Below are 225,227 nucleotides of genomic sequence, written 5' to 3'. Positions count from 1 at the left end.
AGGAGACGCTGGGGATGCGCACGAGCTCCTCGAGGTCGGAGCGGACGCGGGCGAAGGCCTCGTGGGTCCGGCTGGCGAGTTCGTCGACTGTGGTCACCCGAGCGAGGGTAGTCGCCCGTCCGCTTCCCCGGCTCGACTACCCTGCTGGGGTGATCGGACGCAAGAAGACCCCCGTCGAGCCTGAGCCGCAGCCCGTCGAGACGGTCGGCGGCAAGGGCCGCCCCACGCCCACGCGCAAGCAGGCGGAGGCCCGCAACCGTCGCCCGCTCGTGCCGGACGACCGCAAGGAGGCCCGCCGGATCGCGCGCGAGAAGCGGAACGAGGCGTACACGAGGCAGCGCCAGGCGATGATCACCGGCGACGAGCGCTACCTGCCGCTGCGCGACAAGGGGCCGGTGCGCCGGTACGCCCGCGACTACGTCGACGCGCGCTGGTCGATCGCCGAGTTCTTCATGCCGCTCGCCCTGGTGATGATCGTCGCGATGATGTTCGCCGGGCAGTTCCCCCAGCTCGCGAACGCGCTGGTGCTCGGCATGTACGGCGTGCTCCTCGTCGCGATCGTCGACTCGCTGGTCATGGTCCAGATCCTCAAGCGCCGGCTGCGCAGCAGGTTCGGCGCCGACCAGATCCCGCCCTGGACCGGTTTCTACGCGTTCGGGCGCAGCTTCTACTTCCGTCGCATGCGCCAGCCGAAGCCGCAGGTCGCGCGCCGCGAGTACCCGTCCTGACGGTCCCGGCGGCGCGGGAGGTGCCCGCGCGGCCGGGTGCCCCGGTGCGACGTGGGCGGCCGCGCGCCGTCCCTCAGCGCCGGGCGAGGGCCCGGTTGACCCGGCCCGGCCAGGCGGGACCCTCGTAGACGAAGGCCGAGTAGGCCTGCAGCAGGTCCGCGCCGGCGTCGAGCATGGCGCGGGCCCCCGCCTCGTCGGAGATGCCGCCGACGCCGATGATGGTCGCCCGCTCCCCCAGCCGGGCGCGCAGCCGCGACACGACGGCGAGGGACCGCTCCCGCAGCGGCGCACCGGACAGGCCGCCGGGTCCGAGGTCGTGGGCGACCGTTGTGTTCGTCGCCACCACCCCGGCGAGCGAGAGCTCGAGCACCAGGTCCGCGACGGCGTCGACGTCCTCGTCGGAGAGGTCGGGGGCGATCTTGACGAACAGCGGCACCGCTCGGCCGGCGGCGTCGTCGGCGGCGCGGCGCACGGCCGAGAGGATCGGGCGCAGGGAGTCCACCGCCTGGAGATCGCGCAGACCGGGCGTGTTGGGCGAGGACACGTTGACCACGAGGTAGTCGGCCCACCGGGCGACCTCCCGGGCGCTCGTCCCGTAGTCGGCGACGGCGTCCTCGAGCGGGGTGGCCTTGCTCTTGCCGATGTTGGCGCCGACGACGACGGAGCGCCCCCGCCGGGACGCGCGCAGGCGGCGCAGCTGCTCCCCCGCCGCGGCCGCCCCGCGGTTGTTGAACCCCATGCGGTTGCGAAGGGCGCCCAGCTCGACGTGGCGCCACAGGCGCGGGCGTTCGTTGCCGGGCTGGGGCCGGGCCGTCACGGTCCCCACCTCCACGAAGCCGAACCCGAGCATGTCCATGCCGAGCACGGTGTCGGCGTCCTTGTCCATCCCGGCCGCGAGGCCGAGGACGCCGGGCACGGGACGCGCGAGCGGACCACCGTCGGCGGCGGCCGGCACAGGGTGGGACGGGCGGCGGCCGAGCGTGGCCCGCACGGCTGCCGAGAGCACCGGCACGCGGGCCACGGTGCGGATCGCCCCCAGGGCCAGCAGGTGCGCACGTTCGGGGTCGACACGGACCGCAAGGGTGCGGAAGAGGAGCCGGTACACGTCGCGCGAGCCTACCGGCGCACCGCGCGCGACCGCGGCGTCGGCTCAGCCCCGCTCGGCGCGTGCGGCGATCCGGGCGGGGCTGGAGTGCCACAGCCACGCGATGCCGAGCAGGGGAAGGACGGCCGGCACGAAGCCGTACCCGCTGCCGAACCGGGACCAGACCGTGTCGTCCGGGAACAGGCCGGGGGCCGTCAGGCTCAGCGTGCCCACCGCGAGGACACCCACGAGCTCGAAGACCACGGCCGTCCAGCCGAGCCGCCTCATGCGGCGGCCGTTGTGGGCGAGGGCGACGGTCGCGACGACGTACACCAGGCCGGCCACGGCCGAGAGGGCGTACGCGAGCGGCGCCTCGTGCGCCCTGGTGATCAGCTGCACACCGGCGCGGGCCGTGGCCGCCACCGCGAAGATCCCGTACACGAGGATCAGCACCCGGCCCAGGCCGTAGGCGGGGCGGCGGGTGTCCACGGCCGAGGTGGTGACGACCTCCTCGCGGCCCGGTCGCAGGGTCGCCCCGTCGTTCGTGCTCATCTCGTCTCCGCTCACGCCGTCCACACCTGCCACACCCGCGCCTGCATCGCCAGGACGGCCACGCAGACGACCAGCAGCGCCACGGAGCTGGTACGGGTACGGTCGGCCATCGCCCACACCGCCGCCACCGGCAGCAGGAACAGCGCGGTGACCAGGTAGCCCCAGAACGTCCACGGCTCGCTGGCGGTGTGCCCGCCGGCGCCCGCGACCAGAGCCACGACCACCTGGGCGAGCAGCGCCGCCTCGACGACGCCGGCCCCGACGAGCTGCTTGAACAGCACGGGCCGGCCGCGCACCGCGAACCACGCCGCCCACAGGCCGAGCGCGCCGGCGAGGACGGAGGTGATCAGGACGGTGGCGAGCACCCCGGGAGATTACCGCCCGGCGGCGGCCCGGCTAGCATTCGGGACGTGACCGACCTCAAGCTCAGCACCAAGGATCCCGCCCGCACCAGCGCCGACGCGATCGTCCTCGCCGTCGCCCAGGACGACGACGGCCCCCGTCTCCTCCGGGCCGGGCTGCCGCCGAGGTCCGTCGGCACGCTCGGTGAGCTCCTGCCGGCGCTCGGCGTGACGGGAAAGGTCGACGAGGTGGTCCGGGTGCCCGCGGGTGACGGGATCGCCGCCACCGTCGTCGTGCTCACGGGCGTGGGCAGGCTCGCGGACGGCCTGGTCGGTCCCGAGGCGCTGCGCCGCGCGGCCGGCGCCGCCGTGCGCTCGCTCGCCGGGTCCGCCGACGTCGTCCTCGCCCTGCCGGCCGACGACGCGGCCGAGGTCGGCGCGGTCGCGGAGGGTGCCCTGCTCGGGGCGTACCGCTTCGACCACTACCGCACCAGCGATCCCGTTCCCGTGGCCCGGATCGAGCTCGCGACCCCGGCGGCACGGCAGAAGGAGAGCCGCGCGGCCCTCGCCCGCGCCCAGGCGGTGGCCGACGGCGTGCGCGGCGTGCGCGACCTGGTCAACGCCTCGCCCAGGCACCTGTACCCGCAGTCCTTCGCCGAGGAGGCGGTCGCGGCGGCCAGGGGCTCGCGCGTGAAGGTCACCGTGCTCGACGAGAAGCAGCTCGCCGCCGGCGGCTACGGCGGGATCCTCGGGGTCGGTCAGGGCTCCGCCCGACCGCCCCGCCTCGTCAAGGTGGTCCACTCCCCCGCCCGCGCCCGGGCGCACTACGCCCTCGTCGGCAAGGGCATCACGTTCGACTCGGGCGGCCTGTCGCTCAAGCCCGCCAAGGGCATGGAGAACATGAAGGACGACATGGCCGGTGCCGCCACCGTGCTGCACACCGTCCTGGCCGCCGCCGCGCTCGACCTGCCGGTGAAGGTCACCGGATGGCTCGCCCTCGCGGAGAACATGCCGGGCGGCGCCGCCCAGCGGCCCTCCGACGTCGTCACCATGCGTGACGGCACGACCGTCGAGGTGCTCAACACCGACGCAGAGGGCCGTCTCGTCATGGCCGACGCCCTCGCGGCGGCCCGCGAGGAGAAGCCCGACACGGTGATCGACATCGCGACCCTCACCGGCGCCAGATGGTCGCCCTCGGCAGCCGTGTCGGCGCGGTGATGGGATCGGACGGCGTCCGTGACGACGTCGTCGGGGCCGCCCAGGCCGCAGGCGAGCACTTCTGGCCCATGCCGTTGCCCGAGGAGCTGCGCGAGTCGCTGAAGTCGCCCGTGGCCGACATCGCCAACATGGGCGACCGCTACGGCGGCATGCTCGTGGCGGGGCTGTTCCTGAAGGAGTTCGTCGGCGATCTGCCCTGGGCCCACCTCGATGTCGCCGGGCCGGCCTACAACGAGGGTGGTCCCTACGGCTACACCCCCAAGGGTGGGACAGGCATGGGGCTGCGCACCCTGCTCGGCCTGCTCGAGGCCGCGGCGCAGTCCTGACCACGCCCGGGCCTGCGCGGCGGGCGTCACCCGGTACGCCCGCCGCGGGTGTCCGCGCGCCCGCGTGTGACGGAGGGCATCCGCTCGGTGTGACGCTCGCGGCACGGGCCGAATGGGCCTGGACGAGGTTTGGGTGAAACAATGACCGCGAACCTGACCCAGACAGGGTCCTTTGCGCGCTCGAGGAGAGGTACGTGGCTGAAACGCAGGAGTACGACATCGTCATCCTGGGAGCGGGTAGCGGCGGCTACGCGGCGGCGCTCCGGGCGGCCGAGCTCGACCTGAAGGTCGCGCTGATCGAGGCCGACAAGCTCGGCGGCACCTGCCTGCACCGCGGCTGCATCCCGACGAAGGCGCTGCTGCACTCCGCCGAGGTGGCCGACACCATCCGCGAGAGCGCGGGCGTGGGCGTCAAGAGCTCCCTCGAGGGCATCGACGTCAGCGCGGTGAACTCCTTCAAGGAGGGGATCGTCACCCGTCTCTACAAGGGCCTGCAGGGGCTGGTCTCCTCCCGCAAGGTCGACCTGGTCAACGGGTGGGGCAAGCTCGTCTCGCAGGACACCGTCGAGGTGAACGGCACCCGCTACCGCGGCAAGCACGTCATCCTCGCCTCCGGCTCCTACTCCAGGTCGCTGCCCGGCCTCGAGATCGGCGGCCGGGTCCTGACCTCCGAGCAGGCCCTCGAGCTCGACTTCGTCCCGAAGAGCGCGATCGTCCTGGGCGGCGGCGTCATCGGCGTGGAGTTCGCCTCCGTGTGGAACTCCTTCGGCACCGACGTCACCATCATCGAGGGCCTGCCCAACCTGGTCCCGAACGAGGACGTGGCGCTGTCGAAGGGGCTGGAGCGGGCGTTCCGCAAGCGCAAGATCGCCTTCCACACCAAGACCATGTTCTCCGGCGTCGAGCAGACCGACGACGGCGTGAAGGTCACCACCCAGGACGGCAAGACGTTCGAGGCCGAGCTCCTCCTCGTCGCCGTGGGCCGCGGCCCGGCCACCGCCAACCTCGGCTACGAGGAGAACGGCATCCCCATGGAGCGCGGCTTCGTGCTCACCGACGAGCGCCTGCACACGGGCGTCGGCAACGTCTACGCAGTCGGCGACATCGTTCCCGGCCTCCAGCTCGCCCACCGCGGCTTCCAGCAGGGGATCTTCGTGGCCGAGGAGATCGCAGGCCTCAACCCGGCGCCGATCGTCGAGTCCGGCATTCCGCGGGTGACGTACTGCGAGCCCAACGTGGCCTCCGTCGGGCTCACCGAGGCGGAGGCGAAGGAGACCTACGGCGCGGACAACGTCGTCGCCCTCGAGTACAACCTGGGCGGCAACGGCAAGTCCCAGATCCTCCAGACGCAGGGCTTCGTCAAGCTCGTGCGCGAGAAGGACGGCCCGATCGTCGGGGTCCACATGCTCGGTGCGCGTCTCGGCGAGCTCATCGGTGAGGGCCAGCTGATCGTGAACTGGGAGGCCTACCCCGAGGACGTCGCCGCACTTGTCCACGCTCACCCGACGCAGGACGAGGCCCTGGGCGAGGCTGCCCTGGCCCTGGCCGGCAAGCCGCTGCACGCGCACAACTGACCCGATCGAAGGAGATTCCAGGACATGTCTGAGTCCGTGAAGATGCCCGCGCTGGGCGAGTCCGTCACCGAGGGCACCGTCACGCGGTGGCTCAAGGCGGTCGGGGAGACGGTCGAGGTCGACGAGCCGCTGCTCGAGGTCTCCACCGACAAGGTCGACACCGAGGTGCCCTCCCCCGTCGCCGGCACCGTCGAGAAGATCCTCGTCGAGGAGGACGAGACGGTCGAGGTGGGCACCGAGCTCGCCGTGATCGGTGACGGCTCGGGCGCCTCCGGCGCCGAGCAGGCTCCCCAGGAGCAGGGCACGAGCGGCGAGCCGGACACCGCCCCTGCCGCCGGCGGCCAGCCGGCCGCCGAGGAGGTCGAGGCCGCACAGCCTGCGGCCGAGGAGGCGAGGCCCGCGGAGCAGGCCAAGGACGAGGCCACAGCCTCCGCGCCGTCCGGCGGCGACACCTCCGGCGAGGCCGTGAAGATGCCCGCGCTGGGTGAGTCCGTCACCGAGGGCACCGTCACCCGCTGGCTCAAGGCCGAGGGCGACACGGTCGAGGTCGACGAGCCGCTGCTCGAGGTCTCCACCGACAAGGTCGACACCGAGGTGCCGTCGCCCGTGGCGGGCACCGTGGTGAAGATCCTCGTCCAGGAGGACGAGACCGTCGAGGTCGGCACCGACCTCGCGATCGTCGGTGCGGCCGGCGCCACCGCTCCGGCGGCCGAGGCCCCCAAGGAGGAGCCGAGGACCGAGGCCCCCGAGGCGGAGTCGAAGGCCGAGGCCCCCGCGGAGCAGCCGACCGCTGCGGAGCCCGTTTCCGAGGCCCCGAAGGAGCAGCCGCGGACCGGCGCCGCGCAGCCCGCCGAGGCGCGACCAGATCGAGGCCTTCGCCGGCCGGGTCGAGGTGGAGCAGGCCTGACCGGGAGGACTCCCCTCGCCTGGGGCCGGGGTGAGCCCCCGCGAGCGGCAGCGGCGCGGGCCGCCGCTCGCGCCTGGGCTGCACCGTAAGTGAGGTTGCGCAGACGCAGTCGGCCTCGACCAACTTCATCTGCCCAACCCCACTTTCCGAGCAGGTGCGCGTGCGGGGCGAGCAGCGGGCACGGGAGCGAGCAGCGGGCACGGGGCCGGGCGCGGTCACGGGCGCCGCAGCGCGCGGAATCCCTCACCGTTCCGGTGGCTCGCCCGGCCCGGCGCGGCCACGATGAAGATCCCGACCCGGAGGTGTGCGATGACCTCGCTGTGGCTCGACCGACCCGACCTCCCCAGCTTCCCGACGATCCCGGCGGGGCGCTCCTACGACGTCGTCGTCGTGGGCGGCGGCCTGACGGGCCTGACGACGGCGCTGCTGCTCGCGCGCGCGGGCGCGTCCGTCGCCGTGGTCGAGGCCCGGCGCCTCGGCGCCGTCGCCACCGGCAACAGCACGGGAAAGATCACGCTGCTGCAGGGCACCAAGCTGGCGCGGGTCGCCCGCCGCCACTCCTCCGCCACGCTGCGCACCTACGTCGAGGCGAACGCCGAGGGGCAGCAGTGGCTCCTGCGCTACTGCGACGAGCACGGCGTCCCGTACCAGCGGCGGCCCGACCTCGTCGTCGCGCAGAGCGAGGAGGGCCGCGACACCGTGGGCGACATCCACGACGCCGCGCACGAGGCGCGTCTGCCCGTGGAGTGGGTCGAGGACGCCGGGCTGCCGTTCCCGACCTTCGGTGCCGCGCGGCTGCCCGACCAGGCACAGCTCGACACGGTGGACGTCGTGCTGGCCCTGGCGCGCGACGTCGAGCGGCACGGCGGGGAGATCTTCGAGGGCAGCCGCGTGACCGGGCTGCACCAGGGATCCCCGAACCGCGTCAGGGTCGGGGACGTGGAGGTCGAGGCGGACCGTGTGGTCCTGGCCACCGGCACGCCCGTGCTCGACCGCGGGGGCTTCTTCGCCCGGCTCGCCCCGAGCCGCACGCACGCCCTCGCCCTGGACGTCCCGGGACCGCTGCCTCAGGTCACGGCCATCACGGGGGACGCGCCGTTCCGCTCCCTGCGCACGGCTCCGGCCGCCGGCGGCGAACGTTTGGTGGTCGCCGGCGCCGGTCACCCGACCGGCCGGGCGGTGTCGACCCAGGAGATGGTCATGGAGCTGACCCGCTGGGTCACCCGCCACTTCCCCGGAGCCACGCCCACCCACGCCTGGGCCGCGCAGGACTACCGCGGCACCGACGAGCTGCCGTCGGTGGGGCCGCTGCTCCCTCGCTCGGACCGGGTGCTCGTGGCCACGGGCTTCGACAAGTGGGGGCTCACCATGGGTGTGGCCGCCGCCCTGGCGATGTCCTCGGCGATCCTCGAGGGCCAGATGATCTGGACACACCCCTTGCGGACCTGGCGCCCGGGCGGCCTGTTCGGGCTCGACCGGTTCGTGGCGCTCAACGCCGGCGTCGCGTCCCGGCTCACGAGGGACAGGCTCAGTCCGCGGGTCCACACCTCCGACGTCGTCCCGCCCGAGGGTCAGGGCCGCGTCGAGCGGGACGCGGGCCGGGACGTCGCGGTCAGCACCGTCGACGGCGAGACCCGGCGGCTCTCCGCCACGTGCACGCACCTGGGCGGCGTGGTGTCCTGGAACGACGCCGAACGCAGCTGGGACTGCCCGCTGCACGGCTCACGGTTCGCGGCCGACGGCCGCGTGCTCGAGGGGCCCGCCACGTGCGCACTGCGCGCGGTCGACCGCGGGCACAGGCAGGAGTGACGGCTACGGACCGAGAGGAACTCATGGGGGGACCACGGAGCGGCGCTGACGGAACTGACCACGGAGAGAAGGGCCGACGACGGCGTGCCCGGCCCGGCGTCGTCCCTCCCCCGGGCCTCGGTGCGCGAGACGGTGGCGGTGGCCGCCGGCGTGCTCGCGCCGATGCTGGCCCAGGGCGTCATCGTCCGCCGTCCCGCCGTGACGGCCCTCGCCGACCGCCTTCAGGTGGACCGGCGCGCCGCCGGGATCCTCCGCCGGCTGCGGGACCGGCACGGCCCCGGGCCGGTGCTGCTGCGCATCCCGGGACGTGACCTCGCCGTCGTCCTGGACCCGGGCGACGTCGAGCGCCTGCTCGCCGGCGCCCCGCGCCCGTTCACGCCGGCGAACCGCGAGAAGCGGGCGGCGCTGCGGCACTTCCAGCCGTACGGGGTGCTGATCTCCGACGACGCCGGACGCTCGGTCCGCCGCCCGTGGAACGAGGAGGTGCTCGACCACGGCGCCGGTCTGCACCGCCTGCACGAGCATCTCGTGCGGGTCGTCGCCGAGGAGGTCGCGGAACTTGCCGGGGAGGAGGCCGGCTCGACCGCGGGAGAGGCACGCTCGGCCGCGGGTCGGGCAGGCTCGGCCGCGGGCCCGGCCGGCTCGACCGCGGGAGGGCCGGCTCGGTCGCGGGCCCGGTCCTGACGTGGGACCGCTTCCATCAGGTGTTCTGGCGCATCGTCCGCCGCGTGGCGCTCGGGGACGCCGCCCGGGACGACGAGCGCGTCACCGAGCTCATGACGCTCCTGCGCGCCCAGGCCAACTGGGCGTTCCTGCACCCGCGCAGCACCCGGCGCCTGCGGGAGCTCGGCGAGCGCCTCCGCACGTACGTCGCGGATGCCGACCCGCGTCAGCGTGGCGCGGCCACCGACCACGGCGGCCGCGGCGGCGGCGGGGGCCGCCGCCTTCCGCCGGTTGTGGCGGTTGGTGAGGATGACGAACGCCTGGACGAGGGCGACGATGCCGGCGCGATCATGAAGCCGTGCGGGATGTACTCCCCGCTGAGGGAGAACTCGGCCATGCCCGGGAGGACGTTGATGTACTGGTTGACCATGAGGCCGACGCCGAACATCAGCAGCGCCGCGACGTTGCCGATGAGCGCGACGCCGGCGGCGGAGGCGCTGAGGCCGACCCAGGAGATCACCGCGCCGGCGACGCCGCTGACGAGCAGGACGACGGCGCGCCGCCCGCCCTCGTCGCCGGCCTTGATCGTCTCCGCGGCGGCGATGCCCGGCGGCCACGCCGCGGTGGCGGGGAGGAACCGGGAGCCGAACGTCCGGTAGAGCACCCAGGAGTCGACGGCGAGCCCGCCGGCGGCCCCGAGCAGCAGCGGCCAGACGAGGTCGACGCGGCCGAACGCCCACCCGATGGCGATCGGGGTGAGCAGGGCGTTGGCGGCCCCGAACGTGGCCGAGGAGATCGCCGTCTGGGCGAGGTTCTGCCGGTTGGTGTCACGGAACTGGCCGAATCCCCAGATCCCGATGCGGCCGATGAGCATCGCGACGAGCGCCCCGATGACCGAGGTGTTCGCGGAGATGCCGAGGGTGGTGACGAGGTGGAGGCCGATGAACGCGCCGAGGACGGAGAGCAGGACCGTCACGACGAGCGTGCGCGGGGCGAAGGCGCTCGGGTGTCGCAGGGGCGCGGTGCCCGTCTGCATGCTGGTGGCTTCTGAAGCCATGGCGGTGACCTTCCGGGTCGAGGTGGGGGTGTGCGGCGCGCTCAGCCGTGGAGGGTCTCTCCGAGGTCCGAGGCGGTGGCGAGCACGGCGGTGATGATCTCCTCCGACCGTGCCTGCATGTACTCGGGCGGCCCGAGGGCGCTGACCGAGCCGAAGACGGAGTTCTCCACGCGCACGGGGGCCGAGATGGCCATGACCCGCGCGTCGAACTCGCCGACGGACATGGCGTAGCCGTCCTGCCTGGCCTGCTCGTGGCTGCGGAGCAGGTCGGCCTCGGCGACGCCGTCGGCGTGCTCGTGGGCGGCGAGCAGGTCGGCGGGGGGTGATGGTGGGGTGGAACGCGAAGATGGCGTGGCCGGAGGCGCCCAGGTGGCCGGGGTAGGAGCTGCCCACCGAGGCGGCGTAGCGCAGCATCCCCGGGCCGTCGGCCGCGGCGACGGTGCGGTACCGCACGCCGTCGGGCACGCACAGCACGGTGCTCTCGCCGGTGACCCGCGAGAGGGCCTGCAGGTGCGGCTCGACCCGGCGGCGGATCCCGGGGCTGTGCTCGGCGCGGTGGCCGAGCACCACGAGGGCGGGGCCGAGCGTGTACTGGCGGGTGGCGGCGTCGAACACGGTGAAGCCCTGCCGGGCGAGGGTCGTGAGCATCCGGTGGACCTGCGACTTGTCGAGGCCGAGCTCGGTGGCGAGCTCCGTGACGCCGCGGCCGGGCCGCTCCTCGGTGAAGGCGCGCAGGACCCGCAGGGCCCTGCTCACCGTCAGGAGCTCGCCGCCGCCGCGCTCGACCATGTCCGTCAGGCCTTCCCGACGCCCTGCAGGTGCGTCGCCGGGCCGTAGAGCTCGACCAGCCGGGCGAACTCCTCCTCGTCGTGGAAGGCGAGCTGGCCCGTGCCGAAGCGCTGGGCGACCTCGAGCGCGAAACGGGCGGCGAGGGCGATGTCGGTCTCGTGGCTGGCGCCGGTGGCGCTGCCGGCGACGGCGGTCTCCGTCGTCAGGGCGACGCCGACCACCGGGACCTCCGCGGCCACGGCCGGCTGGAGGATCGAGTTGATGTGGTACAGGCCGTTGGCGTACGGGGTGATGTCCTGCGTGGACAGGGGGAAGACCTGGGCGGCGACGCCGCACACCGTCTCGTAGGTCGCGACGAGGTCCGGGCTGACGGGCAGGATGTAGCCCTGCCGCACCGTGGGGGAGATCGCGATGCCGCGGTGGTTGATGACGCGGTTGCCCTTGGTGGTGTCGATGGAGACGATCGCGTCCATCTCGGGCAGGACCTCGTTGTCGTTCATCGCGCCCATGTCCACCGGCGAGTCCATGAAGGGCACCGGGTCGTGGGGCCTGGTCGGTGCCCACGCGCACACGTGGGTGCCGATGACGACGTCGCCCGGGAGCTGGTCGCCCCGGCCGAGCATGTGCAGCAGCTTGGCGGCCAGCGCGAGGGCGGCCGTCGCGCCGTCGCCGTCGGAGACGTAGCCGACGAGCTCGGGCCGGGCGCCGACGCCGCCGAGGCGGCCGACGACCCCGAGGGTGGGGGGCGTCCCCGCCCGAGATGGCGCCCCGGGTCCCCGGGATCTTGACGGTGACGAAGTCGGTCGAGCCCTTGTCGCCCTCGACGGTGCGGGTCTCCACCGAGACCTGGTCCGCCTTGTCGCCGGCGAGCGCCCGCAGGTGCGCGGCGACGTTCTCGCCCGAGGCCGACGGGTCGTCGAGGAGGTCGAGGATGTCCATGACGTGCTTGAGCATGGTGCCTTTCCTTGGGTGGTGTCGGTGGGCCGCTCAGGCCGTGAGCAGGTGGCTGAGGTCCGTGCCGGTGGCGAGCTCCTGGGGGTCGCGGCCCCGGGCGAAGAGGCGGGCGCCGGCGGGTTCGCCGTCGAGCAGGACCCGGTCCCCGGTGCGCCGGAGCCAGGTGCCCTCGCGCATGGCGAGGACCGGGCCGGGGTTCTCCTCGAGGAACTCGAGGAGCCGCACCTCGCGGGTCTCGCCCTGGTGCGTCGAGGCCGGGTCCGGGTCGAGGTAGTGGGGGTTGATCTGGAACGGCACGAGGCCGAGCGTGCCGAAGGAGCGCGGCTGGACGATCGGCATGTCGTTCGTGGTGCGCAGGCTGGGGCACGCGACGTTCGTGCCGGCGCTGGAGCCGATGTACGGGGTGCCCGCGGCCACGGCCGCCCGGATCGGCTCGAGCAGGCCGCGCGTCTGCAGGGCGTCGGCCAGCCGGAAGGTGTTCCCGCCGCCGACGAAGACCGCCTCGGCGTCGCGGACGAGGGCGGTGGGGTCGCCGTCGTGCGCGCCGCGCACCGCGACGCCGAGCGGCTCCAGGGCCGCGGCCACCTTGGCGGTGTAGGCGTCGTGGTCCTTCAGGGCGAACGGCACGAAGACCAGCTCGCGCACGCCGTCGAGCGTCGCGGCCAGCACGTCCTGGGCGTGCTCGAGGTAGCCGCGGCCGGGGGCCGTGGAGTTCGACAGCAGGAGGAGGTGCATGCCTGACGTGCCTTTCGCCTTCGGATGTGACCCGCAGCATGGGCCGCGGGTGTCCAGCGAGTCAATACTCGTCCCGCAATGTGACAAGCATGTTTCCAATAGCGCAACGCGACGTCACGTAACCCGTCAGGTCTGACGTGAGTGCGCCGCTCGGCGCGGCTCCCGGACATCCGGGACCCACCTGAGCGCGCGCTCCCTCGCACGGGGGAGGGGTGCGGGCCGCGACCACCGTCGCGGGTGATCCGCCCGTGCCCGCCGCGGACGAGGGTGGACGCATGAGATACGCAACCGCTGCCACCACGTACTGGACCCTCGCCGCCGGCGCGGGCCTCCTGCTCGCCGCCACGGGGGCGGACCTGGCGCTCGCGGACCGCCAGGCCGTCCCGACGGCGGCCCTCGCCGGGCTCCTGCCCCTGCCCGTCTTCCTCGTCCTCGCCGCCGTGCTGGCCGCCGTCCTCGCCGGCACCGCGGCCCGGTTCCTCGCCGGCAGGCGCATGGACGACGCCGGAGTCTCGCGGCCGCGGCCGGACGCCGGGCCGGTGGTCGGGGGAGCCGTCGCCGGTGCCACGCTGGCCCTGCTCACGCTCACCGCCGGGCTGCTGGCGTTCGTGGGGTACCTGCCCATCGCCGTCGTCATGGCGCCGTTCCACGACGGCATGCGCGCCGCCCTCGGCAACTCGGTGGACGCCAGCCTGGTGGTCCAGCTGGTCGTCGTCGCCGGGGTGCTGCTGTGGGGGCGGCGGCCCGTGAGCACCTGCGGCGCCGCCCGGCCGCGGTGCCGTCGTGGGCGCGGCCCGAGTCCGCAGCCCGGTGGGGGAGGTGGGCGGTGGCCGTCGCCGTCGTGCCGCCGCTGGCGTACGCGTTCACCCGGTTCGCCTGGATGGTCTACCCGCTCGGGTTCGACCGGGAGTACTGGGAGGCGGCGCGGGGGGGACGGCTCGCTGCTGGCCGGGGTGTGGCTGGGCGCGTTCGCCGTCGTGGGTGCTCTTCTCACCCTCGGCCTCGTCCAGCGGTGGGGCGAGGTGGTCCCGTCCTGGGTGCCGGTGCTCGGCGGCCGCCGGGTGCCGCCCGCGGCGGCCGTGGTGCCGGCGACGTTCGTCTCCGTCGTGCTGGTGCCCGCCGGGATCTCGATGACGCGCCAGGTCTTTGGGCGCGACGTCGGGCAGGAGATCGTGGAGAACTGGGCCGCGGCGGGACCGACGTTCCTGTGGCCGGTGTGGGGGCTGGCGCTCGGAGCGGCCACGCTGGCGTACGCGCTGCGCCGTGCCGGCGAAGGACGGGCGTCGGTGGCTCAGGACCAGGCCGATTCGGTGAGGGGCTGAGCCGGTGGGCCGGTGCGCCTGAACGCCGCTCCGGCGACTCCGCCCTTCCTGCGTCAGCGGGGACGACCGAGGGTGGCCAGGAGGTCCTCGTGGAGCTCGAACCAGACTCGGTGAGCGGACTCCCGATCGGTCGCCGCCACCCAGGCGGGATCAGCTCGTGCGCGGTCGACGGCGGCGCAGAACCGCTCGTGGTAGCCGCCGAACCGCGGGAGCTGGCGCACCAGTTGCTCCTCCAGCACTGCCCAGCTTTCGGCGGCGCGGGAGAGGTCGCCGATGACGTCGGCCAGGCGCGCGGGCGGCTCGGAGATGCCCAGCTCGGCCAGCTGCCAGCGCGTGCAGGCGTCGGCGACCACGCGGTTGAGCGGCTCGAACGCGGCCATCACGGACTCGACCACGGGGCGGGCGCCCGAGCCCTCCAGCTCCTCGGCCAGGAGTTTCTCCCCGAGCGTCTTGCCCGATTCGGTCAGGGACCAGCCCCCGTCGTCCTCGAACCGGCTCCATGCCACCTGCCCGGCCGCCTGGGCGTCGAGCAGGGCGTCGTCGACCTCGACGGCCGGCACCCCCGCGCGCTCGCTCACGCGGAGGCTTCCGGCATAGCCGAGGAGGCGCACCGCGTGCAGAACGCTCCGCCGGACGTCGTGTCGTGAGGTCATCGGGTCTCCAGTGCGGTGATCGTTCCGGCGCTGCCGTCGACGTCGACGAGCGCGCCGTCGGGCAGGTTCAACGCCGAGCCGACGTCGGTGACAGCGGGGATGCGGAGCTCCCGGGCGACGATCGCCGCGTGGGAGAGGACGCCGCCGCGCGTCGTGACGACCGCCGCGGCACGGGTGAGCAGCGGCGTCCACGCCGGCGACGTGGCCCGGCACACCAGCACCTCACCCGGGACGAACCGGGAGAAGCCGTCCAGGCTGTCGACGATGCGCACGCGGCCCCGGGCGGTGCCCGGGCTTGCGGGCGTGCCTGACAGGAGGCTCACCGCAGCGGTCGTCGGGTCCGGGGCCGGGGCGGCAGAGCCGAGGGCGTCGGTCGGAGTGGTGGTGGCCGGAGCGGTGGTGATCGGGCGGGCCTGCAGCGTCCACACCTGGCCGCCCGCCATCGCCCACTCGACGTCCTGGCCGCCGCCGAGGAGTCGCTCGACGCGCGTTGCGACCCGGCCGACCGCCGCTGCCTGTTCTGCGCCGAGGACCTCCGGGGACCCCGAACGTCTCGGGATGTCGTCGGGCGTGATCTGCCACCTCTCCGGGTGCTCCTCTCCCGACACGAGGCGGTCGCCCAGGCCGCGGACGGCCTCGATCATGACGAGCCGTCGCCCGGTCACGGGATCGCGGGTGAAGGCGACCCCGGCCGCGACCGGGGCAAGCATCCGCTGCACGACGACGGCAACGCCTCCAGGAGCTGACTGGTCGACGGCGGACGCGTACGCGCGCGCCTCCTCGACCGCCGCGGCGGTCCTGCGTACGTGGGCCTCGACCGCGTCGGCCGGCACGTCCAGGCTCGTGCGGAACTGGCCGGCGAACGACGCCTGACGCCCGTCCTCGGCCAACGCCGAGGACCTCACCGCGAAGCGAGACCCGCCCAGGTCCTCCAAGACGTCGGGCAGCTCGCGCTCCCAGCCAGCGCCCGCACCGGCCGGCAGGACGACCCCGTCCGGGACCGCGAACCCGGCTCGTGCCAGCCGCCCCAGCGCCGTTGCCTTTGCCCCGCACGCCGGGCCAGCGTCGCGGAGCGGGACGAACGAGCTCACGACCGAGCATCCTGCCGGGCGAGCACACGCGACATCCGTTGCTGCGCGGCCTGGCCCGACCCCAGCCCGAGCGCGGACGCGATCTGCTGGAACGTGAGGCCCGCTGCCCTCGCGGCGAACAACAGACCCGCCTCGACCTGGTCCAGCTCGGCGCGCGCGGCCCCCAGCAGGCCCAGTCCCGCCGTCACGACCTGCGGGTCGACCCGATCGTCGGCCGCCTTCCAGGCAGCCAACCGGACCAGATCGCTGTCGCTCGTGGGCTGTCCGGCATGCTGCCACGGTCGCCGGGAGAGATCATCCCCGCCGGCAGCACCCAGAACGGCGCGATGGGCGGCGAGAGCAGCCGCGTGGGCATGATCGTTCGAGGCCATAGACCCATCACAGAGGATCAACACTATGTTGTCAACGAAATGTTGGCACGTGGGGGTTGATGCGGGTGCGTCAGTGCTGAAGGTCGCCGCCGTGGTCGCGCACAAGGCCGACGACGCCGACGAAGATCGGACCGGAGAAAAGACCTGTCGGGAACACCCGGAAGGTCCGTACGGTTGACATCGCATCCGGTGGGGCGAGCGCCCCGACGGGACGGTCAGGGGCGAGTGCCCCGCCCCGATGACGAGGCCGGGACGACGATGACGGACAGGCAGACCCGCGGCGCCTCGATCGGCGTGCTGGTGCTGAGCAACGTCCTGGCCGGGATCGGCGTGGCGTCCGGGGCCGCCGTCGGCGCGCTGCTCGCCGAGCAGGTCGGCGGAACGGCCGTCGCCGGGCTCGGGCAGGCGGCGAGCGTGCTCGGCGCCGCCGTCGCGGCCGTCCCGCTGGCCTCCGTGGCCACCCGGCTCGGCCGGCGCTGGGCACTGACGCTCGGCTACCTCCTCGCCACGGTCGGCGGGCTCGTCGTCGTCGGCGCCGCGGTCCTCGACTCCCTCCTGGTCCTCGCCCTCGGGCTCGGGCTCTTCGGCGTCGCCCAGTCGGCCAACCTCCAGAGCCGCTACGCCGCGTCCGACGTCGCCACCCCGGCGACCCGCGCCCGCACCATGTCCGTGGTCATCTGGGCCACCACGATCGGTTCGGTCGCCGGCCCCAACCTCAGCGCCGTGGGCGAGCGGCTGGGGGAGGGGGCCGGGATCACCGGGCTCGCCGGGCCGTACCTGTTCTCGGTGGCCGGTTTCGCGGCCGCGGCCACGGTGCTCGCGCTGCTGTTCCGGCCGGCACCGGCCGAGGCCGAGCCCGGCGCCCCGGCACGCCGTCAGCGCGGGCCACCCTGCCGCCGTGGACGCCGGGATGGAGGTGCTCGACGCCGGCGGGTCCGCCGTCGACGCCGCGGTCGCCACCGCCTTCGCGGTCGCCGTCGTCGAGCCGTTCGCGTCCGGGATCGGCGGGGGCGGCTCCGCCCTCGTCGTGCCGACCGGCGACGGGGAGCCCCAGGCGTACGACTACCGCGAGGTCGTGGCCCAGGACGGCCGGATCCCCGAGAGCGGCACCGGCGTGCCGGGTTTCGTGGCCGGCATGGCCGCGCTGCACGAGGACCACGGCGAGCTGCCCTGGTCCGAGGTGGTCGCACCGGCGATCGAGCTGGCCGCGGACGGGTTCGAGGTCTCGGAGTTCCTCGCTCTTCGCATGCGTAGTGACTACGGGCCCGCCGCCGTGGGCGCCCTCGAGCACTTCTCGCCCGGCGGCGAGCCGCTGGCCGCCGGGGAGCGGCTCGTCCAGGAGGACCTTGCCGGGACGATGCGGACGATCGCCGACGGTGGGGCCGACGCCTTCTACCAGGGCGAGCTCACCGAGGCGCTCACCTCCGTCGACGGGCTCGACGCCGCGACGCTGGCCGGCTACTCCGTGGTCCGCACCGACCCCGTCCGGGGAGAGTTCGGCGACCACACGGTGCTCGCTGCCGCCCCGCCGCTCCCGGGAGCCGGCCTCGTGCAGATGCTGCAGGTCGCGGAGGCGGCCGGCGCGGGGGAGTCCGAGCCCGGCTCGGCCCGCTACGTGGAGCAGCTCTCGCGCGCCTGGCAGGTGGCGGACCGCAGCGTCGACACGGTCGTCGGCGACCCCGCGTTCGTCGACGTGCCTGTCGAGGCACTCACCGACGCCGGACGCAACGCCGAGCTCGCCGCGGACGTGCTGGCGGCGCCGGACGGCGGCGTCTCGGGCGAGGTCGTCGCCGCGCCGGAGCGCGAGGTCGTCCCCGGCAACACGACCCACCTGACGGTCGTCGACTCCGACGGTCTGATGGTGTCGATGACCAACACCATCACCAACTTCTGGGGCTCGGGGGAGATGGTCGGCGGCTTCTTCCTCAACAACCAGCTCTCCCGGTTCGACTCGATCGGCAGCACCGAGGCCAACGAGCCGGCGCCCGGGCGACGCTCCGTCAGCTGGTCATTGCCGACCGTCGTCGTCGACGGCCAGGGGCGCCCGGTCCTCGGGATCGGCTCGCCGGGCGGACGGCAGATCCCCAACGTCCTCGCCAACGTCATCACCCGGTGGGGTCTGCACGGCCAGTCGCTCGCGGACGCCGTCGCCTCGCCGCGGTTCATCCTCGAGGGCTCCACGCTCACGACCGAGACGCGGCCCGGGCCGGAGGACGCCGCGGCGCTCGCCGACCTCGGGTGGAGCGTCGAGGTGGTGCCCGTCGAGGACGCCGTCTTCGGGTCGGTCCAGGCGCTCGAGGTGGACCACGGCACGGGAGAGATCACCGGCACGGCCGACACGAGGCGCGAGGCCGACTTCGCCGTCGGGCAGCCGTAGCGTCAGTGCCGTCCTCGGCTGTGGCGCGGTCGTCACCTTCGCGGCAGGCCCGCCCACCAGCCGCCACGTAGACTCGGCCCACGTGGCTCTCACTATCGGTATCGCCGGACTCCCGAACGTCGGCAAGTCGACCCTGTTCAACGCCCTGACCCGGGCGACGGTGCTCGCGGCGAACTACCCGTTCGCGACGATCGAGCCGAACATCGGCGTCGTCCCGCTGCCGGACCCGCGGCTGGGCAAGCTGGCGGAGATCTTCGGCTCCGAGCGGATCGTCCCGGCCACCGTCTCCTTCGTCGACATCGCCGGCATCGTCAAGGGCGCCTCCGAGGGGGAGGGGCTGGGCAACCAGTTCCTCGCCAACATCCGCGAGGCGGACGCGATCTGCCAGGTCACGCGCGTCTTCCAGGACGGGGACGTCGTCCACGTCGAGGGCAAGGTCGACCCGAAGGACGACATCGAGACCATCTCGACCGAGCTGATCCTCGCCGACCTCCAGACCCTGGAGAAGGCGATCCCGCGGCTGGAGAAGGAGGTCCGTGGGAAGAAGATCGACGCCGAGGTCCTCGAGACCGCGAAGGGCGCCATGGCGCTGCTCGAGGAGGGGACGTTGCTCTCTGCCGGGGCGGCGAAGGCCGGGCTCGACCCCGAGGTCCTCGCGACCTTCCAGCTCATGACGGCCAAGCCGTTCATCTACGTCTTCAACACCGACGACGCCGGCCTGGCGGACGCGGCCATGCAGCAGGAGCTGCGCGACCTCGTCGCCCCGGCCGACGCGATCTTCCTGGACGCGAAGTTCGAGTCCGAGCTCGTCGAGCTCGAGCCCGACGAGGCCGCGGAGATGCTCGCCGAGTCGGGCCAGGAGGAGGCGGGGCTGGACCAGCTGGCCCGCGTCGGCTTCCACACCCTCGGTCTGCAGACCTACCTGACCGCCGGGCCCAAGGAGGCCCGCGCCTGGACCATCCACCAGGGCTGGACCGCCCCGCAGGCCGCCGGCGTCATCCACACCGACTTCGAGCGCGGCTTCATCAAGGCCGAGGTCATCTCCTTCGACGACCTCGTCGAGCTGGGCTCAGTGGCGGAGGCCCGCTCGCACGGCAAGGTGCGCATGGAGGGCAAGGACTACGTCATGCGCGACGGCGACGTCGTGGAGTTCCGCTTCAACGTGTGAATCGGGGCGTTTGCCCAGGGCAGAGCGGTGGCGGGTGCCGCCAGTCCGGACACGGTACGCAAGAGCTACAGCAGACGGACTCGGACCGTGCTGTCATGAGGGCCAAGCTCCGTACCGGGCCGGTTCGAGTCAGCACCTTCGTCGCCCTGTCGAGGGACAGTGAGGACTGCCCCCTTTGGCAGAACGACTCAACTGTCTGACGGCGGACGCGACGGCAGCGGCGCCGGGTCCGGCCCCTCTCCGGCCGGTTCCCGCACGACGAGTGTGAACGCGCTGTCGTTTGGGGTAGGAGCGTCTTCCGAATCTGCCGCGCAGGTCCGCATACCGCCCTTGGCGCTCGACGATCGCGATCAGGCCGGCGTTCACGAGGCTGTCTTAAGTGTGAAGGTGAGGTGAATGACGCCGCTGGGGGGAGGAGACGGCTTCGAGGTCGTACGCGTCCTCGAGGCCCTCCAGGCCGTCCCAGAGCCGGACACCACGGCCGAGCACGATGGGCACCTGCACCAGGTGCATGTGGTCGACGAGCCCCGCGGCGAGGAACTCGCGCACGACCGTGGGGCCGCCGCCGATTCGGACGTCCTGGCCATCGGCGGCTGCGCGGGCGGTCGCCAGGGCCTCGGCCGGGGAGGCGTCGAGGAAGTGGAAGGTGGTGCCACCCTCCATCTCCAGCGGGGGGCGTGGGTGATGGGTGAGCACGAAGGTCGGGGTGTGGAACGGCGGGTTCGCCCCCCACCAGCCCCTCCAGTCCGGGTCGTCCTGCCAGCCGGGAGGGCCGAACTTGTGCGCGCCCATGATCTCGGCTCCGAATCCGATGCTGTGGAGCTGCGCGAACGCGTCGTCAACGCCCGCCGATCCGCCCGCGTCTGCGCCATCCGGGGCGCCTTGCTGCGACCAGAAACGGGTGGCGAACATCCACTCGTGCAGGCGCTCGCCAGCATGTCCGAAGGGGGCCTGTGCGGACTGGGGCTCTCCGGTGGCGAAGCCGTCGAGCGAGATGGACAGGTTATGGATCCGGGTGCGTGACATCTGAGCTCCTCCATCCTTACCGTCGGCCGTCAGGCAGCGCTGCGTACCGCGTACCGCACGGAGATCACGCCGTTGCGGAACCGGCGGTGGTCCAGCAGCTCGAGGTCGAGTCGGACGCCGCGGGGCAGCGCCGGCTTGCCGTCGCCCACGGTCACGGGGCACAGGAGCAGCACGCACTCGTCGACCAGCCCGTGGCGGAACGCCTCGGCCCCGACGGTCGCGCCGCCGATGCTCAGGTCCGCGTCGGAGCTCTCCTTGAGGCGGCGTACCGCCTGAGGGTCGAACTTCCGCTCGATCCTCGTCCGCGCCGTAGAGACCTCGGCGAGCGTCGTTGAGTAGACGACCTTGTCGGCATCGCGCCAGATGCGTGCGTACTCGCGGACGACGGCCGGTTCGTCGGTCAGCCAGTCATCGTCCTCCCAGACGCGCATCGTGTCGTACATGCGGCGGCCGTAGAGCGAGGTGCCGATGTGTCGTTCGTGCTCGTTCCAGAACGCGTGCACCTCCTCGTCGGGCACGGACCAGTCGAAGGAGCCGAGCTCGTCCTCGAGGTAGCCGTCGAGCGAGGTGTTGGCGGCGTAGATCAGCTTGCCCATGAATGCCTCCGGGTCGACCGAGGTCTCCAGAGTCCAGGGTCACGGCGACACGGGCAAGCACCGGCGGGGGGGGTGCAGCCGACCAGGCGGGTCGGCAGCCACGTAGGCGCCGGTGGTGCCCTACTCGATAGACGGCAACGGGGTCCGTGCCGCCTGCGGGTGCGACTCTCGCCGAGGAGGCAGGCTGGCCTGATGGCTCTGCCCGAGACCGATCTCCACCGCATCCGGCTCTGGGCGCGGGAGGGTGTGCCGAAGCACCTGTGGGACCAGGTCAAGGTCGAGGCCGACGTCGTGGACCGCCATGTTGACATCGTCGAGGTGCGCCCACCGTGGGACGGCGTCGGCGGGCACATGCGGTTCCTGGTCGCACGGCTGCGCTACACGAAGTCGACCGGCCTGTGGGCGATCTATGGGCGCGACCGCCACCTCAAGTTCCACGAGTACAAGCGCAAGGGCCCCGGGGGATGCCGGCCCCGCACCGATGAGGAACAACCAGACCCAACGGTCCGGAAGCAGCCTTTGCACCGGTCAGACGGTGTTTGCCGGGGTCTACCGGCGACGACCGCAAACCCTCCCGAATCGGCCGATATCGTTTCGCTTCAACGTCTGACGCGGCCCGAGAGCGCTGACCCCGCGCAGGGCTGTCCCAAACGGGGTCGCGCGCGTACCGGGTGACCTCTACCGTGCTCGGCATGACCGCACCGACGCCCTACCTGCGCCTTCCTGGAACCGCCCGGGAAGCCCTGACCTTCTACGGCGACGTCTTCGGCTGCGGGGTGCAGCTCCACACCCTCGACGAGTTCAACCGCACCGACGGGCCGCCGGACGCCGTCGCCCACGGGTATCTGGTCGACGGACCGGTGACGCTCTACGCCTCCGACGCGACCGGCGACGAGCCTTCGTTCCGCTGCGAGGGAATGATGCTCTCCCTGCTGGGGACGGACACCCCCTCGAACCTGCGCCGGTGGTTCTACGACCTCGCCGACGGTGGACGCATCGTCGACGATCTGCAGACCCGGCCCTGGGGCGCGTCGGACGGACAGGTCGTCGACCGTCACGGTCTCCACTGGCTCATCGGGTTCGAGGGCGACGACACCGACTGAGCCGGCGGTCCGGCGGACGTGGGGCGGCGTCTGAGCGTGTCGAGCACCGTCAGAACCGGAAGGGGATCGGGATGCCCCCGCAGCAGCACACACCCTGGACGTCGGTGCGCGCCAGCATCGCGGCCGCCTGGTAGCAGGCGAACAGGCGCACCGCCGTCGGCACCGCCCCGCCCAGCAGCCCGCGTGCGGCGATGATCGAACGGACCTCGGCCGAGCAGGAGCGGCCGCCGTGCGCGACCAGGTGCGCGCAGCTCCAGCCCTTCCTCGGCGAGAGGTGCTTCTGGTAGCCACGGATCGCAGTGTCGGCGGCGCGGGTGAGCGGTCCCATGCCCGACAACGCTAACCGCGGCTGGCCGGGGCGCCACCGGAGGCTGACGGCCGTTACCGTCAGGACATGCGCATGGCCATCGCCCAGCTCGCGGCGACGACGGACAAGACGGAGAACCTGCGGGCCGCCTCGGACCTCGTGGCACGGGCGGCCGCCGACGGCGCCGGGCTCGTGGTGCTCCCGGAGTACACGATGTCCTGGGAGCCCCGTTCGGACGCCGGGCACATCCGGGACGCGGCCGAGCCGCTGGACGGGCCCTTCGCCACCGGGCTGGCCGATCTCGCCCGCACGCACGGGGTGACCGTGCTCGCGGGGATGACCGAGGCGACCGGCGGCCGACCCGCCAACACCGTGGTGGCGCTGGGTCCGGACGGCACGCCCGCGGGTGCGTACCGCAAGGTGCACCTCTACGACGCCTTCGGCGACCGCGAGTCGGACCGCCTCGCCGCCGCCGCGCCCGAACCGCTGGTGCTGCCGGTGGGCGGTCTGCGGGTGGGCGTGATGACCTGCTACGACCTGCGTTTCCCCGAGATGGCGAGGTTCCTCGTCGACGCCGGAGCGGACGTTCTCGCCGTTCCCTCAACCTGGATGGCCGGCCCCGGCAAGGCCGCGCACTGGCAGGTCCTGGCCCGGGCCCGCGCCATCGAGAACACGTCCTACGTGCTGGCGAGCGGGCAGTGCGGGCAGCACCGGACGGGCCGGTCGCTCGCCGTCGACCCGTCCGGGGACGTGCTCGCCGAGCTGGGGGAGGAGCCGGGTGTCGCGGTCGTGGAGGTCTCGGCGGACAAGGTGGCGGCGGTGCGAGAGCGCAACCCCTCGCTCGCCAACCGGCGCTTCGCCGTCGTCCCGCGCTGAGCCCTGCGCCGGCGCAACATCCTGGTCGTGCCCTACCTGCCCGGACGAACCGACGGCCCACCCCGAGGTCATGCCTCGTGGTGGGCCGTTGGCGCTCCCTGAGAAGTTGACGTCTCACGGAGAAGTTGACGTCTCACGGAGAAGTTGACGAGTCGCGGAGGAGTTGACGTCTCGTGAGTCGCCTGGGGTCAGGCCTGCGGGTCCTGCGCGCGCAAGGTGAAGCCGATGCCCTCGGGCGTCTGGGCGGCGTCGAGCTCGTGGTCCGTGAGGATCGGGGAGGTCTCCGCGGAGACGAAAACCTTGGCGTCCTCGGCCTCGACCACCTCGTCGCTCGGGTGCGGCTCGGTGACGAGGCTCATCTCCAGCTGGGTCTGCTCGTCGGTGAGCGCGATGCGCACGCCGCCGCTCTCGGGCAGGCCGGCCTCCGTCGTCAGTCCCTTGACGGCTGCCTGGGCGTTCTCGGTGAGGGTGAGCATGGTTCTCCTGTCTTCGGTGCGGGGGGGAGCCGGCCGGCGGGCCGGGCCGGTCGACGCCTACGACCACCTGGTGGGGCGGGTCCGCACGCGCCTCGGACCCCTCCACGGTGGCGGGCGGCGGGGCGCCGCGCAAGATCGCCGGCCCGCGCCCGGGCGGGTCGAAGGGCCTGGCGCGCACGAGCGTGCGGATGCGCAAGCAGGAAACGACGAGCCGGCCCGGGCGTGTCGCTAGCCTGGCCTCGATCCCGGGGCGCTCAGCCGGCCGCTACGCGCCCGGTGCCCCCGTACACGACGGCGAACGGACGGAAGATCATGGAGACGACCCGAGGCGGCAGTGCCGACCAGATCACCCAGGCCGCGAAGGACGCCTTGACGGTGCGCCGGGTCTTCGGGGAGGCGTACGTCAGCGGTGACGCGACCGTCATCCCCGTCGCCAAGGTGATGGGCGGCTCCGGGATGGGCTACGGCGGTGCGCACCCCGGCCCGGGCGGCTCCGACGGCGAGGACGCCGGCGTCGCCGGGGACGGCAGACACGCCGCCGGCATGGAGGGCGAGGGGGGCGGCGGCGGCTTCGGCGTGCGGGTGAAGCCGGCCGGCGTGTACGTCGTGCGCGGCGGGGACGTGCAGTGGCAGCCCGCGCTCGACGTCAACAGGCTCGCCCTGGGCGGGCAGCTGCTCGTCGCGGTGGCGGTGCTGGCGTGGGCGCTCCGCCGCCGCCGGTAGCGGTATTCCGACGAACTCAGGCGGTATGTCGGAAGTCTCACAATGCGGTCACGATCGGGTAACGATCGCACCGGGGGTTTCGGTGGGGCTCGGGCTGAGACATATCGTTCCCTAATCTCGCCGGCGAGGGCCGTAGCGGCCTGTGCCCGAAAGCGGGCGCAATCGGCGGGCGCGAGCGTTCCGCTCACTCATCAGGAGGAACATTGAAGACCAAGCGCATGGCGGGCGTTGCCGCCTCGATCCTGGCGGGCTCCCTGGTGCTCGCCGCGTGCAGCTCGTCCGGCGACGAGACGGCCGCCGACGAGACCACGGGCGGCACCGACGGTGGCGCCAGCACCGGCATCGTCAGCGTCAACGGCACGGAGCCGCAGAACCCGCTGCTGCCGGCCCACACCAACGAGACCGGTGGCGGGCGCATCATGACCCAGCTCTTCGCCGGGCTGGTCCGCTACAACGCGGACGGCAGCGTCGAGAACGAGGTCGCCGAGTCCATCGAGACCGAGGACAACCAGAACTTCACGATCAAGCTGCAGGACGGCTGGAAGTTCTCCGACGGCACCCCCGTCACGGCGAAGAGCTTCGTCGACGCGTGGAACTACGGCGCGCTGCTGAGCAACGCCCAGAACAACAGCTACTTCTTCGAGGTCATCGAGGGCTTCTCCTACGACGAGGACTCGGAGCTGACCGGCCTGGAGGTCGTCGACGACCTGACCTTCACGGTCAAGCTGGTCCAGCCCGAGGCGGACTTCCCGCTGCGCCTGGGCTACACCGCCTACATGCCGCTGCCCGAGGTCTTCTTCGAGGACCCGGAGGCGTTCGGCGAGAACCCGGTGGGCAACGGCCCGTACATGCTCGACGGCGAGGGCGCCTGGCAGCACAACGTCCGCGTGGACATGGTGCCCAACCCCGAGTACACCGGTGGTCGCACCCCGCAGAACGGCGGCGTCTCCGTGGTGTTCTACGAGCAGGAGGACGCGGCCTACGCCGACCTGCTCTCCGGCAACCTCGACGTCATCGAGAACATCCCGAACTCCTCGATCACCTCGTTCGAGGACGAGCTCGAGGGCCGCTCGGTCAACCAGCCCGCGGCGATCAACCAGACGCTCAGCGTCCCGGAGTACCTGCCGGAGTGGTCGGGCGAGGCGGGCCACCTGCGCCGCCAGGCGATCTCCTACGCCATCAACCGCGAGGAGATCACCGACACGATCTTCAACGGCACCCGCACCCCGGCCAAGGACTTCACCTCCCCGGTGATCGACGGGTGGAGCGAGGAGGTGCCCGGCAACGAGGTGCTCGAGTTCGACCCGGAGAAGGCCAAGGAGCTGTGGGCCGAGGCCGAGGCCATCGAGCCCTGGGGCGACCGCACCTTCACCATCGCCACCAACACCGACTCCGACCACCAGCCGTGGGTGGACGCGGTGAACAACTCCATCCGCAACACCCTCGGCATCGAGGCGGAGATGGAGCCCTACGCGCAGTTCTCCGAGTTCCTCGACGCGCGTGACAACCAGGAGATGACCGGCATGTTCCGCGCCGGCTGGCAGGGCGACTACCCGTCCCTCGCCAACTTCCTGGCACCCATCTACACCGAGGGCGCCGGCTCCAACGACGCGTTCTACGCCTCCGAGGAGTTCGAGTCCCTCATGGCGCAGGGCAACTCGGCCGAGTCCATCGACGAGGCCAACGAGTTCTTCCTGCAGGCGCAGGAGGTGCTCTTCACCGACCTGCCGGGCATCCCGCTGTGGTACCAGAACGTCACCGGCGGCTGGGCCGACACGGTCGACAACGTCGAGTTCGGCTGGGACTCCGAGCCGCTGCTCTACCAGGTCACCAAGTCGGAGTGACCGTCCCGTCGCGGGGGTGAGTGTTCTCACTCCCGTCCGGTGACGCCGCTCACGCGGCGCGAGTGAAGGACTTCACTCCCAGACGCCCGTAGCCGGGGGTGGGGCCGATCGGCCCGGCCCCCGGCTTCGTGCGTCACGGGACGACGACGTATCGTCGTCCCTCGCACCCCCGTCGACGCCGGGCCCTGGCCCGTAGACGTCCGCGCGTAGTGTCTGACGAAACGACTTCATCGAGGAGGGACCTGATGCTCCGGTACATCGGGCGCAGGATCCTGCAGGTGATCCCTGTGTTCCTGGGGGCCACGCTGCTCATCTACTTCATGGTTTTCGCCCTGCCCGGCGACCCGGTCGCCGCGCTGGGCGGTGAGCGCGGGCTGCCCGAGGCCGTGCAGCAGCAGATCCGTGAGCAGTACAACCTCGACGAGCCGTTCATCGTCCAGTACCTGCTCTACCTCAAGGGCATCCTCACTCTCGACTTCGGCGTCACCTTCTCCGGGCGGGACGTCTCCGAGGTGATGGCGGGCGCTCTGCCCGTGACGTTCAAGCTCGCCGTCATGGCGGTGCTCTTCGAGGGCGTGTTCGGCGTGATCGTCGGTCTCTTCGCCGGTCTGCGCAAGGGCCGTCTCTTCGACGCCACCGCCCTCGTCACGTCGTTGTTCGTCATCGCCGTGCCGACCTTCGTCATCGGCTTCGTGCTGCAGTTCGTCGTCGGCGTCCAGCTCGGCTGGCTGCCCCCGACCGCCGGGAGCGACCCGGACTTCAAGAGCCTGCTGCTGCCGGCGATCGTGCTCGGTGCCGTCTCGTTCGCGTACGTCATCCGGCTCACGAGGACGTCCGTGTCGGAGAACCTCACCGCCGACTACGTCCGCACCGCCACCGCCAAGGGCCTCTCGCGCGGTCGCGTCGTGAACGTGCACGTCCTGCGCAACTCGCTCATCCCGGTCGTGACCTTCCTCGGCGCCGACCTCGGCACCCTGATGGGCGGGGCGATCGTCACCGAGGGCATCTTCAACATCAACGGCGTGGGCGGGACGCTCTACCGTGCAGTGCTCCAGGGGGAGAACGCCACCGTGGTGTCGCTGACCACCGTGCTCGTCATGATCTACATCGTCGCGAACCTGGTCGTCGACCTGCTCTACGCCGTCCTGGACCCGAGGATCCGTTATGCCTGACATCACCCACACCGGCACCGGCCGCGGCCCCGAGCCCGTGGCCACGCGCCGCCACCAGGAGCACTTCTTCGCGGAGCTGGACGAGACCGGCCTCGGCGCCGTCGACGCCGTCGACGACTCCGGCGCCCCGTCGAGCCTGTGGAGCGAGGCCTGGCACAAGCTGCGCCGTCGTCCGATCTTCTGGATCGCGGCCGCCATCATCTCCGTCGTCGTCGTGGTCGCGGCCTTCCCGACGCTCTTCACGTCGCAGGACCCGCGGTTCTGCGAGCTGTCGAACAGCCTCGCCGGCCCCTCGGCCGGGCACCCCTTCGGCTTCGACAAGCAGGGCTGCGACATCTACTCCCGCGTCATCTACGGCGCGCGGCCCTCGGTGACCGTGGGCGTGCTGACCACCCTGGCGGTGCTGATCATCGGCACGGTCATGGGTGCGATCGCCGGCTTCTTCGGCGGCTGGTTCGACACGATCCTCTCGCGCATCACCGACATCTTCTTCGCGATCCCGCTGACCCTGGCCGCCATCGTGATCATGCAGCTCTTCAGCCAGAACCGGACCTCCCTGACGGTCGTGGCCGTGCTGGCCTCGTTCGGCTGGACCCAGATCGCGCGCATCACCCGCGGGTCCGTCATGAGCGTGAAGAACAACGACTACGTCACGGCGGCGAAGTCGCTCGGTGTCGGCCGGACCGCCGCGCTGACCCGGCACATCCTGCCCAACGCGGCGGCGCCGATCATCGTCTACGCCACGGTCGCGCTCGGCACCTTCATCGTCGCCGAGGCGACCCTGAGCTTCCTCGGCATCGGCCTGCCGCCGAACGTCGTCTCCTGGGGCGGCGACATCTCCATCGCGCAGCAGTCCCTGCGGACGCGGCCCGCCGTGCTGTTCTACCCGGCCAGCGCCCTCGCCCTGACGGTGCTCGGCTTCATCATGATGGGCGACGCCGTGCGCGACGCCCTGGACCCGAAGGTGCGCGCACGATGACGGAGAACCTCACGCAGGCGGCGACGGCGGTGGCGGAGGCCGTCGACCCCAACACCCCCCTGCTCGAGATCCGGGACCTCGAGGTGGCGTTCCGGTCCTCGACCGGCATGGTCCCGGCCGTGCGCGGCGCCAACCTCACCGTCTACCCCGGCCAGTCCGTGGCGATCGTGGGGGAGTCGGGCTCCGGCAAGTCCACCACGGCGCACGCCGTCATCGACCTGCTCCCGGGCACCGGGCGCATCACCGGCGGGTCGATCAAGTTCGGCGGCCGCGAGCTCGTCGGCGCCTCCCGCAAGGAGATCGAGGACCTGCGCGGCCGGGAGATCGGCCTGGTCCCGCAGGACCCGATGTCCAACCTGAACCCGGTGTGGAAGATCGGCTTCCAGGTGAAGGAGGCGCTGGTCGCCAACGGCGTCGCCAAGGGCAACGACGCCGACGCCGAGGTGGAGAAGGTGCTCGCGGCGGCGGGTCTCCCGGACGCCGCGCGACGCGCCAAGCAGTACCCGCACGAGTTCTCCGGCGGCATGCGCCAGCGCGCGCTCATCGGCATCGGCCTCGCCGGCCAGCCACGGCTGCTCATCGCGGACGAGCCGACCTCCGCCCTGGACGTGACCGTCCAGCGGCAGATCCTCGACCACCTCGACCACCTCACGCAGGCGCGCCACGTCGCCGTGCTGTTCATCACCCACGACCTCGGGCTCGCCGCCGAGCGGGCCGAGCACCTCGTCGTGATGCACCGCGGCCGCGTGGTCGAGTCCGGCCCGGCCAGGCAGATCCTCGCCGACCCCCGCCACCCCTACACCCAGCGCCTCGTGTCCTCGGCGCCGTCCCTGGCCTCTCGGCGCATCCAGAGCGCCAAGGAGCAGGGGGTCGAGACCGAGGAGCTGCTCGCCAGCGGCGACGGCCGCGCGGAGCGGGTGAAGGACATCGTCGAGGTGCGGAACCTCACCAAGGTCTTCTCCCTGCGCGGTGCCGTCCCGGGCGTCGGCCGGGAGTTCAAGGCCGTCGACGATGTCTCCTTCGCCATCCCGCGCGGCTCGACGATGGCGCTGGTGGGGGAGTCCGGCTCCGGCAAGTCCACCGTCGCCAACATCATGCTGAACCTCCTCGAGCCCACCGAGGGCCGGGTCATCTTCGAGGGCACGGAGGTCGGGGCGCTCGACCGGCGCCAGCTGTTCGACTTCCGGCGCCAGGTCCAGCCGATCTTCCAGAACCCCTACGGCTCGCTGGACCCGATGTACTCCATCTTCCGGACCATCGAGGAGCCGCTGCGGGTCCACAGGATCGGCGACAAGAGGTCGCGGGCGCAGCGGGTGGCCGAGCTCCTCGACCTGGTCTCGCTGCCCAAGTCGACCATGCGGCGGTACCCGAACGAGCTCTCGGGAGGCCAGCGGCAGCGGGTGGCGATCGCGCGCGCCCTGGCCCTGCAGCCCTCGCTCGTGGTGTGCGACGAGGCGGTGTCCGCCCTCGACGTGCTCGTCCAGGCGCAGGTGCTGAGCCTGCTCAACGACCTGCAGGCCGAGCTGGGACTGACCTACCTGTTCATCACCCACGACCTCGCCGTCGTCCGGCAGATCGCGGACCAGGTCGCGGTGATGGAGAAGGGGCGCATCGTCGAGCAGGCGAGCACGGACGAGGTGTTCGAGAACCCGCGGCAGCAGTACACCCGCGAGCTGCTCGCCGCGATCCCCGGAGCCAGCCTCGAGCTCGGCCCCGAGGTGCCGGACGCCCCGCCCGCCGGGCTCTGACAACCGTCTGCCGGTTCCCTGACCGCCCGCCGCCCGTGCCCCGCGCACGACGGCGGGCGGTCGCGTTTCCCAGCGAGGGCGGGCGACGGCGCCCCGTCCCGATCCGTGGCCGGACCGTGACCTTCCGGCAACCAACGGGTAATGGACGACCATGTACGCTGTCGTGACGCCGGCATGAGCCAGGTCACAGCGCTGTGCCGGTGCTGTCCGTCAGGTCGACCCACGACGAACGTGCCGACGTTCGGCGTGGGTCCGACCCTTGCCGAAAGCCAGAGCATGCTCCTGTTCCTCTCCCGCAGGGTCCTCAACTACGTGGTCCTGCTCTTCGTCGCGGTGAGCCTGGTGTACATCCTCGCCGCCACCCAGCTGGATCCGAGGATGCTGTACGAGCAGCGCAACCCCCCCGGTCGACCCCGCGTCGATCGAGAACGCGCTGCGGTCGTACAACCTCAGCGACCAGGTCCCGCTCCTCGAGCGCTACTGGACGTGGCTGAGCGGGGTCGTCACGCAGTGGGACTGGGGGCGCGCACGCCCTTCGGGGCCAGCGCGCCGGCGCCGCGTCCCGCGCTGCTCGTCCTCGCGGCCTGGGTCGTCGTCGGGCTGGCGCTCATGCTGCTTCCGGTCCGCCGCACGACGGCGGAGCCTGCGCCGGTCGCGCGCGAACCGCTGGTGACGTCCGCCCGGTAGCCGGGGACAGCGCCGCTCCGCACCGCCAGGTCGCGGCCCTCAGGGACTGCCGGACGAGGCCACCGAGCCTGATCGGTGGCCTCATCCGCTTGTCCGGGGTGGGACGTCAGCGGCGCGGGTCGACGAGCACCTTGGCGTGCCGGCTGGTGCCGTTGTCCAGCTCCTCGAACGCGGCCTCGAGCTCGTCGAGGCCGATGGTGCCGGTGTGCAGGATGTCCACGTTGACGGCGCCGCCGGCGATGGCGTGCATCGCGCCGACGAAGTCCTCGTGGTTGTAGGCGAGGGAGCCGATGACCGTGAGCTCGCGGATCTGCCAGTCCGGGTAGCTGACCTCCGACGTCGTCGACGGGAAGCCGAGCAGCGCCAGCGTGCCGCCGCGGCGCACCAGCTCGGCCGAGGCCTGGAACAGCCGGGCCGCACCGGTGCACTCGTACAGGACGTCGGCGCCGAGGCCGTCGCTGGTCTCGGAGACGTACCGGGTGAAGTCGTCACCGGGGGCGAGCACCTCGGTGAACCCGAGCTCGCGCGCCACCTCGCGGCGCGCCTCGTTCGGCTCGACCACGACGACGCGCGCGGCGCCGGCGTGCCGGGCGTGCTGGGCCGCCAGCAGGCCGATCGGGCCCGCGCCCTGGACGACGACGAACGCGCCCAGCGGCTGACGCGCGCGCTTGACGGCGTGGAAGGTGACCGCCGTCGGCTCGACGAGCGCCGCCTGCTCGTCGGTGAGGCCGTCCAGGACGGGCAGGACGCGGCGCGCCGGCACGGCGATCGACGTCGCGAAGCCGCCGTGCGCGGGGGAGTCCGGCGTGACCCCGTTGGCCTCGGCGAAGACCACGTCGCAGTTCTGGGTGTGCCCGGCGCGGCACTGGGCGCAGGTGCCGCACGCCGGGCCGACGGCGGCGACCACACGCTGGCCGACGCTCAGCCCCTCGACGTCCTCGCCGACGGCGGCGACGGTGCCGGTCCACTCGTGGCCGAACACGGCCGGCGGCAGCCCGCCGGAGGTGTAGCCGTGGGTGTCGGTGGCGCAGATGCCGCAGTACGAGACGTCGACGACGACCCCGTCCGGGGCCGGCTGCGGCACCTCACCGGTTCGCAGCTCCAGGGCGCGCTCGGTGGGTGCGGTGGCAAAGCGGTACTGCGACATGGCTGGGAACTCCTCGGTCTTGCGGCTTTGCCTCAGTCCTATCACCCGTCAGGACCAGGGTGCCGCGCGCCGCCGTCCAGCGGAATCCCGGGCTCGACGCCCAGGGGTGCGTCAGCTACATGGCGAACATGTTCACCATCAGCGCCACCACCCCGACGGCCGCCGTGATGACCAGAAAGAGTCCGATCGCGGGCATCCGCCGCACCGGGTACTCGCCCGGCCGGGGGCTCAGGACCGCTGCTACGTTGTCCGCGGGCGGGACGAGCCTGCCGTCCGGCGGCGTAGCGCCGCCCGTTCCCGCCGGCGCGCCGGCCCCGCGGCCGGCGATCGCGAGGAGGCCTTGCTCGAGCGCGGCGATGAGGTCGTCGACCTCGTGCTGGTCGTACCCCTCGCGGAACTTCGTCGGCCGGAAGCTGGCGTTCCGGCACAGCTCCGCGGCCGCGACGGCGTCGACGCGCTCGCCGGCCTCGTGGGACCTGAGGACCGCGGTGACGGTGTCGAGGAAGTCATCCACCTCGTCCTGGTCGTACCCCTCGCGGAACCGGGTGGGCCGGAACTTCGCTCGGAGCACGCCGTCGGCGCTCAGGCTCGTCATCGGGGCATCCCTCGTCGTCGGGGCGGCCGGGGCGTCCCGGCCGGTAGCTGTCCCGATCGTTCCACCGCGATCTGCGCCGCGCCGGGTTTTGGACGACGGCGTGCGCATGGCGTCGCTGTGCCGGCTTCGTTCCGCAGGGACGCCGGTCTCTGGTGGCCCGGCGCAGCGACGGCCCCCTGGTGCGGTCGGGGGGAATAGGGCCATCCTGGTCCGCATCGTTCACCGAACGTTCCCCGCCCCGCCGCAGGGGGTGCACACCGAGGTCATCTCCGTCCGGTGGGGTGGGCGCGCCGATGCGCCCGCGGGACCACACGACCAGGAGGCGCCATGAGAAGACTCGTCCAGATCGCCGTCGTCGCCGGGATGGCGACGCTTCCGCTGGGGGCGGGCGCCGTCGCCGCCCCCGCGGTCCCGTCCGCCGTCGACCTCCCGGCGCCGCAGCCCGGCTTCCGGGTGCTGCCGTACCTGCAGCAGCCCGGCGAGGACGCCATGACGCTGAGCTGGGTCTCCGAGACCGACGAGCCCGGCACCGTCACCGTCAGCGGCCCCGGCCTGCGCGGGAGGACCACGCTCACCTCCGAGCCGCGCCACCTCGACCTCATGGAGTACACCGAGGCGGAGCTCGCGCAGGAGATCCCGGACCTTCAGCAGGGCTCGTGGCTGCGGGCGAACAGCAGCTACAAGCACACCGTCACCCTCGACGGCCTCAAGGCCGACCACACCTACCGCTACACCGTCGAGCAGGGCGGGCAGCAGCACTCGGCCACCCTCACCACCGCCCCGAGCGCGGAGGCGTGGAAGGACCTGCGCGTCGTCGCGTTCTCCGACACCGAGACCGAGCCGCGCGGCGCCGTCGAGCACCGCGAGTGGGAGCTGCACCCGCAGACCGGCTACGCCGAGGGCTCCGCGGAGCGTCCCGGCCCCGGCTCGCTGTGGGCGGAGAAGTACGGCTCGACCACCCGGTACGGGGAGTTCACGCTGCGCTACCCGATGGACCAGCAGCGCGCGCTGATCGAGAACACCGAGTGGATCGAGAAGGCCGACCCCGACCTCATGCTCATCGCCGGCGACCTCGCCCAGGGCTCCGGCTACCAGCCCGCCTGGGACGAGTTCTGGCGCCACTTCGCCGGCGAGTACGGCACCCTGGCCACCCACACCCCGCTGGTCACCGCGCTCGGCAACTGGGAGACCTACGCCGCCCTCAACGGCGGCTACGGCACGGACGAGGACCGCACCCCGGCCGTCATCGCGCGCAACCGCTACCACGAGTACTTCGACACCGCCGGTGACGCGGCGAACCCCCAGTTCAAGGACTCCTACCACCGCGTCGACCACGGCCCGCTGACCGTCCTGACGCTCGACTCCACCAACGGCCTGCCGGACGAGGACGTCGAAACCGGCACGCTCTCGGGCGAGGTCTTCTCCGGCGACGACTTGGGCCTCACTGATGCCCGGATGAGCACCGACACCCAGGGCGAGTTCACCGCCGAGAACTACGGCACCGCCTTCACCCAGATCTTCCCCGGCAGCACGCCCGAGGACTCCGACCTGCCCAACTTCAATCCCGGCACCGAGCAGTGGGCCTGGGCCGAGGAGCAGCTCGCCGACGCGCGCGAGCAGGGGCAGATCGTCGTCGTGCAGTTCCACCACGCCGCCTACTCCAACGGCGTGCACGGCACCCCGCCCAACCACGAGCACGCCGACAACCAGTCCGGCGTCGCCATGCGGGTCTACACGCCGCTGTTCGAGAAGTACGGGGTCGCCGCGGTCATCTCCGGCCACGACGAGATGTTCGAGCGCTCCTGGGTGGACGAGGACGGCGACGGCGTGGGCTTCCACTCCTACGACGTCGGCATCGCGGCGGACGGCCTGCGCGGTGAGCAGCTCGCCCAGGACGAGACCGGCGAGTATGCCCCGATCCGGTTCAACAGCCACTCCGAGTGGACCGCCGCGGCCGACGAGCCCGAGACGTGGGAGGTGGACGAGAATGGCAACCCGCGACTCCTCGACGGCGGGCTGCACTACGGCCACCTGCAGATGGACCTGGAGAACACCCGGTGCGGCGCCGAGATGACGCTCAGCCCGGTCTACCTTTTCCCGGTCCTGGACGAGAACTACGACCTCGTCCGCACCGAGCGGCGCGTCTACGACGACGTTGTCACCGTGACACTCGACGACGACGGCACCCCGGTGGCCGGGGCGGCCGAGTGCCGGCCGGGCCGGGCCTCCGCCCCGGGGCAGCAGAGGTAGCCCACGACTCATGAGACGACGGTGGGCCGGTCCCTTGGGACCGGCCCACCGTGCATCAGAAGGCTCGAGCGGCCGGTTCCCGAGGTCGGGGCGGTTGTCGCCGCCGAGATCGCGTGCTGAGCCATCAGTTTGAACCCGTGGACTGCAGGACGAGGCCTTACCCCGGTGCGGTTCGCCGCCTGCCTCGGCAGCCGTGTCGTGGGCCCGGTGGGCCCGGTCGGTTGTTGCAGCCCCAGGATGCGCTGATGCCTTGCGGTCAACGGTGCGACGGACCCGAAACCGACGGGATCGACCGTGAGTGCCGGCCGTTCCACATCCGAGGCAACCTGCCGCTGCGCTGGCTCACGGAGACGTTTCCTCCACCGATCCAGTGCCAATGATCAAAAGGCACTTCCGGTGGATTCTGCGGCCCCTGTCGCCGCCATCAATTGAAGTAATCGATTGCTTGACATCAGTAATCGTTTGCTGGCAGGCTCCAAGTCATGCGGCAACGAAGCGCAGTCCTGAGGGAGAAGTGCAGAACCCTCAACGGGAAGGGCAACCGGGTACGCCTCAGCGGTGATGTCTCGCGCTCGGCGCCTCGGGTTCATCGGGTCGGTGGACCCGTCGGGCGCGCCGCCTAAGCCGTAGGCCGCCAGCTGTGACGTGGTGCACGCGCTGGCCGACCACCAGAAGAAGATCTGAGGAGCCCATGACCGCCTACACCCTGCCTGCCCTGCCCGAGCCGAGGGTCGCCCCGCCGGGCACCGTGTACGTCGTCACCAGCGGCGACCTGCGTGAGCCGGCCAACGTCGCCGCCTGGCCGCTGCAGGTCGAGCTCGAGAAGCTGGTGACCGAGCAGGTCCGTGCCGCCGGCTGGGACGCTGTGCGCGCGTTCGACCCGGACCCGGTCACCGGGCACGGCTTCGTCTCGAGCCAGCGGATGGGCCTGGAGGTGTTCCGGAACGTCCCGCGCGAGGCGCCCCTGATCGTGGCGATCGCGAACTGGCAGTACTCCCACCACGTGCTGGCCGGGCTGCGCTCCCACGCCGGCCCCATCCTGACCCTGGCCAACTTCGAGCCCGCCTGGCCCGGGCTGGTGGGCCTGCTCAACCTCAACGGCTCGCTCACCAAGGCCGGGATCGGGTACTCGACGCTGTGGACCGTCGACGGCACCGACGAGTGGTTCCGCGAGAACCTGCGCACCTGGCTGCGGACCGGCACCGTCACCCACGACACCTCCCACGTGCGCGCGCTGCCCACCCTGCCCGAGAGCGCCGAGACCGAGCTCGGCCGGGCGCTGGCCGACCAGCTCCTCGACGACAAGGCGATCATCGGCGTCTTCGACGAGGGCTGCATGGGCATGTACAACGCCATCATCGACGACGAGCTGATCAACGCCGTCGGCATCTACAAGGAACGCCTCTCCCAGTCCGAGCTGTGGGCCCAGATGCAGACCGTCACCGACGAGGAGGCCGACGCCGTGGGCCGCTGGCTCACCGACGCCGGGATGACGTTCCGCCTCGGCACCGACCCGGCCACCGAGCTGACCGAGGACCAGCTGCGCTGGCAGTACAAGATGTACGTCGCCGCCGTGCGCATCAGCGACGACTTCGGCCTCGACGCCGTCGGCATCCAGTACCAGCAGGGCCTGAAGAACCTCTCCCCCGCCTCCGACCTCGTCGAGGGCCTGCTCAACAACGTCGCCCGCCCGCCGGTGACCAGCCGCGACGGCGCCCGCGTCCTGTACGAGGGGCAGGCGCTGCCGCACTTCAACGAGGTCGACGAGGGGGTCGCCGTCGACGCCCTGGTCACCAACCGCATCTGGACCGCCATGGGGCTCGACCCCGCCAACACCCTGCACGACGTGCGCTGGGGCGAGGACTACGACGGCGAGTACGTCTGGGTCTACGAGATCTCCGGCTCCGTGCCCGCCTCGCACCTCGTCGGCGGCTACGCCGGCGCCGAGGGCTGGCGCCAGGGCCACGTCTTCTTCCCCGCCGGGGGCGCGACCATCAACGGGGTGTCCCGGCCCGGCGAGATCGTCTGGTCCCGCGTCTACATCGAGGACGGCGAGCTGCACGTGGACCTGGGCCGCGGCCGCGTCGTCGAGCTCCCCGAGGAGGAGACCCGCCGCCGCAAGGAGGCCACCAACCCCGAGTGGCCGATCGCGCACGTCGTGATCGACGGCGTCACCCGCGACCAGTTCATGGCCCGCCACAAGGCCAACCACGCCCAGCTCGTCTACGCCCCCGACGCGACCACCGCCGACAAGGCGCTCACCGCCAAGGCCGCCATGTTCGAACGCCTCGGCGTCCACGTCCACCTCTGCGGCGACGTCACCGTTGCCGCCTCTGGCCTACAGGCCACCGGCGAGCTGGCCAGCGCCTGAACCCCCAGTAGGTACCGAGTCCCTGTCCCCCGACCCAACCCCCAACCTCCAACGACGAAGGGCATCCCTCATGCGTAAGAAGCTCGCAGCATCCCTCTCCTTCGCGGCCGCAACGGCCGTGGTTCTCACCGCCTGCGCTGACACCGCCGGTGGCGCCAACGCAGCCAACGGTGGTGAGGAAACTGGAGCCGCCTCGAGCTATCCGGAAGCGCCGATCGAGACGATCGTGGCCTGGAGCGCCGGCGGCGGGACCGACATCATGACGCGCGCCTTCGCGCAGGGCGCCGAGGAGCACCTGGGCGTCCAGATGAATGTCGTCAACAAGCCAGGCAGTTCCGGCGCCGTCGGCTGGGGCGAGATCGCACACTCCACAGAGCCTGACGGCTACAAGATCACCATCGTCTCCCCTGAGATCGGCTTCATGGAGGAGCAGGGCCTCTACGACTTCGGTCTGGACGAGTTCACTCTCATCACCCTCATCAACGAGGACCCCGCCGCTCTTGCTGTGCGGGCTGACGCTCCCTGGGACACCGTCGAGGAGTTCGTCGCCGACGCCAAGGCGCGGCCGGGAGAGATCACGGTCGGCAACTCCGGGCCTGGCCTGGCGTGGGACCTCGCCACCACCGCTATCGAGCGGGAGGCCGACATCGAGGTGACGCACGTGCCGTACGACGGCGCCGCCACGGCGGCACAGGCCGTGCTCGGCGGGACCTTGGACGCCATGTCCTTCTCCATCGGCGAGGTGCGCGCGCAGGTCGAAGCGGGGGAGATGAAGGTACTCGGCATCGCCCTGGAGGACCGCCTCGAGGCCCTGCCCGACGTCCCGACCTTCAGCGAGCAGGGGTACGACGTGCAGATCGGCACCTTCCGCGGCATGGCCGGCCCCGCCGGGATGGACCCGGAGGTTGTCAGCACCCTCAACGACGCCTTCGTGAAGATGGCCGAGGAGGAGACCTTCGTCGAGGTGATGGAGAACAACAGCTTCGGCGTCCGGGTGATGGAGACGGAGGAGTTCCAGGAGTTCTTCGAGAACGCCCGTGACATGTACGTCGACCTTCTTGGTGAGGGCGCATAAGCATGATCGCTGATCGTCGAATCGAAAGCGAAGGCGCGGTGAATGAGCGCCCGGACGCCGTCGTTGACGAGAGGGTCAATCAGCTGGGCCCATCCCAGAACGGCGGGTCAGCACCGGATCCCCGCTCGCGGCGAGCCGTACCTCTCGCCCTTGCGGGGCTCCTGGTGGCCGTGGCGGTCATCATCGTGATCGACGTTCCCGGCTACAAGGCCGGGGTCGGTGGTGAACCTGGACCGGCAACTCTGCCGATCCTCATCGCCGTGCTCTGCACGATCGCTGCAGTCGCTCTGGTGATCCAGACGCTGCGCGGCGCGCACGAGAGCGAGGAGGATCCTGGTCCGGCCTTGACGCGCAAGGTAGTGATCGGGATTGCTGCCCTCATCGCCGCCGGCCTTCTTCTCGAGCAGATCGGCTTCTTCGTCGTTTTCACCTCTCTTCTGTTCGTCGCGGGGTGGCTGACCGGGGCACGCCGGTGGTGGAGCAATCTGCTCGTCGCGGCGGTGGCCACCTGGATCGTCATGATCATCTTCGGCCGTCTCTTCGCCGTCCCCCTGCCAGCTGCCCCGATCGACGTCTTCCTGGGAGGCTGACATGGACGTTTTCTCTTCTCTGCTCGGCGGGCTCGGAACGCTGTTCTCCTCGCCCGGACTCATCGCAGGCATTGCGGGTGCGGTCGCCGCTGGCATGGTCATCGGAGCCCTTCCGGGCCTCACAGCGACCATGGCGATGGCGCTGTTCTTGCCCTTCACCTTCCTCATGGAGGCGGAGACGGGGCTGGCAGTTCTCATGGGCATCTTTGCCGGCGGTATCGCTGGCGGCTCCGTCCCCGCGATCCTGCTGAACGTCCCCGGCACACCGGCGTCGGCCGCCACAGCCCTCGACGGCTACCCCATGACCAAGCAGGGGCGGGCTCGCGAGGGTCTCGCCATGGCGATGTTCGCCTCCGCCGTAGGCGGCCTCGTCTCTGCCCTGCTGATGAGCGTTCTGGCTCCGGCGATCGCCCGGCTGGCGCTGAACTTCCAGGCGCCAGAGTTCTTCGTCCTGGCGATCTACGGCCTGACGATCATCGCAGCGGTCGCCGGCAAGTCCCTGCTCAAGGGGTACGTCGCGGGACTCATCGGCCTGGTCGTCGGCATCGTCGGACTGGACCCGATCTCCGGGCAGGTGCGACTGACATTCGGCTCCCAAGAGCTGTACGGCGGCATCTCTCTCATCCCAGTGCTCATCGGCGTCTTCGGCATCACCCAAGCCCTGGTGATGATCCGCGAGTCCTCCGCGATGAGCGCTCTGCCCGAGATCTCCGGACGCCGCTGGATCTCCCGGCAGGACCTGCGCGACAGCACCACGACCATTGCGCGCGGATCTCTCATCGGCACCGCTATCGGTGCAATTCCCGGCACGGGCACCGACATCGGGGCGTTCCTGTCCTACTCGGAGGCGAAGCGGCGCCCGAAGGGCCGAATCCCGTTCGGCAGGGGAAACCCGCAGGGCGTCGCGGCGTCGGAGTCCGCCAACAACGCCGTTGTGGGCGGTGCGATGATCCCCATGTTCACACTGGGCATCCCGGGGGAAGCAGGCACTGCCGTGCTGCTCGGCGGCCTGCTCATCCACGGGCTGACGCCAGGACCGCAACTCTTCACGGGCGAGCAGTCCTCACTCGTGTACACGATTTTCGCCAGCTTCATCGTCGCCAACGTGCTGATCCTCTTGGTAGGCACTGTTGCTGCGCGAATGTTCGCGTACGTGGTGAGAATCCCGACCTCCGTGATCGTTCCGATCATCCTGCTGCTGTGCCTGGTGGGCTCGTACGCCATCAACAACCGTATTGCGGACGTATTCGTGGCGGTCGTTTTCGGTGTGCTCGGCTACTTCATGGTGGTCCGTGAGTTCCCGGTCTCACCGCTGATCCTCGGCCTGATCCTCGGTCCCATGGCGGAGACCAACTTCCGGCGGGCGATGACGATCACCCACGGGGACTGGACGATCTTCTTCACCCGGCCGGCCTCGCTGATCTTCTGGGCACTGATCGTGCTGTCGCTCGTCTATGTCTGGCGATCGGAGCGCAAACAGCGTGACCAGATGGAGACGATCCTCGAAGAAGGCAGCGAGGACGCCGTCAAGGTCGCACGGACCGTGGACTGACGCACCCAACGACGCCGCCACCCTGAACACACCATCCAAGGAGTGATGCGATCAAGCCCGCAGCTCAGCGCTACGCCATCGCAACGGAAAAACTCAGAGAGACCGCTCCGCCCCGAGAGTCAAAACCGACGAGCTCTCACCAGTGAATGCGAAGGACACGATGTTCGACAAGAACCGCTACGGCAAGATCCTGGTCCCCGTCCTGACGCCCTTCGGGGATGACCAGGAACTCGACCTGGAGAAGTTGACGAGCCTCATCGACTACCTGATCGAGAACAACAAGGCCGACACACTCATCCTCTCCGGGACCACAGGGGAGTTCCACACTCAGACGTTCGACGAGCGCGTAGCCGTGTTCGAGGCCGGCGTCGAGGCCGCTGCCGGCCGCCTGCCGGTGGTGGCTGGTATTGGCTGCACGTCCACCAAGGAGACAATCGCCCTGGGCCGCAAGGCGGTTGACCTTGGCATCGAGACCCTCATGGTCGTCTCCCCGTACTACACCAAGCCGAGCCAGACAGAACTGCTCGCGCACTACGAGGCCGTGGCCGGCGAGCTCGGTAACGCCAACATCATGCTCTACAACATCCCGATCTTCACCGGCGTCAACCTCTCTCCGGAGATCGTCGGACAGCTCGCCCAGATCGAGAACGTCGTCGCCATCAAGGACGAGGCCGAGCTCAACCCCAAGCAGATCACCCAGTACCTCAATGTCACGCCGGAGGACTTCATCCTCTACAACGGCGACGACACCATGATCCTGGAGACCTACGCCCAGGCTGGTGAGCGCGTCGGCGGCGTCGTCTCGGGCGCGTCGCACCTGCTGGGCGACTTCATCCGCACGATGATCGAGACCTTCCAGGCCGGTGACGTCGTCGAAGCCGGTCGGATGCAGGCCAAGCTGTATCCCGTTCTGAAGATCATGGGCCAGGGCGGTCGCACCAACCCCGCACCCCTGTGGAAGGACGCCATGCGGATCGCCGGCGTCGATGCTGGGTCACCCCGCCTGCCGCTCACCTCTGCCTCGCCCGAGGAGCGCGAGAACATCCGTCGCGAGCTCGAGCGGTTCGGTGCGCTCGAGTTGGCCGCAGCCAAGTGAGCAGCGCACCACAGAAGGTTGCTGCGGTGAACTTGACCGGCATCATCGCGCCCGTCCTGACGCCATTCACAGAGGACGGCGCCCTGGACGTCGAGGCCTTCCGCGCCGAGGTGCGCCTCCTCCTGGATTCAGGAGTCCACGGCATCTCTCCCGGTGGTAGCACCGGGGAGGGGGCTGCACTCACGGACGACGAGCTCGTCGAGATGCTCGCGATCATTCGCGAGGAGAACCACGACAGCGTCCCCGTGGTGGCCGGCATCATCCGCTCCTCCACCCCAGCCGCGGTTCGCACGGGGCTGCTTGCCCGGGACGCGGGCGCTGACGCCCTGATGGTCACACCGACGTTCTACAACGTCCTCGTCCCTGACGACGGCGGTAACCGGCTGTTCTACCAGACGCTCTCGCGCGAGGTCGGTCTGCCGGTGATCATCTACAACGTCATCCCGCAGAACCAGATCAGTTCTGAACTGGCCGCCGAGCTGCTCGACATCGAGCACGTGGTCGGCATCAAGCAGAGCGTCGGCGGAATCATGGCGATGTACGACATGCGCCTTGCCTCCCGCGACAAGGGCCTGGTGTACGCAGCCACCGACGAGATGCTCGCCTCCTGCTACGCGCTGGGCGCCGACGGAGCAATCTCGGCGATCCTGTCCCTCTTCCCGCGCACCAGCGTGCGGATGTGGGAGCTCGTCCGGTCCGGGCGCCACGAAGAGGCACTGGCCCTGCAGGAGCGGTTGTACCCGGTGTGGCGGCTGGTCCGCGGTGCTCAGTTTCCCGCCCGGATGAAGGCGGCCGCCTCCGCACTGGGGCGCCAGAGCGGTTACCCCCGGAGCCCGCTCACACCCGTGAGCGACCAGGTGCGAGCCGCGCTCGAGGAGGCCCTGACCGGCATCAGCGACATCGAGGCCGTCGCGGTCTGACGGGGACCCGATCTCGGGGCCGCGCCGGGGCCGGGCGAATCTCTCGCCCGGCCCCGCCGCCCCATCATCTAGACCTGAAGAAGGAAGGCAAGCACTTTGGAAGACCAGTTGTTCGACGTCCACGGGAAGGTCGTACTCATTACGGGCGCACTCGGCCAGATCGGGGCGGAGTTCGTCAAGGCGTTCCACGCCCGCGGGGCACGCGTGGCCGTGCTCTCCCGGAGCGTGAGTGAGGAGAAGGTGGCAAGCGCGTTCGGAGGGCTCGGCGACGCGGAGCGCCTTCAGGCCCACCCCGTCGACATCACTCGCAAGGAGACGATCGTCGCGGCGCTTGATGCCATCCAGGCCAGCTGGGGAACCCCGGACGTGCTGATCAACAACGCCGGCGTGGACACCCAGCCGAGCGCGCCGCCGGAGGTGTCCGGCCCGTTCGAGGACTTCCCCGAGGAGGTCTTCCGCGAGGTGGTCGACGTGAACCTCGTCGGTACCTTCCTCATGACGCAGGCCGTGGGGTCGCGTATGCGCGGGGCCGGCAAGGGTGGATCCATCATCAACGTCGGCTCGATCTACGGCATGGTTTCGCCGGTGCAGGACATCTACGCCTACAAGGCTGAGCAGACGGGAGTGCCGTTCATCAAGCCGGTGGCCTACTCGGCAGCGAAATCCGGCATCTACAACCTCACCCGGTACTGCGCCACATACTGGGGCCGCGACGGGATCCGGGTGAACACCCTGACCCCCTCCGGCGTGGCTCGGGACACCCAGGACGAGACCTTCCAGGCGAACTACACCGCCCGCATGCCGATCGGCCGAATGGCGGACGCGGACGAGTACAACGGCGCAGCCATCTTCCTTGCGGCTGACGCTTCGCGGTACATGACGGGGGCGAACCTTGTCGTCGACGGCGGCTGGACTGCCTGGTGAACGCAACCGTGCCCGACCTGCGGCGCATATTCTCTGCGCTCGTCACCCCGATGCGCCCGGACGAGTCCATCGATCACGACGTGCTCGGCGCCCTGGTCGAGCATCAGCTAAGTCGAGGCGTGGAGGGCTTCTACTGCTGCGGCTCCTCCGGGGAGGCACTGCTGCTCTCGCTCGAGGACCGCAAACGGGTGGTGCGCACGGTGGTCGACGCCGCCGCAGGCCGAGCACCCGTGATCGCACACGTGGGCACGGTCCGCACTGCGGACGCGATTGAGCTGGCCTTGGACGCTGAGGCAGCCGGCGTTCAGGCGGTATCGATGATCCCCCCTTACTACTACAAGTTCGGCCCGCGGGAGGTCAACGCATACTACGAGGCAGTCATGAGGGCGTGCGGACTGCCGATGATCGTTTACAACATCCCGCAGTTCACGGGGTACTCCTTCGACAAGTCGAATGCCGCGGCACTGTTCGACAACCCGCAAGTCATCGGGCTCAAGCACACCTCGCAGGATCTCTATGCTCTGGAACGGCTGCGCGCCGCCTACCCCGACAAGGTCTGCTTCAACGGCTTCGACGAGATGTTCCTCGCCGGGCTGGCTGCCGGCGCTGATGCCGCCGTGGGAACGACGGTGAATCTTCAGCCCGAGCGTTTCCGTGCCTTGCGTGAGGCATTTGCCCGAGGAGACGTCGCCGAGGCCCAGTCGCTGCAGCGACAGATCAACCACGTGGTCGAGGTGCTCGTAGCGCACGGGATCTTTGCGGCGGTGAAGTACCTCATCACCCTCGACGGTTACGAGGCCGGTGCGTGCCGGGCGCCGTTCGCAGAGCTCGACGCGGCTGGGCGGTCGGCGATAGAGACACTGCACGCCCAGCTGCTGCAGGCGCGTGCAGCAGTGCCGGCACGGGCTGAAAGATGAACACGAAGGTGGCGGTCGCGACGATCGTGGACGTGGCGGCGCGTGCCGGGGTCTCGACCGCGACTGTCTCCAGGGTGATCAACGGCAAGTCCGTGCGCCCTGATCTAGCGGACGCAGTGCGCGCGGCCGCCGAAGAGTTGAATTACTCACCCAACAGGACAGCCCGCACTCTCCGCCGACGCTTGGCGAGGTGATCGCCCTAATCCTTCCTGACATCGAGAATCCCTTTTTCACTTCGCTGGCACGTGGGGTCGAGGACGTGGCCCAGCAACATGGCTACTCCGTCGTGATGTGCAACTCCGACGACGACATTGATAAAGAGTCTCAATACCTGCGCATCGCAATGAGCGACAGGATGGCGGGCATCATCATTTGCCCAGCCGATGAGACGACGTCGTTGGAGTCGGTACTGGGCTCCATCGGATCAGTCGTGGTGGTGGACCGCACGGTGAGGGAAGACGTTGATCAGGTCGTTCTGGACAACGACGCGGTCTCTCGCAGGGCTGTGACAGCCCTCATCAAGGCGGGTCGTACGCGCATCGCTTGCGTAACCGGTCCGGCCAAAACACTGACCGCCCGGACCCGGGCCGAGGTGTGGCGGCGGGAACTCACGGCTGCAGGGCTGCACGCGTCAGACGACCTTCTCGCGTACGGGAACTTTCGCGTGGACGGTGGGCGCACCGCGACCGAACGGCTGCTTTCCCTGCCGGAGCCACCGGATGGCATTCTGGCGACGAACAACCTCGCGGGTGTTGGCGTGCTGCAGATCCTTGCGGAGCGTGGACTGAGCGAACAAGACATCGGCGTCAGCGTGATCGGCAGTCTGCCGTTCGCGACCTCAAGTGTGGCAGACATTCCGATTGTGCCGCTCCACCCCCGCAAAATGGGTATGACGGCGGCCGAGATGCTTATGGAACGTCTGGTCGGCACGGCCACGGGTCCCGGACGAATGATCACACTTACGAACGCCGTCACCGACGCGGAACGCGCACTGGATGGCGAGGCTGCCGGCGCGGTTCGGGAAGCGACCTAGACGCGGGAAGCGGATCCGGCAGCGAAGCGCTTGGGATTCTCACTCTGGTTCGGGGTGCAGAGGCGCTGGCGGTTATCCGAAGATTCGCAGAGAACTGGGGTACCGCTCGGACCGCCGCGGCCGACGGGCCCCAGACGTTGGAAGGCGGACGCGAACACGACCCTCAGCTGAACGGCGACGGGCAGCACGGGTTCGGCGGACCAGTGTGGTCCAATGCCGCCGTGGGTCACCGCCTGCCGGACGACATCAGGGACGACGACGCCTGGCACGTCGACCCGCTGCCCCAGGTCGTCACCAGCCACGTCCGCGACGCGCTCCCGCACCCCGACCGGTTCCCCGGGCTGACCCCGCTGTTCGACGTCGGGCACGAGGAGACCGCGCGGTTCTACGGGACGGCACGCGGGTTCACCGGCTGCTTCACGGACGAGCGGTACGTGCAAGAGCTGCCGGCCGAGATCCCCATGGGCTACACGAACCTGGACCTGTACGAGAAGGCGGCGGTGGCCGACCGCGGCGCGCTGGTACGCGCCTGGCGGCCGAGATACGCCCGCCATCCCGGCACGCGCGCGTACACACTCGTGGTTCCCGGCGACGCCGCGCACGACGAGCTGACGCTCATGTCCGCCTGGCCGCTGCGCCACGCCATCGACGACGCCAAGGGCCTGTCCGCGCGTCTGCAGGTCCCGGTGCTGGTCGCGCGGCTGCTCCGGTCGACCACCTGGCACTGAGAGACCGTCCCCGGGCCGGAGCTGAGCCTGCCCGGTGGCGCCAACGTATGGCGGACACCTTGCGGCGGCTCGGGCCGCGGCGTGGGATAGGGGCATGAGCGACAGCGCCTCGATCTCCGCGCGGCGGTCTCGGATCGTCGTCGACGCGTCGGCGTGCGAGATGGACGACCTCGCGCCGTGCGGGGGCGTTGAAGTGACAGTCGGTGGCAACGTGGACTGGAGCCAGTTCGTCAGACTTGCGGCGAGCTCTGGCTGGCCGGGGGTCGAGCGGCTCAGCGGCCTTCCGGGCACCGTTGCCGACGTCGTCCGCACCAACCCCGAGGTCGACGGGCAGACGGTGGCCGACGTCGTCGCCTTGGTGGCTACGTGGGACCGGGCCGCCGGGAGTACGCGGACCTTCGCCTACGTCGAGTGCGAGTTCGGCCGGTCGACCTCTCGGTTCGAGGAACGGCTGCCTGGCGGGCAGTACCGCTACGACGTCATCGACGTCTCGTTCCTGTTCAAGCAGGGCGACAGGACGAGCCCCATCCGTGACCCGGAACTCGCCGGACTTCTGGGGATCGAGCCCGGGGGCAGGCTGCTGCTCACCGAGTACGTGGCACGGCAGGGCCTGGTCAGCGACTGAGCGCAGCGCTCTTCGACTCTGCAGGCTGGAGTGAGCGCCCGACGCGGCACTCGGCGCAGGCGTCAGGCGAGGGAGAGGAACAGCTTCTGCAGCCTGTCGACGTCGAGGGTGGACTCGTCGTCGGGTTCGGCCAGGCACTGCCTCATGCCGGAGGCGATGATGGCGAAGCCCGCGCGGTCGAGAGCCTTGGAGACGGCGGAGAGCTGGGTGACGACGTCCTCGCAGTCGCGGCCGTCCTCGAGCATGCGGACCACGCCGGCGAGCTGGCCCTGAGCGCGCTTGAGCCGGTTGACCACCTTGCCCATCTCGTTCGCATCAAGCTCCATGACGGCGCTCCACTGCGGCGAGGGCGTTGCGGAGCCGGCCTGCCGCGTCGTCGGCCACCTGCCGCAGCTGGTCGTTGCCCGTGACGCCCACCATCACCTGCGGGTCGAGGGCCTCGACCACGGTGCGGTGGTCGCCGGCGGAGCGGACGACCACGTTGCACGGCAGGAGCAGGCCGATGGACTCCTCCGTCTGCAGCGCGCGGTGCGCCAGCGGCGGGTTGCACGCCCCGAGGATGACCTGGGCGGGGACGTCGACGTCGAGCTTCTTCTTCAGCGTCGCGGCCATGTCGATCTCGGTCAGGATGCCGAACCCCTGCTCGGCCAGGGCCTCGCGCGTCGCGGTGACGGCCTGGTCGAACGGCTGCTCGACGGTGACGGTGATGCCGTAGCTCACGGGTTCCTCCCCGTTCGTCGGTCGGGCGTGGGCGGTCAGGCCGACTGCTTCTCCTGCTCCGCGAGCTGCTCGCGGACCGTGTCCATGTCCAGGCTCTTCACGGCGGTGATGACCTCCTCGAGCGCGGCGGCGGGCAGCGCGCCGGGCTGGGAGAAGACGAGGATGCCGTCGCGGAACGCCATCAGCGTCGGGATGGAGGTGATGCCGGCCTGGGCGGAGAGCATCTGCTCGGCCTCGGTGTCCACCTTGCCGAAGACGACGTCGTCGTGCTTCTCGGACGTCTTCTCGAAGACGGGTGCGAACATGCGGCACGGGCCGCACCACGAGGCCCACCAGTCGACCAGGACGATGCCGTCCTGCTGGACGGTGCCCATGAAGGTCTCGGCGGTGAGGGGGACGGTAGCCATCTGTACTCCTTGAGGTTCGTCGTGAAGGACTCGGGTAATACCCCTACGGGTATGCCAACGCGACCCGGCTCCAGATATTCCAGCCCGGCTCCGGCAGCACCGGGCGGTCAGGCGCTGCAGGTGGTGCCGGCGCCGGTGAGCCGCTGGACGAGCCCGACGGTCACCGCCGACAGGGCGACGACGGCCATCGCCGGCTGGAGCGGCGCCGAGCCGAGGAACCACGCGGCCGCCAGCACGCTCGCCGCCGACATGGCGGCGCACGGGGCTGCAGCCCAGGTCCGGTCGCCAGCCCTGGCCGCGCAGGGGGCACGTAGCTGGCCAGCGTCGCGGCGGAGACGAGTGCCGTCAGCGCCACGAGCGCCGTCCACAGCGGGGCGACGGCCGGCATCCAGCCCCCGCCCGTGGTGAACGAGGCCGGCTAGGAGGGCGGGTGCGAGCGCCCCCCGGGAGCGGGCCTCCAGCGAGTCGCGCGCCGGCAGCGAGCCGGTGGCCTCCAGCGAGTCGCGCAGCCTGATCTCGGCGGCGCGCTCCGCCAGCTCGCGCTCGCGGGCGTCGTGCAGGAAGAGATGGGTGGTGGCGTCGTTGATGCTCATGGTCCGAGCCTGCTCCGGCGCGGGCGGGCGGACATCGGGCAGATGACCAGTCCCGGGGCGCCGATCTTCCGTCTGAGGTACCTGCGCTACCTCAGACGGACGAATGAGGCAGCGGCGCATCGTCCTGGTCGCCCTGCCGGGCGCTCACCCTCCGTTCGTCGCACGGAGCCCAACGGGTCACTGGCGGCCGCCCCGCCGCTCGGGCGCGCCCCGCTCTCGATGGGACGCACCCTGCCCCCCGCCGGCTGGACACAACCCTTTTCCGCGCGGTCCAGCTCCGGACCATTCTTGCCAGCCTCGCGTGCGCCAAACACGCGCAGATGACATCCGTCAGCTGAAAGCGATTGCCGTGACGTCAGCGCGCGCATGGTGAGACTAACGCGAGAGGTCGGGCGTGGGCGCACTCGCGTGCGCTGAGCCGTCACCGGTCGCGCCCCGCTGGAACTCGACGAAAAGGTGGTGTCGCCGGGACGCCCAGGTAGTTTCGGCGGGGTGAAGGAAGAGCGCGGGAGCACGGTCGAGGTCGAGAGCCTCCAGGAGTTCGACGCACGGGTGGCCGCCGGAGCGACGAGCCTCGCCGGGTGGCACCTGCAGGGCGTCGACATGAGCGCCCGCGGTCGGGTGCTACGGAACCTCGACCCCGCCGGCGCCCTGTTCCTCGGCTGCACCCTCGAGCCCCCGGACGAGCAGAGCCTGCGCGCCCGCGGCGCCCTCGTGTTCCCCGTCGTCCCCGGCATCCCGTTCGACGCCTACCGCGCGTCCCTCTACACCGCCGAGGAGCTGTACACCGGGCTCGACGGCTCGTACGAGGACACCCTCGACGCCCGGGTCTACGCCTGGTCGCGCCAGGAGACGACCCTCGACAGGTCGCTCACGCAGGCGCTGCACGACCACGCGATCGACGACGCGCTGCACGAGCTGGTCAGGGAGCACCGGCTGGTGGGGGTCATGGGCGGGCACGCCGTCGCCCGCGGCAGCGCCGCCTTCGCGGACGCGGCACGGCTGGCCGGGGAGCTCACCCGCTCGGGACTCGTCGTCGCCACCGGCGGCGGGCCCGGTGCGATGGAGGCCGCGAACCTCGGCGCCTACCTGGCCCACCGCTCCCCCGCCGACCTCGATGAGGCGCTCGCCACGGTGGCGGCGGTGCCGTCCTTCGTGCCCTCGGTGGAGGCGTGGGCGCGGGCGGCGCTCGACGTGCGCGACCGGTGGCCCGGCGGTGCCCGCTCCCTGGGCATCCCCACCTGGCACTACGGCCACGAGCCGCCGAACGCCTTCCCGACGGCGATCGCCAAGTACTTCCGCAACGCCATCCGCGAGGCCGTGCTGCTGCGCGTGGCCTCGGCGGGGATCGTGTTCCTGCCCGGCGCCGCCGGCACGGTGCAGGAGGTCTTCCAGGACGCGTGCGAGAACTACTACGCGGACGCCTCGTCGGTGGCGCCCATGGTGCTGGTCGGCCGGGAGCACTGGACGCGGACGCTGCCCGTGTGGCCGCTGCTGGAGTCCCTGGCAGGGGACCGCCACATGGCCCGGCACGTCCACCTGGTCGACGACGTCTCGGAGGTGGCGCCGCTGCTCACCAGCACCTGAGCCTCAGGCCTCCCGTGCCGGGGGTGCGAGGCCCGGCTCCTCGACGGCGGTCAGCAATCTGCCGAGCACCCACCCTGCGACGAGGGACAGCACGACGAACCCGCCCAGCGGGCCGACGACCTCTGCGGGCGTGAGCTCGACACCGGCGGAGAGCTGGCTGGCCGTCTGCGCCGCGATCATCGGCGCCAGCATCGTCTCCAGGGCCAGCAGCGGGACCGCCAGCACGTACCCGTGGGGCCGACGGCGCCAGACCCATGCGGCCGCGAGAAGCACCGCCGGGACGATCACGGCGGTGTCGACGGCCTCGGTCACCGCCGTCGTGTAGGTCTCCAGCCGGTCCGGCACCTGCCCGGTGAGCTGTGCCCCGAGGATCGGGCCGAGCCAGATCACCGGCATGAGAAGGCCGCTGAGGAGCAGGAGCACGCCCGCGGCCGGGCGCGGAAGGGCCCGCCCCGCCCGGGCCCGGACCGGCACCTGCCAGGCGGCCTGGAGGGCGAGGACGAACGCGTAGAGGCTCGCCGCGAACGCCGCGACGTAGATCACGAACAACGGGTTGAAGGCCGCCCGGACCGCCATGGTCGCGTACACGTACAGGAACCAGCCCACTGCTCCCGGGAGCAGCAGCACGCCGCGCACCGAACCGCGTCGGGCCCACCAGATCGTGACGGCCAGCAGCGGGACCCCCAGCACGAGCGTGACGACGTCGGTACCCCGGTTGAGGGAACCGACGAACAGGGTCTCGTACCGGTACACGCCCTGCCCGTAGAGCACGGCCTCTGTGCCGCGTACCGTCTCGACGACGACGGGATCGGGCCGCTCCATCATCCCGATCACGGCCGCGACAGCTCCCAGGCAGGCGGTCAGCGCGGCGAGCGCGACGAGGACGTCTCGGATTCGCGGCGAGTCCTGGGGGCTCGTCGGCCTCCCTCGCCCCTGAGCGTAGGGACCGGTCTCGAGGCGGGGACTTCCTGAGGGAAGGTGCAGTGTCATCTCAGCGCTCCGAGGTCGTGGTCGAGAGCACAGCCGGCAGCCACGGCCTGGTGGTGCCGTTCTTCCCCAGGGTCGGCCCGCCCGGGTGCGGTGCGCCAGAGACGTAGGTCCCCGCCGCCTCCGTTCCGCACTGCCCGGTCGAGGCCGGCGCCCCGACGTACCCTGGACCGGCGTGCAAGATCCCGTCGACGCGCGCACCGCCGCGAGCGAGGTCCGATGAGCGTGAGGCAGACGTTCGACCAGGTCCGCGACGGTGCCGTCGTGCTCGCCGAGTACGCCGTGGAGACCGTCTACGCGGCGGGCCACCCCGAGTGGAGGCGGTCAGGTGCGACGGCCGAGGAGGAGTCGCGCGAGCTCGTCGGTGACGACCTGGTGCCGGCGCCGAACTGGTCCGTCACCCGGGCCGAGACCGTCCGGGCGGCCCCGGAGGAGGTGTGGCCCTGGCTGGCTCAGATGGGCTACGGCCGGGGCGGCTGGTACAGCGACTTCCCGTGGTGGAAGGACCCGGCCGGCCACCGGGGCCGCCGATCGGCCGCCGAGCGGGTGCTGCCCGAGCACCAGCACCTCCGACCCGGGGAAGTGCTCCTGGACGGGCCGAACTGCTCCGCCGAGGTCGGGTCGTGGTGGGTGCGCGACGTCGTCCCCGCCGCCGAGGGGGTGCGGCTCCTCGTGCGGACGCGGGTGCGTTACCACCCCGGCTGGGTGGTGCGCCTCGCCGTCGTCCTGCGGGCCGGCGACACGGTGATGCAGCGAGCCATGCTGCTCGGGATCAGGCGACGGGCCGAGGCAACGCGGTCCGCGGCAGCCCGGTGACGGCCGGCACGACAATTTCCGTGGACACGGAACACGCTCGCGCGCACCGTGGTTGAGCCGGAGGTCGGCACGCACGTGAGGAAGCGAGGTGACCGTGGTGCGCCATCTGCCCCGGGCCGTGCGGCCCTTCCTCGTGCCGAGGTTCCGGCTCCTCGCCGGCGCCCTCACGCTGTCGCTGCTCGGCAGCGGCATGTGGATCGTCGCCGTCGTCTGGCAGGTCATCGAGCTCGACGGCGGACCCGTGCAGCTCTCGCACGTGGCCACCGCCGCCGCCGTGGGGATGCTGGCCGCGGTGCTCGTCGGCGGCGTCGTCGCCGACCGCGTGCCGCAGCACCGGATCCTCATGGCGGTCGAGCTGACGAAGGCGGTGGCCGTCGGCGCCGCCGCCGCGCTCGCGCTCACGGGCGGCCTGGCCGTCTGGCATCTCGTGGTCGTCTCCGCCGTCGTGGGCGCGACCGAGGGGTTCTTCTACCCGGCGTACTCGGCGCTCCTGCCCACGGTCCTCCCGCCCGAGCAGCTGCTCGCCGCCAATGGTGTGGAGGGCGTGCTGCGGCCGGCGGTGATGAACGCGGCCGGGCCCGCCGCCGCGAGCCTGGTGGTCGCCCAGTTCTCCCCCGGGCTCGCGTTCGCCCTGGTCTCCGCCTCCCAGGTGCTGGCGGCGACGGGCCTGCAGCTGATGGGCGGCGCGGGCCGGCACCGTCCCCAGGGTGAGCCGGGACACCCGCTGCGCGTGCTCGCGACGGAGCTGCGCGGCGGCTTCCGGTACATGACCGGTACGCCGTGGTTCATGGCGACGCTCCTGTTCGCCACCGTCTGGGTCCTGCTGCTCATGGGGCCCATCGAGGTGCTGCTGCCGTTCGCGGTCCGCGACCAGGCCGGCGGCGGGCCGGAGGAGTTCGCCCTGGTGCTTGCGTCCTTCGGGGTGGGAAGCGCGGTGGGCTCCCTTGCCGTCGCGTCCTGGCGGATGCCGCGCCGCTACCTCACCGTCATGGTGCTCGCGTGGAGCGTCGGCGCCACCCCGGTCGCGCTGCTCGGGAGCACGGACAGGCTGTGGGTGATGGTCGCGGCGGTCTTCGTGGTCGGCGTGACCTCCGGCGTCGGGCAGGTGATCTGGGGGACGCTCCTGCAGCGGCGGGTCCCCCGGGAGCTGCTCGGTCGGGTCTCCAGCCTCGACTTCTTCGTCTCGCTCCTGCTCATGCCGGTGTCGATGGCGCTCGCCGGGCCGGTGGGCGAGGCCGTCGGGCTGCGACCGGTCTTCCTCGCCGCGGGCCTCGTGCCGGTCGTGTTCGGAGTGGCGGCGATCGTGCTCGCACGCATGCCCAAGGACGAGATCGAGCACCCGCTGACCCTCGAGCCCGAGCCGCACGACGGCGAGCGCGGCCCCGACGGCTCGTCCGGGCCGCAGGCCGGGCACCGGGTGGAGGCCGAAAGCGCAGGGCCCGACGACGCCGCACGGACCGTGCCCGACGACGCCGGACGCACCGTGCCCGGTGGGTCCGGCGTTCGGTGACGACGCCGCAGACCCGGCGGCTAGCGACTGCGGCGGCCGGGCCGCCGCGCTCGCGAACCTTCTCCGGCGGTCCGCCCCCGGGCACCGGGTCGAGCTGCGTCCGCGGCGCTCACATCCGCTCCGGGGCGGAGACGCCGAGCAGGTCCAGGCCGTTGGCGAGGACCTGGCTCGTGGCGTCGTTGAGCCACAGCCGCGCGGTGTGGCCGGCCGTCGACCGGGGTCCTCCCCGCGCGGGGAGACGCGGGTCTGGCCGTACCACTGGTGGTAGGCGGCCGCGACCTGCTCGAGGTAGCGGGCCACGCGGTGCGGCTCGCGCAGACGCGCGGCGTGGGCGACGGTCTCGGGGAACTGCCCCAGCGCGCCGAGCAGCTCGGCGTCGGCGGGGTGGTCGAGGGCCGAGGGGTCGAAGCCGTCGCGCGGGACGCCGTGCTCCTCCGCGTTGCGCGCGGCGTTGCGGGTGCGGGCGTAGGCGTACTGGACGTAGTACACCGGGTTGTCGAGGTTCTTCTCGCGCAGCTTCTCCCCGTCCAGGGCGAGCGGGGAGTCCGCGGGGAAGCGCGCCAGGGTGTAGCGCACGGGGTCCGTGCCGATCCACTCGATGAGGTCGCGCAGCTCGATGATGTTGCCGGCGCGCTTGCTCATGCGGGCGCGGCGACCGAGACCAGCTGTCCGATGAGGATCTCGATGTTGCTCTCCGGGTCGTCGCCGGCGCACGAGGCGATGGCCTTGAGCCGGTTCACGTACCGTGGTGGTCGGCTCCGAGGAGGTAGATCTTCTCCCCGAAGCCGCGGTCCTTCTTGGACAGGTAGTAGGCGGCGTCGGCGGCGAAGTAGGTCGGAGTGCCGTCGGCGCGGACGAGCACACGGTCCTTGTCGTCGGAGAAGTCGGTGGTGCGCAGCCACACGGCCCCGCCCTCGTCGAAGACGTGGCCCTGCCGGCGCAGCCGGTCGACCGCGCCGGCGACGGCGCCGCCGGCGTGCAGCTCGCGCTCCGAGAACCAGACGTCGAAGTGGACGTTGAAGTCGGCGAGGGTCTGCTCGATCTCGGCCATCTGCAGGCGGTAGCCGAGCTCGCGGGCGACGGCGACGGCCTCGTCGTGGGGAAGGTCCGGCAGGTCCGGGCGCTCGTCGAGCACCTTGCGGGCCAGCTCGGCCACGTACCCGCCCTGGTACCCGCCCTCCGGCACCTCCTGGCCGGTGGCCCGGGCGAGGACGGAGGCGCCGAACTTGTCCATCTGGGAACCGGCGTCGTTGATGTAGTACTCCGGGACCACCTCGGCCCCGGAGGCGCGCAGGAGGCGGACGAGCGCGTCGCCGAGCGCGGCCCACCGGGTGTGGCCGATGTGCAGCGGGCCGGTGGGGTTGGCGGAGACGAACTCCATGTTGATCGTGCGGCCGGCCAGCGCGTCGTTGCGGCCGTACCCGGCCCCGGTCTGCACGATCGTGCGGGCGAGCTCGCCCGCGGCACCGGCCTCGAGCCGGATGTTGAGGAAGCCGGGACCGGCCACCTCGGCCGAGGCCACGCCGTCGGCGGCACCGAGGCGCACCGCGAGCAGCTCGGCGAGGGCCCTCGGGTTCGTGCCCGCCTTCCTGGCCAGCTGCATCGCGGCGTTGGTCGCCCAGTCGCCGTGCTCGCGCTGACGGGGCCGCTCCACCTTGGGCTCGGGGACGTCCTCCGGGGCGAGGGCGACGTCACCGGAGGCGACGGCGTCCAGCAGGACGGTGCGGATCAGTGCGGCGAGCTGGGCTGGGGTCACCCGGTCAAGGGTAGTAGGAGCCCGGGACGGCCCGAGATTCCCGTCCGCTTCCGCCGGTGCGGCCCTCGTCACAGCACCGCCCCGCCGTGACCTGCACCACTCCCCCGCCCTGCGGCCGCGACGGAGGTGAAGGAGCGCCCTCACGGCTGATAACATCACCAGGCGCTGTCAGCAGCGGCGCCCCTTTAGCTCAGTGGATAGAGCGTCTGCCTCCGGAGCAGAAGGTCGCTGGTTCGAATCCAGTAGGGGGCACCGAGACCCCGAGCCCGCCGTCGCCGGCGGGGGCGTCCGTCGTCCCGGCGGCCAGTCCTCTCAGCGCCCGACGAGCACCTCGACCAGCGGCGCCGGCCGGCCGGACAGGTCCTCGCACACCCGTCCGGCCGCCGCCGGCCGGGCAGGTCCTCGCACACCGGTCCGTCCGCCGCCAACGGACCACGTCCGGGAGCCCTCCGAGGCACTCGCACGTCAGGAGGTCCCGATCACGGCGAGCTCCCGGTCCCCGGGAACGGCGGGAGTTCCCACCGCCGTCGCAGGCGGCGTCGGGCGCTCGGGCAGGGCGGGACGCGTGGCGGAGTTTCCTCGCCTCCCGGCCGGAGCCGCCATGGGAGGCCCCTCCCTCGCCGGTTCCCCCGGTGAGCACTCCGGACCGACTCCCGCACAACCGCAGCCGGGGTGCACGGTCCAGGGACGCAGGAGCGGCAAGGGACTGAGCCCACCGACCTCGATGGTCGTCCCGTCCGCCACCACCCGGCGTCCGTCGACGGCGGCCAGGACCTGGCTCGCCGCCACGGCGGACCCGAGCTGTGCGAGGTTGCTGGGTACCGGAGGTGACGGCGCAACCCGCAGCTGCGTGGCGAGCGCGGGCCAGGCCGGGTCGGCGTCCGTGCGGTGCAGGTCGAGGCACCGGGTGCACGGCCCCCGCCCGGGAACGACCAGAGGTCCCACGGCCACGTCCACGTCGCCGACGACAACGGGCAGGTGCACCACGTCCTCCCGTACCAGCGGCAGCAGCCTCACCGGATCCGCGACCCCGCTGGACACCGCCACGAGAACGTCAGGTCGTGCACCGGCCGGGGCGTCGGTCAACAGCCGCGGGAAGACCGACCGCAGCTGCGCCTCTGCGCGAGCTCTGCGGGGCGCGCCGACGTCCCGGGGATGGTAGGGACCGACGTCGTGCTCCTGCACCGCGCAGTCGTCGTCGAGCAGGAGTGTGCCGATGCCCGCCTCGGCGAGGTGCGCCGCGATGCGCATGCCCACCTGGTCCAGTCCGACGACGCGCACCGTCGCCGACGCGCGGCGCGCCATGAGACCGACTCCGTCACCGTCGGGAAGAAGGCGGGACCAGTAGGCCGCGTCCGGCGCCTCCTCGTCACCCGGCGGGCGTGGCGGCGCTGCGGGGGCGAGCACGCCAGACCGTTCGAGCAGCGTGAGAAGCTCTTGCACCCGTTCCGCCGGCACCCCGGACGCCCGGCCCACCCGCACGAGGTCGGCCTCGGTCGGGTCGTGACGGAGGTAGTCGAGGACGTTCTGCTCGCCGGGCGTGAGGTCCTCGAGGACGACGGCGCAGCGCGGGTCGACGCCCACCTGGCTCTCGCCCTTGCGTCGCCACAGCACCCTCAGTCCCGGACGTAGCCGCATCTCGCCCCCCGTCGTCGCCGGCTCGTGCGACGGACTCTGGCACGGTCGGCCCGTGCTCCGCCCCGCCCATCCACAGGCTCGGGGACGGTGACAGCGAGCTGGTCGGCCGCCGCGGGGGTCGGCGGGTCACCCGGAGGGTGGCAGCGGCCGCCTGAGACGTGTCACGCGCGGGAACGCCGGGTCGGCGCAAGTGGGCCAGATCCCCGGCTGACGCCGCTCGAGGAACCGGGCCCGCACGGCGCCGAGAGCGTCGAGCTGCTCCTGGCCGCCCATCCCGGGGCGCCGGCCCGTCCCCTCGGCCAGGGCGCGTCCGGAGGCGAGCTGTCCCGCGTCATGCTCGCCATCGAGGTGGCGCTGGCCGCGGTGCCGGGCCGGGAGCCGGAGTCGCGCACGTTCGTCTTCGACGAGGTCGACGCCGGCGTGGGAGGCAAGGCCGCCGTCGAGGTCGGCAGACGGCTCGCGCGGCTGGCCGAGGGCGCCCAGGTGGTGGTGGTCACCCACCTGGCCCAGGTGGCCGCGTTCGCCGACCGTCACCTCGTGGTGAGCAAGCACACACCGGGCTCGACCGACGCCATCACGGCCACCGACGTGACCAGCGTGGACGGCGAGGATCGCCTGCGTGAGCTCGCCCGGATGCTCTCCGGGCAGGACGAGTCGGAGACCGCCCTCCGGCATGCCGCTGAGCTTCTCGAGCGTGCGGCCGTGCAACGATGAGGCGGTGAGTGCTCTCTTCCGGCGTCGTCGTGATGCCGTCGTCAACGGCTCCGGAACGACCGGGCCCGCCCGTGTCGACGCGCGCACGAAGAACCTGACCAAGCGGCTCCAGCCCGGGGACGTCGCCGTCATCGACCACGAGGACATCGACCGCGTCTCCGCGGAGGCGCTCGTCGCCTGCCGGCCGTCCGCGGTGCTCAACGCCGCCCGCTCCACGTCGGGGCGCTACCCGAACCTCGGCCCGGAGATCATCGTCGAGGCCGGGATCCCGCTCGTCGACGACCTAGGACCGGCCGTGATGTCCCTGCGCGACGGCCAGCCGCTCACCGTCGAGGGCGCCGAGGTGCGGTCCGGCGACACCCTCGTGGCCGAGGGCGCCGTGCAGGACACCACCACCGTCGAGGCCAACATGGCCGCCGCGCGCGAGGGGCTCTCGGCGCAGCTGCAGGCGTTCGCCGCCAACACCATGGACTACGTCCAGCGCGAGAAGGACGTGCTCCTCGACGGCATCGGCGCCCCCAGGCTGCGCACGAAGCTCGAGGGCCGCCACGTCCTGGTGGTGGTGCGCGGGTACCACTACAAGGAGGACCTCGCGATGCTGCGGTCCTACATCCGCGAGTACCGGCCCATCCTCCTCGGCGTCGACGGCGGGGCCGACGCCATCGTCGAGGCCGGGTACCGGCCGGACATGATCGTCGGCGACATGGACTCCGTCTCCGACCGGACCCTGCGCTCCGGCGCCGAGATCGTCGTGCACGCCTACCGCAACGGCAAGGCGCCGGGCCAGAAGCGGGTCGAGGACCTGGGCGTCGAGCACGTCGTCTTCCCCGCCACCGGCACGAGCGAGGACGTGGCGATGCTCATCGCCGACGACTCCGGCGCCCAGCTCATCGTGGCCGTCGGCACGCACAACACCCTCATCGAGTTCCTCGACAAGGGCCGCTCCGGCATGGCGTCGACGTTCCTCACGCGCCTGCGCGTGGGCAGCAAGCTCATCGACGCGAAGGGCGTCTCGCAGCTCTACCGCACCCGGATCTCCACCTGGCAGCTGGTGCTGCTGGCGCTGGCGGGGCTGCTCGCGCTGTTCGTGGCCCTCGCCACCACCAACGTGGGGCAGACGATCTTCGAGCTCTCCGGCGCCTGGCTCGACGACCTCGTGAACTTCTTCCGGTCGCTGGTGGGGCTGGCCCCCTCGGCGCCGACGACCTGAGCAGCTGGAGAGAAACCTTCATGATCGACTTCCGTTACCACCTCGTCTCCCTCATAGCGGTGTTCCTGGCGCTCGCCGTCGGCATCGTGCTGGGGGCGGGTCCGCTGCGCGACACCATCGGTGACACGCTCACCGGGCAGGTGCAGGACCTGCGCGCGGACCGGGAGCAGCTGCGCGCGGAGCTGGAGGGGGCCCAGGCGGACGTCAACGAACGCAGCACCTACCTGGAGGACTCCGCCCAGGTGCTCCTCGCCGGTGCGCTCACCGACCAGCGCGTCGCCGTCGTCACCCTGCCCGGGACCGACCGCGAGGACGTCGACGCCGTGCGTGAACGGCTCGTCCAGGCCGGGGCCCAGGTGGTCGGCCAGGTCGCCGTCACCGACGCGTGGACCGACCCGGAGAACCAGTCGTTCCGGCAGACCTTCGCCGGGCAGCTCGCCGGCTACCTCGACCCCGCACCCGCCGACGACGCCTCCACGGAGGCCGTCATGGGGCTCGCGCTGGGCGCCGCGCTGACCGACGCCGACGGCGACGCCCTGAGCGAGGACGCCACCACCCTGATGGACCTGCTCACCTCCGCCGACGCCCCGCTGGTCACCGTCGAGGAGCAGGTCGCGGGCCCCGCGGACGCCACCGTCCTCGTCGGTCCCCGCGCCGCCGAGCCCCCCGCCGAGACCTCCCGAGCCCGAGGAGACCCGGACGGCGGCCGACGCCCCGCAGCCGGCAGGCCACGGCGTCGCGGCCCTGCTCCAGCGCGGTCAGCTCGAGACCGCGGTCCACGGCGGCGCCGCCGCGCGCGAGGTGCTCCGCGAGGACGTGCTCCGTCTGCGACTGCGCGAGGAAGAGCAGGTAGGGGAACGCCGTGTCGTCCGTGCCGACGTCGAAGAGCCCGAGGGGGACGGTCCGGGCGCCGAGGTGCATCCGGAGCTCCACCGCAGGGTTGCCGCGGGCGACGAGATCGTCCGCCAGTCCGCCCCGGCCGAGCACCTCGAGGGTGCGGGGCTGGATCGCGAGGGCGCGCGACTCGGCGACCGGCCTCGCGGCCCGGTCGACCAGGCGGAACCGCGCCCCGTGCGCGGCGAGCTCCACGGCGAGCGCCACGCCCGGTCGGGCCCGCGCCGACGACGAGCACGTCCAGCTCGGACGGCCTCGCGACGGCCTCCTGGTGACGGGCACGCGCCATGGCCTCACCCCTTCGTGGGTGGTGCCACGTTACCCACGCCGCCGACGCGCCGGCGCCGCGACCGCGCCGGGGCCGACGCCGCGACGCCGCCGGGCCGGTCGTCCCGGTGCGTCGGCCCAAGGCCGCTCACGACGACGGCGGCCGCCCCCCGGGGAGGGGACGGCCGCCGTCGTGGTGATGGAAGGAGCGCTCCGTCAGTCGCTGCCGCGCAGGATCGCGAGCAGGCGCAGGAACTCGATGTAGAGCCACACGAGGGTGACGGCGAGCCCGAACGCCGCGGCCCAGGCGTACCGGCCCGGGACGCCGGCCTCGACGCCGCGCTTGATGGCGTCGAAGTCCATGATCAGGCAGATCGCGGCCAGGCCGACGGCGAAGAGGCCGAGCAGGACGCCCAGCGGGATGCCGAAGAGCGTCACGCCGGTGCGCAGGCCCCACGGGTCCGTGGAGACGCCGGTGAGCATGAGGACGACGTTGACCAGCGAGAACAGCGCGTAGCCCACGAGGGCGATGAGCACGAACCTGGTGAGCTTGGGCGTGACCCGCACTGTGCCGGACTTGAACAGGAAGAGCGCCGCCACGAAGGTTGCGGTCGTGCCGAGCACCGCCTGCAGGACGATGCCGCCCCACTGCGCCTCGAACACGGCGGAGATCCCGCCGAGGAAGAGGCCCTCGGCCACTGCGTACGCCATGATCAGCGCCGGGGACGGCTCACGCTTGAAGGCGTTCACCAGGCCCAGGACGAGGCCGACGATGGCGCCGCCGAACGTCAGGAGCGGGCTGGCGCCCATCACGAGCCAGTTGAACGCCGCGGCGACGACGATGACGCCGAGGACGAGTCCGGTCTTGACGATGACGTCGTCGTACGTCATCCGGCCGGTGTCCGCCGGGGCGGCTGCCGGGCGCTGGTAGGCCCGCTCAAGGTCCTCGACCTGGCCGGGCTGGTAGGCGCCGTAGCCGGCGGGCTGCCCGTGACCCGGCTGGCCGTACGGGGCCTGGCCGTGGGGCGCCTGGCCGTAGCCCTGCTGCGGGGCGTAGCCCGGGTACGTCGGGTAGCCGTTCGGGGTCCGCTGGGCGTTCGCCCCGAAGTACGGACTCTTCTCGAAGACGGGATTGCTCACGTGTGTGCCTCCTGGTCGCGGCAACCGGGCCCGCGTGTTCGGGCCCGGACCAATGTCGCTGGCCTGTGCTCCATCGTACGGGCCCGAGAGCACGCACGCGTGAAGTAGTGCTGTCCGGTACAACGGGACGGTACACGTCCGTGTTCCCGTCGGGGCGGCGAATCCGGGGGAATCACGCACGGAGTCCGCGCGGAGTCGCGCAGGGCCCCGGAGGAGGACCGGGCGCACCGGCCTCCTCCCTGAGGATGAGGACCTCGGCACGACGGCGGAGCACCGGCCCGCGCAGGAATCAGACTCCCCGCCGATCCCCCGCCGCGGCGCGGCCCCTAGCGTGGACACCAGCACGACGGCCTTCCACCGCGGGAGCCGACCGCACCTGACCAGGAAGGGCACACGATGATCGAGGCGCACGACCTCACCAAGCGCTACGGCAGCAAGACCGCTGTCGACCACCTGAGCTTCACGATCCAGCCGGGGACGGTGACCGGCTTCCTCGGCCCGAACGGGGCCGGCAAGTCCACCACGATGCGCATGATCGTCGGCCTCGACCGCCCGACCTCCGGCACCGTGACCGTCAACGGCAAGCCCTACGCCCAGCACCGCTCCCCCCCTCAAGGAGGTCGGGGTGCTGCTGGACGCCAAGGCCGTCCACCCCGGCCGCAGCGCCCGGTCGCACCTGCGGACCATGGCCGCCACGCACGGCATCTCGACGAAGCGGGTGGACGAGGTCATCGAGATGACCGGCCTGTCCGCCGTCGCCGGCAAGCGCGTGGGCGGGTTCTCCCTCGGCATGGGCCAGCGCCTCGGCATCGCCTCGGCGATGCTGGGCGACCCGCGCACCCTGATCCTCGACGAGCCCGTCAACGGCCTCGACCCCGAGGGCGTGAAGTGGGTGCGCACCCTCGTGCGCTACCTCGCGAGCGAGGGACGCACCGTGTTCCTCTCCTCGCACCTCATGAGCGAGATGGCGCAGACCGCCGACCAGCTGCTCGTCGTCGGCCGCGGGAAGATCATCACGGCCGGACCGGTGCAGGACGTCATCGACTCCGTCACCGGTACCGCGGTGCGCGTCCGCTCCCCGCAGGCCACGGACCTCGCCGAGCGGCTGCGCGCCTCCGGGGCGAGCGTCACCTCCACCGAGGCCGGCGTCCTGGAGCTGCACGGCGTCAGCGCCGAGCAGGTCGGCGAGACCGCCGCCGCGAACGGCATCGTGCTCCACGAGCTCACGCCGCAGCGCGCCAGCCTCGAGGATGCCTACATGAACCTGACCCAGGACGCGGTCGAGTACCGCTCCGAGACCGAGTCCGTCCGCCCCGCCGCCGCGCAGGAGGCCCGCAAGTGAGCACCGTGACCACCACGCCCGACACCACGCCCGTCCGCCCGCAGACCCACCGGCCCGCCGTCGACGCCCGCCTCACCTTCGCCGGGATCATGCGGGGCGAGTGGATCAAGCTGCTGTCCCTGCGCTCGACGTGGTGGACCCTCGGCATCACCGTCGCCGTCATGGCGCTGCTGGCACTGGCTCAGGCGTCCTCAGTGAGCTACATGGTGGAACCTCCCATGTCGATGCCGGTGGACGAGCTCCACGGGGCGGAGTTCGTCATCGGCGGCTACCAGTTCGGCATGGTGACCATCGCCGTCCTCGGTGCCCTGCTCATCACCGGCGAGTACTCCACCGGGATGATCCGCTCCACCCTCGCCGCGGTGCCCGCGCGGCTCCCGGTGCTCGCCGCCAAGGCCATCACCCTGGTCGTCGTCACGGTCGTCGTCAGCGTGGTGAGCCTCGGTGCCGCGTTCCTGGTCTCGGTGCCGTTCCTCTCGGACCACGACCTCGTCCCCGCGCTCGACGACTCCCTCACCTGGCAGGCGTTCGGCGGCATGGCGTACTTCTTCGTGGTCAGCGCCCTGATCGCGCTCGGCCTGGGGGCCGTGCTGCGTCACACCGCGGGCACCATCACCGCGGTGCTGGGGCTGCTGCTCCTGCTGCCGATGATCCTGCAGTTCATCAACCTCGACTGGGTGCAGGACGTCCTGCTGTACCTGCCGCTGCCGGCCGCGACCGCGTTCCTCGGGATCAGCGGGATGTTCGGCTCGAACGACAACCTCACCGCGTGGCAGGGTGTGGCGGTCGTCGGCGCCTACGCCGTCGTGGCGCTGGCGGCGGGCGCCTGGTCCCTGCGCCGACGGGACGCCTGACCGGGATGGCCGCCGACGCGGGACGTGCGCCGCAGGAGCTTCCTGCGGCGCACGTCGCCGCGTCGGCGCGTCTCCCCGCCGCACCGGGCCTCCCGGTCGACGACGCGGCCGTCCGCCGCACCGGCCCGGTCCGCCGCTTCTTCCTGCACCACCCGCGGGTCCTCGACGCCGTCGTCGTCGCGGCCTACCTCCTCCCCGCGCTGGGCGGGGAGGTCGTTCCCGAGCTCCTCGGCGACGACGCACCGGGCCGGGCCGAGCGGGTCGTCGTCCTCGCCGTCGTCCTGCTGACTGCGACGGCCCTGTGGTGGCGGCGCCGGGCGCCCGTGCGGGTGCTCGTGACGACGGCGGCCCTGCTCGCCGTCTCGCTCGCCGTCAGCCGGGACACCTCGAGCATCGAGATCGCCGCGGTCCTGGCGCTCTACGCCGTCGCGGCGAACCGGCCCGCCTCCACCGCGTGGGGCTGCCTGGCGCTGCTCAACGTGGTCGCCGGCGCCTCCCTCATCCTGTGGCTGGATGTCTCCAGCCAGGAGTCCGCGGTGGTCACCACCACCACGCCGGACTCGGAACGGGTCCAGGAGGTGACCCAGCTCCAGGCGCTCGTCGTGGTCCAGATCACCGTGCTCGTGCTGTCGACGGTCGCCGTCGCGCTCGGCACCTCCGCGCGGGGCCGGCGGCTGCACGTGGAGGGCCTCCTGGAGCGCACGCGCCAGCTCGTGCTCGAGCGCGACCAGCGCGAGCAGCTCGCCGTCTCCGCCGAGCGCAACCGGATCGCGCGGGAGATGCACGACGTCGTCGCCCACTCCCTGTCGGTGATGATCACGCTGGCCGAAGGAGCGTCCGCCGCGATGTCCCGGCAGCCGGACCTGGCCCGGGAGGCCCTCGACCAGCTCGCCGACACGGGCCGCTCCGCGCTCGCCGACACCCGCCGCATGGTGGGGGTGCTGCGGGAGGACTCCCCCGCCGGCCGGCGCGACGGCACCCTCGGCGACGTGAACGCGCCGCTGGCGCCCCAGCCGGCCGCCCACGACCTCACCGAGCTCGTCGAGCGGTTCCGGGTCACCGGTCTGCCGGTGCGTCTGACCGAGTCCGGCCCGCCGCTGCCCGACGACGTCGGCCTGCAGCTCGCCGTCTACCGCATCGTCCAGGAGTGCCTGACGAACGTGCTGCGCTACGCGCCTCTCAGCCCCAGGATCGACGTGACGGTCGCCCGCGAGGACGGGTCCGTCGTCGTCACCGTGGACAACGACTCCGGCACCTCCGGGGCCGCGATGGTGGGCAGCGGCCGCGGGCTGATCGGCATCCGGGAGCGTGCGGCGGTCTACGACGGGCACGTGGACGCGGGCGCGACGACGAGCGGCTGGCGGGTGCGCGCCGAGCTGCACTGGGACGAGGAGGGACGAACGTGAGGGTGCGCGTGCTGCTGGCGGACGACCAGGCGCTGCTGCGCATGGGGTTCCGCATGGTCCTGGAGGCCGAGGAGGACCTCGAGGTGGTCGGGGAGGCGGCCGACGGCGCCGCCGCGGTGCGGATGGCCGCCGCCCTCTCCCCCGACGTCGTCCTCATGGACGTGCGGATGCCGGGGACCAACGGGCTCGAGGCGACGGAACGCATCGTCGCGGCGCAGCCGGCGGCGAAGGTCCTGATCCTCACCACCTTCGACGTCGACGAGTACGCCTTCGCCGGCCTGCGCGCCGGGGCGAGCGGGTTCCTCCTCAAGGACACCCGCCCCGCCGACCTCGTCCAGGCGATCCGGACGGTCGCGGCGGGCGACGCCGTGGTCTCCCCGCGCGTCACGCGGCGCATGCTCGAGCTGTTCGGGCCGCACCTGCCCGCGGGCGGGCCGGACGGGCCCGCCGGCCGGGACCCGCGGCTCGGGCGGCTGACCGCGCGGGAGGCCGAGGTGCTCACGCTCGTCGCCGAGGGGCTCTCCAACGGGGAGATCGCCGCACGGCTCCTGGTCTCGGAGACCACCGTGAAGACGCACGTGGGCAACCTGCTCGCCAAGCTCGAGCTCCGGGACCGGGTGCAGGCCGTGGTGCTGGCGTACGAGACCGGCCTGGTCCGCCCGGGCTGAGACGGGGACCGGGGCACGCCCCGCTGCCGCGCCGGCCCACGAGGACGGGAAGGGGCACCGACCGCCGGTCGGTGCCCCTTGCTCGTGCGACGTCCCGCCGTGGCGGGGCGCGTCTGCCGGCTTCCGGCTACTTCTTGTCGGTGATCGGCGCGCCGGCGGCGGCGGGGGTGGTGTCCTTGGCCGCCGGCTTGCTGCCGGACGCGGCGGCGGCCTCCCACGCGGCGCGCGGGTTCTGCAGCGCGGCCAGCGAGACCAGCTCACGGCGGAAGAACAGCGCCTCGGTCCAGTCCGCGAGGATCCGGACCTTGCGCTCGAACGACGGCATCGCGAGCACGTGGTAGCTGCGGTGCATGAACCAGGCGAGCGGGCCGCGGAACTTGAAGCCCATGATCTGCGCGACACCCTTGTACAGGCCCAGGGAGGCCACGGTGCCGATGTTCTCGTGCCGGTAGTCCTCGGGCTGCTCCCCGTGCAGCACCTTCACGAGGTTCTCGCCAAGTTGCTTGCCCTGGCGCACGGCGTGCTGGGCGGTCGGAGCCGTGGTCGCCTTCGGGTCGGCCGAGGTCAGGTCGGGCACGGCGGCGTTGTCGCCGGCCGCCCAGGCGCCCTCGACGACCGTCCCGTCCTCCTGGACCACCTGCAGCCTGGCGTTGGTGCGCACGCGGCCGCGGGCGTCGAGCGGAAGGTCCGTGCTGGCCAGGACCGGGTTGGCCTTGACGCCGGCGGTCCAGACGATCGTGTCCGCCTCGAACTTCTCTCCGCTGGAGAGCTCGACGTTCCCGTCGACGCAGGAGTTGAGGAAGGTGTTGAGGTGGATCTCGACGCCCCGCTCGCGCAGCTGCTCGATCGCGTAGCCGCCGAGCTCCTCGCCCAGCTCGGGCAGGATCCGGCCGGCGCCCTCGACGACGACGAAGCGCAGGTCCTCCTTGTCGATGGAGTCGTACTCCTTGGTGGCGGCCTTCGCCATGTCCTCGACCTCGCCGATCGCCTCGATGCCGGCGAACCCGCCGCCGACGAAGACGAAGGTCAGCATCCGCCTGCGCTGCTCGGGGTCCCAGGTGGACGCGGCCTCCGCGAGCTTGTTGAGGACGCGGTTGCGCAGCGCGGTCGCCTCCTCGATGTGCTTGAAGCCGATGGCGTTCTCGGCGAGGCCCGGGATCGGAAGGGTGCGGGCGACGGACCCGAGCCCGACGACGAGGTGGTCGTAGGTGACCTCGTAGGCGGGGTCGTCGTTCACAGGCTTGATGACGGCCTTGCGCTCGGCGTGCCGGATCTCCTGGATGGAGCCGGTCAAGACGGTGGTGCCCTTGAGCTCGCGCCGCAGCGACGTCACGACGTGGCGCGGCTCGATCGATCCGGCGGCCGCCTCGGGGAGGAAGGGCTGGTAGGTCATGTAGGGACGCGGATCGACGACGGCGATCTCCGCGTCCTGCCGACCGATGTACCTGCGCAGCGTCGTGGCGGTGTACAGGCCGATGTACCCGCCGCCGGCGATGAGGATCCGGGGGGTCCGGCCGCCGTGGAGGACCGGTCGCACCGAGTCCCGCCCCTGGAGGGACTTGGCAGCGAGGGCGCCGGCACCGGCGAGGGCGGCCACCGAGGTGCTGACGGCGACGGAACGCAGGAAGGATGCCATGCGTTCCATCGTAGGAGCCCTACCGCTCAGGTCGCCCTTCGAGCGGGACTTTCGGCCCGTGATAACGGCCACGTCGGGTGCCCCCAACGGGGTTCGAACCCGTACTGGGCCGGGTTTAAGCCGGCTGCCTCTGCCAGTTGGGCTATGGGGGCGCGAGGCCCCATCCTGCCGCACGGGACCGGCGGCGGCCGCCAGGGCCGGCCGTGTTGGGCCGCCGCGGGGCCGCGCCCTATCGTGGCGGGATCGAGGCCGGTCGGCGCCCCCCACGCGTGCCCGGCGATCCAGCGCAGGGAGTACGCACAGGATGAGCACCACGAGGGACGGCAGGCGCCCCGGAATCTTCAGCACCTACCGCCGCAGGCTGGAGAACGAGACGTTCGCGGGCTTGGTGCTCCTGGCCGGCGCCGTCGTCGCCCTCGTCTGGGCCAACTCCCCGTGGCGGGAGAGCTACCAGGCCCTGGCCGACCACGTCGTCGGGCCGGAGTCGCTCCACCTCGCGCTGCCGGTCTCCGGGTGGGCCGCGGACGGGCTGCTGGCGATCTTCTTCTTCGTCGTCGGCCTGGAGCTCAAGACGGAGTTCGTCACCGGGGCCCTGCGGGACGCCAGGCTCGCGCTGGTGCCGATCCTGGCCGCCGTGTTCGGGATGGTCGGGCCCGCGGTCGTCTACACCGTCGTCCAGGCGGTCTCCGGCACGGGCAGGTACGAGGGCTGGGCGATCCCGGTGGCCACCGACATCGCCTTCGCCGTCGCGGTGCTCGGCATCTTCGGCCGCGGACTGCCGCCGGCGGTGCGTACGTTCCTGCTGACCCTCGCGGTCGTCGACGACCTCCTGGGCATCACCGTCATCGCGATCTTCTACACCGAGGAGATCCACCTCCTCGCGCTGCTCGGCTCGCTCGCGCTGACAGCCGTGTTCGCGCTCCTCGTGAACCGGCGCGTCACGCACTGGTGGCTGCTGGTGCCGCTCGCCGTCGTGGCCTGGGCGCTCATGCACGCCTCCGGCGTGCACGCCACGATCGCGGGCGTGCTGATGGGACTCACCGTGCCGGCGCTCGCCCGTGGCGGCGAGGAGGAGGCCATGACCCACCGGTTCGTCGAGCGCATCCAGCCGTGGTCCGCCGGGCTCGTCCTGCCGATCTTCGCGTTCTTCGCCGCCGGGGTCTCCGTGGTGGACTCCGGCGGGCTCGGCGGGATGCTCGCCGACCCGGTCGCCGTCGGGGTCTACGTCGGCCTGCCCCTCGGCAAGCTGCTCGGCATCTGGGGCGGCGTGGCCCTCCTGACGAAGCTCACGCGCCTGCGGCTGGGCAGCGGCATCGACCTCGCCGACATCTTCCCGGTCGCGATGGTGGCCGGGATCGGCTTCACGGTGTCGCTGCTCATCGCCAGCCTGTCCTTCGACCCCTCCGACCCGGCCTCCGCGCACGCGCGCGTGGCCGTCCTGCTGGGCTCGCTCATCGCCGCCGTGCTCGGCGCGATCCTGCTCCGCCTGCGGGCGGCGGTGCGGGTGCGCGGCCGCGCCGCGCAGCACCCGCGCGGGCGGCGCTGAACAGCCCTGGGCGGGCAGCGTCGAGCCAGGCCTGAGGCTCTGGGCACGACGCGGACCGGTGCTCCGGCGGGACACCGGTCCTGCCGATACCGGCGTTCAGCGCACCAGCGACAGCGCGATCCCGTCGAGGATGTCGTGCTCGCTGGTCACCACCGGGCCGAGGCTGCCGCCGTCGGCCGCGACCTCGGACGCCACCCGGGCCACGACCTCGGACCAGACCAGCGCACCGGCACCGATCACGTCCACCCGGCCCGGGTGCATGAACCCCCATCGCGGCCCGCTCGGCGTGGGAGGCGTGCAGGAGCGCCGAGCACGAGGTCAGGACCCGCTCGGCGTCGAGGGCGGCGCCGTCGATCGCCGTCGGGTCGTAGGCCGGCAGGCCCAGCGCGTGGGCGGTGACCGTGGTGACGGAGCCCGCCAGGCCCACCAGCGTCCGGGCGCGGCCGAGCGGGACGACGGCGGAGGCGTCGTCGAGCATGCGGCGCACGTCCGCCCGGGCGGCCTCCTCCTCCGCGGGAGTCGGCGGGTCGGTGCGCAGATGCCGCTCCGTCAGCCGCACGCAGCCGACGTCCATGGACAGCGCCGCCTCCGGGGTGCCGTCGCCCAGGACCAGCTCGGTGGAGCCACCGCCGATGTCGACCACGAGGTACGGGCCGGCGTGCGAGGGGTCCAGCACGCTGACGGCGCCCGCGAAGCTCAGCCCGGCCTCCTCCTCGCCGGTGACCACCTCGGGCACGACGCCGAGCGCGTCCCGGACGCCGTCGACGAACTCGTGGCGGTTCTCGGCGTCCCGGGTGGCCGAGGTGGCGACGAACCTCGTGCGCTCGACGCCCAGGGCGCGGCACCGGCCGGCGTAGCCGCGGGCGGCGGCGAGGGTGCGCTCGAGCGCGGCGGGGTCCAGGCGGCCGGTGCGGTCGACGCCCTGGCCGAGACGGACGATCTCCATGCGGCGCTCCACGTCGGTCAGGCGGTGGCCACCGTCACCGTCCGGCTCGATGTCGGCGACGAGAAGGCGGATGGAGTTGGTGCCACAGTCGATGGCCGCTACGCGAGTCACCGGACAACCCTGCCACGGCGCCTCCCGTCACCGCGCGGCCGGTCCGGCCCGTCAGGGGCGGTCTCGCCGTCGCCACCGGGCGCGTCCGCCCGAAGGTGAGCGTCACGGCCGCCCAGCGGCCGGCCCCTACGCTGGCCCCATGAGCGAGGATCGCGCGATCGCAGCGCTGGAGGGGGCCGGCATCGATTTCACCGTCACCCGGCACGGACGGGTCTCGAGCCTGGCGGAGGCGGCGGCCGCCCGCGGCGTCGAGCCCTCGGCGATCGTCAAGACGCTGGTGGTGCGCCGTGGTGAGGACGACTACCTGTTCGTCCTCGTGCCGGGCGGCCGCGCCATCTCCTGGCCCAAGCTTCGGGCGCTGCTCGGCGTGAACCGGATGTCCATGCCGGACGCCGCCACCGCCAAGGACGTGACCGGCTACGAACGCGGCACCATCACCCCGTTCGGCGCCACCACCGCGTGGCCCGTCATCATGGACGGGACGATCGCGGGCACGGTGTCGATCGGGGCCGGCGCGCACGGCGTCGCGGCGACCGTGAAGGCGGACGATCTCGTCACCGCGCTCCGCGCGCAGGTCGCGGACGTCACGCAGCCGGAGTAGCACGAGGAGCGGAGCGCTGTCCTGCACCGCGTCATCAGCTGGTGCGGCGCCGCTACGACGTCCGGCGCTTCCTGCGGTCCGCGCCCCACCGCCGCCGTGGCGTCCGAGACGTCGCACGAGACGCGGGCCGGGGCGCCGGTCCGTGAGGCGGCCGGGCTGGCTCAGCCTTCGCGGCGGGCGATGCGCGCACCGCGCCCGCGGACCCGCACACGGGCTCTGGCACGGAGTGTCAGCCCGCCCAGCACGGCGGAGATCACAGAACCGACGATGACGGCGAACTTGGCGTGATCACCCTCGGCCGTCGCACCGAAGGACAGCTCGGCGATGAGCAGAGACACGGTGAAGCCGATGCCGGCGAGCATGGCCACGCCGAGCAGGTCGGGGAGGTCGACGCCGTGTCCGAGCCGCAACCGTGTGGTCCTCACCAGGATCGCCACCCCGCCCCAGATCCCGAGCATCTTGCCGAGCACGAGACCGGCGACCACGCCGATGGTGACGGGATCACCGAGGATCTCGCCCACGCCGCCGGAGTCGATCACCGAGACGCCGGCCGCGAAGAATGCGAACACCGGGAGCGCGAACCCGGCCGATATCGGCTGGACCCGCTCGACGAAGGCGTGCGTGATCTGCACCGGGTCGCCCCGCCGGAGACGCGCGGGCACGGTCATGCCGAGCAGCACGCCGGCCACCGTGGCGTGCACGCCGGACTCGTGCATCAGCACCCATGCCACCACAGCGACCGGAACGAGCAGCCACCATCGCAGCACCCGCTTCTGCACCAGCAGCCCGAAGAGGGCGATCAGCGCGATCGCCGCCAGCAGGTGGAGGAAGCTGATCTCCTCGGTGTAGAAGACCGCGATGACGGTGATGGCGAGCAGGTCGTCCACCACCGCGAGCGTGAGGAGGAAGACCCGGAGCGCCGGCGGGAGGCCACGGCCGAAGATCCCGAGCAGCGCCACCGCGAAGGCGATGTCGGTGGCGGTGGGGATCGCCCAGCCGTCCGTCGCGCCGGAGCCGGTGGCGGCCTGGACGGTGAAGTAGATGAGGGCGGGCACGACCATGCCCAGGACGGCGGCGAGCATCGGCAGCAGCGCCTCGTCGAGCTTGCGGAGCGAGCCGGTCACGAACTCCGTCTTCAGCTCCAGCCCGACGACGAAGAAGAAGATCGCGAGCAGGCCGTCCGCGGCCCAGGTCGAGAGCGAGAGGTCCAGGTGCAGGGCGGCGGGGCCGATCTCCAGCCCCGCGAGGGCCTGGTAGCTCTCGCGCCACGGCGAGTTCGCCCACAGCAGCGCGAGAACGGCCGCGCCCAGGAGGAGCGATCCTGCGAACGTCTCGTCCTGCAGGCGGAGCAGGAAGCGCCGCCGGGCGCTGTGGGCGGTCGCCGTCGGGACGTGGTGATGCTCCTGCGGCTCACGATGCGGCATGCTGAACCTTCCAGCTGGGTCGGCAAGGACGTTGCCGACCAGACTTCCCGGCGCACCGCCTGCCACCCTACGTCGCCGCGCCGCCGACGGCGAAACCGCCGCCGCCCCCGGTTCAGCAGGAGCAGCGGCTCGGGCTCCAGACGCCTTCGAGCAGGCGCAGCGTCTCGTCCCCGAACGGGTTGACCCCGGGGCCGACGGCGAGCGCGTGGCCCAGCAGCGCGTGGAGGCACTTGACGCGGGTCGGCATCCCGCCGGCGGAGACGCCCGCGATCTCCTCCACCTCCCCCAGCTCGGCCCGCCGGGCGAGGTAGTCCTCGTGGGCCAGGCGGTACCGGGCGGCGAGCTCCTCGTCGCCCGCGAGCCGCTCGTTCATCCCCTCCATGACCTGCTGGGCCTCGAGGGTGCTGGCGGCCTTCACCGCGGGCGGGCAGGTGAGGTAGAACGACGTCGGGAACGGGGTGCCGTCGTCGAGCCGGGGTGCCGTCCGGACGACCAGGGGCCGCCCGCACACGCACCGGGCGGCGATCCCCACGACTCCCCTGGGCACCCGGCCGAGCTGCTCGGCGAGGACCTCGAGGTCGCGTTCGGTCACGGCGGTCTGGTCGGTCACCCCACCATTGTCCTACGCGCGGGCCCGCGCCGTGCGCCGCGGGCTACGGCGTCGGCTCGTCGGCGGGCGGGGTCAGACCGGACGGGTCCTCGTCACCGACGACGGACTCCCCCGCCACCTGCACCGACTCCCAGGTCCGCAGGTACCAGGGCGTCGCCGCGGCCCGCTCGGCCGCCCGTTCGGCCGCCTCGGCCTCCGCCGGGCTCTCCCCGCCCGTCACCGTCTCCGGGTCGACGACGACGTACGGCGTCTCCCCGGGCATCACGTAGCCGAGCCGGTCACGCGCCTGGGACTGGACGTACTCGGGGTCCTGCCAGCGTGCGAGCTGGCGCTCGAGGTCGGCGTTGCGCTGCTCCGCGTCGGCGACGGCCGAGTTCAGCTCGCGGAGCTGCTCCTGCTGGGCGACGGCGAAGCGCAGTGTCGGAGCGAGCACGGCGAACGCGACGAGGGCGATGAGGAAGAGGGCGAGGGCCCGCAGGCTCACGGTGGGGCGCGGCTCGCCGGCGGCGTCCTGCGCACCGAAGGTGACGAACCGGCGCGGCGTCGTCGCCGCCGTCGTCCGGCTGCCGGACGGTGTCCTGGCGGACCTTGGGGCGGAGGGCCGAGGGGCGGGCCGGCCCGCCGACGAGCCGACCCGCAGCCCGCAGCAGCTCGGGCGCGGCCTCGGCTCCGGCTTCGTGCTCTTCATCGGCGTCGCCGTCGTGCTGGCCCTGGTGGCCGGGATCGCCACCGACATGTCGGTGCCGGCGCTCGTCGGCTGGGTGGTCTTCGCCGCGATCGCGGCGTTCGTGCACGAGATCATCGTCGGCCTGGCCGCCATGCAGTCCGGCTGGTTCCCGGCCTTCGCCGTAACCCTGATCTTCCTCGTCATCGGCCTCGTCGTCGGCCTGCCCGAGGTCCCCCTCGTCGTCCTCGTCGGCTACTGCGCCGCCACCGGTCCCGCCTTCGCGGACATGGGGTACGACTTCAAGGCCGGCTGGGTGCTGCGGAAGATCCACTCGCGCCACACCGGCTACCTCGACTACGAGATGTCCGGCCGCAAGCAGCAGTACTACTCCGCCATCATCGGCTTCGTCGTCGCCCTCGCGCTGGTCGCCCTGCTGTGGCGCTCCTACTTCGAGGACGGGCTGCTGCCGCCCGTCGCGATCGTCTTCGCCGACACCATCACCGCCGGGCTGACCAACCCGGACGCGGTGACGAACCTGATCCTGTGGGCGGTGCCCGGCGCGCTGATCCAGGCCCTCGGCGGGCCCAAGCGGCAGATGGGCATCATGCTCGCCACCGGCCTGCTGATCTCCGCCCCGTACGCGTGCTGGCTCGTGTTCGCCGCGCTCCTCGCCCGCGTCATCGTCCGCAAGGTCAAGGGCCCGAAGGCCGAGGAGGAGCTGGCCCTCGTCGGAGCCGGCTTCATCGCCGGCGACGCGATCGCCTCGCTCGGCCGCATCTTCCGCTGACGGCGCCGGGCCCGCACCGGGCCCCGGTCGTCGCCGCACGAACCCCAACAGAAAGGACCGACCATGGAGGTCACCAGCCGGATCGAGTCCCGGAGCGAGTACCTCGCCTTCGAGGCGATGGTGGGCGCGCGCAAGCTGATCGAGGAGATCATGTGCGTCAAGCCCGGGGAGAACGTCCTGATCACCACGGACACCTCCTCGGACATGCGCGTGGCCGAGCTGCTCGGCGGCGCGACGATGGCGGCCGGGGCCCACCCGGTCATCGTGCGCTACGAGACCCGCTGGGCCTCCGCGATCGAGCCGCCGGCGCCCGTGGCCGGCGCCGCCCTCGGCGCGGACGTCTGGATCGAGCTGCAGCTCGGCTACATCATGCACTCCGACGCGTTCCGCGCGGCCATGGAGCGCGGCACCCGCTACACCTGCCTGACCGGCCTGGACGTGCAGATGCTCGTCGACACCGTCGCCAAGGTGGACTACGCCGGCGTCCGGGAGCTCGGCGACAAGCTCGTCGAGCTGCTCAGCGCCGGCGAGGAGATCCGGATGACCTCCAAGCAGGGGATGGACATCACCGGCCGCACCGGCGACCGGCCCATCCACGTGCGCGGCATCCCGGCCGACAAGCCCGGCATGTCCGTCATGCTGGCGGGCCAGATCTCGTGGAACCCGCTCGAGGAGACGCAGAACGGCACGATCGTCTTCGACGGCGCCGTCTGGCCGCCGGACGAGAACGGGCTGCTCCGCAACCCGATCACCCTCACTGTGGAGAACGGCGTCGTCACCGACGTCAGGGGCGAGGGCCGCGACGCCGACGTCTACCGCGGCTGGCTGGCGGCGCAGGACGACCCGAACATGTACCGGGTCGCGCACTGGTCGCTCGGCTTCAACCCCGGCGTGAAGCGCTCCACCGGGCGCATCGTGGAGGACGAGCGGGTCTTCGGCTGCGTCGAGTTCGGCATCGGGACCAAGGGCGCCTGGATCGGCGGGGAGCCCTGGGTGGCCCCGGCGCACTCCGACGGCTCGGCGATCGCCCCGAGCATCTACGTCGACGGCGTCGCCATCGAGGAGGACGGCCGGTACGTCCACCCGGAGCTGGTGGCGATCTGCCAGCGTCTGGGCATCGAGGGCTACTGACCGCAGCGGCGAGGGAGAGACATGGAGACGACGACCTACCGGATCGACGGCCACGACGTGCACGAGCACGTGCTGCAGGCCCCGCTCGACCACCAGTCACCGGGCGGTGAGACCATCACGGTCTTCGCGCGCGAGTACGTCCGCGACGGCGGCGCCGACCGCCCCCGGCTCGTCTGGTTCCAGGGCGGCCCGGGCAACCGCGCGAACCGGCCGGACTCGGTCGGCGGGTGGCTCGACCGGGCCCTGGAGGACTACCGGGTCGTCCTGATCGACCAGCGCGGGACGGGCCTGTCCTCCCCGGCGGACCGGACCACCGTGCCGCCCCGGGGCGACGCCGCCGCGCAGGCCGCCTACCTCTCCCACTTCAGGGCCGACTCGATCGTCGCCGACGCCGAGCTCCTCAGGCGCGAGCTCGGCAGCGGGCCGTGGAGCGCCCTCGGGCAGAGCTACGGGGGGTTCGTCATCACCACGTACCTCTCCCGCTCCCCCGAGGGCCTCCGCGAGGCGATGATCACGGGCGGACTGCCCGCGCTGTCCGCCCACGCGGACGACGTCTACCGGCTCACCTACCGGCAGACCGCCCGGCGCAACGACGAGTACTTCGCCCGCTACCCGGGCGACCAGGACACCGCCCGCGCCGTCGCCGCCCACCTGGAGGACGAGGAGGAGGTCCTCCCCACCGGGGAACGGCTCTCGTCCCGGCGCTTCCGCCAGCTGGGCCTGAACCTGGGGACGGCGTCCGGGTTCGACGCCCTGCACCACCTGCTCGAGGCGCCGTTCGTCACGACCGGCGGCCGGCGGCGGCTGCGGGAGCGGTTCCTCGTCGACGTCGGCGCCGCCCTCTCGTTCGCGACCCACCCGCTGTACGCGGTGATGCACGAGACGATCTACGCCCAGGGCCCCGAGCACGGCGGCGCCACCGCGTGGTCGGCGCACCGGGTCCGCGGCGAGCTCCCCGAGTTCGCCCTCGACGCCGGCCCGGGCGCGCCGTTCCGGTTCACCGGCGAGCACGTCTTCCCGTGGCAGTTCGAGGAGGACCCGTACCTCGTGCCCCTGCGCGGCGCGGCGGAGGAGCTCGCCCACCGCCACGACTTCCCGCCGCTGTACGACCTCGACGCGCTCGCGGCGAACGAGGTCCCGCTCGCCGCGGCGGTCTTCTACGACGACATGTTCGTCCCCCGCGAGCACTCGCTCGCCACGGCCGCCGCGATCCGCGGCGCCCGCCCGGTGATCACCAACGCCTACCAGCACGACGGCATCCGCATGGACGGCCGGAAGCTGCTCGACACCCTCATCTCCACCCTGCGACGATAGGACCCGCCATGACCACCCTCGCCCTCGTCACGATCGGGCAGGCCCCCCCGCGTCGACCTCACCCCGGAGATCGTCGCCGTGCTCCCCGGAGTGCACGATCCGGGAGTACGGCGCGCTCGACGACCTCGACGCCGACCAGATCGCCGCGCTCGCGCCCCGGCCCGGGGAGGGGGGCGCTCACCTCGCGGCTGCGCGACGGCGGATCGGCCGTGTTCGGGCACGACCACTCGGTGCCCCTGCTGGAGAAGGCCGTGGCGCGGGCCGAGGCCGACGGCGCCGACCTCAGCCTCATCGTGTGCACCGGGCTGTTCCCCCGCATCCGTCACGCCCGGCCCCTGTTCGTCGCCGAGCGGCTCGCCCACGAGGGCGTCCGGGGTCTGCTCAACGGCCTCGAAGGTGGACGGCTCGGCATCGTGCGGCCCCTGCCGGAGCAGGTCGACGAGGCGTTCGACCACTGGGAGTCCTCCATCGGCGTCCGCCCCGCCGCGGTCGGCGCGGCGAGCCCCTACACGGACGACCACGACACCATCGCCGCGGCCGCGGCCGCCGTCGCCGTCGAGAGCGACCTCGTCGTGCTCGACTGCATCGGCTTCGACGAGGACATGCGTGAGGCCGCCAGGAGTGCCTCGGCGGACGCGGGTGCCGCCGTCGTGACCGTGCGCAGCGTGGCCGCCCGCCTGCTCGGCTCCCTCATCTGACCCGCCCGACACCCAGGAGAACCCCATGACCATCGGCGTCATCCGCGTCGTCACCAGCGAGAACCCGGAGTTCCTCGAGAGCCACGGCCGGGTGCTGCAGCGGCGCTACGGGTTCGACGTCCTGACCCGCTGCCTGCCCGACCAGCCCCACGGCGTCCACGACGACGCCACGTTCGCGGCCGCCGAGGCCAAGATGGCCGACGTCGCGCGCCAGCTCGAGGACGACGGGGTCGAGGGGATCATCATCTCCTGCGCCGCCGACCCCGGCATCGAGCGCGCTCGCGCCGCGGTCGGGGTCCCCGTGTACGGCGCGGGCGCCTCCGGCGCGGCCGTCGCCCTCGCCTCCGGGAGCGCAGTCGGCGTCCTCGGCATCACCGAGGAGGTGCCGCCCGCGGTGACCGCGGTGCTCGGCGAGCGCATGGGTGGCCTCGCGGGTCCCGGCGGGGGTGCGCCGGACGACCGAGCTGACGACGCCCGACGGCGCCCGGGCCGCGATCGCCGCGGCCCTGGAGCTGCGCGACGCGGGCGCCGAGGCGATCCTCTTCGCCTGCACCGGTCTGACGACGCTGGACCTCGCCGGCCCCGTGACCGAGGCGACCGGTCTGCCGGTCGTCGACGCGTCCGCGCGTCGCCGGGGCCGAGGCCGCCGGCACGGCACCGGTCGGCCGGACGCAGTCGGGCGCCGACCGCAAGCCCACCACCGGTGCGGACGTGTCGCCCGAGACGGTCGACAAGGACGTCAAGAAGGAGGCCAAGTGAGCATCACGGCCCCGGGCCGGCTCTCGCCGGTCCTCTCCGACATCTGGGACGCCGAACGCTCCTGGAAGCTGAGCACCTACCGCGACCACGGCGGCTACGAGGGCCTGGCCAAGGCCCTGACGATGGCCCCGGAGGACGTGGTGGCCGAGGTCAAGGCGTCCGGCCTGCGCGGCCGTGGCGGCGCCGGGTTCCCCACCGGCCTGAAGTGGTCCTTCCTGCCCAAGCCCGACGGCGGACCTCGCTACCTCGTGGTCAACGCGGACGAGTCCGAGCCGGGCACGTGCAAGGACATCCCGCTGATGCTGGCGAACCCGCACTCGCTGATCGAGGGCGTGGCGATCACCTCCTACGCCATCGGCGGCCACCACGCCTTCATCTACCTGCGCGGGGAGACCGTCCACGTCTACCGCCGGCTCCTGGCCGCGGTGCGGGAGGCCCGCGAGGCCGGGCTCATCGGCGAGGGTCTCGGCCCGAACGGCGACTACGACCTCGAGATCACCGTCCACGCCGGCGCGGGCGCCTACATCTGCGGCGAGGAGACGGCGCTGCTCGACTCCCTCGAGGGCCTGCGCGGCCAGCCGCGCCTGAAGCCCCCGTTCCCCGCCGTCGCGGGCCTGTACGCCCGGCCGACGGTGGTCAACAACGTCGAGTCCATCGCCTCGGTGCCCACGATCGTCTCCCGTGGCAAGGACTGGTTCACCGCCATGGGGACCGAGAAGAGCGCCGGTCACGGCCTGTTCTCGGTCTCGGGCCACGTGCGCAACCCCGGGCAGTTCGAGGCTCCGCTCGGCATCACCATGCGCGAGCTCATCGAGCTCGCGGGCGGCATGCGCGACGGCCACCGGCTGAAGTTCTGGACCCCGGGCGGGTCCTCGACGCCGATTCTCACCGAGGCCGAGCTCGACGTGCCGCTCGACTACGAGTCCGTCGGCGCCGCCGGCTCGATGCTCGCCACCCGCGCGCTCATGGTCTTCGACGAGACGACCTCGGTGGTCCGCGTCATCGCGCGCTGGACGGACTTCTACCAGCACGAGTCCTGCGGCAAGTGCACGCCCTGCCGCGAGGGGACGTACTGGATGAAGCAGGTCATCCACCGCCTGGAGGCCGGCCAGGGGCTGCCCAGCGACATCGACCTCCTCCTCGACGTCTCCTCCAACATCGCCGGCCGCTCGTTCTGCGCGCTCGGCGACGCCGCCGCCACCCCGATCCAGAGCGGGATCAAGCACTTCCGCTCCGAGTTCGAGGCGGGCACGCACACCCCGGCCTGGGAGCTCTTCCCGTACGAGGCCTCGGCCATCTTCAGCGAAGCAGGTGTTCGATGACTGCCACGACCGACCGCCAGTCCCAGGCCCCGGTCGAGCTGCACACCGTGACCATCGACGGCGTCGAGGTCCAGGTGCCCAAGGGCACGCTGGTCATCCGCGCCGCCGAGCAGGCCGGGATCCAGATCCCGCGCTTCTGCGACCACCCGCTGCTCGCGCCCGCCGGCGCCTGCCGGCAGTGCCTCGTGGAGGTCTCCACCCCGGACCGTGACGGCAACCTCCGGGCGATGCCCAAGCCGCAGGCCTCCTGCACGCTCGAGGCCACGCCGGGCATGGTGGTCGCCACCCAGCACACCTCCGATGTCGCCGAGAAGGCCCAGCACGGGATCATGGAGTTCCTCCTGATCAACCATCCGCTGGACTGCCCCGTCTGCGACAAGGGCGGCGAGTGCCCCCTGCAGAACCAGGCCATGAGCAACGGCCGGGCCACGACCCGGTTCGTCGACATCAAGCGGACGTTCCCCAAGCCGATCAAGGTCTCCACGCAGATCCTGCTCGACCGTGACCGGTGCATCCTGTGCCAGCGCTGCACCCGGTTCTCCGCCGAGATCGCCGGCGACCCGTTCATCGCCCTCCAGGGCCGCGGCGGAGGGTCGCCGCGGGACGAGGTGCACGGCACCCACGGCTCGCAGATCGGCGCCTTCGACGAGCACATTCTCAACTTCACCTCCTCCGGCGAGGAGGAGCCGCTGGTGCTCGCCGCCGACATGGTGGGGCCCGAGGGGGCGCCGGGTGCGACCCAGGGTCTCGCCGTCGGCCCGCTCGGCGAGTCCGAGATGGACACCTCGGGGCGCCCGTTCGCCTCGTACTTCTCCGGCAACACGATCCAGATCTGCCCGGTCGGCGCGCTGACGTCGGCGGCGTACCGGTTCCGCTCCCGCCCGTTCGACCTCGTCTCCACCCCGTCCGTCGCCGAGCACGACGCCGGAGGGTCGGCCATCCGCGTCGACCACCGCCGCGGCGTGGTGCTGCGCCGCCTCGCGGGGGAGGACCCCGAGGTCAACGAGGAGTGGATCACCGACAAGGACCGCTTCGCCTTCACCTGGCAGTCCGCGCCGGACCGGCTCACCATGCCGCTCGTCCGCGACGAGCAGACCGGCGAGCTGGTCGCCACCAGCTGGTCCGAGGCCCTCGACCTCGCCGCCACCGGGCTGCGCCGTGCCCGCGCGGCCGGCGGCGTCGGCCTGCTCCCCGGCGGCCGCCTCACGCTCGAGGACTCCTACGCCTGGTCGAAGTTCGCCCGGCTGGCCCTCGGCACCAACGACGTCGACCACCGCGCCCGCGTCCACAGCGACGAGGAGGTCCAGTTCCTGGGCCACCACGTCGCCGCCCGCGGGCTCGGCGTGACCTACTCGGACCTCGAGCGGGCCGGACAGGTGCTGCTCGTCGGGCTCGAGCCCGAGGACGAGTGCGGCACCATCTTCCTCCGCCTGCGCAAGGGCGTCCTCGCCGGGACCGTGCGCGTGGCCACGGTCGCGCCGGTGGCCACCCGTGGCACCACCAAGATGCGCGGGGAGCTCGTCACCGCGGCCCCGGGCACGGAGCCCGAGGTCCTCGAGGCGATCGTCCCCGGCAGCTCCGAGAGCCAGCTCGACGCCCTCGCCGAGCGGCTGGCCGCACCGGGCGCCGTCATCCTCGTGGGGGAGCGGGCGGCCGCCGTGCGGGGCACCCTCTCCGCGGTGTCCGCGCTGGCCGCGCGCACCGGTGCCCGCCTCGCCTGGGTGCCGCGACGCGCCGGCGAGGCTCGCCGCGCACCACCCGCCCGCCGAACCGGCCCACCTCCTCGCGGCCGCGCTCCAGCAGCTCGGCGGGCGGTGTCCCCTCTCGGCCGAGCAGCCCCGTCGGACCGCCCCCGCCGGCGCGTTGCGCGGCGCGCCGGCGTCGACGACCAGCACGGTCCTGCGCGCCCTCGCCAGCATCAGCGCCGCGCTCAGGCCGGCGGCACCGCCGCCGGCCACCACGACGTCGTACTCGTCCTCAAGCCCCTGGGTCATGCGACCACCTCCGCGAAGAACGATGCGGGTAGCGGAGGAGGCGCGCAACCGCCGTCGGCAGGCGGGCACGGGGCCGAGGCTCAGCGGAAGTTCTCGAGTGTGGCGAACCGGTAGCCGCGCGCCCTGATCCCGGCGATGACCTGCGCGAGGGCGTCGGCGTCGAGGGTCGAGCCGTCACCGGGGTGGGACCCCGCGTGCATGAGCACGATCTGCCCCGGCCGGAGGGTGCCCAGCACGCGCTGAAGGACGGAGGAGACGGATCGCCCGCCGGACGTGCCCTGCCAGCCGAGCGTGTCCACGGTCCACCGCACGGAGCCGTAGCTCAGGCAGTTGGCGATGCCGACGGTGCGGGCGTCGCGGGCGCCGAACGGGAACCGGAACCATGGCCGGGGGTCGGCGCCGGAGACGGCGCGGATCGCCTCGTGCGCGCCGACGATCTCCGACCTGACCACGGCGTCGGACCGCGTCGTGAGGTCGGGGTGGTCGACGGTGTGGTTGCCGGTCGGGAAGCGCGACGCGATCGCCCGGGCCTGGGCCGGGAACTGCCGGACGAAGTCCCCGGTGAGGAAGAACGTGGCCGGGGTGCCCGTGCGCGCGAGGGTGGCGAGGATGGACGCCACGCCGTCGGCGTTGCCGCCGGCGTCGATCGTCAGTGCGACGACCCGGTCCGAGGTGGGCAGGGTGGTCCACTCCATGCCGCGCAGGGACAGCGGGACGGGATCGGCGGTGCGCGCCCCTGCCGTGCTCAGGGCCGCGTCACCGCACGCGCCCAGCGCCGCCGACCGGCTCGCCGTGCCGCCGCCGAGGGTGTTGCTGAGGAACCACGTGCGGCCCCGGACCACGCCCGGCGTGGTGGTGCCGTCGCCGTCCCAGTCACCGGTGACAGGGACGTCACCGGACCGCCCGAACGCGAACGCCGCACCGGCCGGGCCGGAGCTGAGGGCGTCGCGGACGAACCAGGTGGCGCCGCGCACCACCCCCACTCCGGTGCGCCCGTCGCCGTCCCAGTCGCCGGTGACCGGGACGTCCCCCGGCCGGCCGAAGGTGAGGACGACGTCGCTGGGGCCGGCCGTGAGCGAGTTGCGCAGGTACCAGGTGGCGCCGCGCACGACGCCGACGGTGGTGTCGCCGTCGCCGTCCCAGTCGCCGACCACGGGGATGTCGCTGCCCCGGCCGAACCCGAGGGCGACCTGCGCGGCGCCGCCGTTCGGGGTGTTGCGCAGGTACCAGACGCCGCCGCGGAAGACTCCGGGGCCGGCGACCCCGTCGCCGTTCCAGTCCCCCATCACCTGGACGTCGGAGGCGCGTCCGTAGGCGAAGCTCGGGCCGCCCTCAGGGCGCCACGTGCTGCCGGAGACCGGAACGGGCCGGTCGGCGACGGCGGACGCCGGGGCGGCGAGGGCCAGGAGGAGCGGGACGACGAGCGCTGCTCGGCCGACCGCCCGCCTCAGCGCACTCCACCGGCGACTGGTGGCCATGGTGCCTCCTCGACGAGACGACACCATGGTCCCCGCCCGCCGCCCGCCGGCCGAAGGGACGAAGGTCCCGGAAGGGCCGCCGCCCGCCGCCCGGGCGTCAGTCGGTGGCCAGCGCCGCGTCCGAGCTGAAGACCATGCCGAGCGCGATGTCGCCGGAAGTCAGGGCCTGCTTGGTCAGGGGCCCGCCGGCGTCGAGGGAGACGAACTCGGAGAACTTCAGTCCGTAGGTCTGCTCGAGCCCGGGCTGGCAGAACGGCCGGTCGGGGCACTCGACCGGACCGCCCAGGGTGAGCTCTCCGCAGGCCTCGGCGAGCTCGGACAGCGTGGTCACCGCGTGCTCCTCGGCGAACGCCGTCGTCACCGCGTAGGCGTTCTGGTCCGCCGCCTGGGACGGCTCGCCGAAGACGAGGCCGACCTCCTCGCCGAGAGCGGTGAGGTTCTCCGTGGTCGCATCGAGGTCCGAGCTGGCCTTCGGGTCGTCCGCCGTGGCGTCGGGGCCGTTCACCTTGACGTTGAGGAACTCCGTCAGCGTGCCGACGTACTCGGGCACGACGGTGAGCTCGCCGGACTCCAGCGCCGGCTCGTACGTCTCGCGGTTGCCGATGGTGCGGACCTCGACGTCGTAGCCGGCGTCCGTGAGGGCGAGCGCGTAGAGCTCGGCGAGGGTGGCGGACTCGGAGAAGTTGGCCGCCCCCACCACCACCTGGCCGGAGCCGGAGGTGTCGGTGACCTCGATGCCCTCGGCCTCGTAGAAGGCGGCCGCGGCCTGGTCGGACGTGTTGCGCTCGACGTCGACCTGCTTGTTGAGCTCGATGAGCTTGTCGGTGTCGAGCGCCGCGGAGACGGCGTCCAGCGCCGCGGTCATCGGGGGCTGCGCGGCGTCGGCGTTGAGTGCCGGGATGATGTTGTCGACCGTCTGGAGGTTCTTGTCGTCCTCGAGCACGACGATCTGGTCGCCGGCCACCGGGTCGCAGGCCGCGCGCCGCGGTTCCCGTGGTCCCGGCGTCGGAGGTGGTGCCGGCCCCTCCCCCGCCGGCGGACCCGGGCTCGCCGCAGGCGGCGAGGGCGAGGAGGGCGAGGCCGCCCAGGACGGCGGTGGCTGAACGGCGCATGGTGTCCTCCTGTGCCGGGACCCTCCCGGTCGTCGTCGGCCATTCGACCGTGACGGGGGCCACCCGCGCAAGCGGGTTTATGCGGCCGTCCGCCCCTCTGACCAGGGACTCGGGTCTCCGACGGCTGGGCGACGGGTCGGTACCGGTCAGGCACCGGCCGGCGCCGGGTCGGCGACGGTGACGCCCGTGCGCCGTCGTCCGCCCGCCCGGATCGCGCGCGGGGTCAGGAGACGCTGCGCCCCGGCGAGCAGCCCCTCGAGCCCGAGGCAGAGGACGACGACGATCAGCGCCCCGGCCAGCGCCTGGCCGTAGCGCTGGGTGAAGATGCCGTTGGAGATGATGAGCCCGAGCCCGCCGCCGCCCACCAGCGACGCGAGCGAGACGGTCGCCACCACTTGCACGACGGCGGTGCGCACCCCCGCGGCGACGAGCGGCAGCGCGAGGGGGAGCTCCACGTCCCGCAGGAGCCGGGCGCCGGACATGCCCATCCCGACGCCGGCGTCACGGGCCGCGGGATCGATGTCGCGCAGACCGGTCCACGTGTTCGACAGGATCGGGGGGACCGCGAAGACGGCGACCGCGAGGATCGTCGGCCACTGCCCCAGCCCCAGGCCGGCCGTGAAGATGTAGAGCAGGGCGAGCGTGGGCAGCGCGCGGGTGAGGTTCGCCGTCGCCACCACCACGGCGCCGCCGCGGCCGGCGTGCCCGAACCAGAGTCCCAGCGGCAGGGCGACGGCCGCGGCCAGCAGCACCGCGACGAACGTCATCCAGAGATGGTCGCCGAGCAGGTCGAGGATCCCGCCCGTGCCGGTCCAGCTCAGCGGGTCGTTGAGGTAGACGAAGGCGTCGCCGAGCGCGGAGCCGCTCATGCCGGCCTCCGCAGCCAGGGCGTGACGAGGCGGCCGAGGGCCAGCAGCAGGAGGTCCGCGACCAGTGCGATGGCCACGCACAGCAGCGACGCGGCCATGATCTCGGCGCGGTAGGACGAGTTGAACCCTCGGTACATCGCCTGGCCCAGGCCGCCGTACCCGACGACCACGCCGACGGTGACCAGCGCGACGGTGGTGACGGTGGCCAGGCGCACGCCGGTGATGACGGCGGGCAGCGCGAGCGGGAGCTCGACGGCGAGCAGGCGCCGCGCACGGGAGTAGCCCATGCCGTCGGCCGCCTCGACGACCGCCGGCGGCACGCCGCGCAGCCCCACGAGGGTGTTGCGGACGAGGACGAGCATCGCGTACGCGACCAGCCCGACGAGCACGGTGGTGCGGCCGATGCCCGTGAACGGGGCCAGCAGGCCGAACAGGGCGAGCGAGGGCACGGTGTAGAGCACCGCCGAGGTGCCCAGGACCGCCCCGGACAGGGCCGGCCGGCTCCGCGCCAGGACGGCCAGCGGCACGGCGAGCAGGAGCGCGACCAGCACGGCCTGGACCGTGAGGCTGACGTGCTGACCGGTGAGGTCGAGCAACGTTCGCCAGTTGTTCTCGAGGTACCGCCACGAGAACCAGGGGTTGTCCGTGCCGGCCTGCATCGGCATCACGTCGCCTGACGCTACCGGTGCCCGACGCTGCCGGCTCGCGACGGCGTGGCACCGTCCGGCCGGGGCAGCCCCTTCGCGGCCGTGGAGGCGCCTGCCGGGCTCTCGTGCACCATCGCCGCGGACGTCTCCGAGTTCTTCAGCGAGAACGTGCCCCCGAACCCGCAGCAGGCCTGCGCCTCCGGCAGCGCCACGAGGTCGATCCCCGCGACCGCGCGCAGCAGCCGGAGCGGCTTGTCGCCCACCTTGATCATGCGCGAGGGAGGCACGTGGGGTGGTAGGTGGCCGAGTGCGGGAACCAGGCCCCCGACGTCGGTCACCCCCCAGGACGTCGACCAGCAGCTCGGACAGCTCGTACGTCCGGGCGGCCACGAGCTCCGCGTCGCGCGCCAGACCGTTCTCGCCCTCCCGGCGGGCGACCATCGCCTGCTGGTGGCGCACCGATCCCACGCACGACCCCGAGGGTCCGACGACGGCGTCCCACTCGCCGCGCAGGCGCTCCGCGTCCATGCGTCCGCTCGCCCACGTGCCGGCCCGCCTCGCGCCCCAGGCGGCGCTCGTGACCGGCGACGCCCTGCAGGTGCTGCGAGGTCCCCGCCACCTCGTCCAGCTCCTCGCCGCCGCCAGCCTGCCGGCCCTGGGCCTCGCGGTCCCGCAGCCGGTGCCGGTGGTGACCGTGCTCCTCCTCGTCGTCGGCGGCTACGCCGCCGCCCTCGCCGTCACGGGGCCCGCGCGCAACGCCCACGCCGCCCCGGCCCTCGGACGCGCTCCTGCCCCTCGGGGGGGCGGCAGGTTCGCCGGGTCCGCCTGGTCGTGCCGGTCGCCTGCACTCGCTGTGGTCGCTCGGCGTCTTCTCGCTGCTCGCGTGGCGGTACGGCGGCGCGGAGTGGCTCGCCCTCGGCCTGCTGGCGGCGCCCGTGTGGGCCGCCGGGGCGGTGCGCGCCGCGTACCGGCCGCTGCCCGACTTCTCCGGGCCCCTGATCCACACCCCGATGGGAGCGTTCCCGCCGGGGATGACCACGGTGTTCCACAAGGGGCCCGACGTCGTCGTCCCGGGGGTGATCCCGGTGCTCGTCGCCGTCCTCGTCGGAGCGGTCTCTCCCGCGCTGCTCGCTGCGCAGGCGGTGCTGGCCGCGGTGGTGCTGGCCGTCGTCGTGCACCCGAAGGGTGAGCCGGCGCGCCCCAGGCGTCAGCCGACGAGCTCGAGGGCGTCCGCCAGCAGCTCGTAGGAGCGGTGGCGGGTCTCGGCGGTGGGGGTGCTGGAGGCGACGATGACCTCGTTCGCCTGCGCGTGGACGGCGAACTGCTCGACCCGCTCGCGGACCGTGGTCGGCGAGCCGACGGCGGAGTAGCGCAGCATGTTCCGGATCTGGTCCCCGGCTGGGGAGGAGAGGAGCGTATCGGCGTCCTCGTCGGACAGCGGCAGCCCGCTGCGGGTGAGCCGGCCGGCGTTGGCGCGCAGCGCGGAGTGGTAGATCTCGTGCGCCTCCGCGTCGGTGTCCGCGGCGAAGACGTTCATCGCCGCGATGACGTACGGCTCCGGATGCTTCTCCGACGGCCGGAACTCGCGCCGGTAGGCGCTCACCGCGTCGACGAGAGCGTCCGGCGCGAAGTGCGACGCGAACGAGTAGGGCAGGCCCAGCGCCGCGGCGAGCTTCGCCCCGAACAGCGACGAGCCGAGGATGACGAGCGGCACCTCGGTGCCGGTCCCGGGTGTCGCGCGGACCACCTGCCCCGGCCGCCCCGGCCCCAGCAGAGCCTGGAGCTCGACGACGTCCTGCGGGAAGCGGTCGGAGTCGCTCGGATGGCGGCGCAGCGCCTGCAGCATCGCCATGTCGCCGCCCGGGGCGCGGCCGAGCCCGAGGTCGATCCGGCCCGGGTAGAGCGTCTCCAGGGTGCCGAACTGCTCGGCGACGACGAGCGGGGAGTGGTTCGGCAGCATGATGCCGCCGGCCCCGACCCGGATCGTCGAGGTGTGCCCGGCGATGTGCCCGATCAGGACTGCGGTCGCCGAGGAGGCGATGGTCGGCATGTTGTGGTGCTCGGCGAACCAGTAGCGCCGGTACCCCCAACGCTCCGCGTCCTGCGCCAGCGCGACGCTGGCGTCGAAGGTCTCGCGCACGCTGCCGCCCGCCCGGACGGTCGCGAGGTCGAGGACGGACACGGGCACGGACATGGGGGGCCTCCGGTTGCTGACGGGTGCACGCGCCTCGGGGGTGACCGGGGCGCGTCCTCGTCACCGTACGTCGCGGTGGACGGCGTCGGCCAACGGGGACTCCCGCCCGCCCGTGCTGCCGGTGCGTCGGCTGCCCGCAACCGGGCGAGCCGCAGCGGCCCGAGCGGCCCGAGTGGCCCGAGCGGGCCGAGCGGGCCGGGGCGAGCCGGACAGGGGCGGACAGGGCCGGACGTCCGCCCTGCCCGTGTCGCGGGACCCCTGACGGAGGCGCATGCTCGTGGGTGGAATCCTCCGACGCGCTCGCGCGTTGGAACAGCTGTACGGAATGTCCCTGAGGATGTCCCGGGGGAGGGAACACCATGCGGCCGACGCACGTCGAGCTCGAGGACGATGACGGCACCGTCCTGCGGTACTTCCACCACGAGAACGGCGGGGGGGCTGGTCGAGTCCAGCGCCCGTGTCCACCCGACGGCGTTCGTCGCCGCCGGCGCCTACGTCGACCCCGGCGCCCGGATCGGTGCCGAGGCACGCGTGGGCGCGGGAGCGTGGATCGACCGGCGCGCCGACGTGGGGGAGAGGGCCGTCGTCGGTCAGGACGCGCACGTCGGGCGTGGCGCGGTCGTCGGGCCCGAGGCGAACGTCGGGCCGCGCGTGAGGGTCGGCGAGGACGCCCGGATCGGTCCGCGCGTCAACGTCCCGGTGGACTCGCAGGTCGAGGCCGGCGCCGTCGTCGAGGTGGTCTCGAGGCGTCAGGGCGGCCTCGGCACGGCGGCGTGAGGGGTCGCGCCGTCGCCTCACTACTCTGGCGCAGATGACCAGGATCGTCGCCGGCACGGCGGGAGGGCGGACCCTCCAGGTGCCCCGCAGCGGGACCAGGCCCACGTCCGAGCGGGTGCGGGAGGCGCTCTTCTCCCGGCTCGACCACCTCGGGGCCGTCGACGGCGCGCGCGTCCTCGACCTCTACGCCGGTTCCGGCGCCCTGGGCCTCGAGGCCGCGAGCCGTGGTGCCGAGCGTGTCACGCTCGTGGAGACCTCCCGGCCGGCCGCCGACCTCTGCCGGCGCAACGCCAGGGCGCTCGGGCTCGATGGTGTCGACGTCGTCCTGCAGAGGGTCGAGACCTATCTCGCCGGCGAGCCCGCCCGCGGTGCGGCGCCGGCCCACCTCGTGCTGCTCGACCCGCCTTACGACGTCACCGAGGACGCCCTCGCAGGCGTTCTGGCGCTGCTCGCCGCCCGGGGGACCGAGGACGCCTCCCGCCCCGCCGGGCGGGGAGTCGCGCCCTGGCTGGACGCGGAGGCGGTCGTCGTCGTCGAACGTTCCAGGCGCAGCCCGGAGCCGGGCCTGGCCCGCCGGTCTCCAGCGCACCGACGCGCGCCGGTACGGCGACACGCAGGTGTGGTTCGCGGCGCCGGTCGCCGGGCCGTGAACGGGCGACGGCGCGCCGCCGCCGAGTCGTAACCCGGCTCGAGCCGTCCGGGCCGCTACCGTGAAACGCATGGTCGAAGTGGAGCGGCGATGAGCCTCGCGGTGTGCCCGGGGTCCTTCGACCCGATCACGCTGGGGCACGTCGACGCCGTGCGCCGCGCACGCGCGATGTTCGACCAGGTCGTCGTGGCGGTCGCGCACAACCCCGCCAAGCGGTACCTCTTCGCAGCGCAGGAGCGCGTCGACCTGGCCCGCTGGTCGCTCGCCGACCTCGACGGCGTCCGGGTGGAGCTGGTCCCCGGACTGCTGGCGCGCTACTGCGCCGACGTCGACGCGACCGCCATCGTCAAGGGTCTGCGCGGCGCCGCCGACTTCGACGCCGAGCACGCCATGGCGCTGATGAACCGCCATATCAGCGGGGTGGAGACGGTCTTCGTGATGGGCGACCCGGCGCTCGCCCACGTCGCGTCGTCCCTCGTCAAGGACGTCGCCCGCCACGGCGGCGACGTCACGGATCTCGTCCCGCCCCCCCGTCGCCGACGCGCTGCACCGGGCGCTGAGCAACTCAGGAGAAGCACGATGACCGCCAGCCAGCAGCACACCGCCGCCGAGCAGCACGCCGAGGACGGCGCCTCGCTGATCTCGATCCTCGACGAGCTGACGGAGCTCGTCACGGCGGCACGGGCGATGCCCATGTCGGCGTCCGTGCTCGTCAACCGCGCGGAGGCCCTCGACCTGCTCGACGCCGCCCGCGCCGTCGTCCCGGAGGAGATCCAGACGGCGGACGACATCGTCGCGGACGCCGACGCGATGGTCGAGCGCGCCCGGCAGCGCGCCGACAGGATCGTCGAGGACGCGCACGCCCGCGCGGAGGAGCTGGTCGCGAACGAGCACGTGGTCCGCCTGGCCGAGGAGCGCGCCGAGCAGATCGTCACCGCCGCCGAGGCGAAGGCCGCGAAGCTGGCGGCGGACGCCGACGACTACTGCGACCGGCAGCTCGCCCAGTTCGAGATCGACCTCAACTCCATCGGCGCCCAGGTCCGCGCCGGACGCGAGGCGCTCGCCGCCCGCACCGGGCGTGACGCGCCGGTCGAGGACGACTGACCGGGACGACCGGCGACGACCGGCCGCGGCGACCGGCGGCGACCGGGACGACCGGCGACGACCGGCCGCGGCGACCGACGACGGCCATCGACCGCCCCGGCTGGCGCGGCGGCGGCCGGCATGTGTAGCATCGAACGCCGGCCTGCCGGCGGGCGTCGTGGACGCCCGGCTCCGACAGGCCCGCACACCGGTTCCCTCCGCGCACCGCGCGGCTGCTGCAAGGAGTGTCATGGTCGCCCGATCGCCGCTCGTGGTGAGCACCCACGAGCTCGGACGCCGTCCCGGTGCGATGCGCACGCTCGACGCCGTCGTGCCCGCGCCCGACGACCTCGGCACGGAGGTGGTCCGCGTCCCCGGGGGCTCCGACCTCGCGCTCGACCTGCGTCTCGAGGCCGTGATGGACGGCGTCCTCGTCACCGGCACGGCACGGGCGTCGCTGAGCGGCGAGTGCGTGCGGTGCCTCCGCGACATCGACGACGAGCTCACCGTCGACATCTCCGAGCTGTACTACTACCCGGACAGGAAGCGCTCCCTCGTCGACGAGGGGGACGAGGAGGCCGAGGAGCTGCCCACGCTCGAGGGTGAGCTGCTCGACCTCGAGCCCACGGTGCGCGACGCGGTGGTCCTCGCCCTGCCGTTCCAGCCGCTGTGCCGGCCCGACTGCGGCGGGCTGTGCCCGGTGTGCGGCGAGCGGATGGACGACCTCGAACCAGGTCACCACCACGAGCAGCTCGACCCGCGCTGGTCCGCCCTCGGGGCGCTGCTGGAGCAGGAGGGCGAGAAGAGGGACGGCGAGCGGTGAGCGGGCGTCGTCGTCGTTCCGACCTCCAGCCCGAGGCTCCCGCCCGGCCCGACGTCGAGACCCTCACCTCCGCCCTCGGCACCACGATCGACCCCGAGCTGCTGGTCCTCGCCCTGACGCACCGGTCCTTCGCGCACGAGGCCGGCGGCATCCCCACGAACGAGCGGCTGGAGTTCCTCGGGGACTCTGTGCTCGGCATCGTCGTCACCGAGCGGCTCTACCGCGATCACCCGGACGAGTCCGAGGGCGACCTCGCGAGGATGCGCGCCGCGACCGTCAGCCAGAAGGCGCTGGCGTCGGTGGCCCGCGAGATCGGCCTCGGCGAGTACATCCTCCTCGGCCGCGGCGAGCTGGTCACCGGCGGGCGGGAGAAGGACTCCATCCTCTCCGACACCGTCGAGGCGCTCATCGGGGCCACGTACCTGTGTCACGGGCTCGAGCGCACCCGCACGGTGGTCGAGCGGCTCGTGGCGCCGCTGCTGGACCAGGCGGCCAACCTCGGCGCGGGCCTGGACTGGAAGACGTCCCTGCAGGAGCTCACCGCCGAGCGCGGGCTCGGCGCACCCACGTACGCGGTCACCGGCACAGGGCCCGACCACGCCCGTACGTTCACCGCCACCGTGGTCCTCGACGGCGTCGAGCACGGCCGCGGAACGGGCAGCTCGAAGAAGATCGCCGAGCAGAACGCTGCGGAGGACACGTACGCGAGGCTCAGCGCTGCGCCGGTGGCCGGCGTCGACGGCGGCGCCTGAGGCACCGTGCCCGAGCTTCCCGAGGTCGAGACCGTCCGACGGGGACTCGCCGGCCGTGTGCTCGGTCGCCCCGTCGCCGGCGTCGAGGTGCACCACCCGCGCAGCGTCCGGCGCCAGCCCGGCGGGGCATCTGAGCTGTCCGACCGCCTCGTCGGCCAGACCTTCACCGCCGCGGTGCGCCGCGGGAAGTACCTCTGGCTCACGCTGGGGGAGGGTCCCGCCTCCCCGCCGGACCACGCTCTCGTCGCGCACCTGGGCATGAGCGGCCAGCTGCTCGTGCAGGAGCCGGAGGGGGCCCGGCGTGGCGCTGACGTGCCGGGCGGTGCTCCGGTGGTGGCGGGCGGTGCCCCGGTGGTGCCGGGCGGTGCTCCGGTGCCGGGCCGTGCGGCCGCCGCGCCGGGACGGCGAGCCGGGTCCGACCCCGCCGCCCCCTTCCTGGCCCCCGTGGGCGAGCGTCCGGCCGACCTGACAGCCACCCTCCCGCCGACCGTGGTCCGGGACATCCCGCTCACGACGGCACATTTGCGCGTGCGGATCACCCTCGCCGACGGCGGCGAGCTCTGGTTCGTCGACCAGCGCACGTTCGGCCACGTCGTGGCGGTCGACACCGTCCCCACGCCGGACGGCGCCCCGGGCGGGCTCGGCAGCGACGCCGCCGTCGTCCCGGCACCCGTCGCCCACATCGCCCGCGACCTGCTCGACCCCGCCCTCGACCGCCGCGACCTCGTCCGCCGCACCCGGGCCCGGCGCACCGAGGTCAAGCGTGCGCTGCTGGACCAGAGTCTCGTCTCCGGCGTCGGGAACATCTACGCCGACGAGGCGCTGTGGCGCGCTCGCCTCCACGGGGCCCGTCGCACCGACGTGCTCCGGCCGGACCGGCTTCGGGCCCTCTACGACGCGGCGGCCGACGTGATGCGCGAGGCGCTCGCCGTCGGGGGGGACGTCCTTCGACGCCCTGTACGTGGACGTCGACGGCGCCGCCGGGTTCTTCGCGCGGTCCCTGGCCGTCTACGGGCGGGCGGGCCTTCCGTGCCCGCGGTGCGGTGCGGTCGTGCGCCGCGAGGAGTTCATGAACCGGGGGTCGTTCTCCTGCCCGCGGTGCCAGCGCCGCCCGTCGACGGCGCGCTGAGCGTGCGGTGCGCCGCTTCCGGCGCAGTACGGCGGGGTTTGGGTAGTCTCGGATCCGTGCCGAACGCTCAGGAACCACAGCAGCCACACGACATCCGCGTGATGATCATCGACGACCACGAGATCGTGCGGCGAGGGATCGCGGAGATCGTCGACCGCGCCGACGGCCTCACCGTCGTGGCCGAGGCCGGATCGGTGGCGGAGGCGGTGCGCCGCGCCGAGCTCGTCCGGCCGGAGGTCATGCTCGTCGACCTCCAGCTGCCCGACGGCACGGGCATCGACATCGTCCGCACGCTGCGCGAGAAGGTCCCGGACGCCCGTCCCGTGGTGCTCACGTCCTTCGACGACGACGACGCTCTCGCGGAGGCGCTCGAGGCCGGGGCGAAGGCCTACCTGCTGAAGACCGTCCGTGGCGCGGAGATCGCCGAGGTCGTCAAGGCGGTGGCCGCCGGCCGCACGCTGCTCGACGAGCGCACCGTCACCCGTCGTCGCGCGGACCACGAGGACCCGACGGCCGACCTCACGCCGTCGGAGCGCCGCGTGCTTGAGCTCATCGGCGACGGCCTGTCGAACCGGGAGATCGGCGAGCGGCTCGGCGTCGCCGAGAAGACGGTCAAGAACCACATCACGTCGCTGCTGAGCAAGATGGGGCTGCAGCGCCGCACGCAGGTCGCCGCCTGGGTGGCCGGGCAGCGCGCCGCGGGCTGGCGCGGCTGAACGTCGGCCACCGCCTCCAGCCCACGGTGACCTCGAAGCGGTAGAGGGCCCCGGGAGGCCGAAGTGGTCGACGGCGTGACGGTGCGACCGTGGCGGAGCCTCATCCACGACGGGTGATCTGCTGCCGTGTCCCCGGTGGATAGCGTGCCTCTGACTTCGGTGCTCGCACACGCGGCGGGCGGACGCGCACGGAGGACGGCGGTCATGATCAAGCTCCTCGACGGTATGCCTGCGGGGGGTCCTCGGGTTCCGGGCGGTCGACGACGTGGAGGAGGAGGACTATCGCGACGTGCTGGTTCCTGCGGTCGACGCGGCCGTCGCCGAGCACGGCAAGGTTCGTGTCGTCCTCGTCCTCGGTCCTGAGTTCGACGAGTTCGAGGGCGACGCGATCTGGGAGGACATGAAGCTCGGTGCCCGTCACCCGGCGTCGTTCGAGCGCATCGCCGTCGTGACCGACGCGGCTTGGGCAGGTCCGGCGGTCAGGGTCTTCAGCGTCCTGTGGCCAGGACAGGCGCGCGCGTTCCGGCTCGCGGACCTCGAGAGCGCCAAGCGCTGGGCGGCCGAAGGGGCCGGCCGAGACCGGTCGCCGCGGGGCCCCACGGCCTGAGCCTGCGGCGGCTCGGGCCCGGAGATCAGGTGAGCGGCACCTGCCAGCTCAGCTGCGACCCGTTGCCGTCCTCGCTGCGCCCCATGGAGAAGGTGCCGCCGTGCCGCCTGGCGCGCGCGGCCAGGTTGCCGAGACCCGATCGGCGGGAGACGGACGGGGCGACGCCCACGCCGTCGTCGGTCACGTCGACGACGATGCGCCCGGTGAAGCCGGCCCCCAGCACGCTCACGTGCACCAGGACCGAGGAGGCCCGGGCGTGCTTGGCAGCGTTTGCCAGGCCCTCCCGGACGACGGCGACGGCGTCGTCGGCGATGTCGGCGCCCACCCGGTCGTCGATCTGGGTGACGAGGCCCGCCTGCGCCTGGTCGTCGGTGATGTCGGTCCCGTCGAGCTCGATGATCAGCGACGGCGCGAAGCCCAGCGACTGGCGGGCCAGGGACGCCTCGCGGCGCAGCCGCTCCACCAGTACGACCGCCGCGTCCGGCTCGCGGAGCGAGTGGACGATGGAGCGGATCTGCTTGACGGACTCGTCGACGCTCGTCAGCGACTCCTCGAGCAGGTGCGCCAGGCCGTCGTCGCCGCGCTCGGCCATGGCGGCATGGGCCGAGGCGAGCTGCATGCCGGTCGCGAAGAGCTGCTGGATGGCGAGGTCGTGGAGGTCCCGGGCGATCCGCGCGCGTTCGTCGAGCAGCGAGGCGACGTCCTGGGCGTGCCGGGCGGCCGCCAGCTCCAGCGCGAGCGCCGCCTGGCCGGCCACCGACTCCGCCATCATCAGGTCCGACCGTCCGAACTCGGGCCCGCCCACGCGCCGGAGCAGCAGCACGACGCCGCGGCCCTCGCCGCGCAGCATCATGGGGGCGTAGAGGGCCGGCCCGAAGTGCGCGAGCTCGGGCAGGCGCAGCGTGCGCAGGCGGGTGAGGGAGTCGACGATCATCCCGGTGCCCTCCTTGAGCACCGTCATCGCGCGTCCGTCGGGCGGGAACACGAGCCCGACGAGCTGCCCGGCGCGGTAGCCGTCCGCGATCTCGCAGGCCCACGCGTCGCCGACCGAGGGCAGGATGATCAGGGCCGTGTCCGCCTCGGCGACCTCCCGGAGGCGGGCGGCGATCATCTCGAGCGCCTCCTCCTCCTCGGTGCCCTCGAGCAGGGTGGTGGTGATGTCCTGGCTCACGGCGATCCATCGCTCGCGGTTGCGGGCGTCGGTGTAGAGCCGGGCGTTCTCCACCGCGACCGCGGCGGCCTCCGCGAGGCTCATCATGTCGTCGGCGTCGCTCGCGGTGAACCCGCCCTCCTTCTCCGCGAGGTAGAGCCGGCCGTACACCTTCTCCTGCACCCGCACGGGCACCCCGAGAAAGGTGTGCATGGGCGGGTGCCCCTCGGGCCACCCCCCGAAGTCCGGGTGCTGGGTGAGGTCGTCGAGGAGGAGAGGCCCGTCCACCGGGATGGCGCCGAGCACGCCGCGCCCGCGGGGCGGGTGGCCGAGGATCTGCTGCTCCTTCTCGGTCATGCCGACCTGGACGAACGCGGTGGTCTCGCCGCGGTTGTCGAGCACGCCGAGCGCGGCGTACTTCGCACCCGTGAGCCTCGCGGCCCGGTCGACGAAGCGTCGCAGCGCCTCTGTGACGTCCAGCTGGGAGGTGAGGTTGAGCGCGGCGCCGAGCAGGGCCGAGGTGTCGGTGGCGAGCGTGTGCCCGTGGTCTTCGTCGGAGGCGCCGGTGGCGTCGACCGCCGACGCGGGCCCGGTGTACGGCCCGTGGTCGGGACGCCGCACGACGGAGGCGCCGTGCGCCACCGGGCAGCGGGCGTCGTCCTCGGTGCTCATGCTCGGTGCTCCTCCTGCTCCAGGGCCCAGCGGTAGGCGGCCACCTCCGCGCGGAGGCGCTCGTGCGTGCCCCGCGCCAGAACGGTAGCGGGTCCGTCGCCCGCCCCGCCCAGGACCATCACCTCCTCGGCGGCGGCCAGGGGGGAGAGCCGGTGGGTCACGAGGACGACGCCGCGGGCGGCGTCGCCGGCGCCGACGCGGAGGAGGTCGCCGAGCAGCCGGTCCGCGGTGGCGGGGTCGAGGTGCTCGCCCGGTTCGTCGAGAAGCAGCAGCCGGGCGCGGCTGGCCAGCGCCCGGGCCAGGAGCAGCCGCCGGCGCTCGCCGCCCGACACGGTCGCCGCGTCCGGGCCGAGCATGGTGCCCAGCCCGTCGGGAAGCGCGGCCAGCCAGTCGTCCAGCCCGGCCCGACGGACCAGATCGGCGCCCTCGGTCTCGGTGACGTCCCCCCGCGCGACCCGCAGGTTCTCCAGCACCGTGGTCCCGAAGATGTGCGCGTCCTCGGCGGTGAGGACGACGTCGGAGCTGACCCGCCCGCGGTCCGTCCCCCACACCGGCGCCCCGTCCAGCTCGACGGTGCCGGCACGCGGCGGGAGGAGCCCGGCGAGGGTCAGCAGGAGGGTGGTCTTCCCGATGCCGCTGGGCCCGACGACGGCGACCGCCCGGCCCGGGGCGAGATCGAGGTCGATGCCCTGGGCGACGACGGGTCCTCCGGGCCACCCGACGGCGAGATCTCGGGCAGTCAGGCGGGGGCCGTCCGCGGCCGGGCACCGGCCCTCGGCGGTCGGGCGCCGGCCCTCGGCGCGCACAGTGCCGGGCGGGGTCCGCACGGACGTGGTGGCTGCCCGGGCCGCGGGTCCGGGCCCGGCCGGCACGGCCGCGGGTTCTCCGGCGGCGCCGGCCCGGTCGAGCAGTTCCATGATCCGCACCGCCGACCCGCTCGAGCGAACCAGCTGCACGGCGGCGGGCCCCAGCATCGCCGTGCCCTCGAAGGCGGCCAGCGGAGTCAGCACGATCACGGCCAGCTCGACGGCCTCCATGCTCCCGGCCACGGTGGCCGGGATGCCGAGGGCCAGGGAGCCCAGCACCGCGACGCCCATCGCGAGGGTGTCCAGGCCGGCGGCGAAGGCCGCCGGGCGGTGCCGCGGCGTCCTTGGCGCGGGCGAGGTCGTCCTCGGTGGCCCGCAGCGAGGCGAGCACGTCCCGGAGGCCAGATCGGCGCCTCGGCGCCACGGCTGCCGCCGACCCCCGCGCGCGGCCGAGGGTGCGTCAGCACCCGCAGGGACGACGACACCGTCGCCGTCGAACGACACCCAGGAGGAATCGTGACCCTGTCCACCAAGAACCGCCGCAAGGCCCTGCTCGGCGCCGCCGGCACCGTCGCGATGGCCGCCGGCCTGCTCGCGGCGCCCGCCTCGGCGGCCACGAACGGCGTCGCCAACGAGAACGCCAACGAGGCTGCTGAATGCGCCGGCCGCAGCATCCCAGCCAGCAAGATCTCGATCCAGATGTTCAGCTACGCCGGCTGGGCCCGTGAGATCGGCACGGAGGCCGTCCTCGCCGAGCTCGCGGAGATCGGCTACAAGAACGTCGAGCCTTTCGGCGGCACCTACGAGGGCCGCAGCGCGGAGGACTTCAGCGCGCTGCTCAAGGAGTACGGCCTGAAGTCCCCCACCTCCCACGGCAGCACGAACGAGGCGACCTTCGGCGACACGCTCGCGTTCGCCAAGGAGGTCGGCCAGAAGTACGTGGGCTCGGGCGGGTTCGCCCTGTCCGGGATCGCCCGGGACGGGAGCACCACGTACGACCAGGTGCTCGACATCGCCGAGTCGCTGAACCGCCTCGGCGAGGCGTCGGTGAAGAACGGCACCGGCAAGGTCTTCGGGCACAACCACCAGCAGGAGTTCACCACCCAGTTCGAGGTGGACGGCGAGACGAAGACGGCGTGGGAGATCATCGTCGAGAACACGGACCCCCGGTACGTGACCTTCCAGCTCGACACGTTCTGGGCCGCGGACGCGGGCGTCGACGTCGCGGGCCTGATCGAGGAGCACGGGGACCGCATCGAGCTGCTCCACATCAAGGACGGCGACCTGAACGGCGACGCGCGGGGCATCCCGGGCGACGTCGGCGAGGGCGACATGGAGTGGGGGCCGATCCTCGAGGCCGCCCAGGGCAAGGTGAACTACTACGTCGTCGAGCGCGACGGCGCCCCGGCCGACATCGAGTTCGCCCGGGACAGCTTCGAGTTCCTCACCTGCTACAACTTCTGAGGATCTCTGGCAGTACCCACGCAGTGAATGACCGAGGCCCCGTCCACGCGGACGGGGCCTCGGCCTTTGCCGGCAGTGAGGGCACTCTCGGCGGTGGGAAGCGCGTGGCGGTCGGTGTTCGCCGGCGGCGGCAAGCAGAAGGGGGCGGCACCCGTGCGGGTGCCGCCCCCTTTCGCCAGCCGTCAGCGTGCCGGGACGGGGGCCCCGACGAGCTCGAGGATGAGGTCACGCACGTCCGTGGCCCCGACGCTGTCGCGACGCGCGGCCGGGTCCGAGCACAGCAGCACCGGTGCGTCCTGCGGGTCCTCCGGCAGGCGCCCGTGGCTGCCGCGCACGGGGGAGGGGTCGAGCGGGACGACCTGCATCGCGTACCGCATCCCCGCCTTCTTGCGGGCCAGGGCGGCGGCGGCGCGGAGCTTGACCCAGCGGTCCTCGGGGTCCATGAACAGCTCGGCCGGGTCGTAGCCCGGCTTCTTGTGGATCTCGACCATGCGTGCGAAGTCCGGCGCGCGGTCGTCGTCGAGCCAGTAGTAGTAGGTGAACCACGCGTCGGGCTCCGCGACGGCCACGAGGTCGCCGGCACGCGGATGGTCCAGCCCGTGCCGGGCCTTCCCCTCGTCGTCGAGCACCTCCGCGACGCCGGGCAGGTCCCGCAGCAGGGCGGCCACCTGCTCCCGGTCGGCCGGGTCCTCGACGTAGACGTGGGCCACCTGGTGGTCGGCGACGGCGAACGCGCGCGACGTCCACGGGTCCAGCAGCTCGCCTGTGGCGTTCGTGTGGACGTGGAGCAGCCCGGCCCGCCGCAGGGCGCGGTTGATGTCGACCGGGCGGGACACCGGGGTGATGCCGTACTCGGACAGCACCACGACGGTGGTGCCGGAGTCACGGGCGTCGGCGAGGAGCGGGGCGAGCGTGTCGTCGAGCTCCTGCGCCGCCCGGACGGCCTCGGGGGAGTCCGGGCCGAAGCGCTGGAGGTCGTAGTCGAGGTGCGGCACGTACACGAGCGTCATGTCGTGCTCCGGCATGAGCCGGCGGGCCGCCGCGACGATCCATCTCGAGCTCGCGATGCCCGCCGTCGGCCCCCAGTACGTGAAGAGCGGGAACGGCCCGAGCTCGGCGACGAGCTCGTCGTGCAGCTCCGGCGGCCACGTCCAGCAGTCGGGGTCCTTGCGCCCGTCCGCGTGGTAGACCGGGCGAGGTGTGATCGTCGTGTCCGTCGTCGACCCCATCGCGTACCACCAGCACACGTTCGCCACCCGGTAGCCTGGCCGCTCGCGCCGGATCGTCTCCCAGACCTTCTCCCCGCCGACCAGCCTGTTGTGCTGGCGCCAGAGGAGGACCTCGCCGAGCTCGCGGAAGTACCAGCCGTTGCCGACGATCCCGTGGTCTCGTGGCAGCAGCCCGGTGAGGAAGGTCGACTGCGCGGAGCACGTGACCGCCGGCAGCACCGTGCCCAGCTCGGCCTGGAAACCCGCAGCCGCGACCGTGCGCAGGCTGTTCATGTGCTGCAGCGCGCGCGGCGTGAGGCCGACGACGTCGAGGACGAGAATCTTGTCGCTCACGCTGTCACTCCCATCGTCTCGAGCCGGGCTGCCGTCCACGACAGCTCGGCGGCGATCCCGGCGACGAGGTCGTCGTCGGTCTTCGGCCGTACCGCCTCGGGCAGCACGGACCACGTGTAGGTCTCCACCTCGAGGTGATCGACCAGCGGCGTCGCTCCGCCGACGAGCGTGCGCAGGCCCGCCTCGAGGACGTCGGTCGTGCTGCGCAGCCCCTCGGCCTCCGGTCCGGCGTGGAGGGGCACGTGGAAGTGCACGCGCCAGGGACCGTCGTGCGGCAGGTCGCCCGCCAGGGCCTCGGGCAGGTCGTCGCGGCGCTCGATCCGGCCGTCCCTGCGCGCCCGCACCTGGTGGAGGAACCGGTCCTCGGCGAACGCCGCGAGCGAGGCCCGCGTGGCTTCCTCGTCCGGGCGCTCCGCGTGCAGGGCGGCGGAGACCTGCGTCTTGACCACCGGGACCCCCGCCTCCGCCAGGGCGGCGGCGGCCGCGGCCGGGTCCTCGAACTCGGTGGCGAGGTGGCACAGGTCCACGCAGGCACCGACGTGCTCGCCGATGCCGGCCAGCTCCGCGGCGGCCTGCTCCGACGTCTCGACGACGCAGCCGGGCTCGGCCTCCAGCGCCACCCGGACCGTGCGGCCGGTGCGGCGGCGCAGGTCCCCGAGCGCCTCGTCGAGGGCACCGAGCTTCGCGCGGGCGGCGGCCCGGCGGCCGTCGTCCCACGGGGTGCGCCACGCGAAGGGGAGCGTGGAGATGCTGCCCCGGGCGGCGTCGTCGGGCAGCAGGGCGGCGAGCACCTCGGCGCAGGCGAGCGTGTAGTCGAGGCGGGCGTCCTCGGTCCAGTCCGGGACGTAGACGTCGCGCTTGACCACCGGGGCGTGGAAGTGCCCGTAGGGGAACGCGTTGAGCGTGACGACCTCGCAGCCGGCCCGCTCGAGCGCGGCGCGCACCCGAGCCAGGTCGTCGGCGTCGGCGGCGAGGGCGTGCGCGGCGACGGCGGGCAGCCACAGGCCGACGCCGAGCCGGTCGACGCCGAGGCGCTCGCGCACCCCGCCGCAGTACCGCTCGATCTGGTCGACGAGCCCGGTGACGTCCTGGGCGGGGTGGACGTTCGTGCAGTACGCGAGGTGGACGGTCGAGCCGTCGGGGTGACGCAGCCGCACGTCAGCGCCCCGTGGAGAGGGGCTCGCCGCGCAGGACCGAGTTGCCCTCGAAGGTCGCGCCGGCCGCCGGGGCGGTGTCCTCGGCGAGGAGGAGCCGGCCGCTCTGGCCGTAGAACTCGACGGGGTTGCGCCACAGCACCTTGTCGACGTCGTCGTCGGAGAAGCCGGCCGCGAGCATCGCCTCGCCGGTCCTCAGTGTGGTCAGCGGGTCGCTGCGCCCCCAGTCGGCGGCGGAGTTGACGATCATCCGGTCGAGCCCGTGGTCCTGCAGGATCCGCACCATGCGGTCCGGCGCCATCTTCGTGTCCGGGTAGATGGAGAAGCCCATCCAGCAGCCGGAGTCGGCCACTGTCTGCACGGTCGTCTCGTTGAGGTGGTCGACGAGCACCCGCCCCGGGGCGAGGCCGACCTCGGCGACGACGTCGAGCGTGCGCCGCGTCCCCGCCGCCTTGTCCCGGTGCGGGGTGTGGACGAGGGCGGGCAGGTCGTGCTCGCCGGCGAGCTCGAGCTGACGCACGAAGACCTGCTCCTCCTCGTCGGTCATCGAGTCGAACCCGAGCTCGCCGACGGCGACGACGCCGTCCTTCTCCAGGTAGCGGGGGAGGACGTCGAGGACCTCGCGGCAGCGCGGGTCGTTCGCCTCCTTGGGGTTCAGCCCGATCGTGGCGTGGTGGACGATCCCGAACTGGGCGGCGCGGAACCGCTCCCAGCCCAGCAGGCCGTCGAAGTAGTCGACGAAGGACGCGACGGACGTGCGGGGCTGCCCGAGCCAGAACGCCGGCTCGGTGACCGCGCGGACGCCGGCGGCGTACATCGCCTCGTAGTCGTCGGTGGTGCGCGAGGTCATGTGGATGTGCGGGTCGAAGATGCGCATCAGGTCTCCAGGGTCGTCGGTGGGGAAGTCCCGGCCGCCTCGCCGGGGCGGGCGGTCAGGGCGCGGGCGGCGTCGCCCGTTCCCGGCTGCGCGGCGGCTCGGGCGACCCCTCGAACGGGCAGCGACGCCGCCCCCGCCGGGACGCCGGTCCCCGCGGGGCCTCCTCGCCCCGGGACTCCTGGGGCGACCAGCAGGTCGAGGCGAGCTCGCGCGAGACCGTCGAGTACGACGTCGCCCGGCTCGGGCTCCCGGAGCTCGACCACGCACCGCGGCGCGACGACCAGCCGGACCCCGGCGAGGTCGTCTGGACCTGGGTGCCCTACGACGACGACCCGCAGCAGGGCAAGGACCGCCCGGTCCTGGTGCTGGCCCGGGAGGGGGCGGGGCTCGTCGTCGCGCAGATGACGTCGAAGGACCACGACCGCGACGCGGCGGACGAGGCCCGGCACGGGCGTCGCTGGATCGACGTCGGCTCCGGCAGCTGGGACTCCCGCGGCCGCGAGAGCGAGGTCCGGCTCGACCGTCTGCTGCTGGTCGAGCCGATGGCCGTGAGGCGCAACGGCGGCGCCCTGGACAGGGCTCGCTTCGACGAGGTCGCGGCCGCGCTGCGCGCGCACCACGCCTGAGGGAGGACCCCGGCGGCACGCGAGACCTCGGTCACGTCGCGTGTCCTCGCCCACCATGGCGCCCGGCTGGTAGGCTTTTCGCTTGGGTCGCCGCCCGGTCGGCTGCGACCCGGCCACCGACCAACCACGAGGTACCCCACGCCCCAGTCCCGGTCGCGGCGAATCCCTCACCGACCGTTGACAGATCGCTCCGGCGAAAGCAGAGAGAGTCCCACACGTGGCGAACATCAAGTCCCAGAAGAAGCGCATCCTCACCAACGAGAAGGCGCGGCTGCGCAACAAGGCCGTCAAGTCCGAGCTCAAGACGCACGTGCGCAAGGTCCGCGAGGCCCTCACCGCCGGCGACAAGGACGCCGCGACCATCGCGCTGAAGACCGCGGGCCGCAAGCTCGACAAGGCCGCCAGCAAGGGCGTCATCCACGCCAACCAGGCCGCCAACCGCAAGTCGAAGCTGGCCAAGCAGGTCTCCGCGCTCTGAGCATGACCGCTCGCTGAGCCGATCGACGAAGGCGCCGTCCCGCAAGGGGCGGCGCCTTCGTCGTCGTCAGCGGCGCAGGGACCGGCTGGTCGTCACCGGTGCGGGGACCGGTCGTCGTCACCGGAGCAGGGACCGGCCGGCCGTCACCGGTGCAGGGGCCGTTCGAACTCGGCCACCCGTCGGGCGGCCCGCTCCTCCGCCCTGTCGACCACGGTGGCGTAGTGGCCCAGCAACGACTCGCCGAGCGCCGCCCACGAGCGGGGAAGCACCCGCCGGCGCCCCGCCTCACCCATCCGGGCGCGCATGCCGGCGTCGCCGACGAGGGCGCGCACCGCACCTGCCAGCGCCTGGTCGTTCTCGGGTGCGTAGAGGAAGCCGGTCTCGCCCTCGGCGACCACGTCGAGCGGTCCGCCCGCCGCCGGGGCGACGACGGTCACCGCGCTGGCCATGGCCTCCTGGAGCGTCTGGCCGAACGTCTCGTGGGTGCCGGTGTGGACGAAGACGTCGAGGGCGGCGTAGGCCCGCGCGAGGTCCGTGCCGTCCAGCCGGCCGAGGAATCGGGCGCCGGGCAGCTGCCGCTCGAGCGCGTGCCGGGAGGGACCGTCCCCGACGACGACGAGCCGCACCCGCGGATCGCCGCCCAGCACGGCCAGCCGCTCCACGCGCTTCTCCGGGGCGAGCCGTCCGACGTAGCCGACGAGCACGGTCCCGTCGGGCGCCCCGTGCAGGAGGGCGCTGCGCACGGTGACCCCCTCCGGCGTGGTGCGGTGCCGGGGGTGGTACGTCTCGGCGTCCACGCCGCGGCCCCACCAGCGGGTGCGTTCGACGCCGGCAGCCGCGAGGTCGGACAGGGAGGCGCTGGACGGGGCGAGCGTCAGGTCCGCGTAGGCGTGCACGGTGCGCAGCCACCGCCAGATGCCCGGCGCCGTGGCGCTGAGGCCGTGCTTGCGGGCGAACCCTGCCACGTCGGTCTGGAAGATGGCCACGGTGGGGATGCCGCGCCGCCGGGCGAGGACCAGCGCCTGAGCGCCGAGCCCGAACGGCGCGGCGGCGTGCACGACGTCCGGTGCGAAGGTGTCGAGCACGCGGACCAGCTGGGGCCCGGGGACGGCGGCGCGGAAGCCGCGGTAGCTGAACGAGGGCAGCTGGACCACCGGGAAGCCGGCGTACTCCCGGGGTGCGGGACCGGGGCAGACCACCACGGCGTCGTGCCCGCGGGTGGCGAGGTGGTCGAGGACCCGCAGCACCGAGGTGGTCACCCCGTTGGCGGCGGGCAGGAACGACTCGGTCACGATCGCCACTCGCACGTGTCCCACGGTGCCCGGTCGAGGTGGAGCCCGGACGACGGGGAGACGAGTGGCGGGTGGCGGTCCGGTGAACGTTCGGGGGCGCCCGGCTCAGTCCTCGAGGGCGAGGCCGCGGCGCTCGGCGAGCAGGAGCGCGCCGCCCGCGGCCATCACGAAGGCCGCCGCAAAGGCGGTGAAGACGAGCCAGATGTCGCCCGACCGGTTGAGCACCGGCACGGCCAGCGGGGCGAGGATGGAGGCGATGCGACCGAAGCCGGCGGCCCAGCCGGCACCGCTGCCGCGCACCGCCGTCGGGGTACATCTCGGGCGTGACCGCGTACAGCGCGCCCCCAGGCGCCGAGCGCGAAGAAGGAGAGCAGGCACCCGGCGGTCACCACGGCGGCCGGTGTGGTGGCGACGGCGAAGAGGTAGGAGGCCGCGGCGGCCCCGAGGAGAAAGCTCGCCAGGGTGGGGCGTCGGCCCCACCGCTCGATGAGGTAGGCGGCCGCGGCGTAGCCGGGAAGCTGCGCGGCGGTGATGATCAGCGTGTACTCGAACGAGCGGACGAGGTCGAGGCCGGAGGCGACCAGCAGGGTCGGCAGCCAGGTGAAGGCGCCGTAGTAGGCGAAGTTGAGGAGGAACCACACCAGCCACAGCCCGGTCGTCCGGGTGCGAAGGGCCGGGCCCCAGATCGCGGTCAGCCCGCGGGTCGACGGCGGTGCGTGCTGTAGTGCTGCGCCGGCCGGGCCGTCGTCGGCGGCGGGGATGCGCCCCGGCGCGGCGTCCGGCGCGGCCACTGCGCCCCGCCGTGCCGCCGGAGCCGGCAGACGTCGTCGACCATCTGCTGGGCGTCCGGCCGGGTGACCGCCTGGACCGGGTCCGCGCCGCACGGCCGGAGGCGCGCGCCAACGCGCAGAAGGCGTACGAGGCACTCTTCCGTCCGGTCGACGACTCCGAGATGTCAGTCGTGGAACGGCTCGCCGTCGCGACCTTCGTCGTCGGCCTGCACGCCGCCGAGGACCTGCACGAGTTCTACGCCACGCGGCTTGCCGCCGCACTCGGGGACGGCGCGGACGCCGTCGGGCAGGGCGGCTCCGCCGTCGTCCGGGCGGTCGGGGAGGAGACCGCACGCGCGCGGGGCACGGGACCCTACGGGGTCTACCGCGAACGCGGGCTCGCGGCTGAGAGTCAGCCCCGGACGGCCTTCGAGGCCGCGGATGCGGCCGTCCTCGGCGGCCGCCTTGCGGGCGCGCTCGAGCACGCACAGCTTCTGGTGCTACGTCCGCGCGAGGCGACGCCGGAGATGCTCGGCCAGCTGCTCGCGCACGGCTGGTCCACCGCGGGGATCGTCACTCTCTCGCAGCTGGTGGCGTTCCTGGCCTTCCAGGTCCGCGTGGTGCACGGGCTGCGCCAGCTCGCGGCAGTCGACACGGAAGGAACCCGCTGATGTCCATCGACAAGCTCACCACCTACCCCGAGCTCGACCGGCCCGAGGCGTTCACGCAGGACAACCTCGGGTGGGTGCCCTGGCTGCAGCCGCTGGCGGTCGAGGAGTTCACCGCGCGGCACTGGGAGGGCGTGGTCGACCGCCGCCGTGCCGAGAACCCCTACTTCGCGCTCCTCGCCCGCGATCCCGAGGTCCTGGAGGCGCGCACCCGCACCGACAACGACATCTTCTACAACACCAAGGGCGGGCTGCCCCGGGCGGAGCGCGAGCTTGCCGCCGCGACGACGAGCAGGCTCAACGGCTGCGTCTTCTGCGCGTCGGTCCACGCCCGGTTCGCCAGCCACTACTCGCGCCGGGCCGACGACGTCCAGAAGCTGCTCGACACGGGCGTCGCGGCGGACCTCGATCCCCGGTGGAACGCCATCGTGGCGGCCTCGGTGGCACTGAGCCGGACGCCGGCCGACTTCGGTGAGAAGGAGGTGGCCGACCTCCGCGAGCAGGGTCTCGACGATCTCGAGATCGCCGACCTCGTCCACGGAGCGGCGTTCTTCAACTGGGCCAACCGCCTGATGCTGTCGCTGGGGGAGCCGGAGAACCCGGCGCAGCGTTGAGCACGGGGCAAGGGGCCGGCACCGGCGGGGGGTGCCGGCCCCTTGGCGTGCCTGCAGCCCGCGCGAACCTGCAGCCGGCGGCGCGCGGGAACCAGCCCGTAGCGCACGGTAGCCGGGTCAGCGAGGAGGTCGGCGGACGGACGCTGCGACACGCCGTTCGTTGACACCTGAAGTATCGCTCGCCTAACGTCAGCCCCAGGTCTCGAGTACCAGTGCGTACCGGAAGGTGCGCTAAGTCCCGGCTTGCTGGTCGGCAACCCCCCACGTGCGGAGGGTGCCCCGGGGTGACGACCTGGCCCGTGAGGGCAATGACACGCACCGCCAGGTGCATGAGCACGAAGGAACCGGAACGACATGAACGCGCACACGAGCTCCAGGCAGAACGTCTTCTCTGCTCGCCGCTCCATGTGCATGTCCATGTGCTGTCGTTCGCGAATGTCCGCCTGAACGACGTTCCCCGCGATGCCCCGGCGCCGGTCCGCGCGCTGACGCATCACCCCTGACCTGAGCCCACCTCCGGGCGAGTGAGACGCCTGCGGCGTGGACCAGCTCGGTCAGCCTCCTTCCTGCCTGCGCGCGACCGCGCGACGACACCCTGGACGTGCACCATGACTGTTTCCCTGCTGCCCACCCGTACCTCCAACGCACCTCGCGCCACCATCGGTCTGGACCTGACCGGGCTCGGGGTCTCGACGTCGGCCACGGGGCTCTCCGCCGACCTGCCGGTCGAGAAGTGCGACCTCGCCAAGCTGGCGTCCTACACCCGCGCCGCCCACCTGAGCGGCGTCGACTTCGTCTCCCTCGGCGAGCAGTTCCGCCTGCGCTCCGACCGGGCGGTCCGCCGCGACGACTGGCTGGACCCGGTGGTCGCTGCGCGCCGCATCAGCCCGCACGCCGGGCCCGCCGGCCTCATCCCCAGCGTGCCGGTCGGCAGCGTGGACCTCGCTGCCGTCGCCGGGGAGCTGGCGCAGGTGTCCCGTGAGAACGGGACATGGACGGGGCTGCAGCTCGCCGGCGGCGGCGACGTGCTCGCGCGATCGCTGCCGGGCGTGTCCCGGTCGCTCGCCGGTGCTCGCACCCGCGCGCCGCGTCCCAGCGTGGTCCTGCCGGTCGCGGGCGAGCAGGACGTCGCACTGGCGGGGGAGCACGCGGACGTCGTGCGCATCCGCGAGTCGGACCACGCCTGGGCCCGCGAGCTGCGGTACGCGGTCCGTGCGGCGGCCCGTGCCGCCGGTCGTGAGGGCGCCGTCCAAGTTCTCGTCGACCTGCACACCGTCGTCTCCCAGGACCGTGCGAGCGCCGAGGAACGGGCCGGCCTCGTCGCCGACATCGACGGTGAGCACGCCTCGTGGGCTGGTGCGCTCAGCGCCTACGGCACCGTCAGCGACGTCGCCGACGTGATCGAGACCTGGGTGAGCGCGGGTGCGGCCGACGGCTTCGTGGTTCTCCCGGGTTCCGTGCCCGCCGACGTCGCGGCCCTCCTGAAGGGCGTGGTGCCGGAGCTCCGCGCGCGTGGCCTCGTCGAGGAGCAGGCGGTCACCGCGCGTCCGACCGTGCGCCGTGCCGGTGAGGTCGACCGGTCCGTCGGCGGCCGCGGAGCACGGATCGGTTCCATCGTCCCGGCCGCCGCATCGCGCGCACCCGGCTCGGCGAGCCGACTGGCGGCTGTGCCGGTGGCCTGAGCCGGGCACTGGGCGGTGGGCCGACCGGTCGGCCGACCTGTCGAGCGCTGACGGCCGGGCCGATCGACATGACAGCGAGGGCCGCAGATGATGGTGTCTGCGGCCCTCGGCGGTGTGTTGAGGTGCTCGTTCTCTCTCGTGTCGGGTGGCGTGCTCAGGCGGTGCGGATGGTGGTGATGGGGGGTGCCGTCGGGGCGGGTGAAGGTCCACTGGTCGCCGGTGCGTTCGATGGTGATGTTGCGTTGGTGGACGTAGTCGTGGTGGTGCCAGCACAGCAGGATGCCGAGGTGGGCGGCGGTCGTGCCGTGGTGCTCGTACCACCAGATGGAGTGGTGGATCTCGCCCTCGCCGGGCGGGGCGTGGCAGTCGGGGGTAGCGGCAGGTGCGGTCGCGGGCGATGATCGCGCGGGTCTGGGCGGGCGACGACCGGTCCAGGAGGTGCTGACCACCTGGCGCGGGAGATCTCGGCCGCCGGCGGGCGGCTGGACGGGGTCGTGGTGGTGGACTCGGCGACGCGCCCGCAGCTCGTCCGGCACCTCGCCCAGGGGGTGGCGACGATCCTCGGCGTGCCCGTCGTCGGCTCCGTCGCGCCGGACCCGCAGCTCCCGCCCGGGCGCCACGACGTCAACTCGGCGCAGCGGCTGGCGGGCGTGCAGCGACGCCTGCGCCTGAACCTCTCCGGGCCCGCGGCGGCGGGCCTGCCGGGCAGGTCCGTGGTGCTCGTCGACGACCTCACCGACTCCGGGTGGACCCTCACGGTGGCCGCCCGGCTGCTCCGCCGGGCCGGGGCGCAGTCGGTCCTGCCGTTCGTGCTGGCCCAGCGCTGAGCGCCGGCCGGGCCCGGTCAAGCCACCGGGCCCCCACGTGCGCGCCGCAGAGCCAGGGGCAAGGTGAGGAGCGCCAGGGCACCCGCGGCGAGCATGGCGGCGCTGAAGGACGTCGCGGCCGCCACGATGCCGACGACGACCGACCCTGCCCCCGTCCCGGCGTCGAAGCCGATGTTCCACACGGCGCTGGCCGAGCCGTAGTGCGGGCGGCTCACCGACGCGAAGGTGACCACGAGCGTCAGGTTCTGCAGCGCGCCGTAGCTGGCCCCGACCAGCGCCGTCCCGACGAGGAGCGCCGGTGCGCTGGTCGCCTGCGGGTCGCGGACGGCCCAGGCGATGACGGCCATGCCCGCCGCCGTGTTGAGCACCAGGGGCCAGATGAACCGCTGGGGACCGTAGCGGTCGGCGAGCGTGCCGATCCGCCAACGCGTCAGCGCGGCAGTGGCCGTCATGACCAGGAGCGCCAGCACGGTGAGGTAGGCGCTGCTGCTCATCTGGGCCATGAACGTGATCAACGCCCCGCCGGCGAGCGTGACGCCGAGGAGCAGCAGCATCGGTCGAAGCAGCCGCGCGTACGGCGCCCGCTCCTGCGCCTCGGGGACGTGGTGCAGCATCCGGGCCAGGCGGACCGCCGGCACGACCCCGAGGAGCGGCAGGCCCGAGAGCACGAAGACGACCCAGAAGCCGAGCTCCTCGGCGAGCCAGGGGGCGCCCGCCAGGAGCAGCACCTGCGGACCGGCGATGGCCAGCCCGTAGGCACCGATCGCCCGACCGCGCCGCACCGGCTCCACAAGCTCGGCGATCAGGGCGCTGCCGGTGACGGTGAGCACGCCGAAGCCGAGGCCGCGCACCGCGGAGAGGACCAGGGTGGGCGCGAGCGCGTCCGTCAGGACGTGCGCGACGGCGGGCAGCCCGAGCAGGACCATGCCGGCCACGAGCACCGGTGCCCAGCCGAGGCGGCGCAGGGCTGCGGGCACGACCAGCTGCGTCAGCACGGTGAAGAGCATCAGCACGCCGTTGACGAGGCCGGCGCCGCCGGCGTCGGCCCCGCCCCGCACCACCCACAGGGCGCGACCGGCAGCAGCGCGGCGTAGCCCGAGAAGCCCAGGACGGTCATCGCCAGGAGCAGCGGCATGCCCGGCGCCCGCAGGACGGAGCCGTTCACCGTGGCAGGGTGGCGAAGCGTACGAGCGCCACACGATCGTCGATGTCGGCCGGCAGCAGATCCCGGGCACGCAGGCCGGGCAGGCCGATCGCCCGGGCGACGAGGCGGGCGCGCGCGCGATGCTTCCGCCGGTAGCCGTCGAGGAGCTCGTGCGCCTCCGCGGCGGGCAGCACCTGCGCGAGAGCCCGGACGCCGGCGCCACGCCCCCGCCAGAGCCGCACACGCGGGTCCGCCTGGACGTTGTGGAACCACTGCGACCGTGACCTGTGCCCGCACGGGACCACCACGGCACCCGGCTCGGCGGCCACGGCCTCGAGGACGACGTAGCGGGGCAGCCCGGACGTGCGCCCACGGTGCTCGACCATCACCAGCACACCCGCGAAGACACCTCCGAGCCCCGCCCGGAAGAGGGGGATCGGGGCGCGGGCGAGCCATCGCGGTATGCGGCGCACGGTTCTCCTGGCCCTACTCGAAGCGGGCGTTGACCGCTTCCGCGTGCCCGGGGAGGTCCTCGGACCGTGCCAGCGCGGTCAGCGGGCCGGCGAGCTCCTTCAGGGCCGTCTCGCCGTACTCGATCACCTGGACCGACTTGATGAAAGCCGTGACGTTGAGGCCGCTGGCGAACCGGGCGGTCCCGCCCGTCGGCAGCACGTGGTTCGACCCGGCGAGATAGTCCCCCAGCGGTACCGGGGAGTACGGGCCGACGAAGATCGCCCCGGCGTTGCGGATGCGTCCGGCGACGGCGGCGGCGTCGGCGGTCTGGATCTCCAGGTGCTCCGCGCCGTAGGCGTCGGCGACGGCGACGCCCTGCTCGAGGTCGGACACGAGGACCGTGCCGGACTGTGGCCCGGTCAGCGCGGTGCGCATGCGTCCGGAGTGCTTGGTGGCCGGGACCCGGCGGGCGATCTCGGCGTCGACGGCGTCCGCGAGCTCCGGGGAGTCGGTGATGAGCACGGACGCGGCGGCGGGGTCGTGCTCGGCCTGGGACATCAGGTCGACCGCGACGTGCGCCGGGTCGGCGGTGGAGTCCGCGAGGACGGCGATCTCCGTGGTGCCGGCCTCGGCGTCGATGCCGACCGTGCCCATGACCGCACGCTTCGCCGCCGCCACGTAGATGTTTCCCGGCCCGGTGACGACGTCGACCGGCTCGCACACCAGCTCGCCCGGAGCGCCGGCCGCGGCCAGGTCGGCACGGTCGACGTCGTCCTCAACCTTCGCCCCGTAGGCGAACATGGCGACGGCCTGGGCCCCCCCCGACGGCGTAGACCTCCCCGACCCCCAGGAGTGCGCAGGCGGCGAGGATCACCGGGTGCGGCAGGCCGCCGAAGTCCTTCTGCGGCGGCGACGCGACGGCGAGCTGCTCCACCCCCCGCGACCTGCGCGGCCACCGCGTTCATGACGACGCTGGACGGGTAGACCGCCAGGCCGCCGGGAACGTAGAGGCCGACCCTGCGCACCGGCACCCACCGCTGGTGCACGAACCCGCCGCCGGTGATCTCGGTGCGGGTCTCACGCGGCAGCTGGGCGGCGTGCCCGGCCCGGTTGTGGGCGATCGAGATCTCGAGGGCCTCGCGCACCGCGGGGTCGAGGTCCGCGAGGGCCGCGGCGATCGCCTCGGCCGGGACACGCACGTGCTCCGGGCGTACGCCGTCGAACCGCTCGGCGAGGTCGCGCAGGGCCGCGGCTCCGCGCTCGCGCACGTCGCTCAGCACGGGCCGGATCTGCTCCAGCGCTCCCTCGACGTCCAGCGCCGCACGCGGCAGGGTGGCGGCCAGCTCGGCCGCGGTGAGGGTCTGACCTCGCAGGTCCGTGCGCTTGAGCATGGTGGCCAGTCTAGGTGCGCGACACCCAGGCGCTGCCAGGACACCCGCGTCCTGGTTCCCGCCCGGTGGCACGTCGGCACCCCTGGCAGGATCGGGGCATGAGCGCAGACGACGTCCCGACTGTTCCGACGGAGGGCACCATCCGGCTGGGCCAGTTCCTCAAGCTGGCGAACCTCGTGGACTCCGGGGCGGAGGCGCGGGAACTGATCGCCGAGGGCGAGGTCACCGTCGACGGCGAGGTCGAGACCCGGCGTGGCCGTCAGCTCGCGGCAGGGATGCTGGTCGAGGTCGACCTGCCGACTGGCCGGGCCGCCGCTCGGGTCGGCTGACCCGCACCCGCCACCCACGCAGGCGAGACGTCAAGTCCTCCACGAGACGTCAGGTCCTCGCGAGACGTCGTCCCTGGAGGGAATGACATCTCGAGGAGAAGATGACATCTCGCGGGGTGTGCAGGTCAGTGGACGAGGCAGCTGGGTCCGAGCAGGGCCTTGAGATCGCCGAACAGCGCCGGGGTGGGCTGCACCCGCAGCGTGTCGGCGAGCCTCATGACCGTGTGCCGGCCCGGGCTGGTCAGCCGGAGCCGGACCTCCGCCTGGCCGGGGTGGTTGGTGAGGATGCCGCGAAGCTGCTCGACCACCGGACCTGTGCACCGGTTCGCGGGCAGGGTGAGGCTCACCGGCCCGTCCTCGGCGTTCGAGACGTCCGGCAGGGTCATCTCCTGCGCGTAGATGGTGGGGATGTCGTCGCGGCGGTTCAGCCGGCCGCGGACGGTGACGATCGTGTCCTCGGCGAGCGCGGTGGAGACGGTCGCGAACGTCTGCGGGAAGAACAGCACCTCGATCGACCCGCCCAGGTCCTCGACCGTGGCGATCGCCCACGGGTTGCCGTTCTTCGTCATCTTCCGCTGCAGGGACGTGACGAGTCCGGCGATCTGGACGCTTGCGCCGTCGGGCCGGGCGTCGTCCTCGAGCAGGGAGGCCACCTGGGTGTCGGCCGCGCGCTGGAGCACGTGCTCGAGGCCGGCGAGCGGGTGGTCGGAGACGTACAGCCCGAGCATCTGCCGCTCGAACGTCAGCTTGGCCTTCTTGTCCCACTCCGGAAGGTCGGGGATGTCCGGCGCGAACCCGCCGGGCGCGCCGTCGTCGCCGCCCAGCCCGGCGAAGAGGTCGAACTGGCCCACCGCCTCGTTGCGCTTGACGTCGACGACGGCGTCGATGGCGTCCTCGTGTGCCGCCACCAGCGACCGCCGGGTGTGCCCGAGCGAGTCGAACGCCCCCGCCTTGATGAGCGACTCGATGGTGCGCTTGTTGCACACGACCGCGGGCACCTTGTCGAGGAAGTCGGTGAAGGAGGTGTAGTCCCCCTTCTGCTCGCGGGTCTCGATGATCGCCCGGACGACGTGCGCGCCGACGTTGCGGATGCCCGCGAGACCGAAGCGGATGTCCTCGCCGACAGGGGTGAAGTTGGCGGCGGAGGTGTTCACGTCCGGCGGGAGCACGGTGATGCCCATGTGCCGGCACTCGCCGAGGTACAGGCCCAGGCGGTCCTTGTTGTCCTGCGTCGAGGTCAGCAGGGCGGCCATGTACTCGACGGGGGTAGTTCGCCTTGAGGTAGGCCGTCCAGAAGGACACCACCCCGTACGCGGCCGAGTGCGCCTTGTTGAAGGCGTAGTCGGAGAACGGCAGCAGGATGTCCCACAGCGTCTTGACGGCCTGCTTGGAGTAGCCGCGCTCGAGCATGCCCGCCTCGAAGCCGGCGAACTGCTTGTCCAGCTCCGCCTTCTTCTTCTTGCCCATCGCGCGCCGCAGCAGGTCGGCCTGGCCGAGCGTGAACCCGGCGACCTTCTGCGCGATCGCCATGACCTGCTCCTGGTAGACGATCAGGCCGTACGTGGTGCCGAGGATGTCCGCCAGCGGCTCCTCGAGCTCGGGGTGGATCGGCTCGATCTTCTGCAGGCCGTTCTTGCGCAGCGCGTAGTTCGTGTGCGAGTTCGCGCCCATCGGGCCGGGGCGGTAGAGCGCGCCGACGGCGGAGATGTCCTCGAAGTTGTCGGGGCGCATGAGCCGCAGGAGCGTCCGCATGCCGCCGCCGTCGAGCTGGAACACCCCCAGGGTGTCGCCCCGCCCGAGCAGCTCGTACGTCCTGGGGTCGTCGAGACCGAGGGTCTCCAGGTCCACCGGCTCCTTGCCGTTGACCTCGAGGTTCTTCAGCGCGTCGTCGATCACCGTCAGGTTCCGGAGGCCCAGGAAGTCCATCTTCAGCAGGCCGAGGCCCTCGCACGTCGGGTAGTCGAACTGCGTGATGATGGCGCCGTCCTGGGGCCGGCGCATGATCGGGGATGATGTCGATCAGGGGGGGCGGAGGACATGATGACGGCGCAGGCGTGCACGCCCCACTGGCGCTTGATGCCCTCCAGGCCCTGCGCGTACGCGACGATCTTCTGCGCCTCGGGGTCCGTGGAGTGGACCTGGCGGAACTCCTCCGCCTCGGCGTAGCGCTTGTCCTTGGGGTCGAAGATCCCCGAGAGCGTGATGTCCTTGCCCATGACCGACGGCGGCATCGCCTTGGTCAGCTTCTCCCCCATCGCGAAGGGGTAGCCGAGCACGCGGGAGGAGTCCTTCAGCGCCTGCTTGGCCTTGATGGTCCCGTAGGTGACCACCTGCGCGACACGGTCGTCGCCGTACTTCCTGGTCACGTAGTCGATGACCTCGCCACGCCGGCGCTCGTCGAAGTCGACGTCGAAGTCGGGCATCGACACACGGTCCGGGTTGAGGAACCGCTCGAAGATCAGTCCGTGGTCGAGCGGGTTGAGGTCGGTGATCCGCATGGCGTACGCGACCATCGAGCCGGCGCCGGAGCCACGGCCCGGCCCCACCCGGATGCCGCGGGACTTGGCCCAGTTGATGAAGTCGGCGACGACGAGGAAGTAGCCGGGGAAGCCCATCTGGGTGATGACGCCGACCTCGTACTCGGCCTGCCTCCGCACGTCGTCGGGGATGCCGTTCTGGAAGCGGTAGTGCAGCCCCTTCTCGACCTCCTTGACGAACCAGGAGTGCTCGTCCTCGCCCGCCGGGACGTCGAAGCGGGGCATGTAGTTGGCGCCCTGCGCGGCGGTGTGGAACTGCACGTCGCACTGCTCGGCCACGAGCAGCGTGTTGTCGCAGGCGTCGGGGTGGTCGCGCCACACCTCGCGCATCTCCGCGGCGGACCGCACGTAGTAGGTGTCACCGGTGAACTTGAACCGGTTGGGGTCGGCAAGGGTCGAGCCGGAGTTGATGCACAGCAGCGCGTCGTGCGTCGTGTGGTCCTCGGCCTTGACGTAGTGGGAGTCGTTCGTGGCCAGCAGCGGGGCGCCGATGTCCTTGGACAGGCGCAGCAGGTCCGGGATGACGCGGGACTCGATGTCGAGCCCGTGCTCCATGAGCTCGACGTAGAAGTTCTCCCTGCCGAAGATGTCCTGGAACTCCCCGGCGGCGCGGCGGGCCTCCTCGTACTGGCCGAGCCGGATGCGCGTCTGCACCTCGCCCGAGGGGCAGCCGGTGGTGGCGATGAGCCCCTTGCCGTAGGTGGTCAGCAGCTCCCGGTCCATGCGCGGGGCCTTGCCCATCTGCCCGTCCAGCGAGGCGAGGGAGGCCATCCGGAAGAGGTTGTGCATGCCCTCGGTGGTCCGGGCCAGCATCGTCATGTGGGTGTAGGAGCCGCGCGCCGAGACGTCGTCGTCGGCCTGGGACTCGTCGCCCCAGCGCACGCGGGTCTTGTCCGCGCGCGCGGTGCCCGGGGTCAGGTACGCCTCCACGCCGATGATCGGCTTGACCCCGGCGCCGCGTGCGGTGTTCCAGAAGTCGAACGCACCGAACATGTAGCCGTGGTCGGTCATGGCGATGGCCTTCTGGCCCAGCCTGGTCACCTCGTCGAAGAGGGGGTTGAGCTTGGCGGCCCCGTCCAGCATCGAGTACTCGGTGTGGACGTGGAGATGGACGAAGTCATCGGATCCGCCAGCAGCCATGCGGTCCAGTTTAGGTGGGGCCACCGACGGTTCCGGCCAGGCGCGTCGCCCGCGGCCGGGTGTGCCGCGGCCGACCGGCGTGTCGTCGGCGGCGGGTTGCGCACCGGCGCGCGGCGGCCCGGGATCCGGCGCTCTCGCGGGTGTCGGGGATCACCGGCCGCGACACGCGCGGGAGCCCGTGACGTCCCGCGGAGGTGCCGCGCCCACCGGGGCTCAGGACACGACGGTGTGCGCCATGTCCTGGTGCCAGATGCCGGCGTCGAGGTAGCGCTCGCCGGAGACGATCTCGTACCCCAGCCGCCGGTAGAAGCCGATCGCGGACTCCTGGGCGGAGAGCACGACGCGGACCTGCAGCGCAGAGCCGCTCCCCGCACCGTCCTGCGAGCCGTCGTCCTCGGCGCCGCCGCCCGCCGCGCCGCCGTCCACCGGCACGCTGCCCGGCCCCGCCGTCGCGTGCTCGGCGAGCGCGAGGCCCTCGATGGCGATCACGAGGCGCGCCCCGATACCGCGGCCGCGCGCGACGGCCCGCACGGCGAGGCGCCCGAGGTGCACCTCTCCGGCGTGGGCGGGGTCGGAGAGCAGCCGGCCGGTGCCGAGCGCCTCGCCCGTCGTCTCGTCGAGGGCGAGCACGTGGGTGGTGCTGGGCGCGGTGTCCAGCTCGTCGATCTCCTCCTCGACCGGCACGTGCTGCTCGTGGACGAACACCTCGGTGCGCACGGCCCAGGCGAGCTCGAGCTCGCCGTGACCCGTCACGCGCACGACGCTCACGCCGTCGCCGCCGTGCAGGACCTCGGTCATCGCACTCCGTCCCGCATGGCGTCGAGCGCACGGGCAAGATCGTCGGGGTAGTCGCTGCTCACCTGGGTCCACTGCCCGGTGGCCGGATGCTCGAAGGCCAGACGGACCGCGTGGAGCCACTGCCGGGTCAGGCCGAGGCGCTCGGCCAGGCGCGGGTCGGCGCCGTACGTGACGTCGCCGACGCACGGGTGGCGCACGGCCGACATGTGGACCCGGATCTGGTGCGTGCGGCCGGTCTCGAGATGGATCTCGAGGAGCGACGCGCCCGGCATCGCCTCGACGGTCCCGTAGTGGGTCACCGACTCCTTCCCCCCCGGCGACGACGGCCATCTTGTAGGGCGCGGTCGGGTGCCGCCCGATCGGGGCCTCGACGGTGCCCGTCGTGGGGTCGGGGTGTCCCTGGACCAGGGCGTGGTAGACCTTCTCGACGGTCCGCTCCTTGAAGGCGCGCTTGAGGGCGGTGTAGGCGAGCTCGGACTTGGCGACCACCATGAGCCCCGACGTGCCGACGTCGAGACGGTGGACGATGCCCTGGCGCTCGGCGGCGCCGGAGGTCGAGATGCGGTGCCCGGCCGCGGCGAGGGCGCCGACGACGGTCGGCCCGTCCCAGCCGGGGGGACGGGTGGGGCGGCGACCCCGACGGGTTTGTCGACGACGACGACGTCGTCGTCCTCGTACGCCAGCCGCATCCCCGCGACGGCGACCGGCGCGGGCGGGGGTCCGGCGTCGGGCAGGGTGACCTCCAGCCAGCCGCCCGCGACCAGCCGGTCCGACTTGCCGAGGGGGCGGCCGTCGAGCACGACGCCCCCCGGCCGCGGCGAGCTCGGCGGCGCGGGTGCGCGAGAGGCCGAGGAGCCGCGCGAGCGCGGCGTCGACCCGCTCCCCCACGAGGCCGTCCGGCACGGGCATGGAGCGGACCTCAGCCATCGACCGTCCCGGCCTCGCGACGGTTCCCGGGTGCGTCGTCGGCGAGGGTGCCGTCCACCTCTCGCCCGCGCAGGGCGAGGTACGCGACGAGGACCGCGGCAGCGACGATGGCGATGTCCGCGACGTTGCCGACGAACCACCCGTTGTAGCTGATGAAGTCGACGACGTGCCCGACGGCGAAGCCGGGGTCACGGAAGAGCCGGTCGTAGAGGTTGCCGAGGCAGCCGCCGAGCAGCATGCCGAGCGCGACCGCCCAGGCCGTGGAGCCGAGGCGGCGGGCCACGCGCAGGACGGCGACGGCCACGACCACCATCACGATCGTGAAGACCCACGTCATGCCGGTGGCGAAGGAGAACGCGGCACCGGGGTTGTAGACGAGCTGCAGGCCGAGGAGGTCACCGAGGAGGGGCATCAGCTCGCCGCGCACCAGGTTCCCCTCGGCGAGGTACTTCGTCACCTGGTCCACGACGAAGATGCCCGCCGCGAGGGCGAGAAGGAGGACGAGGAGCCGACGGCGGCGCCGGGCCGGCACGGCCGGTCCCGCCACGGCGGCGGGCGCCGCTCCGTCCGCGGGAACGGGGGCGTCCACGGGCAGCTCGCCGCGGTCGTCACCCTCGTCGGTCAGGGCCGGCACGTCGGCGCGGCGCTGGTGGGCGCGGCCGGTCGGCGTCTCGGGCTGGCTTTCCATCGGGGTCATCCTCCCACGTCGACCCCACGACACGGACGGCGGCGCCCCGAGGGGTCGCCGCCGTCCGCCGTCGTGGCTGCGGGTCAGATGCCCTCGGCCTTGGGGGGCCCCGGACTCGACGTTGCTCAGGAGCGACTCGAGGTAGCTCTTCAGGCGGGTGCGGTAGTCGCGCTCGAAGGTGCGCAGCTCGTCGATCTTGCGCTCCAGGAGCGAACGCTCCTGCTCGAGCTGGGTGAGGGTGCGGTTGTGCTGGTCCTCGGCCTCCTTGATGATGCGCGCGCCCTCGGCCTGCGCCTCGGAGACGATCCGCTCACCCTCCTCGCGGCCGTTGTTGACGTACTCGTCGTGCAGGCGCTGCGCCAGGGCCAGCATGCCGGTGGCGGACTCGGGCTCGTTCCCGCCGCCGGCCGGGGCCTGGGTCTGCACGGGAGCGGCCTGGACGGGTGCGGCCTGCACGGGTGCGGCCTGCACGGGTGCGGCGGCCGGGACCGGCCTCGCGGGCGCCTCGACGACCTCTTCGTCACGCCGGTCGGTCTCCTCGGCGCTCCGTGCGCCGTTGCCGCCCTCGCGGGTGAGCTCGGCGACGCGACGCTCGGCGGCGGCGAGCTTGGCCTTGAGCTCCTCGTTCTCGCCCGTCACCACGCGCAGCGTGTTGACGACCTCGTCAAGGAAGTCGTCGACCTCGTCCTGGTCGTAACCCTCACGGAACTTGGTCGGCTGGAACTTCTTGTTGAGGACGTCGTCTGCCGTGAGCAGCGCCATGGTCGTCACCTCGGTGTCGTCTTGTTCGGTCATGAGCGTTCGGTCCCGCTGCTCACTCGAGCAACCGTAGCGGACCGCCGCGGGGCAGGGCCTGCCAGGACACTAGCGGGGGATCTGGTGTCACTAGAAATTGCGGCCGACCCCCGCCACGAGCACGCGGAGGATCTGGACGCCGATGAAGAGCACCAGGAATCCGAGGTCGAGCTGGACCTGGCCCAGGCGCAGCGGCGGGATGAACCGGCGCAGGAACCGCAGCGGCGGGTCGGTCAGGCTGTACACCAGGTTCGCGAGCACGAGGACGACGCCGGTGGGGCGCCACGACCGGGCGAACACCTGGATCCAGTCGAGGACGAGCCTGACGATCAGGACCAGCATGTAGAGCAGCAGCAGCAGGCCCAGCAGGTCGAAGAAGAAGGACAAAGGGCTCAGCCTTGGGAGAAGAAGCGCCCGGGCACCCGGTCGCTGTCGGACTTGTCGCTGTCGACCTCCACGGTGGCGGGCGAGAGGAGGAAGACGCGGTTGGTGACCCGCTCGATGGCGCCGTGCAGGCCGAAGACGAGGCCGGCGGAGAAGTCGACCATGCGCTTGGCGTCGGCCTCGCTCATACCCGTGAGGTTCATGATCACCGGCGTGCCCTCGCGGAACGCCTCGCCGATGACCCGAGCCTCGTTGTAGCTGGCGGGGTGGACCGTCACGATCCTGCGCAGGTCCTCGGTCACCACGGGCTCCTCGATGTGCAGGGCGGCGGCGCGGGAGATCGGCGTGACCTCCGCGCGGTGCTCGGAGCGGTCCCGCTCCCGCTCACGGTCACGATCCGGCTCGGGCGTCTCGTCGTCGTAGGCCTCCGGCTCGGGCGCCTCGTCGTAGAGCTCGTCCTCCGGCTCCGCCAGGGACAGGTACTCCATCATCTTGCGCATCGTTCCGGCCATCGTCGCTCCTCGTGGTGTCGGTCACCGGCCGCGCCTGCGGCGACCTGCTGCTCCCCCCGACGCTAGACCAGTGCGCAGGTGCGTGGCAGCACGTCCGGCGGCGTGTCGTGCGCGGCCGGCCGGGCCGTCAGAGCGCCCGCACCACGCCCGCGAACCGCCCCGTGCTCCCGGCGTCCTCGCGGCCCGCCCGACGGTGGGAGTACAGCCGTTCGTCCTCCATGGTGCACCCGTCGAGGCTGTCGATGCCGCCCACCCCGAGCGCGGTCAGCTGGTGACGCACCCCGGCGCGGAGGTCGAGCGCGGCGTGCCCCACGAGGTGGTGGTGGCGGTGCCGGGAACGACGGCCGCCACCTCCTCCTGCAGCTCCCGGGGAACCTCGTAGCAGCGGCCGCACACGCTCGGCCCGACGGCGGCACGCAGGTTCGCCGGCGCCGCACCGAGGTCGGCCATGGCGGAGACCGTTGCGGGGAGCACGCCACGCACCAGGCCCTGCCGGCCCACGTGCGCCGCGGCGACGACGGAGCCCGCCTCGTCGGCGAGCAGGACCGGCGTTCGGCCCAGTCGGCCGGGGCGCGCAGGCCGGGTGTGCCGGACGGGGCGGTGCCGCCTCCGGGGCCCAGCGCGGCGTGCCACGTGGGCTCGATGCGGAAGCCCTCGTCGGAGGGCACCACCTGCACGTCGCAGTCCAGGTGCTCGAGCAGCCCCTGCACGACGAAGACGTGGCCCACACCTGCAGGCTACGAGCGGTCGGGCCCTGCCGCGCGGGAGACCCGGCGCTCTCCCGTGCGGCGTGGTAGCCGCCCGAACCACTGCGGTGGAGAGTCTCGGGTGCTGTCACGGAGACGACCGGGACGACCGAAGTACCGACCCGAAAAGCGTGGCTCCGGGGCACTCCTGCCCCTAGTGTCACGGATCGTGACCGCACACTTCGACGTGATCGTGCTCGGCGCCGGTCCCGGCGGGTATGTCGCCGCCATCCGCGCCGCGCAGCTGGGACTGAAGGTCGCCGTCGTCGAGGAGAAGTACTGGGGGCGGCGTGTGCCTGTCCGTGGGGTGCATCCCCTCCAAGGCGCTCCTGCGCAACGCCGAGCTCGCGCACCTGTTCACCCACCAGGCGGACATGTTCGGCATGTCCGGCGAGGTCCGCTTCGACTACGGGGTGGCTTTCGACCGCAGCCGAGAGGTCGCCGGCGGGCGGGTGCGCGGGGTGCACTACCTGATGAAGAAGAACGGCATCCCGGAGTACGACGGGCACGGCACGTTCACCGACGCGCACGCGATGGAGGTGCGGCTCACCGGCGGCGGGACGGAGACGCTGACGTTCGACCACGCGATCATCGCCACCGGCTCCACCGTGCGGCTGCTGCCCGGCGTGGAGCTGAGCGAGAACGTCGTGACGTACGAGAAGCAGATCCTCAGCCGGGAGCTGCCCCGGTCGATCGTCATCGTCGGTGCCGGGGCGATCGGCATGGAGTTCGGCTACGTGCTGGCCAACTACGGCGTCGACGTCACGATCGTGGAGTATCTGGACCGTCCGCTGCCGATGGAGGACGCGGAGGTCTCCAAGGAGGTCGGTCGCCAGTACCGCAAGCTCGGCGTCACCATCCTCACCTCCACCAGGGTCGAGACCGTCGTGGACGACGGCGGGAAGGTCACCGTGACGTACACGGACGCCAAGGGGGCGGCGGGCGAGCTGGTGGCGGACCGGGTGCTCATGTCCATCGGGTTCGCCCCGCGCGTGGACGGCTTCGGTCTCGAGACCACGGGGGTGGAGCTGACGGGGCGCGGCGCGATCGCCGTCGACGACCACCTGCGCACGAACGTGCCGCACATCTACGCGATCGGGGACGTCACCGCGAAGCTGCAGCTCGCACACGTGGCGGAGGCGCAGGGCGTCGTCGCCGCCGAGACGATCGCCGGCGCGGAGACCATGCCGCTGGGCGACTACCGGATGATGCCGCGGGCCACCTTCTGCCAGCCGCAGGTGGCCAGCTTCGGGCTCACCGAGGCGCAGGCCCGCGAGGAGGGCTACGACGTGAAGGTGGCGAAGTTCCCCTTCACCGCCAACGGCAAGGCGCAGGGCCTCGGCGACGCCACCGGGTTCATCAAGCTCGTCGCCGACGGCACCCACGGCGAGCTGCTCGGCGGTCACCTTGTGGGCGCTGACGTCGCCGAGCTGCTGCCCGAGCTGACCCTGGCGCAGAAGTGGGACCTGACCGCGGCGGAGCTGGCCCGCAACGTTCACGTGCACCCGACGCTGGGGGAGTCCCTGCAGGAGGCGTTCCACGGCCTCACGGGGCACATGATCAACCTCTAGCCGGTCGCTCTGCCGGCACAACGGGGCGCGTGCGCGGGCCGCGTAAGTAGGAACGGGCGCTTGCGTGGCCCCGCCACCGGGGTGCTGCCACGAGCACCCGCATCCGACCGCCCTGCGAGGGGCGGCCGGACGGCACAGACTGAGTTCATGGGTGAGGAGAAGTTCCAGAAGGGTGACGAGGTCACCTGGTCGAGCCACGGCCAGACGGTGCACGGTGAGGTCGTCGAGGAGATCACCGAGGACACCGAGGCGGCGGGCCGGACGGTCCGGGCCTCGAAGGACGACCCGCAGTACCGCGTACGCAGCGACAGGAGCGGCAAGGACGCGGTGCACAAGCCGTCCGCGCTGGAGGACGACTCGTGAGCGGCGAGTTCGACGAGGCCGTGAACATGACGGCGACCGAGCTGGAGCGATGGTTGGGCACCGACGAGTCGAAGTCAGTGGGCCAGTCCGACGGTGGTGAGTCGGTCGGGCACGAGTCCGGCCGGCGGATCGTGGCGCTGCTGCGGAAGAAGAAGGGCGATCTGAACGAGGACGACGAGGCGCACATGCGCAAGGTCGTCGGGTACGTCCACCGGCACCTCGCCCAGCGCCCGGACGGGGACGTGGAGCGCACGAGGTGGCGCTACTCCCTGATGAACTGGGGACACGACCCACTCAAGGACTGACCCGGCGGACGACGCTGGCGCGCCGGCGGGATGCGCACCGCGCAGCGGCGGTGGGCCGTGCGTGAGATGCACCGAACCCCCGGCCTTTCGGGCCGGGGGGTTCGGTGTTGGGGGGTCTGCCGTGTCGGGGGTGCGGCGGGTGGTTGGTGGTCAGCGGAGCCAGCTGTTGCCGACCTTGCCGGCCCACCACTTGCCCAGGCCCCAGGTGTCGCCGGCGAGGGTGGTGGCGGAGATGATCAGGACCGCGGCCTCGATCCAGTGGGAGTCGGTGATGGGGTTGGTGCCGCCGATGGCGAGGGGGAGCTCGGCGAGGTACATGAAGAGCATGAGCAGGGAGCCGGTGACGGCGGCGATCTTCAGGCCGGCGCCGGTGATCATGCGACGCCGATGCCGAGGAGGCCGGCCATGAACAGCACGTCGCCGAAGGGGTTGGCGAAGAGCTGGAAGAAGCCGGCGAAGGGGCTCTCGATGCCGTTGATGAATCCCTGGGCGGGGGTGCCGCCGTTGATCCAGGCACGCTCGGCGGGGGGTCATGTAGCCCAGGCCGAGGAGCTTGTCGAGGAACGCCCACAGGAAGGTCCAGCCGATGACGATGCGGCCGGCGGCGAGCGCCTTGCGGGCGGCGCCGGAGGTGACGATCTGGTCCTGGTAGACGGGGGGTGGTGGTGGACGGGACGCTGGCGGTGGTGGCCATGATGCTCTCCGTTATGCGGGGGTTTGTGAACCTCTTTGTTGGTACAAGCATCGCGGCCCCATATGTCCAGATCGTGGGGCCAACGTCCTGGCACCGCACGGCCGGAACGTGACCTGGGTCACTTCCTGTCGGCACGGTCGCGGGGTCTGCTTACGTCGAGCTCGCCGGCGCCGCGGCACGACCGTGACCGCGACGCCGGCCGCGTGCCGCTCGCTGGCTTTCCTGAGACCGTCTAGCCATGCCGTCGCCGGAGAACGGGTCGTGAGCGGCGCCGCCGAGGCGGGCATGTGGGGAGCTGTCGGCGGAATGGCGCTCGTCCTTGGTGCCGCCGTCGCCTGGTTCGTGCGTGTCCGGGCTGCGGTCGTCGCGAGCGTGATGGCGTTCGGTGCCGGTGTGCTCATCTCCGCGCTGGCCTTCGACCTCATGGACGAGGCGGAGCGGACGGGTGGTCTGCTCCCGGCGGCGGGCGGATTCAGCGCCGGCGCGGTGGCCTACATGGCGGCCAACGCGCTCCTCGCGCGTCGCGGCGCGAAGCACCGCAAGCGTTCTCAGGACCAGCAGCCGTCGGAGGAGGAGCAGGGCGGCAGCGGCCTCGCCATCGCGCTCGGTGCGCTCCTCGACGGCGTGCCGGAGTCTGTGGTCCTCGGCGCGAGTCTGCTCGGGGGGCGGTGGCGTGAGCTCGGCCGTGGTGGCGGCGGTGTTCATCTCCAACGTGCCAGAGGGGCTCTCGAGCGCGGCGGGCATGAAGCGGGCGGGCCGAAGTGCTGGCTATGTGTTCGGCGTGTGGGGGTCGATCGCAACGGTCAGCGCGGTGGCCGCTGCGGCGGGGTACGCCTTCCTCGGTGCTGCACCGCCTGAGGTGACGGCGTCGATCACCGCGGTGGCCGCCGGGGCGATCCTGACGATGGTGGCCGACACGATGATCCCCGAGGCGTTCGAGAGAACCCACGCGCTGACGGGTGTGATCGCCGCCGCCGGGTTCCTCACCGCCTTCGCCGTCAGCCGGACCGGTGCCTGACGCAAACGGGCCCTGCCCCGCGCCGAGCGAGACGCTTTCCGGGTGTCCGGCGCACCTGACCCGAGATGTGCCTCACGCGTTCGGCGCGCACGGCATGTGGCGCGGTGCGCGAACGGCGCGGTGTGGCCGCGCAGCGGCGGTGGGCCGTGCGCGAGATGCACCGAACCCCCGGCCTTTCGGGCCGGGGGGTTCGGTGTTGGGGGGTCTGCCGTGTCGGGGTGCGGCGGGTGGTTGGTGGTCAGCGGAGCCAGCTGTTGCCGACCTTGCCGGCCCACCACTTGCCCAGGCCCCAGGTGTCGCCGGCGAGGGTGGTGGCGGAGATGATCAGGACCGCGGCCTCGATCCAGTGGGAGTCGGTGATGGGGTTGGTGCCGCCGATGGCGAGGGGGAGCTCGGCGAGGTACATGAAGAGCATGAGCAGGGAGCCGGTGACGGCGGCGATCTTCAGGCCGGCGCCGGTGATCATGGCGACGCCGATGCCGAGGAGGCCGGCCATGAACAGCACGTCGCCGAAGGGGTTGGCGAAGAGCTGGAAGAAGCCGGCGAAGGGGCTCTCGATGCCGTTGATGAATCCCTGGGCGGGGGTGCCGCCGTTGATCCAGGCACGCTCGGCGGGGGTCATGTAGCCCAGGCCGAGGAGCTTGTCGAGGAACGCCCACAGGAAGGTCCAGCCGATGACGATGCGGCCGGCGGCGAGCGCCTTGCGGGCGGCGCCGGAGGTGACGATCTGGTCCTGGTAGACGGGGGTGGTGGTGGACGGGACGCTGGCGGTGGTGGCCATGATGCTCTCCGTTATGCGGGGGCACGGGCCCGGCGCGGCCCGAGGGTCAGGAGGCGGTCTTCTCCCGCACCTGCCGCTTGATGCGGCCGAGCATGCCGGCCATCCCGCGCAGGCGCAGCGGGCTGACGGCCTGGGCGAGTCCGAGCCGGTCGGAGACGTCGGCGGGCACCGCGAGCACCTCGGCGGCCGTCAGGCCGTCGAGGGCCTCGTGGAGGATCCCGGCGAAGCCGCTGGTGGTCGGGGACTCCTGGGGCGCCTGGAAGTGCAGGTGGACCACCGCGTCACCCCCGCCGCCGTCGACCTCCGCGACCAGGAAGATCGGCGACTGGCACTCGGGCACCGGCTCGAGGAGCTCGGGATGGTCGGCGTACCGCTCGGGCAGGGCGGGAAGGCTCCGGCTGAACTCGAGCAGCATCTGCAACCGGTCGGGGGCGGTGACGGCGTTGAAGTCGTCGACGATCGACGCGAAGGTGGCGGGCAGGTCCGCGGTCGGGGCGGTCATCGGGCCGGCACCTCCCCGGGCTCCTCGCCGACCGCGATCGGCACGCGCACGGCGTTGCCCCACTCGGTCCACGAGCCGTCGTAGTTGCGCACGTCCCCGAACCCGAGCAGGTGCTGGAGCACGAACCAGGTGTGGCTCGAGCGCTCCCCGATGCGGCAGTAGGCGACCACCGGCTGCTGCGGCAGCAGACCCTGCTCACGCTCGTAGATCGCCGCGAGCTCCTCGCGGTTCTTGAAGGTGCCGTCCTCGTTCGCCGCGCGCGCCCAGGGCACGGAGCGCGCACCGGGGATGTGGCCGCCGCGCAGGCTCGCCTCCTGCGGGTAGTCGGGCATGTGGGTGCGCTCGCCGGTGTACTCCGGCTGGGACCGCACGTCGACGAGCTGCCCGCCGAGGAACTCGAGCACGTCCTCCTTGAAGGCGCGGATGCGGCTGTCGTCGCGCTCGACCACCGGGTACTCGGTCGGTGCCGGCGCCGGGGTCTGCGTCGTCATCTCGCGGCCCTCGGCCTGCCACTTGGCGCGGCCGCCGTCGAGCAGGCGCACGTCGGGGTGGCCGAAGAGTGTGAAGACCCACAGGGCGTACGCCGCCCACCAGTTGTTCTTGTCCCCGTAGAGCACCACGGTGCTCTCGCGGGTGACGCCCTTGGCGGACATGAGCCTGGCGAAGCCCTCGCCGTCGACGTAGTCACGCGCGACCGGGTCGTTGAGGTCCAGGTGCCAGTCCACCTTGACCGCGCCGGGGACGTGGCCGGTCTCGTAGAGCAGCACGTCCTCGTCGCTCTCGACGACGACGAGGCCGTCGGTGCCGAGGTGGCGGGCGAGCCATTCGGTGCTCACCAGCCGTTCGGGGTGGGCGTACTCGGCGAACTTCGGGTCGTCGTCGTACGGCAGTGCCATCGTCAAACCTCCACGCTCCGGTCAGGTTGCTGCCTCGATCCTCTCACCGCGGGGGGCGCCGCGGCGAAGGGGGACCAACTGCCCGGGCGGGTCTCAGCGGACGCTGACATGCTGAAAACGGCCGGCGGACGAGCCGGGTCTGGAGAAGGACACGGAGGAGGACGAGCATGAAGGCGTTGCAGTACCGCACGATCGGCGCCGCCCCGGAGGTCGTCGAGGTCGAGACCCCCGAGCCCGGGCCCGGGCAGGTGCGGCTGAAGGTGACCGCGGCGGGCGCGTGCCACTCCGACTCGTTCGTCATGAGCCTGCCCGAGGAGGACTACGTCTACGGGCTGCCGCTCACCCTCGGCCACGAGGGCGCCGGCGTCGTCGACAAGCTCGGTGACGGCGTGACGGGAGTGGAGGTCGGCACCTCCGTCGCCGTATACGGGCCCCGCGGCTGCGGGCGCTGCTACATGTGCGCGCAGGGCCGGGAGAACTACTGCGAGCGGGCCGCCGAGCTCGGGATCACCCCGCCCGGGCTGGGGTCGCCCGGCGCGATGGCCGAGTACATGATCGTCGACGACGCCCGCCACCTCGTGCCGCTGGGCGACCTCGACCCGGTGGCCAACGTGTCCCTCACGGACGCCGGCCTCACGCCGTACCACGCGATCAAGGGGTCGCTGCACAAGCTGGTGCCGGGCTCGGTGGCCGTGGCGATCGGCGCCGGCGGGCTCGGCCACGTCGGCATCCAGATCCTGCGGGCGATCAGCCCGGCGACCGTCGTCGCCCTCGACGTCAGCGAGGAGAAGCTCGCCCTGGCCACGGAGGTCGGCGCCCACCACGCATTCCCGTCCGACGAGACGGCCGTGGAGGAGGTCCGCCGGCTCAGCGGCGGCCGCGGCGCGATCGCCGTCCTCGACTTCGTCGGCATCCAGCCGACCATGGACCTGGGCAGCAGGATGCTCGCCGTGGGCGGCGACCACGTCATGGTCGGCGTCGGCAGCGGCTCCCTGCCCGCAGGCTTCCTCGACCGGCCCTGGGAGTCCGCGGTGCGCGCGCCGTACTGGGGCTACCGCTCCGAGCTCTTCGAGGTGCTGGACCTGGCCCGCGCCGGCGTGATCTCCGTCGAGACGGAGGTGTTCTCGCTCGACGACGCCCCCAGGGCGTACGAGAAGCTCCACGAGGGGACGCTCCGCGGGCGCGCCGTCGTCGTCCCGTAGGGGGAGGGGCGAGGTGCGCGCTCAGCCCTGACCGAGCCGGGCGCGCATCTCGTCCACCTGGGCCGAGAGCTCGTCGAGCGCGCGCTGGACCGTCCCGTCCGCCTGCTGCGACGCCTCCTCGAGCTTGGCCCTGGCGTCGTCGAGGGCGGCCTGGGCCTCGTCCTTCGCCGCCGCGGCGTCGTCCCCGGCGCCGGAGAGCGCCTGCTCGGCGTCCTGGACGGCCGACTGCGCGGAGTCGACGGCGTCCTCGACGGCGGCGCGGGCGTCCGGGTCGAGGCTGCTCAGCTGGTCGCGGGCGTCCGCCGCGGCGGACCGGGCCTCCTGCGCCGCGTCCTCCAGCGCCGTGCGCGCCTCGTCGGCGGAGGCGCCCAGATCCTCGGCGACGGCGGAGGCGGACTGGCGTACCTCGTCCGGGACCGTGCCGGAGGAGCAGGCGCCGAGCAGCAGCGCGACCGAGACGGCGGCGGCGGCGAGCATTGACGGGTGGCGCAAGGGGTCCTCCTCGAACAGCGTGGCTCCCACCATTGTGCGCCGCCGGACCCGTGGCGGCACAACCGTCAGGACTCGAGGGCGACGTCGACGGCGTGGAGCGCGTGCGTGCGCATGGAGTCGATCAGCGGCAGCGGACCGTCCCCGGGCCGCACGAGCAGCTCGATCTCGGTGCAGGCCAGCACGACCGCCTCCGCACCCTCGCCGGCCAGCTCCTCCAGCACACGGACGTACCGGCGCCGGGAGACGTCGGAGACCACGCCCTGGGTGAGCTCGTCGAAGATGACCCGGTCGATCATCTCGCGGTCCTTCTCGGGCGGGACGACCACGCGACGTCGTGCCGGCCGAGCCGGTCGGCGTAGAACGTCTCCTCCATCACCCATCTCGTGCCGATCAGGCCGACGGTCCGGTGCCCCGCCGCGGCGGCGGCCCGGCCGACGGCGTCGCCGATGTGCAGCAGAGGGACGGAGAGGGCGGCCTCGACGTCGTCGGCCACCTTGTGCATGAGGTTCGTCGCGATGAGGACGATCTCGGCACCCGCCCCCTCGAGCCGGCGCCCGGCGTCCGCGAGGAGCCGGCCCGCCACCGCCCAGTCCTCGGCGAGCTGGAGCGCGCGGACCTCGTCGAAGTCGAGGGAGACCATGGCGAGCCTGGCGGAGTGGTGACCACCGAGCCTGCGCTGCACCTCGGCGTTGACGACCTTGTAGTACTCGGCCGAGGAGTACCAGCTCATGCCGCCGATGAGGCCGATGGTGCGCATGGCACTACTGTGCCGTACCCGGTGCCCGCCCGGTGACGAACGCGGCGATGCCCGGACGGCGGGCCGGCCGCGTCGGCGCCGCGTCGTGAGCCCTCCGGTGGCCGCACGGCCGGTCCGGCCCGGCCGTCACGCACAATGGCTGCATGCGATTCCTGCCAGGCCAGCAGCCCGCCACCGACCTGACCTACGCGGACGTCTTCCTCGTGCCCTCCCGCTCCGACGTCGCCTCCCGCTTCGACGTCGACCTGACGACGGCGGACGGCACCGGCACGACCATCCCGGTCGTCGTCGCGAACATGACCGCGGTCGCCGGCCGCCGCATGTCCGAGACCGTCGCGCGGCGCGGCGGGATCACGATCCTGCCGCAGGACGTCCCGGCCGACGTCGTCGCCGACGTGGTGGCCGACGTCAAGGCGAAGGACACCGTCATCGAGACGCCGGTGACCGTCGGCCCGCACGACACGGTCCACACCGCCCTGTCTCTCATCGGCAAGCGCTCGCACGGCGCCGTCGTCGTGGTCGAGGACGGCCGCCCGGTGGGGGTGGTCTCCGAGACGGACTGGGAGGACGTCGACCGGTTCACCCAGGTGCACCAGGTGATGTCCGCCGACCCGCGCACCGTCGACGCCGCCCTTCTCGACGGCGGCCGCGCCGGCCTCGAGGCCGCGTTCGACGAGCTGACCCGCGCGCGCCTGAAGCTCGCGCCGGTGGTGCGGGACGGGCGCCTGGTGGGGGTGCTCTCCCGCCGCGGGGCACTGCGCTCGAGCGTGTACGCCCCGGCCGTCGACGCAGCCGGCCGCCTCCTGAACACGTTCGCGGCGCGTGCCAGACCCTCGGACGCGCTCGGTGGCGAGGTGGACGGGCGGCCGGCCGACGCGGACGGGCCCCCGGCCCGGCTGACGGACAGGTGCGCGCGCTCGCGCGGCGAGACGTGCGCACGGCCGCGATGCGTGTGACGCGTCGCACGCGCTAGGGTGGTTGAGGCTTCAAGATCGCCGCGCGACCGCACAGAAGGAGGACGCAGCCGTGTGCCCCACGCCGCCCGTCCGCCCGTGCCGTCCGCGGTGTGAGCTCTGTCGTTAGGGCGCCCGGCTCAAGCGTGCGGCCTGCCCGCATGCCTGGCGCTCACGACTCCTCACGGACAACGCTCCCGGACTCCCCACGCCTCCCACCACCCAAGGAGAAGAACACCCATGGCCACGGTCTACGACGACGTCACACAGCTCATCGGCCGCACCCCGCTGGTGCGCCTGAACAGGATCACCGACGGCGCGGGCGCCACCGTCCTCGCCAAGCTCGAGTTCTACAACCCCGCCAACTCCGTCAAGGACCGCATCGGCGTCTCGATCGTCGACGCGGCGGAGGCCTCGGGCGAGCTGAGGCCCGGCGGCACGATCGTGGAGGCCACCTCGGGCAACACCGGGATCGCGCTCGCGATGGTCGGCGCGGCACGCGGCTACAAGGTGGTTCTCGCGATGCCGTCGTCGATGTCGAACGAGCGCAAGGCGCTGCTGCGGGCCTTCGGGGCCGAACTGGTCCTCACCGACCCCGCGGGCGGCATGAGGGGCGCCGTCGAGAAGGCGAACGAGATCGCGGCCGGGCGCGAGGGCGCGGTGCTGGCCCGCCAGTTCGCGAACCCCGCCAACGTGGAGATCCACCGCAGGACCACCGCCGAGGAGATCTGGAACGACACCGACGGCCAGGTCGACGCCGTCGTCGCCGGCATCGGCACCGGCGGCACCATCACGGGTGTGGGCCAGGTGCTCAAGGAGCGCAAGCCCGGGGTGAAGATGTTCGCCGTCGAGCCCGCGGAGTCCCCGATCCTCAACGGCGGCCAGCCCGGCCCGCACAAGATCCAGGGCATCGGGGCCAACTTCGTCCCCGAGATCCTCGACACCGACATCTACGACGAGGTCATCGACATCGACGCGGAGACCTCGGTGAAGTGGGCCCGGCGTGCCGCAACCGAGGAGGGCCTGCTCGTCGGGCTGTCCTCCGGCGCCGCGCTCGCGGCGGCGGCGCAGGTGGCGAGGCGTCCGGAGATGGACGGCAGGACCATCGTCGTGATCATCCCGTCCTTCGGCGAGCGCTACCTGTCCACGATCCTCTTCGAGGGCCTGGTCGACTGACCGTGCACGACTCCCGCGTGCCGTTCCGCCAGCTGCTGCTGGAGGACCTCCAGGCTGCGCGCCGCCGGGACCCGGCGGCGCGCACCCTGGTGGAGGTGGCCCTGGCCTACCCCGGCGTGCACGCGCTGTGGGCGCACCGCCTGGCGCACCGCGTGTGGCACGCCAACCCGCTGCTGCGGCTGCCCGCGCGCCTGATCTCGCAGGTGGCGCGGGCGGTGACGGGCATCGAGATCCACCCCGCCGCCGTCCTCGGGCGGCGCCTGTTCATCGACCACGGCATGGGTGTCGTGATCGGCGAGACCGCCGAGGTGGGTGAGGACGTGGTGATGTTCCACGGCACCACGCTCGGCGGGACGTCGATGAGCCGCGGCAAACGGCACCCGACCGTGGGCGACCGCGTGATGATCGGTGCCGGCGCGAAGGTGCTGGGCCCGGTGCGCGTCGGCTCCGACGCCCGCGTGGGCGCCAACGCCGTCGTGGTCAAGGACGTCCCGCCGGGCGCCGTCGCCGTCGGCGTGCCGGCCCGGCCGCGGCCGGCTCCCCCGGTTCGCAGGTACGACCCCTGGTCCGACCCCGCCCTCTACATCTGACGACGGCCGAGTCCGCCGGGCAGGCGTCGCGCCGGGCACGGCGCGACGGGCTAGGTGTACCCGGCCATCAGGTTGGTGACAGCTAGGCCCGGCGCGGTGCCCGCTGGCAGCGCGGGCACCAGAACAGCCGACGGCCCTGCATGAGCGACTCGGCCACCCTGGTGCCGCACACCAGGCACGGGCTGCCCGACCGGTGGTAGACGTACCAGCGGTCGTCCTCCTCCCGGCGGTCCTCCGGGCGGGTGGTCACGATGCGGCCCGTCGCCACGCCGTCGGCCATGAGCTCGGCGAGGTCCGCCCACATGCTCCGCAGCCGGTTCGCGGGTACGTCCCTGCCGAGCCTCAGCGGATGCACGCGCGCCCGGTACAGCGCCTCGGCCCGGTAGATGTTCCCCACCCCCGCGATGACGGCCTGGTCCATCAGCAGCTCGCCGACCGCGCGGCGGCGGGCGCGTACGCCCTCGACGAACGCCTCCGGATCGCCGTCGGGTCGCAGCGGGTCCGGCCCCAGGCGCGCGTGGACCGCCGCCTTCCCCTCCTCGGTGACCACCTCGCAGGCGGTCGGCCCGGTCAGGTCCGCGACGCCGTGCTCGCCCAGGAGCCGGACGCGCACCGCACCGCGCGGCTCGGGCGGTGACCACTCCCCGACCGCGAGACCGTTGCCCGCCTGCGGCGCGAGCGCCGTCTCCTCCTCGGCGCTCCCGCCGGCCACCGCGCCGGCACCGTCCGTGCCGTCGTCGTCCGCGGCGACGACCCCCGCGGGCCCGAAGTCGTGCGGCAGCGAGCCACGCCGGGCGGGTCCGACGCTCCAAGAGGTGCTGGACGACGTCGTGGCCGGCCACGCCGGCGGCGTCGTGGTCGCGATCGGCCGGGACGGCGAGCCCGTGCGGTTCTGCGCCGCCGGCCGGGCGGACACCCGGGGCACCCCGCTGGAGCCCGACGACGCCTTCCTCGTCGCCAGCATCACCAAGACCTTCACCGCGGTGACGGTCCTCCAGCTCGTCGACGCGGGCGCGATCGCCCTCGACGACCCCGTCGCGCGGTACGTGCCGGACGCGCCGCTCGTCGACGGCGTCACCGTGCGGCAGCTGCTCGACCACTCCAGCGGCATTCCCGACTACGCCGCCCAGCCGCAGCTGTCGAGTGCCGTGCTCGCCGACCCGGCGCGCAGCTGGACGCCGCAGGAGGCGCTCGCGGCGGTCGCGGGTCTGGACCGGGACTTCGCGCCCGGCTCCGAGCACGAGTACTCCAGCACGAACTTCGTGCTGGCGGGCCTCGTCGTGGAGAAGGTCACCGGGCGCAGCCTCGCCGAGAACCTCCGGACCAGGATCACCGCACCGCTGCGGCTCACGACGACGGCCCTCGCACCCGACGGTCCCGAGCCGGTGACCGCGTTCTCGCAGGAGCTGGGTCCCGACGCCAACAGCGAGAAGACGCCGCTCCACTCCCTGGAGACGGTGGCCTGGGCGGCGGGCGGCATCGTCTCGACGGCGCAGGATCTCACGACGTTCTTCCGCGCCCTCGCCGCCGGCGAGCTCCTGTCCCCGGCAGCCATGGACGAGATGACCGACTTCCAGGGCCGGTCCGGGTTCGGTCTCGGGCTCTGGCGGGTGCGGCTGCCCACCGGGCCGGGCTACGGCCACGGAGGTGACCTGCCCGGTTTCGACTCGTTCGCGGCCGTCCGGGAGGAGTCCGGTGACGTCTTCGTCGTGCTCTCGAACGAGGACGACCTCGTCCCGCACCAGTTCAAACGGGCCGTCTTCCGTGCGTGGTGACCGGCACGGTCGGTCCAGCTGCAGGGATCCGGCCGGTCCGTCGGATCGGTCCGCCGCGATCAGGCCAGGCCCGCGAGCGCCGCGAACGGGGCGAGCGCGAACCACGTGGCCAGGCCGAGGACGACGGCGAAGCTGAGGATCCAGCACCACCGCGGCACCCGGGTCAGGCCGGCGAGGACGGCGGCGTCCGAGCCGGGCGAGCGGCTGCCGCGCAGGGCCCCCAGGTGGCGCCACGCCCCGACGAGCAGGAACAGTCCGACGCCGAGGAGCACCGCCGCCTGCGCCGCCATGGTGCCCCACCACCACAGGGATGCGGTGGCCGCGGTCAGCGCCACCATCACGAGCGCGGTGTACCAGGAGCGCACCCGCACGAGCGACACCACCAGCACGAGACAGACCACACCGAGCGTCGTCGGGGCCCAGCCCGTGCCGGCGGCCCGGACGAGCAGCGCGCCCACCACGGCGGGCGCGGGTAGCCGGCCCAGGTGGAGAGCACGCGGCCCGCGCCGCGGGCCGGGCCCACCGTCACCGCGTGGCCGGACATGTCCCCGCGCAGCACGAACCCCGTGAACCGGCGTCCGCACAGCACGCCCACCAGCCCGTGGCCGAGCTCGTGCACGACCGTCACGACCACCCGCAGGTGCCGCCACAGCACCGGCACGACCACGGCCGCGACGACGGCGGCCAGCACCCCGGCCAGCACCGCCGGGTTCTCCGCCGGGACCGCGCCCGGCTGGAGCCGGGTCCACGCCTGCCCGAGCCAGGCTCCGACGTCGTCCAAGGTCTCTCCCACGGGCCCATCCTCCCCCCGCCGCCAGGACGACGGCGGCACGGCTCGGGAGGCCCCGGCGGCACGCCTCGGGAGGCGACGGCGGCACGGCTCGGGAGGCCCCGGCGGCACGCCTCGGGAGGCGACGGCGGCACGCCTCGGGAGGCGGGACGCGGCCGTTGGCTCTAGACAAGGGACCGTGACCACCTACGGCTTCCACTGCTCCCACGAACAGATCGCGCCGAGCCGCCTGCTCGCGGACGTCCAGGCGGCGGAGCGGGCCGGGTTCCAGATGGCCATGTCCTCCGACCACCTCATGCCGTGGAGCGAGCGGCAGGGCCACTCCGGCTTCACGCTGTCCTGGCTGGGCGCGGCGCTCGCGACGACGTCGCTGAGGATCGGGTCGGTCAACGCGCCCGGCCAGCGCTACCACCCCGCGATCGTCGCCCAGGCGACGGCGACCCTGGGCGAGATGTTCCCGGGGCGGTACTGGGTGGCGCTCGGCTCGGGGCAGGCGATGAACGAGCACGTCACCGGCGAGCGCTGGCCCGACAAGGAGACCCGGGTGCGGCGCCTGGAGGAGTGCGTGGACGTCATCCGCCGCCTGCACGCCGGGGAGGAGGTCAGCCACGACGGCCTCGTCCGGGTGGACCGTGCGCGCCTGTACGACCTGCCGGCGGAGCCGGTCCCGCTGGTCGCCACGGCGATCAGCGCCGCGAGCGCGGCCCGCGTGGCAGCGTGGGCTGACGGGATGATCACCATCAACCAGCCTCACGAGACGCTGCGCTCGGTGGTCGCCGCCTACCTGGACAACGGGGGCCGCGGCCCTCTCGCCCTGCAGCTGCACCTGTCCTGGGCGCCGACGCGGTCCGAGGCCGAGGCGATCGCCCACGACCAGTGGCGCTCCAACGTCTTCCCCGAGCCGCTCAGCCTCGACGCCGCCACCCCGGCCCACTTCGACGCGGCCAGCCGCGACGTCACGCTCGCCACGGTGGAAGGCGCGGTGCGCGTCTCCGCGGATCCCACCCAGCACGTGGAGTGGATCCGGGAGTACGCGGCCCTGGGCTTCGACGAGATCTACCTGCACTTCGTCGGCCAGGACCAGCGGCGCTGGCTCGACGTGGCCGCCACCGACATCCTCCCCGCCCTCAAGGAGTCCTGAGTGCGCATCACCGACACGAGCGACCTGTGGTGGAAGAACGCCGTCGTCTACTGCCTCGACGTCGAGACGTACTACGACTCCGACGGCGACGGCGTGGGCGACCTCGCCGGCCTCGCCCAGCGGGTGGACTACCTCTCCGAGCTGGGCGTCACCTGCCTGTGGCTCATGCCCTTCTACCCCACGCCCGGCAAGGACGACGGCTACGACGTCTCCGACATGTACGGCGTCGACCCGCGGCTGGGAGACCACGGCGAGGTGGTCGAGCTGATCCGCACCGCCAGGGACCGCGGGATGCGGGTGATCATCGACCTGCTCGTCAACCACACCTCCGACCAGCACCCGTGGTTCAAGGAGGCCCGGAAGAGCACGGACAACCCGTACCGCGACTACTACGTGTGGCGCTCCGACCCCCCGCCCGACACCTCCGACCAGGTCGTCTTCCCCGACGAGGAGGACTCCATCTGGGAGAAGGACGAGCGGACCGGCGAGTGGTATCTCCACCACTTCTACAAGCACCAGCCGGACCTGAACATCGCCAACCCGGCGGTCCAGGACGCCATCGCCAAGGTGATGGGGTTCTGGCTCCAGCTCGGCGTCGACGGCTTCCGGGTGGACGCCGTGCCGTTCTTCCTCAACGACGTCGGCATGTCCGCCCGCGAGAAGCACGACTTCTCCGAGCCGCACCGGTACCTGCGGGCGCTGCGCGAGTTCCTGGGGCGCCGCAGCGGGGACGCCGTGCTCCTCGGCGAGGTGAACCTGCCCTACGCGGAGCAGGTGCAGTTCTTCGGCGGGGCCGACGGCGACGAGCTCACCATGATGTTCGACTTCGTCGGAATGCAGGCCATCTACCTGTCGATGGCGCGCGCGGACGCCCGGCCGCTGGCAGAGGCGCTGCGCGAGCGCCCGGTGGACCAGATCTCGCCGGACTCGCAGTACGCCAACTTCCTGCGCAACCACGACGAGCTGACCCTGGACAAGCTCACCGAGCCCGAGCGCCAGGAGGTCTTCGCCGCGTTCGGCCCGGAGCCGGAGATGCAGCTGTTCGGCCGCGGGCTCAAGCGGCGCCTCCCGCCCATGCTCGACGGCGATCCGCGTCGCCTGAGGATGGCTTACTCGCTGCTCTTCGCCCTGCCCGGCACCCCCGTCCTGTTCTACGGCGAGGAGATCGGCATGGGCGAGAACCTCGACCTGCCCGGCCGCACGGCGGTGCGCACCCCGATGCAGTGGACGGACGAGCCGGGCGGCGGCTTCTCCACCGCCCCCGCGAGCAAGCTGGTGGCCCCCCGTGGTCGGCGGCGGGTTCGGGCCCGAGCACGTCAACGTGGCCAGCTCGCGCCACGACCCGGACTCCCTGCTCCGCCACATCACCCTCATGGCTCAGCGCTACCGCGAGTGCCCCGAGCTGGGCTGGGGCCGTTTCGAGGTGCTGGAGCAGCCGCACCACGCCGTGCTCGCGCACCGGTGCACCTGGGACGAGGCGTCGATGGTGCTGCTGCACAACCTCGGCTCCGAGCCCGTCGTCGTCCCGCTCGCCCTCGAGGAGGACGACGGCGGCACCGAGCTGGTCGACCTTCTCCAGGAGGGCAGGTGGCGCCTGGACGAGCGTGGGCGTGCCGAGCTGCCGCTCGACGGCTACGGGTACCGCTGGCTCCGCGTGATGCATCCCGGCGACCGCCGGCTGCCGTAGCGGGTCCGGGCTGCGTGCCGTCGCGGGCGCGGCGCTCCGGCTGACCTGTGACTGGGCCCCTAGGGGGAGTCACCTACGACCAGGGATGCAGGTGATCAGGGAGTTTTCATCCTTAAAGGTGATGCCTCGGCACCGGCGCGCACGGCACTCTTGAGCATGTCGGGGCGGTCTCCCAGGAACCGCCCGCAGCTCGAGGAGGGAAGCATGGCCGGCACCACATCGGTCCGTCTGCCCCGGCGCGTTCGCGCCGCCCTCTTCGTCGGCCACCCCGTGGCTGGCGGGCTGCTCGGACTGCTCACCGCACTCGGGCTGGAGGGGCTCGCGCAGGTGAGCGGCACGTTCGACGGCATCCTGGGCGTCGGCGGGCACGTCGGTGAGCCGGTCGCGCTGGCCGTGACGGCCGGCCTGGGCGTGCTCGTCGGCGTGCTCCTCGCCGTCACGGTGTACGGCGAGGCGCTCCGCGCGACGGTGAGCCACCGCGCCCTGACCCTGGAGTGGGACGACGCGCGCGTCTCCGTGCCGCGCCACCTGGTCACCACGGTGGTGCTCGCGGAGGACCTCGTGCTGATCGGGCCGGGCACGGTCGAGCTCGCCAGGGTGCGTTGCGACCTCGACCGCACCGCCCTGCGCGAGGCGCTGGAGCGGCACGGCTTTCCCGAGCCGGCGGACGCCGACCCGCACGACGACGCCTTCGTGCCGGTGTGCCCCGCCGGCGGTCTCACGACCGACGACCTGCGGCTCGTCGAGGCCCGCTCCGCGGCGCTGACGAACGGCGCCCACGGTGACGCCGAGCTCCTGCGGCGTCAGCTCGCCGCGCGCGGGATCATGGTCCGGGACCTGCACCGGCCCGGGCGGCGCAGCCCCGGGCAGCAGTGGCGCGCGGTCGAGAGCCTGCTCGCCCCGCAGGCGGCCGCCGCGTAGCGAAAGACCGCCGCGTGGCGGCAGACCGTCGCGACGGACCGCGCGGAACCACCGCGGGAGCCCGGGGCGCACGGAGGGCGGCAGCGCCGTCCGGCGCACTTCTCGGCATCCGTACGGCAAATCAGCGGTAAAGTCGTCGATGCACGCTCCGGCGCCTGCTTTACCGAGGGCAGGGACAACCGCGGCGCGTCCAGGAGGTGGCAGCGGTGGGGGACCTGCTCAAGGCGTACCGCGCCCACGGCCCGGGCCACGACGAGATGCTGCAGGCCACCGGACCCGCGCGCGCGGCCTGGGCGGAGCTCGCGGAGTACGCCAGCCTCGGCCGGGCGGAGCGGCTCGAGACGGCCCGGTCCGACGTCGTCACCCTGCTGGAGAACCAGGGCGTGACCTACGGCGCCGACGACGGGTGGCGCCTGGACCCCCTGCCGGTGCTCGTCGAGGAGCTCGAGTGGCAGAGGCTCGAGCGCGGCCTGCGCCAGCGCGCCGAGCTGCTGGACCAGATCCTCACGGACCTCTACGGCGAGCGCCGGCTGCTCACCTCCGGGCTGCTGCCGCCGGAGATCGTGCTCGCCCACCCCGGGTTCGTGCGGGCGGCGGACGGCCTGACGGTGCCCGGCCGGCACCAGCTGTTCCACACCGCGACCGACCTCGCCCGCAACGCCGACGGCGCCTGGACCGTTCTCGCCGACCGCACCGACGTCCCGGTCGGGATGGGGTACGTCATGGCGGACCGACGGGTGGTGGGCGAGGCGCTCGCCGGCCCCTACCGCGCCTCCCGCACCCGCCGGGTCGGCCCGTTCTACGCCGCGCTCCACGACGCGCTGCTGGCCGCCGCGCCGCCGTCCGCGGGAGACGACCCCCGCGTCGCCGTCCTGGGCCCCGGCCCGGCCGCGCCGACCGCGTTCGACCACGGCTACCTGGCTCTCCTGCTGGGCGCGCCGCTCGTCGAGGGGGGGCGACCTCGCCGTCGAGGACGGCCGCGTCTGGCTGCGCTCCCTGGGCCGGCGCGAACCCGTCGACGTGCTGCTGCGCGCGGTGCCGGCCACCGCCGCCGACCCCCTCGACCTCGATCCGGCCTCGACGGTGGGCACCGTCGGCCTGGTCCACGCCGCACGCACCGGTGCGGTCTCGGTCGTGAACACCCTCGGCTCGGGCGGTGCTGGAGAACCCGGCCCTCGCCACCTACCTGCCGCGGCTGTCCCGCGCGCTGCGCGACGAGGAGCTGGAGCTGCCCACGGCGGTGACGTACTGGTGCGGCGACCGGTCGATGTGCTCCCACGTCATCGCAAACCTGGGCCGCCTCATCGTGCTGCCCGTCTCCGGGGGCGAGCCGCCCGTGTTCGGCTGGGAGCTGAGCCTGGGCGAGCGCGCCGACCTCGCCGCAAGGATCGCCGCCCGGCCCGCGCGCTGGGTGGGTCAGGAACCGGTGGAGGCGTCCACCACGCCGACCTTGGCCGGCGCGGCGCTCGAGCCCCGGCCGACGGCGCTGCGCACGTTCACGGTCACGCACGGCGAGGACTACCTCGTGATGAGCGGCGCGCTCGGTCACGTCGCCGCCGCCCCGCGGGCGACGCTCACGGGCACGTCGCTGACGGGCACGGCGAAGGACGTGTGGGTGCTGGCCGCGGAGCCGCTGCGCGTCGCGGCGCCGGCACTGCCGGGCCACGGCCTCCTTCCCGGGCGCTCGCCGGACGCGACCATCTCCCCGCGGGTGGCCGAGGACCTCTTCTGGCTCGGCCGCCGCACCGAGCGGGCGGAGTCCGCCGTGCGCCTGCTGCGGACCATCTCGGACCTGTGGGACGACTACCACGCCCGGCCCGGCGCGGCCGACGACGACCCCGGCGGGCAGGCCCTGGGCGTCCTGCTGGGCACCCTGCGCGAGACGACGGCGGACGCCGGGCTCGCCGAGCTCGTCACCGACGAGAACGTGGAGGGGTCGGTCGCGTGGACGCTCGCCCTGCTGGCCCGGGACGCGGCCGGCGTGCGCGACCACCTCACCCCGGACGTCTGGCTCGCCATCTCCTCCATGGAGCGCACCTTGGCGCGTGAGCGCGCCCGCCGCCGCGCGGGCGTCGACGACGGCGGGGCTGGCCCGGAGCCGGTCCTCATGCGCCTGCTCGAGGGCCTCCTGACCCTCCAGGGCATCTTCGCGGAGTCCCTCGTGCGCGACGTCGGCTGGCGCATGCTCGAGGTCGGCCGCCGCCTCGAACGCTCCCGTCACGTGCTCGCCGCGCTGCGCTCGACGCTCGGCGTCCGGCGCGACCCGGCGGTCGACGACCTGGTGACGGGCGCCGTCGTCGAGGCGCACGAGTCCGCCATCACGTTCCGGCGCCGGTACCCCGCGGGCGGCGTGGCAGCCGTCCTGGACCTGCTGCTCGCCGACCCGGCCAACCCCCGGTCCCTGGCGTTCCAGCTGCAGGAGCTGCGCCGGCATCTCGGCGAGCTGCCGGCGGTGGCGCGCGGCCCCGCGTCGCGAGACCAGCTGCTCGCGGACATCACGGACCTGCTCGCCGAGCTCCGCTCCGACCGTGCGCTCCTGGAGGACGCCGAGGGGCGCCGCACGTTCCTCACCCGCGCGCTCGAGTCCATGTCGTGGCGGCTGGACGAACTCGGCGCCGAGATCGCCCGGGTCCACCTCACGCGCCCCGCGCCCACCCGGTGGCCCGGCGCACGGCGGCAGGCATGAGCCGGCGCAGGGACGCCGGTGGCGGCGGCCACCGCCACTACCGGCTGGTGCACCGCAGCACGTACTCCTACCCCGCACCGGCGACCAGCTCGTACGGGCGCGCCATGCTGCTCCCGCGGGACGGCGCGGGCCAGCGGGTGCACCGTGCGTCGCTGGCCGTCTCCCCCGAGCCGGCGGAGCAGGCCGAGCACGTCGACCCCGGGGGCAACCGCTCGGACTACTTCCACGTCGCGAGCGAGCACACGGTGCTCGAGGTCGAGGCCTCGTCGCTGGTGACCGTCACCCGCCGCCGCGTCGACGGCTCGACGCTGCCGCAGGTGCCCTGGGAGCGGGTGGTGGCCTCCGTGAGCGGGATGCGGGCCACGGGACGGGGCGAGCACGGCGAGGGTCCGTCGTCGGTCATGGCGATCGTGGAGTCCGCGCTCGCCTCGGAGCTGGCCGCCCCGGACGAGCAGGTCCTGGAGTACGCGCTGCCCTCCTTCCGGCCCGGCGCGCCGTTGGTGCCGGTGGTCGCGGACCTCGCCCACCGCGTCCACGAGGACCTGGCGCACCGCCCCGGGACGACGGCGGAACCCGCCGCCCTGACGGACGTGCTCGCGGCCCGGACCGGCACCAGCCAGGATCTCGCGCACCTCACGATCGCCGGCCTGCGGGCGCTGGGGCTCTCCGCCCGCTACGTCTCGGGCTACGTCGACACCACCCCGCCGCCGGGATACGAGCGGCTGCGCGGCACCGGCACCGTGCACGGCTGGGTCGCGGTGTGGGTGCCCGGCGGCGGCTGGCTCCACGTGGACCCGGCCAACGACGTCCTCGTGGACGAGCGCCACGTCGTGCTGGGCTGGGGCCGCGACGCCGGCGACGTCGCCCCCCTGCGCGGGATCGCCTACTCGGCCGGCGACGGCGCAGAGGTGGACGTGGCCGTGGCGCTGGAGCCTCTCACCGCCGAGGAGCTCGACGACGCGCTGCACGGCTGAGCGACCGCTTGCGCCAGCGCCGCCCTCCCCTTCCACCAGCACCGGCCGCTCCTACCGCCAGCGCCGCCAGCTCCTTCCGCCAGCGCTGCCCTCCCCTTCCGTCAGCGCTGGTCGACACCGCGAGCGCGGGTGGTCGACCACGCGCGCTCGCGGTGTCGAGCAGCGCTCGGCCAGCACCCGGCCCGGCCCTGTCCGCGGTGTCCCGAGGAACGCGGGCGCCGGTGTCGTTACGCTGCCCGTCATGGCCAGGAAGATCGCGACGACGAGCACCGTCTCCCGCGAGGAGATGCAGGACTTCGTCAGCACCCGTCACCACGCGGTGCTGCTCACGCGCCGGTCGGGCGGCGGCGTGCAGATGAGCCCGGTGACCTGCGGGCTGGACGACGCCGGCCGCGTGGTGGTCTCGACCTACCCCGAGCGCGCGAAGACGGCCAACCTGCGCCGCGACCCGCGTGCGTCGCTGTGCGTGCTCTCGGACGACTTCGACGGCCCGTGGATCCAGCTCGAGGGCTCCGCGGAGGTGCTGGACCTGCCCGAGTCGGTCGAGCCGCTCGTGGACTACTACCGCTCGATCGCCGGCGAGCACCCCGACTGGGACGAGTACCGGCAGGCGATGCATGACCAGGGCAAGTCGCTGATCCGGATCACCGTGGAGTCCTGGGGCCCGGTGGCCACCGGGGGATTCCCGGCGCGGCTCGCGTGAGCCCCTCCGACGCCGACGTCCGGCCGCGCCGCCTCGTCGTCGCCGCAGCCATCGTGGACTCCCTCGACCGCCCGACGACGATGCTGTGCGCGCAGCGTTCGGCACCGGCCGAGCTGGCGGGCAAGTGGGAGCTGCCCGGCGGCAAGGTGGAGCCGGACGAGACTCCGGTGGCCGCCCTGCACCGGGAGCTGGCCGAGGAGCTCGGCGTCGAGGTCCGGCTCGGCCCCGTCGTTCCCGCGGGCGGGGGCGAGGACTGGCCGATCCTCGACCACCTGCGCATGCGGGTGTGGCTGGCCGAGATCACCGCCGGTGCCGCCGCTCCGCTGCAGGACCACGGGGAGCTGCGCTGGGTCGGCCGGGACGCGCTCGAGGACCTCGACTGGCTCGAGCCCGACCGTCCCATCGTCCGGGCGCTCGTGGACGCAACGGCCTGACTCACCGACGTGAGCGCCGGAGCCGCGCGCCGGGCTCACATCAGCTCGGTGCAGTACTGCTCCGTGCCGGGGAACCGCTCGCCGCACGAGGCGCCGAAGTCCTCGTACTCGGAGCCGACGGGCGAGTCCATGAAGAGGTCGTCGCACGCCTGGGCGTCCCCCTGCTCGCAGGAGTCCCAGAGAGCGTCGAGCGCCGGGTCGTCGCCGTAGGCGTCGGCGCCGTCGGAGGCGATGGGCCCCATGGCAGCCGTCAGCCCGATGATGACCGCCACGACGGCGACGACCACCACGGCCGCCCCGGCGATGATCCACTTCACGGCGGAGCCGGACTTCGCGGGCTGCGCCGTGGTCCAGGGCCCCGCCTGCGGCGACTGGTAGCCGTAGGCCGGCTGGGTGCCCGGGTGACCGTGCTCGTGGCCATGGGCCTGGCCGTAGCCCGGCCCGTAGCCGCCGGGCTGCTGCCCGTAGGCGCCGGGCTGCTGCCCGTAGGCGCCGGGCTGCGCGTGGGCACCGGGCTGACCATAGGCGTCCGCCTGCGCGTAGGTTCCGGCCTGCCCGTGAGGGCTCGGCTGCTGCGCGTAGGCACCCGGCTGCTGACCGTAGGCAGTCGGTTGCTGACCGTCGGCAGTCGGTTGCTGGCCGGACCCGGCCGGCTGCCCGTAGAGCCCGGACGGGTGGGCGAAGTCGGTGGCCCGGCCATGGCCCCCCTGGCTGTCCCCTGCCTGCTGCCCGTACGCCGCCTGGGGTCCGGCGTCGGGCTGCTGCCAGCCGGACGAGGAGTTGCTGGCGCCGACGTCCGCGCCCGGGCGGCGGCGCAGGGCGGCGTCGACCGCGACGTCACCGAGGCCCACGAGCCACTGCGCCGTGGGCTCCGGGGTGGACGGGTTCGCCGCCACCAGGGCACGCAGTTCCGGGCGGTGCGCGGCGATCTCGGCGAGGGCCTCGGGGGGCGTGGACGGGTTGCTGGCGTCGTAGGACGAGTACTGGTCGGCGGTGGTCATGCGGGTTCCTTCGGGTTACGGTCGTTCTCCTCCGGAGGCTAGGGCATAGACCCGCCCGTGCCGATGGGGAGGACTGCCCGGTGAGACCTCGCGCACGCCGGCACCACCCGTCCGAGCGTTTGGCGACGACGAGCCGCGGTTCTTCACGACGATTCACACACCTTCGTCAGCAAGTGGCATGATCTGTCCATGCCCAAGATCATCGGCGGCTCACTGGCGGAGCACCGCGAGCGCACGCGCACCGCACTTTTCGAGGCGCTCTCCGCGCTCATGGGCGAGCGCGGCTTCGACGCCATCTCGCTCGCGGACATCGCCTCCCGTGCGGGCATCGGCCGCACGGCGGTCTACAACCACTTCCCCGACAAGGAGTCGCTCCTCCTGGCGTTCATCGAGCACGAGACGTCGACCTACGTGCGCTCCCTCGAGGAGTCCCTGGCCGAGGTCGAGGAGCCCGTGGAGCAGCTGCGTGTGTACGTCCGCCAGCAGCTGGAGCTCGCGCCGACCTACCACTTCGCACCCGGTCCGGACCTGCGCGAGGTGGTCTCCCGCGAGGCCGTCCAGGACCTGCGCTCGCACGTGCGCCAGGTCGAGGCCCTGCTGCGCGAGATCCTTACCCGCGCCATCGACGCCGGCGCCATCCCCCGGCCAGGACCTCGACTCGGTGGTGCCCCTGGTCCACGCCTGCCTGAGCGGGCGCCGCGGCCCGAAGGACGAGCCGGGCCGCTCGGCCTTCGCCACCGCGACCGAGGAGTTCGTGCTCCGGGCAGTGGGCGCGCCGCTCACCGGCCCGGTCACCGTGGCCCCGGAAGCAACCCAGGACGCAGCCCAGGACGGGGCCCCGGCGGCGGCGCAGGTCGCCTGACAGCAGCGGGTCCACTCCGGGCGGCCGGATCAGCCGCACGCAGACAGACCCCGCAGGAGGAGACGCGATGCCCCGTCAGGACCCGCCCTGGGAACCGCCGCTCGCCGGGACCGACGTCGAGCACGCGGTCGGCACGCTGGAGCGCCTGCGCGCTACCTTCCGGTGGAAGGCCGACGGCCTGGACGTGGACCAGCTCCGGGCGCGAGCCGTCCCCACCTCCGAGCTGACCGTCGGCGGGCTGCTCAAGCATCTGGCGGTGTGCGAGGACGACATCTTCTGCTGGCGGATGTCCGGCCGCCCGCCGGTCACCTCGCTGACGGTGCCCGAGGAGGACGTCGAGCGCTGGCAGTTCACGGTCGACCCGCACGAGAGCGCCGAGCAGGTGTACGCCCTGTGGGAGGCCGCGGTCGCCCGGTCCCGGGCGAGGCTGCGCGAGCTCCTCCACGACGGCGGGCTGGACCAGCCCGGTCAGCTCGAGTTCGACGGTGAGCGCCCGAGCATCCGGCGGCACCTGCACGACATGATCGAGGAGTACGGCCGGCACACCGGCCACATGGATCTGCTGCGCGAGGCGATCGACGGGCGCGTCGGCGAGGACCCGCCGGCCGACTGGCCGATGCTCCCGTCCGACGGGAACTGACTCACCAGTTCTGGCCGCCGCCGAAGCCGCCGCCCTCCTGCTGCTCCTGCTCCTGCCGGTCGCGCTCCGCCTGCCGGTTGCGCTCCTCCAGCTCGCGCTGCCGGGGGTCGGTCGGCTGCTGAGGCTCGCCGCCGCCCGACGGCGCGTCCTCGTCGCCGGGTCCCTGGCCGCCCGACGGGTCGTCCTGCCCCGGCCCGCCGGGCTGGTCCTGCGGACTCCCCTGCCCACCCCCGGCGTCGCGCTCCGCCTGGTCGGCCTTGTCCCGCTGACGCTGCTCCGCCTGGTCCGGGGTCCCGCCGCCCGGCTGCTGGTCCTGGCCCTGGCCGGGTTGCTGGCTCTCGGGCTGCTCCGACGGGTCCTCGCCAGGCTGCTGGCTCTGGTCCTCGCCAGGCTGCTGGCTCTGGTCCTCGCCGGGCTGCTGGCTCTGGTCCTCACCCGGGTCCTGCGACTGGTCCTCGCCCGGGTCCTGCGACTGGTCCTCGTTCGGATCCTGCGACGGCTGCTCGCTCGGATCCTGCGACGGCTCCTGACCCGGGTCCTGCGAAGGGTCCTCGCTCTGGTCCTGCTGCTCGTCGGACTCCGACTGCCCGTCCGACGTGCACGGGCCGATCATGTCCATCGCCTCGTTGTAGTGCACGAGAGCCATGGCCGGATCCCCGGCGTCCTGGGCGTCGTCGCCCATCGCCTCCAGGGCCAGGGAGAGGTTCGTGCGGACGCGGCACTCCGGCGTCGTCGGGTCCGGGGCGCCGTCGGCGTCGGTGGTGCCGAGGGGCACCAGCCGGTGCGCCTCACGCAGGTCCTCGACGGCGCGGAAGTGCTCCGTCGCCCGGTACTCGGCGGTGCCCGAGTTGAACCACGCCTTCCACGGCTCCAGCACCCTGGCGGTGAACGGCTCCTGGTAGCCGTACCGCTCCGCGGCGGCGGCGTACCGGCCGTCGTCGTAAGCGGCGCGCGCGTGCAGGTTCCCGAACGTCACCCCGAGCAGGAGGCTGCCCGCCAGGAGCAGGAGCAGCACGACCGGGGAGGAGAGGGCGAGCATCCGACGCCTCAGGCGCAGGTGCTCCGGCAGCGGACCTCGCGGGGTCTCCCGCCCGTCGCCGAGTCCGGGTCCTCGTCGCAGGTCGCTCATACCGCCACCTCCCGCACCCGCCGCCAGCGCGCGGCCAGCTCGAACGCCTCCCAGGCGGTCAGCACCGCGAGCAGGGCGGCGGCCGGCCAGTAGACGTCACGGTAGGTGTCGATGTCGCGGCGCCCGTCGGCGGCGATCTCCTCGACGTCGACGCCGGCGACCAGCTGGTCCACCGGGTCCGGTCCGAGCCGGTGCGTGTACTCGACGCCGAGGTCCTCGGCCACGCGACGCAGGTTCGTCTCGTCGATCCGCGAGACCGCCGGCGGGGAGCCGGGCTGGGTGTCGTCGGTGATCCAGGGCGCGTCGGTGCCCGGGCCGGAGGAGTCGGTGCCGTCGTAGGAGCGCATCTGACCGCCCTCCGCGGTGCCGTACCCGAGCACCGCACCGCCGTCGACCAGCGGGGCCAGAGCCGCGTAGGCCCCCTCCTGGGCGGCCGAGGAGGAGTTGTCGCCGTCGGTGTTCTCGCCGTCGGAGAGCAGGAAGACCAGGCGGACGTTGGCGGGGTTGCGTTCGGCGGCCGCCTCGAGGGCCTGGGTGAGGGCGGCGACGGGCCGGTCGATGGTCGAGCCCGCCGAGTACCAGGTGATCTCCTGGCGCAGCGTCTCCGCCCAGGAGCGCACGGCCCGCGAGTCCGTGGTCAGCGGGAGCTGGCGGGCCGCCTGGGAGTCGAACCCGATGACGGAGTAGCGCGCGCCGGGCAGCGCCTCCATGAGCGCCACGAGGTCGTGTCGCACGCCGTCGAGCCGCGGCTGGTTCCCGTCGTAGTCCTCGGCCGCCATGGAGCCGGTCCGGTCCACGACGAAGAACACCTCGGCGTTCGTCTCCACGGTCTCGGTGGCGGCGGGCACCGCGGGGGCGAGCCCGATCGCCAGGGTGGAGAGCACCAGGCCGCCACGCCGCAGCCAGGCGAGCGCGGTTCCGTCCTGGGTGCGGCGCGCCCGCAGCCACGCATAGACGCACAGTCCCAGCATCGGCCCGACGACGATGACGAGGGCCCACACGGGCCAGACCATCCGCAGGATCATGTCCGCACCCTCCACACCACGAGGAGGAAGACGGCCAGGCCGGCCACCAGCCACCCGTACCAGCGGTCCGGCCGGTCGGTGACGACGAGCTGCGGGTCGGCGTCAAGGTCGATCGCCTGCTGCGCCTCGATGTCCTCGATGATGCCGTCGACGGCGTCCGGGTCGTCGGCCTCGAAGAACAGGCCGCCGCCGGAGGTGACGACCTTCTGCATCTCGGCCTTCGCGCGCGCCGAGCCGGCGTCCGTGAGGGACGCGTACATGCCGTGGACGGTGATGTCCCGCTCCGCGGCGAGGTCCGCTGCCTCCGGCAGGGCGTAGATGGGGGTGCCGAGCACGAGGTTGTCGGTGGCGAGGATGATCGAGCGGGACCGCTCGGTCTCCGAGGCGTCGAACGCGAGCGCGCAGGTGGCGAGCCCGTCCCCCACGAGCGAGGACGACTCGTTGTCGAGGGAGACGGTGCCGACGAGGAAGTCCTCGAGCTTCTCCAGCGCCTCCTGGTCGTACACCCAGGCGTCGAGGTCGAAGTCGAGCGCCGCCGCCGCCGTGTCCAGCTCGTCCTTGACCAGGGCGTAGTCGTCGGTGAGAGGGAAGACGGTGCGGGAGGTGTTGTTCCAGACGCTCAGCGCGATCCGCTCGCCCTCGAAGGAGTCGACCATCTCGCTGAACTTCTGCACGATCTCGGTGTCGAGCTCGATCATCGACCCGGAGACGTCCAGGCACAGCACGATGTCGCGGGTGGCGAGGACCTCCGAGCGGACGTCGCGGTCCACGGGCCGCGCGGTCAGCGACGCCGTCGCCAGGGACGCCAGCGCCAGGGCGGCCGCCGCGACGGCGAGCCCGCCGCGCAGCACCCGCATCCGACGGCGGTAGCCGGTGAGGGTGCGCAGGTACCCGGAGTTCGCCACCCAGGTGACGGCGCCTGCGCGCCGCTCGGGCCGGCGCATGAACCAGCCCGCGGCGGCCGCGGCCGCGATCGCGACGAGGACGACGGGCACGAGCCAGGGCGTCACCACTGCGCGATCACCTCCTTGGCGTGGGCGGCGGAGGAGGCGGCCGCGGCGTCGGAGCGGACGGCGAAGCTGGGCTCCTCCCACTGCGCGAGCAGGCCGCCGATCCGGCGGGTCGGGTCGTACCCGGCGACGTCGCCGCGCGTCCAGGCGCGCACGTCGGTGCCGATCCGCTCCGAGGCGAACTCGCGCATGGTGCGGGAGAGCTCCAGGTGGAGCTCGCGCAGGTCGTACTCGCCCTCGCGGTAGCGGTCGTGGTGCTCGTCCACCTCCGCCGCGAAGCGCTGACGGAGGTTGTTGCTCATCGGCGCCGGGGCGCGGCGGCGCCGCGCCCGCTCCGCCACGCGCGCGGGGTCGGTCCAGCGGTGGACGAACACGTACCAGGCGGCGACGAGGAGCAGGAGTGCCGCGCCGAGGGCCGGCACCCACCAGGTGTAGGCCTCCGGCGCCAGCAGGTCAACGTCGGGCGACACGGCGCTGCCTCCCGAGCAGGTCGATCAGACGGTCCACGAGGTCGTCCTCGCTGGCCACGGTGACGGACTCGATGCCCCGACGGCGCAGCACGGCCCGGACCGCGGCCTTGCGGGCCTCGACGGCGGCGAGCGCCTCCGCGTGGAGCTTCTCGTCGTCCCGCAGGAACGCCGGGAGCGGCGCGGCGCCGTCGACGTCCGCCGTCGGCCCGATGCCGCGCGCCGTCGGCAGGGCGTCGGCCACCGCGATCACCATGACCTCGTGCCGCGTCCGCAGCCGGCGCAGGGCGTCCTCGTGCTCCGGTCCGGGCCGGGCGTCGTCGGTGATGACGACCACGAGGGACCGGCGGGTGAACCAGGTCAGCACCCGGTCCAGCACGCGGCCGAGGTCCGAGGGCGGCGCGTCGAGGCTCAGCGCCGCCTCGACGGTGCGCAGCAGCAGCTCGAGGTGGGCGGTGCCGCCGCGGCCGGGCAGCTGGACCATCCGCTCGGCGTCGCCGGCGACCAGGGCGACGAGGTCCCCTCGCGAACGCGCGAGGTAGGCCACGACGTCGGCCGCGAACATCGCCACCTGCGACTTCGGCTCGCCCGACGGCGCCGCGGCGGCCATGTTCCGGCCGGTGTCGACGGCGACGACCATGGCGAGGTTCGACTCCCGCACGAACCGGCGGATGATCGGGTGCCCGGCGCGCGCCGAGGACTTCCAGTCGATGTCGCCGATGTCGTCCCCGGGCCGGTACTCCACCTGGTCGTCGAAGTCCTGCCCGTGCCCGGTGAAGATCGAGCGGTGGCGTCCCTCCAGCAGGCCCGCGGCGCGGCGGACCGTGGGCAGGTCGAGCCGGGCGCGGACCTTCGCGAGGCGGGAGGTGGTGGTGGACATCGGTGCCCCGGCGCGGTCAGGGGGTGGGGACGGTGGCGAAGACGGCGTCGACGAGGGACTCGGGGGCGACGTTGTTGGCGAGCGCGTCGTACGTGCGCACCAGACGGTGGCGCAGCACCGGGTGGCGCAGCTTCTTCACGTCGTCGGGCACCACGTAGGTGCGCCCCTCCTGGAGGGCGACGGCCTGCGCGACGCGCATGAGCGCGATGCCGCCGCGCGGGGAGGCGCCTACCCGCACGTGCTGGTGGAAGTTCGGCAGGGGGCGCGGGCCGCCGCCGCGCGTGGTGTTGATCAGCGCCACGATGTACTGCTTGATCGACAGGTCCACGTACACGCGGTTGACGAGGCCCTGCAGGAACTGGACGTCGTCGAGGGAGATCGGCTCGTGCTCGATCGGGTCCTCGAAGGCGCCGGCGGAGGTCAGCTCGAGGATCTCGACCTCCTCGTTCGGGGTCGGGTACGTGAGCACCTCCTTCATGAGGAAGCGGTCCATCTGCGCCTCGGGCAGGACGTAGGTGCCCTCCTCCTCGATGGGGTTCTGCGTGGCCAGGACCATGAACGGCCGGGGCAGCGGGAAGACCTCGCCGCCGATGGAGGTCTGCTTCTCCTGCATCGCCTCGAGCATCGCCGACTGGGTCTTGGCGGAGGAGCGGTTGATCTCGTCCAGCAGCACGAAGTTCGCGTGCACGGGGCCCAGCTGGGTGGAGAACTCGTTGGTGGCGTAGTTGAAGATCTGGGTGCCCACGATGTCGTTGGGCATCAGGTCCGGCGTGCACTGGATGCGGTGGAACGTCCCGGACACCGCGCCGGCGAGGGTCTGTGCGGCCGTGGTCTTGGCCAGGCCGGGCACCGACTCGAGCAGCACGTGCCCGCCCGCGAGCATGGTGGAGATCAGCGCGACGCGCAGGCTGTCCTGCCCGACGACGCGCTCGCCGAAGATCGCCGAGATGCGGGAGACCAGGCGCTCGGCGCGCTCCGTCTCCGACTCGGTGATGATCTGGTGCTGGCGCACCGTCGCCGACTCGCTCATCTGGCCCCCATACTCTCGCCTGCTGCCTGGTCGAGCGTATGGCACGAGGCAACCGCCCGGGGGCCGGGTTCACGGGCAGAAGTCCCCGTCCGGCGGCCCGCCGGACGGATGCGGCAGCCGCAGCGCGAGCGCTGCGCGACACCGCGAGCGCGGGTGGCAGGCCGGTGGCGCTCGCGGTGTCGAGCCGCGGTCGCAGCGCGCCTACCCTGGTCGGGTGCCGGACACCACCACCAGAACCACAGCGGACCGCACGTGGGTGTGGGCGCTCGGGGAGCAGCTGCGCCGCTCGCTGACCTGGGACCAGGGCCGGGAGATGGCCCGCCACGCCGAGATCACCTTCGCCACCGACCTGCCGGTGTACTTCTGCGACCCGCACAGCCCCTGGCAGCGCGGCTCCAACGAGAACACCAACGGCCTGCTGCGCCAGTACTTCCCCAAGGGCACCGACCTGTCGGTCCACGGCCCCGAACGCCTCGACGAGGTCGCCGCCCTCCTCAACGGCCGCCCCCGCATGACCCCTGGACTGGCGCACCCCGGCCGAGGCTCTCGAGGCGCTACTCTCCACCCACCAACAAGCCGGTGCTGCAACCACCCCTTGAGACCGCCACGTCTCGCGGAGGAAATGACATCTCGCCGGGGGGTGGGGTCGGAGACGCGGCGGGCGGGCGGCGCCGAGGGAAAGAGGAACGGTGAGGATCCGGTGCCGCAGGGGCACCAGGTCCTCACCGTTGCGTCCGGCGCGGGCGGCGACTGCGCCCGGCGCCGGGAGGTGACGACGTCAGGCCAGGCGGGCCTGCAGGTTCTCGTCGAGGGTGGCGAGGAAGTCCTCGGTGGTCTGCCACTCCTGGTCCTTGCCCACCAGCAGGGCGAGGTCCTTGGTCATCCTGCCGGACTCGACCGACTTGATGACGACGTCCTCGAGCGTCTCCGCGAAGCCGGTGACCTCGGGCGTGCCGTCGAGCTTGCCACGGTGCTTGAGGCCGCCGGTCCAGGCGAAGATCGAGGCGATCGGGTTGGTCGAGGTGGGCTTGCCCTGCTGGTGCTGGCGGTAGTGCCGCGTGACCGTGCCGTGGGCGGCCTCGGCCTCGACGGTCTTGCCGTCCGGGGTCATCAGGACCGAGGTCATGAGGCCGAGGGAGCCGAAGCCCTGGGCGACGGTGTCGGACTGGACGTCGCCGTCGTAGTTCTTGCAGGCCCAGACGTAGCCGCCCTCCCACTTCATGGCGGACGCGACCATGTCGTCGATGAGGCGGTGCTCGTAGGTGAGCCCGGCCTCCTCGAACTGGGCCTTGTACTCGTTGTCGAAGACCTCCTGGAAGATGTCCTTGAAGGCGCCGTCGTACGCCTTGAGGATCGTGTTCTTCGTGGAGAGGTACACCGGGTAGCTGCGCTGGAGGCCGTAGGCGAAGGAGGCCCGCGCGAAGTCCGCGATGGACTTGTTGTAGTTGTACATGCCCATCGCGACGCCGCCGTCCTCGCCGTAGTTGGCGACGACGTGCTGGATCGGCTCCGAGCCGTCCTCCGGCGTGAAGGTGATGGTCAGCTGGCCGGCGCCGGGCACCTTGAAGTTGGTGGCCTTGTACTGGTCGCCGTGCGCGTGACGGCCGATGACGATCGGCTTGGTCCAGCCCGGCACCAGGCGCGGGACGTTCGAGATGATGATCGGCTCGCGGAAGACGACGCCGCCCAGGATGTTGCGGATGGTGCCGTTGGGCGAGACCCACATCTTCTTGAGGCCGAACTCCTCGACGCGGGCCTCGTCGGGGGTGATCGTGGCGCACTTGACGCCGACGTTGTGCTCCTTGATGGCGTTCGCCGCGTCGATGGTGACCTGGTCGTCCGTGGCGTCACGGTTCTGGATCGACAGGTCGTAGTAGCGCAGGTCCACGTCCAGGTAGGGGTGGATGAGTCGGTCCTTGATGAACTGCCAGATGATGCGCGTCATCTCGTCGCCGTCGAGCTCGACGACCGGGCCCGCCACCTTGATCTTCGTCATGGTCCCGCAACACTCCTGACCGCCCGTGACGGGCGCAGATCGACTTCTCGCGCGCCGGGGCCCCGCGCGACAGACAGATTACTCGATATCGAGATATCAGGCGGTGGGCACTTCGCTCGGGCGCCGGACCTCGACGCGGTCGATGCGCCGGCCGTCCATCGCGGTCACCGCCAGGGCAAGGCCCTCCCAGGCCACGGAGTCGCCGACGCGGGGAAGCCTGCCGAGCTCGGCCATGACGAAACCGGCGAGGGTGTCGTACGGCCCGTCGGGCAGCTCCCGGCCGAACAGCCTCGCCACCTCGGCCCGGCCGAGCAGGCCGGCGACGTTCTCGACCTGACCGGACCCGAGCACCTCGGGCGGCTCGCGGTCGTACTCGTCCTGGATCTGGCCGACGAACTCCTCCACCACGTCCTCGAGGGTGACGATCCCGTCGGTGCCGCCGTACTCGTCGACGACGACGGCGAGGTGGGCGTGGCTCTTGCGCATCTCCGTCAGCGCGTTGAGCACGAGCTTGCCCGTCGGGAAGAAGAGAAGGTCGCGGACGAGGTCACCGATGGTGCGCACGTGCGGCGCCGGGTTGATGAGGTCGCGCACGTGGACGAACCCCAGGACGTCGTCGTTGTTCTCCCCGCACACCGGGTAGCGCGAGTGCTCGAGGGTGCCGACGAGCTGCTGGGCCTTCTCCACGGCCATCCCGGCGTCGAGGAACTCGACCTCGGTGCGGGGCGTCATGATCTCCTGCACGGTCCGCTCGCCCACGGAGAGCAGCTCGACGACCATGTCGCGCTCCTCGTCGCCGAGCGACTCGTGCTCGGCGACGAGCGAGCGGAGCTCGTCGGTGCCCATCTCCTCGCGCTGGGCGGTGGGGTCACGGCCGAGCAGACGCATGACGACGTCGACGGAGGCGCCGAGGAACCAGATGACCGGCCGCAGGAGGGTCGCGATCCAGTCCAGCGGGGTCGCCACGACGAGGGAGAACTTCTCGGCGCTCTGCATGGCGAGGCGCTTGGGCACGAGCTCGCCGAGCACGAGCGAGAGGTAGGAGATCACCACCGTGGTGGCGACGAACGCGATGCCGTGCGCGAGGGACTCCGGCACGCCCCAGCCCACGAGGACCGGGGAGACGACGGGCGCGATCTGGGCGGCGCCGAAGGACGCCGAGAAGAACCCGGCGAGCGTCACGCCCACCTGCACGGCGGAGAGGAAGCGGTTGGAGTCCGACGTCAGCTTGGCGACCCGGGCCCCGGCACGTCCGCGGGCGGCCATGGAGCGGACCTGGCTCTCACGCAGCGAGACGAGCGCCATCTCCGACGCCGCGAACACACCGCCCAGCAGGATGAAGAAGAGCACCAGGGCGATGTCGACGGCTATCTCGCTCACCTTTCCATTCTCCGGTCGGCCCCGTCCGGGGCCGCACGATTATGCGGACGGCGAAGGCTCACGCGCTCACGAACCGCAAGAGCCTCAGACTCCTGCAGGAAGGGTGGCGTTTCCCCAGGGGCTGAGGTAGCCGAGGCCGACGGCGAGCGCGAGCAGGAACGCGACGTCGAAGGCGCGGGTCCGCGCCCCGGGAAGGACCGACTCCGGCACCACCGCCCGCAGCAGCGCACCCACCGCGAGGAACGCCGCGAGCGCGGTGACGCCGGTGCGCGCGTCGACCAGCACGGCGAGCGCGCAGACGGTCACGATCGCTGCCACGACGACGGCGAAGGTCGAGGTACGGAGCAGGCGGGTGGTCATCTCGAGGACGAGACTACCGTGGCAGCGTGCCCGTGCCTGCCGCAGTCCCCGGTCCGACCTCTCCGCCGCCTCCGCCGCCGCCCCGCTCGGTGCTGGTCGTCGGCGCGGGACTGGCGGGGCTGCGGACCGTCGCCGAGCTACGGTCCCAGGGGTTCGAGGGCGACGTCACGGTGGTCGGCGCCGAGCGGATCGCCCCGTACGACCGGCCGCCGCTGTCCAAGGAGCTGTTCTCCCGGACCGAGCCGGTCTGGCTGAGCGGCGAGGGGTACGGGGACCTGGACCTGCTCGCCGACCGGGTGCTCCGCGGCTTCCGGGCCGTCCGGCTGGCGGCGGAGGACGGCACCGTCCGCGTCGGGGCCGAACCGGTCGGCTCACGGCCCGCGGCCGGGGGCGGGGGTGGTCCTGGAGGCGGACGCCGCCGTCCTGGCTGTCGGGGCGCACGCCGCCGTCGGCAATCGACATGCGGGCCGCGCGCCTCAGGAGGCGCCGAGGACGGCGGCGAGCTCGTCGGCGTCGCGGACGACGGCGTGGGCGCCCTCCTCCTCGCCGGGCCGGGCGTAGCCCCACTCGACCAGGATGACCGGGATGCCGTGCTCGGTGGCGCCGTCGACGTCGTGGTGACGGTCGCCGACCATGACGGCGCGCGAGATGTCGGCCCCGGCGGCGGACAGCCCGGCGAGCGCGTCCTCGACGATCTGGCCCTTGGTGGAGCGCGACTCGTCCGGCGTCGCGCCGCAGATGACGGTGAACTCGTCGGCGAGGCCGGCGTGCTCGAGGATCGGCACGGCCATGTGGCGCATCTTCGAGGTCGCGACGGCGAGCGGCACCCCGGCCGCACGGAGGGAGCGGATGAGCTCGGGCACGCCGGGGAAGAGCGCGACGTCGAGCATGCGCTGGGCGTAGAGCGCGCGGTAGTGCAGGACCATGGGCTCGAGGTCCTCCTCGCGCACGCCGCCGAACTCGAGCAGGCCGTCGCGGATGGGCGGGCCGACGTGGCGCAGCAGCTGCTCCGGAGTCTCGGGCGGGTAGCCGAACGCGGCGAGGGTCTCGGCGATGGCGCTGGTGATCGCGGGCGCGGAGTCGGTGATCGTGCCGTCGAGGTCGAGCAGCACGGCTGTGGCGCGCAGGGCCTCCGGCGCCTCCGTCACGGGCGCGGCGGAGCGGGGCGAAGTCATAGAACGTCCTCCAGAAGGGGAATGGTCTGCTCCCAGGGTAAGCGGCACCCGCAAGGAGGCCGGTCACACGGCGGTGCGCGGTCGGGCGTGGCAGGCTGGAAGCCGGACGTCGTCAGGGAGGGAGACCATGGGCAAGTTCGGAGCACTGATCAAGTTCGCGGCGGTGGCGGGGCCGGCCGTGGTGAAGGTCGTGCAGAAGTACGGACCCACCCTGACGGAGATGCGGAAGAGCAACCCCGAAGTCTTCGACGCCGTCCAGAACCAGGTGCGCAAGATGGCCGAGGCCCGCACGGCGGGGAAGAGCCCCGAGCTCCTGCACCGGCGGGTCGCGGCGCTGCGCGACCAGGTGGCGTACCTGCGCCAGTCCGCCGACGACGAGCGGGAGCGTCGCCGCGCCGAGGAATGGCGCGCCAAGCTCGACAAGATCGAAGCCTCCCTGCCGCTGCTGTCCGCGATGAGCTCGAAGGCGGCCGCACGCGAGCGGGCCCACATCGACTCCCGCATCGACGAGCTGTCCACCGAGATCCTCTCCGCGTACATCGACGAGCAGGAGGAGGACGCGCGTCAGCTGGAGAGCTGAGGCGCCCGAGACATGACCTCCACACCGCTCGCCGTCGATCTGCCTTCGTCCGTCAAGCTCGCCGAGGGCAGGGGCGGGCTTCCCGTCCTCGACGTCTCCACGCCCGTCGCCACGGGTCAGCTGTACCTGCACGGCGCGCACGTGACGGCGTGGACGCCCGCCGGGCAGGACCCGGTGATCTGGATGAGCCGGGCGAGCAGGTTCGCGGACCGCACGGCGATCCGCGGCGGAGTGCCGATCTGCTGGCCCTGGTTCGGTGCCGGCCGTGAGCCCGGCCTCTCGCCCGCGCACGGCTTCGCCCGTCTCGCCAACTTCACGCTCGTCGGGGCCGACGTCGACCCGTTCGGTGCCGTCACGCTGACGCTGCGCCTGACCGACGCCGACGTCGTCGGCCTGCCCGGCGCCGAGCACTTCACCCAGCCGTTCGAGCTCACGCACACCGTCACGTTCGGCTCCGACCTCACCCTCGCCCTGTCCGTCCGCAACACCGGCACCATGGAGTACTCGTTCGAGGAGGCCCTGCACGCCTACCTGACGGTCAAGGACGTCACGGCCGTGACCGTCGAGGGACTCGAGGGCGTGCGTTACCTCGACAAGGTGGCCGGCGCCGGCAAGGAGCTCGTCACCCAGGTAGGTCCGGTGACCTTCACCGGTGAGACCGACCGGGTCTACCACTCGACCGGCGCTGCCACCGTGGTGGATCCGGCGCTCGCCCGCACCGTGACGGCCGTCAAGGCCGGCTCGGCGGACACCGTGGTGTGGAACCCGTGGACCGCCAAGGCCGCCGCGATGGCCGACTTCGACGACGCCGAGTGGCCCACCATGGTGTGCGTGGAGGTCGCCAACGCCCTGGCGGACGCCGTCACGCTCGGGCCGGGGGAGAGCCACACCATGACGGCGCGGTACGCCGTCGCCTCGCGCGCCTGACGGCGGCCCGGCTCACTGCCGCATCTCGCCCGCTCGTTCCGCGGCCAGGACGCCGCGCCCTCCGCTACGTTTCGGACGTCGTCCGACGTGCGAGAGAGGCGCGTCGTCGCTCCCGCGGAGAGGCAGGCATGGACCGGTTGCTCGACGAGCTGGGCGGCATCGTCGCCGCCGGTGACCCAGGAATGTTCGACGCCTGGTTGGACGCCCTCCCGCCTGCCGAACGGGACGTCCTCGCCACCGCCGTCGGGACCTCGGGGGTGCCGCACCCGCCGCAGGAGCGTCGCTCCGACCGGGACCTCGTCGACCGGCAGACGGTGCTCCGCGCCCGGGCCGTGCTGGCGCTCGTGCCGACCGGCGGCGCCGCGGCGGACCGGATGACCTGGGACGCGGCGGAGATCGACCCCGTCGTCCTGCTCTCGACGATCGCGGCGCGCGGGCCCGCCTGGGCCGAGGAGTTCGTCCTCACGGCCCTCACCACCGAGAGGCGCTTCGCGTGGCAGCGGCGCGGCGTGGCCGTGCTGTGCCTGCCGCTGATCGTCCACCTCGGCATCGACCCGCCCGTGACCCCCGCGCCTGGTCCAGGCGTGGAGCGAGTACTACGCCATGTCGGCGGGAAAGTGGGACGGCACCTTCATCTTCCGCGGGGAGCCGCGGCCGCTGACCCAGCCCTGGTTCGGGGAGGACGGTGCCGTCGTGGTCCGGGACTACCGCGCCGAGGGATGTGACGACTTCACCGCCGTCTGCCGGCTCGACCCGTTGTTCCGTCGCGTGGCCCCGCACTGGGTGAGCCGCCCGCTGCTCGAGCCCGTCGAGGAGCTGCGTCCGGTCGCCCAGCACCCGGCGGTTCTTGCGGCCCTGGTGGACGAGGGGATCGTGCCCCGCGAGGAGGCCGTCGACGAGGCGCTCACCCGGTTGGCGGCCAACCCGCGGCCCGCCGAGCAGCAGTACCTCGCGAAGACCATGCGCGCGCTGCGTCTGGGGCCCGCCGACCTTGCCGACCGGCACGCCCTGGCGCTCGGCATCGTCTCCGCCGGGCACGGGTCGGCCTCAGCCGTGCTCCTGGACGCGCTGCTCGAGTCGGAGCTGACCGACGAGGACCTGGAGGAGCTGGCGCTCGTCGTCTTCGCGCGCAGGGAGAAGAAGCAGCGGTCACAGCTGATGTCCTACCTCGCGCGAGCGGTGAGGGTGGCGACGGCGGAGCAGGGCCGCGGCCGGCGAGCCACGCCGGTCCACGCGAAGGGATCTCTGGTCACGGCCCTCGGTGCCGCGGCCGAGCTCGACGACCTGCGGATCGGCCAGCGCGCCGCCGAGATGCTGCGCGAGCTCGACGCCAGTGCTCCGTCGACCCGGCCCGGCCCGGCGGCCCTCGGAACACCTAACCTCTGGGACTCCCTCCCGCCGGCGCCCCCGCCCGGACGGCAGCCACTGTTCGGCGCAGGCCTGGAGGCGTTCACCGCTGCGTTCTCCGCGGTCGAGGCGAGGCCGGGGGCCGCCGGCGAGGAGGCGCTGCTCGCGTGCTACGTCGCCTCGGTTCCCCGCCACCGGAAAGCGATCCGGACGTTCAACGCCGGCCTTCGCCGCGAGCGGGTGTTCGACGCCGGGCTGGTCAGCCGCGCGCTCCTGGACCGGTTCCGCTGGAGCCAGGAGGATCACGAGCAGCTGGTCCGGGAGCTGCGGGAGACCCTTCCGACGTCCGAGGAGCCCCGGTCCCGTTCCGCCAGGTGGACAGGCGTCACGCCCGCCGGTGCCCTGCTCGTGGCCCGACTCTCCGAGGCCCAGCTGCTGGCCGGTCACGTGCCGTGCCTGCTGAGCACGCCGAGCCTCGAGAACGGCGTGGTGACGTTCGAGGACCTGCTGGACCGGCTCCGGACCTACGGCAGCGCCCGCGCCCGCTACGGCGAGCTGGACCTGCTGCTCGCCCTGCTGCGGCTCGAGCCCGTGCCGCCGGAGCGTGCCCGGGAGCTCGCCCGCCTCACCGTGCCGAGGGCCACCGCGCCCCGCGACGCACGCCTCGACGCCGTCGCCCTGGCGCACGCCTGGGTGGCGGGCGGAGGGCTCCCGCCGCTGGACTCCGAACTGTGGATCGGCCCGCCCGTGCCGGACCCCTACGGCAGGGAGATGGGCCGGATCCGGGGCACGTCGACGGTCGTGCGCGTCAAAGGCCCCGCGGTGCCCGTCCCCGCCGACCCGAGCCACTTCCCCTCGGCGCCTCCGACCCTGTTCCTCGGGGTCGGGGAGAGCGAGCGTCACGTCATCTCGACGTGGAACCTCACGGCCGGGCTTGCCGCGTCGGTCGTGCCCTCGTGGCGGGACCTTACGGCGTCCTACTGGCTGGAGAACCTCCGCTCCGGGCTGAAGGACGGCCCGCGCCTGCTCGCCCAGGTCGCTCGCGGCACCGGGCCGGCCGGCCCGGCCACCCACCGCCGCGGCGCTCTGGCGGCCCAGCGCCGTGGTGGCCGCCCCCCGCGAGGGCGACGACGGCGCCGGCCCTGAGGACGCTGCGGCGCGAGAAGGCGTTCGCCGCCACGTCACCGAAGTAGGGGGTTGTCGGAGGCGTTCGGAACCTCGTGGAAGCAGGCATCGCCGCAGCGGTAGCGGCAGGTGAGGGCGGAGCGCCCCCGTGCCGTGGCCGGCGATGAGGGGGCAGCTGGAGGCGACGCGAGGTCGGGGTTGGGCATGACGGCTCCTCGGAGAAGGTCGGTGTCGCCGACACGTTAGGGACCGGAGGTGTCCGGCAGGTGTGGTGGTGGGTGAACGCGGGGCGAACGGCGGGTGCGTCGTTGCGTCGTCGTCGCGCTCGGCCGACACTTGGGGCCAGGCCATGTCCCGGCGCCGCGGGCGGGAGGAGGAGCGATGTCGGAACCGGTGAAGGACGGAGACCGTCCGCCACTTCCCGAGCCCCGGCGTCCCCGGCCGGGCGTCGCCCTGGGGATCGTGGTGCTCCTGGTGGTCGTCGTCGCGGTGGCCCTGCTCCTGCTGCTGTAACGGCCTGCGTCAAAACGGCCCAGGCGCGTCCGGGGCCGGGTAGTGTCCCGCCGAAAGGTACGCGAGCTGATGGGGGCAGCGCAGACCCGAGGGACCCGAGATGACTGAAGTGGTTGCCCCGCAGCCCACCGAGCTGCTCCGCCGCGGACCGGGACGACCCCGGCACGCCGACACCGAACCACGTGCCTACCGAGCGGCGCTGGAGCTCTTCGGCCGCCGCGGCTGGTCCGGTCTCACCCTAGACGCCGTCGCGTCGCACGCGGGCATCGGGAAGTCGTCGATCTACCTCCGCTGGAGCGACAAGAGCCAGCTCCTGCTCGACGCCCTGCGCGACCTGCAGGAACGGGTGCCCCTGCCGCAGACCGACGGGCTCGGGATCCGCGACCAGCTCGTCGCGCACGCCCGTGCCCGCGCCGAGCTGCTGCTGGGCGAGTACGGACCGGCGATGGCCAGCCTCTGCACCGCGGCCGCCGCGAACCCGGAGGATCTCAGGCAGCTGCGGGAGGTGGACCTCTCCCGCGGCGTGTGCGGGCTGACGACGCAGGTCGAGGAGGCGGTGGCCTCCGGCGAGCTGCCGGCCGGCACCGCGGCGCGACCGCTCCTCGAGGCGATCGAGGGCGCGATCCTCGTGCACATCCTCGTCGCGCCCACCCAGACGGCGGCCGAGATGCGTGCCGATCTCGACCGTTACGTCTGCGACCTGGTGGACGCCCAGCTGCGGGCGCTCCGCCCGTAGCGCCGGCGGTCCTTGCTCGGCCGCACGCCGGGAGGGCGTCCACGGGGCTCTCCGCGCTCGCCGTGCGGTCCGTACGGGTACGACAAGGGCCACCGCCCTGCGTGCCGCAGGGCGGTGGCCCTTCCTTCCGTCGGGGTGGCGGGATTTGAACCCACGACCTCTTCGTCCCGAACGAAGCGCGCTACCAAGCTGCGCCACACCCCGGAAGCAACCGCATCAGAATAGCGGAGCCGACCCCCGCTCGTGAAACTCACCCGCTGTGACGCGGCGCACGCCGGCGGCAGCTCGGCCGGCCGGGGCAGTGGCTGCGGCGGCCGGGGGTGTCACGAGACCCGGGGCACGAGCGTGAGCAGCGAGGCCTCGGGCCGGCAGGCGCCGAGAAGGCGGCCGCCAACCGGCGGCTCCTGCTGCGGCGGGTGGGGATCACCCTCGCGGCGGTCGCTGTGCTCGCCGGGCTCGCCTGGGTGGTGCTGGCCTCGCCGCTGCTCGCTCTCGACGGTGAGCGGATCGAGATCGACGGCGTCGGCGGGCACGTCGACCCGGCTCTCGTCCGGGCCGCCGTCGAGCCCGAGATCGGCACGCCGCTGCTGCGGGTCGACACCGGCGAGGTGGCGGGCCGCGTGGCGTCCGTGCCGGCCGTCGAGGAGGCGCGGTCGCGCGGTCCTGGCCGCACGGCCTGACGGTCACGGTCGTGCGCGCGTGCCCGTCGCGTCGGCGCCCGCCGGAGGCGGCTGGGTGCTGCTCGACGACGACGGCGTCCAGGTCACGACCGTCCCCGAGGCGCCGGGCGACCTGCCCGAGGTGACCGTGCCGCTGTCCACGTCCGACGAGACCGCGCAGGCCCTCGACGCCGTGCTCACGGTGCTCGGCGTGCTGCCCCCGGACCTGCTCGGCCAGGTGGCCGAGGCCGGCGCGGAGTCCGCCGACCGGGTGACGCTCACCCTCGCCGACGGCGCCACCGTGCGGTGGGGGAGCGCGGAGGAGAGCGAGCTGAAGGCGGAGGTGCTCCTGGTGCTCCGCCAGCAGCCGGCGGGCGTCTACGACGTCAGCGTGCCCCGGTCGCCCACGACCAGCGGCTGACGCCCCCGGGCCCGCGACACGCCGCCGCCGACACGCCGGGCGACGCAGGACACCCTGCGACACACCACCACCGGTCGTTGCCCCGGCCACCGCGGCCACCTAGCGTCACCAGTGGCAGAAAATGACATAAGTCTAACCCTCAAGTAGAGGTTGAAGGTTGGGCTGGCCAAAGGACGACGAGAGGGACCGACGTGGCGGCACCGCAGAACTACCTGGCAGTGATCAAGGTGGTGGGCATCGGCGGTGGCGGCGTGAACGCCGTCAACCGCATGATCGAGGTCGGGTTGAAGGGCGTCGAGTTCATCGCCGTCAACACCGACGCGCAGGCGCTGCTCATGAGCGACGCCGACGTCAAGCTCGACGTCGGCCGTGAGCTCACGCGCGGGCTGGGCGCGGGCGCGGACCCCGAGGTGGGCAAGAAGGCCGCCGAGGACCACGCGGAGGAGATCGAGGAGGTCCTGCGCGGGGCCGACATGGTCTTCGTGACCGCCGGAGAGGGTGGCGGGACCGGCACGGGCGGCGCGCCGGTCGTCGCCCGGATCGCCCGCTCGCTCGGCGCGCTGACCATCGGTGTCGTCACGCGGCCGTTCACCTTCGAGGGGCGCCGGCGCGGGGTCCAGGCCGAGTCCGGCATCGAGGCGCTGCGCAACGAGGTCGACACCCTCATCGTCATCCCCAACGACCGCCTGCTGTCCATCTCCGACCGTGGCGTCTCCGTCCTGGACGCCTTCAAGTCTGCCGACCAGGTCCTCCTCTCCGGTGTCCAGGGCATCACCGACCTCATCACCACGCCGGGTCTGATCAACCTCGACTTCGCCGACGTCAAGTCCGTCATGCAGGGCGCCGGCAGCGCCCTCATGGGCATCGGTTCGGCGCGCGGCGAGGACCGCGCCGTCCAGGCGTCGGAGCTGGCGATCTCCTCGCCGCTGCTCGAGGCCAGCATCGACGGCGCCCACGGCGTGCTGCTGTCCATCCAGGGCGGCTCCGACCTCGGCCTGTTCGAGATCCACGAGGCGGCCCGGCTGGTGCAGGAGGCCGCGCACCCGGAGGCGAACATCATCTTCGGCGCCGTCATCGACGACGCCCTCGGCGACGAGGTGCGGGTGACCGTCATCGCCGCCGGCTTCGACGAGGGCACCGGCCCGGCCGGGTCGCACAACAAGCTCGGCGGGCGCGCCGTCGGCCAGGTGGCTTCGCAGGCGCCCGAGCCGGCCACCCGCCCCGGCGGCGTCGGCGGTCTCCCCCGAGACCGTGGAGGCCGGTGCGCACCGCGCGGCCCTGCCCACGCCGGGCGCCGCGCCCGTGCCCGGCCCGGCCGTCACGCCCGGGGCCGTCCCGGCCCCCGAGCCTGCGCCGGTCACCGCGGGCGGCGGTGTCCCCGCCTTCATCGGTGAGGACGGTCTGCCCCGCCAGCAGCGCTCCTACGAGGTCCCGCGGGTCTTCGACGAGGAGCCGGCCCGGCGCCGCGACGAGGACCTGGACATCCCCGACTTCCTCAAGTGAGCGGGCGCCCGCCGGCGGAGGCCGGAGCGGGCGTCCCGCTCCGGACCGCCGATCTCGGCCCCGGCGCGCGTGGCGTCTTCACCACCCGCGCCGGGGGTGTGTCGACGGGAGCCTTCGCCGGTCCCGCCGGGACGGGCGGGCTCAACCTCGGACCGCACGTGGGCGACGACCCCGAGGCCGTCGCGGAGAACCGGGCCCGGCTCGAGGTCGCCGTCGGCGCCCGGATCGTGTGGATGGACCAGGTGCACGGCAACGTCGTCCGGGAGGTCACCGCGGCGTCCGGGGCCGGTGCGGGGGCGTGCGACGCCCTCGTGGCCCGGGGGCGGCCGTGACCGGCGCCACCGCCAGGCCGGACCGCCGGGCCCGCACCGCCGTCGTCGAAGCGCGTGCCGAGAAGCTCGGCCGTGTCGCGGAAGAGGCGCGCGAGGATGGTGCGCTCGACGTCGTCGATCCGCGAGGCGAAGCCGCCGGGCACCGGGCGGAAGGCCTGCACTACTTCCCCTCCTGGTCCAGGGTCGCCCAGAGCCCGAACCCGTGCATCGCCTGCACGTCCACCTCCATCTGCTCGCGGTGACCCGTCGAGACGACGGCCCGGCCGCGGGTGTGGACCTGCATCATCAGCCGGCTGGCGGTCGCCTCGTCGTATCCGAAGTAGGTCTGGAACACGTACGTCACGTACGACATCAGGTTCACCGGGTCGTCCCAGACGACGGTCCGCCAGACCCGGTCCGGGACCACCTCGCGGTCCTGGGCCGTGGACTCCTGCTCGGCGGGGGCGGACGCCACCCGGGTAACGCTCACGGAACCCAGACTACGAGGTGGCCCCCGCGCCGCCCGACGTCGTCCACGGCCCCAGCCCCGGCGGCACGGTGGCACCACCGCTACCGTGACCCCATGCGGAGGACCACCACCAGCACTGCGCTGCTGACCGACATGTACGAGCTGACGATGATCGAGGGCGCCGTGCGCTCGGGCACCGCGGAACGACGGAGCATCTTCGAGGTCTTCACCCGGCGGCTCCCCGCCCGCCGCCGGTACGGCGTGGTGGCCGGCACCGCCCGCGTGCTGGACGCGATCGAGGCCTTCCGCTTCGGCCCGGAGGAGATCGACTACCTCTCGCGGGCGGGGGTCGTGGGCGACGAGACGCTCGACCTCCTGCGCGAGTACCGCTTCGGCGGCTCGGTCATGGGGTACGGCGAGGGCGAGTGCTTCTTCCCCGGCTCCCCGGTCATGACGGTCGAGGGGACGTTCGCGGACGCCGTCGTGCTCGAGACGGTCATCCTGTCGATCCTCAACCACGACAGCGCCGTCGCCGCCGCCGCCTCCCGCATGACGACGGCGGCCCACGGCCGTCCCTGCCTGGAGATGGGGGCCAGGCGCACCCACGAGGAGGCTGCCGTCGCGGCCGCCCGCGCCGCCGTCGTCGGAGGGTTCGCGGGCACGTCCGTGCTCGAGGCCGGCCGGTCGTTCGGCATCCGCGCGATCGGCACGGCCGCGCACTCCTTCACCCTCGTCCACGACGACGAGGAGGCCGCCTTCGCCGCCCAGGTCGCCACGATGGGGCCGGGCACCACCCTGCTGGTGGACACCTACGACGTCACCCGCGGCGTCGAGCGGGCCGTCGCGGCCGCCCGGGCCGCCGGCGGCGAGCTGGGCGCGGTGCGCCTGGACTCCGGCGACCTGGTGGCGCAGGCGTTCACGGTCCGCAAGCAGCTCGACGAGCTCGGGGCGACGACCACGAGGATCACCGTGACCTCCGACCTCGACGAGTACGCGATCGCCGCCCTCAACGCCGCCCCGGTGGACTCCTACGGGGTGGGCACCAAGCTCGTCACCGGCTCCGGCCATCCCACCGCCGAGCTCGTGTACAAGCTGGTCGCCCGGGAGGGCGCCGACGGCCGGATGGACGAGGTGGCGAAGGCGTCGGCGTCGAAGGAGTCTGTGGGCGGGCTGAAGGTGGCCGGCCGCGTGCCCGACGAGGAGGGCCGCGCGGCCGAGGAGCTGGTGGTCTCCTGCGGGACGTTCGAGGACGGGCTGGCCGAGCTGGCGCGGGCCGGGGCCCGGCCGCTCCAGGTGGAGCTCGTCCGGGGCGGCGAGATCGTGGAGGAGCACCGGGGCGAGGGGGCCCTCGCGGCGGCGGCGCAGCGGCACCTGCGGTCGCGGGCGGAGCTGCCCGTACGCCGGCTGGCGGACGGCGACGGCAGGGGCGGCGTCCAGGACCGCCTGGACGACGGAGTCCGGGCCGCGTGCCGGGCCGTGCCGTGGCCGGCCGACCACCAGCAGGCAGGACCGCGCGCCCTCGTCCCTCAGGGTCTCCGCCGGGTCGAGGACGGACCGGACCAGCTCCACGGACACCGCGGGGAACCGCTCGTGCGCCCGTGCCAGGAGGGCGTCGAGCCCGTTGCGCCCGGCCCGCGGTGCCGCTCCCGCCGAGGAGTGCAGCACGCGCAGCCCCGCCGCGCCGGGCCGCCTCCTCGAGACCGAACGCCAGGGGAGCGGCTCCGTCGGCCGGGAGGTCAAGCCCCACCGTGACGGGCGCCCCCGGGGCGCCCCGGCGGCCGGTCACGACCACGACGGTGCCGTGGCCCCGGCTGACCACGCCTCGTGACACGGACCCCAGCACGGAGCCGGTGAGCCGGCCGCGTCCTCCGTGACCGAGCACCACCATCGACGCCGTGCGGGTCAGGTCCAGCAGGGCGGTCGTGGGGTCGCCGAGCACCTCGCGCGCCCGCACGGCAAGGCCGGGGCGAACCTCCGTAACCCACTCCCGCGCCGCCAGCGTGACCCGCCGGCCGGCGGCGTAGGCGGTCGGGAGCGGCGCGACGTGGTCGTACGCGTACAGGACCAGCAGGTCGGCGTCGTGCCAGTGCGCCTCGTCGGCGGCCCACAGGACGACCGGCTCGTCCTTCGCCGAGCCGTCGACGCCGACCACCACCGGGCGGCGGAGGGAGGGGGCCTCGGAGCTCATCGTGACCTCGCCGGGCGGCCCTGGCGGGTCATCTCCATCGCGACCACCTTCATCGGTGCGTGCCGTCCAGCGGCAGGGAGGCAGGGCGCGGCCGTGCCCTGCTCCGACGAGCGTATTCCGCCCCCGGCACGGGCGGGCGCGATCGGACCGGCACCGCGCGTGGGCGTGCTCGCACCCTCCGGTGACGGACGACTACCGGCGCAGCACCTTGCGGGCCAGGAAGTTCCCCAGGAACTGCACGAGCTGAACCAGGACGACGATGACGAGCACCGTCACGTACGTGACGACCCAGTCGAAGCGCTGGTAGCCCTGGGTGAGCGCGAAGTTACCCAGGCCGCCGCCGCCGACGATGCCGGCGAGGGCGGACATGTCGACCACCGCCACGAAGATGAAGGTGTACCCGAGGATCAGCGGCGCGAGAGCCTCGGGGATGATCACCGTGCGGATGATGCGCAGGGGAGAGGCGCCCATGGACCGGGCGGCCTCGATCACGCCCGGGTCGAGCGCCACGAGGTTCTGCTCGACGATCCGTGACGTCGCGAACGACGTCATGATCGCCGCGGGCACGATGAAGGCCTCCGTGCCGATCCGCGAACCGGTCAGGGCGATGGTCAGCGGGCCGACCGCCGTGATGAAGATGACGAACGGGATCGGCCGCACGAGGTTCACCAGCACGTTCAGGCCGGTGAAGACGTAGCGGTTCTCCAGCAGGCCACCGCGGCGGGTCGTGTAGAGCACGAGGCCGAGGAGGAGCCCGACGACCCCGCCGATGCCGAGGGACAGGCCGACGATGTAGAGCGTCTGCCCGAAGGCCTCGAGGAAGACGGGCCAGTCGTTCGCCCAGTCGAACTTCATGCGCGCTCCCTCCCCGTGAGAGCGGGATACTCCTGGACGTCGGTGAACGTGCGCAGCTCCGCGAGCGCCTGTCCGATGGAGGTCGCCTGACCCGTCAGCGAGAGCGTCAGCGACCCGAAGGGCCGCTCGCCGATCTCCGTGATGCCGCCGTAGACGATCGCCCCGTCCACGGCGTTGTCGGCGAAGGTGCGCATGATGCGCGCGGAGGAGCCGGTGTCCTCCTGGACGCCCACGGTCACCAGCGTGCCGGGGTGGGTGGCAGCGAGCCGGTCGAGCACCTCCGGGCTCGGCCGGTCGCGCAGCGACGTACCGACGAACCGCCTGGTCGCCGGGTGCTGCGGGTTCGAGAACACGTCGTAGACCGCTCCCATCTCGATCACGCGGCCGTGCTCCATCACCGCGACGCGGTCGCAGAGGTACTTCACCACGTCCATCTCGTGCGTGATGACCACGATGGTCAGGCCCAGCTCGGCGTTGACCCGACGGAGCAGGCCGAGCACCTCGCGGGTGGTCTCCGGGTCGAGCGCCGAGGTCGCCTCGTCGGCCAGGAGGATCTTGGGGCTGCTCGCCAGGGCGCGGGCGATGCCGACGCGCTGCTTCTGCCCGCCCGAGAGCTCGGCGGGACGGGCCTGCGCCTTGTCGGCGAGGCCGACGAACCGCAGCAGCTCGGCCACGCGTTCCCGGCGCCTCACGGCGTCCCAGCCCGCCACCCGCAGCGGGTAGGCGACGTTCTCCGCCACGGACTTGGAGGAGAAGAGGTTGAACTGCTGGAACACCATGCCGATGTCCGTGCGCAGCGGCCGCAGCTGCTTCTCGCTGAGGGCGGAGACGGTGTGGCCGTCCACCCATACCGTGCCGGACGTGGCGCGCTCGAGGCCGTTGATCAGGCGCACGAGGGTCGACTTCCCGGCACCGGAGTAGCCGATGACGCCGAAGATCTCGCCGTTCTCGATGTCCAGGGTGACGTCCTCGACGGCGTGCACCGCCTTCGGCCCGTCGCCGAAGGTCTTGTGCACGCCGTCGAACCGGATGATCGGGCTCATGCGCCCATCTTCCCGGGGACCGCCGTCCGCCGCCCGGGGGAGGTCATTCGCCCAGGCTCGCCTGGACCTCGGCGAGGATCTCCTGCAGCTCCTCGGGGCTCTGGTCCGCCATCGAGGCGGTGCCGCCCGCGGACTCCTGCAGCGCCTCGGTCACCTCGGGAGACTTGTGGATCTCGACGAGCTGCTGGAACGTCTCGTTGCCGGCGTCCTCGGCGCGGGCCACCCACACGTTGATGTACGGGCGCGCACCCTCGGACTCGGCGCTGTCGGCGAAGAGCGCGTCCTCCGGCTTCAGGCCGGCGTCGTCGATGAAGTCGTTGTTGACGACGGACGCGTCGACCGAGTCGAGCGAGACGACGGTCTGGTTGGCGTCGACGGGCGTGACCGTGACCTTCGACTCCTCCTCGACGATGTCGGTGGGGTCCGGCACGACGCCTGCGTCGTCGGCCAGCGTGATGAGCCCGGCCTCCTCGAGCACGAAGAGCGCGCGCGCCTGGTTGGTGACGTCGTTGGGGACGGCGACCTCGCCGCCGTCGGGGATGTCCTCGAGCGCGTCGTGCTTCAGCGAGTACAGCGCGAGCGGGTACACCGCCGTGGCGCCGATCGGGGTCAGGTCCTCGCCGTCGGCCTCGTTGTACTGGGCCAGGTACAGGATGTGCTGGAACTGGTTGAGGTCCAGGTCTCCGTCGGTCAGCGCGGGGTTGGGCTGGGTGTACTCGGTGAAGTCGACGACCTCGACCGAGATGCCCTCCTCCGCGGCGAGGTCCTCGAAGATGGGCCACTGCGGGTCGCTGGCGCCGACGACGCCGATGCGGACCGGGTTCTCCTCGGTGCCCTTCTCGGCGGATTCGTCGGACCCGGAGCCGCCGCAGGCGGCGAGGGTCAGGGCGAGGGCGGCGGACGCGGCGACCGCACCGCCACGGCGCAGGTTGAACATGGTGAGTCCTTCGATAGGTCCGGGCCGGGCACCGGGGGCGCCGGGCGGAGACCGCCGGGGGGGTTGGCGGCTCGACTGGTTCCAGAAAACAGCGCGGTGCGGCCTCGTGCGAACCGTGAGCCGCGCGGTCTCAGGATTCGGTCGCCACGGAGGCCGGATGAGGCGGACATCACGCGTGCCCGCCGGGGTGGTCGCGCCCGGCGGACGGTCCGCGCTCTGCGGAGGGGCGGAAGGTTGGTCGCTTCCGCGTGCGGGGAGGGTGCGCGGATGGCGCACGCCATCTTGACGCAGGGTAGGTTGACTCCGTGTCGAAGCCGATCGTAACCCTCGCCACCTGCGCCGCGCTGCCGCAGCTGTCCGAGGATGATGCTCCCCTGCCCGACGCCCTCGCCGACCGCGGCATCGAGCCGCGCATCGCGGTGTGGGACGACCCGGACGTGGACTGGTCCGCCGCCGGGACGGTCGTCCTGCGCTCCGTGCACGACTACGCGTTCCGGCGCGAGGAGTTCGTGAGCTGGGCCGAGTCGGTGCCCCGGATCTGCAACCACGCCGACGTCGTCCGGTGGAACACGGACAAGCACTACCTCGTCGAGCTGCAGAAGCGCGGGATGCCCACCATCCCCACGGTGTGGCTGGAGCCCGAGCGCAACTACAGCAAGCACCAGGTGCACACCCGCTTCCCGGCGAGCGGTGACTTCGTGGTCAAGCCGGCCATCTCCTCCGGCGCCCACGACACCGGCCGGTACACGGCCGTCGACGCCAGCTCCCGCCAGCAGGCGATCTCCCACGCGATGGACCTGCTCTCGCAGGGCCGCAGCGTGATGGTGCAGCGCTACCTGGAGTCGGTGGACCAGCGCGGCGAGACGGCGCTGATCTTCATGAACGGGCTCGTCTCGCACGCCGTCGAGAAGGAGGCGATGCTGCACGGCCCGTTCCGCGGCGAGACGGAGGCGCCGAAGGAGGTCGCGCACGCCCGGGAGGCCACCGAGGCCGAGTGGCGTCTGGGCGAGGAGGCCCGCAAGGCGATCCACTCCTACATCAAGGACCGGATGGGCCGCGACGAGCAGCTGACGTTCTGCCGCATCGACGTCGTCGAGGGGGAGGACGGCATGCACGTCATGGAGGTGGCCCTGGTGGACGCCTCGCTCTACCTCTCGACCACGCCGGGCGCCGTGGAGAGCTTCGCCGACGCGATCGCGGTGCGCGCGTTCTGGTGACCGGCTCGGATCGACGAAGAGGGCGGGCCGCTGTGCGGCCCGCCCTCTTCGGTACCCGGGTGAGTGACGGGACTTGAACCCGCGACATCCGCGACCACAACGCGGCGCTCTACCAGCTGAGCTACACCCACCATGCTGCCGTGAACTCCCCGGCAACAGTGGACGAGCATAGCCGATCACCGGTCGGCTCCCGTAACCGCGGCGCCGTGGTCTGGGTCACGTCGCCGCGTGCTGCGCGGCCTCCTTCTGGGCCGCCTCCTCCGCGAGCGCCTCGACGACGGCGGAGGTCGGGGCCTCGGTGACCGCCCGGGCGGCCGCCTTGGCGGTCGGGGAGTCGGGTCCCTCGCCGGCCGGGAAGAGCACCGCCCGGTAGTACCGCAGCTCGTCGATGGACTCGAGGATGTCGGCCAGCGCCCGGTGCCCGCCGTTCTTCGCGGGGGACTGGAAGTACGCGCGCGGGTACCAGCGGCGCGCGAGCTCCTTGATCGAGGAGACGTCGACGATCCGGTAGTGGAGGTGGTCGACGAGCTCGGGCATGTCACGGGCCAGGAAGGTCCGGTCCGTCCCGACGGAGTTTCCCGCCAGGGGCGCCCTGCGCGGCTCCGGGACCCACTGGCGCACGTACGCGAGGACCTTCTCCTGCGCCTCAGCCATCGACAGGCCGTGCTCGAGCTCCTGGAGGAGCCCGGAGGTGGTGTGCATCTCCCGCACCACGTCGTTCATCTGCTCGACCGAGCCCGGGGTCGGGGCGATGACGAGGTCCAGTCCGGCGTCGAGCGGCACCAGCTCGGAGTCCGTGACGACGACGGCGACCTCGACGAGGGCGTCCTTCTCCAGGTCCAGGCCGGTCATCTCGCAGTCGATCCAGACGATCGGATCCCTGGGGGCGGTGTTTCTGCTCACCGGGTCAGCGTAGTCGGATCATCTCAGCCCGCCGCGGTGCCCCCAGCAGGACTCGAACCTGCAACCTACGGATTAGAAGGCCGTTGCTCTATCCATTGAGCTATGGGGGCCTCGGTGAACGAGGGTAGCGTCCGGCGCGCTTGCGCCAGGACACCGTGCGCATCACGGACAATGGGGCCGTGACCACCCTGAACCACGACCGTCCTGCAGCACCCACGGACGGTTCGGCGGCGCAGGAGCAAGGTCGCGGTCCGCGGCTCTCCGTCGTCACCGATCTTCGCGCCGACGTCGAGCGTGCCACCTTCCCGCTCGACCTTCCGGGGGCCGAGGAGCTGCGCGAGCTGCGTGAGCAGGTCCTCACCCAGACCGGCGCCCGGCTGCTGCCGAGGCTGCGCCGGGCCGCCGCGCCCGCAGTCGTCGTCCTCGGCGGTTCCTCGGGCGTGGGAAAGTCGACGATCCTCAACTCGCTCCTGGGCGGAGAGGTCAGCGAGGCCGGCGTGCTGCGCCCGACCACACGCCGCGCCGTCGTCGCCGTCCACCCCGACGACGCGGGTCACGTCGAGGGCCAGCCTCTCGCGGAGCTTGCCGCCGTGGTCACGCATCCCGAGGTGCCCGCCGGCCTGGCCCTGCTCGACGCGCCCGACCTGAACTCGGTCCACGCCGGCAACCGCTCGCTCGCCAACCGGCTGCTCGAGACCGCCGACCTGTGGGTGTTCGTCACCACGGCGTCCCGCTACGGTGACGCGCTGCCCTGGCGCCTGCTCACCGAGGCCCACGGGCGCGGCATCACCACGGCCGTGGTGCTCAACCGGCTGCCGCGCCGCGTGCGCGCCGCGGTTCGCGCCGACCTGCTCGCGCGCATGGACGGACTCGGGCTCGGCTCCGCCCCGCTCTTCGTCCTCCCGGAGACCGGGCCGCTGGAGGGGCCGCTCGAGCCCGCGGTGGTCAGCGAGCTGAAGGAGTGGCTGACGCTGGTGGCGGACCGGCCCCGCGCGGCAGGCATCGTGCGCCGGACGACCCGGGGGGTCTGGGCCGCGTTGCGCGAGCAGCTCCTCACGCTGGCCGCGGGCGCCGACGCGCAGGTCGAGGCCGCCGCCACGCTGCGCGGCCTCGCCGAGGAGGCGGCCGACGTCCCGGTGCAGGAGCTGACCGACGCGCTGCGGGCGGGACGGGCCGGCCTGGGCGCCCCGACCACGCGGTGGCTCTCGCTGGCCTCGACCGGCGGCCCGCTCCCGGCCCGCGGGCGCCGCCGCGCGCCGCCGGGCCGGCCGCCGCCTGCGTGGCGGGACCGCCCGCGTGCTCGAGGAGCACGGTGCGTCGTGGCGTGCCGAACTGCTGGGCGGCGGCGGCGAGCTCTGAGGAGACGACCTCGCGCAGGCGCGCGTCGGAGTCGAGGATCTCCTGCAGCTCCGCGATCTGGCGGGCGAGCTCGTCGCGCTCGGCCTCGAGCTCGATGCGGGAGAACTTCGTCAGGCGGCGCAGCCGTAGGGCCAGGATGTACTCGGCCTGCGGCTCGTCGAGGTCGAAGACGGCCATCAGCCGCACGCGGGCGGCCTCGGCGTCGTCCGAGGAGCGGATGACGGCGATGACCTCGTCGATGTCCGCGATCGCGACCAGCAGGCCGGCGACGAGGTGGGCCCGCTCGGTGGCGCGGGCCAGGCGGTACGAGGTGCGGCGGCGGACCACGTCGAGGCGGTGCGCCACGTAGACCTCGAGCAGCTCGCGCAGACCGAGCGTGCGGGGCTGGCCGTCGACCAGGGCGACGTTGTTGATGCCGAAGGACTCCTCCATCGGCGTGTGCCGGTAGAGCTGCTCGAGCACCGCGTCGGGGTTGAAGGTGTTCTTGATCTCGACGACCAGGCGCAGCCCGTGGTGGCGGTCGGTGAGGTTCTGCACGTTCGTGATGCCCTGGAGCTTGCGGGCGTTGACCGCGTCCTTGATCTTCTCGATCACCCGCTCCGGGCCCACCATGTACGGCAGCTCGGTGACCACGACGCCCTTCCGGCGGGCCGTGATGTTCTCGACCCTGGCGGTGGCGCGGGTGCGGAAGCTGCCGCGGCCGGTCGCGTAGGCCTCGCGCACGCCCTCCAGACCGATGATCTTCCCGCCCTCGGGCAGGTCCGGCCCCGGCACGAACCGCATGAGGTCCTCGAGCGTGGCGTCGGGGTGGGCGATGAGGTGGCGGGCGGCGGCCACCACCTCCACCAGGTTGTGCGGGGCCATGTTCGTCGCCATGCCCACGGCGATGCCGGTGGCGCCGTTGACCAGCAGGTTCGGGATCGCCGCGGGCAGCACCGAGGGCTGGGTGAGCTGGTTGTCGTAGTTCGGGACGAAGTCGACGGTGTCCTCGCCGAGGTCCGCCGTCATCGCCAGGGCCGCCGGGGCGAGGCGCGCCTCGGTGTACCGCGAGGCGGCCGGCCCGTCGTCGAGGGATCCGAAGTTGCCGTGCCCGTCCACCATCGGCAGGCGCATCGCGAAGGGCTGGGCCAGGCGGACCATCGCGTCGTAGATGGCGCTGTCGCCGTGCGGGTGCAGCTTGCCCATGACCTCGCCGACCACCCGGGCCGACTTCACGTGGCCACGGTCGGGGCGCAGGCCCATCTGGTCCATCTGGAAGAGGATGCGGCGCTGCACCGGCTTGAGGCCGTCGCGGGCGTCGGGCAGGGCGCGGGAGTAGATGACGGAGTACGCGTACTCCAGGAACGAGCCCTGCATCTCCGTGGAGACGTCGATGTCGACGATCTTCTCCGGCGGCACTTCGGTGGGGGTCTTGCGCGGCATGGGATCGATTGTCCCCGATGCTCGGGCGTGCGCCGCGCAGCGCCACGGCTCCAGGACCGGGCGGCGGGGTCTGGCTAGGCTCGGGCCATGGACGAGGCGAGGCCTTCGCCGCCGGCCGCTCCGTACCCCGCGGAGTGGGAGGCGGACGTCGTGCTGCGTGACGGCAGCGCCATGCACATCCGGCCCATCCGGCCCGACGACGCCGACGCGCTCCAGCGCATGCACCTGGCGCAGTCGGCGCAGTCGGTCTACTACCGGTTCTTCGCCCCCGTGGAGCGGCTGAGCGACAAGGATCTCCACCGCTTCACGCACGTCGACCACCACGACCGCGTCGCCCTCGTCCTCACCGAGGGCAGCGACGTCCGCGCGGTCGGCCGCTTCGACGTCGTGGCGCCGGGGGGAGGCGGAGGTCGCGTTCTACGTCGCCGACACGGAGCACGGGCGCGGCCTCGGGTCGGTGCTGCTCGAGCACCTGGCGGCAGCGGCGCGGGAGCGCGGCGTCCACCGGTTCGTCGCGGACGTCCTTCCCGGCAACGCGAAGATGATCCGGGTCTTCTCCGACGCCGGCTACGACGTCGAGCAGCGGATGGACGACGGCGTGGTGTCGGTCTCCTTCGACATCGAGGAGACCGAGCGCTCCTGGCGCGTCATGGCCGAACGGGAACGGCACGCCGAGGCCCTGAGCATGCGTGCCGTCCTGGCCGCCGGCTCTCTTCTGGTGGTGCGGCTCGGACCCGACGGCGGCGAGGGGGACGTGCTGGCCGCGGCGGGCGCGCGGTCCCTGCTCGCCGGCGGCTTCGGCGGGCCGGTCCACCTCGTCGGCCTCCGTCCGGAGACGCAGGGGGCCGACGGCGCATCGGTCCGCCGGCACGACGACCTGACCTCCGTGGAGGGGCCGGTCGAGCTGGCGGTGGTCGCCGGGCCGCCCGAGGACGTCGTCGCGTCACGCGGAGCTCCGGCGGCCCGACGAGCTCCGCGGGGGAGCCCTCGGCGACGACCCGGCCGGCGTCGATCACGACGACGCGGTCGGCGAGCTCCTCGGCCTCACTCATCAGGTGCGTGGTCAGGACGATCGAGGTGCCGCCGTCGCGCAGCTCGCGCAGCAGGTCCCACACCGCCAGGCGGGAGTGCGGGTCCAGGCCGGCGGACGGCTCGTCGAGGAAGACCAGCTCCGGCCGGCCCACCAGCGCGACCGCGAGGGCCAGCCGCTGCCGCTGACCGCCGGAGAGCCGACGTACCGGCGTGGTCGCGACGTCGGTCAGGCCGAGCCGTGCCAGAAGCCGGTCCGGATCGGCGGGCCGGTCGTGCAGGCGCGCGACGTGGGTCAGCACCGACCGCGCCCGCGGGGCGAGCGGCAGACCGCCGTCCTGCAGCATGACGCCCACCCGCTTGCGCAGCTCCGCGTCGGAGGCACGCTGCAGGCGGTCCAGGCCGAGCACCTCGAGGGAACCGCCGTCGGGACGGCGCAGGCCCTCGCAGCACTCGATCGTCGTGGTCTTGCCCGCGCCGTTGGGGCCGAGCACCGCGGTGAGCGCGCCCCGGGCGGCGGTGAAGGAGAGCCCGCGGACCACCTCGCGCGCGCCGTAAGTCTTGCGCAGGCCGGCGACCCGGAGCGCGGGGGCCGTCGCGGCGCCGTCGGGTGCGCCGGAGGACGCGTCGAAGGACGCGCCGGCGGGGGTGTCGAGCGGGAGTGGCACGCGGCCAAGCGTAGGCAGGTTTGCCGGCACGTCCCTGCCGGTGCCGAGCCTCACACGGCTGGTGAGGGTGACCTTCCTTGCGGGGAACGATTTAAGGAAGGAAACTGTTACCTAAAGCGTCAGGGGTGCGGGTGCCCCGCGGCCGCCGTCGTGCGGCAGTTCTGCAGGACCAGGGGAACCGAGGGGAGGACCACGCATGAGCACGGCCGAGCGCCAGGCCCCCGAGACCGAGGCCTCCACGCGCGAGCGCGTCCTCGAGCTCGTCGTCGAGCAGGGGCCGGTGTCCGCGGCGACGCTCGCCCGCGTCCTCGAGCTCACCCCGGCCGCCGTGCGCCGCCACATCGCCCACCTCGAGGAGGCGGGGCAGATCGTGGTCCACGAGCCGGGCGGGCCCGGCGTGCGCCGCCGTGGCCGCCCCGCACGCCACTACGTGGCCACCGACGCCGGACGGTCGGTCCTCACCGACGCCTACTCCGACCTCGCCACCCACGCGCTCGACTTCCTCGTGCAGGTGGCCGGTCCCCGAGGCGCTCGAGAACTTCGCCGAGGCGCGCGTCACCGAGCTCGAGCGGCGGTACCGCCCGCTCGTCGAGCAGGCCGGACGCTCGCTCCCGGACCGCGTCCACGCCCTCGCCGGCGCCCTGACCGCGGACGGCTACGCCGCGACCACCCGCACGGTCGGCGCGCAGGCCGTCGCGCTGCAGCTGTGCCAGGGGCACTGCCCGGTCCAGGACGTCGCCGAGGGATTCCCGCAGCTGTGCGAGGCTGAGACCCAGGCGTTCTCCCGGCTGCTCGGCGTGCACGTGCAGCGTCTCGCCACCCTCGCGTCGGGCGGGCACGTGTGCACCACGCACGTACCGCTCGCCGTCGCCCCGGCGAAGATCCCCGTCCGGCCGGGCTCCGCGCCGGCCACGGAGCCGGAGAGAACGCCCGCACCGACCCCGTTCACCTCTTCCCAGACCACCACGTCGCCGACCGGCGGCGGCACGGAAGGAAACCGATGACAAGTCCCACCCAGCAGGAGGTCACGGCGCCCGACGCCATGACCGAGGACGAGAAGATCATTGCCTCGATCGGCAGCTACAACTACGGCTGGCGCGACTCCGACGACGCCGGTGCGAACGCCCGACGTGGTCTCGACGCCGACGTCGTGCGCAACATCTCGGCCCTGAAGAACGAGCCCGAGTGGATGCTCAAGCGCCGTCTGAAGGCACTGAACCTCTTCGACAAGAAGCCCATGCCGGGCTGGGGCGCCGACCTGTCGGACATCGACTTCGACAACATCAAGTACTTCGTGCGCTCCACGGAGAAGCAGGCCACCAGCTGGGAGGACCTGCCCGAGGACATCAAGAACACCTACGACCGCCTGGGCATCCCGGAGGCCGAGAAGCAGCGCCTCGTCGCCGGCGTCGCCGCGCAGTACGAGTCCGAGGTCGTCTACCACCAGATCCGTGAGGACCTCGAGGCCCAGGGCGTGATCTTCGTCGACACCGACACGGGACTGAAGGAGCACCCGGAGATCTTCGAGGAGTTCTTCGGCTCGGTCATCCCGGCCGGCGACAACAAGTTCGCCTCCCTCAACACCGCGGTGTGGTCCGGCGGCTCGTTCGTGTACGTCCCGAAGGGCGTCCACGTCGAGATCCCGCTGCAGGCCTACTTCCGGATCAACACCGAGAACATGGGCCAGTTCGAGCGGACGCTGATCATCGCGGACGAGGGCTCCTACGTGCACTACGTCGAGGGCTGCACCGCGCCGATCTACCAGTCGGACTCGCTGCACTCGGCGGTCGTGGAGATCATCGTCAAGAAGGACGCCCGCGTCCGGTACACGACCATCCAGAACTGGTCGAACAACGTGTACAACCTCGTCACCAAGCGCGCCACGGTCGAGGCCGGCGGCACGATGGAGTGGATCGACGGCAACATCGGCTCCAAGGTGACCATGAAGTACCCGGCCGTCTACCTCATGGGTGAGCACGCGCGCGGGGAGACGCTGTCCATCGCCTTCGCCGGCGAGGGCCAGCACCAGGACGCCGGCTCCAAGATGGTGCACCTCGCGCCGAACACGTCCTCCTCGATCGTGTCCAAGTCGGTGGCCCGCAACGGCGGGCGTGTCTCCTACCGCGGGCTGGTCCAGGTGCTCGAGGGTGCCACGCACAGCAAGTCGAACGTCCTGTGCGACGCGCTGCTGGTCGACCAGGTCTCCCGCTCCGACACCTACCCGTACGTCGACGTCCGTGTCGACGACGTCGAGATGGGCCACGAGGCCACCGTCTCGAAGGTGAGCGAGGACCAGCTGTTCTACCTCATGTCCCGGGGCATGGAGGAGACCGAGGCCATGGCGATGATCGTCCGCGGCTTCGTCGAGCCCATCGCCCGTGAGCTGCCGATGGAGTACGCCCTCGAGCTCAACCGCCTGATCGAGCTGCAGATGGAAGGATCCGTCGGCTGATGACCGCCACCACCGAGAAGAACCTGACCACCGACCACACCCGCGCCACCGCCGACGCCGCCCACAGCCACGGCGGTGGCACCGTGCCGGAGGCGTCCCGGGCCGACCGCGGCACGTCGTTCGCCCTGTCCGACTTCCCCGTGCCGACCGGGCGCGAGGAGGACTGGCGCTTCACGCCGGTGGACCGCCTCCAGAAGATCTTCGCCGGCGAGCTCCACGGGACCGGGCCGGTCGTCACCGTGGACGCCGACGACGCGGTCCGCGTCGAGCGTGTGGGTCGCGACGACGCCCGCCTGGGCAAGGTCGGGGCCCCCGGCGACCGCGCCGCGGCCGCCGCCTGGGAGTCCTTCGGCGAGGCGCTGGTCGTCACCGTGCCCAGGAGCCACACCGGCGGCAACCACACGATGGTCTCCATCAACGGCGACGCCGCCGCGGCCGAGGAGCCGGCCGCGCAGCACCTGCTCGTGGTCGCCGAGGAGCTCAGCGAGTCCCTCGTCGTCCTGGACCACCGGGGTACGGCCCACGTCTCGCAGACCGTCGAGATCGACGTCCGCGACGGCGCCCACCTCACCCTGGTCTCCGTGCACGACTGGGAGGACGGCGCGGTGCACCTGTCCTCGCACCGGGCCAGGGTCGGTCGCGACGCGCGTCTGAAGCACATCGTCGTGACCCTCGGCGGCGACGTCGTCCGCGTCACCCCGGACGCCGCGTTCACCGCCCCGGGCGGCGACGTCGAGCTGCTGGGTCTGTACTTCACAGACGCCGGCCAGCACCAGGAGCACCGCCTCTTCGTGGACCACGCCGTCGAGCGGTGCAAGTCCCGCGCCACCTACAAGGGCGCGCTGCAGGGCCAGGACGCGCACGCCGTCTGGGTCGGGGACGTCCTGATCCGCAAGGAGGCCGAGGGCACCGACACCTACGAGCTCAACCGCAACCTGGTGCTCACCGAGGGCGCCCGGGCCGACTCGGTGCCGAACCTCGAGATCGAGACCGGGGAGATCGAGGGGGCCGGGCACGCCTCGGCCACCGGCCGGTTCGACGACGAGCAGCTGTTCTACCTGCGCTCGCGCGGCATCCCCGAGGCCGACGCCCGCCGCCTGGTGGTGCGCGGCTTCTTCGCCGAGCTGATCAACCAGATCGGCGTCCCGCTGGTCCAGGAGCGGCTGATGGCGGCCATCGAGGCCGAGCTCGACCGCACCATGGAGGCTGCCCGCTGATGACCGCCGAGCACGTCGCCGACGTGACGGACCTCGAGCCCGGGGAGGCCATGCGCCTCGAGCTCGACGGTCCGGACGGCTCGCCGCTGCCGGTCGCGCTCGTGCGCGACGAGGAGGGCGGGTTCCACGCCATCTCGGACATCTGCTCCCACGGGCAGGTGAACCTCTCCGACGGCGAGGTCGAGGGCTCGACCATCGAGTGCTGGCTGCACGGGTCGACCTTCGACCTGCGATCCGGCCGACCGCTCAGCCTCCCCGCCACCCAGCCCGTCCCCGTCTACCTCGTGACCGTGGACGGCCAGCGCGTCCTGGTCGACGTCGACGCCACCGCCGACGTCCGCAGCTGACCGCCGCCGCCCACTCCCAGACCCCAGGAAGAGAAGAAGCCACAGATGTCCACCCTTGAGATCAAGAACCTCCACGTCTCCGTCGAGACGAACGACGGCCCGAAGCCGATCCTGCGCGGCGTCGACCTGACCATCAACTCCGGCGAGATCCACGCGATCATGGGGCCCAACGGCTCCGGCAAGTCCACCCTCGCCTACTCCATCGCCGGGCACCCCAAGTACACGGTCACCGACGGGGGAGGTGCTCCTCGACGGCGAGAACGTCCTGGAGATGAGCGTCGACGAGCGCGCCCGCGCCGGCATGTTCCTCGCCATGCAGTACCCGGTCGAGGTGCCCGGCGTCACCGTCTCCAACTTCCTGCGCACCGCCAAGACCGCCATCGACGGCGAGGCTCCCGCCCTGCGTCAGTGGGTCGGTGACGTCAAGGAGGCCATGGCGAAGCTGCGCATGGACCCCGAGTTCGCCCAGCGCGACGTCAACCACGGCTTCTCCGGCGGTGAGAAGAAGCGCCACGAGATCCTGCAGCTGGAGCTGCTGCGGCCGAAGTTCGCCGTGCTGGACGAGACCGACTCCGGCCTCGACGTCGACGCGCTGCGGATCGTCTCCGAGGGCGTCAACCGCGTCCACGAGAACACCGGTCTCGGCGTCATGCTGATCACGCACTACACGCGCATCCTCAACTACATCAAGCCCGACCACGTCCACGTGTTCGTCGAGGGCAAGGTCGCCGAGCAGGGCGGCCCGGAGCTCGCCGACCAGCTCGAGGCCGAGGGCTACGACAAGTACCTGACCGCCACGGTCTGAGAGGCATCCGCATGAACGCTGCCGGAACCCCGGTGGCCGGACAGCTCGCCGCACCGGCCGCCAGCCCCTCCCGCTCCCTGAGCGCGGAGGAGCTGGCGGCCGTGCGCGCCGACTTCCCGCTGCTCGGTCGCACGGTGCGTGACGGCCGCCCGCTGGTCTACCTCGACACCGCCGCCACCTCCCAGAAGCCGCAGTGCGTCCTCGACGCCGAGCAGGACTTCTACCTCCGGCGCAACGCCGCGGTCCACCGCGGCGCCCACCAGCTGGCGGAGGAGGCGACCGAGGCCTACGAGGCCGCCCGTGCCGCCGTCGCCGCCTTCGTGGGGGTGGAGGCCGACGAGATCGTGTGGAGCAAGAACGCGACCGAGGGGCTCAACCTCGTCACGTATGCCATGTCCAACGCCTCGCTGGGGCGCGGCGGCGACCGGGCCCGCGAGCTGTTCGGGCTCGGGCCGGGGGACGAGATCGTCGTCACCGAGGCCGAGCACCACGCCAACCTCGTGCCGTGGCAGGAGCTGTGCGCCCGCACCGGCGCCACCCTGCGGTGGATCTCCCTGACGGACGAGGGGCGCCTCGACCCGGCGAGCTTCGGCGTCGTCACCGAGCGGACCCGGGTCGTCGCCCTGACCCACGCGTCGAACGTGACCGGCGCCGTCAGCCCCGTGGCCGACGTCGTGGCGCTGGCCCGGAGGGCCGGCGCCCTCGTCGTGCTCGACGCGTGCCAGTCCGCGGCGCACCTGCCGCTGGACCTGAGGGCGCTCGACGTCGACTTCGCGGTCTTCTCCGGGCACAAGATGCTCGGGCCGACCGGCGTGGGCGTCCTGTACGGGCGGCGCGAGCTGCTCGAGGTCCTCCCGCCGTTCCTGACCGGCGGCTCCATGGTGCAGGTCGTGACCATGGAGTCCAGCACCTACGCCGAGGCCCCTGCCCGGTTCGAGGCCGGCACCCAGATGGTGGCCCAGACCGTCGGGCTGCACGCCGCCGTCGGCTACCTCGCCGAGCTCGGGATGGACGCGCTGGCGGACCACGAGGCTGACCTCACCCGGCTGCTGCTCGACGGCGTGGCCTCCGTGCCCGGCGTCCGCGTGCTGGGGCCGACGGACCCGGCGGACCGGCTCGCCGTCGTCGCCTTCGAGGTCGACGGCGTCCACCCGCACGACGTCGGCCAGGTCCTCGACGACGCCGGGATCGCCGTGCGCGTCGGCCACCACTGCGCCCAGCCCGTCCACCGCCGCCTCGGCGTCCACGCCTCCGCACGCGCCTCCGCGGGCGTCTACACGACGGCGGAGGAGATCGAGGCGTTCGTCGACCAGCTGGGCCGCGTCCGCCGCTTCTTCGGGGTGGACCATGGCTGACGCGATGGAGCAGCTGTACCAGCAGGTGATCCTGGACCACTCCCGCGAGAAGCACGGCGCGGGGGAGATCGACCCGTTCGACGGCGAGTCGTTCCAGGTCAACCCCACGTGCGGCGACGAGGTGCGCCTCCGGGTCCGCCTGGAACACGCCGACGGCCCGCCACGGGTCGCCGAGGTCGGCTGGGTCGGCCAGGGATGCTCGATCTCCCAGGCGTCCCTGTCGGTGCTCAACGACCTCGTCACCGGCCAGGACATCTCGACCGTGGACCGCCTCAACGAGGCGTTCCGCGAGCTCATGCACAACCGCGGCAAGGAGCTCGACCCGCACAAGCAGGACTCCCTCGAGGACGCCGCGGCGTTCGTGGGTGTCGCCCGTTACCCTGCCCGCATCAAGTGCGCCCTGCTCGGCTGGATGGCCCTGCGCGACGCCCTCGCCCACGCCCTGACGGCGGAGCCGTCCGAGAAGGAGGATTCATGAGCGAGACCGCCAACCCGGCGGCGGCGACGAACCCGTCGCCCACCACCGCGGCCGACGTCGAGGAGGCCATGCGCGACGTCATCGACCCCGAGCTGGGGATCAACGTCGTCGACCTCGGCCTCGTGTACGGGATCACCGTGGACCAGAACAACCACGCCGTGATCGACATGACGCTGACCTCGGCAGCCTGCCCGTTGACCGACGTCATCGAGGACCAGGCCGCCCAGGCGCTCGAGGGCCTCGTGGCCGGCCAGCGCATCAACTGGGTCTGGATGCCGCCGTGGGGGCCGGAGAAGATCACGCCCATCGGGCGCGAGCAGCTTCGCGCCATCGGCTTCAACGTCTGAGCCCGGCGTGTCTGTGGCCCCGCAGCTCCCCGTGAGCTGCGGGGCCGCCGCATCTCCCCTCGTCTCCCTCTTCACGAAGGCCCACGCAGGCGGTAGCGTCCCTTCTCGCATGCCGGAATAGGACTTTCACAGCGCACCGTGGTGGCCGCTCTCTCGCGCCACGCGGGCGCGCTGCGTGTTCCGGTCCATCTGCAGGGCTTCTACGAGGAGGTCATGTGTCCACCAGCAACGCGGTCAGCGCCAAGCATCCCGTCGACGAGATCCCACGACTCGACCGGCTCTTCCCCCTGGGCCTCCAGCACGTCCTGGCGATGTACGCCGGCGCGATCGCCGTCCCGCTCATCGTGGGCGGCGCGCTGGGCTACTCGTCCGAGGACATCGCGTTCCTCATCAGCGCCGACCTCTTCGTGGCCGGCGTCGCCACCCTGGTGCAGTCGATCGGCTTCTGGCGCTTCGGGGTCCGCCTGCCGCTGATGCAGGGCGTGACGTTCGCGGCAGTCGGCCCGATGATCGCCATCGGCACGCGGTACGACATCACGGCGATCTTCGGCGCGACGATCGCCTGCGGGCTCTTCATGATCGCGCTGGCGCCGGTGTTCTCCTCGATCCTGAGGTTCTTCCCGCCGCTCGTGACCGGGACGGTCATCATGATCATCGGCCTGTCGCTGATGGGCGTGGCCGGTGGCTGGATCACCGACAACCAGCCCACGGCGCAGCCGCGCGACCTCGCCCTCGCCGCCGGGACCCTCGTCTTCATCGTCCTGCTGGAGCGGTTCGCGCCGCCCGCGGTGGCGCGCGTCTCGGTGCTGCTCGGCCTCGTCGTCGGCACGCTCGTCGCGATCCCGTTCGGGCTGGTGGACTGGTCCGGAGTCGGGGACGCCGGCTGGTTCGCCGTCATCACGCCGCTGCACTTCGGCCTGCCGACCTTCCCGGTCGCCGCCGTCATCTCGATGCTCGTGGTGGGGCTCGTGATCATGACCGAGACCACCGGTGACATGGTCGCCGTCGGGGAGATCGTCGACCGCCCGGTCGGCAGGCGTCAGCTCGCCGACGGTCTGCGCGCCGACGGCCTGTCGACGATGCTCGGCGGATTCTTCAACACCTTCCCGTACACCGCCTTCGCGCAGAACGTCGGCCTGGTGAGCCTGACCCGCGTGAAGTCACGGTGGGTGACCGCCATGTCCGGCGTCATCCTCATCGCGCTGGGCCTGGTGCCCAAGGTGGCCGCGATCGTCGAGGGCGTGCCGCGCGCCGTCCTCGGCGGCGCCGGGATCGCCCTGTTCGGGATGGTCGTCGCCTCCGGGGTCCGCACCCTGGCGCGGGTCCACTTCACCAACACGAACGTCCTCGTGGTCGCGATCTCCGTGGGCGTCGCACTGCTGCCGACGGTCCAGCCGGACATCTACGCGGAGTTCCCCGACTGGTTCCAGCTCATCTTCCACTCCGGCATCAGCGCCGGCGCTCTCACCGCGATCCTGCTCAACCTGCTGCTCAACCGGGAGCAGACGAGGGCGGACAGCGACCAGGCGGTCCAGGAGGCGCGGCGGATCCCGAAGAGTCTCAGCAGGCCGGACGAGGTCCGCCGGGCCGAGGCGGCCCGGGCGGAGGCGGCCCGCGTGGAGGGCGACCCCGGCCGCTGACGCCGACCGCCTGCGAGCACGCCGAGTGCGCGCGAGTACGCCGACCGCTACCGGAAGTCCGGTAGCGGTCGGCGTTCTTCGCCGCGGTGGGCGGGGCGCGGCGTCCGACCCGGATCGGCGGGTGGACACGGGCACGGGCCTCGGTTGCTACAGCTGTCCGGCGGAGAAGGTGTCGCAGGCCGCCATCGAGCCCTGCTCGTAGCCGGTGGTGAACCAGCGCATGCGCTGCTCGGCGGAGCCGTGCGTCCAGGCCTCGGGGTTGACCTCCTGGCCCGCGCCCGCCTGGATGCGGTCGTCGCCGACGGCGGCCGCGGCCTCGAGCGCGTCGGAGACCTGCTCGGCGGTCGCTGCCGCAGCAGCGGGGGCGCCCTCGGGGGGAGTCGGGGTCCGGGACCGTGGCGGCGTGCGAGAGCCACATGCCCGCGTAGCAGTCGGCCTGGAGCTCGAGGCGCACGCCGTCGGAGGCGGGGCCGGTGTCCTGGCGGTCGATGGCGTCCATGACGCCCTGCTGGTTGGAGATGTGGTGGCCCCACTCGTGGCCGACGATGTACAGCTGCGCCAGCGGCGCGTTCTCGGCACCGAGCTGCGTCTCGAGCTGGTCGAAGAACCCCGTGTCGAGATAGACGCTCTCGTCCGGCGGGCAGTAGAACGGGCCGACGGCGGAGGTGGCGTTTCCGCAGCCGGTCGTGACGGAGCTCTCGAACACCTCGAACGCGGGCTGGCGGTACTCCACACCGGCCTGCTCGGGCAGCGCCGTCTGCCAGAACGCGTCGAGCGACTCCGCGCCAGCCACCATCCGGCACTCGACGTACCGGTTGGCGTCCGCGCCCGTGCGGCAGTGCTCGAGGCTGATGCCGCTCTCCTGCTGCGACGGCTCGCCGCCGCCGCCCACCAGCCCCGAGACGTCCTGGCCGGTGAGCAGGTAGACGAGGAGCACGACGATCCCCGCCCCGCCACCGACCGCGACACCCTTGCCGCCGCGGGACGTGCGCACGCGGCCGGAGCTGATCCGGCCCCCCTCGTTGAAAGTCATGCGCCCCAAGGTAGTTCCGCGGCCCGTACCCGGCGCGTGGTGAGAGCAAATTCTCTCGGCACCCTGGAGCCGGCGACGTAGACTGGCCCGTGCACCGCTCCCGGTGCCCCCAACACCCCGTCACCGTCCTGAGGTCTGCCCTGTGATCACTGCCCATGACGTCTCCGTGCGTATCGGCGCCCGCGAGCTGCTCCACGAGGCCAGCTTCCGCATCGACGCCGGCATGCGCATCGGGCTCGTCGGGCGCAACGGTGCCGGCAAGACCACCCTGACCAAGCTGCTCTCCGGGCAGGACGAGACCGCGTCGGTCGTCCAGCACACCGGCCAGATCGTGCGCACCGGGCAGATCGGATACCTGCCCCAGGACCCCCGCACCGGTGACCTGGAGGTGCTGGCGCGGGACCGCGTCCTCTCGGCCCGGGGCCTGGACGACATCATCCGGCGCATCCGCCGCGCCGAGCAAACCATGAGCACGGCCGAGGGGGCCGCCCAGCAGAAGGCCATGGAGAAGTACGTGCGCCTGGACGCCGAGTTCACGGCGCAGGGCGGCTGGGCCGCGGAGTCCGAGGCGGCCCGCATCACCTCCAACCTGGGCCTGCCGACCCGCGTGCTGGAGCAGCCGCTCGAGACGCTCTCCGGCGGTCAGCGGCGCCGGGTCGAGCTCGCCCGGATCCTCTTCTCCGGCGTCGACATCCTGCTGCTGGACGAGCCGACGAACCACCTCGACCACGACTCGATCGTCTGGCTGCGCGACTACCTGAAGAGCTACTCCGGCGGGTTCGTCGTCATCTCCCACGACGTCGAGCTGCTCCGGGAGACGGTCAACCACGTCTGGCACCTCGACGCCAACCGCGGCGTGCTGGACGTCTACAACATGGGCTGGGACGCCTACGTCAAGCAGCGCGAGGCCGACGAGCGTCGTCGTCGCCGTGAGCGGGCCAACGCGGAGAAGAAGGCCGGCGCGCTCCTGGCGCAGGCGGACAAGATGCGCGCCAAGGCCACCAAGGCGGTCGCCGCGCAGAACATGGCACGGCGGGCGGAGCGGCTCCTCGCCGGGATGGACGAGGTGCGCCGCGCCGACAAGGTCGCGCACCTGCGCTTCCCCGACCCGGCGCCGTGCGGGAGGACCCCGCTCACGGCCGAGGGGCTGAGCAAGTCGTACGGCTCGCTCGAGGTCTTCACCGACGTCAACCTCGCCATCGACCGCGGCTCCAAGGTGGTCATCCTGGGCCTGAACGGTGCGGGCAAGACCACCCTGCTGCGCATCCTCGGCGGGGTGGAGGAGCCGGACACGGGCGAGGTGGTCCCCGGGCACGGCCTGAAGGTGGGCTACTACGCCCAGGAGCACGAGACGCTCGACCTCGAGCGGACCGTGGTGGAGAACCTCCGCTCGGCCGCGCCCGATCTCGACGACACCGGGGTGCGCAGCGTGCTGGGCTCGTTCCTGTTCTCCGGCGAGGACGCCGACAAGCCCGCCAAGGTGCTCTCGGGAGGGGAGAAGACCCGCCTCGCCCTCGCGGTGCTGGTGGTCTCCTCGGCGAACGTGCTGCTCCTCGACGAGCCCACGAACAACCTCGACCCGGCCAGCCGCGAGGAGATCCTCGGTGCGCTGCGGGCCTTCACGGGCGCCGTCGTCCTCGTCACCCACGACGAGGGGGCGGTCGAGGCGCTGAACCCCGAGCGGGTGCTCCTGCTGCCGGACGCGGACGAGGACCTCTGGAGCGACCAGTACCTCGAGCTCGTCACGCTCGCCTGAGCCGCGGGCGGTCCACCGGTCAACGGTGAGGATTCGACTCCCCTGAGGCACCGGATCCTCACCGTTGTCCGTCCGGCGCTCGGGCGCGGCGACGGACCGGCCGTTTCAGCTCTCGGCGTGGGACGACGGCGGGGCCTTGCGTGCGCTCGCGGGTCCGTCGGCCTCGGACGTCACGGGCGGGGCCGCGGTCTGGTCGGGCGTCCGGTCACCGAGGCGCCGACGGCGCGCATCCAGCCGGGCATGCCGTGCCCGATCCCGACGTCGACCGGCCGGGGAAGAGCTGGGCCAGCGTGGCGACCTCCATCGCGGCGAACGCGGCGTTGCGTGCGCCCGCGGGCAGGATCCCGATGCCGACCCGGATCGTGCGCGTCGAGGCGAGCACGGCCGCGGCCTGCGCCACGCCGCCGCGGAAGCCGAGATCCTCCACCGCCCACAGCTCGTCGAACCCGAGCTCCTCCGCCCGTGCCGCGTACTCGAGCACGGACGAGGCCGCGAGGTCGCGGGGCAGCATCACCCCGGTGCTCGCGGCGGCGGCCCGGGCGGTCGTCTCGGACATGGCCCAGAGGCTATCCGCGGGACGCGAGCCTCACAGCGGCTCCAGCGCCGCGGCGACGGCCACCATCTGCTCGAGGACGGCCAGCGTCGCCGCGCGCGGCTCCGAGCGCGTGTCCCGGTGGCGGACGAAGAGGCGGCGCGTGCCCAGCCCGGGCAGGGCGGCCCACTGCACGTTCTCCGGCAGCTGGCGCCGCATGGCCAGCTCGGGCAGCAGCGCGATGCCGAGACCCGCGGCGACCATGGCCAGGGCCACGTCGAAGTCCAGGTAGCGGTGCGCCGTGCGCGGGGTGAACGACATCTCGGCGGCGAGCCGTGCCAGCGCCCGGTCGGCGGCCCCCTTGGGCTCCGGGGCCAGCCAGGTGCGTCCGACGAGGTCCAGCAGCCCCGCGGGCTCGGGGTCCGTCGCGGGCAGCGCGACGACCCACGGCTCGTCCAGGAACGGCACGTCCCGCGTGCCCGCCGGCGCCGGCGTCGGCGTCGAGACGTCGTGCTCGATGACGAGCAGGTCCAGCTCTCCGCGGCGCAGCGCGCGGCGGCCGTGCTCCTCGGCCACCTCGTGGACCACGAGCTCCACCCCGGGCAGGCTCTGCTCGAGGCCCGCGAGCAGCGGCACCAGCACCGCGCGGATCGCCGTCTGGAACGCACCGACGACGACGACGCCCGAGATGTCTCCCTCCAGCGCCGCGAGCGAGCGGCGGGTCTCGCCGAGCTCCGACTCGATCCGCTCCGCGGTGTCGGCCAGGACCCTTCCGGCCGGGGTCAGCGTGGCACCGGAGGGCTGGCGGTCCAGCACCTTCACGCCGGCTTCCGCCTCCAGACGCGCTATTTGCTGGGACACGGCAGAGGGGCTGACGTGCAATGTGTCGGCCGCGGCGAGGACGCCTCCGGACCGGCTCACGGCCAAGAGGAAACCAAGCCTGCGTGGGTCGATGTCCATGAAGCACAACTGTATACCGGATGCCGATTCATTCGATTGCTCTTTATGGCCGAGGGCGTCACGATTGACCCGTGCCCGAGATCGTCGCCTCCGTGATCGTCACCGCCGGCTGGATCGGTGTCGTCGTCCAGCTGGTGGCCTACGCCCTGCTCTCCACCGGTCGCCTCCCGGCCGGTTCCGTGAGCTACCAGGGCCTCAACGTCTTCGGCGCCGTCGCCGTCGGTTCGAGCTCCGCGGCCTCCGGCGCCTGGCCCTCCGCCGTCGCCAACGGGATCTGGATCGCGATCGGCGTGGTCGCGATCGTCGCGCTCAAGCGCCACTTCGTGGCACGGCGGTTCCGGGCCGCGGCACGCTCGGCGCAGCAGCTGCACGAGCTCCGGCTGGAGCGTGCCCGCCGCGCCGCCCGCCGCTCGGTCGTCTCCCCCGCCAAGGACGGACCGACGGCGGAGGTCGGTCCCGTCCCGGGCCCGCTGTCCGACCGGCCGCTCCAGGCGGGATCCTCCCGTCCGGCCGGCCGCACGGAAGGCCGAGGGCGGCGGCGTCACCGCCCGTCCCGAGATAAGCTCACCGTCTGACGGACCCCCGGCTCAGCTCTCCTTCGCCCTGAGCTGCGCGAGCCGGTCACGGATCTCCTCGACGGCGGCCTCGGCGTCGTCGTGCGCCGCCGCAGCGGTGTCCCGCGCGTCCTCGGCGTCGTCCAGCCGGCCCTCCGCCCCGGCCAGGGTGTGCTCGCGCTCGTCGAGCTGGCGCCGGAGTTCCTCGATCTCCGATCGCAGCTGCAGCACCCGCGCCTCGATCCGGTGCACGTTGTCCTCCGCGGAGCGAAGGTCCCGCTCGGCCGACGACGCCCTGTTCTCCGCCTCGGTCTCCTCCTGCTCGACCTTGGCGATCTCTGCGCGCAGCGCCGCCGCGGCGTCCTCCTTGCTCCGGCGCCCGCCACGTCCGGGCGCCGCCTTCCGCCCGGCCGGTCGTGGCGCACGCTCCCCCCAGGGCCTCCGGTACGGCCAGCACCCCAGTGAGATCGACCGGGTCGAGCCCGGTGGTGACCATCGGCTCCACGAGGAGCCCGGTGCGCAGGGCGGCCTCCGCGCCCTCGTCGGCCATCGCCGCCTGCAGCGTCGCGGCAGCCTGCTGCGCCGCCACGTCGTTGACCTTCTGCCCGAGGTCCGCCGCGACCTTCCGTCCCTGGCGCACGACGGCGTCGACGAGCTGGCGGCGCTGCCGGTTGAGCGTTTTCAGCTCGGCGGCGTCGAGGTCCTCCTGCGCCTCGCGCATGGCCTGGCCGAGCTCGAGCACCTGCTCGATCTCGTCGGTCATGTGCCGCACCATCACGTTGGCGAGCCAGGCGGCGCCAGCCGGCTTGCGCAGGGCCTTGACCTCCCGGGCCAGCTGGGGCTCGCCGTCGGCCCTGGCCTGCTTCGCCCGGTCGTCACGGGCCCTGACGAACTCGCCCGGCAGGAGCCCGTAGAGGTCGACCGCGGCGGCCAGCAGGTCACGTGTGCTCACCGGCTCAGCCTGCCTGGGCGGTGGAGGTGACGCGGAGCGCGATGCCGTCGCTCCAGGGCAGGAGCACCCACGGCACCAACGGCGGGCGCGCGGTGGCGGTGAAGGTGACCTGCGCCGTCGTTCCGTCCGGCGTTCCGGTCGGCTCCGCGACCCGCAGCCTGTCGAACTCCGCGACGAGGGCAGGGGGCGCCGCCCGCAGATACTGCTGCACCGCGGCCGCGACGGAGGCGTCGGAGACCGGGACACGGGTGGACTGCCCCGGCGATCCGGCCCCGGCGTAGTACGCGGCCGGGTCGACGGCGTCAGCGGCGTCGGCGGCCGCGCCGTCCGCCAGCGCGAGGAGCCGCTTGCGCTCGATGTGCACGGCGGAGGCGCTCGCGACCACCAGCACGAGCACGAGCACGAGCACGCCGAAGGCGAGGGTCAGCAGCATGATCTGACCTTGCTCCGGCCCGCCTGCCGGCGCCAGCCGTCGGCGCAGCGCGCTCACCGCACCTCCCGGAGCTGCGGCACGGCCGCGACGTGGGCGGCACCGACCGGCACGGCGGCCGGCACCACGTCGGCGACGAAGTCGGGGACGAGCGGCAGGTCCACCCTCGCGGCCACCTCGACCACCACCTTGGCCCCGGGCGACAGGCACGGCTCCTCGGCGCACCTGACCCGCAGCGCCTCGGCACCCTCGACGGCCACGCCCTGGTCCTCGAAGGCCAGCTCCACCGCGAACCGCGCCGCGGACACCCCCTCCTCCAGGTTCTCCGCCCGGGCCAGGATCCGCCCAGCCTCACGGGCCGCCCCCTCCGCGGCGAACGCGGCCGCCTGCACCTGCGCCAGCGTCAGCACGAGGTAGACCACCGGGACGAGGAGCAGCAGGCTCACGCCGAGGAACTCCACGACGGCGCTGCCTCGCTGAGGATCACCCGCCGCACGCACCCGGCCGCCCAGGGCCGCCGTGAGGCGACGCGACAGGGAGACGACCCGCACCGGCGACGACACCACGGCCCGGGACCGAGCAGCGGCGGCCCGGAACAGCGGCAGGGCGCCATGCAGCGTTCCCGACGGACCGCTCATCCGAGCGGCTCCTCGAGGACCGCGTGCCCGCTGACGTCCAGCACCCCCGACGGGCCAAGCAGGCCCAGCACCGGGAGCGGAGCGCTCACCTCCACCCGGACGAGGGTGACCCCGCCCCGCTCCACATGGGCAGCCGTCACGTCCCGCGCGTAACGGGGCGACAGGGTCAGGCCGACGAGCTCGCGGGTGCGTGCCACCCCCTCCGCCGGGCTCGCGCCCACCAGCGCCGCGTGACGGGCCCCCTCCGAGGCAGAGTCCACCAGCGTGTTCCGCACGTGCAGCCCAAGCACCAGCTGGACCAGCGCGGCGACGATCGTGACCACCAGCACCGAGACCAGCACGAACTCCACGACCGCGGACCCACGCTCGAGACCAGCCGCCGGCGCCTTCCGGAACCCCGCCGGCCGCCGACGAGCCCGCCACCGAAGCGCCCACCCCCGCCCGGCAGGCACGCCGATCAGAAAGCCAGCACCCGGTTCATCGCCGTTTCGAACACCGTCGACAGCGCGGGGCCGGCCAGGGCCCAGATCGCCACCACGAGACCGGCGGTCATGAGCGTCACCAGCACCCAGCCCGGCACGTCGCCGCGTTCGGGGTCGTCGTCCCCGGCCCAGCCGAGGCGGGCGGCGACCAGCGTGAGCAGGGTGGTCCACATGTCGTTCTCCTCCGGAGTGGTTTTCCTTCGTGCCCGGCCGTGCCGGGAGGGACTTCGAGCTCACAGGCCCACCTGAAGCACCGCGAGACCCGGGAAGATCGCGAAGAGGACCGTGACGGGAAGAACCAGGAACACGACCGGCACCATCATGCCGAGCTCCTTCTTCCCGCCGGTCTCCATCAGCTGCCGCCGGGCGGTCTCGCGGGCGTCCTGCGCCTGCGCGCGGAGCACCTCGGCCAGCGGCGTGCCGCGCTCCAGCGCGACGGCGACACCCTCGGCGAAGCGGGCGACCGAGGGCTCGTCCGTGCGTGCGGCCATGTGCTCGAGGGCGAGGGCGAGCGGCACTCCTGAGCGTGCCTCGGCCAACGTGCGGCGCACGTCGACCGCGAGCTCGCCGTTGGTCGTGCGCGCGATCCGCTCGAGCGCACCGACCGGCCCCTCGCCCGCAGACACCGCGAGGGCCAGCAGCTCGGCGATGTCGGGCAGCTCCATCGCCATGCGCTGCTGCCGACGCCGCACCTGGCGAGTCAGCGCCTGGTCGCGGGCCACCGCCCCGCCGACGGCGCACAGCAGCACGCCGACGAGCAGCGGGACGAACGGCGCGCCTCTCAGGACACCGATCGTCAACGCGCCGAGGAGCCCGGCGGCCAGACCGACCGCGGCCCACATCAGCTGCTCGGTCCGGAACTGGTCGTGCGTCGTCGTGCCGCCGAGCAGCTGGAGGCGGCGGCGGATGCTCACCGAGGACGAACCGAGCCGCTCCAGGAAGCGCCCGGCGTCGTCGACCATCGGAGCGAGCAGCCGCTCGAGCGTCGGGAACGGGGTGTGCACCGGCCGCTCCGCCAGCAGGCGTGAGGTACGTGGACGTTCCCGCAGGTACGGGGCGATCCGGTCGTCGAGGGTGATGCGCCGTGCGGCCAGGCGCCACAGCACCAGGCAGACCCCGACGCCCCCCGCCAGGCCGACCAGCGCCCCCAGCGCCGTGGCACTCACCGGAGCACCCGCGTCTCCTCGGGCAGACGCCCGATCCGGATCATCAGGAGGTAGGCGAGCGCGGAGCAGCCCGCACCGGACGCCAGGACGACCACGCCCAGGGCGGAGTTGTACGCCTGCGCCGTCTCCGTGCGTGTCGAGAGGAGCAGGAGCACCACCCAGGGGGCGGCGACGGCCAGCCGGGCACCGGCGACCGTCCAGGACTGGCGTGCCTCGAGCTCGCCCCGGGTGCGCAGGTCGTCGCGGATCATCCTCGCCAGCGTGCGGAGCAGCCGGCCGAGGTCGGTGCCGCCGACCTCGCGGGTGAGCCGCAGGGCCTCCACGATCCGGTCGGCGACCGGGTCCGCCAGCCGCGCCTTCAGCGTCTCGAGGGCGTCGACGAACCTGCCGGTGGCCCGGTAGTCCTCGGCGAACTGGCGGAACTCCGTCCTGACCTCCTCCGGACCGCGCTCGCCGAGCGCGATCAGCGCCTCGGGCAGGGAGAGACCTGCCCGGATCGCCGACGCCAGATCGTCGAGGACCTCGGGCCAGATCGTCCGGAGCTCCGTGCGGCGGCGGCGGGCACGGGACCGCACCACGAGCGAGGGCGCACCCGCCACTATGACCGCGAAGCACGCCGCGATGGGGGGGTGCACCGGTCAGCGCCGCGGCGGAGACGAACGTGACGAGACCGAGCAGCCCGGAGGTGACCAGGAACGACGCCGGGGTGACCGTCGGGGCGCCGGCCTGGACGAGCAGATCCTGGGTGCGGTCCGCCCAGCTCGACGCCTTCCGTCTCGGCGCCGCCCTCTCGAAGAAGGAGAACCAGATGCCGAGCAGACCGGCTCCGAGCAGCAGCCCGACGACGACGCCCACGTCTACCGCCCCGCGCCGGCGAGGAGGCTTGCCAGGTCGTAGCCGGCACGGCGGAAGCGCTCGGCGTCGTCGGGAAAGCCTGAGGAACGCAGCAGGTGCCCGTCCCGGCGGACGAAGAGCTCGGCCGTCTCGACGACGCCATCCTCCACCCGGCCGGTCACCGCGACGATCTCCCGCACGCTCCGGCGTCCCTCCCGGTCGAGCTCGAGGTGCACCACCAGGTCGACCGCAGCCGCCACCGTGGGCACGACGAACGCCGCGGTGACGTTCTCCCCGGCGAGGAGCGGAAGGGTGCACAGCTTCGTGACCGCCTCCCGTGCCGAGTTGGCATGGAGGGTGCACATGCCAGGGATGCCGGCGTTGAGCGCGACGAGCATGTCGAACGCCTCGGCCTCACGGACCTCCCCGATGATGATGCGGTCGGGGCGCATGCGCAGCGCCTCCTTCACCAGCCGGCGCAGCGGCACCTCTCCCGTGCCCTCGAGGTTCGCCTGCCGGGTCTGCATCGCCACGACGTCCCGGTTGGCCAGCCGCAGCTCGAAGACCTCCTCCGCCGTGATGAGACGCTGCCCTGCCGGGATCGCCCCGGCGAGCGCGCCGACCATGGTCGTCTTTCCCGCCTGCGTGGCACCGGAGACGAGGATGTTCATCCCGGTCACCACCGCCGCGTCGAGGAAGGTGGCCGCCTGCTGCGTGAGGGAGCCGAGGGCGACGAGATCGCTGAGACGCCGGGCACGGGTGACGTACTTGCGGATGTTGACCGCCCACGCCGAGCGAGTGATGTCCGGGATCACGACGTGCACTCTCTCGCCCGTGGCGAGAGAGGCGTCGACGAACGGCGTCGACAGGTCCAGGCGACGCCCGGAGGCCCGGAGCATCCGCTCGACGAGATCGCGCACCTGCCCCTCCTCGAGGATCGTCGTCGTCAGCTCGGACCGCCCCGACCGGGCCACGAACACCTTGCCCGGCTCGTTGATCCAGATCTCCTCGATCTCGGCGTCGTCGAGGTAGCGCTGCAGCGGTCCGAGGCCGGCGACGGCGTCGACGACCTCCTTCGCCGCCGCCTCCGGGTCGCCGATCGGCGGCACCAGCCCGGCCACCGACCGGTCGTCGTAGTCGGCCAGCGCGGCGGACACCAGCTCCCGGACGCCGTCGGCGTCGCGCGCGGGGTCGACCCCACGGCGACGGACGAGCTCGCGCACCTCGCTCTCGAGGAGCGCCACCCCTTCGTCCACCCGCCACCCCCATGGTCGGTAGAGCGACCGGCCCCCACCGGTCATGCCCGGAAACTAGCGGAGGAACCGCTCACGCGGTAGAGCGCCGTCCGAATCTGTGGACAACGGGCGACCGTGCGCGGTCCGGGGCGAGGCGCTCCCTCAGCCAGACTTCGCACGCCGTCTCGAGCCGGGGGCAGCCAGCTACCCACGTCTACTCGTCGCGCCTCCGTGCCGCGGCTGCGCGCCGCTCGCGCCGGGAACGAAGCTCCTCGAGACGCTCGGACCGCTCCTCGGGGCTGAGCTTCGTCACGGGCGTGCCGGAAGTCGTGCCGCGGCGCTCCGACGGACCGAACCGTGCGCGCCAGTCGCGGCGGACCATGATGACGGACCACAGCGCGAGCGCCACGGCGAGCACGGTCAGCGGCCACCGCACTGCCGCGGGCGCGCTGCTGTCCACCCCGACGCCGACGAGGAGTATCAGGGCGCTGCCCGCGGGCACCATGCCGAGGAGCATGCGCAGGCCGGGCTGCCAGCCGTACACGTAGAACCGCATGACCCAGCGGGTGAACCGCGACTCGTACGTGGGGATGAGGGACAGAGCCACGCTGGTCGCGGTGAACCCGAACGTGGATCCGCGGTCGGCCCACATCGTGTACGTCAGGGCGTCGCCACGGAAGCTCGGGCGCAGCGACCGGATGAACGCCGTCCACGACAGCGCGATTAGCGAGAAGGCGGCGAACGACAACGCCCCGAGCGCGCCGGAGCCGAAGACCACCCCTCCGACCACCACGAACAGGGGCATCGCGACGTACCTCTCCAGCGTGCTCGCCGCCGCCAGCAGCTCCCACGTCTCGATGGGCACGTCCCAGACGACGGACGACAACGCCAGCAGCGGGAGCATCCCGTAGCCCAGTGCCAGCACGAGAGCACCGATGGCGGACCACACGAGCGACACCATGAGGTACCCGAGAGGACGCAGCGCCAGGGCGACCCCGCCCGGCGGCCGCGGGTCGGGGGCGGCGGCGCTCCTGGTCACCGTCGACGACCCCGACACCATCACGTCGGTCACAGCACGCACAGCACGGCCCCCTGAACCCCTGACGTTTCCCGAGCGGTCGAGGCCCACCCGCGGCCGCCTCGCACCGTCCGCATCCTAGGGGCGGAGACTGTCGCGGCGTGCGGCACCGGGCAGTCCCCGGCGGAGCGTGCCACCCGCCGACGACACTTCACGGGCCGGGGACGTACTCCTTCAGCCGGCGCGCGAGCGCGACGTCGCCCTCGACGCTCACCGCGGCCGCCTCCACGGGGACGCGTCCGTAGCCGGCGAGGAGGACCGCGTCGTCGTCCCCGCTGATGACGACGGCGTGCGGGCCGGTGGGGCTGACCCAGGCGGCCCCGTCGTACTCCGCCTCCACGCGCACGCTCGTCCCGCGCAGCAGGAAGGCGGTGCCGGGCGGCGGGGCCACGACGGCGTCTGCCGCGAGGGCGGGCCAGAACGCCTGCAGCACCGCGGCGGCCGCGGCGTGGGTGCCCGTGGTGAGCCTGCTCTCGCCGCCGACGGCGTGGGCGAGGTCGCTGCGGTGCAGCGCCGCCTCCATGACGAAGACGTGCAGCGCCAGCCCGAGCGGGACGTCCCCGTAGGGCATGGGCAGCACGGTGCCCGGGCCGCCCGGCACCGCCGCCAGCGCGGTCAGGAGGCGCTCGTGCGCGCGCCCCAGCGCGCGGGGCAGGAGCTCACGAGCCTCCGCGAAGGTGGTCCCCTCGGCGCGCCGCCCGGGGGCGGGGGCCCTGCCGTCGAGCTCGCCGCCGCCACCGCCGCGCGCTTCACCTTCTCCTTCACCCGCCGCCCCGGCCCGCTCTGCCGCGAGCTCGAGCGCGTCGGCCTCGAGCGTCATGCCCCCAGTGCACGTGCATGGCGAGATCCTCGACCGTCCACCCCCTGCAGCCGCGTCGGTGCGTCCCAGCTTGCGCCGTCGAGCAGCTCGAGGAAGGCGGCCCACTCCCGGCCGATGAGGGTCGCTGCGTCGTCGTTCATGCGTGCTCCAGCTCTCGTGCCAGCGGTGTCATGCCCAGGGCGGCGGCGTCGGCCCGGGCGCGGCCCTCCAGCTCCGCGCCGCCGCGGAGACCGGCCCCCCGCAGGGTGCCGTGACCCGGGCCGTCGGCGGCGGCGGTCAGTCGCCGAGGGCGACCAGCGTCTCGCGCCGCTCGGCGATGACCTCGGGCAGCACGGTGGCCAGGGCGTGCCCGTCACGGCCCTGGACGGTCGGCACGCCGTGCTCGGCGGTGGCGTTGCGCAGGGCGGGCGGCTCCTCGATGGCCTCCGGCGTGCCGTGCGCCAGCACCTGCTCCGTCGCGGAGAGCTGCCGGATCGCGATGGCGGCGATGTGCCTGGGGTGCTCGCGGGCCAGCTCGTCGTAGATCATCGGGTCGTGCTGGCCGTCGTCGCCGACCAGCACCCAGCTGATCTCCGGGAACGTGATCAGCAGGTTCCGCAGCTGCGTGCGCTTGTGCTCGATGCCGGAGCGGAAGAAGCCGGTCGGCGTCGGCCCCCAGTCGGTCATGAGCATCGGCCCCTCGGGGTAGCCGTGCTGGTCCATGAACCGCCGCAGCGTCGGCACCGTGTTCCACGCACCGGTGGAGAGGTAGAAGATCGGCGCGCTCGGGTTCTTGGCGAGGAGGTTGCTGTACAGCTCCGCCATGCCCGGCACGGGCTTGCGGGTGGAGGTGTGGCGCACGAATGTGTTCCACGCCGCGATGAGGGCGCGGGGCAGCATCGTCACCATGATCGTGTCGTCGATGTCGGAGACGATCCCGGCGCGCACGCTCGGATCGACCACCAGCACCTTGGCCCTGACCGGCTCCGCCGCCTTCGCCTCGATGGTGATCTCGTGCCAGCCGGGCTCGAGCCCGTGGTCGCGCACCATCACGTCGATGTAGCCGCCGCGGTCGGTCATGCTGCGGATGGACTGGCCGTTGGCGTGCACCGTCACCGGGAGGAAGCCCACCTGGGCGGTGAAGAAGGACCGCCACCCGCGCTGCGCCTCGGCCGCGACGTTGATCGGCCCGACCGGCGCCACCTCCTCGATCGCGTCCGGGTCCTCCTCGGCGATCTCCGGGTCGGCCATGATCACGCGGCCGATCACGTGCAGGCTCTGGACGGAGCCGTAGCCCGTGTGGCCGATGGTGCGCGGTCGCCAGCCCTTCTTCTTGAGGTAGACGACGCTTCGGCGGTTGATGGCGTCCTCGACGGAGGCGGCGACGCGCGACAGTCCCATGAGTCACACGCTAGTCGGAGCGTGGAACGGTGGCGACGCGGGCCGCGGCGACGGCGTTCGTCGCACCGCGACCGGTGGCCGGCCCGCGGCGCCCCACGCACTGCGGCCCGTGGCCGCGGGCGGCGGCCGGCGCAAGGCGGCCAGCCGCACGGCGCACGGCAGCCGGCGACCCGGAGGTCACCGGCTGCGCTGCACGGCCTGCGGGGGGGAGCGGCTGGGCTCAGACACCGTCGCCGTGGATGTGGCGGTCGTCCCGGCGCTCCACGCGCTCGGTGTGGGTCGTGTTCGTGCGTTGGCTGTGCATGATGAGCGCGATCACCAGTGCGATCACGCCGGCAGCCATGCAGATGTACCCCACCATCGACAGGTCGACGCCCTCGATGACGTCCGACACCGCGAAGGCCAGGATCGCCCCGATCACGATGAGGAAGATTCCTCCACCGATCCCCATGCCAGGCTCCTCTCGTCACGACCCGACGCTGCGGGTCTGGTGGGCACAGTGTGGCGGGAGTTGTAGCGGCCCGCACCCGCAGGAGAACTCGGCCGGCTCGGCTTCCGCGCGCTCCGGGCCAGCGCCGCGCCGCCCGGGCCGCCGCTTTCACCGCCTAGAGACCGCGGATGCCGACCGCCCTGCCGCAGGTGCGCGCCACGTGGTCCAGGTGGGCCGAGCGTGCCTCGACGACCCGGTGGTAGTGGCCGAACAGCTCGAAGCTCACGGTCCCGAACAGCATGGTCCACGCGTCGACCACCGCGATCACCGCGCGAGGGTCGATCCCGTCCAGTCCGTCCGACTCGACCGGCAGGTCCTGCAGCACCTGCGCCGTCCGGTCCGCGGCGTCCGCGCGCAGCTCCTCGGGCACGGGCGGCCCGGGAGGGGGCTCGAGGCCCGCGCCGGCGGCGGCGTCGACGGCGATCCGTGCCAGGAGCAGTGCGACGCCCGCCGCCGGGACCGCCGTGTCCTGCGGGGCGACGTAGCCGGGCACCGGGGAGCCGTAGATGAGCGCGTACTCGTGCGGGTGGTCCAGCGCCCAGCCGCGGACCGCCCGGAAGACGGCGAGCCACCGGCCGGCGAGGTCGGCGCGGGGAACGTCCGACTCCGCCGTCGTCGCGGCGTCCGCGACGCCCTGGTAGGCCTCGAGGATCAGGGCGGTCAGCAGCGCGTCCCGGTTGGGGAAGTACCGGTAGACGGCGGACGGCGACATGCCCAGCTCCCGGGTGACGGCGCGGACCGACAGGGTCGCGGCACCACGCTCGGCCAGGTGCCGGCGGGCGGTGTCGGTGATCTCGCGGACGAGCTCGGCGCGCGCTCGGTCACGGATTCCCATGGTTGTCACGGTCCGAGTGTCTCACGCGTGAGAGCGGTGCACCGAAACGTGAACAGTGTTCTTGACAGGACGGTGACGCCCGCTGAACACTGTTCTTGGCAGAGAACAGTGTTCACACCCGAGGAGTCGTCATGGCCCTGCACGTCATCGTGGGCGCCGGTCCCGTCGGCGCCACGCTCGCCCGCCAGCTCGCCGACGCCGGCCACGAGGTCCGCGTCGTCACCCGCTCCGGGGCTGGCCCGCACGACCCGCGTGTGCGTCGGGTCCGGGCGGACGCCTCGAGGGCCGCGGACCTGGCCCCGCACGTGCACGGCGCCGTCGCCCTGCACAACTGCGCCAACCCGCCCAGCTACGAGCTCTGGGCGGCCCAGTGGCCGCCGCTCGCCGCCTCGCTGCTCGCGGTCGCCGAGCAGACCGGGGCCGTCCTCGTCACGATGAGCAACCTCTACGGCTACGGGCCGGTCGAGGGCGCGATCACCCCGGACCACCCCCTGGCGGCGGCAGGCAGGAAGGGACGGCTGCGGGCAGGCATGTGGCTCGAGGCGCTCGCCGCCCACGGGGCGGGCCGCGCGCGCGTCGTCGAGGTGCGGGCCTCGGACTACGTCGGCCCGGGCGTCGGGCCGGCGAACGGCATGCTCGCCCGCTACGCGGCCGCCGCCTGCGCGGGCAGGACGGTCTACGCGTTCGGTGACCCGGACGCGCCGCACAGCTTCACCCACGTCCCCGACGTGGCGCGCACGCTTGCCGTCGTCGCCACCGACGAGCGCGCCTGGGGGGCAGGCGTGGCACGTGCCGTCGCCGCCCGCCGTGACCGTGCGGCGTGCCGTGACCGAGCTCGCGGCCACGGCCGGGCGGCGCGCACCCCGGATCGTGCGGGTCCCACGGCCGCTGCTGCGGCCGCTGCACCCGTTCGTCCCGGTGCTGCGCGAGCTGGACGAGGTCATGTACCAGTGGGAGCGGCCCTTCGTCATCGACGCCGGGGCCACGACGCGGACCTTCGGCCTCACGGCCACGCCGTGGGCACAGGTCGTGCGCGAGACGGCGGAGGGAGTGCTCGGCGCCGCGCCCGCCGAGGTGCCCTGACCCCAGGTTTGCGGCGAGCGGGGCCGGCCGGTTCGAATGACCCGACCAGCTCCCGCCAGAAAGGCAGCCGCCATGGCCTACGTCCTGCTCCTCCTCGCCATCGTGGCGGAGGTCGTCGGCACCTCGCTGATCAGGTCCACCGAGGGGTTCACGCGCCTGTGGCCGACCGTGGCCACGCTCGGCTGCTACGGCGTCGCCTTCTTCTTCCTGGCGCAGTCCGTGAAATCGGTCCCGGTGTCCGTCGCGTACGCCATGTGGTCGGGGCTGGGCACCGCGGCCATCGCGGCGATCGGGGCGGCCTTCCTCGGGGAGCCGCTCACGCTGGCCAAGGTGGCCGGCATCGGGTTGATCGTCGCAGGCGTGGTGATCCTCAACCTCGGCGGGGCCCACTGAGCCGGCCACGTAGCATCGACGGGGCTCCGCGCCCTGCCGGCGGCACGGAGCCCCTCGTCCACGTCGCCGGAGCGGAGGAGACCCGGTGAGCGTGCCGACGTCCGTGATCACCCGTGACCGCCTCGCCACGCTGCCGGAGGCGGACAGCCCGGTCAGGCCGCTGCGGATGCGGCTCGTGGCCCTCGCGATCACGGTCGGGGGCCTGCTCTTCGGCTACGACACCGGCGTCATCGCGGGTGCCCTGCCCTACATGACCCGCCCGGCCGACGAGGGCGGGCTCGACCTCACCGCGCAGGCGGAGGGCCTGGTCACCTCCTCCCTGCTCGTCGGAGCCGCCTTCGGCGCCCTGCTCGCCGGCCGGCTCGCGGACCGCCACGGACGACGGCGGACCGTCCTGGCCCTCGCCGTCGTCTTTCTCGTGGGTGCCCTGGGCACCGCGCTGGCCCCGGGGCTGGCGACCATGGTGGCGGCCAGGGTGGTGCTGGGGCTCGCCGTCGGGGGCGCGTCGGCCACGGTGCCGGTGTTCCTCGCCGAGCTCGCCCCGAAGGAGAGGCGGGGCACGTACGTGGCGGTCGACCAGCTGATGATCGTCACCGGCCAGCTGCTCGCGTACACGACGAACGCCCTGCTGGCGAACACCGTGGACAGCCCCCACACCTGGCGCTACATGCTCGCCCTCGCCTCCGTCCCCGCGGTGGCGCTGTGGATCGGCGTGCACCTCGTGCCGGAGACGTCGCGCTGGTACGCCGCCCGGGCCCGGTACGGCGACGCGCTCACCACGCTGCGGCGCTCGCGGCCCGCCGGTCACGACAGCGTCGGCGAGCTGCTGGAGATCGTCGAGGTCGCCCGCGACGAGCGCAGCCGGGACCGCTACGGGTGGCGCGAGCTCCGCCTGCCGTGGGTGCGGCGCCTGCTGGTCGTGGGCACCGGCATCGCGGTGATCCAGCAGGTCAGCGGCGTGAACACGATCATGTACTACGCCCCGCTCCTGCTCGGTCTCGCCGGGCTGGCCACGGACGCCGCCCTGACCGCGACCGTCGCGAACGGCGTCGTGTCCGTGGTGGGCGCGCTGGTCGGGCTGCGGATCGTGCGCCGGCTGCCGCGCCGGACGATGCTCCTGGTGGGCCAGACGGGCATCCTCGGCTCACTGCTCGCCCTCAGCGCCGTGTTCGCGCTCGCGGTGGAGCCCGCGCTGGCCGCCGGCGAGGTGCCGCCCGCCGCCGTCAGCCTCGCCGTGCTCGGGTTCATGCTCGTGTTCCTCCTCTTCCAGCAGGCCGCGCTCTCCCCGGTGACGTGGGTGATGCTCTCCGAGGTCTTCCCGCTGCAGCTGCGCGGCCTGGGGATGGGCATCGCCGTGTTCCTGCACTGGTGCGTCAACGCCGCGATCTCCTTCGCGTTCCCGGTCCTGGTCGCGGCGGTCGGCGGGGCGACGACGTTCCTCGCCTTCGCCGTCGTCAACGTCGGTGCGATCACGTTCGCGCGGCGGACGGTCCCCGAGACCTCCGGCCGGTCCCTCGAGGAGATCGAGGCAGACTTCCGCCTGCGCCACGCGTGACGCGACCCCGCCCCGGAGCCCGGAGGGGGTGGTACCCCGCCCAGGACGCGCGAGGGGAGGGAGAGCAGGAAGGGCGGGCCGGGCCCCGACGCGGACCCGCCGGGCACCCGAAAGGACGAGGGGCACGTATGAGATCCGCGTGCCCCTCTGGCGCCGCGCGCACGGCGGTTCCTAGCCTCGAGGTGCGGATCGCCCGTCGGTCGCCGACGACGACGAGACGGGTCTCGCGGGCGACGTCGCCCGCCGAAGCGTGCTCCATGGCCGACTCCCGAAGGTGAATGCCATGCGTTCCAACGTCGCAGCCCAGCACCGGAACCGGCACCGACGGTGGTCGAGGGCGTTCGGCGCCGCACTCGTGTGCCTCGGCCTCTGCGGTGCCGGCGCCGTCGTCGCCTCGGCGGCGTTGCCGCCGCTCCCGCCGTCGGGCGCAGTCCCCGCGCTGGACGAGACGCAGACGTTCCCGTCCGGCTCCGGCGACATCGCCGACGACCCGGCGGTCTGGGTCCACCCCACCGACCGGTCCAGGTCGGTCGTCGTGGGTACGAACAAGGCGACGGGAGGAGGGCTCCAGGTGCACGACCTCGCCGGCAACCGCATCCAGTACCTGAACATGGGCGACGCGCAGAACAACGTCGACGTCCGCGGGAACCTGTTCGTCTCCTCCGACCGCGGCGACCGGCAGCTGGAGTTCCTGACGATCAACATCTCGACCCGCACGCTCCAGCGCGTCGGCACGGTCGGCGTCGGCTTCGAGCCGTACGGGGCCTGCCTGTACAGGGCGCCGGACGGGGCGCTGTACGCGTTCGTCACGAAGGTCGGCGGCGGCGACTTCGACCAGTACCGGCTGACCGTCGGATCGACCGTGACGGCCCAGAAGGTCCGTGACATGTCGACGTCGACGCAGTCGGAGGCGTGCGCCGCCGACGACGTGGGCGGGCACGTCTACCTCGCCGAGGAGGACCGGGGTCTGTACAGGTACTCGGCCTCTCCGACCGGGGGGGACGAGCCGGACGGCGGTCGACGTGGTCGGTGCCGGCCACCTCGTGGCCGACGTGGAGGGCGTGACGATCGCCCGCGACCGCACGAGCAGCAGCGGACACCTCATCGTGTCCTGCCAGGGCAACCACACCTTCCAGGTGTACGACCTCGCGGCACCGCACACGTGGCGGAAGCAGTTCACCGTCGCCGGGTCGAGCGCGAACGGCACGGACGCGGTCACCAGCTCCGACGGGGTCGACGTCACCCGGGCGGCGCTCGGAACGACGTTCCCGCAGGGAGTCTTCGTGACGCACGACGCCGCGAACACGGGCGGCCAGATGTCGAACTTCAAGCTCGTCGACGCCGGTGACGTCCTGGGTGACTACTGACTCTCCGGGCCGGCGGGGGACTCCAGCGCGGCGAGCAGCCGGGGCCTGACCGCGTCGATCCAGGCGATGCGCCGGTCCACCCGTTCCTGGCCGCCGCTGCGTTCCCACATGTCGATGAACGCCTGCTCGCCGCGGGCGACCCGTGACAGGACGAACGCGCCGCCCCGGTGGACGCCGGCCACCACGTGGTCCAGGAGGCAGGCCCTGGCGGCGCCGCGGGGAACGCCGTACGCGTCGGCGACGATCCGCAGGCGCGAGCCGACGTCGAAGCCGGACCGTCCGTACACCAGCGCGTCCTGCTCGGTGTCGATCGGCACCCAGTGCCTGGCCAGGACCGCCAGGTCGTGGAGCGGGTGCGTGGGAGCGGCGAACTCGAAGTCGATCAGTGCGACAGCCCGCCCGTCCCGCACGACGACGTTCTCCACGCACACGTCGTTGTGCCCCACGAGGGGACCTCCGTCGGGGTGCGAGAGCTCGGTGTTCCAGTCGGCGCCGGACGGGGGGGACGAAGTCACGAACCGCCTCGTGGAACTCCCGGAGCAGGCGCGCGGTCGACGCGAGGAGCTCGGGAGCGAGGGACCAGCCCGGGAAGGGTGGGACGGCGACGTCGCCCGGGACGTACCGCAGACGCTCGCGGCCCAGCTCGTCGAACCCGAGCGGCTCCGGGACGCCCAGGAACCCGTTGTTCCTGACGTGACGGAGGAGCTGGAAGATCAGCTCCGACCGGTCCGTCGCGGGCCGGCGCACCTCGTCGCCGATCCGCACCACGGCCCCGGCGTTGGCGACCCCTCCGGCGAGCACCTCGCCGTCGCCCTCCGACCGGCCCAACTCTCCGCCCGGGCCCGGTCTCAGAGAACCTTCGAGAGGAACGCCTGGGTGCGCCCGTGCTGGGGGTTCGCCAGGACCGCGGCGGGCACGCCCTCCTCGACGATGACGCCGTCGTCCATGAAGATCAGGCGGTCGCCGACCTCACGCGCGAAGCCCATCTCGTGGGTGACCACCATCATCGTCATGCCGGACGCTGCGAGCCGCCGCATGACCTCGAGGACCTCCCCGACGAGCTCGGGGTCGAGGGCGGAGGTCGGCTCGTCGAAGAGCATCATGTCCGGGTTCATGCACAGCGAGCGCGCGATGGCCACCCGCTGCTGCTGACCGCCGGAGAGGTGACCCGGGTGGGCGCCGGCCCGTTCGGCGAGCCCGACCCTCTCGAGCATGTCGCGGGCGACCTTCTGCGCCTCCGAGCGGGAACGGCGCAGCACCCGCTCCTGGGCGATGGTGAGGTTGCGCATCACCGTCATGTGGGGGAAGAGGTTGAACTGCTGGAAGACCATGCCGATCCGGGTGCGGATGCGGTCGATGTCGACGTCGGGGTCCAGGACGTCGACGCCCTCGATGAGGATCTCCCCGCCCGTGGGCGTCTCGAGCAGGTTCACCGAGCGCAGCAGGGTGGACTTGCCGGAGCCGGAGGGACCGACGACGCAGACCACCTCTCCGGGCCGGACGGTCAGGTCGATGCCCTTGAGGACCTCGTTGTCGCCGAAGCTCTTGCGCAGCCCCCGGATCTCGATCGCGGGGGCGCCGGGCGCGGGTTCGGTCAGGGTGTCGTCGCTCATCGGGTCTTGGCCATCTTTCGCTCGAGCCACGCGACCAGCCGGGTCAGCGGCACGGTGACCAGCAGGTACAGCATCGCCGCCATGATCAGCGGTGTGCCGTTGGCGTAGGTGGTCAGGCCGTCGCGGGCGAAGGTGGTCAGCTCCTTGGTGAACACCGTGGAGCCGGCGATGAACAGCAGCGAGGTGTCCTTGAGGAGCAGCACGAACTCGTTGGTCATCGGCGGGATCACGATGCGGATGCCCTGCGGCAGGACCACCCAGAACATCGTGCGCCCCGGCGACATGCCGAGGGAGCGCGCCGCCTCCGTCTGCCCCTTGGGGACGGCCTGGATGCCCGCGCGGATCACCTCCGCCATGTAGGCGGAGGCCACGAGGATCAGGCCGACGAGTCCCGCCCCCACCTGCCCGCCCGGCACCCGCACGCCCAGGGCGATGGGGAGCATGTACGCCATCGCGAAGATCGTCAGCAGCGCCGGCACGCCGCGGAAGAACTCGATGTAGGCGGTGGCGAACCAGCGGTACGGACCCACGGATGAGAGCTTGAGCAGGGCCATCACGACGCCGAGCAGCAGTCCTCCGGCGAAGGAGATCACCGTGAACAGGATCGTGTTCTTCAGCGCGATCGTGATGATCTCGGGCAGCATCTCCCGCGCGACGTCCCAGCGGAAGAACTGGTTGACGATGCGTTCCCAGTCCGTGGCCAGGACGATGACGAGCAGCAGGACGACGAAGATCGCGTAGTTGACGCCCTGGTACATCCGGCGCTGGGTGGTCTTGCGCATGGCAGCTCCGGGGTCAGGAACCGTCGGCGGCGAAGTAGGAGTCGTAGATCTCCTGGTAGGTGCCGTCGTCGCGCAGGTTCTGCAGCTCCGTGTTGATCGCCTCGAGGAGCTCGGGGTTCCCGTCCTTCGCCAGGGCGAACCCGTACTGCTCGCCCGTGTCGTACTCCTCGACGATGACGTAGTTCTCGTCCGCCTTGGCGTGCTCGACGTTGACGGGCAGGTCCTGCAGGATCGCGTCGACCTGACCGGCCTGCAGCGCCGGCCACATCTCGGCGTCGCCCGGGAAGTCCGACAGGTTCGCCTCCGGGGCGTTCTCCTCGGCGTAGGCCTGCCCGGTGGTGCCCTGCTGTACCGCGACGTTCCTGCCGGCGAGGTCGTCGATGCTCTCGATGTCGGAGTCGGCCGGGACCAGCAGCGACTGGAGCGAGTCGTAGTACGGGTCGCTGAAGTCGAGGTTCGCCTGCCTCTCCTCGGTGATCGTGATGGCCGAAGCCCCCACGTCGCACTGGCCGGCGGCCAGGGTGGTGCCGGACTGGAGGGCGTCGAAGCTGACGTCGGCGACGGTGAGCTCCAGCCCGAGGTTGTCGGCGATCGCCTGGAGGAGGTCGATGTCGAAGCCGCCGTAGCCGCTGGGCCTGCTGGAGTCCTCCACCTCGAACGGCGGGTACGGCACCTCCGAGCAGGCGGTCAGCGTGCCCGCCTCGACGAGGTCGAACTCGGCCGCGGCACCGGTCGCGCCGCCACCACCCGCGGGGGTCTCGCCGCCGTCGCCGCCGCCTCCGCAGGCGGCGAGCAGCAGGGCGGTACCGGCCGCCAGGGCTGCGGTGCGCATGGTTCGAGCGGTCATGGTCGGCCTCCGGGTCTCGCGCAGGTTGTATCAGTGTGGGGCATACCACCACGGGTTCGTTACCGGATCGTAAACCGTCCACCTCGTGGGCGGCCCGGCAGGACGACGCGCAGGGCCTCGGCGCACGCCCGCTCCGCCTCGGTGCACGGCCGCTGATCCGTCGCCGGACGGCCGGCGGCCGCACTCCGTCGCCTACGGGCGCACGCGAGGACCGTGCCCGGGGCGGTGGTCGGCGGGGGAGCCGAGCACCCACGCGGCGAGCGAGTGGCCCAGCGCCAGGTGCGCAAGGAGCTGCACGCCTGCCTGCGCACCGGCCGGGCGGCCCGCCGGCCCCGCGGGCGGCGGGCCACCGCCCAGCGCGGTCAGATCCCCGACATGGTGCTGATCTCCGAGCGTCCCGCCGAGGCCGCCGACCGGGCCGTGCCCGGGCACTGGGAGGGCGACCTGATCACCGGCACCGCCAACGGCTCGGCGATCGGGACCCTGGTCGAGCGCACCACCCGGTTCGTGATGCTGCTGCACCTGCCCGACGGGCACGGCGCCGTCGCGGTCAGGGACGCGATCGTCAAGGCCATGCGCACCATGCCAGAGCAGCTGCGCCGCTCGCTGACCTGGGACCAGGGCCGGGAGATGGCCCGCCACGCCGAGATCACCTTCGCCACCGACCTGCCGGTGTACTTCTGCGACCCGCACAGCCCCTGGCAGCGCGGCTCCAACGAGAACACCAACGGCCTGCTGCGTCAGTACTTCCCCAAGGGCACCGACCTGTCGGTCCACGGCCCCGAACGCCTCGACGAGGTCGCCGCCCTCCTCAACGGCCGCCCCCGCATGACCCTGGACTGGCGCACCCCGGCCGAGGCTCTCGAGGCGTTACTCTCCACCCACCAACAAGCCGGTGTTGCAACCACCCCTTGAGACCGCCCGTCATCTTCTCCGTGAGATGTCATCTTCTCCGTGAGGCGTCATCGCCTCAGGGTCCGTCGTGCCCGCACGGCATCTTGCCGATCCCCGGGCACGCCGACGTCCGCGGGGAGCCGGCGGCCGAGCGTGAGAGCCTGTCGCCATGAGCGAGGTCCTCCACCTGACCGGCACGATCGTCGTCGACGACGCCACCGAGATCGACGAGGCCTGGGTGGACGACGGACGCCTCGCCCTGCACCGGCCCACGGGGGCCGACGCGCCCGCACGGTGCACGGCTGGGTACTGCCGGGCCTGGTGGACGTCCACTGCCACATCGGGCTGGGCGCCGACGGCGTGGTCACCGAGGAGGACGCCGTTCTGCAGGGAAAGGCCGACCGCGACGCCGGGACGCTGCTCGTCCGCGACGCCGGCTCTCCCATGGACAACCGCTGGGTGCACGAGAGGTCCGACCTGCCCCGCCTGGTCCGCGCCGGCCATCACCTCGCGCGCCCCAGGCGATACCTGCGCCACTACGGTCTCGAGCTCGACGACGTCGCCCAGCTCCCGGAGGCGGTCGCCGAGCAGGCCCGGTTCGGGGACGGCTGGGTCAAGATCGTCGCCGACTGGATCGACCGCTCCCTCGGCGCCGACGCCGACCTCACTCCACTCTGGCCGGCCGAGGTTCTGAGGGACGCTGTCGCCGCCGCGCACGACAACGGGGCCCGGGTCACGGCCCACACCTTCTCCCGCGAGGCGATCGATCCGCTGCTCGACGCCGGGATCGACGGCATCGAGCACGGCACCGGAATGGACGCCGACCACATTGCCGAGGCCGCGCGGCGGGGCGTTCCCGTGACGCCGACCCTGCTGCAGGTGGGCAGATTCTCCGAGATCGCCGACCAGGCAGGGACGAAGTACCCCGTCTACGCGGCCCGGATGAGGGGCATGCACGCGCGCCGGTACGAGCACGTGCACCACCTCCACGCCGCTGGAGTGCCGTTGCTCATGGGGTCCGACGCCGGAGGCACGATCCCCCACGGGTCGCTGCCCGCCGAGCTCGCTGAGGTCGCCCGGGCGGGAGTCCCGGCCGCGGAGGTCGTGGCGTTCGCGAGCTGGCGGGCTCGCGAGTTCCTCGGGGTCCCTGGGATCGCCGAGGGTGCAAGCGCCGACGTCGTCGTGTACGACGCCGATCCGCTGCAGGACGTCGACGTCCTCGCCCGGCCGCGGGCCGTCGTCCTCCGCGGCGAACGCTACTGACTTCCATCGAGCTTCCCGGCGGGCACGTGACCTCCCGGGGAACCGCAACCCCGCGAGCGGCTGAGTTCCCGCGGAGAGGGCATGACGTCTCGCGGAGGAGTTGACGCCTCGCGGAGGAGTTGACGCCTCGCGGAGGAGTTGACGTCTCGCGGCGGGGGGGGGGGGCGGACATCTCGGTCGTCCAAAAGGGTTGCCGTCACACCCGGTTCCGTGGTTCATTACTCTAGTAATGAACCATGGAACCGAGGGTGGTCATGTTCGACGGTCCTGAACCGATCTACGTGCAGATCGCGGAGCAGCTGCGCCGGCAGGTGCTCGACGGCACGTTGGCGGCCGGCGACCAGGTCATGTCCACCACCCAGTACGCCACCACCTTCCGCATCAACCCCGCGACGGCGGCGAAGGCGTTCGCCCAGCTCGTCGACGAGGGGGTGCTCTACAAGCAACGAGGAGTCGGGATGTTCGTCGCCGAGGGAGCCCGCGAACGTCTGCGTGAGCAGCGCCGCGGCGCGTTCTTCACCGACCGCGTGGACGGGCTCATCGCGGAGGCCAGCGCCCTCGGCGTCAGCGCCGACGAGCTCGTCGCCTACATCCGCACGAACCAGAAGGGGAACGACAGATGACCGGCTTCGCGGTCGAGGTCCGCGACCTCAGCGTGCACTACGGCGACACCCGCGCCGTCGACCACGCCAACCTCACGATCCCGGCCGGCTCCGTCACGGGACTGCTGGGCCGCAACGGCTCGGGCAAGACCACGCTCCTGTCGGCCGTCGCGTCGCTGCGGCGCCCCACCTCCGGCGAGGTGCTCGTCGACGGGCAGGACCCGTTCGAGAACGAGACGCTCATGGAGCGGATCTGTCTGGTCCGGGAGTCCGGCGACCTCATGCCCGACGAGCGGATCACGACGAACCTCGCCTACGTCGCCAGTGCCCGGCCGACCTGGGACGACGACCTCGCCGGCCGCCTCCTCGACGCCTTCGAGATCCGGCCGCGGAGCAGGCCGCGCCAGCTGTCCCGCGGTGCCAGGTCCGCCCTCGGCGCCGTCGTCGGCATCGCCTCCAGGGCACCCCTCACGCTGCTCGACGAGGTCTATCTGGGCATGGACGCGCCGTCGCGGTACCGGTTCTACGACCTGCTCCTCGAGGACTACGTCGCGCACCCGCGCACCGTCGTCCTGTCCAGCCATCTCATCAACGAGCTCGAGCGGTTCCTCGAGCACGTCGTGATCCTCCACGACGGACGTGAGCTCATGGTCGGCAGCGCCGACGAGCTGCGCGGTCGCGGGCTCACCCTCACCGGCCCGGCCGCCCGGGTCGACGCGGCCGCCGCCGGCCTGACCGTCCTGTCCGAGCGCCACCTCGGACCCACCAAGCAGACCACCGTCCTGGACCGCCCCGACCCGGCCCGCGCCGCTGAGATCACCCGCTCCGGCGTCGAGACCGGCCCGGTCGGCCTCCAGGACCTCTTCGTCCACCTCACCGGGAGGAACTCGTGAGCCGCACGCAGGACGCCGCGCCCGTCACCGACCTGGGGAGCCTCACCGCCGGCTCGTTCAGGCTCGGCAGGCGCATCGCCCCGGACCGCCCGCAGTGGTGGCGTGCCGGAGCCTGGATGCTCGGCATGCAGACGTACCTGGCGCTGTGGTTCTGGGCCGTCGTCCTGCTCCTCGCCGTCGTCGCCGTCGTCGCGCTGGGCCAGGCCGACGCCGTCGGGATGTCGGTCCTCCAGTTCGGGGCGCACGGCGCCCTGTGGTACCCGTTCTCGCTGATGATCACGGTCTCCGCCGTGCAGCTCACCAGCCACGTCGGCAACGGCATGACCCGGCGCTCCTTCGTCCGGGCGTGCCTGCTCGCCACCGCCTGGGTGGGCCTCGTCTACGGCCTCGCGATGGCCGTCGGACTTGCCGTCGAGGGTGCGCTGTACGACAGGGCCGGCTGGCCGCAGGTCCACGTCGCGACCACCGGGGACGACGCCGCCGTGCGGGTGGCGCCCTGGGACGAGGGCTTCGCCGTCTCGGCCGTCACGTACGCGGTACGCACGGCGGGCGGCGCCGTCGCGGGGCTTCTCGTCGGCACCGCCTACTACCGGCTCGGCGCCCTCCGCGGCACGCTCGCCCTCCCGCTCACCGTCCTGCCCGCCGTCGCGGGCCAGGACGACCTCGCGCACGTCGTCGCCGACTCCCTCGGCATCTCGCTCGCGGCGTACGACCTCGTCAACCTCGCCGTGACCGCACTCGCCGCCCTGGCCTTCTGGCGGCTGGTCCGCAACATCCCCGTCGCCCACCAACGGAGCTGAGCATGGAACCCGTCATCACCGTCACCGCCCTGCGGAAGACCTTCGGCGCCACGGTCGCCGTCGACGACGTCAGCCTGACCGTCGGCCGGGGCGAGATCCTCGGCATCCTCGGCCCCAACGGGGCGGGCAAGACCACGACCGTCGAGTGCCTCGCCGGCCTGCAGACGCCCGACGCCGGCTCGGTCGAGATCCTCGGCCTCGACCCCCGCCGCGACGTCGAGGCCGTCCGGCAGGTCCTCGGGATCCAGCTGCAGGAGTCGCGGCTGCCCGCGAAGATCCGCGTGGAGGAGGCCCTGCGGCTGTACGCGTCGTTCTACCCTGACCCGGCCGACGTCGACGAGCTGATCGTGCTGCTCGGGCTGGAGGGCAGGCGCCGCACCGCCTTCGACGACCTCTCCGGCGGCCAGCAGCAGCGCGTGTCCATCGCCCTGGCGCTGGTCGGCCGGCCCCAGGTGGTCGTCCTCGACGAGCTGACGACCGGCCTGGACCCGCGCGGCCGCCGCGAGACGTGGGCGCTGGTCGAGCGCGTGCGGGACTCCGGGGTCACCGTCCTGCTCGTCACCCACTTCATGGACGAGGCCGAGCACCTGTGCGACCGGATCGTCGTCATCGACTCCGGCCGTGTGGTCGCCGAGGGCACCCCGGCGGAGCTGACGGCCGGCGGCTCGGAGCCGTCCCTGCGCCTGCGCCTGCCCGCCGGCGCCCCCGACGGGACCGCCGACCTGCTCCGTGCCCTCCCCGAGGTCTCCGCCGTCGTCGGGGACGACGGCGACCTCCTCGTCCGCGGCGACCGTCGCGTCCTGCCGGCCGTCGTCGCGGCGCTCGACGACCGTGGGGTGGTCCCCGCCGAGCTCACCACCCTCACCCGGTCCCTTGAGGACGTCTTCGTCGACGTCACCGGCGCCCACCCCGAGGAGGCTGCAGCATGACCGCCACCGTCCCCGCCGCCCCGGACGTCGCCCGCGGCGACCGCCCCGGCATGCGAGGCCTGCCCGCGCTCGTGGGCAGCGAGTTCCGGCTGTTCCTGCGCGACCCCGGCACCGTGTTCTTCTCGCTCGTGTTCCCCGCCGTGCTCGTCGTCGGTGTCGGCCTCGCCCTCCCGGGCATGCGGGACCCGTTCACCGACGCCGGCCCCGCGTGGGACGGCCTCACACCGATCGCCGCCTTCCTCCCCGTGGTGCTGGCGACGGCGATCGCCGCACCCGCGCTGAGCACCATGCCGACGTTCGTCGCCGGCTACCGCGAGCGCGGCGTGCTGCGGCGCCTCTCGACCACCCCGATGCGGCCCCAGGGCGTCCTCCTCGCCCAGGTCGCCGTCAACGTCGCCGCCTTCGTCGTCGCCGCGGCGCTCGGCGTCGCGGCGGGCGCCCTGGCCTTCGAGATCGTCGCGCCCCGGCAGGTGGGGCTGCTCCTCCTCGCCCTCGTGCTCGGTGCCGCGTCGACCTTCGGCGTCGGCCTCGTGATCGCCGCGCTCGCCCCGAAGGGGTCGACCGCGGGCGGGATCGGGATGCTCGTCTACTTCCCGATGCTGTTCTTCGCCGGGCTGTGGACGCCCGGGCCGGTCATGCCCGACGCCGTCGCCGCGACCGGCCGGTTCACGCCGCTCGGCGCCGCCGGACAGGCCATGGAGGAGGCGTGGTTCGGCACGGGCGTACCCGCGTTCCAGCTCGTGGTCATGGCCGTCTGGGTCCTCGTGCTGTACCCGGTCGCCGCCAAGGTCTTCCGCTGGTCCTGAACCCCGCCCTCGCCGCGCCCGACGGTGGAGCCTGAGGAGTGGCGAAGGCCACGTCGGCCCGGGCGGCGGCCGGGGTTGGGGAGCACTCGGCAGTTCTGGCAGAATGACCGGCTGTACTCAGCCCGCCCGGCCCCTCTCACCGGACGACGCTGTGTCCTGCGACCAGACGGGACGCCGATACCCACCGGCAGCCCGCGCGGTCCACCCCATACGAAACCAGGAGTGACCACCTAGTGGCAGTCAAGATCCGTCTGAAGCGCATGGGCAAGATCCACGCGCCGTACTACCGCGTCGTCGTCATGGACTCGCGCAAGCGCCGCGACGGCCGTGCGATCGAGGAGATCGGCAAGTACCACCCCACCGAGGAGCCGTCGCTGATCGACATCGACTCCGAGCGGGCGCAGTACTGGCTCTCGGTGGGCGCCCAGCCCACCGAGCAGGTCGCCGCGCTCCTCAAGGTCACCGGTGACTGGCAGAAGGCCAAGGGGCTCGAGGGCGCCGAGGGCACCCTGCGCACCAAGGCCTCCTCCGGGGAGTCGGCCGCCGAGGCGCGCGCCGCTGCCGTGAAGGCTGCCGAGGACGAGGCCGAGAAGCGCAAGGCCCGGGCCGCGGAGTCGAAGGCCGCGGAGGCCCCGGCGTCCGAGGAGGCGGCGGAGGAGTCCGCCCCCGCCGAGGACGCCTGATCGCAGTGCTGGCCGACGCTCTCGAGCACCTCGTGCGTGGCATCGTCGACCACCCGGACGACGTTCGTGTGACCAGCCGTTCCCTGCGGCGCGGGGAGCTGCTCGAGGTCCGCGTCCACCCCGAGGACCTCGGCCGCGTGATCGGCCGGTCCGGGCGCACCGCCCGGGCCCTGCGCACCGTGATCGGTGCGTTGTCCACCTCCGGCCCCGTGCGGGTCGACGTGGTGGACACCGACCGCCGCTGAGCCAGCCGAGCACAGACCCGGTCCGCCCCGGCGGGCCGGGTCTGCGTGCACCCGGGGCCGGTGGCCCCATTCACAGAGGAGACGCAAGTGCTGCTGACCGTCGCCGTCGTCGGCGCCCCGCACGGGCTGCGCGGCGAGGTCCGCCTCGACGTGCGCACCGACGACCCGGCCCGACGCCTGGCCGTCGGGAACGTGCTCGAGACCGAGCCCGCCGACGCCGGGCCGCTCACCGTCGCCCGCACCCGGACGACGCCGGAGGGCGCCGTCTACGTGCTCTTCGAGGAGTCGCGGGACCGTAGCTCGGCCGAGTCGCTGCGTGGCGTCCGCCTGGTCGTGGAGTCGGACGAGGACGAGGACGACGGCGAGGAGGAGGGCTGGTACCCCCACGAGCTCGTGGGGCTCCGCGCCGTCCACGTCGACGGGCGCGAGCTCGGCACCGTCGCCGCACTCGAGCACCTGCCCGCGCAGGACGTCCTCGTGGTCGACGAGCCCGGCGGGACCCGGGCACGGGTGCCCTTCGTCGCCGAGCTCGTGCCGGACGTCGACCCGACGGCGGGCACGGTCACCCTCGACCCGCCACGCGGCCTCTTCGCGGGCGACCCGGCCGAGTGGGACGACGGTCTCGCGGACGACGAGACCACCGGCCGGCCCGGCGACGGCACCGCCGACGGGGGCCTGCCCGGTCGCGACGGGGCCTGAGATGCGCGTCGACGTCGTCACGATCTTTCCCGCGTACCTCGACGCCCTCGACCTCTCCCTCGTCGGCAAGGCCCGCCGGGACGGTCTGCTCGACCTGCGGGTGCACGACCTGCGCGACTGGACGAGCGACCGGCACCGCACCGTCGACGACACCCCGTTCGGCGGCGGCGCCGGCATGGTGATGCGCCCGGACGTGTGGGGCCGCGCCCTCGACGAGGTCCTGGCCGGCCCGGCCGCGCGCAAGGTCCTGCTCGTCCCGACGCCGTCGGGCGAGCGCCTCACGCAGCGCACCGTCGAGGAGCTCGCCAGCCGGGACCAGCTGGTGCTGGCGTGCGGGCGCTACGAGGGCATCGACGCCCGCGTCGCCGAGCACTACGCGGCCGCCGGGGTGGAGGTCCGGGAGATCTCCCTCGGCGACTACGTGCTCAACGGGGGCGAGGTGGCCGCCCTCGTCGTCGTCGAGGCGGTGGCGCGGCTGCTGCCGGGCGTCGTCGGCAACCCCGACTCCCTCGTGGAGGAGTCGCACGGCACGGCCGGCCTGCTCGAGTACCCCGTGTACACCAAGCCGCCGGCCTGGGCCGGGCTCGAGGTGCCCGAGGTCCTGCTCTCGGGACACCACGCGAACATCGCCCGCTGGCGCCGGGACCAGGCTCTCGTCCGGACGGCGGAGCGCCGTCCGGACATGGTGGCGACCCTCGACGGCGAGCGGCTCGACGCCCGCGACCGCGCGGTCCTGGCCCGGCACGGCTGGTTCGTCCCGGTCGGCGCCGCCCGTCCGGTGCGGGTCGACGTGCGTCCGGGCCGCCCCGACGACGCCGCGGCCCTGGCCGAGCTGGCGGCCGCGACCTTCCCCCTCGCCTGCCCGCCGCACCTCGGTGAGGACGACGTCGCCGAGTTCGTCGCCACCCATCTCGGCGCCGAGCACTTCGCCGCCTACCTCGCCGACGACCAGCGCTACCGCGTCCTGCTCGCGGAGGGTCCCCACGGCCTCGTGGGCTACACGCTCCTCGTCCTCCCGCTGACCTGGGACGAGCCGCCCTACGCCGACGACGTCTCCGCGCTGGTGACGACCAGGCCGGCCGCCGAGCTCAGCAAGTGCTACGTCCTTCCCGAGCTCCAGGGAACGGGCGTGGCCGGCGCGCTGGTGACCGGGACGGTCCGCGCCGCCGCCGCGCACCGGGTCGACGGCGAACCGGTGGCCACCGTGTGGCTCGGCACGAACCGGGCGAACCGCCGCGCGCAGCGCAGCTACGCGCGCCACGGATTCGTCACGCTGGGAACCCGGCGGTTCCGGGTGGGGGAGAGCCTTGAGGAGGACCTCGTCATGGCGGTGGACCTCGCCGACGTGCCGCAGACCACACCCGCACCGGCGCCGGCACGTTAGCCGCCCCGCTCGCCGCTGTGGCAGACTAGGACGGCCCTGCGTCCCGACCTAGCTCCGTCGGACCTGCCACAGGGGGTCCGCACGGCCCGCGGACCAGGGCGACCCGATGACCGACGTGGCGGCACGAGCCGCCCCGACCATCGCGCGTGACCTGTGGCACGAGCGGGAAGAGACACCATGCAGACCCTGGACATCGTCGACGGCCCCTCGCTCCGCGACGACATCCCCGCCTTCCGCGCCGGCGACACCCTCAAGGTGAACGTCAAGGTCGTGGAGGGCAACCGCTCCCGTATCCAGGTCTTCCAGGGCGTGGTGATCGCCCGCTCCGGCAACGGTGTGCGCGAGACCTTCAAGATCCGCAAGGTGAGCTTCGGCGTCGGCGTCGAGCGCACCTTCCCGGTGCACTCCCCCGTCGATCGACTCCATCGAGGTCGTCACCCGGGGTGACGTCCGCCGCGCGAAGCTCTACTACCTGCGCAACCTGCGCGGCAAGGCCGCCAAGATCAAGGAGAAGCGCGAGACCACCTCGCGCTGAGCCTGCCCGGGTGCCCGGTACGCCGTACGGTGTGCCGGGCACTCGCACGTCCCGGCCTTGTAAGGTCGACCCAGGTCCCTCTGGGCCGGCAGCGTCCTGGCAGTGCAGTTGCCAGAGGGGAGCGGATCGCTTGACCACCGACAGCACCGACGGGCGTGCGGGGGGCGACGACGCCCAGAGCGAGTCCGCGGCCATGCCGCCCAGCTACCCGCCCGAGGTCCCCGGCGCGGCCGGCCGCGCCCGGCGACGGTGCTCGCGACCGTCCGCGCGGCATCCACCGCGTCGGCCCAGTCGGCGGGACGGCCGGCGCCCCACACGCCGTCGGGGACGAGCTGCCCGGCGAGCACGCCCGCCACGTGCCGGGGCTGGGCGGGCACCGCCGCCATCAGGGCGGCCAGCTCCTCCTCGGTGGGCCGCCGCTGCGTGCCGGGCGCGGTGCCCGCCAGGACGCCGTCCGGGCGGGTGACGAGCCCGATCTCGAAGACGCCGAGCTCGCCGGCGCCGCGCGAGACGTTTCGCCGCGCGGTGTCGAGCAGCGTGTCCAGGAGGGACGTCCGCATCGCCGGGGCGTCCTCGGCGATCGGGTTCAGGAGCCGGAGCACGACGCGCCGCGGGTCGTCCGCGGGCAGGCCGAGCTTGTCGTGCACGTCGCCGATGAACGGGTAGGACAGCACCTGGGTCAGGCCGTGCTCGGCGAGCGCCCGGGCCACGTCACGGCGCTGGCGCTGCGCGACGGTGAGTCCGCGGCCCGCCGGGGCGGGGGGCAGGACCGAGGGGATCTCGTCGTACCCGGCCAGCCGGGCCACCTCCTCGACGAGATGGGCGGGGCCGACGAGGTCGGGCCGCCAGGTCGGCGGCGTGACGACGACGCCGGGCGCCGCGTCGTCCGCCCCGTCCCCGGCGACGGTGGTCTCCGCGTCGGCGGCGGGGACCACCGTGCAGCCGATCTGCTCGAGGATCTCCAGGACGCGCTCGCGCGCGTAGTCGACACCGACCAGCCGGGAGGCGGAGGACGGGTCGAACGCGACCGGCGCGGGCGCGGCCGTGGTGTCGAGGTCGCTCACGGCAGGGTCGGCGGTGCCGCCGCCGTGCTCGACGAGCAGGTCGACCACCCGCTGCGCCGCGACGGCCTGGAGGCGCGTGTCGACACCGCGCTCGAACCGCTTCGCCGCCTCGCTGGGGGAGCTTGTGGCGCCGGGCCGTCCGCGCGACCGAGACGGGGTCGAAGTGGGCCGCCTCGACCAGCACGTCGGTGGTCGTCCCGGTGACCTCGGTCTCGGCCCCGCCCATGACGCCGGCGAGGCCGAGGACGCGGCTGCCGCGGGCGCCGTCGGGGCGAGTCGGTGATGAGGAGGTCCTCCGGGTCGAGGCGACGCTCGACGTCGTCGAGGGTCGTGAGCCTCTCCCCCGCCGCGGCGCGCCGCACGACGACCGGCGCGGCCAGCGTGGCGAGGTCGTAGGCGTGCAGCGGCTGGCCGAGGTCGAGCATCACGTAGTTGGTGACGTCGACGGCGAGGGAGATCGGTCGCATGCCGGCCTGGTTGAGCCGCTCGACCATCCACGCGGGAGACGGCGCGGAGGGGTCGATGCCACGGACGATCCGGGTGACGAAACGGTCGCAGCCCGGTCCGGCGACCGGCGTAGGGTCGTCGACCTCCACGCGGAAGCCGTCGGGCGTGGCGGCTGGCGGCGGCGTCGGGAGGTTCTCCGGCAGGCCGGGATCGGTGAAACGCGCCCCGGTGGAGTGGGAGTACTCGCGGGCGACGCCGCGCACGGAGAAGCAGTACCCGCGGTCCGGGGTCACGTTGATCTCGAGGACCTCGGCGCCGAGCCCGAGGAGCGCGACGGCATCGGTGCCGGGGGCGGGGACGGCGCCCGCGCCGAGGAGCTCCTCGAGCACGATGATGCCGCTGTGGTCCTCGCCGAGCCCGAGCTCGCGGGCGGAGCAGATCATGCCGTCGGAGATGTGACCGTACGTCTTGCGCGAGGCGATCGGGAAGGGGCCCGGCAGGACCGCGCCGGGCAGGGCGACGACGACGTGGTCGCCCGCGTCGAAGTTGTGGGCGCCGCAGATGATGCCGCGGCTGGGCACGTCAGCGGTCTCCTTGCCCTCGCCGGGGGCGTCGTTGTGCTCCCCGACGTCGACGCGGCAGTAGTTGATCGTCTTGCCGTTCTTCTGCTCCTCCTTCGACACGGAGAGCACCCGGCCGACGACGAGGGGGCCGGTGACGGTGGGCGGGACGATCGACTCCTCCTCGAGCCCGACCCGCACGAGGTCGGCGGCGAGCTGGGCCGCTGTGGTGCCGGCAGGGACCTCGGCGTGCTCGGCGAGCCAGGTCAGCGGGACGTAAGGCATGTCAGTTGCCCCTTCCGGTGGTGCCGAACTGCTGGGAGAAGCGGACGTCGCCCTCGACCATGTCGTGCATGTCGGCGATGCCGTGCCGCAGCATGAGGGTGCGCTCGATGCCCATGCCGAACGCGAAGCCGGAGTAGACGTCGGGGTCGATCCCGGCGGCGATCAGGACGTTGGGGTTGACCATGCCGCAGCCGCCCCACTCGATCCACCCGGGTCCGCCCTTCTTCTGGGGGAACCACAGGTCCATCTCGGCGCTGGGCTCGGTGAAGGGGAAGAAGCTCGGGCGCAGGCGCGTGCGTGCCTCCGGGCCGAACATCGCGCGGGCGAAGTGGTCCAGCGTGCCCTTGAGGTTCGCCATGGTCAGGCCCTTGTCGACGGCGAGCCCCTCGACCTGGTGGAACACCGGCGTGTGGGTCGCGTCGAGGGCGTCGGTGCGGAACACCTTGCCGGGGCACGCGATGTAGATGGGCACATCCCGCGAGAGCATGGCGCGCGACTGCACCGGCGAGGTGTGGGTGCGCAGCACCAGGTTGGCGTCCCCGCGGGTGTGCGCGGGCGGCTCGACGTAGAAGGTGTCCTGCATCTGGCGGGCCGGGTGGTCCGGCCCGAAGTTGAGGGCGTCGAAGTTGAACCACTCGTGCTCGACCTCGGGCCCCTCGGCGATCTCCCACCCCATGGCGACGAAGAAGTCTGAGACGTCCTCCATGAGCGTCTCGAGCGGGTGGCGGGCCCCGCGCGGGGTGCGCGCGGTGGGCAGCGTGACGTCGACGGCCTCCGTGCGCAGCACCTGCTCGTCGCGCTCGGCCTCGAGCTGCGTCTGACGAGCCGTGATCGCCTTGTTCAGGCGGCCGCGGGCCTGCCCCACGAGCTTGCCGGCCGTGGCCTTGTCCTTGGGGTCGAGGCCACCGATGGCGCGGTTGGCGACGGCGAGCGGGCTGCGGTCCCCGGTGTGCGCCAGGCGGGCGGCCTTCAGCTCGTCGAGGGTGGACGCGGCCGCGACTGCGGCCAGACCCTCCTCGACCGCGGCCGAGACCGCGGCCTCGTCCAGCGGGTGGAGGGACTCGTTGGTCAAAGTCATGCCTAACCTTCCGGGCGGATCGGGGCCGGCGGACGACGCGGACGACGGCGCACGTCGCTGCCAGCGGGACAGTCTAGGTTGCACGCCCGCCCGGGCGCGGTTCGGTCTCGAGGCGCGGCTCAGACCAGGCCCTGGGCGGGCCTGGTAAATCGGCCGGCTCGGCCGGCGAGCTGCAACGCGTGTGGCACCCACCGATCGTAACGCGGCCGGCGCGATGGGCGGAGCGGCTGAAGTGGCCGACGCGGCCGACGCGGCCGACGAAAGGAGCGGGGCGCCGTCCTCGAGGTCGCTGGGGCTCACCGGCGCGCCACGGGACCGGGGCGGGGTAGTCCTCTCCGTCCGCGGGCGGGCATGCCGCCTCAGAACGGCGGAGGCTCGTCGTCCCCGTCGTCGCGTTCCGCCCTCGGCCGACGACCGTGCTGGGTGATCGGCGCCGCTGCCGGTCGTGGCGGTGGGCCGGGGGGCCTGGTCGGTCTGCGGACGTACCGGTGACCGCTGGGGGCTGTCCAGGTGACCTCGCCGGTGGTGGGGTCACGGCTGGAGTCCCACAGCCCGATGGTCTTCACGTCGTGGTGCCCGTGGCACTTGGCGTCGCACTCGTGCGTGCCTGTCTGCGCGAGCGCTTCTTTCAGGGCCTCGTCGTAGGAGTCGATGTGGTCGATCTCGCAGGCCCAGGCCGGGATCCGGCATCCCGGGAACACGCAGGTGACGTCCCGGGCGACGATCGTGCGCGTCAGGTCCGCCCCGGGACGGTACGCCCTGGACGACAGCGCCACGAACTCGCCGGTCGCGGCGTCCGTGAACAGGGCGCGCCAGGTGCCGTCCTGGGCGATCCGGCGGGCGAGATCTGCCGGGATCGGCCCGTACCCGCCGAGTACCGCGGGCTGGTCGTCGAGCCCCAGGAGCGTCCCGCCCGCGACGGTGACCTGGATGTGCGGTCTCCGCCTCTGCACCGTGGGGAGCGCCTGCCCGGCGAGATCCTTGCCGCTGTCAGCCATCCACCGGAAGACGTCGCTGAAGATGTCGGCCCGCAGCTGAGGGAGCGTCCGGCTGTCTCCCTGCGCCCTGGCGCCGTTGGCCATCGCGTCGACCACGACACGCATGGTCTCCGCGTCGTCCGCGCGCAGGTATGCGGTCACGCAGGCCATCGAGTCGGGAGCCGGGTCGATGCGCACCTCGCGGTCGGCGTACGCCTTCGCGTGCCGCTTCCTCGCCGCGGCAGGGTTCGCGTTGAGGGCCTCGCGCCGCATCATCTCCCGCAGCTGAGGGGCGGTGTACAGGTCCGCGTCCGGCAGGAGCTTCTCGTGCACGACGCGGCGCTCGTCCGCAGACAGCCCCTCCTCCAGCAGCAGGACGTTCGCCTTGCGGAGGTCGATGTGGCCCGCCGCGAGTGCGTCCGCGACGGCCGGGAACTCCTCCAGCGCCTCCGCCGTGGTGACGCGGGCCTCCGCCGCGTACCTCGTGATGCCCAGCCGCGCCTCCACCTCGAACACGGCCGACCGGGCGGACCTCGGACCACCGGCCGCGCGCCGCCGACCGAGCTCGGCGACGGCACGCGCCTGCTGGGCAGCGGCCCGGGCCGCCTCGCGCTCCCAGGCCGCGACGATCTCGACGAGCGTGGCGTCGTCCGCATCGGCCAGCGAGGTACGTTCCAGCTTCCGCGCCAGCTCCGGGCCCGGCCGGTGCGCCTCGAGCAGGACCGCGGCCGGGGACCGGAGCCCGCGGCGCGACGGCACCGCCCGCGCGGCCTCAGCGGCACGGCCGCTGCCGGCGCTCTCGTCCGTGCCGCTGACGGGCGCCCGGCACGCGTCCTCGAACCAGGGAATCTCACCGGCCAGTCTGAGGATCTCGTGCGCGATGAGAAGCTCGGGCGTCGGTTCCGGCGTGTACGCCGCTGACATTCCCAGCAGCGGCGCGCCCTCGAACATGCTCACCGAGATCGTCGGCGGTTGCACCCGGCGTTCCCCGCGGGCCCTGACGTCTTCGGTCATGGGTCGAATGTATCTTCGAGCACCGACATCGTGGCCGAGGTGCCGGGGTGCCGGGGTGCCGGGGTGCCGGGGTGCCGGCGTCGGGTCCCGGTCGGGAGGTGCCGCGGGCGCCGCGCGGCGGCGGGGAGTCAGTCCGGCTCGACGTGGCCGACGACCCACTCGGCCAGCGGACGGATCTGGCGCCACATCAGCCTGACGTGGTCGAGCGCGCCGGGGGTGGACAGCCAGTCGGGCGTGCCGACGTTCGTCACCGCCATCAGCTCCTTGCGTCGCAGCAGGTCGGTGCGCGGGTGGTCGGCGGGGTAGCCGCGGGGCCGGGTCTTCAGCGCGGCGCCCTCCATGACGTAGCCCTGGTCGACGAGCGTCGCGACGATGCCGGCGAGCCCGGCTCCGGCGTCGGAGAGGACCGCCTGGCGGAAGCGGTCCGTCTCCGCGGGGGAGTGGGTGCGGAACCCGCCGCCGACGGTGAGCCCGTCGGCGTCGAGGCCGACGTAGTAGCCGAAGCCGGGCGCGGGGCCGGCGATCGCACCCTGGTGCGTCTTGTACGGCGATCTGTCCGGGCTGAACCGGAGGTCCCGGTGCGGGCGGAAGATCACGGCGGTCCCGAACTCCGGCTCGAGCGCCGAGACGAGGGCGCGCATGGGATCGCGCACGTCGCGTTCCCAGCGCTCCTTGTTGGCCGCCCAGAACTCCCTGGTGTTGTCGTGCTCGAGCTCCGCGTAGAACTGCGGACCCGAGGGCGGGAAACCGGCGAAGTCGGCCATGGACTCATGATGCCGGGCGGTGCCCGGAGCCGGTGCCGTACGCGTTGCCGGGCGACGGCCGGAAGTACGGCTCCGATTCGCCTGCGGCGGATACACCCTCTGACCTATGGTCACGACTGGCTTTTGTCCCACCGTCCGTCCAAATTGGGGTGGCACCCTTTCGGACGGAGAACTGGGATCTGGGGTGACCGGCCGCCAGCGCGCCGTGGCCGGTCGCCCGGGGGAGAGCACGCTCATCCCGCGGAAGTGCGACGTGACCGCCGGGTCACGAGAGGCCACCGTGGGGCGATGGGTGGGGACGGGGTGGCGCGCCACCCCGTCCCGAGGCTCGTCATGCACCACCCGGCACGCCGCGAGCCTGTGGGGCCGCCGGACCTCGTCGATTCTGTGGATGACAATGAACGCCCTCCGCGCCGCCGTCGTAGCGTCCACGGCGACGGAAGGGGGAGGGTGATGTCGGAGACGGAGGAGACCAGGATCGCGGCGTGGCTGGACCAGCAGGCCCAGCTCGTGTCGCAGCACATCCGGGAGACGGGGGTGCACCTGGAGTACGTCATCGGTGACTTCGACGCCGGGCGGACGTCGTTGTGCTACACGATCGGCCTGTTCGGCGTCGGTCATCCCGAGCTGCTGGTCACCGGGCTCAACATGCACAACGCGCACGGGCTGCTGAACGATCTGGCCGCCCAGGTCTACGACGGCCGACAGCTGGTTCCCGGCGAGGTGGTGACGTTCGAGCACTGGCAGCACCGGGTCTACGTGGAGCAGTCGCCCAACCCGGGCGAGATCGTCTTCGCCGCCAACCTGCACTACCGGCGCCCCGCCGAGCACTCCGTCCCCGTCCTGCAGCTGACCACGGACGACATCCTGGGGAACTTCCCCTGGGACCCGGGCTACTCGGTGGACCGGTGGCGTCAGCCTCGGCCCGGGACGTTCGACGCCCACTGCGGGAGTGAGGCCTGATCGCCGACTGACCGCACCGGCGAGCGCGCCGGATGGCCGAGCGACGCCCTTTTCGCGGGCGTCACGCCTGCCGCGGTGGGGTACGCGCGCCGTCGAGGTCGACAGCGCGGTTCACCCACACCGCGGTGACCTCCATGCCCACACGCCGGTAGAGCGTGAGCGCACCGGTGCGGGAGTCGGTGGCCAGCTCCGACCGGGTGGCGCCGCGCCTGCGGGCCTGCACGAACGCGTCCGCGAGCAACGCCCTCCCCAGGCCCCGCCCGCGCCGGTCCCGGCGCACGGCGAGCTTGTCGACGTACCCGACGTCCGCGGAGAGGTGGACGACGGCGGCCCCCACGACCTCGCCGACCTCGTCCTCGACGACCCGAAGGTTCCACCGCTCGAAGCCGGGCCGCCCCATCACCTGGGCCGAGAAGTCCTCGAAGGACTGCCGATCGCGCACCGACCACTCCAGGAAGGAGTCCTCCACGACGGTCCAGAGCGCGCGGTGGTCGCTCGCCCTCGCGGTGCGCACGGCGTAGCCGTCAGGCAACGGCTGGGGCTCGACCGCGCGGCCCTCGGGCAGGGCGAGCAACCAGGAGGTCCACCGCACGTGGTAGCCGAGGGACTCCAGAAGCCTGTCGCCGGGCGACCCCTCCGGCACCGGCATGCCCACCGAGGGGCTGCCCACGGAGCGCGCCTTCTCGCGCAGCCACGCGGCGAGGTACGTGCCGATGCCCCGCCCGTGGTGCGCGGGCGCGACTCCGGCGTGCGCGCGGTCGGGTCCGATCAGCTCGGCGCACGCGACCAGCTCGTCGCCGTCGAGCACGGCGAGGGTCCGCGCGGCGAGATCCAAGCTCGGGCGCCGCCAGT

General features: G+C 72.9%; 208 protein-coding genes, 5 tRNA genes, 42 pseudogenes and 1 riboswitch (2 of these 256 only partly in view). Of the genes and pseudogenes, 137 read left to right on the top strand and 118 right to left on the bottom strand.

Going from position 1 to position 225,227, the window contains the following annotated elements:
• Nucleotides 1-97, bottom strand: the beginning of a protein-coding gene (locus DA06_RS12980; protein WP_043500722.1) for a dipeptidase. It extends 1,265 nt beyond the left edge of the window; the window shows 97 of its 1,362 coding nt (coding positions 1-97); its start codon is at nt 95-97; its stop codon lies beyond the left edge, outside the window.
• 52 nt (nt 98-149) lie between these two features.
• Here DA06_RS12980 and DA06_RS12975 point away from each other — a divergent pair, with 52 nt between their 5' ends.
• On the top strand, nt 150-728 hold the full coding sequence (locus DA06_RS12975; RefSeq protein ID WP_043500720.1) for a DUF3043 domain-containing protein: 579 nt from the start codon (nt 150-152) through the stop codon (nt 726-728).
• 73 nt (nt 729-801) lie between these two features.
• Here DA06_RS12975 and DA06_RS12970 read toward each other — a convergent pair whose 3' ends face one another.
• From DA06_RS12970 to DA06_RS12960, 3 genes are read right to left on the bottom strand one after another with little or no spacing between them, the layout of a single operon-like run.
• Nucleotides 802-1,833 carry a quinone-dependent dihydroorotate dehydrogenase gene (locus DA06_RS12970; RefSeq protein ID WP_043500718.1) on the bottom strand — a complete coding sequence of 344 codons (1,032 nt, stop codon included), beginning with the start codon at nt 1,831-1,833 and terminating at the stop codon, nt 802-804.
• 45 nt (nt 1,834-1,878) lie between these two features.
• Nucleotides 1,879-2,364 carry a hypothetical protein gene (locus tag DA06_RS12965; RefSeq protein WP_052436721.1) on the bottom strand — a complete coding sequence of 162 codons (486 nt, stop codon included), beginning with the start codon at nt 2,362-2,364 and terminating at the stop codon, nt 1,879-1,881.
• A gap of 11 nt (nt 2,365-2,375) precedes the next feature.
• Entirely contained in the window at nt 2,376-2,729 is a 354-nt protein-coding gene (locus tag DA06_RS12960) for a hypothetical protein (protein ID WP_043500715.1), read from the bottom strand.
• Between the two features lie 45 nt (nt 2,730-2,774).
• Here DA06_RS12960 and DA06_RS12955 point away from each other — a divergent pair.
• From DA06_RS12955 to DA06_RS12935, 5 genes and pseudogenes are all read left to right on the top strand, one after another.
• A pseudogene (locus DA06_RS12955) lies at nt 2,775-4,249 on the top strand (leucyl aminopeptidase).
• Between the two features lie 194 nt (nt 4,250-4,443).
• Nucleotides 4,444-5,823, top strand: coding sequence for a dihydrolipoyl dehydrogenase (gene lpdA, locus DA06_RS12950; RefSeq protein WP_043500713.1), 1,380 nt, complete (start codon nt 4,444-4,446; stop codon nt 5,821-5,823).
• Nucleotides 5,824-5,847: 24 nt separating this feature from the next.
• Nucleotides 5,848-6,690: pseudogene (locus DA06_RS12945) on the top strand (biotin/lipoyl-containing protein); the annotation flags it as partial.
• A 349-nt stretch (nt 6,691-7,039) separates the two neighbouring features.
• Nucleotides 7,040-8,539, top strand: a complete 1,500-nt coding sequence (locus tag DA06_RS12940) for an FAD-dependent oxidoreductase (protein WP_043500707.1) — start codon at nt 7,040-7,042, stop codon at nt 8,537-8,539.
• A gap of 84 nt (nt 8,540-8,623) precedes the next feature.
• Nucleotides 8,624-9,223 carry a hypothetical protein gene (locus tag DA06_RS12935; RefSeq protein ID WP_043500705.1) on the top strand — a complete coding sequence of 200 codons (600 nt, stop codon included), beginning with the start codon at nt 8,624-8,626 and terminating at the stop codon, nt 9,221-9,223.
• A 1,077-nt stretch (nt 9,224-10,300) separates the two neighbouring features.
• On the opposite strand, the gene DA06_RS12930 is transcribed toward DA06_RS12935, so the two are convergent.
• The 3 genes and pseudogenes from DA06_RS12930 to DA06_RS12920 all read right to left on the bottom strand — a co-directional run.
• A complete protein-coding gene (locus tag DA06_RS12930; RefSeq protein WP_043500695.1) occupies nt 10,301-10,483 on the bottom strand; it encodes a hypothetical protein in 183 nt (60 codons plus the stop codon).
• Between the two features lie 118 nt (nt 10,484-10,601).
• Nucleotides 10,602-11,048 (bottom strand): annotated as a pseudogene (locus tag DA06_RS12925) (IclR family transcriptional regulator); the annotation flags it as partial.
• 5 nt (nt 11,049-11,053) lie between these two features.
• Nucleotides 11,054-11,749, bottom strand: a pseudogene (locus tag DA06_RS12920) (DUF1177 domain-containing protein); the annotation flags it as partial.
• On the opposite strand from DA06_RS12920, the gene DA06_RS12915 reads away from it, so the two are divergent.
• Nucleotides 11,672-11,836, top strand: a complete 165-nt coding sequence (locus DA06_RS12915) for a hypothetical protein (RefSeq protein WP_418605201.1) — start codon at nt 11,672-11,674, stop codon at nt 11,834-11,836. The pseudogene DA06_RS12920 and the gene DA06_RS12915 overlap by 78 nt on opposite strands.
• A gap of 199 nt (nt 11,837-12,035) precedes the next feature.
• Here DA06_RS12915 and pepE read toward each other — a convergent pair whose 3' ends face one another.
• On the bottom strand, nt 12,036-12,737 hold the full coding sequence (pepE, locus tag DA06_RS12910) for a dipeptidase PepE (RefSeq protein ID WP_043500692.1): 702 nt from the start codon (nt 12,735-12,737) through the stop codon (nt 12,036-12,038).
• Between the two features lie 275 nt (nt 12,738-13,012).
• Here pepE and DA06_RS12905 point away from each other — a divergent pair, with 275 nt between their 5' ends.
• Entirely contained in the window at nt 13,013-14,059 is a 1,047-nt protein-coding gene (locus DA06_RS12905; RefSeq protein WP_052436720.1) for a hypothetical protein, read from the top strand.
• A gap of 53 nt (nt 14,060-14,112) precedes the next feature.
• Here the strand turns inward: DA06_RS12905 and DA06_RS12900 are convergent, their stop codons facing one another.
• From DA06_RS12900 to DA06_RS12890, 3 genes are read right to left on the bottom strand one after another with little or no spacing between them, the layout of a single operon-like run.
• On the bottom strand, nt 14,113-14,712 hold the full coding sequence (locus DA06_RS12900; protein ID WP_043500690.1) for a hypothetical protein: 600 nt from the start codon (nt 14,710-14,712) through the stop codon (nt 14,113-14,115).
• A complete protein-coding gene (locus tag DA06_RS12895) occupies nt 14,709-15,803 on the bottom strand; it encodes a PEP/pyruvate-binding domain-containing protein (RefSeq protein WP_043500688.1) in 1,095 nt (364 codons plus the stop codon). The genes DA06_RS12900 and DA06_RS12895 overlap by 4 nt, the downstream gene beginning before the upstream one ends.
• A complete protein-coding gene (locus DA06_RS12890; RefSeq protein ID WP_043500697.1) occupies nt 15,800-16,174 on the bottom strand; it encodes a hypothetical protein in 375 nt (124 codons plus the stop codon). Before DA06_RS12890 ends, DA06_RS12895 begins: the two co-directional genes overlap by 4 nt.
• A 258-nt stretch (nt 16,175-16,432) precedes the next feature.
• Here DA06_RS12890 and DA06_RS12885 point away from each other — a divergent pair.
• The 3 genes and pseudogenes from DA06_RS12885 to ychF form a co-directional block, all read left to right on the top strand.
• Nucleotides 16,433-17,062, top strand: a pseudogene (locus tag DA06_RS12885) (MFS transporter); the annotation flags it as partial.
• Between the two features lie 22 nt (nt 17,063-17,084).
• Nucleotides 17,085-18,551, top strand: coding sequence for a gamma-glutamyltransferase (locus DA06_RS12880; protein ID WP_418605199.1), 1,467 nt, complete (start codon nt 17,085-17,087; stop codon nt 18,549-18,551).
• Between the two features lie 82 nt (nt 18,552-18,633).
• Nucleotides 18,634-19,719, top strand: coding sequence for a redox-regulated ATPase YchF (ychF, locus tag DA06_RS12875; protein WP_043500671.1), 1,086 nt, complete (start codon nt 18,634-18,636; stop codon nt 19,717-19,719).
• A gap of 375 nt (nt 19,720-20,094) precedes the next feature.
• Here ychF and DA06_RS12870 read toward each other — a convergent pair whose 3' ends face one another.
• A complete protein-coding gene (locus DA06_RS12870) occupies nt 20,095-20,745 on the bottom strand; it encodes a dihydrofolate reductase family protein (RefSeq protein WP_418605198.1) in 651 nt (216 codons plus the stop codon).
• Nucleotides 20,746-20,774: 29 nt separating this feature from the next.
• On the bottom strand, nt 20,775-21,341 hold the full coding sequence (locus DA06_RS12865) for a dihydrofolate reductase family protein (RefSeq protein ID WP_043500670.1): 567 nt from the start codon (nt 21,339-21,341) through the stop codon (nt 20,775-20,777).
• Nucleotides 21,342-21,533: 192 nt separating this feature from the next.
• Between DA06_RS12865 and DA06_RS12860 the strand changes: the two genes are divergently transcribed.
• Together DA06_RS12860 and DA06_RS12855 are read left to right on the top strand one after the other, a co-directional pair.
• Nucleotides 21,534-22,016, top strand: coding sequence for a DUF3024 domain-containing protein (locus DA06_RS12860; protein WP_418605197.1), 483 nt, complete (start codon nt 21,534-21,536; stop codon nt 22,014-22,016).
• Between the two features lie 17 nt (nt 22,017-22,033).
• On the top strand, nt 22,034-22,444 hold the full coding sequence (locus DA06_RS12855) for a VOC family protein (protein ID WP_043500665.1): 411 nt from the start codon (nt 22,034-22,036) through the stop codon (nt 22,442-22,444).
• A 49-nt stretch (nt 22,445-22,493) separates the two neighbouring features.
• Here the strand turns inward: DA06_RS12855 and yidD are convergent, their stop codons facing one another.
• On the bottom strand, nt 22,494-22,772 hold the full coding sequence (gene yidD / locus DA06_RS12850; protein WP_043500664.1) for a membrane protein insertion efficiency factor YidD: 279 nt from the start codon (nt 22,770-22,772) through the stop codon (nt 22,494-22,496).
• A 72-nt stretch (nt 22,773-22,844) separates the two neighbouring features.
• Between yidD and DA06_RS12845 the strand changes: the two genes are divergently transcribed.
• The gene (locus tag DA06_RS12845; RefSeq protein WP_418605196.1) at nt 22,845-23,627 is read left to right on the top strand and encodes a carbon-nitrogen hydrolase family protein; all 783 of its coding nucleotides are present in this window, start codon (nt 22,845-22,847) and stop codon (nt 23,625-23,627) included.
• 188 nt (nt 23,628-23,815) lie between these two features.
• Here DA06_RS12845 and DA06_RS12840 read toward each other — a convergent pair whose 3' ends face one another.
• Nucleotides 23,816-24,103 (bottom strand): HesB/IscA family protein, encoded by a 288-nt coding sequence (locus DA06_RS12840; RefSeq protein ID WP_043500660.1) that lies wholly within the window; start codon nt 24,101-24,103, stop codon nt 23,816-23,818.
• Between the two features lie 312 nt (nt 24,104-24,415).
• On the opposite strand from DA06_RS12840, the gene DA06_RS12835 reads away from it, so the two are divergent.
• The 6 genes from DA06_RS12835 (at nt 24,416) to DA06_RS12810 (ending at nt 31,256) form a co-directional block, all read left to right on the top strand.
• A complete protein-coding gene (locus tag DA06_RS12835) occupies nt 24,416-24,826 on the top strand; it encodes a spore germination protein GerW family protein (RefSeq protein WP_043500677.1) in 411 nt (136 codons plus the stop codon).
• A 203-nt stretch (nt 24,827-25,029) separates the two neighbouring features.
• A complete protein-coding gene (locus DA06_RS12830) occupies nt 25,030-26,670 on the top strand; it encodes an ABC transporter substrate-binding protein (protein WP_043500657.1) in 1,641 nt (546 codons plus the stop codon).
• 245 nt (nt 26,671-26,915) lie between these two features.
• Nucleotides 26,916-27,842 carry an ABC transporter permease gene (locus tag DA06_RS12825; RefSeq protein ID WP_043500654.1) on the top strand — a complete coding sequence of 309 codons (927 nt, stop codon included), beginning with the start codon at nt 26,916-26,918 and terminating at the stop codon, nt 27,840-27,842.
• Entirely contained in the window at nt 27,835-28,821 is a 987-nt protein-coding gene (locus DA06_RS12820; RefSeq protein WP_052436718.1) for an ABC transporter permease, read from the top strand. Before DA06_RS12825 ends, DA06_RS12820 begins: the two co-directional genes overlap by 8 nt.
• Entirely contained in the window at nt 28,818-30,569 is a 1,752-nt protein-coding gene (locus tag DA06_RS12815) for an ABC transporter ATP-binding protein (protein WP_052436717.1), read from the top strand. Before DA06_RS12820 ends, DA06_RS12815 begins: the two co-directional genes overlap by 4 nt.
• A 276-nt stretch (nt 30,570-30,845) precedes the next feature.
• Nucleotides 30,846-31,256 (top strand): hypothetical protein, encoded by a 411-nt coding sequence (locus DA06_RS12810; protein WP_418605195.1) that lies wholly within the window; start codon nt 30,846-30,848, stop codon nt 31,254-31,256.
• Between the two features lie 106 nt (nt 31,257-31,362).
• On the opposite strand, the gene DA06_RS12805 is transcribed toward DA06_RS12810, so the two are convergent.
• Both DA06_RS12805 and DA06_RS12800 read right to left on the bottom strand, forming a co-directional pair.
• Nucleotides 31,363-32,403 carry a zinc-binding dehydrogenase gene (locus DA06_RS12805; protein ID WP_052436715.1) on the bottom strand — a complete coding sequence of 347 codons (1,041 nt, stop codon included), beginning with the start codon at nt 32,401-32,403 and terminating at the stop codon, nt 31,363-31,365.
• Nucleotides 32,404-32,518: 115 nt separating this feature from the next.
• Nucleotides 32,519-32,998 carry a DivIVA domain-containing protein gene (locus DA06_RS12800; RefSeq protein ID WP_052436714.1) on the bottom strand — a complete coding sequence of 160 codons (480 nt, stop codon included), beginning with the start codon at nt 32,996-32,998 and terminating at the stop codon, nt 32,519-32,521.
• A gap of 327 nt (nt 32,999-33,325) precedes the next feature.
• Between DA06_RS12800 and DA06_RS12795 the strand changes: the two genes are divergently transcribed.
• The 13 genes from DA06_RS12795 to DA06_RS12735 all read left to right on the top strand — a co-directional run bounded on the left by DA06_RS12795 (nt 33,326) and on the right by DA06_RS12735 (nt 47,079).
• Nucleotides 33,326-35,248: a metallophosphoesterase gene (locus tag DA06_RS12795; RefSeq protein WP_052436713.1), complete on the top strand. Its 1,923-nt coding sequence runs from the start codon at nt 33,326-33,328 to the stop codon at nt 35,246-35,248.
• A gap of 691 nt (nt 35,249-35,939) precedes the next feature.
• Nucleotides 35,940-37,619, top strand: coding sequence for a fucose isomerase (locus tag DA06_RS12790; RefSeq protein WP_043500634.1), 1,680 nt, complete (start codon nt 35,940-35,942; stop codon nt 37,617-37,619).
• 70 nt (nt 37,620-37,689) lie between these two features.
• On the top strand, nt 37,690-38,694 hold the full coding sequence (locus DA06_RS12785; RefSeq protein WP_043500632.1) for a tripartite tricarboxylate transporter substrate binding protein: 1,005 nt from the start codon (nt 37,690-37,692) through the stop codon (nt 38,692-38,694).
• 2 nt (nt 38,695-38,696) lie between these two features.
• Entirely contained in the window at nt 38,697-39,284 is a 588-nt protein-coding gene (locus tag DA06_RS12780; RefSeq protein WP_418605194.1) for a tripartite tricarboxylate transporter TctB family protein, read from the top strand.
• A gap of 1 nt (nt 39,285) precedes the next feature.
• Nucleotides 39,286-40,836, top strand: a complete 1,551-nt coding sequence (locus tag DA06_RS12775; protein WP_052436711.1) for a tripartite tricarboxylate transporter permease — start codon at nt 39,286-39,288, stop codon at nt 40,834-40,836.
• 142 nt (nt 40,837-40,978) lie between these two features.
• Complete coding sequence (gene dapA / locus DA06_RS12770; protein WP_418605193.1) at nt 40,979-41,932, top strand: 4-hydroxy-tetrahydrodipicolinate synthase; 954 nt, start codon at nt 40,979-40,981, stop codon at nt 41,930-41,932.
• Nucleotides 41,933-41,958: 26 nt separating this feature from the next.
• Nucleotides 41,959-42,852 carry a dihydrodipicolinate synthase family protein gene (locus DA06_RS12765; protein WP_052436710.1) on the top strand — a complete coding sequence of 298 codons (894 nt, stop codon included), beginning with the start codon at nt 41,959-41,961 and terminating at the stop codon, nt 42,850-42,852.
• 96 nt (nt 42,853-42,948) lie between these two features.
• Nucleotides 42,949-43,776, top strand: a complete 828-nt coding sequence (locus DA06_RS12760) for an SDR family oxidoreductase (RefSeq protein WP_043500627.1) — start codon at nt 42,949-42,951, stop codon at nt 43,774-43,776.
• Nucleotides 43,773-44,693: an N-acetylneuraminate lyase gene (locus tag DA06_RS12755; RefSeq protein ID WP_418605192.1), complete on the top strand. Its 921-nt coding sequence runs from the start codon at nt 43,773-43,775 to the stop codon at nt 44,691-44,693. Before DA06_RS12760 ends, DA06_RS12755 begins: the two co-directional genes overlap by 4 nt.
• Nucleotides 44,690-44,887 carry a LacI family DNA-binding transcriptional regulator gene (locus tag DA06_RS12750; protein ID WP_418605190.1) on the top strand — a complete coding sequence of 66 codons (198 nt, stop codon included), beginning with the start codon at nt 44,690-44,692 and terminating at the stop codon, nt 44,885-44,887. The genes DA06_RS12755 and DA06_RS12750 overlap by 4 nt, the downstream gene beginning before the upstream one ends.
• Complete coding sequence (locus tag DA06_RS12745; protein WP_418605188.1) at nt 44,884-45,726, top strand: substrate-binding domain-containing protein; 843 nt, start codon at nt 44,884-44,886, stop codon at nt 45,724-45,726. The genes DA06_RS12750 and DA06_RS12745 overlap by 4 nt, the downstream gene beginning before the upstream one ends.
• A gap of 221 nt (nt 45,727-45,947) precedes the next feature.
• On the top strand, nt 45,948-46,454 hold the full coding sequence (locus DA06_RS12740) for a hypothetical protein (protein ID WP_043500624.1): 507 nt from the start codon (nt 45,948-45,950) through the stop codon (nt 46,452-46,454).
• A 94-nt stretch (nt 46,455-46,548) separates the two neighbouring features.
• Nucleotides 46,549-47,079 carry a hypothetical protein gene (locus tag DA06_RS12735; RefSeq protein ID WP_052436709.1) on the top strand — a complete coding sequence of 177 codons (531 nt, stop codon included), beginning with the start codon at nt 46,549-46,551 and terminating at the stop codon, nt 47,077-47,079.
• A gap of 62 nt (nt 47,080-47,141) precedes the next feature.
• Here DA06_RS12735 and DA06_RS12730 read toward each other — a convergent pair whose 3' ends face one another.
• The 4 genes from DA06_RS12730 to DA06_RS12715 form a co-directional block, all read right to left on the bottom strand.
• Nucleotides 47,142-47,405 carry a metal-sensitive transcriptional regulator gene (locus tag DA06_RS12730; RefSeq protein WP_043500623.1) on the bottom strand — a complete coding sequence of 88 codons (264 nt, stop codon included), beginning with the start codon at nt 47,403-47,405 and terminating at the stop codon, nt 47,142-47,144.
• Entirely contained in the window at nt 47,395-47,799 is a 405-nt protein-coding gene (locus DA06_RS12725) for a DUF302 domain-containing protein (protein WP_043500621.1), read from the bottom strand. The genes DA06_RS12730 and DA06_RS12725 overlap by 11 nt, the downstream gene beginning before the upstream one ends.
• A gap of 35 nt (nt 47,800-47,834) precedes the next feature.
• On the bottom strand, nt 47,835-48,206 hold the full coding sequence (trxA, locus tag DA06_RS12720; RefSeq protein ID WP_043500617.1) for a thioredoxin: 372 nt from the start codon (nt 48,204-48,206) through the stop codon (nt 47,835-47,837).
• Nucleotides 48,207-48,313: 107 nt separating this feature from the next.
• Nucleotides 48,314-48,799: a hypothetical protein gene (locus tag DA06_RS12715; RefSeq protein ID WP_418605187.1), complete on the bottom strand. Its 486-nt coding sequence runs from the start codon at nt 48,797-48,799 to the stop codon at nt 48,314-48,316.
• Nucleotides 48,800-49,291: 492 nt separating this feature from the next.
• Here DA06_RS12715 and DA06_RS12710 point away from each other — a divergent pair, with 492 nt between their 5' ends.
• Nucleotides 49,292-50,386, top strand: a complete 1,095-nt coding sequence (locus DA06_RS12710; RefSeq protein WP_043500607.1) for an LOG family protein — start codon at nt 49,292-49,294, stop codon at nt 50,384-50,386.
• Between the two features lie 3 nt (nt 50,387-50,389).
• Here the strand turns inward: DA06_RS12710 and DA06_RS12705 are convergent, their stop codons facing one another.
• Entirely contained in the window at nt 50,390-51,376 is a 987-nt protein-coding gene (locus DA06_RS12705; protein ID WP_418605186.1) for a hypothetical protein, read from the bottom strand.
• A gap of 216 nt (nt 51,377-51,592) precedes the next feature.
• Here DA06_RS12705 and DA06_RS12700 point away from each other — a divergent pair, with 216 nt between their 5' ends.
• Entirely contained in the window at nt 51,593-52,189 is a 597-nt protein-coding gene (locus DA06_RS12700) for a hypothetical protein (RefSeq protein ID WP_052436707.1), read from the top strand.
• Between the two features lie 88 nt (nt 52,190-52,277).
• Nucleotides 52,278-53,534 (top strand): annotated as a pseudogene (locus DA06_RS12695) (MFS transporter); the annotation flags it as partial.
• Between the two features lie 274 nt (nt 53,535-53,808).
• Here the strand turns inward: DA06_RS12695 and argS are convergent.
• A pseudogene (argS, locus tag DA06_RS12690) lies at nt 53,809-55,455 on the bottom strand (arginine--tRNA ligase).
• A gap of 179 nt (nt 55,456-55,634) precedes the next feature.
• On the opposite strand from argS, the gene DA06_RS12685 reads away from it, so the two are divergent.
• Nucleotides 55,635-55,707, top strand: a tRNA-Arg gene (locus DA06_RS12685).
• 213 nt (nt 55,708-55,920) lie between these two features.
• Here the strand turns inward: DA06_RS12685 and DA06_RS12680 are convergent.
• Nucleotides 55,921-57,069 (bottom strand): hypothetical protein, encoded by a 1,149-nt coding sequence (locus tag DA06_RS12680; protein ID WP_052436706.1) that lies wholly within the window; start codon nt 57,067-57,069, stop codon nt 55,921-55,923.
• 240 nt (nt 57,070-57,309) lie between these two features.
• Between DA06_RS12680 and DA06_RS12675 the strand changes: the two are divergent.
• From DA06_RS12675 to DA06_RS12665, 3 genes and pseudogenes are all read left to right on the top strand, one after another.
• Nucleotides 57,310-57,807, top strand: a pseudogene (locus DA06_RS12675) (DNA repair protein RecN); the annotation flags it as partial.
• 4 nt (nt 57,808-57,811) lie between these two features.
• Entirely contained in the window at nt 57,812-59,017 is a 1,206-nt protein-coding gene (steA, locus tag DA06_RS12670) for a putative cytokinetic ring protein SteA (protein WP_043500597.1), read from the top strand.
• Nucleotides 59,018-59,037: 20 nt separating this feature from the next.
• Nucleotides 59,038-59,628, top strand: a pseudogene (locus DA06_RS12665) (copper transporter); the annotation flags it as partial.
• Here DA06_RS12665 and DA06_RS12660 read toward each other — a convergent pair.
• A complete protein-coding gene (locus DA06_RS12660; RefSeq protein WP_418608000.1) occupies nt 59,612-60,106 on the bottom strand; it encodes an FAD-dependent monooxygenase in 495 nt (164 codons plus the stop codon). The pseudogene DA06_RS12665 and the gene DA06_RS12660 overlap by 17 nt on opposite strands.
• A gap of 288 nt (nt 60,107-60,394) precedes the next feature.
• Nucleotides 60,395-61,318 (bottom strand): Bax inhibitor-1/YccA family membrane protein, encoded by a 924-nt coding sequence (locus DA06_RS12655; RefSeq protein WP_043500577.1) that lies wholly within the window; start codon nt 61,316-61,318, stop codon nt 60,395-60,397.
• 396 nt (nt 61,319-61,714) lie between these two features.
• On the opposite strand from DA06_RS12655, the pseudogene DA06_RS12650 reads away from it, so the two are divergent.
• The 4 genes and pseudogenes from DA06_RS12650 (at nt 61,715) to DA06_RS12635 (ending at nt 65,588) form a co-directional block, all read left to right on the top strand.
• Nucleotides 61,715-62,660, top strand: a pseudogene (locus DA06_RS12650) (ABC transporter ATP-binding protein).
• Nucleotides 62,657-63,514, top strand: a complete 858-nt coding sequence (locus tag DA06_RS12645; protein ID WP_043500574.1) for an ABC transporter permease subunit — start codon at nt 62,657-62,659, stop codon at nt 63,512-63,514. Before DA06_RS12650 ends, DA06_RS12645 begins: the two are co-directional and overlap by 4 nt.
• A gap of 5 nt (nt 63,515-63,519) precedes the next feature.
• On the top strand, nt 63,520-64,920 hold the full coding sequence (locus DA06_RS12640) for a histidine kinase (protein WP_052436703.1): 1,401 nt from the start codon (nt 63,520-63,522) through the stop codon (nt 64,918-64,920).
• Nucleotides 64,917-65,588 carry a response regulator gene (locus DA06_RS12635; RefSeq protein WP_418605185.1) on the top strand — a complete coding sequence of 224 codons (672 nt, stop codon included), beginning with the start codon at nt 64,917-64,919 and terminating at the stop codon, nt 65,586-65,588. Before DA06_RS12640 ends, DA06_RS12635 begins: the two co-directional genes overlap by 4 nt.
• Nucleotides 65,589-65,715: 127 nt before the next feature.
• Here DA06_RS12635 and DA06_RS12630 read toward each other — a convergent pair whose 3' ends face one another.
• Nucleotides 65,716-67,224: an NAD(P)/FAD-dependent oxidoreductase gene (locus DA06_RS12630; RefSeq protein ID WP_043500571.1), complete on the bottom strand. Its 1,509-nt coding sequence runs from the start codon at nt 67,222-67,224 to the stop codon at nt 65,716-65,718.
• A gap of 78 nt (nt 67,225-67,302) precedes the next feature.
• Nucleotides 67,303-67,376, bottom strand: a tRNA-Leu gene (locus DA06_RS12625).
• A gap of 152 nt (nt 67,377-67,528) precedes the next feature.
• On the opposite strand from DA06_RS12625, the gene nhaA (DA06_RS12620) reads away from it, so the two are divergent.
• The gene (gene nhaA, locus DA06_RS12620; protein ID WP_052436702.1) at nt 67,529-68,770 is read left to right on the top strand and encodes a Na+/H+ antiporter NhaA; all 1,242 of its coding nucleotides are present in this window, start codon (nt 67,529-67,531) and stop codon (nt 68,768-68,770) included.
• 96 nt (nt 68,771-68,866) lie between these two features.
• Here nhaA (DA06_RS12620) and DA06_RS12615 read toward each other — a convergent pair.
• Nucleotides 68,867-69,827 (bottom strand): annotated as a pseudogene (locus DA06_RS12615) (exopolyphosphatase).
• Nucleotides 69,828-69,966: 139 nt separating this feature from the next.
• Here DA06_RS12615 and DA06_RS12610 point away from each other — a divergent pair.
• Nucleotides 69,967-70,428, top strand: a complete 462-nt coding sequence (locus DA06_RS12610; protein WP_043500569.1) for an aminoacyl-tRNA deacylase — start codon at nt 69,967-69,969, stop codon at nt 70,426-70,428.
• A 161-nt stretch (nt 70,429-70,589) separates the two neighbouring features.
• Here the strand turns inward: DA06_RS12610 and nhaA (DA06_RS12605) are convergent, their stop codons facing one another.
• The 3 genes from nhaA (DA06_RS12605) to DA06_RS12595 form a co-directional block, all read right to left on the bottom strand.
• Nucleotides 70,590-71,852 (bottom strand): Na+/H+ antiporter NhaA, encoded by a 1,263-nt coding sequence (nhaA, locus tag DA06_RS12605; protein WP_418605184.1) that lies wholly within the window; start codon nt 71,850-71,852, stop codon nt 70,590-70,592.
• Nucleotides 71,853-71,964: 112 nt separating this feature from the next.
• Nucleotides 71,965-72,462 carry a DUF501 domain-containing protein gene (locus DA06_RS12600; RefSeq protein WP_043500568.1) on the bottom strand — a complete coding sequence of 166 codons (498 nt, stop codon included), beginning with the start codon at nt 72,460-72,462 and terminating at the stop codon, nt 71,965-71,967.
• A gap of 43 nt (nt 72,463-72,505) precedes the next feature.
• Nucleotides 72,506-72,946: an FtsB family cell division protein gene (locus tag DA06_RS12595; RefSeq protein WP_043500567.1), complete on the bottom strand. Its 441-nt coding sequence runs from the start codon at nt 72,944-72,946 to the stop codon at nt 72,506-72,508.
• Between DA06_RS12595 and DA06_RS12590 the strand changes: the two genes are divergently transcribed.
• The 7 genes and pseudogenes from DA06_RS12590 to DA06_RS12560 all read left to right on the top strand — a co-directional run bounded on the left by DA06_RS12590 (nt 72,915) and on the right by DA06_RS12560 (nt 81,248).
• Entirely contained in the window at nt 72,915-73,916 is a 1,002-nt protein-coding gene (locus tag DA06_RS12590; RefSeq protein ID WP_418605183.1) for an OPT/YSL family transporter, read from the top strand. The genes DA06_RS12595 and DA06_RS12590 overlap by 32 nt on opposite strands.
• A 63-nt stretch (nt 73,917-73,979) precedes the next feature.
• Entirely contained in the window at nt 73,980-75,047 is a 1,068-nt protein-coding gene (locus tag DA06_RS12585; RefSeq protein WP_043500563.1) for a hypothetical protein, read from the top strand.
• Between the two features lie 21 nt (nt 75,048-75,068).
• The gene (locus DA06_RS12580; protein WP_043500562.1) at nt 75,069-76,361 is read left to right on the top strand and encodes an alpha/beta fold hydrolase; all 1,293 of its coding nucleotides are present in this window, start codon (nt 75,069-75,071) and stop codon (nt 76,359-76,361) included.
• 8 nt (nt 76,362-76,369) lie between these two features.
• Nucleotides 76,370-77,059, top strand: a complete 690-nt coding sequence (locus DA06_RS12575) for an AroM family protein (protein ID WP_418605182.1) — start codon at nt 76,370-76,372, stop codon at nt 77,057-77,059.
• A 25-nt stretch (nt 77,060-77,084) separates the two neighbouring features.
• A pseudogene (locus tag DA06_RS12570) lies at nt 77,085-77,408 on the top strand (aspartate/glutamate racemase family protein); the annotation flags it as partial.
• A 406-nt stretch (nt 77,409-77,814) separates the two neighbouring features.
• Nucleotides 77,815-79,140: an NADH-quinone oxidoreductase subunit NuoF gene (nuoF, locus tag DA06_RS12565; protein WP_043500560.1), complete on the top strand. Its 1,326-nt coding sequence runs from the start codon at nt 77,815-77,817 to the stop codon at nt 79,138-79,140.
• Nucleotides 79,137-81,248: an NADH-quinone oxidoreductase subunit G gene (locus DA06_RS12560; RefSeq protein ID WP_418607998.1), complete on the top strand. Its 2,112-nt coding sequence runs from the start codon at nt 79,137-79,139 to the stop codon at nt 81,246-81,248. Before nuoF ends, DA06_RS12560 begins: the two co-directional genes overlap by 4 nt.
• Here the strand turns inward: DA06_RS12560 and DA06_RS12555 are convergent.
• From DA06_RS12555 to DA06_RS12530, 6 genes are all read right to left on the bottom strand, one after another.
• Nucleotides 81,215-82,612 carry a polysaccharide deacetylase family protein gene (locus DA06_RS12555; protein WP_052436700.1) on the bottom strand — a complete coding sequence of 466 codons (1,398 nt, stop codon included), beginning with the start codon at nt 82,610-82,612 and terminating at the stop codon, nt 81,215-81,217. The genes DA06_RS12560 and DA06_RS12555 overlap by 34 nt on opposite strands.
• A gap of 97 nt (nt 82,613-82,709) precedes the next feature.
• On the bottom strand, nt 82,710-83,576 hold the full coding sequence (locus DA06_RS12550) for a glycine betaine ABC transporter substrate-binding protein (RefSeq protein ID WP_418605181.1): 867 nt from the start codon (nt 83,574-83,576) through the stop codon (nt 82,710-82,712).
• Between the two features lie 294 nt (nt 83,577-83,870).
• On the bottom strand, nt 83,871-84,593 hold the full coding sequence (locus tag DA06_RS12545) for an ABC transporter permease subunit (RefSeq protein ID WP_043500555.1): 723 nt from the start codon (nt 84,591-84,593) through the stop codon (nt 83,871-83,873).
• The gene (locus tag DA06_RS12540) at nt 84,590-85,258 is read right to left on the bottom strand and encodes an ABC transporter permease (RefSeq protein ID WP_043500553.1); all 669 of its coding nucleotides are present in this window, start codon (nt 85,256-85,258) and stop codon (nt 84,590-84,592) included. The genes DA06_RS12545 and DA06_RS12540 overlap by 4 nt, the downstream gene beginning before the upstream one ends.
• Nucleotides 85,259-85,272: 14 nt before the next feature.
• Entirely contained in the window at nt 85,273-85,578 is a 306-nt protein-coding gene (locus DA06_RS12535; RefSeq protein ID WP_418605180.1) for a heterodisulfide reductase-related iron-sulfur binding cluster, read from the bottom strand.
• A complete protein-coding gene (locus DA06_RS12530) occupies nt 85,575-86,003 on the bottom strand; it encodes a hypothetical protein (protein ID WP_418605179.1) in 429 nt (142 codons plus the stop codon). Before DA06_RS12530 ends, DA06_RS12535 begins: the two co-directional genes overlap by 4 nt.
• Before the next feature lie 172 nt (nt 86,004-86,175).
• Between DA06_RS12530 and DA06_RS12525 the strand changes: the two genes are divergently transcribed.
• Nucleotides 86,176-86,487 carry a hypothetical protein gene (locus tag DA06_RS12525; RefSeq protein WP_043500531.1) on the top strand — a complete coding sequence of 104 codons (312 nt, stop codon included), beginning with the start codon at nt 86,176-86,178 and terminating at the stop codon, nt 86,485-86,487.
• On the opposite strand, the gene DA06_RS12520 is transcribed toward DA06_RS12525, so the two are convergent.
• Complete coding sequence (locus tag DA06_RS12520) at nt 86,448-87,434, bottom strand: LLM class flavin-dependent oxidoreductase (RefSeq protein ID WP_043500529.1); 987 nt, start codon at nt 87,432-87,434, stop codon at nt 86,448-86,450. The genes DA06_RS12525 and DA06_RS12520 overlap by 40 nt on opposite strands.
• Nucleotides 87,435-87,824: 390 nt before the next feature.
• On the opposite strand from DA06_RS12520, the gene DA06_RS12515 reads away from it, so the two are divergent.
• From DA06_RS12515 to DA06_RS12480, 8 genes and pseudogenes are all read left to right on the top strand, one after another.
• A complete protein-coding gene (locus DA06_RS12515; RefSeq protein WP_052436699.1) occupies nt 87,825-88,211 on the top strand; it encodes a hypothetical protein in 387 nt (128 codons plus the stop codon).
• A 34-nt stretch (nt 88,212-88,245) separates the two neighbouring features.
• Nucleotides 88,246-88,861: pseudogene (gene rsmD / locus DA06_RS12510) on the top strand (16S rRNA (guanine(966)-N(2))-methyltransferase RsmD).
• An 89-nt stretch (nt 88,862-88,950) separates the two neighbouring features.
• Nucleotides 88,951-89,964 carry a pantetheine-phosphate adenylyltransferase gene (gene coaD / locus DA06_RS12505; RefSeq protein ID WP_418605177.1) on the top strand — a complete coding sequence of 338 codons (1,014 nt, stop codon included), beginning with the start codon at nt 88,951-88,953 and terminating at the stop codon, nt 89,962-89,964.
• A 229-nt stretch (nt 89,965-90,193) separates the two neighbouring features.
• Nucleotides 90,194-90,766: a YceD family protein gene (locus tag DA06_RS12500; protein ID WP_043500527.1), complete on the top strand. Its 573-nt coding sequence runs from the start codon at nt 90,194-90,196 to the stop codon at nt 90,764-90,766.
• Entirely contained in the window at nt 90,763-91,518 is a 756-nt protein-coding gene (gene rnc / locus DA06_RS12495; protein ID WP_052436698.1) for a ribonuclease III, read from the top strand. Before DA06_RS12500 ends, rnc begins: the two co-directional genes overlap by 4 nt.
• 6 nt (nt 91,519-91,524) lie before the next feature.
• A pseudogene (locus DA06_RS12490) lies at nt 91,525-92,647 on the top strand (Fpg/Nei family DNA glycosylase).
• Between the two features lie 101 nt (nt 92,648-92,748).
• Complete coding sequence (locus DA06_RS12485; RefSeq protein WP_043500540.1) at nt 92,749-93,363, top strand: response regulator transcription factor; 615 nt, start codon at nt 92,749-92,751, stop codon at nt 93,361-93,363.
• Nucleotides 93,364-93,592: 229 nt separating this feature from the next.
• On the top strand, nt 93,593-93,970 hold the full coding sequence (locus DA06_RS12480; RefSeq protein WP_418607996.1) for an STAS/SEC14 domain-containing protein: 378 nt from the start codon (nt 93,593-93,595) through the stop codon (nt 93,968-93,970).
• 25 nt (nt 93,971-93,995) lie between these two features.
• Here DA06_RS12480 and DA06_RS12475 read toward each other — a convergent pair whose 3' ends face one another.
• Entirely contained in the window at nt 93,996-95,792 is a 1,797-nt protein-coding gene (locus tag DA06_RS12475; protein ID WP_418605176.1) for a GAF domain-containing sensor histidine kinase, read from the bottom strand.
• Complete coding sequence (locus DA06_RS12470; protein ID WP_418605175.1) at nt 95,789-97,102, bottom strand: ATP-binding cassette domain-containing protein; 1,314 nt, start codon at nt 97,100-97,102, stop codon at nt 95,789-95,791. Before DA06_RS12470 ends, DA06_RS12475 begins: the two co-directional genes overlap by 4 nt.
• A 12-nt stretch (nt 97,103-97,114) precedes the next feature.
• On the opposite strand from DA06_RS12470, the gene DA06_RS12465 reads away from it, so the two are divergent.
• Entirely contained in the window at nt 97,115-98,062 is a 948-nt protein-coding gene (locus tag DA06_RS12465) for a sugar phosphate isomerase/epimerase family protein (protein WP_052436695.1), read from the top strand.
• Nucleotides 98,063-98,244: 182 nt separating this feature from the next.
• Here DA06_RS12465 and DA06_RS12460 read toward each other — a convergent pair whose 3' ends face one another.
• Genes DA06_RS12460 through DA06_RS12445 form a run of 4 tightly spaced genes read right to left on the bottom strand, consistent with a single transcriptional unit; the run spans nt 98,245 to nt 101,918 of the window.
• Nucleotides 98,245-99,624, bottom strand: coding sequence for an alkaline phosphatase family protein (locus tag DA06_RS12460; protein ID WP_043500521.1), 1,380 nt, complete (start codon nt 99,622-99,624; stop codon nt 98,245-98,247).
• Nucleotides 99,621-100,781: a metabolite traffic protein EboE gene (gene eboE / locus DA06_RS12455; RefSeq protein WP_043500519.1), complete on the bottom strand. Its 1,161-nt coding sequence runs from the start codon at nt 100,779-100,781 to the stop codon at nt 99,621-99,623. The genes DA06_RS12460 and eboE overlap by 4 nt, the downstream gene beginning before the upstream one ends.
• A 1-nt stretch (nt 100,782) precedes the next feature.
• Nucleotides 100,783-101,655, bottom strand: a complete 873-nt coding sequence (locus DA06_RS12450; protein WP_043500515.1) for a TatD family hydrolase — start codon at nt 101,653-101,655, stop codon at nt 100,783-100,785.
• On the bottom strand, nt 101,655-101,918 hold the full coding sequence (locus DA06_RS12445; RefSeq protein ID WP_418605174.1) for a hypothetical protein: 264 nt from the start codon (nt 101,916-101,918) through the stop codon (nt 101,655-101,657). Before DA06_RS12445 ends, DA06_RS12450 begins: the two co-directional genes overlap by 1 nt.
• 51 nt (nt 101,919-101,969) lie before the next feature.
• On the opposite strand from DA06_RS12445, the gene DA06_RS12440 reads away from it, so the two are divergent.
• Together DA06_RS12440 and rpsT are read left to right on the top strand one after the other, a co-directional pair.
• Nucleotides 101,970-102,281, top strand: coding sequence for a type II toxin-antitoxin system PemK/MazF family toxin (locus DA06_RS12440; protein WP_418605173.1), 312 nt, complete (start codon nt 101,970-101,972; stop codon nt 102,279-102,281).
• A 217-nt stretch (nt 102,282-102,498) separates the two neighbouring features.
• Nucleotides 102,499-102,759, top strand: a complete 261-nt coding sequence (gene rpsT / locus DA06_RS12435; protein ID WP_043500506.1) for a 30S ribosomal protein S20 — start codon at nt 102,499-102,501, stop codon at nt 102,757-102,759.
• Nucleotides 102,760-102,902: 143 nt separating this feature from the next.
• Here the strand turns inward: rpsT and DA06_RS12430 are convergent, their stop codons facing one another.
• A complete protein-coding gene (locus DA06_RS12430; protein WP_418605172.1) occupies nt 102,903-104,051 on the bottom strand; it encodes a glycosyltransferase family 4 protein in 1,149 nt (382 codons plus the stop codon).
• Nucleotides 104,052-104,215: 164 nt separating this feature from the next.
• Nucleotides 104,216-104,842 carry an MFS transporter gene (locus DA06_RS12425; protein ID WP_418605171.1) on the bottom strand — a complete coding sequence of 209 codons (627 nt, stop codon included), beginning with the start codon at nt 104,840-104,842 and terminating at the stop codon, nt 104,216-104,218.
• A gap of 11 nt (nt 104,843-104,853) precedes the next feature.
• Here DA06_RS12425 and DA06_RS12420 point away from each other — a divergent pair, with 11 nt between their 5' ends.
• The 4 genes from DA06_RS12420 (at nt 104,854) to DA06_RS12405 (ending at nt 108,612) form a co-directional block, all read left to right on the top strand.
• The gene (locus DA06_RS12420; RefSeq protein ID WP_043500501.1) at nt 104,854-105,492 is read left to right on the top strand and encodes a CMD domain protein; all 639 of its coding nucleotides are present in this window, start codon (nt 104,854-104,856) and stop codon (nt 105,490-105,492) included.
• Nucleotides 105,492-106,103 carry an alkylhydroperoxidase domain protein gene (locus DA06_RS12415; RefSeq protein ID WP_043500499.1) on the top strand — a complete coding sequence of 204 codons (612 nt, stop codon included), beginning with the start codon at nt 105,492-105,494 and terminating at the stop codon, nt 106,101-106,103. The genes DA06_RS12420 and DA06_RS12415 overlap by 1 nt, the downstream gene beginning before the upstream one ends.
• A 198-nt stretch (nt 106,104-106,301) precedes the next feature.
• A riboswitch (SAM riboswitch) is annotated at nt 106,302-106,421 on the top strand.
• A 290-nt stretch (nt 106,422-106,711) separates the two neighbouring features.
• Nucleotides 106,712-107,785, top strand: a complete 1,074-nt coding sequence (locus DA06_RS12410; RefSeq protein WP_052436693.1) for an LLM class flavin-dependent oxidoreductase — start codon at nt 106,712-106,714, stop codon at nt 107,783-107,785.
• A 500-nt stretch (nt 107,786-108,285) separates the two neighbouring features.
• A complete protein-coding gene (locus DA06_RS12405; RefSeq protein WP_418605170.1) occupies nt 108,286-108,612 on the top strand; it encodes a phosphoribosyltransferase in 327 nt (108 codons plus the stop codon).
• Between the two features lie 17 nt (nt 108,613-108,629).
• Here the strand turns inward: DA06_RS12405 and DA06_RS12400 are convergent, their stop codons facing one another.
• From DA06_RS12400 to hisD, 4 genes and pseudogenes are all read right to left on the bottom strand, one after another.
• On the bottom strand, nt 108,630-109,670 hold the full coding sequence (locus tag DA06_RS12400; RefSeq protein WP_418605169.1) for an MFS transporter: 1,041 nt from the start codon (nt 109,668-109,670) through the stop codon (nt 108,630-108,632).
• Complete coding sequence (locus DA06_RS12395) at nt 109,619-109,777, bottom strand: hypothetical protein (RefSeq protein ID WP_418605168.1); 159 nt, start codon at nt 109,775-109,777, stop codon at nt 109,619-109,621. Before DA06_RS12395 ends, DA06_RS12400 begins: the two co-directional genes overlap by 52 nt.
• A complete protein-coding gene (locus tag DA06_RS12390) occupies nt 109,774-110,229 on the bottom strand; it encodes a nitroreductase family deazaflavin-dependent oxidoreductase (RefSeq protein ID WP_418605166.1) in 456 nt (151 codons plus the stop codon). Before DA06_RS12390 ends, DA06_RS12395 begins: the two co-directional genes overlap by 4 nt.
• A gap of 13 nt (nt 110,230-110,242) precedes the next feature.
• Nucleotides 110,243-111,600, bottom strand: a pseudogene (hisD, locus tag DA06_RS12385) (histidinol dehydrogenase).
• A gap of 98 nt (nt 111,601-111,698) precedes the next feature.
• Here hisD and DA06_RS12380 point away from each other — a divergent pair.
• A complete protein-coding gene (locus DA06_RS12380; RefSeq protein WP_043500489.1) occupies nt 111,699-111,929 on the top strand; it encodes an RNA-binding S4 domain-containing protein in 231 nt (76 codons plus the stop codon).
• 125 nt (nt 111,930-112,054) lie between these two features.
• Here the strand turns inward: DA06_RS12380 and dnaE are convergent.
• From dnaE to DA06_RS12335, 9 genes and pseudogenes are all read right to left on the bottom strand, one after another.
• Nucleotides 112,055-115,606 (bottom strand): annotated as a pseudogene (gene dnaE / locus DA06_RS12375) (DNA polymerase III subunit alpha).
• Nucleotides 115,607-115,819: 213 nt separating this feature from the next.
• Complete coding sequence (locus DA06_RS12370; protein WP_043500486.1) at nt 115,820-116,404, bottom strand: GNAT family N-acetyltransferase; 585 nt, start codon at nt 116,402-116,404, stop codon at nt 115,820-115,822.
• Nucleotides 116,401-117,331: pseudogene (locus DA06_RS12365) on the bottom strand (RluA family pseudouridine synthase). The gene DA06_RS12370 and the pseudogene DA06_RS12365 overlap by 4 nt, the downstream one beginning before the upstream one ends.
• A pseudogene (locus DA06_RS12360) lies at nt 117,324-117,803 on the bottom strand (signal peptidase II); the annotation flags it as partial. The pseudogenes DA06_RS12360 and DA06_RS12365, both read right to left, overlap by 8 nt.
• A 327-nt stretch (nt 117,804-118,130) precedes the next feature.
• A pseudogene (locus tag DA06_RS12355) lies at nt 118,131-118,781 on the bottom strand (DivIVA domain-containing protein); the annotation flags it as partial.
• 123 nt (nt 118,782-118,904) lie between these two features.
• Nucleotides 118,905-119,201 carry a YggT family protein gene (locus DA06_RS12350; RefSeq protein WP_043500484.1) on the bottom strand — a complete coding sequence of 99 codons (297 nt, stop codon included), beginning with the start codon at nt 119,199-119,201 and terminating at the stop codon, nt 118,905-118,907.
• A gap of 5 nt (nt 119,202-119,206) precedes the next feature.
• Nucleotides 119,207-119,710: a cell division protein SepF gene (locus tag DA06_RS12345; RefSeq protein ID WP_043500482.1), complete on the bottom strand. Its 504-nt coding sequence runs from the start codon at nt 119,708-119,710 to the stop codon at nt 119,207-119,209.
• A gap of 127 nt (nt 119,711-119,837) precedes the next feature.
• A complete protein-coding gene (locus DA06_RS12340) occupies nt 119,838-119,990 on the bottom strand; it encodes a laccase domain-containing protein (protein ID WP_418605165.1) in 153 nt (50 codons plus the stop codon).
• Nucleotides 119,975-120,343: a polyphenol oxidase family protein gene (locus DA06_RS12335; RefSeq protein ID WP_418605164.1), complete on the bottom strand. Its 369-nt coding sequence runs from the start codon at nt 120,341-120,343 to the stop codon at nt 119,975-119,977. The genes DA06_RS12340 and DA06_RS12335 overlap by 16 nt, the downstream gene beginning before the upstream one ends.
• Nucleotides 120,344-120,625: 282 nt before the next feature.
• Between DA06_RS12335 and lpdA (DA06_RS12330) the strand changes: the two are divergent.
• The 3 genes and pseudogenes from lpdA (DA06_RS12330) (at nt 120,626) to DA06_RS12320 (ending at nt 122,695) form a co-directional block, all read left to right on the top strand.
• Nucleotides 120,626-122,027 (top strand): annotated as a pseudogene (gene lpdA / locus DA06_RS12330) (dihydrolipoyl dehydrogenase).
• Nucleotides 122,028-122,174: 147 nt separating this feature from the next.
• The gene (locus DA06_RS12325) at nt 122,175-122,390 is read left to right on the top strand and encodes a DUF2945 domain-containing protein (protein ID WP_043500474.1); all 216 of its coding nucleotides are present in this window, start codon (nt 122,175-122,177) and stop codon (nt 122,388-122,390) included.
• Nucleotides 122,387-122,695 (top strand): DUF3140 domain-containing protein, encoded by a 309-nt coding sequence (locus DA06_RS12320; protein WP_043500473.1) that lies wholly within the window; start codon nt 122,387-122,389, stop codon nt 122,693-122,695. Before DA06_RS12325 ends, DA06_RS12320 begins: the two co-directional genes overlap by 4 nt.
• Before the next feature lie 150 nt (nt 122,696-122,845).
• Here DA06_RS12320 and DA06_RS12315 read toward each other — a convergent pair whose 3' ends face one another.
• Entirely contained in the window at nt 122,846-123,073 is a 228-nt protein-coding gene (locus DA06_RS12315; RefSeq protein WP_418605163.1) for a hypothetical protein, read from the bottom strand.
• A gap of 27 nt (nt 123,074-123,100) precedes the next feature.
• On the opposite strand from DA06_RS12315, the gene DA06_RS12310 reads away from it, so the two are divergent.
• Together DA06_RS12310 and DA06_RS12305 are read left to right on the top strand one after the other, a co-directional pair.
• Nucleotides 123,101-123,391, top strand: a complete 291-nt coding sequence (locus DA06_RS12310) for a hypothetical protein (protein ID WP_418605162.1) — start codon at nt 123,101-123,103, stop codon at nt 123,389-123,391.
• A gap of 283 nt (nt 123,392-123,674) precedes the next feature.
• Nucleotides 123,675-124,407: pseudogene (locus DA06_RS12305) on the top strand (ZIP family metal transporter).
• A 238-nt stretch (nt 124,408-124,645) separates the two neighbouring features.
• Here the strand turns inward: DA06_RS12305 and DA06_RS12300 are convergent.
• From DA06_RS12300 to DA06_RS12290, 3 genes are read right to left on the bottom strand one after another with little or no spacing between them, the layout of a single operon-like run.
• On the bottom strand, nt 124,646-125,188 hold the full coding sequence (locus tag DA06_RS12300) for a hypothetical protein (protein ID WP_043500471.1): 543 nt from the start codon (nt 125,186-125,188) through the stop codon (nt 124,646-124,648).
• Nucleotides 125,189-125,234: 46 nt separating this feature from the next.
• Nucleotides 125,235-125,690 (bottom strand): SufE family protein, encoded by a 456-nt coding sequence (locus DA06_RS12295; protein ID WP_043500464.1) that lies wholly within the window; start codon nt 125,688-125,690, stop codon nt 125,235-125,237.
• A complete protein-coding gene (locus DA06_RS12290; RefSeq protein ID WP_043500463.1) occupies nt 125,687-126,586 on the bottom strand; it encodes a sulfurtransferase in 900 nt (299 codons plus the stop codon). The genes DA06_RS12295 and DA06_RS12290 overlap by 4 nt, the downstream gene beginning before the upstream one ends.
• A 167-nt stretch (nt 126,587-126,753) precedes the next feature.
• Between DA06_RS12290 and DA06_RS12285 the strand changes: the two genes are divergently transcribed.
• Nucleotides 126,754-127,788 (top strand): NAD(P)-dependent alcohol dehydrogenase, encoded by a 1,035-nt coding sequence (locus DA06_RS12285; RefSeq protein ID WP_043500461.1) that lies wholly within the window; start codon nt 126,754-126,756, stop codon nt 127,786-127,788.
• Nucleotides 127,789-127,809: 21 nt separating this feature from the next.
• Here DA06_RS12285 and DA06_RS12280 read toward each other — a convergent pair whose 3' ends face one another.
• Nucleotides 127,810-128,280 carry a hypothetical protein gene (locus DA06_RS12280; protein WP_418605161.1) on the bottom strand — a complete coding sequence of 157 codons (471 nt, stop codon included), beginning with the start codon at nt 128,278-128,280 and terminating at the stop codon, nt 127,810-127,812.
• Between the two features lie 65 nt (nt 128,281-128,345).
• Nucleotides 128,346-129,010 (bottom strand): annotated as a pseudogene (locus DA06_RS12275) (aspartate/glutamate racemase family protein).
• Nucleotides 129,011-129,180: 170 nt separating this feature from the next.
• On the opposite strand from DA06_RS12275, the pseudogene DA06_RS12270 reads away from it, so the two are divergent.
• From DA06_RS12270 to epsC, 3 genes and pseudogenes are all read left to right on the top strand, one after another.
• A pseudogene (locus DA06_RS12270) lies at nt 129,181-129,840 on the top strand (CBS domain-containing protein); the annotation flags it as partial.
• A gap of 390 nt (nt 129,841-130,230) precedes the next feature.
• The gene (cysK, locus tag DA06_RS12265) at nt 130,231-131,166 is read left to right on the top strand and encodes a cysteine synthase A (protein WP_043500453.1); all 936 of its coding nucleotides are present in this window, start codon (nt 130,231-130,233) and stop codon (nt 131,164-131,166) included.
• Between the two features lie 2 nt (nt 131,167-131,168).
• Nucleotides 131,169-131,756: a serine O-acetyltransferase EpsC gene (gene epsC, locus DA06_RS12260; RefSeq protein ID WP_043500451.1), complete on the top strand. Its 588-nt coding sequence runs from the start codon at nt 131,169-131,171 to the stop codon at nt 131,754-131,756.
• Between the two features lie 82 nt (nt 131,757-131,838).
• Here the strand turns inward: epsC and DA06_RS12255 are convergent, their stop codons facing one another.
• The gene (locus DA06_RS12255; RefSeq protein ID WP_418605160.1) at nt 131,839-132,468 is read right to left on the bottom strand and encodes an Fpg/Nei family DNA glycosylase; all 630 of its coding nucleotides are present in this window, start codon (nt 132,466-132,468) and stop codon (nt 131,839-131,841) included.
• 103 nt (nt 132,469-132,571) lie between these two features.
• Between DA06_RS12255 and DA06_RS12250 the strand changes: the two genes are divergently transcribed.
• Complete coding sequence (locus DA06_RS12250; protein WP_418605159.1) at nt 132,572-133,531, top strand: serine hydrolase domain-containing protein; 960 nt, start codon at nt 132,572-132,574, stop codon at nt 133,529-133,531.
• Nucleotides 133,532-133,590: 59 nt separating this feature from the next.
• On the opposite strand, the pseudogene DA06_RS12245 reads toward DA06_RS12250, so the two are convergent.
• Nucleotides 133,591-134,159: pseudogene (locus DA06_RS12245) on the bottom strand (M50 family metallopeptidase).
• Between the two features lie 340 nt (nt 134,160-134,499).
• Here DA06_RS12245 and DA06_RS12240 point away from each other — a divergent pair.
• The 9 genes and pseudogenes from DA06_RS12240 to DA06_RS12200 all read left to right on the top strand — a co-directional run bounded on the left by DA06_RS12240 (nt 134,500) and on the right by DA06_RS12200 (nt 142,867).
• A complete protein-coding gene (locus DA06_RS12240) occupies nt 134,500-135,462 on the top strand; it encodes a TIGR03885 family FMN-dependent LLM class oxidoreductase (protein ID WP_043500437.1) in 963 nt (320 codons plus the stop codon).
• Nucleotides 135,463-137,149: pseudogene (locus DA06_RS12235) on the top strand (alpha-amylase family protein). It abuts the gene before it with no gap.
• Nucleotides 137,150-137,353: 204 nt separating this feature from the next.
• Entirely contained in the window at nt 137,354-138,070 is a 717-nt protein-coding gene (locus tag DA06_RS12230; protein WP_043500435.1) for a hypothetical protein, read from the top strand.
• 257 nt (nt 138,071-138,327) lie between these two features.
• A pseudogene (locus DA06_RS12225) lies at nt 138,328-138,963 on the top strand (circularly permuted type 2 ATP-grasp protein); the annotation flags it as partial.
• Nucleotides 138,964-139,057: 94 nt separating this feature from the next.
• Nucleotides 139,058-139,177 (top strand): annotated as a pseudogene (locus DA06_RS12220) (hypothetical protein); the annotation flags it as partial.
• A 49-nt stretch (nt 139,178-139,226) separates the two neighbouring features.
• Nucleotides 139,227-140,756 (top strand): circularly permuted type 2 ATP-grasp protein, encoded by a 1,530-nt coding sequence (locus DA06_RS12215; protein WP_052436687.1) that lies wholly within the window; start codon nt 139,227-139,229, stop codon nt 140,754-140,756.
• Nucleotides 140,753-141,730, top strand: coding sequence for a transglutaminase family protein (locus DA06_RS12210; RefSeq protein WP_418605158.1), 978 nt, complete (start codon nt 140,753-140,755; stop codon nt 141,728-141,730). Before DA06_RS12215 ends, DA06_RS12210 begins: the two co-directional genes overlap by 4 nt.
• Before the next feature lie 241 nt (nt 141,731-141,971).
• A complete protein-coding gene (locus tag DA06_RS12205; RefSeq protein ID WP_043500433.1) occupies nt 141,972-142,433 on the top strand; it encodes a PPOX class F420-dependent oxidoreductase in 462 nt (153 codons plus the stop codon).
• Nucleotides 142,430-142,867 carry a (deoxy)nucleoside triphosphate pyrophosphohydrolase gene (locus DA06_RS12200; protein ID WP_052436685.1) on the top strand — a complete coding sequence of 146 codons (438 nt, stop codon included), beginning with the start codon at nt 142,430-142,432 and terminating at the stop codon, nt 142,865-142,867. Before DA06_RS12205 ends, DA06_RS12200 begins: the two co-directional genes overlap by 4 nt.
• 35 nt (nt 142,868-142,902) lie before the next feature.
• On the opposite strand, the gene DA06_RS12195 is transcribed toward DA06_RS12200, so the two are convergent.
• The gene (locus DA06_RS12195) at nt 142,903-143,868 is read right to left on the bottom strand and encodes a hypothetical protein (RefSeq protein WP_043500431.1); all 966 of its coding nucleotides are present in this window, start codon (nt 143,866-143,868) and stop codon (nt 142,903-142,905) included.
• 189 nt (nt 143,869-144,057) lie between these two features.
• Between DA06_RS12195 and DA06_RS12190 the strand changes: the two genes are divergently transcribed.
• Nucleotides 144,058-144,957: a TetR family transcriptional regulator gene (locus DA06_RS12190; RefSeq protein WP_418605157.1), complete on the top strand. Its 900-nt coding sequence runs from the start codon at nt 144,058-144,060 to the stop codon at nt 144,955-144,957.
• Complete coding sequence (locus tag DA06_RS12185; RefSeq protein WP_418605156.1) at nt 144,915-145,370, top strand: DUF664 domain-containing protein; 456 nt, start codon at nt 144,915-144,917, stop codon at nt 145,368-145,370. Before DA06_RS12190 ends, DA06_RS12185 begins: the two co-directional genes overlap by 43 nt.
• A 1-nt stretch (nt 145,371) precedes the next feature.
• On the opposite strand, the gene DA06_RS12180 is transcribed toward DA06_RS12185, so the two are convergent.
• The 6 genes from DA06_RS12180 to DA06_RS12155 are packed head-to-tail and all read right to left on the bottom strand — an operon-like array spanning nt 145,372 to nt 150,911.
• Entirely contained in the window at nt 145,372-146,499 is a 1,128-nt protein-coding gene (locus DA06_RS12180) for a hypothetical protein (RefSeq protein ID WP_043500426.1), read from the bottom strand.
• Complete coding sequence (locus DA06_RS12175) at nt 146,496-147,524, bottom strand: VWA domain-containing protein (RefSeq protein WP_043500440.1); 1,029 nt, start codon at nt 147,522-147,524, stop codon at nt 146,496-146,498. The genes DA06_RS12180 and DA06_RS12175 overlap by 4 nt, the downstream gene beginning before the upstream one ends.
• A complete protein-coding gene (locus DA06_RS12170; RefSeq protein ID WP_418607839.1) occupies nt 147,521-148,534 on the bottom strand; it encodes a VWA domain-containing protein in 1,014 nt (337 codons plus the stop codon). Before DA06_RS12170 ends, DA06_RS12175 begins: the two co-directional genes overlap by 4 nt.
• Entirely contained in the window at nt 148,531-149,004 is a 474-nt protein-coding gene (locus DA06_RS12165) for a hypothetical protein (protein ID WP_043500421.1), read from the bottom strand. Before DA06_RS12165 ends, DA06_RS12170 begins: the two co-directional genes overlap by 4 nt.
• Complete coding sequence (locus tag DA06_RS12160) at nt 148,988-149,881, bottom strand: DUF58 domain-containing protein (RefSeq protein ID WP_043500419.1); 894 nt, start codon at nt 149,879-149,881, stop codon at nt 148,988-148,990. Before DA06_RS12160 ends, DA06_RS12165 begins: the two co-directional genes overlap by 17 nt.
• Before the next feature lie 16 nt (nt 149,882-149,897).
• Nucleotides 149,898-150,911 (bottom strand): AAA family ATPase, encoded by a 1,014-nt coding sequence (locus DA06_RS12155; protein WP_052436683.1) that lies wholly within the window; start codon nt 150,909-150,911, stop codon nt 149,898-149,900.
• 277 nt (nt 150,912-151,188) lie between these two features.
• On the opposite strand from DA06_RS12155, the pseudogene DA06_RS12150 reads away from it, so the two are divergent.
• Nucleotides 151,189-151,510: pseudogene (locus DA06_RS12150) on the top strand (IS30 family transposase); the annotation flags it as partial.
• Nucleotides 151,511-151,689: 179 nt separating this feature from the next.
• On the opposite strand, the gene DA06_RS12145 reads toward DA06_RS12150, so the two are convergent.
• From DA06_RS12145 to DA06_RS12135, 3 genes are all read right to left on the bottom strand, one after another.
• Nucleotides 151,690-152,907: an NADP-dependent isocitrate dehydrogenase gene (locus tag DA06_RS12145; RefSeq protein WP_043500414.1), complete on the bottom strand. Its 1,218-nt coding sequence runs from the start codon at nt 152,905-152,907 to the stop codon at nt 151,690-151,692.
• 96 nt (nt 152,908-153,003) lie between these two features.
• Nucleotides 153,004-154,287, bottom strand: coding sequence for a hemolysin family protein (locus tag DA06_RS12140; RefSeq protein WP_043500412.1), 1,284 nt, complete (start codon nt 154,285-154,287; stop codon nt 153,004-153,006).
• Nucleotides 154,288-154,371: 84 nt separating this feature from the next.
• Complete coding sequence (locus DA06_RS12135; RefSeq protein WP_043500410.1) at nt 154,372-154,647, bottom strand: DUF3017 domain-containing protein; 276 nt, start codon at nt 154,645-154,647, stop codon at nt 154,372-154,374.
• Nucleotides 154,648-154,673: 26 nt separating this feature from the next.
• Here DA06_RS12135 and DA06_RS12130 point away from each other — a divergent pair.
• Nucleotides 154,674-154,865: pseudogene (locus DA06_RS12130) on the top strand (FAD-dependent oxidoreductase); the annotation flags it as partial.
• 258 nt (nt 154,866-155,123) lie between these two features.
• On the opposite strand, the gene DA06_RS12125 reads toward DA06_RS12130, so the two are convergent.
• Nucleotides 155,124-155,822: an HAD hydrolase-like protein gene (locus tag DA06_RS12125; RefSeq protein ID WP_043500405.1), complete on the bottom strand. Its 699-nt coding sequence runs from the start codon at nt 155,820-155,822 to the stop codon at nt 155,124-155,126.
• A 127-nt stretch (nt 155,823-155,949) separates the two neighbouring features.
• Between DA06_RS12125 and DA06_RS12120 the strand changes: the two genes are divergently transcribed.
• The 5 genes from DA06_RS12120 to DA06_RS12100 all read left to right on the top strand — a co-directional run bounded on the left by DA06_RS12120 (nt 155,950) and on the right by DA06_RS12100 (nt 161,050).
• On the top strand, nt 155,950-156,402 hold the full coding sequence (locus DA06_RS12120; protein WP_043500403.1) for a hypothetical protein: 453 nt from the start codon (nt 155,950-155,952) through the stop codon (nt 156,400-156,402).
• 12 nt (nt 156,403-156,414) lie between these two features.
• Nucleotides 156,415-157,329 (top strand): D-hexose-6-phosphate mutarotase, encoded by a 915-nt coding sequence (locus tag DA06_RS12115; protein WP_043500401.1) that lies wholly within the window; start codon nt 156,415-156,417, stop codon nt 157,327-157,329.
• Between the two features lie 603 nt (nt 157,330-157,932).
• Nucleotides 157,933-159,822 carry a hypothetical protein gene (locus tag DA06_RS12110; protein WP_418607835.1) on the top strand — a complete coding sequence of 630 codons (1,890 nt, stop codon included), beginning with the start codon at nt 157,933-157,935 and terminating at the stop codon, nt 159,820-159,822.
• A 360-nt stretch (nt 159,823-160,182) separates the two neighbouring features.
• Entirely contained in the window at nt 160,183-160,314 is a 132-nt protein-coding gene (locus DA06_RS12105) for a hypothetical protein (protein ID WP_418607833.1), read from the top strand.
• Nucleotides 160,315-160,414: 100 nt separating this feature from the next.
• Entirely contained in the window at nt 160,415-161,050 is a 636-nt protein-coding gene (locus tag DA06_RS12100; protein WP_418607831.1) for a TetR/AcrR family transcriptional regulator, read from the top strand.
• A gap of 130 nt (nt 161,051-161,180) precedes the next feature.
• On the opposite strand, the gene DA06_RS12095 is transcribed toward DA06_RS12100, so the two are convergent.
• Nucleotides 161,181-161,254: transfer RNA gene (locus DA06_RS12095), tRNA-Pro, on the bottom strand.
• 116 nt (nt 161,255-161,370) lie between these two features.
• Between DA06_RS12095 and DA06_RS12090 the strand changes: the two genes are divergently transcribed.
• From DA06_RS12090 to DA06_RS12075, 4 genes and pseudogenes are all read left to right on the top strand, one after another.
• Complete coding sequence (locus DA06_RS12090) at nt 161,371-161,730, top strand: FtsQ-type POTRA domain-containing protein (RefSeq protein WP_418607830.1); 360 nt, start codon at nt 161,371-161,373, stop codon at nt 161,728-161,730.
• A gap of 19 nt (nt 161,731-161,749) precedes the next feature.
• A complete protein-coding gene (locus DA06_RS12085; RefSeq protein WP_052436681.1) occupies nt 161,750-162,130 on the top strand; it encodes a cell division protein FtsQ/DivIB in 381 nt (126 codons plus the stop codon).
• Between the two features lie 191 nt (nt 162,131-162,321).
• A pseudogene (gene ftsZ / locus DA06_RS12080) lies at nt 162,322-163,633 on the top strand (cell division protein FtsZ).
• Nucleotides 163,630-163,965, top strand: coding sequence for a laccase domain-containing protein (locus DA06_RS12075; protein WP_418607829.1), 336 nt, complete (start codon nt 163,630-163,632; stop codon nt 163,963-163,965). Before ftsZ ends, DA06_RS12075 begins: the two are co-directional and overlap by 4 nt.
• Nucleotides 163,966-164,125: 160 nt before the next feature.
• Here the strand turns inward: DA06_RS12075 and clpS are convergent, their stop codons facing one another.
• Nucleotides 164,126-164,434 (bottom strand): ATP-dependent Clp protease adapter ClpS, encoded by a 309-nt coding sequence (gene clpS, locus DA06_RS12070; RefSeq protein ID WP_418607827.1) that lies wholly within the window; start codon nt 164,432-164,434, stop codon nt 164,126-164,128.
• Between the two features lie 93 nt (nt 164,435-164,527).
• On the opposite strand from clpS, the pseudogene DA06_RS12065 reads away from it, so the two are divergent.
• Nucleotides 164,528-165,832: pseudogene (locus tag DA06_RS12065) on the top strand (nicotinate phosphoribosyltransferase); the annotation flags it as partial.
• A gap of 376 nt (nt 165,833-166,208) precedes the next feature.
• On the opposite strand, the pseudogene DA06_RS12060 reads toward DA06_RS12065, so the two are convergent.
• The 4 genes and pseudogenes from DA06_RS12060 to DA06_RS12045 all read right to left on the bottom strand — a co-directional run.
• A pseudogene (locus tag DA06_RS12060) lies at nt 166,209-166,601 on the bottom strand (universal stress protein); the annotation flags it as partial.
• Nucleotides 166,602-166,793: 192 nt separating this feature from the next.
• Nucleotides 166,794-167,456 carry a methionine ABC transporter permease gene (locus DA06_RS12055; protein WP_043500376.1) on the bottom strand — a complete coding sequence of 221 codons (663 nt, stop codon included), beginning with the start codon at nt 167,454-167,456 and terminating at the stop codon, nt 166,794-166,796.
• Nucleotides 167,453-168,499 (bottom strand): methionine ABC transporter ATP-binding protein, encoded by a 1,047-nt coding sequence (locus DA06_RS12050; protein ID WP_043500375.1) that lies wholly within the window; start codon nt 168,497-168,499, stop codon nt 167,453-167,455. Before DA06_RS12050 ends, DA06_RS12055 begins: the two co-directional genes overlap by 4 nt.
• 43 nt (nt 168,500-168,542) lie before the next feature.
• Complete coding sequence (locus tag DA06_RS12045) at nt 168,543-169,436, bottom strand: MetQ/NlpA family ABC transporter substrate-binding protein (RefSeq protein ID WP_043500374.1); 894 nt, start codon at nt 169,434-169,436, stop codon at nt 168,543-168,545.
• A 305-nt stretch (nt 169,437-169,741) separates the two neighbouring features.
• Between DA06_RS12045 and DA06_RS12040 the strand changes: the two genes are divergently transcribed.
• On the top strand, nt 169,742-170,653 hold the full coding sequence (locus DA06_RS12040) for an ATP-grasp domain-containing protein (RefSeq protein WP_043500372.1): 912 nt from the start codon (nt 169,742-169,744) through the stop codon (nt 170,651-170,653).
• 58 nt (nt 170,654-170,711) lie between these two features.
• On the opposite strand, the gene DA06_RS12035 is transcribed toward DA06_RS12040, so the two are convergent.
• The 4 genes and pseudogenes from DA06_RS12035 to DA06_RS12020 all read right to left on the bottom strand — a co-directional run.
• Nucleotides 170,712-170,784 (bottom strand) — tRNA-His (locus DA06_RS12035).
• Between the two features lie 85 nt (nt 170,785-170,869).
• Nucleotides 170,870-171,556: an oligoribonuclease gene (gene orn / locus DA06_RS12030; RefSeq protein ID WP_418607823.1), complete on the bottom strand. Its 687-nt coding sequence runs from the start codon at nt 171,554-171,556 to the stop codon at nt 170,870-170,872.
• A 37-nt stretch (nt 171,557-171,593) separates the two neighbouring features.
• Nucleotides 171,594-171,666 (bottom strand) — tRNA-Arg (locus DA06_RS12025).
• Between the two features lie 1,168 nt (nt 171,667-172,834).
• A pseudogene (locus DA06_RS12020) lies at nt 172,835-174,337 on the bottom strand (DNA gyrase/topoisomerase IV subunit A); the annotation flags it as partial.
• Nucleotides 174,338-174,629: 292 nt separating this feature from the next.
• Here DA06_RS12020 and DA06_RS12015 point away from each other — a divergent pair.
• Nucleotides 174,630-174,863, top strand: a pseudogene (locus DA06_RS12015) (N-acetyltransferase family protein); the annotation flags it as partial.
• Between the two features lie 121 nt (nt 174,864-174,984).
• On the opposite strand, the gene DA06_RS12010 reads toward DA06_RS12015, so the two are convergent.
• Nucleotides 174,985-176,034 carry an ABC transporter ATP-binding protein gene (locus DA06_RS12010; protein ID WP_418607822.1) on the bottom strand — a complete coding sequence of 350 codons (1,050 nt, stop codon included), beginning with the start codon at nt 176,032-176,034 and terminating at the stop codon, nt 174,985-174,987.
• A gap of 196 nt (nt 176,035-176,230) precedes the next feature.
• Between DA06_RS12010 and DA06_RS12005 the strand changes: the two genes are divergently transcribed.
• The 9 genes and pseudogenes from DA06_RS12005 (at nt 176,231) to DA06_RS11965 (ending at nt 184,675) form a co-directional block, all read left to right on the top strand.
• Nucleotides 176,231-176,803, top strand: coding sequence for an HTH domain-containing protein (locus DA06_RS12005; protein WP_418607821.1), 573 nt, complete (start codon nt 176,231-176,233; stop codon nt 176,801-176,803).
• Nucleotides 176,804-177,034: 231 nt separating this feature from the next.
• Complete coding sequence (gene sufB, locus DA06_RS12000) at nt 177,035-178,486, top strand: Fe-S cluster assembly protein SufB (RefSeq protein WP_043500357.1); 1,452 nt, start codon at nt 177,035-177,037, stop codon at nt 178,484-178,486.
• Nucleotides 178,486-179,703: a Fe-S cluster assembly protein SufD gene (gene sufD / locus DA06_RS11995; RefSeq protein WP_043500355.1), complete on the top strand. Its 1,218-nt coding sequence runs from the start codon at nt 178,486-178,488 to the stop codon at nt 179,701-179,703. Before sufB ends, sufD begins: the two co-directional genes overlap by 1 nt.
• On the top strand, nt 179,703-180,050 hold the full coding sequence (locus DA06_RS11990) for a non-heme iron oxygenase ferredoxin subunit (RefSeq protein ID WP_043500353.1): 348 nt from the start codon (nt 179,703-179,705) through the stop codon (nt 180,048-180,050). Before sufD ends, DA06_RS11990 begins: the two co-directional genes overlap by 1 nt.
• 45 nt (nt 180,051-180,095) lie before the next feature.
• Nucleotides 180,096-180,855: pseudogene (sufC, locus tag DA06_RS11985) on the top strand (Fe-S cluster assembly ATPase SufC).
• A gap of 11 nt (nt 180,856-180,866) precedes the next feature.
• Nucleotides 180,867-182,210: a SufS family cysteine desulfurase gene (locus tag DA06_RS11980; RefSeq protein WP_043500351.1), complete on the top strand. Its 1,344-nt coding sequence runs from the start codon at nt 180,867-180,869 to the stop codon at nt 182,208-182,210.
• Nucleotides 182,203-182,688, top strand: a complete 486-nt coding sequence (sufU, locus tag DA06_RS11975; RefSeq protein ID WP_043500349.1) for a Fe-S cluster assembly sulfur transfer protein SufU — start codon at nt 182,203-182,205, stop codon at nt 182,686-182,688. Before DA06_RS11980 ends, sufU begins: the two co-directional genes overlap by 8 nt.
• Nucleotides 182,685-183,035, top strand: coding sequence for a metal-sulfur cluster assembly factor (locus DA06_RS11970; protein ID WP_043500347.1), 351 nt, complete (start codon nt 182,685-182,687; stop codon nt 183,033-183,035). Before sufU ends, DA06_RS11970 begins: the two co-directional genes overlap by 4 nt.
• Nucleotides 183,036-183,250: 215 nt before the next feature.
• Nucleotides 183,251-184,675: a nucleobase:cation symporter-2 family protein gene (locus DA06_RS11965; RefSeq protein ID WP_418607817.1), complete on the top strand. Its 1,425-nt coding sequence runs from the start codon at nt 183,251-183,253 to the stop codon at nt 184,673-184,675.
• A gap of 147 nt (nt 184,676-184,822) precedes the next feature.
• Here DA06_RS11965 and DA06_RS11960 read toward each other — a convergent pair whose 3' ends face one another.
• On the bottom strand, nt 184,823-184,963 hold the full coding sequence (locus DA06_RS11960) for a neutral zinc metallopeptidase (RefSeq protein ID WP_418607993.1): 141 nt from the start codon (nt 184,961-184,963) through the stop codon (nt 184,823-184,825).
• Nucleotides 184,964-185,132: 169 nt separating this feature from the next.
• Nucleotides 185,133-185,708: pseudogene (locus DA06_RS11955) on the bottom strand (neutral zinc metallopeptidase); the annotation flags it as partial.
• A gap of 142 nt (nt 185,709-185,850) precedes the next feature.
• Between DA06_RS11955 and DA06_RS11950 the strand changes: the two are divergent.
• A complete protein-coding gene (locus tag DA06_RS11950) occupies nt 185,851-187,464 on the top strand; it encodes an ABC-F family ATP-binding cassette domain-containing protein (protein WP_043500345.1) in 1,614 nt (537 codons plus the stop codon).
• 205 nt (nt 187,465-187,669) lie between these two features.
• Here the strand turns inward: DA06_RS11950 and DA06_RS11945 are convergent, their stop codons facing one another.
• The gene (locus DA06_RS11945; RefSeq protein ID WP_418607816.1) at nt 187,670-188,020 is read right to left on the bottom strand and encodes an LLM class flavin-dependent oxidoreductase; all 351 of its coding nucleotides are present in this window, start codon (nt 188,018-188,020) and stop codon (nt 187,670-187,672) included.
• A 30-nt stretch (nt 188,021-188,050) separates the two neighbouring features.
• Complete coding sequence (locus tag DA06_RS11940; protein WP_043500331.1) at nt 188,051-188,956, bottom strand: LysR family transcriptional regulator; 906 nt, start codon at nt 188,954-188,956, stop codon at nt 188,051-188,053.
• A gap of 71 nt (nt 188,957-189,027) precedes the next feature.
• Between DA06_RS11940 and DA06_RS11935 the strand changes: the two genes are divergently transcribed.
• Nucleotides 189,028-189,531 carry a CBU_0592 family membrane protein gene (locus DA06_RS11935; RefSeq protein WP_052436674.1) on the top strand — a complete coding sequence of 168 codons (504 nt, stop codon included), beginning with the start codon at nt 189,028-189,030 and terminating at the stop codon, nt 189,529-189,531.
• A gap of 46 nt (nt 189,532-189,577) precedes the next feature.
• On the opposite strand, the gene DA06_RS11930 is transcribed toward DA06_RS11935, so the two are convergent.
• The 7 genes from DA06_RS11930 to DA06_RS11900 form a co-directional block, all read right to left on the bottom strand.
• The gene (locus DA06_RS11930; RefSeq protein ID WP_418607814.1) at nt 189,578-190,462 is read right to left on the bottom strand and encodes a hypothetical protein; all 885 of its coding nucleotides are present in this window, start codon (nt 190,460-190,462) and stop codon (nt 189,578-189,580) included.
• Nucleotides 190,463-190,466: 4 nt separating this feature from the next.
• On the bottom strand, nt 190,467-190,952 hold the full coding sequence (locus DA06_RS11925; RefSeq protein ID WP_418607813.1) for a hypothetical protein: 486 nt from the start codon (nt 190,950-190,952) through the stop codon (nt 190,467-190,469).
• Nucleotides 190,949-191,530, bottom strand: a complete 582-nt coding sequence (locus DA06_RS11920) for a pilus assembly protein (protein WP_418607812.1) — start codon at nt 191,528-191,530, stop codon at nt 190,949-190,951. Before DA06_RS11920 ends, DA06_RS11925 begins: the two co-directional genes overlap by 4 nt.
• Entirely contained in the window at nt 191,527-191,880 is a 354-nt protein-coding gene (locus DA06_RS11915; protein ID WP_418607810.1) for a TadE/TadG family type IV pilus assembly protein, read from the bottom strand. Before DA06_RS11915 ends, DA06_RS11920 begins: the two co-directional genes overlap by 4 nt.
• Before the next feature lie 107 nt (nt 191,881-191,987).
• Entirely contained in the window at nt 191,988-192,185 is a 198-nt protein-coding gene (locus DA06_RS11910; RefSeq protein ID WP_043500325.1) for a hypothetical protein, read from the bottom strand.
• A gap of 60 nt (nt 192,186-192,245) precedes the next feature.
• Nucleotides 192,246-193,178 (bottom strand): type II secretion system F family protein, encoded by a 933-nt coding sequence (locus DA06_RS11905; protein ID WP_043500323.1) that lies wholly within the window; start codon nt 193,176-193,178, stop codon nt 192,246-192,248.
• Nucleotides 193,175-193,777: a type II secretion system F family protein gene (locus DA06_RS11900; protein WP_418607809.1), complete on the bottom strand. Its 603-nt coding sequence runs from the start codon at nt 193,775-193,777 to the stop codon at nt 193,175-193,177. The genes DA06_RS11905 and DA06_RS11900 overlap by 4 nt, the downstream gene beginning before the upstream one ends.
• Before the next feature lies 1 nt (nt 193,778).
• On the opposite strand from DA06_RS11900, the gene DA06_RS11895 reads away from it, so the two are divergent.
• The gene (locus DA06_RS11895) at nt 193,779-194,075 is read left to right on the top strand and encodes a hypothetical protein (protein WP_418607807.1); all 297 of its coding nucleotides are present in this window, start codon (nt 193,779-193,781) and stop codon (nt 194,073-194,075) included.
• Here DA06_RS11895 and DA06_RS11890 read toward each other — a convergent pair.
• The 7 genes from DA06_RS11890 to DA06_RS11860 form a co-directional block, all read right to left on the bottom strand.
• Nucleotides 194,036-195,313 (bottom strand): CpaF family protein, encoded by a 1,278-nt coding sequence (locus DA06_RS11890; RefSeq protein ID WP_052436673.1) that lies wholly within the window; start codon nt 195,311-195,313, stop codon nt 194,036-194,038. The two genes, DA06_RS11895 and DA06_RS11890, sit on opposite strands and share 40 nt — an antisense overlap.
• A 148-nt stretch (nt 195,314-195,461) precedes the next feature.
• Nucleotides 195,462-196,286 carry a hypothetical protein gene (locus DA06_RS11885; RefSeq protein WP_418607805.1) on the bottom strand — a complete coding sequence of 275 codons (825 nt, stop codon included), beginning with the start codon at nt 196,284-196,286 and terminating at the stop codon, nt 195,462-195,464.
• A gap of 190 nt (nt 196,287-196,476) precedes the next feature.
• Nucleotides 196,477-197,145: a hypothetical protein gene (locus tag DA06_RS11880; RefSeq protein WP_043500316.1), complete on the bottom strand. Its 669-nt coding sequence runs from the start codon at nt 197,143-197,145 to the stop codon at nt 196,477-196,479.
• Nucleotides 197,142-197,285, bottom strand: coding sequence for a hypothetical protein (locus DA06_RS11875; RefSeq protein ID WP_418607803.1), 144 nt, complete (start codon nt 197,283-197,285; stop codon nt 197,142-197,144). Before DA06_RS11875 ends, DA06_RS11880 begins: the two co-directional genes overlap by 4 nt.
• A 136-nt stretch (nt 197,286-197,421) precedes the next feature.
• Nucleotides 197,422-198,525 carry an App1 family protein gene (locus DA06_RS11870; RefSeq protein WP_043500307.1) on the bottom strand — a complete coding sequence of 368 codons (1,104 nt, stop codon included), beginning with the start codon at nt 198,523-198,525 and terminating at the stop codon, nt 197,422-197,424.
• Nucleotides 198,526-198,745: 220 nt separating this feature from the next.
• The gene (locus DA06_RS11865) at nt 198,746-198,976 is read right to left on the bottom strand and encodes a DUF6458 family protein (RefSeq protein WP_043500305.1); all 231 of its coding nucleotides are present in this window, start codon (nt 198,974-198,976) and stop codon (nt 198,746-198,748) included.
• 154 nt (nt 198,977-199,130) lie between these two features.
• On the bottom strand, nt 199,131-199,850 hold the full coding sequence (locus DA06_RS11860; RefSeq protein WP_043500303.1) for a TetR/AcrR family transcriptional regulator: 720 nt from the start codon (nt 199,848-199,850) through the stop codon (nt 199,131-199,133).
• A gap of 131 nt (nt 199,851-199,981) precedes the next feature.
• Here DA06_RS11860 and DA06_RS11855 point away from each other — a divergent pair.
• The 6 genes and pseudogenes from DA06_RS11855 to DA06_RS11830 form a co-directional block, all read left to right on the top strand.
• Nucleotides 199,982-200,554 (top strand): annotated as a pseudogene (locus tag DA06_RS11855) (FAD-dependent monooxygenase); the annotation flags it as partial.
• An 85-nt stretch (nt 200,555-200,639) separates the two neighbouring features.
• Nucleotides 200,640-200,933, top strand: coding sequence for a hypothetical protein (locus DA06_RS11850; RefSeq protein ID WP_418607802.1), 294 nt, complete (start codon nt 200,640-200,642; stop codon nt 200,931-200,933).
• A gap of 72 nt (nt 200,934-201,005) precedes the next feature.
• Nucleotides 201,006-201,326, top strand: coding sequence for a DMT family transporter (locus DA06_RS11845; protein WP_043500302.1), 321 nt, complete (start codon nt 201,006-201,008; stop codon nt 201,324-201,326).
• Nucleotides 201,327-201,411: 85 nt separating this feature from the next.
• Entirely contained in the window at nt 201,412-202,881 is a 1,470-nt protein-coding gene (locus DA06_RS11840; protein ID WP_418607800.1) for a sugar porter family MFS transporter, read from the top strand.
• A gap of 283 nt (nt 202,882-203,164) precedes the next feature.
• Nucleotides 203,165-203,875: pseudogene (locus DA06_RS11835) on the top strand (phytase); the annotation flags it as partial.
• The gene (locus DA06_RS11830; protein ID WP_418607991.1) at nt 203,763-204,248 is read left to right on the top strand and encodes a phytase; all 486 of its coding nucleotides are present in this window, start codon (nt 203,763-203,765) and stop codon (nt 204,246-204,248) included. The pseudogene DA06_RS11835 and the gene DA06_RS11830, both read left to right, overlap by 113 nt.
• Here DA06_RS11830 and DA06_RS11825 read toward each other — a convergent pair.
• From DA06_RS11825 to DA06_RS11810, 4 genes are all read right to left on the bottom strand, one after another.
• The gene (locus DA06_RS11825; protein WP_052436671.1) at nt 204,242-204,763 is read right to left on the bottom strand and encodes a phosphotransferase; all 522 of its coding nucleotides are present in this window, start codon (nt 204,761-204,763) and stop codon (nt 204,242-204,244) included. The two genes, DA06_RS11830 and DA06_RS11825, sit on opposite strands and share 7 nt — an antisense overlap.
• Before the next feature lie 333 nt (nt 204,764-205,096).
• A complete protein-coding gene (locus DA06_RS11820) occupies nt 205,097-205,861 on the bottom strand; it encodes an amino acid ABC transporter ATP-binding protein (protein WP_052436670.1) in 765 nt (254 codons plus the stop codon).
• Nucleotides 205,858-206,643: an amino acid ABC transporter permease gene (locus DA06_RS11815; RefSeq protein WP_043500296.1), complete on the bottom strand. Its 786-nt coding sequence runs from the start codon at nt 206,641-206,643 to the stop codon at nt 205,858-205,860. Before DA06_RS11815 ends, DA06_RS11820 begins: the two co-directional genes overlap by 4 nt.
• A 13-nt stretch (nt 206,644-206,656) precedes the next feature.
• Entirely contained in the window at nt 206,657-207,490 is an 834-nt protein-coding gene (locus DA06_RS11810) for a transporter substrate-binding domain-containing protein (RefSeq protein ID WP_043500294.1), read from the bottom strand.
• A gap of 276 nt (nt 207,491-207,766) precedes the next feature.
• Between DA06_RS11810 and DA06_RS11805 the strand changes: the two are divergent.
• Nucleotides 207,767-208,405: pseudogene (locus DA06_RS11805) on the top strand (IS30 family transposase); the annotation flags it as partial.
• Nucleotides 208,406-208,460: 55 nt separating this feature from the next.
• Here DA06_RS11805 and DA06_RS11800 read toward each other — a convergent pair.
• Entirely contained in the window at nt 208,461-208,649 is a 189-nt protein-coding gene (locus tag DA06_RS11800; protein WP_418607798.1) for a hypothetical protein, read from the bottom strand.
• 29 nt (nt 208,650-208,678) lie between these two features.
• Between DA06_RS11800 and DA06_RS11795 the strand changes: the two genes are divergently transcribed.
• The 12 genes and pseudogenes from DA06_RS11795 (at nt 208,679) to rplS (ending at nt 217,223) form a co-directional block, all read left to right on the top strand.
• The gene (locus tag DA06_RS11795) at nt 208,679-209,647 is read left to right on the top strand and encodes an amidohydrolase family protein (protein WP_418607797.1); all 969 of its coding nucleotides are present in this window, start codon (nt 208,679-208,681) and stop codon (nt 209,645-209,647) included.
• A 254-nt stretch (nt 209,648-209,901) separates the two neighbouring features.
• Complete coding sequence (locus DA06_RS11790; protein WP_043500288.1) at nt 209,902-210,270, top strand: GntR family transcriptional regulator; 369 nt, start codon at nt 209,902-209,904, stop codon at nt 210,268-210,270.
• A complete protein-coding gene (locus tag DA06_RS11785; RefSeq protein WP_043500275.1) occupies nt 210,267-211,142 on the top strand; it encodes an ABC transporter ATP-binding protein in 876 nt (291 codons plus the stop codon). Before DA06_RS11790 ends, DA06_RS11785 begins: the two co-directional genes overlap by 4 nt.
• Nucleotides 211,139-211,942 carry a hypothetical protein gene (locus DA06_RS11780; protein WP_418607795.1) on the top strand — a complete coding sequence of 268 codons (804 nt, stop codon included), beginning with the start codon at nt 211,139-211,141 and terminating at the stop codon, nt 211,940-211,942. The genes DA06_RS11785 and DA06_RS11780 overlap by 4 nt, the downstream gene beginning before the upstream one ends.
• A gap of 2 nt (nt 211,943-211,944) precedes the next feature.
• Entirely contained in the window at nt 211,945-212,871 is a 927-nt protein-coding gene (locus tag DA06_RS11775) for an ABC transporter ATP-binding protein (RefSeq protein WP_418607794.1), read from the top strand.
• Nucleotides 212,868-213,677 carry an ABC transporter permease gene (locus DA06_RS11770; protein WP_052436669.1) on the top strand — a complete coding sequence of 270 codons (810 nt, stop codon included), beginning with the start codon at nt 212,868-212,870 and terminating at the stop codon, nt 213,675-213,677. The genes DA06_RS11775 and DA06_RS11770 overlap by 4 nt, the downstream gene beginning before the upstream one ends.
• Nucleotides 213,678-213,910: 233 nt before the next feature.
• Nucleotides 213,911-214,360, top strand: coding sequence for a 30S ribosomal protein S16 (gene rpsP / locus DA06_RS11765; protein ID WP_043500271.1), 450 nt, complete (start codon nt 213,911-213,913; stop codon nt 214,358-214,360).
• Between the two features lie 5 nt (nt 214,361-214,365).
• Nucleotides 214,366-214,605, top strand: coding sequence for an RNA-binding protein (locus tag DA06_RS11760; protein WP_043500270.1), 240 nt, complete (start codon nt 214,366-214,368; stop codon nt 214,603-214,605).
• An 87-nt stretch (nt 214,606-214,692) separates the two neighbouring features.
• Entirely contained in the window at nt 214,693-215,304 is a 612-nt protein-coding gene (rimM, locus tag DA06_RS11755) for a ribosome maturation factor RimM (protein ID WP_052436668.1), read from the top strand.
• Between the two features lies 1 nt (nt 215,305).
• Nucleotides 215,306-216,088, top strand: a pseudogene (gene trmD / locus DA06_RS11750) (tRNA (guanosine(37)-N1)-methyltransferase TrmD); the annotation flags it as partial.
• On the top strand, nt 216,083-216,688 hold the full coding sequence (locus DA06_RS11745; RefSeq protein ID WP_418607989.1) for a GNAT family N-acetyltransferase: 606 nt from the start codon (nt 216,083-216,085) through the stop codon (nt 216,686-216,688). The pseudogene trmD and the gene DA06_RS11745, both read left to right, overlap by 6 nt.
• A gap of 177 nt (nt 216,689-216,865) precedes the next feature.
• Nucleotides 216,866-217,223 (top strand): annotated as a pseudogene (gene rplS / locus DA06_RS11740) (50S ribosomal protein L19).
• A gap of 245 nt (nt 217,224-217,468) precedes the next feature.
• On the opposite strand, the pseudogene pheT reads toward rplS, so the two are convergent.
• The 4 genes and pseudogenes from pheT to DA06_RS11720 all read right to left on the bottom strand — a co-directional run.
• Nucleotides 217,469-219,579 (bottom strand): annotated as a pseudogene (gene pheT, locus DA06_RS11735) (phenylalanine--tRNA ligase subunit beta); the annotation flags it as partial.
• A gap of 1 nt (nt 219,580) precedes the next feature.
• Nucleotides 219,581-220,657: a phenylalanine--tRNA ligase subunit alpha gene (gene pheS / locus DA06_RS11730; protein ID WP_043500262.1), complete on the bottom strand. Its 1,077-nt coding sequence runs from the start codon at nt 220,655-220,657 to the stop codon at nt 219,581-219,583.
• Nucleotides 220,658-221,016: 359 nt separating this feature from the next.
• Nucleotides 221,017-222,648: an HNH endonuclease signature motif containing protein gene (locus DA06_RS11725; RefSeq protein ID WP_043500259.1), complete on the bottom strand. Its 1,632-nt coding sequence runs from the start codon at nt 222,646-222,648 to the stop codon at nt 221,017-221,019.
• A 128-nt stretch (nt 222,649-222,776) separates the two neighbouring features.
• Nucleotides 222,777-223,412 carry a DUF2461 domain-containing protein gene (locus DA06_RS11720; RefSeq protein ID WP_043500258.1) on the bottom strand — a complete coding sequence of 212 codons (636 nt, stop codon included), beginning with the start codon at nt 223,410-223,412 and terminating at the stop codon, nt 222,777-222,779.
• A 453-nt stretch (nt 223,413-223,865) separates the two neighbouring features.
• On the opposite strand from DA06_RS11720, the gene DA06_RS11715 reads away from it, so the two are divergent.
• Nucleotides 223,866-224,375 carry a DUF4262 domain-containing protein gene (locus DA06_RS11715; RefSeq protein ID WP_043500256.1) on the top strand — a complete coding sequence of 170 codons (510 nt, stop codon included), beginning with the start codon at nt 223,866-223,868 and terminating at the stop codon, nt 224,373-224,375.
• A 61-nt stretch (nt 224,376-224,436) separates the two neighbouring features.
• Here the strand turns inward: DA06_RS11715 and DA06_RS11710 are convergent, their stop codons facing one another.
• Nucleotides 224,437-225,227: the 3' portion of a GNAT family N-acetyltransferase gene (locus DA06_RS11710; RefSeq protein ID WP_418607792.1), read on the bottom strand. Its footprint extends 169 nt past the window's final position; the window shows 791 of its 960 coding nt (coding positions 170-960); its start codon lies off the right edge, out of view — the gene reads right to left on this strand; it ends in the stop codon at nt 224,437-224,439.

This window comes from Georgenia sp. SUBG003, assembly GCF_000715355.2.
In the GTDB taxonomy this organism is placed as follows: domain Bacteria; phylum Actinomycetota; class Actinomycetes; order Actinomycetales; family Actinomycetaceae; genus Georgenia.
This window is presented reverse-complemented; position numbering and strand designations above follow the sequence as displayed.

Bases quoted from the DNA above. Each gene is read 5' to 3' on its own strand.
- DA06_RS12965 (WP_052436721.1), bottom strand. From the start codon at position 2,364: ATGAGCACGAACGACGGGGCGACCCTGCGACCGGGCCGCGAGGAGGTC.
- DA06_RS12940 (WP_043500707.1), top strand. From the start codon at position 7,040: ATGACCTCGCTGTGGCTCGACCGACCCGACCTCCCCAGCTTCCCGACG.
- DA06_RS12930 (WP_043500695.1), bottom strand. From the start codon at position 10,483: ATGTCCGTCGGCGAGTTCGACGCGCGGGTCATGGCCATCTCGGCCCCC.
- pepE (WP_043500692.1), bottom strand. From the start codon at position 12,737: ATGCACCTCCTCCTGCTGTCGAACTCCACGGCCCCCGGCCGCGGCTAC.
- DA06_RS12905 (WP_052436720.1), top strand. From the start codon at position 13,013: ATGAGATACGCAACCGCTGCCACCACGTACTGGACCCTCGCCGCCGGC.
- DA06_RS12900 (WP_043500690.1), bottom strand. From the start codon at position 14,712: ATGACCTCACGACACGACGTCCGGCGGAGCGTTCTGCACGCGGTGCGC.
- DA06_RS12890 (WP_043500697.1), bottom strand. From the start codon at position 16,174: ATGGCCTCGAACGATCATGCCCACGCGGCTGCTCTCGCCGCCCATCGC.
- DA06_RS12880 (WP_418605199.1), top strand. From the start codon at position 17,085: ATGGAGGTGCTCGACGCCGGCGGGTCCGCCGTCGACGCCGCGGTCGCC.
- DA06_RS12870 (WP_418605198.1), bottom strand. From the start codon at position 20,745: ATGTCACGCACCCGGATCCATAACCTGTCCATCTCGCTCGACGGCTTC.
- DA06_RS12865 (WP_043500670.1), bottom strand. From the start codon at position 21,341: ATGGGCAAGCTGATCTACGCCGCCAACACCTCGCTCGACGGCTACCTC.
- DA06_RS12860 (WP_418605197.1), top strand. From the start codon at position 21,534: ATGGCTCTGCCCGAGACCGATCTCCACCGCATCCGGCTCTGGGCGCGG.
- DA06_RS12855 (WP_043500665.1), top strand. From the start codon at position 22,034: ATGACCGCACCGACGCCCTACCTGCGCCTTCCTGGAACCGCCCGGGAA.
- yidD (WP_043500664.1), bottom strand. From the start codon at position 22,772: ATGGGACCGCTCACCCGCGCCGCCGACACTGCGATCCGTGGCTACCAG.
- DA06_RS12845 (WP_418605196.1), top strand. From the start codon at position 22,845: ATGGCCATCGCCCAGCTCGCGGCGACGACGGACAAGACGGAGAACCTG.
- DA06_RS12840 (WP_043500660.1), bottom strand. From the start codon at position 24,103: ATGCTCACCCTCACCGAGAACGCCCAGGCAGCCGTCAAGGGACTGACG.
- DA06_RS12835 (WP_043500677.1), top strand. From the start codon at position 24,416: ATGGAGACGACCCGAGGCGGCAGTGCCGACCAGATCACCCAGGCCGCG.
- DA06_RS12825 (WP_043500654.1), top strand. From the start codon at position 26,916: ATGCTCCGGTACATCGGGCGCAGGATCCTGCAGGTGATCCCTGTGTTC.
- DA06_RS12820 (WP_052436718.1), top strand. From the start codon at position 27,835: ATGCCTGACATCACCCACACCGGCACCGGCCGCGGCCCCGAGCCCGTG.
- DA06_RS12815 (WP_052436717.1), top strand. From the start codon at position 28,818: ATGACGGAGAACCTCACGCAGGCGGCGACGGCGGTGGCGGAGGCCGTC.
- DA06_RS12810 (WP_418605195.1), top strand. From the start codon at position 30,846: ATGCTCCTGTTCCTCTCCCGCAGGGTCCTCAACTACGTGGTCCTGCTC.
- DA06_RS12805 (WP_052436715.1), bottom strand. From the start codon at position 32,403: ATGTCGCAGTACCGCTTTGCCACCGCACCCACCGAGCGCGCCCTGGAG.
- DA06_RS12800 (WP_052436714.1), bottom strand. From the start codon at position 32,998: ATGACGAGCCTGAGCGCCGACGGCGTGCTCCGAGCGAAGTTCCGGCCC.
- DA06_RS12795 (WP_052436713.1), top strand. From the start codon at position 33,326: ATGAGAAGACTCGTCCAGATCGCCGTCGTCGCCGGGATGGCGACGCTT.
- DA06_RS12790 (WP_043500634.1), top strand. From the start codon at position 35,940: ATGACCGCCTACACCCTGCCTGCCCTGCCCGAGCCGAGGGTCGCCCCG.
- DA06_RS12785 (WP_043500632.1), top strand. From the start codon at position 37,690: ATGCGTAAGAAGCTCGCAGCATCCCTCTCCTTCGCGGCCGCAACGGCC.
- DA06_RS12780 (WP_418605194.1), top strand. From the start codon at position 38,697: ATGATCGCTGATCGTCGAATCGAAAGCGAAGGCGCGGTGAATGAGCGC.
- DA06_RS12775 (WP_052436711.1), top strand. From the start codon at position 39,286: ATGGACGTTTTCTCTTCTCTGCTCGGCGGGCTCGGAACGCTGTTCTCC.
- DA06_RS12750 (WP_418605190.1), top strand. From the start codon at position 44,690: ATGAACACGAAGGTGGCGGTCGCGACGATCGTGGACGTGGCGGCGCGT.
- DA06_RS12735 (WP_052436709.1), top strand. From the start codon at position 46,549: ATGAGCGACAGCGCCTCGATCTCCGCGCGGCGGTCTCGGATCGTCGTC.
- DA06_RS12730 (WP_043500623.1), bottom strand. From the start codon at position 47,405: ATGGAGCTTGATGCGAACGAGATGGGCAAGGTGGTCAACCGGCTCAAG.
- trxA (WP_043500617.1), bottom strand. From the start codon at position 48,206: ATGGCTACCGTCCCCCTCACCGCCGAGACCTTCATGGGCACCGTCCAG.
- DA06_RS12715 (WP_418605187.1), bottom strand. From the start codon at position 48,799: ATGAGCATCAACGACGCCACCACCCATCTCTTCCTGCACGACGCCCGC.
- DA06_RS12705 (WP_418605186.1), bottom strand. From the start codon at position 51,376: ATGACACTGCACCTTCCCTCAGGAAGTCCCCGCCTCGAGACCGGTCCC.
- DA06_RS12700 (WP_052436707.1), top strand. From the start codon at position 51,593: ATGAGCGTGAGGCAGACGTTCGACCAGGTCCGCGACGGTGCCGTCGTG.
- DA06_RS12640 (WP_052436703.1), top strand. From the start codon at position 63,520: ATGGCCGCCGACGCGGGACGTGCGCCGCAGGAGCTTCCTGCGGCGCAC.
- DA06_RS12630 (WP_043500571.1), bottom strand. From the start codon at position 67,224: ATGGCATCCTTCCTGCGTTCCGTCGCCGTCAGCACCTCGGTGGCCGCC.
- nhaA (WP_052436702.1), top strand. From the start codon at position 67,529: ATGAGCACCACGAGGGACGGCAGGCGCCCCGGAATCTTCAGCACCTAC.
- DA06_RS12610 (WP_043500569.1), top strand. From the start codon at position 69,967: ATGAGCGAGGATCGCGCGATCGCAGCGCTGGAGGGGGCCGGCATCGAT.
- nhaA (WP_418605184.1), bottom strand. From the start codon at position 71,852: ATGCCGCATCGTGAGCCGCAGGAGCATCACCACGTCCCGACGGCGACC.
- DA06_RS12590 (WP_418605183.1), top strand. From the start codon at position 72,915: ATGAGGAAGAGGGCGAGGGCCCGCAGGCTCACGGTGGGGCGCGGCTCG.
- DA06_RS12585 (WP_043500563.1), top strand. From the start codon at position 73,980: ATGGAGGTCACCAGCCGGATCGAGTCCCGGAGCGAGTACCTCGCCTTC.
- DA06_RS12580 (WP_043500562.1), top strand. From the start codon at position 75,069: ATGGAGACGACGACCTACCGGATCGACGGCCACGACGTGCACGAGCAC.
- DA06_RS12575 (WP_418605182.1), top strand. From the start codon at position 76,370: ATGACCACCCTCGCCCTCGTCACGATCGGGCAGGCCCCCCCGCGTCGA.
- DA06_RS12560 (WP_418607998.1), top strand. From the start codon at position 79,137: ATGACTGCCACGACCGACCGCCAGTCCCAGGCCCCGGTCGAGCTGCAC.
- DA06_RS12555 (WP_052436700.1), bottom strand. From the start codon at position 82,612: ATGGCCACCAGTCGCCGGTGGAGTGCGCTGAGGCGGGCGGTCGGCCGA.
- DA06_RS12545 (WP_043500555.1), bottom strand. From the start codon at position 84,593: ATGAGCGGCTCCGCGCTCGGCGACGCCTTCGTCTACCTCAACGACCCG.
- DA06_RS12540 (WP_043500553.1), bottom strand. From the start codon at position 85,258: ATGCCGATGCAGGCCGGCACGGACAACCCCTGGTTCTCGTGGCGGTAC.
- DA06_RS12520 (WP_043500529.1), bottom strand. From the start codon at position 87,434: ATGTCCGTGCCCGTGTCCGTCCTCGACCTCGCGACCGTCCGGGCGGGC.
- DA06_RS12515 (WP_052436699.1), top strand. From the start codon at position 87,825: ATGACGGCACCGTCCTGCGGTACTTCCACCACGAGAACGGCGGGGGGG.
- coaD (WP_418605177.1), top strand. From the start codon at position 88,951: ATGAGCCTCGCGGTGTGCCCGGGGTCCTTCGACCCGATCACGCTGGGG.
- DA06_RS12500 (WP_043500527.1), top strand. From the start codon at position 90,194: ATGGTCGCCCGATCGCCGCTCGTGGTGAGCACCCACGAGCTCGGACGC.
- DA06_RS12485 (WP_043500540.1), top strand. From the start codon at position 92,749: ATGATCATCGACGACCACGAGATCGTGCGGCGAGGGATCGCGGAGATC.
- DA06_RS12475 (WP_418605176.1), bottom strand. From the start codon at position 95,792: ATGAGCACCGAGGACGACGCCCGCTGCCCGGTGGCGCACGGCGCCTCC.
- DA06_RS12450 (WP_043500515.1), bottom strand. From the start codon at position 101,655: ATGCGCATCTTCGACCCGCACATCCACATGACCTCGCGCACCACCGAC.
- DA06_RS12415 (WP_043500499.1), top strand. From the start codon at position 105,492: ATGTCCATCGACAAGCTCACCACCTACCCCGAGCTCGACCGGCCCGAG.
- DA06_RS12410 (WP_052436693.1), top strand. From the start codon at position 106,712: ATGACTGTTTCCCTGCTGCCCACCCGTACCTCCAACGCACCTCGCGCC.
- DA06_RS12380 (WP_043500489.1), top strand. From the start codon at position 111,699: ATGAGCGCAGACGACGTCCCGACTGTTCCGACGGAGGGCACCATCCGG.
- DA06_RS12370 (WP_043500486.1), bottom strand. From the start codon at position 116,404: ATGACCGAGGTCCTGCACGGCGGCGACGGCGTGAGCGTCGTGCGCGTG.
- DA06_RS12345 (WP_043500482.1), bottom strand. From the start codon at position 119,710: ATGGCCGGAACGATGCGCAAGATGATGGAGTACCTGTCCCTGGCGGAG.
- DA06_RS12325 (WP_043500474.1), top strand. From the start codon at position 122,175: ATGGGTGAGGAGAAGTTCCAGAAGGGTGACGAGGTCACCTGGTCGAGC.
- DA06_RS12315 (WP_418605163.1), bottom strand. From the start codon at position 123,073: ATGATCACCGGCGCCGGCCTGAAGATCGCCGCCGTCACCGGCTCCCTG.
- DA06_RS12310 (WP_418605162.1), top strand. From the start codon at position 123,101: ATGAACAGCACGTCGCCGAAGGGGTTGGCGAAGAGCTGGAAGAAGCCG.
- DA06_RS12300 (WP_043500471.1), bottom strand. From the start codon at position 125,188: ATGGCCACCACCGCCAGCGTCCCGTCCACCACCACCCCCGTCTACCAG.
- DA06_RS12295 (WP_043500464.1), bottom strand. From the start codon at position 125,690: ATGACCGCCCCGACCGCGGACCTGCCCGCCACCTTCGCGTCGATCGTC.
- DA06_RS12290 (WP_043500463.1), bottom strand. From the start codon at position 126,586: ATGGCACTGCCGTACGACGACGACCCGAAGTTCGCCGAGTACGCCCAC.
- DA06_RS12285 (WP_043500461.1), top strand. From the start codon at position 126,754: ATGAAGGCGTTGCAGTACCGCACGATCGGCGCCGCCCCGGAGGTCGTC.
- cysK (WP_043500453.1), top strand. From the start codon at position 130,231: ATGGCCACGGTCTACGACGACGTCACACAGCTCATCGGCCGCACCCCG.
- DA06_RS12230 (WP_043500435.1), top strand. From the start codon at position 137,354: ATGGCCGGCACCACATCGGTCCGTCTGCCCCGGCGCGTTCGCGCCGCC.
- DA06_RS12210 (WP_418605158.1), top strand. From the start codon at position 140,753: ATGAGCCGGCGCAGGGACGCCGGTGGCGGCGGCCACCGCCACTACCGG.
- DA06_RS12205 (WP_043500433.1), top strand. From the start codon at position 141,972: ATGGCCAGGAAGATCGCGACGACGAGCACCGTCTCCCGCGAGGAGATG.
- DA06_RS12195 (WP_043500431.1), bottom strand. From the start codon at position 143,868: ATGACCACCGCCGACCAGTACTCGTCCTACGACGCCAGCAACCCGTCC.
- DA06_RS12190 (WP_418605157.1), top strand. From the start codon at position 144,058: ATGCCCAAGATCATCGGCGGCTCACTGGCGGAGCACCGCGAGCGCACG.
- DA06_RS12180 (WP_043500426.1), bottom strand. From the start codon at position 146,499: ATGAGCGACCTGCGACGAGGACCCGGACTCGGCGACGGGCGGGAGACC.
- DA06_RS12175 (WP_043500440.1), bottom strand. From the start codon at position 147,524: ATGATCCTGCGGATGGTCTGGCCCGTGTGGGCCCTCGTCATCGTCGTC.
- DA06_RS12160 (WP_043500419.1), bottom strand. From the start codon at position 149,881: ATGTCCACCACCACCTCCCGCCTCGCGAAGGTCCGCGCCCGGCTCGAC.
- DA06_RS12155 (WP_052436683.1), bottom strand. From the start codon at position 150,911: ATGAGCGAGTCGGCGACGGTGCGCCAGCACCAGATCATCACCGAGTCG.
- DA06_RS12145 (WP_043500414.1), bottom strand. From the start codon at position 152,907: ATGACGAAGATCAAGGTGGCGGGCCCGGTCGTCGAGCTCGACGGCGAC.
- DA06_RS12135 (WP_043500410.1), bottom strand. From the start codon at position 154,647: ATGACCACCCGCCTGCTCCGTACCTCGACCTTCGCCGTCGTCGTGGCA.
- DA06_RS12125 (WP_043500405.1), bottom strand. From the start codon at position 155,822: ATGACTTCGCCCCGCTCCGCCGCGCCCGTGACGGAGGCGCCGGAGGCC.
- DA06_RS12120 (WP_043500403.1), top strand. From the start codon at position 155,950: ATGGGCAAGTTCGGAGCACTGATCAAGTTCGCGGCGGTGGCGGGGCCG.
- DA06_RS12115 (WP_043500401.1), top strand. From the start codon at position 156,415: ATGACCTCCACACCGCTCGCCGTCGATCTGCCTTCGTCCGTCAAGCTC.
- DA06_RS12110 (WP_418607835.1), top strand. From the start codon at position 157,933: ATGTCGGCGGGAAAGTGGGACGGCACCTTCATCTTCCGCGGGGAGCCG.
- DA06_RS12105 (WP_418607833.1), top strand. From the start codon at position 160,183: ATGTCGGAACCGGTGAAGGACGGAGACCGTCCGCCACTTCCCGAGCCC.
- DA06_RS12100 (WP_418607831.1), top strand. From the start codon at position 160,415: ATGACTGAAGTGGTTGCCCCGCAGCCCACCGAGCTGCTCCGCCGCGGA.
- DA06_RS12055 (WP_043500376.1), bottom strand. From the start codon at position 167,456: ATGAAGTTCGACTGGGCGAACGACTGGCCCGTCTTCCTCGAGGCCTTC.
- DA06_RS12050 (WP_043500375.1), bottom strand. From the start codon at position 168,499: ATGAGCCCGATCATCCGGTTCGACGGCGTGCACAAGACCTTCGGCGAC.
- DA06_RS12045 (WP_043500374.1), bottom strand. From the start codon at position 169,436: ATGTTCAACCTGCGCCGTGGCGGTGCGGTCGCCGCGTCCGCCGCCCTC.
- DA06_RS12005 (WP_418607821.1), top strand. From the start codon at position 176,231: ATGAGCACGGCCGAGCGCCAGGCCCCCGAGACCGAGGCCTCCACGCGC.
- sufB (WP_043500357.1), top strand. From the start codon at position 177,035: ATGACAAGTCCCACCCAGCAGGAGGTCACGGCGCCCGACGCCATGACC.
- sufD (WP_043500355.1), top strand. From the start codon at position 178,486: ATGACCGCCACCACCGAGAAGAACCTGACCACCGACCACACCCGCGCC.
- DA06_RS11990 (WP_043500353.1), top strand. From the start codon at position 179,703: ATGACCGCCGAGCACGTCGCCGACGTGACGGACCTCGAGCCCGGGGAG.
- DA06_RS11980 (WP_043500351.1), top strand. From the start codon at position 180,867: ATGAACGCTGCCGGAACCCCGGTGGCCGGACAGCTCGCCGCACCGGCC.
- sufU (WP_043500349.1), top strand. From the start codon at position 182,203: ATGGCTGACGCGATGGAGCAGCTGTACCAGCAGGTGATCCTGGACCAC.
- DA06_RS11970 (WP_043500347.1), top strand. From the start codon at position 182,685: ATGAGCGAGACCGCCAACCCGGCGGCGGCGACGAACCCGTCGCCCACC.
- DA06_RS11945 (WP_418607816.1), bottom strand. From the start codon at position 188,020: ATGTCCGAGACGACCGCCCGGGCCGCCGCCGCGAGCACCGGGGTGATG.
- DA06_RS11940 (WP_043500331.1), bottom strand. From the start codon at position 188,956: ATGGACATCGACCCACGCAGGCTTGGTTTCCTCTTGGCCGTGAGCCGG.
- DA06_RS11920 (WP_418607812.1), bottom strand. From the start codon at position 191,530: ATGAGCGGTCCGTCGGGAACGCTGCATGGCGCCCTGCCGCTGTTCCGG.
- DA06_RS11910 (WP_043500325.1), bottom strand. From the start codon at position 192,185: ATGTGGACCACCCTGCTCACGCTGGTCGCCGCCCGCCTCGGCTGGGCC.
- DA06_RS11895 (WP_418607807.1), top strand. From the start codon at position 193,779: ATGACCGCGAAGCACGCCGCGATGGGGGGGTGCACCGGTCAGCGCCGC.
- DA06_RS11890 (WP_052436673.1), bottom strand. From the start codon at position 195,313: ATGACCGGTGGGGGCCGGTCGCTCTACCGACCATGGGGGTGGCGGGTG.
- DA06_RS11880 (WP_043500316.1), bottom strand. From the start codon at position 197,145: ATGACGCTCGAGGCCGACGCGCTCGAGCTCGCGGCAGAGCGGGCCGGG.
- DA06_RS11875 (WP_418607803.1), bottom strand. From the start codon at position 197,285: ATGAACGACGACGCAGCGACCCTCATCGGCCGGGAGTGGGCCGCCTTC.
- DA06_RS11870 (WP_043500307.1), bottom strand. From the start codon at position 198,525: ATGGGACTGTCGCGCGTCGCCGCCTCCGTCGAGGACGCCATCAACCGC.
- DA06_RS11865 (WP_043500305.1), bottom strand. From the start codon at position 198,976: ATGGGGATCGGTGGAGGAATCTTCCTCATCGTGATCGGGGCGATCCTG.
- DA06_RS11860 (WP_043500303.1), bottom strand. From the start codon at position 199,850: ATGGGAATCCGTGACCGAGCGCGCGCCGAGCTCGTCCGCGAGATCACC.
- DA06_RS11845 (WP_043500302.1), top strand. From the start codon at position 201,006: ATGGCCTACGTCCTGCTCCTCCTCGCCATCGTGGCGGAGGTCGTCGGC.
- DA06_RS11820 (WP_052436670.1), bottom strand. From the start codon at position 205,861: ATGAGCGACGACACCCTGACCGAACCCGCGCCCGGCGCCCCCGCGATC.
- DA06_RS11815 (WP_043500296.1), bottom strand. From the start codon at position 206,643: ATGCGCAAGACCACCCAGCGCCGGATGTACCAGGGCGTCAACTACGCG.
- DA06_RS11810 (WP_043500294.1), bottom strand. From the start codon at position 207,490: ATGACCGCTCGAACCATGCGCACCGCAGCCCTGGCGGCCGGTACCGCC.
- DA06_RS11790 (WP_043500288.1), top strand. From the start codon at position 209,902: ATGTTCGACGGTCCTGAACCGATCTACGTGCAGATCGCGGAGCAGCTG.
- DA06_RS11785 (WP_043500275.1), top strand. From the start codon at position 210,267: ATGACCGGCTTCGCGGTCGAGGTCCGCGACCTCAGCGTGCACTACGGC.
- DA06_RS11775 (WP_418607794.1), top strand. From the start codon at position 211,945: ATGGAACCCGTCATCACCGTCACCGCCCTGCGGAAGACCTTCGGCGCC.
- DA06_RS11770 (WP_052436669.1), top strand. From the start codon at position 212,868: ATGACCGCCACCGTCCCCGCCGCCCCGGACGTCGCCCGCGGCGACCGC.
- pheS (WP_043500262.1), bottom strand. From the start codon at position 220,657: ATGACTTTGACCAACGAGTCCCTCCACCCGCTGGACGAGGCCGCGGTC.
- DA06_RS11725 (WP_043500259.1), bottom strand. From the start codon at position 222,648: ATGACCGAAGACGTCAGGGCCCGCGGGGAACGCCGGGTGCAACCGCCG.
- DA06_RS11720 (WP_043500258.1), bottom strand. From the start codon at position 223,412: ATGGCCGACTTCGCCGGTTTCCCGCCCTCGGGTCCGCAGTTCTACGCG.
- DA06_RS11715 (WP_043500256.1), top strand. From the start codon at position 223,866: ATGTCGGAGACGGAGGAGACCAGGATCGCGGCGTGGCTGGACCAGCAG.